Annotated in this window: 165 protein-coding genes, 3 pseudogenes and 1 riboswitch; of the genes and pseudogenes, 93 read left to right on the forward strand and 75 right to left on the reverse strand. The window is 71.4% G+C overall.

Translation table 11 applies throughout. The features are described 5' to 3' along the window. Positions 1–118: 118 nt before the first annotated feature. Entirely contained in the window at positions 119–760 is a 642-nt protein-coding gene (locus ACZ6TB_RS11795; protein ID WP_465553330.1) for a response regulator transcription factor, read from the reverse strand. A gap of 42 nt (positions 761–802) precedes the next feature. Between ACZ6TB_RS11795 and ACZ6TB_RS11800 the strand changes: the two genes are divergently transcribed. Beyond that, positions 803–1,954, forward strand: coding sequence for a class I SAM-dependent methyltransferase (locus tag ACZ6TB_RS11800; protein ID WP_465553332.1), 1,152 nt, complete (start codon positions 803–805; stop codon positions 1,952–1,954). A gap of 103 nt (positions 1,955–2,057) precedes the next feature. On the opposite strand, the gene ACZ6TB_RS11805 is transcribed toward ACZ6TB_RS11800, so the two are convergent. Continuing rightward, on the reverse strand, positions 2,058–2,894 hold the full coding sequence (locus tag ACZ6TB_RS11805; RefSeq protein WP_465553334.1) for a hypothetical protein: 837 nt from the start codon (positions 2,892–2,894) through the stop codon (positions 2,058–2,060). Between the two features lie 263 nt (positions 2,895–3,157). Here ACZ6TB_RS11805 and ACZ6TB_RS11810 point away from each other — a divergent pair, with 263 nt between their 5' ends. Together ACZ6TB_RS11810 and ACZ6TB_RS11815 are read left to right on the forward strand one after the other, a co-directional pair. Next, positions 3,158–3,427, forward strand: coding sequence for a hypothetical protein (locus ACZ6TB_RS11810; protein ID WP_465553336.1), 270 nt, complete (start codon positions 3,158–3,160; stop codon positions 3,425–3,427). 29 nt (positions 3,428–3,456) lie between these two features. After that, the gene (locus ACZ6TB_RS11815) at positions 3,457–4,239 is read left to right on the forward strand and encodes a hypothetical protein (protein WP_465553337.1); all 783 of its coding nucleotides are present in this window, start codon (positions 3,457–3,459) and stop codon (positions 4,237–4,239) included. Here ACZ6TB_RS11815 and ACZ6TB_RS11820 read toward each other — a convergent pair. Continuing rightward, positions 4,216–4,560 (reverse strand): hypothetical protein, encoded by a 345-nt coding sequence (locus tag ACZ6TB_RS11820; RefSeq protein ID WP_465553339.1) that lies wholly within the window; start codon positions 4,558–4,560, stop codon positions 4,216–4,218. The two genes, ACZ6TB_RS11815 and ACZ6TB_RS11820, sit on opposite strands and share 24 nt — an antisense overlap. A gap of 173 nt (positions 4,561–4,733) precedes the next feature. On the opposite strand from ACZ6TB_RS11820, the gene ACZ6TB_RS11825 reads away from it, so the two are divergent. After that, entirely contained in the window at positions 4,734–5,126 is a 393-nt protein-coding gene (locus tag ACZ6TB_RS11825; protein ID WP_465553341.1) for a DUF6841 family protein, read from the forward strand. Continuing rightward, positions 5,123–5,884 (forward strand): enoyl-CoA hydratase-related protein, encoded by a 762-nt coding sequence (locus ACZ6TB_RS11830; RefSeq protein ID WP_465553343.1) that lies wholly within the window; start codon positions 5,123–5,125, stop codon positions 5,882–5,884. The genes ACZ6TB_RS11825 and ACZ6TB_RS11830 overlap by 4 nt, the downstream gene beginning before the upstream one ends. Before the next feature lie 94 nt (positions 5,885–5,978). Here the strand turns inward: ACZ6TB_RS11830 and ACZ6TB_RS11835 are convergent, their stop codons facing one another. Next, positions 5,979–6,920 carry a helix-turn-helix domain-containing protein gene (locus ACZ6TB_RS11835; protein ID WP_465553344.1) on the reverse strand — a complete coding sequence of 314 codons (942 nt, stop codon included), beginning with the start codon at positions 6,918–6,920 and terminating at the stop codon, positions 5,979–5,981. Positions 6,921–6,990: 70 nt separating this feature from the next. Here ACZ6TB_RS11835 and ACZ6TB_RS11840 point away from each other — a divergent pair, with 70 nt between their 5' ends. Then, positions 6,991–7,962: a saccharopine dehydrogenase NADP-binding domain-containing protein gene (locus ACZ6TB_RS11840; protein WP_465553346.1), complete on the forward strand. Its 972-nt coding sequence runs from the start codon at positions 6,991–6,993 to the stop codon at positions 7,960–7,962. 209 nt (positions 7,963–8,171) lie between these two features. Here the strand turns inward: ACZ6TB_RS11840 and ACZ6TB_RS11845 are convergent, their stop codons facing one another. Genes ACZ6TB_RS11845 through ACZ6TB_RS11855 form a run of 3 tightly spaced genes read right to left on the reverse strand, consistent with a single transcriptional unit; the run spans position 8,172 to position 11,471 of the window. Beyond that, entirely contained in the window at positions 8,172–8,912 is a 741-nt protein-coding gene (locus tag ACZ6TB_RS11845; RefSeq protein ID WP_465553348.1) for a class I SAM-dependent methyltransferase, read from the reverse strand. Then, positions 8,909–9,490, reverse strand: a complete 582-nt coding sequence (locus ACZ6TB_RS11850; RefSeq protein ID WP_465553350.1) for a hypothetical protein — start codon at positions 9,488–9,490, stop codon at positions 8,909–8,911. The genes ACZ6TB_RS11845 and ACZ6TB_RS11850 overlap by 4 nt, the downstream gene beginning before the upstream one ends. A 22-nt stretch (positions 9,491–9,512) precedes the next feature. Beyond that, positions 9,513–11,471: a right-handed parallel beta-helix repeat-containing protein gene (locus tag ACZ6TB_RS11855; protein ID WP_465553352.1), complete on the reverse strand. Its 1,959-nt coding sequence runs from the start codon at positions 11,469–11,471 to the stop codon at positions 9,513–9,515. Between the two features lie 273 nt (positions 11,472–11,744). Between ACZ6TB_RS11855 and ACZ6TB_RS11860 the strand changes: the two genes are divergently transcribed. The 5 genes from ACZ6TB_RS11860 to ACZ6TB_RS11880 all read left to right on the forward strand — a co-directional run bounded on the left by ACZ6TB_RS11860 (position 11,745) and on the right by ACZ6TB_RS11880 (position 20,200). After that, complete coding sequence (locus tag ACZ6TB_RS11860; RefSeq protein WP_465553354.1) at positions 11,745–15,263, forward strand: choice-of-anchor D domain-containing protein; 3,519 nt, start codon at positions 11,745–11,747, stop codon at positions 15,261–15,263. 206 nt (positions 15,264–15,469) lie between these two features. Beyond that, positions 15,470–16,699 carry a hypothetical protein gene (locus ACZ6TB_RS11865; protein WP_465553356.1) on the forward strand — a complete coding sequence of 410 codons (1,230 nt, stop codon included), beginning with the start codon at positions 15,470–15,472 and terminating at the stop codon, positions 16,697–16,699. A gap of 71 nt (positions 16,700–16,770) precedes the next feature. Continuing rightward, a complete protein-coding gene (locus ACZ6TB_RS11870) occupies positions 16,771–17,319 on the forward strand; it encodes a helix-turn-helix domain-containing protein (protein WP_465553358.1) in 549 nt (182 codons plus the stop codon). Next, a complete protein-coding gene (locus ACZ6TB_RS11875) occupies positions 17,316–18,497 on the forward strand; it encodes an MFS transporter (protein ID WP_465553360.1) in 1,182 nt (393 codons plus the stop codon). The genes ACZ6TB_RS11870 and ACZ6TB_RS11875 overlap by 4 nt, the downstream gene beginning before the upstream one ends. A gap of 110 nt (positions 18,498–18,607) precedes the next feature. Next, on the forward strand, positions 18,608–20,200 hold the full coding sequence (locus ACZ6TB_RS11880; RefSeq protein ID WP_465553361.1) for a methyl-accepting chemotaxis protein: 1,593 nt from the start codon (positions 18,608–18,610) through the stop codon (positions 20,198–20,200). On the opposite strand, the gene ACZ6TB_RS11885 is transcribed toward ACZ6TB_RS11880, so the two are convergent. After that, on the reverse strand, positions 20,188–20,781 hold the full coding sequence (locus ACZ6TB_RS11885; RefSeq protein WP_465553363.1) for an acyltransferase: 594 nt from the start codon (positions 20,779–20,781) through the stop codon (positions 20,188–20,190). The two genes, ACZ6TB_RS11880 and ACZ6TB_RS11885, sit on opposite strands and share 13 nt — an antisense overlap. Before the next feature lie 265 nt (positions 20,782–21,046). Here ACZ6TB_RS11885 and ACZ6TB_RS11890 point away from each other — a divergent pair, with 265 nt between their 5' ends. The 9 genes from ACZ6TB_RS11890 (at position 21,047) to ACZ6TB_RS11930 (ending at position 31,320) form a co-directional block, all read left to right on the forward strand. Further along, complete coding sequence (locus ACZ6TB_RS11890; protein WP_465553365.1) at positions 21,047–22,111, forward strand: Gfo/Idh/MocA family protein; 1,065 nt, start codon at positions 21,047–21,049, stop codon at positions 22,109–22,111. Next, a complete protein-coding gene (locus tag ACZ6TB_RS11895) occupies positions 22,108–23,073 on the forward strand; it encodes an NAD-dependent epimerase/dehydratase family protein (protein ID WP_465553367.1) in 966 nt (321 codons plus the stop codon). The genes ACZ6TB_RS11890 and ACZ6TB_RS11895 overlap by 4 nt, the downstream gene beginning before the upstream one ends. Next, the gene (locus tag ACZ6TB_RS11900) at positions 23,070–24,206 is read left to right on the forward strand and encodes a DegT/DnrJ/EryC1/StrS family aminotransferase (protein ID WP_465553369.1); all 1,137 of its coding nucleotides are present in this window, start codon (positions 23,070–23,072) and stop codon (positions 24,204–24,206) included. The genes ACZ6TB_RS11895 and ACZ6TB_RS11900 overlap by 4 nt, the downstream gene beginning before the upstream one ends. Next, complete coding sequence (locus ACZ6TB_RS11905) at positions 24,203–24,856, forward strand: acetyltransferase (RefSeq protein ID WP_465553371.1); 654 nt, start codon at positions 24,203–24,205, stop codon at positions 24,854–24,856. The genes ACZ6TB_RS11900 and ACZ6TB_RS11905 overlap by 4 nt, the downstream gene beginning before the upstream one ends. Positions 24,857–24,862: 6 nt before the next feature. Next, positions 24,863–25,972: a DegT/DnrJ/EryC1/StrS family aminotransferase gene (locus tag ACZ6TB_RS11910; protein ID WP_465553373.1), complete on the forward strand. Its 1,110-nt coding sequence runs from the start codon at positions 24,863–24,865 to the stop codon at positions 25,970–25,972. Between the two features lie 118 nt (positions 25,973–26,090). Continuing rightward, the gene (locus ACZ6TB_RS11915; RefSeq protein WP_465553375.1) at positions 26,091–27,353 is read left to right on the forward strand and encodes an MFS transporter; all 1,263 of its coding nucleotides are present in this window, start codon (positions 26,091–26,093) and stop codon (positions 27,351–27,353) included. Next, on the forward strand, positions 27,350–28,372 hold the full coding sequence (locus ACZ6TB_RS11920) for a TolB family protein (RefSeq protein ID WP_465553377.1): 1,023 nt from the start codon (positions 27,350–27,352) through the stop codon (positions 28,370–28,372). Before ACZ6TB_RS11915 ends, ACZ6TB_RS11920 begins: the two co-directional genes overlap by 4 nt. Before the next feature lie 97 nt (positions 28,373–28,469). Beyond that, entirely contained in the window at positions 28,470–29,525 is a 1,056-nt protein-coding gene (locus ACZ6TB_RS11925; protein ID WP_465553379.1) for a hypothetical protein, read from the forward strand. 31 nt (positions 29,526–29,556) lie between these two features. Further along, positions 29,557–31,320 carry an asparagine synthetase B family protein gene (locus tag ACZ6TB_RS11930; RefSeq protein ID WP_465553381.1) on the forward strand — a complete coding sequence of 588 codons (1,764 nt, stop codon included), beginning with the start codon at positions 29,557–29,559 and terminating at the stop codon, positions 31,318–31,320. A gap of 57 nt (positions 31,321–31,377) precedes the next feature. On the opposite strand, the gene ACZ6TB_RS11935 is transcribed toward ACZ6TB_RS11930, so the two are convergent. From ACZ6TB_RS11935 to ACZ6TB_RS11965, 7 genes are all read right to left on the reverse strand, one after another. After that, entirely contained in the window at positions 31,378–32,592 is a 1,215-nt protein-coding gene (locus ACZ6TB_RS11935; protein WP_465553383.1) for a rhamnosyltransferase WsaF family glycosyltransferase, read from the reverse strand. Continuing rightward, on the reverse strand, positions 32,589–33,419 hold the full coding sequence (locus ACZ6TB_RS11940; protein WP_465553384.1) for an ABC transporter permease: 831 nt from the start codon (positions 33,417–33,419) through the stop codon (positions 32,589–32,591). Before ACZ6TB_RS11940 ends, ACZ6TB_RS11935 begins: the two co-directional genes overlap by 4 nt. Beyond that, positions 33,416–34,426 (reverse strand): ABC transporter ATP-binding protein, encoded by a 1,011-nt coding sequence (locus ACZ6TB_RS11945; RefSeq protein WP_465553386.1) that lies wholly within the window; start codon positions 34,424–34,426, stop codon positions 33,416–33,418. Before ACZ6TB_RS11945 ends, ACZ6TB_RS11940 begins: the two co-directional genes overlap by 4 nt. Then, positions 34,423–35,535 (reverse strand): glycosyltransferase family 2 protein, encoded by a 1,113-nt coding sequence (locus tag ACZ6TB_RS11950; protein ID WP_465553388.1) that lies wholly within the window; start codon positions 35,533–35,535, stop codon positions 34,423–34,425. Before ACZ6TB_RS11950 ends, ACZ6TB_RS11945 begins: the two co-directional genes overlap by 4 nt. A gap of 67 nt (positions 35,536–35,602) precedes the next feature. Next, entirely contained in the window at positions 35,603–39,298 is a 3,696-nt protein-coding gene (locus tag ACZ6TB_RS11955) for a DUF4082 domain-containing protein (RefSeq protein WP_465553390.1), read from the reverse strand. Between the two features lie 252 nt (positions 39,299–39,550). Beyond that, complete coding sequence (locus tag ACZ6TB_RS11960; RefSeq protein WP_465553392.1) at positions 39,551–40,933, reverse strand: O-antigen ligase family protein; 1,383 nt, start codon at positions 40,931–40,933, stop codon at positions 39,551–39,553. After that, complete coding sequence (locus tag ACZ6TB_RS11965) at positions 40,930–41,934, reverse strand: YveK family protein (protein ID WP_465553394.1); 1,005 nt, start codon at positions 41,932–41,934, stop codon at positions 40,930–40,932. Before ACZ6TB_RS11965 ends, ACZ6TB_RS11960 begins: the two co-directional genes overlap by 4 nt. A 447-nt stretch (positions 41,935–42,381) precedes the next feature. Here ACZ6TB_RS11965 and ACZ6TB_RS11970 point away from each other — a divergent pair, with 447 nt between their 5' ends. The 3 genes from ACZ6TB_RS11970 to ACZ6TB_RS11980 are packed head-to-tail and all read left to right on the forward strand — an operon-like array spanning position 42,382 to position 45,178. After that, complete coding sequence (locus ACZ6TB_RS11970; protein WP_465553396.1) at positions 42,382–43,662, forward strand: glycosyltransferase family 4 protein; 1,281 nt, start codon at positions 42,382–42,384, stop codon at positions 43,660–43,662. Then, a complete protein-coding gene (locus ACZ6TB_RS11975) occupies positions 43,662–44,522 on the forward strand; it encodes a glycosyltransferase family 2 protein (protein WP_465553398.1) in 861 nt (286 codons plus the stop codon). Before ACZ6TB_RS11970 ends, ACZ6TB_RS11975 begins: the two co-directional genes overlap by 1 nt. 2 nt (positions 44,523–44,524) lie before the next feature. After that, positions 44,525–45,178 (forward strand): polysaccharide deacetylase family protein, encoded by a 654-nt coding sequence (locus ACZ6TB_RS11980; RefSeq protein WP_465553400.1) that lies wholly within the window; start codon positions 44,525–44,527, stop codon positions 45,176–45,178. Positions 45,179–45,244: 66 nt separating this feature from the next. Here ACZ6TB_RS11980 and ACZ6TB_RS11985 read toward each other — a convergent pair whose 3' ends face one another. Continuing rightward, positions 45,245–46,213, reverse strand: coding sequence for a glycosyltransferase (locus ACZ6TB_RS11985; RefSeq protein WP_465553402.1), 969 nt, complete (start codon positions 46,211–46,213; stop codon positions 45,245–45,247). Between the two features lie 374 nt (positions 46,214–46,587). Between ACZ6TB_RS11985 and ACZ6TB_RS11990 the strand changes: the two genes are divergently transcribed. Both ACZ6TB_RS11990 and ACZ6TB_RS11995 read left to right on the forward strand, forming a co-directional pair. Continuing rightward, the gene (locus ACZ6TB_RS11990; RefSeq protein ID WP_465553404.1) at positions 46,588–49,797 is read left to right on the forward strand and encodes a N,N-dimethylformamidase beta subunit family domain-containing protein; all 3,210 of its coding nucleotides are present in this window, start codon (positions 46,588–46,590) and stop codon (positions 49,795–49,797) included. Between the two features lie 61 nt (positions 49,798–49,858). Next, positions 49,859–54,292: a DUF4082 domain-containing protein gene (locus tag ACZ6TB_RS11995; protein ID WP_465553406.1), complete on the forward strand. Its 4,434-nt coding sequence runs from the start codon at positions 49,859–49,861 to the stop codon at positions 54,290–54,292. Between the two features lie 69 nt (positions 54,293–54,361). Here the strand turns inward: ACZ6TB_RS11995 and ACZ6TB_RS12000 are convergent, their stop codons facing one another. The 5 genes from ACZ6TB_RS12000 to rfbA form a co-directional block, all read right to left on the reverse strand. Then, positions 54,362–55,438 carry a GNAT family N-acetyltransferase gene (locus ACZ6TB_RS12000; RefSeq protein WP_465553408.1) on the reverse strand — a complete coding sequence of 359 codons (1,077 nt, stop codon included), beginning with the start codon at positions 55,436–55,438 and terminating at the stop codon, positions 54,362–54,364. A 112-nt stretch (positions 55,439–55,550) separates the two neighbouring features. Continuing rightward, positions 55,551–56,876, reverse strand: a complete 1,326-nt coding sequence (locus ACZ6TB_RS12005; protein WP_465553410.1) for a UDP-glucose dehydrogenase family protein — start codon at positions 56,874–56,876, stop codon at positions 55,551–55,553. A gap of 1 nt (position 56,877) precedes the next feature. Beyond that, positions 56,878–58,383 carry a sugar transferase gene (locus tag ACZ6TB_RS12010; RefSeq protein ID WP_465553412.1) on the reverse strand — a complete coding sequence of 502 codons (1,506 nt, stop codon included), beginning with the start codon at positions 58,381–58,383 and terminating at the stop codon, positions 56,878–56,880. A gap of 349 nt (positions 58,384–58,732) precedes the next feature. Further along, complete coding sequence (locus ACZ6TB_RS12015; RefSeq protein WP_465553414.1) at positions 58,733–59,332, reverse strand: dTDP-4-dehydrorhamnose 3,5-epimerase family protein; 600 nt, start codon at positions 59,330–59,332, stop codon at positions 58,733–58,735. Continuing rightward, the gene (gene rfbA, locus ACZ6TB_RS12020; protein WP_465553415.1) at positions 59,329–60,213 is read right to left on the reverse strand and encodes a glucose-1-phosphate thymidylyltransferase RfbA; all 885 of its coding nucleotides are present in this window, start codon (positions 60,211–60,213) and stop codon (positions 59,329–59,331) included. The genes ACZ6TB_RS12015 and rfbA overlap by 4 nt, the downstream gene beginning before the upstream one ends. 45 nt (positions 60,214–60,258) lie before the next feature. Between rfbA and rfbB the strand changes: the two genes are divergently transcribed. The 11 genes from rfbB (at position 60,259) to ACZ6TB_RS12075 (ending at position 71,098) form a co-directional block, all read left to right on the forward strand. Then, positions 60,259–61,236 carry a dTDP-glucose 4,6-dehydratase gene (gene rfbB / locus ACZ6TB_RS12025; protein ID WP_465553417.1) on the forward strand — a complete coding sequence of 326 codons (978 nt, stop codon included), beginning with the start codon at positions 60,259–60,261 and terminating at the stop codon, positions 61,234–61,236. Then, complete coding sequence (rfbD, locus tag ACZ6TB_RS12030) at positions 61,236–62,081, forward strand: dTDP-4-dehydrorhamnose reductase (protein ID WP_465553419.1); 846 nt, start codon at positions 61,236–61,238, stop codon at positions 62,079–62,081. The genes rfbB and rfbD overlap by 1 nt, the downstream gene beginning before the upstream one ends. Positions 62,082–62,448: 367 nt before the next feature. Continuing rightward, positions 62,449–64,011: a pectate lyase family protein gene (locus ACZ6TB_RS12035; protein WP_465553421.1), complete on the forward strand. Its 1,563-nt coding sequence runs from the start codon at positions 62,449–62,451 to the stop codon at positions 64,009–64,011. 93 nt (positions 64,012–64,104) lie between these two features. Continuing rightward, positions 64,105–64,491 carry a DUF2255 family protein gene (locus tag ACZ6TB_RS12040; protein ID WP_465553423.1) on the forward strand — a complete coding sequence of 129 codons (387 nt, stop codon included), beginning with the start codon at positions 64,105–64,107 and terminating at the stop codon, positions 64,489–64,491. 9 nt (positions 64,492–64,500) lie between these two features. Then, positions 64,501–65,523 carry an aldo/keto reductase gene (locus ACZ6TB_RS12045; RefSeq protein ID WP_465553425.1) on the forward strand — a complete coding sequence of 341 codons (1,023 nt, stop codon included), beginning with the start codon at positions 64,501–64,503 and terminating at the stop codon, positions 65,521–65,523. Positions 65,524–66,067: 544 nt separating this feature from the next. After that, positions 66,068–66,445, forward strand: coding sequence for a (R)-mandelonitrile lyase (locus tag ACZ6TB_RS12050; RefSeq protein WP_465553426.1), 378 nt, complete (start codon positions 66,068–66,070; stop codon positions 66,443–66,445). A 129-nt stretch (positions 66,446–66,574) separates the two neighbouring features. Continuing rightward, on the forward strand, positions 66,575–67,012 hold the full coding sequence (locus ACZ6TB_RS12055) for a DUF4232 domain-containing protein (protein WP_465553428.1): 438 nt from the start codon (positions 66,575–66,577) through the stop codon (positions 67,010–67,012). Continuing rightward, positions 67,003–68,175, forward strand: coding sequence for an erythromycin esterase family protein (locus ACZ6TB_RS12060; protein ID WP_465553430.1), 1,173 nt, complete (start codon positions 67,003–67,005; stop codon positions 68,173–68,175). The genes ACZ6TB_RS12055 and ACZ6TB_RS12060 overlap by 10 nt, the downstream gene beginning before the upstream one ends. Before the next feature lie 110 nt (positions 68,176–68,285). Next, positions 68,286–68,558 carry a hypothetical protein gene (locus ACZ6TB_RS12065; protein ID WP_465553432.1) on the forward strand — a complete coding sequence of 91 codons (273 nt, stop codon included), beginning with the start codon at positions 68,286–68,288 and terminating at the stop codon, positions 68,556–68,558. 111 nt (positions 68,559–68,669) lie between these two features. Beyond that, a complete protein-coding gene (locus ACZ6TB_RS12070; protein ID WP_465553434.1) occupies positions 68,670–70,247 on the forward strand; it encodes a DHA2 family efflux MFS transporter permease subunit in 1,578 nt (525 codons plus the stop codon). A gap of 71 nt (positions 70,248–70,318) precedes the next feature. Continuing rightward, a complete protein-coding gene (locus tag ACZ6TB_RS12075; RefSeq protein ID WP_465553436.1) occupies positions 70,319–71,098 on the forward strand; it encodes a TolB family protein in 780 nt (259 codons plus the stop codon). On the opposite strand, the gene ACZ6TB_RS12080 is transcribed toward ACZ6TB_RS12075, so the two are convergent. The 4 genes from ACZ6TB_RS12080 to ACZ6TB_RS12095 are packed head-to-tail and all read right to left on the reverse strand — an operon-like array spanning position 71,088 to position 75,037. Next, a complete protein-coding gene (locus ACZ6TB_RS12080; protein WP_465553438.1) occupies positions 71,088–71,474 on the reverse strand; it encodes a PPOX class F420-dependent oxidoreductase in 387 nt (128 codons plus the stop codon). The two genes, ACZ6TB_RS12075 and ACZ6TB_RS12080, sit on opposite strands and share 11 nt — an antisense overlap. A gap of 25 nt (positions 71,475–71,499) precedes the next feature. Further along, entirely contained in the window at positions 71,500–71,709 is a 210-nt protein-coding gene (locus tag ACZ6TB_RS12085) for a dodecin (RefSeq protein WP_465553440.1), read from the reverse strand. Continuing rightward, complete coding sequence (locus tag ACZ6TB_RS12090; RefSeq protein WP_465553442.1) at positions 71,706–74,297, reverse strand: ABC transporter permease; 2,592 nt, start codon at positions 74,295–74,297, stop codon at positions 71,706–71,708. Before ACZ6TB_RS12090 ends, ACZ6TB_RS12085 begins: the two co-directional genes overlap by 4 nt. After that, a complete protein-coding gene (locus ACZ6TB_RS12095) occupies positions 74,294–75,037 on the reverse strand; it encodes an ABC transporter ATP-binding protein (protein ID WP_465553444.1) in 744 nt (247 codons plus the stop codon). Before ACZ6TB_RS12095 ends, ACZ6TB_RS12090 begins: the two co-directional genes overlap by 4 nt. 111 nt (positions 75,038–75,148) lie before the next feature. Here ACZ6TB_RS12095 and ACZ6TB_RS12100 point away from each other — a divergent pair, with 111 nt between their 5' ends. The 5 genes from ACZ6TB_RS12100 to ACZ6TB_RS12120 all read left to right on the forward strand — a co-directional run bounded on the left by ACZ6TB_RS12100 (position 75,149) and on the right by ACZ6TB_RS12120 (position 79,023). Next, entirely contained in the window at positions 75,149–76,345 is a 1,197-nt protein-coding gene (locus ACZ6TB_RS12100; RefSeq protein WP_465553446.1) for a sensor histidine kinase, read from the forward strand. Further along, positions 76,333–76,989 (forward strand): response regulator, encoded by a 657-nt coding sequence (locus ACZ6TB_RS12105; protein ID WP_465553448.1) that lies wholly within the window; start codon positions 76,333–76,335, stop codon positions 76,987–76,989. The genes ACZ6TB_RS12100 and ACZ6TB_RS12105 overlap by 13 nt, the downstream gene beginning before the upstream one ends. 191 nt (positions 76,990–77,180) lie before the next feature. Beyond that, positions 77,181–77,296, forward strand: a riboswitch (SAM riboswitch). 11 nt (positions 77,297–77,307) lie between these two features. Continuing rightward, positions 77,308–77,916, forward strand: coding sequence for a GNAT family N-acetyltransferase (locus tag ACZ6TB_RS12110; RefSeq protein WP_465553450.1), 609 nt, complete (start codon positions 77,308–77,310; stop codon positions 77,914–77,916). 9 nt (positions 77,917–77,925) lie between these two features. Continuing rightward, positions 77,926–78,306 carry a VOC family protein gene (locus ACZ6TB_RS12115; protein ID WP_465553452.1) on the forward strand — a complete coding sequence of 127 codons (381 nt, stop codon included), beginning with the start codon at positions 77,926–77,928 and terminating at the stop codon, positions 78,304–78,306. A 3-nt stretch (positions 78,307–78,309) separates the two neighbouring features. Next, positions 78,310–79,023 (forward strand): carbon-nitrogen hydrolase family protein, encoded by a 714-nt coding sequence (locus tag ACZ6TB_RS12120; RefSeq protein WP_465553453.1) that lies wholly within the window; start codon positions 78,310–78,312, stop codon positions 79,021–79,023. On the opposite strand, the gene ACZ6TB_RS12125 is transcribed toward ACZ6TB_RS12120, so the two are convergent. Then, positions 79,020–79,511, reverse strand: a complete 492-nt coding sequence (locus tag ACZ6TB_RS12125; protein WP_465553455.1) for a hypothetical protein — start codon at positions 79,509–79,511, stop codon at positions 79,020–79,022. The genes ACZ6TB_RS12120 and ACZ6TB_RS12125 overlap by 4 nt on opposite strands. 16 nt (positions 79,512–79,527) lie before the next feature. Next, the gene (locus tag ACZ6TB_RS12130; RefSeq protein WP_465553457.1) at positions 79,528–80,367 is read right to left on the reverse strand and encodes a LysR family transcriptional regulator; all 840 of its coding nucleotides are present in this window, start codon (positions 80,365–80,367) and stop codon (positions 79,528–79,530) included. A gap of 81 nt (positions 80,368–80,448) precedes the next feature. On the opposite strand from ACZ6TB_RS12130, the gene ACZ6TB_RS12135 reads away from it, so the two are divergent. Next, on the forward strand, positions 80,449–81,156 hold the full coding sequence (locus ACZ6TB_RS12135; protein WP_465553459.1) for an SDR family oxidoreductase: 708 nt from the start codon (positions 80,449–80,451) through the stop codon (positions 81,154–81,156). Here ACZ6TB_RS12135 and ACZ6TB_RS12140 read toward each other — a convergent pair whose 3' ends face one another. Together ACZ6TB_RS12140 and ACZ6TB_RS12145 are read right to left on the reverse strand one after the other, a co-directional pair. Beyond that, positions 81,157–82,245, reverse strand: a complete 1,089-nt coding sequence (locus ACZ6TB_RS12140; protein ID WP_465553461.1) for a hypothetical protein — start codon at positions 82,243–82,245, stop codon at positions 81,157–81,159. A gap of 5 nt (positions 82,246–82,250) precedes the next feature. Next, complete coding sequence (locus ACZ6TB_RS12145) at positions 82,251–82,952, reverse strand: FKBP-type peptidyl-prolyl cis-trans isomerase (RefSeq protein ID WP_465553463.1); 702 nt, start codon at positions 82,950–82,952, stop codon at positions 82,251–82,253. A 94-nt stretch (positions 82,953–83,046) separates the two neighbouring features. Between ACZ6TB_RS12145 and ACZ6TB_RS12150 the strand changes: the two genes are divergently transcribed. After that, the gene (locus ACZ6TB_RS12150; protein ID WP_465553465.1) at positions 83,047–83,508 is read left to right on the forward strand and encodes a hypothetical protein; all 462 of its coding nucleotides are present in this window, start codon (positions 83,047–83,049) and stop codon (positions 83,506–83,508) included. Between the two features lie 8 nt (positions 83,509–83,516). Here the strand turns inward: ACZ6TB_RS12150 and ACZ6TB_RS12155 are convergent, their stop codons facing one another. The 3 genes from ACZ6TB_RS12155 to ACZ6TB_RS12165 all read right to left on the reverse strand — a co-directional run bounded on the left by ACZ6TB_RS12155 (position 83,517) and on the right by ACZ6TB_RS12165 (position 84,892). Then, positions 83,517–83,945: a 3-hydroxyacyl-CoA dehydrogenase family protein gene (locus ACZ6TB_RS12155; protein WP_465553467.1), complete on the reverse strand. Its 429-nt coding sequence runs from the start codon at positions 83,943–83,945 to the stop codon at positions 83,517–83,519. A 308-nt stretch (positions 83,946–84,253) separates the two neighbouring features. Further along, positions 84,254–84,373, reverse strand: a complete 120-nt coding sequence (locus tag ACZ6TB_RS12160) for a hypothetical protein (RefSeq protein WP_465553468.1) — start codon at positions 84,371–84,373, stop codon at positions 84,254–84,256. A gap of 102 nt (positions 84,374–84,475) precedes the next feature. Further along, positions 84,476–84,892 carry a thiolase family protein gene (locus ACZ6TB_RS12165; RefSeq protein ID WP_465553470.1) on the reverse strand — a complete coding sequence of 139 codons (417 nt, stop codon included), beginning with the start codon at positions 84,890–84,892 and terminating at the stop codon, positions 84,476–84,478. Positions 84,893–85,034: 142 nt separating this feature from the next. Between ACZ6TB_RS12165 and ACZ6TB_RS12170 the strand changes: the two genes are divergently transcribed. Genes ACZ6TB_RS12170 through ACZ6TB_RS12180 form a run of 3 tightly spaced genes read left to right on the forward strand, consistent with a single transcriptional unit; the run spans position 85,035 to position 88,230 of the window. Beyond that, on the forward strand, positions 85,035–86,819 hold the full coding sequence (locus tag ACZ6TB_RS12170; RefSeq protein WP_465553472.1) for an AMP-dependent synthetase/ligase: 1,785 nt from the start codon (positions 85,035–85,037) through the stop codon (positions 86,817–86,819). 24 nt (positions 86,820–86,843) lie between these two features. Further along, positions 86,844–87,476: an alpha/beta fold hydrolase gene (locus ACZ6TB_RS12175; protein WP_465553474.1), complete on the forward strand. Its 633-nt coding sequence runs from the start codon at positions 86,844–86,846 to the stop codon at positions 87,474–87,476. After that, positions 87,466–88,230 carry a class I SAM-dependent methyltransferase gene (locus tag ACZ6TB_RS12180; protein ID WP_465553476.1) on the forward strand — a complete coding sequence of 255 codons (765 nt, stop codon included), beginning with the start codon at positions 87,466–87,468 and terminating at the stop codon, positions 88,228–88,230. The genes ACZ6TB_RS12175 and ACZ6TB_RS12180 overlap by 11 nt, the downstream gene beginning before the upstream one ends. On the opposite strand, the gene ACZ6TB_RS12185 is transcribed toward ACZ6TB_RS12180, so the two are convergent. Next, the gene (locus tag ACZ6TB_RS12185) at positions 88,227–88,799 is read right to left on the reverse strand and encodes a dihydrofolate reductase family protein (protein ID WP_465553478.1); all 573 of its coding nucleotides are present in this window, start codon (positions 88,797–88,799) and stop codon (positions 88,227–88,229) included. The two genes, ACZ6TB_RS12180 and ACZ6TB_RS12185, sit on opposite strands and share 4 nt — an antisense overlap. Positions 88,800–89,018: 219 nt before the next feature. Here ACZ6TB_RS12185 and ACZ6TB_RS12190 point away from each other — a divergent pair, with 219 nt between their 5' ends. Beyond that, positions 89,019–89,507 (forward strand): hypothetical protein, encoded by a 489-nt coding sequence (locus ACZ6TB_RS12190; RefSeq protein WP_465553480.1) that lies wholly within the window; start codon positions 89,019–89,021, stop codon positions 89,505–89,507. A 248-nt stretch (positions 89,508–89,755) separates the two neighbouring features. Here the strand turns inward: ACZ6TB_RS12190 and ACZ6TB_RS12195 are convergent, their stop codons facing one another. Continuing rightward, the gene (locus ACZ6TB_RS12195) at positions 89,756–90,646 is read right to left on the reverse strand and encodes an oxygenase MpaB family protein (protein ID WP_465553482.1); all 891 of its coding nucleotides are present in this window, start codon (positions 90,644–90,646) and stop codon (positions 89,756–89,758) included. Between the two features lie 47 nt (positions 90,647–90,693). On the opposite strand from ACZ6TB_RS12195, the gene ACZ6TB_RS12200 reads away from it, so the two are divergent. Next, positions 90,694–91,341, forward strand: coding sequence for a GntR family transcriptional regulator (locus tag ACZ6TB_RS12200; RefSeq protein ID WP_465553484.1), 648 nt, complete (start codon positions 90,694–90,696; stop codon positions 91,339–91,341). Here the strand turns inward: ACZ6TB_RS12200 and ACZ6TB_RS12205 are convergent. Then, a complete protein-coding gene (locus ACZ6TB_RS12205; RefSeq protein ID WP_465553662.1) occupies positions 91,307–92,620 on the reverse strand; it encodes an aldehyde dehydrogenase family protein in 1,314 nt (437 codons plus the stop codon). The two genes, ACZ6TB_RS12200 and ACZ6TB_RS12205, sit on opposite strands and share 35 nt — an antisense overlap. Further along, positions 92,594–93,037: pseudogene (locus ACZ6TB_RS12210) on the reverse strand (aldehyde dehydrogenase family protein); the annotation flags it as partial. The pseudogene ACZ6TB_RS12210 and the gene ACZ6TB_RS12205, both read right to left, overlap by 27 nt. An 83-nt stretch (positions 93,038–93,120) precedes the next feature. Between ACZ6TB_RS12210 and ACZ6TB_RS12215 the strand changes: the two are divergent. Genes ACZ6TB_RS12215 through ACZ6TB_RS12225 form a run of 3 tightly spaced genes read left to right on the forward strand, consistent with a single transcriptional unit; the run spans position 93,121 to position 97,698 of the window. Beyond that, positions 93,121–94,284 (forward strand): acyl-CoA dehydrogenase family protein, encoded by a 1,164-nt coding sequence (locus tag ACZ6TB_RS12215; RefSeq protein WP_465553485.1) that lies wholly within the window; start codon positions 93,121–93,123, stop codon positions 94,282–94,284. A 50-nt stretch (positions 94,285–94,334) separates the two neighbouring features. Further along, on the forward strand, positions 94,335–97,130 hold the full coding sequence (locus ACZ6TB_RS12220) for a hypothetical protein (protein WP_465553487.1): 2,796 nt from the start codon (positions 94,335–94,337) through the stop codon (positions 97,128–97,130). Between the two features lies 1 nt (position 97,131). Continuing rightward, on the forward strand, positions 97,132–97,698 hold the full coding sequence (locus ACZ6TB_RS12225; RefSeq protein ID WP_465553489.1) for a hypothetical protein: 567 nt from the start codon (positions 97,132–97,134) through the stop codon (positions 97,696–97,698). Here ACZ6TB_RS12225 and ACZ6TB_RS12230 read toward each other — a convergent pair. Both ACZ6TB_RS12230 and ACZ6TB_RS12235 read right to left on the reverse strand, forming a co-directional pair. Further along, positions 97,687–99,315 carry a fatty acyl-AMP ligase gene (locus ACZ6TB_RS12230; protein WP_465553491.1) on the reverse strand — a complete coding sequence of 543 codons (1,629 nt, stop codon included), beginning with the start codon at positions 99,313–99,315 and terminating at the stop codon, positions 97,687–97,689. The genes ACZ6TB_RS12225 and ACZ6TB_RS12230 overlap by 12 nt on opposite strands. A gap of 336 nt (positions 99,316–99,651) precedes the next feature. Further along, entirely contained in the window at positions 99,652–100,647 is a 996-nt protein-coding gene (locus ACZ6TB_RS12235) for a hypothetical protein (protein ID WP_465553493.1), read from the reverse strand. 345 nt (positions 100,648–100,992) lie between these two features. Between ACZ6TB_RS12235 and ACZ6TB_RS12240 the strand changes: the two genes are divergently transcribed. Then, the gene (locus tag ACZ6TB_RS12240; RefSeq protein WP_465553495.1) at positions 100,993–102,084 is read left to right on the forward strand and encodes a hypothetical protein; all 1,092 of its coding nucleotides are present in this window, start codon (positions 100,993–100,995) and stop codon (positions 102,082–102,084) included. Here ACZ6TB_RS12240 and ACZ6TB_RS12245 read toward each other — a convergent pair. Beyond that, on the reverse strand, positions 101,999–102,778 hold the full coding sequence (locus ACZ6TB_RS12245) for a copper homeostasis protein CutC (RefSeq protein ID WP_465553497.1): 780 nt from the start codon (positions 102,776–102,778) through the stop codon (positions 101,999–102,001). The two genes, ACZ6TB_RS12240 and ACZ6TB_RS12245, sit on opposite strands and share 86 nt — an antisense overlap. Positions 102,779–102,856: 78 nt before the next feature. Here ACZ6TB_RS12245 and ACZ6TB_RS12250 point away from each other — a divergent pair, with 78 nt between their 5' ends. Both ACZ6TB_RS12250 and ACZ6TB_RS12255 read left to right on the forward strand, forming a co-directional pair. After that, positions 102,857–103,867, forward strand: a complete 1,011-nt coding sequence (locus ACZ6TB_RS12250) for an SGNH/GDSL hydrolase family protein (protein WP_465553499.1) — start codon at positions 102,857–102,859, stop codon at positions 103,865–103,867. A 46-nt stretch (positions 103,868–103,913) separates the two neighbouring features. After that, positions 103,914–104,417 carry an SRPBCC domain-containing protein gene (locus ACZ6TB_RS12255; RefSeq protein WP_465553501.1) on the forward strand — a complete coding sequence of 168 codons (504 nt, stop codon included), beginning with the start codon at positions 103,914–103,916 and terminating at the stop codon, positions 104,415–104,417. 10 nt (positions 104,418–104,427) lie between these two features. Here ACZ6TB_RS12255 and ACZ6TB_RS12260 read toward each other — a convergent pair whose 3' ends face one another. Then, complete coding sequence (locus tag ACZ6TB_RS12260; RefSeq protein WP_465553503.1) at positions 104,428–107,016, reverse strand: winged helix-turn-helix domain-containing protein; 2,589 nt, start codon at positions 107,014–107,016, stop codon at positions 104,428–104,430. Between the two features lie 149 nt (positions 107,017–107,165). Between ACZ6TB_RS12260 and ACZ6TB_RS12265 the strand changes: the two genes are divergently transcribed. The 3 genes from ACZ6TB_RS12265 to ACZ6TB_RS12275 are packed head-to-tail and all read left to right on the forward strand — an operon-like array spanning position 107,166 to position 110,140. Further along, entirely contained in the window at positions 107,166–108,233 is a 1,068-nt protein-coding gene (locus ACZ6TB_RS12265) for a hypothetical protein (RefSeq protein ID WP_465553505.1), read from the forward strand. Beyond that, positions 108,233–109,168 carry a zinc-binding dehydrogenase gene (locus ACZ6TB_RS12270; RefSeq protein ID WP_465553507.1) on the forward strand — a complete coding sequence of 312 codons (936 nt, stop codon included), beginning with the start codon at positions 108,233–108,235 and terminating at the stop codon, positions 109,166–109,168. Before ACZ6TB_RS12265 ends, ACZ6TB_RS12270 begins: the two co-directional genes overlap by 1 nt. Before the next feature lie 18 nt (positions 109,169–109,186). Continuing rightward, positions 109,187–110,140 carry a glycoside hydrolase family 43 protein gene (locus tag ACZ6TB_RS12275; RefSeq protein WP_465553509.1) on the forward strand — a complete coding sequence of 318 codons (954 nt, stop codon included), beginning with the start codon at positions 109,187–109,189 and terminating at the stop codon, positions 110,138–110,140. Here ACZ6TB_RS12275 and ACZ6TB_RS12280 read toward each other — a convergent pair. From ACZ6TB_RS12280 to ACZ6TB_RS12295, 4 genes are all read right to left on the reverse strand, one after another. Next, positions 110,118–110,855: an ABC transporter permease gene (locus tag ACZ6TB_RS12280; RefSeq protein WP_465553511.1), complete on the reverse strand. Its 738-nt coding sequence runs from the start codon at positions 110,853–110,855 to the stop codon at positions 110,118–110,120. The two genes, ACZ6TB_RS12275 and ACZ6TB_RS12280, sit on opposite strands and share 23 nt — an antisense overlap. After that, positions 110,852–111,631, reverse strand: coding sequence for an ABC transporter permease (locus tag ACZ6TB_RS12285; RefSeq protein ID WP_465553513.1), 780 nt, complete (start codon positions 111,629–111,631; stop codon positions 110,852–110,854). Before ACZ6TB_RS12285 ends, ACZ6TB_RS12280 begins: the two co-directional genes overlap by 4 nt. Next, the gene (locus tag ACZ6TB_RS12290; RefSeq protein WP_465553515.1) at positions 111,615–112,400 is read right to left on the reverse strand and encodes an ABC transporter ATP-binding protein; all 786 of its coding nucleotides are present in this window, start codon (positions 112,398–112,400) and stop codon (positions 111,615–111,617) included. Before ACZ6TB_RS12290 ends, ACZ6TB_RS12285 begins: the two co-directional genes overlap by 17 nt. A gap of 62 nt (positions 112,401–112,462) precedes the next feature. After that, positions 112,463–113,467 (reverse strand): ABC transporter substrate-binding protein, encoded by a 1,005-nt coding sequence (locus ACZ6TB_RS12295; RefSeq protein ID WP_465553517.1) that lies wholly within the window; start codon positions 113,465–113,467, stop codon positions 112,463–112,465. 247 nt (positions 113,468–113,714) lie between these two features. Here ACZ6TB_RS12295 and ACZ6TB_RS12300 point away from each other — a divergent pair, with 247 nt between their 5' ends. Then, on the forward strand, positions 113,715–114,512 hold the full coding sequence (locus tag ACZ6TB_RS12300) for an alpha/beta fold hydrolase (RefSeq protein WP_465553519.1): 798 nt from the start codon (positions 113,715–113,717) through the stop codon (positions 114,510–114,512). A 5-nt stretch (positions 114,513–114,517) separates the two neighbouring features. Next, complete coding sequence (locus ACZ6TB_RS12305; RefSeq protein ID WP_465553664.1) at positions 114,518–115,888, forward strand: FAD-binding oxidoreductase; 1,371 nt, start codon at positions 114,518–114,520, stop codon at positions 115,886–115,888. Here the strand turns inward: ACZ6TB_RS12305 and ACZ6TB_RS12310 are convergent. Then, on the reverse strand, positions 115,863–116,453 hold the full coding sequence (locus tag ACZ6TB_RS12310) for a class I SAM-dependent methyltransferase (protein ID WP_465553521.1): 591 nt from the start codon (positions 116,451–116,453) through the stop codon (positions 115,863–115,865). The genes ACZ6TB_RS12305 and ACZ6TB_RS12310 overlap by 26 nt on opposite strands. Before the next feature lie 62 nt (positions 116,454–116,515). Here ACZ6TB_RS12310 and ACZ6TB_RS12315 point away from each other — a divergent pair, with 62 nt between their 5' ends. Continuing rightward, entirely contained in the window at positions 116,516–119,215 is a 2,700-nt protein-coding gene (locus ACZ6TB_RS12315) for an AfsR/SARP family transcriptional regulator (RefSeq protein WP_465553523.1), read from the forward strand. Here the strand turns inward: ACZ6TB_RS12315 and ACZ6TB_RS12320 are convergent. From ACZ6TB_RS12320 to ACZ6TB_RS12335, 4 genes are all read right to left on the reverse strand, one after another. Beyond that, positions 119,212–119,661 (reverse strand): peptidase inhibitor family I36 protein, encoded by a 450-nt coding sequence (locus tag ACZ6TB_RS12320; RefSeq protein ID WP_465553525.1) that lies wholly within the window; start codon positions 119,659–119,661, stop codon positions 119,212–119,214. The two genes, ACZ6TB_RS12315 and ACZ6TB_RS12320, sit on opposite strands and share 4 nt — an antisense overlap. A 94-nt stretch (positions 119,662–119,755) precedes the next feature. After that, a complete protein-coding gene (locus ACZ6TB_RS12325) occupies positions 119,756–120,559 on the reverse strand; it encodes a hypothetical protein (protein WP_465553527.1) in 804 nt (267 codons plus the stop codon). After that, entirely contained in the window at positions 120,544–120,999 is a 456-nt protein-coding gene (locus ACZ6TB_RS12330) for a peptidase inhibitor family I36 protein (protein WP_465553529.1), read from the reverse strand. Before ACZ6TB_RS12330 ends, ACZ6TB_RS12325 begins: the two co-directional genes overlap by 16 nt. Positions 121,000–121,085: 86 nt before the next feature. Then, positions 121,086–123,785 carry an AfsR/SARP family transcriptional regulator gene (locus tag ACZ6TB_RS12335; protein ID WP_465553531.1) on the reverse strand — a complete coding sequence of 900 codons (2,700 nt, stop codon included), beginning with the start codon at positions 123,783–123,785 and terminating at the stop codon, positions 121,086–121,088. Positions 123,786–124,018: 233 nt separating this feature from the next. Here ACZ6TB_RS12335 and ACZ6TB_RS12340 point away from each other — a divergent pair, with 233 nt between their 5' ends. Beyond that, positions 124,019–124,693 carry an aggregation-promoting factor C-terminal-like domain-containing protein gene (locus ACZ6TB_RS12340; protein ID WP_465553533.1) on the forward strand — a complete coding sequence of 225 codons (675 nt, stop codon included), beginning with the start codon at positions 124,019–124,021 and terminating at the stop codon, positions 124,691–124,693. Here ACZ6TB_RS12340 and ACZ6TB_RS12345 read toward each other — a convergent pair. After that, a complete protein-coding gene (locus tag ACZ6TB_RS12345) occupies positions 124,687–125,067 on the reverse strand; it encodes an HPF/RaiA family ribosome-associated protein (protein ID WP_465553535.1) in 381 nt (126 codons plus the stop codon). The genes ACZ6TB_RS12340 and ACZ6TB_RS12345 overlap by 7 nt on opposite strands. 137 nt (positions 125,068–125,204) lie before the next feature. On the opposite strand from ACZ6TB_RS12345, the gene ACZ6TB_RS12350 reads away from it, so the two are divergent. The 3 genes from ACZ6TB_RS12350 to ACZ6TB_RS12360 all read left to right on the forward strand — a co-directional run bounded on the left by ACZ6TB_RS12350 (position 125,205) and on the right by ACZ6TB_RS12360 (position 129,606). Then, entirely contained in the window at positions 125,205–127,517 is a 2,313-nt protein-coding gene (locus tag ACZ6TB_RS12350) for a glycoside hydrolase family 9 protein (protein ID WP_465553537.1), read from the forward strand. Between the two features lie 111 nt (positions 127,518–127,628). Continuing rightward, complete coding sequence (locus ACZ6TB_RS12355; protein ID WP_465553539.1) at positions 127,629–129,008, forward strand: glutamate decarboxylase; 1,380 nt, start codon at positions 127,629–127,631, stop codon at positions 129,006–129,008. Between the two features lie 7 nt (positions 129,009–129,015). Beyond that, complete coding sequence (locus ACZ6TB_RS12360; RefSeq protein WP_465553541.1) at positions 129,016–129,606, forward strand: hypothetical protein; 591 nt, start codon at positions 129,016–129,018, stop codon at positions 129,604–129,606. Positions 129,607–130,536: 930 nt separating this feature from the next. Here the strand turns inward: ACZ6TB_RS12360 and ACZ6TB_RS12365 are convergent. The 4 genes from ACZ6TB_RS12365 to ACZ6TB_RS12380 form a co-directional block, all read right to left on the reverse strand. Then, positions 130,537–133,407 carry a M36 family metallopeptidase gene (locus ACZ6TB_RS12365; protein ID WP_465553543.1) on the reverse strand — a complete coding sequence of 957 codons (2,871 nt, stop codon included), beginning with the start codon at positions 133,405–133,407 and terminating at the stop codon, positions 130,537–130,539. A 114-nt stretch (positions 133,408–133,521) separates the two neighbouring features. Then, the gene (locus ACZ6TB_RS12370; RefSeq protein ID WP_465553545.1) at positions 133,522–134,109 is read right to left on the reverse strand and encodes a WD40 repeat domain-containing protein; all 588 of its coding nucleotides are present in this window, start codon (positions 134,107–134,109) and stop codon (positions 133,522–133,524) included. A 42-nt stretch (positions 134,110–134,151) separates the two neighbouring features. After that, positions 134,152–135,699 carry an alpha-L-arabinofuranosidase B gene (locus ACZ6TB_RS12375; protein ID WP_465553547.1) on the reverse strand — a complete coding sequence of 516 codons (1,548 nt, stop codon included), beginning with the start codon at positions 135,697–135,699 and terminating at the stop codon, positions 134,152–134,154. Positions 135,700–135,920: 221 nt separating this feature from the next. Then, positions 135,921–136,616 (reverse strand): hypothetical protein, encoded by a 696-nt coding sequence (locus ACZ6TB_RS12380; RefSeq protein WP_465553549.1) that lies wholly within the window; start codon positions 136,614–136,616, stop codon positions 135,921–135,923. Between the two features lie 213 nt (positions 136,617–136,829). On the opposite strand from ACZ6TB_RS12380, the gene ACZ6TB_RS12385 reads away from it, so the two are divergent. Further along, positions 136,830–137,045: a hypothetical protein gene (locus tag ACZ6TB_RS12385; RefSeq protein WP_465553551.1), complete on the forward strand. Its 216-nt coding sequence runs from the start codon at positions 136,830–136,832 to the stop codon at positions 137,043–137,045. A gap of 18 nt (positions 137,046–137,063) precedes the next feature. On the opposite strand, the gene ACZ6TB_RS12390 is transcribed toward ACZ6TB_RS12385, so the two are convergent. Continuing rightward, positions 137,064–137,246 carry a hypothetical protein gene (locus ACZ6TB_RS12390; RefSeq protein WP_465553553.1) on the reverse strand — a complete coding sequence of 61 codons (183 nt, stop codon included), beginning with the start codon at positions 137,244–137,246 and terminating at the stop codon, positions 137,064–137,066. An 88-nt stretch (positions 137,247–137,334) separates the two neighbouring features. Then, the gene (locus tag ACZ6TB_RS12395; RefSeq protein WP_465553555.1) at positions 137,335–138,075 is read right to left on the reverse strand and encodes a maleylpyruvate isomerase family mycothiol-dependent enzyme; all 741 of its coding nucleotides are present in this window, start codon (positions 138,073–138,075) and stop codon (positions 137,335–137,337) included. An 80-nt stretch (positions 138,076–138,155) separates the two neighbouring features. Between ACZ6TB_RS12395 and ACZ6TB_RS12400 the strand changes: the two genes are divergently transcribed. The 3 genes from ACZ6TB_RS12400 to ACZ6TB_RS12410 are packed head-to-tail and all read left to right on the forward strand — an operon-like array spanning position 138,156 to position 140,327. Beyond that, complete coding sequence (locus tag ACZ6TB_RS12400; protein ID WP_465553556.1) at positions 138,156–138,656, forward strand: RNA polymerase sigma factor; 501 nt, start codon at positions 138,156–138,158, stop codon at positions 138,654–138,656. 2 nt (positions 138,657–138,658) lie between these two features. Beyond that, on the forward strand, positions 138,659–139,723 hold the full coding sequence (locus ACZ6TB_RS12405; RefSeq protein ID WP_465553558.1) for a hypothetical protein: 1,065 nt from the start codon (positions 138,659–138,661) through the stop codon (positions 139,721–139,723). A 34-nt stretch (positions 139,724–139,757) separates the two neighbouring features. Continuing rightward, complete coding sequence (locus tag ACZ6TB_RS12410; RefSeq protein ID WP_465553560.1) at positions 139,758–140,327, forward strand: phosphoesterase PA-phosphatase; 570 nt, start codon at positions 139,758–139,760, stop codon at positions 140,325–140,327. A gap of 50 nt (positions 140,328–140,377) precedes the next feature. Here the strand turns inward: ACZ6TB_RS12410 and ACZ6TB_RS12415 are convergent, their stop codons facing one another. The 3 genes from ACZ6TB_RS12415 to ACZ6TB_RS12425 all read right to left on the reverse strand — a co-directional run bounded on the left by ACZ6TB_RS12415 (position 140,378) and on the right by ACZ6TB_RS12425 (position 142,429). Beyond that, on the reverse strand, positions 140,378–140,683 hold the full coding sequence (locus ACZ6TB_RS12415; RefSeq protein WP_465553562.1) for a GlsB/YeaQ/YmgE family stress response membrane protein: 306 nt from the start codon (positions 140,681–140,683) through the stop codon (positions 140,378–140,380). A gap of 79 nt (positions 140,684–140,762) precedes the next feature. Next, the gene (locus tag ACZ6TB_RS12420; RefSeq protein ID WP_465553564.1) at positions 140,763–141,461 is read right to left on the reverse strand and encodes an alpha/beta fold hydrolase; all 699 of its coding nucleotides are present in this window, start codon (positions 141,459–141,461) and stop codon (positions 140,763–140,765) included. 14 nt (positions 141,462–141,475) lie between these two features. Beyond that, the gene (locus ACZ6TB_RS12425) at positions 141,476–142,429 is read right to left on the reverse strand and encodes an alpha/beta hydrolase (protein ID WP_465553566.1); all 954 of its coding nucleotides are present in this window, start codon (positions 142,427–142,429) and stop codon (positions 141,476–141,478) included. A 110-nt stretch (positions 142,430–142,539) separates the two neighbouring features. Between ACZ6TB_RS12425 and ACZ6TB_RS12430 the strand changes: the two genes are divergently transcribed. Genes ACZ6TB_RS12430 through ACZ6TB_RS12450 form a run of 5 tightly spaced genes read left to right on the forward strand, consistent with a single transcriptional unit; the run spans position 142,540 to position 146,906 of the window. Next, positions 142,540–143,418, forward strand: a complete 879-nt coding sequence (locus ACZ6TB_RS12430; RefSeq protein ID WP_465553568.1) for an RNA polymerase sigma-70 factor — start codon at positions 142,540–142,542, stop codon at positions 143,416–143,418. A gap of 47 nt (positions 143,419–143,465) precedes the next feature. Further along, complete coding sequence (locus tag ACZ6TB_RS12435; RefSeq protein WP_465553571.1) at positions 143,466–144,836, forward strand: NAD(P)/FAD-dependent oxidoreductase; 1,371 nt, start codon at positions 143,466–143,468, stop codon at positions 144,834–144,836. After that, on the forward strand, positions 144,820–145,176 hold the full coding sequence (locus tag ACZ6TB_RS12440) for a sigma-70 family RNA polymerase sigma factor family protein (RefSeq protein ID WP_465553573.1): 357 nt from the start codon (positions 144,820–144,822) through the stop codon (positions 145,174–145,176). Before ACZ6TB_RS12435 ends, ACZ6TB_RS12440 begins: the two co-directional genes overlap by 17 nt. 54 nt (positions 145,177–145,230) lie before the next feature. Further along, entirely contained in the window at positions 145,231–146,076 is an 846-nt protein-coding gene (locus ACZ6TB_RS12445; RefSeq protein ID WP_465553575.1) for an SDR family oxidoreductase, read from the forward strand. Beyond that, positions 146,073–146,906: a helix-turn-helix transcriptional regulator gene (locus ACZ6TB_RS12450; RefSeq protein WP_465553577.1), complete on the forward strand. Its 834-nt coding sequence runs from the start codon at positions 146,073–146,075 to the stop codon at positions 146,904–146,906. Before ACZ6TB_RS12445 ends, ACZ6TB_RS12450 begins: the two co-directional genes overlap by 4 nt. Before the next feature lie 706 nt (positions 146,907–147,612). Here the strand turns inward: ACZ6TB_RS12450 and ACZ6TB_RS12455 are convergent. Beyond that, a complete protein-coding gene (locus ACZ6TB_RS12455) occupies positions 147,613–148,347 on the reverse strand; it encodes an SDR family oxidoreductase (protein WP_465553579.1) in 735 nt (244 codons plus the stop codon). Between the two features lie 98 nt (positions 148,348–148,445). Between ACZ6TB_RS12455 and ACZ6TB_RS12460 the strand changes: the two genes are divergently transcribed. The 5 genes and pseudogenes from ACZ6TB_RS12460 (at position 148,446) to ACZ6TB_RS12480 (ending at position 155,008) form a co-directional block, all read left to right on the forward strand. After that, positions 148,446–151,232 carry a hypothetical protein gene (locus ACZ6TB_RS12460; protein WP_465553580.1) on the forward strand — a complete coding sequence of 929 codons (2,787 nt, stop codon included), beginning with the start codon at positions 148,446–148,448 and terminating at the stop codon, positions 151,230–151,232. 217 nt (positions 151,233–151,449) lie between these two features. Continuing rightward, a pseudogene (locus tag ACZ6TB_RS12465) lies at positions 151,450–151,596 on the forward strand (eCIS core domain-containing protein); the annotation flags it as partial. An 808-nt stretch (positions 151,597–152,404) separates the two neighbouring features. Next, positions 152,405–153,136, forward strand: coding sequence for a hypothetical protein (locus ACZ6TB_RS12470; RefSeq protein WP_465553666.1), 732 nt, complete (start codon positions 152,405–152,407; stop codon positions 153,134–153,136). Between the two features lie 54 nt (positions 153,137–153,190). Next, the gene (locus tag ACZ6TB_RS12475) at positions 153,191–153,643 is read left to right on the forward strand and encodes a pyridoxal-phosphate dependent enzyme (protein WP_465553582.1); all 453 of its coding nucleotides are present in this window, start codon (positions 153,191–153,193) and stop codon (positions 153,641–153,643) included. 12 nt (positions 153,644–153,655) lie between these two features. Further along, positions 153,656–155,008 carry a recombinase family protein gene (locus ACZ6TB_RS12480; RefSeq protein ID WP_465553584.1) on the forward strand — a complete coding sequence of 451 codons (1,353 nt, stop codon included), beginning with the start codon at positions 153,656–153,658 and terminating at the stop codon, positions 155,006–155,008. A 1-nt stretch (position 155,009) separates the two neighbouring features. Here the strand turns inward: ACZ6TB_RS12480 and ACZ6TB_RS12485 are convergent, their stop codons facing one another. From ACZ6TB_RS12485 to ACZ6TB_RS12540, 12 genes are all read right to left on the reverse strand, one after another. Continuing rightward, positions 155,010–155,414 carry a winged helix-turn-helix domain-containing protein gene (locus ACZ6TB_RS12485; RefSeq protein WP_465553586.1) on the reverse strand — a complete coding sequence of 135 codons (405 nt, stop codon included), beginning with the start codon at positions 155,412–155,414 and terminating at the stop codon, positions 155,010–155,012. A 113-nt stretch (positions 155,415–155,527) separates the two neighbouring features. After that, positions 155,528–156,187, reverse strand: coding sequence for a hypothetical protein (locus ACZ6TB_RS12490; RefSeq protein ID WP_465553588.1), 660 nt, complete (start codon positions 156,185–156,187; stop codon positions 155,528–155,530). Positions 156,188–156,669: 482 nt separating this feature from the next. Next, positions 156,670–157,296: an HAD domain-containing protein gene (locus tag ACZ6TB_RS12495; protein ID WP_465553590.1), complete on the reverse strand. Its 627-nt coding sequence runs from the start codon at positions 157,294–157,296 to the stop codon at positions 156,670–156,672. Continuing rightward, entirely contained in the window at positions 157,293–157,556 is a 264-nt protein-coding gene (locus ACZ6TB_RS12500; RefSeq protein WP_465553592.1) for a hypothetical protein, read from the reverse strand. The genes ACZ6TB_RS12495 and ACZ6TB_RS12500 overlap by 4 nt, the downstream gene beginning before the upstream one ends. Next, a complete protein-coding gene (locus tag ACZ6TB_RS12505; protein WP_465553594.1) occupies positions 157,553–157,831 on the reverse strand; it encodes a hypothetical protein in 279 nt (92 codons plus the stop codon). Before ACZ6TB_RS12505 ends, ACZ6TB_RS12500 begins: the two co-directional genes overlap by 4 nt. After that, on the reverse strand, positions 157,828–158,025 hold the full coding sequence (locus tag ACZ6TB_RS12510) for a hypothetical protein (RefSeq protein WP_465553595.1): 198 nt from the start codon (positions 158,023–158,025) through the stop codon (positions 157,828–157,830). Before ACZ6TB_RS12510 ends, ACZ6TB_RS12505 begins: the two co-directional genes overlap by 4 nt. Before the next feature lie 288 nt (positions 158,026–158,313). After that, positions 158,314–158,514, reverse strand: a complete 201-nt coding sequence (locus ACZ6TB_RS12515) for a hypothetical protein (protein WP_465553597.1) — start codon at positions 158,512–158,514, stop codon at positions 158,314–158,316. Then, a complete protein-coding gene (locus ACZ6TB_RS12520; protein WP_465553599.1) occupies positions 158,511–158,756 on the reverse strand; it encodes a hypothetical protein in 246 nt (81 codons plus the stop codon). Before ACZ6TB_RS12520 ends, ACZ6TB_RS12515 begins: the two co-directional genes overlap by 4 nt. Next, the gene (locus tag ACZ6TB_RS12525; protein ID WP_465553601.1) at positions 158,753–158,965 is read right to left on the reverse strand and encodes a hypothetical protein; all 213 of its coding nucleotides are present in this window, start codon (positions 158,963–158,965) and stop codon (positions 158,753–158,755) included. Before ACZ6TB_RS12525 ends, ACZ6TB_RS12520 begins: the two co-directional genes overlap by 4 nt. Before the next feature lie 336 nt (positions 158,966–159,301). Further along, positions 159,302–160,813 carry a YfjI family protein gene (locus ACZ6TB_RS12530; RefSeq protein WP_465553603.1) on the reverse strand — a complete coding sequence of 504 codons (1,512 nt, stop codon included), beginning with the start codon at positions 160,811–160,813 and terminating at the stop codon, positions 159,302–159,304. Beyond that, on the reverse strand, positions 160,810–161,121 hold the full coding sequence (locus ACZ6TB_RS12535; protein WP_465553605.1) for a hypothetical protein: 312 nt from the start codon (positions 161,119–161,121) through the stop codon (positions 160,810–160,812). The genes ACZ6TB_RS12530 and ACZ6TB_RS12535 overlap by 4 nt, the downstream gene beginning before the upstream one ends. Before the next feature lie 80 nt (positions 161,122–161,201). Then, positions 161,202–161,423, reverse strand: coding sequence for a hypothetical protein (locus ACZ6TB_RS12540; RefSeq protein WP_465553607.1), 222 nt, complete (start codon positions 161,421–161,423; stop codon positions 161,202–161,204). Between the two features lie 198 nt (positions 161,424–161,621). Here ACZ6TB_RS12540 and ACZ6TB_RS12545 point away from each other — a divergent pair, with 198 nt between their 5' ends. From ACZ6TB_RS12545 to ACZ6TB_RS12615, 15 genes are all read left to right on the forward strand, one after another. Further along, on the forward strand, positions 161,622–162,239 hold the full coding sequence (locus ACZ6TB_RS12545) for a hypothetical protein (protein ID WP_465553609.1): 618 nt from the start codon (positions 161,622–161,624) through the stop codon (positions 162,237–162,239). Beyond that, positions 162,236–162,616, forward strand: a complete 381-nt coding sequence (locus tag ACZ6TB_RS12550; RefSeq protein WP_465553610.1) for a hypothetical protein — start codon at positions 162,236–162,238, stop codon at positions 162,614–162,616. The genes ACZ6TB_RS12545 and ACZ6TB_RS12550 overlap by 4 nt, the downstream gene beginning before the upstream one ends. After that, positions 162,613–162,912, forward strand: coding sequence for a hypothetical protein (locus ACZ6TB_RS12555; RefSeq protein WP_465553612.1), 300 nt, complete (start codon positions 162,613–162,615; stop codon positions 162,910–162,912). Before ACZ6TB_RS12550 ends, ACZ6TB_RS12555 begins: the two co-directional genes overlap by 4 nt. Next, entirely contained in the window at positions 162,909–163,079 is a 171-nt protein-coding gene (locus tag ACZ6TB_RS12560; protein ID WP_465553614.1) for a hypothetical protein, read from the forward strand. Before ACZ6TB_RS12555 ends, ACZ6TB_RS12560 begins: the two co-directional genes overlap by 4 nt. 80 nt (positions 163,080–163,159) lie before the next feature. Continuing rightward, entirely contained in the window at positions 163,160–163,630 is a 471-nt protein-coding gene (locus tag ACZ6TB_RS12565; protein ID WP_465553616.1) for a hypothetical protein, read from the forward strand. A gap of 25 nt (positions 163,631–163,655) precedes the next feature. Continuing rightward, complete coding sequence (locus tag ACZ6TB_RS12570) at positions 163,656–163,871, forward strand: hypothetical protein (RefSeq protein ID WP_465553618.1); 216 nt, start codon at positions 163,656–163,658, stop codon at positions 163,869–163,871. Between the two features lie 161 nt (positions 163,872–164,032). After that, the gene (locus ACZ6TB_RS12575) at positions 164,033–164,269 is read left to right on the forward strand and encodes a hypothetical protein (protein WP_465553620.1); all 237 of its coding nucleotides are present in this window, start codon (positions 164,033–164,035) and stop codon (positions 164,267–164,269) included. A 14-nt stretch (positions 164,270–164,283) separates the two neighbouring features. Beyond that, positions 164,284–164,523, forward strand: a complete 240-nt coding sequence (locus tag ACZ6TB_RS12580; protein ID WP_465553622.1) for a hypothetical protein — start codon at positions 164,284–164,286, stop codon at positions 164,521–164,523. Continuing rightward, positions 164,520–164,705 (forward strand): hypothetical protein, encoded by a 186-nt coding sequence (locus tag ACZ6TB_RS12585; protein WP_465553623.1) that lies wholly within the window; start codon positions 164,520–164,522, stop codon positions 164,703–164,705. The genes ACZ6TB_RS12580 and ACZ6TB_RS12585 overlap by 4 nt, the downstream gene beginning before the upstream one ends. Beyond that, positions 164,705–165,031, forward strand: coding sequence for a hypothetical protein (locus tag ACZ6TB_RS12590; RefSeq protein WP_465553625.1), 327 nt, complete (start codon positions 164,705–164,707; stop codon positions 165,029–165,031). The genes ACZ6TB_RS12585 and ACZ6TB_RS12590 overlap by 1 nt, the downstream gene beginning before the upstream one ends. Positions 165,032–165,304: 273 nt before the next feature. Further along, on the forward strand, positions 165,305–165,697 hold the full coding sequence (locus ACZ6TB_RS12595; protein ID WP_465553627.1) for a hypothetical protein: 393 nt from the start codon (positions 165,305–165,307) through the stop codon (positions 165,695–165,697). Continuing rightward, entirely contained in the window at positions 165,697–166,035 is a 339-nt protein-coding gene (locus ACZ6TB_RS12600) for a hypothetical protein (RefSeq protein ID WP_465553629.1), read from the forward strand. Before ACZ6TB_RS12595 ends, ACZ6TB_RS12600 begins: the two co-directional genes overlap by 1 nt. A gap of 198 nt (positions 166,036–166,233) precedes the next feature. Continuing rightward, positions 166,234–166,527, forward strand: coding sequence for a hypothetical protein (locus ACZ6TB_RS12605; protein WP_465553630.1), 294 nt, complete (start codon positions 166,234–166,236; stop codon positions 166,525–166,527). Between the two features lie 193 nt (positions 166,528–166,720). Continuing rightward, positions 166,721–167,191 carry a hypothetical protein gene (locus ACZ6TB_RS12610; protein ID WP_465553632.1) on the forward strand — a complete coding sequence of 157 codons (471 nt, stop codon included), beginning with the start codon at positions 166,721–166,723 and terminating at the stop codon, positions 167,189–167,191. A gap of 180 nt (positions 167,192–167,371) precedes the next feature. After that, positions 167,372–168,322, forward strand: coding sequence for a hypothetical protein (locus ACZ6TB_RS12615; protein ID WP_465553633.1), 951 nt, complete (start codon positions 167,372–167,374; stop codon positions 168,320–168,322). Here the strand turns inward: ACZ6TB_RS12615 and ACZ6TB_RS12620 are convergent. The 3 genes and pseudogenes from ACZ6TB_RS12620 to ACZ6TB_RS12630 all read right to left on the reverse strand — a co-directional run. Further along, complete coding sequence (locus ACZ6TB_RS12620; protein ID WP_465553635.1) at positions 168,282–168,503, reverse strand: hypothetical protein; 222 nt, start codon at positions 168,501–168,503, stop codon at positions 168,282–168,284. The genes ACZ6TB_RS12615 and ACZ6TB_RS12620 overlap by 41 nt on opposite strands. Before the next feature lie 74 nt (positions 168,504–168,577). Then, entirely contained in the window at positions 168,578–169,420 is an 843-nt protein-coding gene (locus ACZ6TB_RS12625) for a hypothetical protein (protein ID WP_465553637.1), read from the reverse strand. Positions 169,421–169,615: 195 nt separating this feature from the next. Then, positions 169,616–169,868 (reverse strand): annotated as a pseudogene (locus ACZ6TB_RS12630) (hypothetical protein); the annotation flags it as partial.

Consider the following 169,868-nt stretch of genomic DNA (forward strand, 5'->3'; position numbering starts at 1 on the left):
GTGTGGCGGTTTTTCTTGTTGTTTTCGCTGGCAACCACCCCCCCCCCCCCCCTGCCCCCCCCCCCCCCCCCCCCCCCCCCCTCCTCCCCGCCCCCCCCCCCCCCCCCCCCCCGAGGCCCTACCGGTCGAGGAACTGCAGGACGGCCAGCACGCGGCGGTTGTCGTCCTCCGACGACTGGAGGCCCAGCTTCGCGAAGATGCTGTTGGTGTGCTTGGCCACGGCCTTCTCGGTGATGAACAGGGCGGCGCCGATGGCGGCGTTCGAGCGGCCCTGCGCCATGTGGGCGAGGACCTCGCGCTCGCGGGGGGTCAGCTGCGTCAGCGGTACGACACGCCGGTTGTCCAGCAGCTTGGCGACCACCGTCGGGTCCAGCGCGGTGCCGCCGGCGGCCACCCGGCGTACGGCGTCGATGAACTCGCCGATGTCGGAGACGCGGTCCTTGAGCAGGTAGCCGATGCCGCCGTTGCCGTCGGCCAGCAACTCCCGCGCGTAGAGCCGTTCGACGTACTGGGAGAGCACCAGGACCGGAAGCCCGGGAATCTCGGCCCGGGCGGCGAGCGCGGCCCGCAGCCCCTCATCGGTCTGCGTGGGCGGCAGGCGCACGTCGACCACGGCCACGTCGGGCCGCTCGCCGAGCAGCGACCGCAGCAGGTCGGGCCCGGTCCCGACGGCGGCGACCACCTCGAACTCGTACGCCTCGAGCATGCGGATGAGCCCGTCGCGCAACAGGGTCAGATCCTCGGCCACCACGACTCGCACTCGGCCACGGTAGCGGACGACACGATCTAGGCTGGTCCCGAGATGACCGACAGCGATGCCGAGTTGCTCGCCCGGCTGGACGGGCCCGGCGACTCCGAGACGATTGCCGAGCTGGCCCGTCGTGAGGTGCGCGACGCCGTCCCGAGGCTGCTCGAGCTGCTGCGCACGACCGACAACGCGGCCGTTCGCAACGCGGCGGCCCTCGCACTGTCGGATCTGGAGGTGCCGGAGGCGCTCGACGTCATCGCCGGGCTCTTGCGCGATCCGCGAACGGTGCGCGCCCGGGGCACCCTGCTCTACGCGCTCGGCACCGAGACGTACGACTGCCGGCCGATTCTGCCCTTGCTTCATGAACTGGCGGAGACCGGGAACTGGGAGGTCCGCGCCGGCGCGCGCGGGTTGATCGAGATGGCCGAGGAACGCGGATATCTGCTCGACAACCGGCAGGCCGAGGCGGGGACCCGGTTCGGCGCGCTCGGGACCCTGTTCAACCCGTCGACGTTCCGGCACATCGAGGCGTTCGGCATGGCGCCTGGGTGGCGCTGCTGGGAACTGGGCGCGGGCGGCCCGAGCGTGCCCGCCTGGCTGGTGGCGCGCGGCGGGGAGGTGCTCGCGACCGACATCGACACCTCGTGGCTGCCCACCGACGCCGGTTTCGAGGTGCGCCGGCACGACGTCGGCGCCGAGCCGCCGCCGGGGGAGGGCGCCTTCGATCTCGTGCACGCGCGCCTGGTTCTGGTGCACGTGCCGCAACGCGCGGACGCCCTCCGGTCCATGGTGGACGCTCTGAAACCGGGCGGCCGGCTGCTGGTCGAGGAGGCCGATCCGGCGATGCAGCCGCTGGTCTGCCCGGACGAGCGCGGGCCGGCCGAGCGCCTGGCCAACAAGCTCAAACGCGATTTCCGTACGCTCATGGCCGCCCGCGGCGCCGACCTGTCCTACGGGCGTACGCTCCCCGCGTCGTTGCGGGCGGCGGGACTGACCGGCGTCGAGGCCGACGCGTACTTCCCGATGACCGGACCGGCCTGCACCCTCCTCGAGCGAGCCACCGTGGAGCAGATCCGCGACCGGCTCGTCGACGCCGGCCTGGCCACCGACGACGAGATCGACGAGCATCTGGGCAATGTGGAGGACGGCGTGCTCGACCTCGCCACGTCGCCGATGGTCTCGGCGTGGGGGCGTAAACCGCTCTAGACACCTCCTCCTGCTTCGAAATCGGCCGCAACGCTCGACCGCGGCCACGCCCTCGGCCGGGGTTCGGTCAGCCGGCGACCAGCTTCTGCCACGGTGACGTCGGTCAGGGCCGGGCAGCCGCGCGGGCCAGGGCCACCGCGCCGCCGGCCAGGTCGAGCTTGGCCAGGGTCTGGCCGATCAGCGGGTCGGGGTTCGAGTACTGGTTCGCGGCGATCGCCGCGACCCACGCCGTGATCCGGTCGCCGAGCAAGCCGGCGGGGGCGGCGGCCAGGGCCGCGAACTGGTCCTCGATGGTGGCCGCCGGGTCGAGGGCGGCGCACAGCGCGGCCAGGTCGGCGACGTCGGGCAGCAGGGCGCCGCCGTGCCGGGTGCTGTCGCCGTCGAACAGGGCGGTCAGCACGTCGTCCCCGGTTCGCGGCTGGGGCAGCAGCAGGGACAGCACGTTCTCGAGCAGCAGCCGGGACCCGGCGACGGCCGCCGCCTCGGGGCCGCACTCGCCGGCTGGCGTCATCTGCCGGGACAGCCAGACGAGGAAGTCGCGGCGGCCGTCGGCGAGTCCCTGCACGGCCGCCTGGGCCTGGGCCGCGAGGGCGGGCGGCACCGGCGGGGCGGGCATCGCCGCGGCGGCCGCGCCGAGCCGCTGCTTCGGGCCGCCGGGGTCGTCCCAGCCGTCCTGCAGCAGCCGGGCGACGGTGTCGAAGCTCTGCTGGAGGTCGTGCGGCGTGCGGCCGACCAGGTCGGTGATGTCGACCTGGACCTGCCCGAGGTTCGTCACGTGCGGGTGGAAGGCGAACCAGTTGAGCTTCCAGGCGACGATGACGGTGTTGGTCTCGCCGCCCGGCCCGGGGCTGTCCCTGGTGACGGTGTCCATCGCGCAGCCGGAGGTCAGCTGCCCGGACGGGGCGAGCCACTCGGCGATCCGGATCGGCCCCGGGACCAAGCCGGCCCCACACCTTCGTCTCCCAGGTCTCCCGGGCGCGGTTCTGCGCCGCGACGCCGAGCGTGGACACCGTGTCGCGGTAGTTCTCGATCAGCGCGGCGAACAGCGGGGCCGAGTTCCGGGCGAGGGCGGTGCGGGCCGCGTCGTACCGCGCCCCGACGCCGGCGATGCTCTGCCGCCGCGGATCGCCGTTAGTGGCCAGCTCGGGCCACTCGCCGCCGAGCTGGGCGTAGGACAGCGCCGAGATCGACCACAGTTGCGGGTTGGGCAGCGGCGCGAGGTCGGACGGCGAGGTGGTGTCGGCGGTCAGGGCCGGCAGCTTCCGGTCGGTCAGCACCCGGTTGAGGAAGCTGACGTTGTCGCAGAGCGGCCCGGCCAGCTCGGCGGCCAGGGCGGCGTTGTCGGTCGGGCGGCCGGCCAGCGGCTGGTTGATGGCGTCCCGCACGTTGTCGGTCGCCCAGGTGAAGAAGCCCGCCGCGTACTCGTTGAACTGGGCCTGGCTCATCGCCTGCCCGTTGTTGCGCGCCGCGTAGTCCAGGCCCGCGTTGATGCAGACCAGCAGTTGCTCGCGCTCGGCCGCCTGCATGTAGGTGACCAGTTGCCGGCCCAGCCGGTCGATCGAGACCTGCGCCGTCACCATCTGCCGCTGGAGGGTGTCGACCTCGGCCAGCGTCAGGTTCACCGCCGTGCTGATCCGGTTGAGGGTGCTCGACAGGTCGGTGTAGATCTGGTCGAGGTGGATGTCGACCTGGTGGAACTGGTCGACGATGTCGGTGTGCAGGTCGTCGAGCGAGTGCTGGAGCTGGCCGACCTGCTGGAGGATCTGCTCCTCGGGCGAGGGCTCGGCCGGTCCGAAGAGATCGATGAGCCCGACCACCGCGGCGATGATGTTCCGGTGGCCGCGGCGGTGCCCAAGCGCGGACGCGGCCGTGAGCAGCTTGTCCGTCATTCCCGCGGCCGCGGTGACGAGGGCCGAGACCTGTTGGGCGACATTGATGACCGCATCGGCCGTACGGGTGATCTGCAGCGCGTTGAGCTGCCCCTGCGTCTGTGTGATGGCCGCGTTGACGCCGTCGATGCCGGCGTTGACCGCTTCCAGGATGTTGGCGTCGGCCTCGACCAGGACGCTGTCGTCCAGGTTGACGGTGATGGTGAGGTTGTCGAACACCTGCGGGAAGCCCTTGACGACGGCGCCCGGCGAGGGATCGACGACGTCCGTCCGGCGGCGGCGAGGTCGTGCCACACGACGGCGGCCGGCGCGCCGAAGCCGGGCAGCGCGTGCATCACGCCGGCGAGCTGCCCGCAGATCTCGTCGGTGCTGTCATCGAGGCTCCGCACCAGCTGATAGCTCGTGTCGAACCCGTAGGTGGCCCGGCTGCCGGCCACGATGTCGGCCACCATGGGCGCCCAGCCCGTCCCGCGCGACGTCGTCCGGATCGAGCGGCCCGCGGCCCTGATCGATCAGCTTGGCCAGCTCGGTCCGCCGGTCGATCGCCGCGTGCGCGCGGTCTTCCGCCGACGCCGTCCCGTTCGAGCTCGCCCAGGCGGCGATCACCGCCTGCGCCTCGGCCAGGAACCGCGCCCGCTTCACCGGATCGGGAAACGCGGCCCGCACGGCGGCCGCGAAGAGCCGCCCGTCGTCCGGCGTGACCAGGATGCCAGCCACGGCGCCCTCCCTCGGCGTTGAGGTGACCGTTGCCGACCCGCCCGCCAGTGTTGGCCCGCGGCGATCCCGGGGGCAACGTCGCAATCCGCGGTCCGTGCCCGGCATTCGCCCGCGTCCCTGTCATTGATTTCGAAGCAGGAGGAGCAGCGCGCGAAGCAGTAGGGTCGGCGGTTGTGGACAAGGACGACATCGAGGGCTGGTTCGGCGAATACCTTGCGGCCTACGCCGCCTGCGGGCGGGGTGAGCGGGAGACCGCCTCGCTGCTCGCCTACTACGGTGTACCGCTGCTGATCACGACCGGCTCGGGATACTTTCCGCTCGCCTCGGCCGAGCAGGTGGTCGCGGGGGTCGGGCCGCAGATCGAGGCCATGCGGGCGGCCTCCTACGACCACACCGACACGCTCGGCGTCGATGTCACGGTCCTCAATGCGACCTCGGCCCTCGTGCGGGGGACGTTCTCGTGGCGGCGGGCGGACGGGGGCGAGATCCAGCCGCTCACGGCGACCTATCTGGTGACCGGCGGGGGCGACGGGCGGCGCATCTCGGTGCTGGCCGTGCACGGATGAGCGACGTCGAGGTCGTCGAGCACGGTCTCGTGACCGAGATCCGGCTCGATCGGGGCGGCGCGGGCAACGCGCTCTCGACCGGGCTGGCCCGGGAACTCGCGGCGGCGGCCCGGGCGACGGCGGGCGCGCGGGCGGTGGTGCTCAGTTCGGCGGCGCCGGGCGCGTTCTGCGTGGGCGCCGACCTGAAGGAGCGCGACCGTCTCACCGACGGCGACTTCATGTCCCAGCGCCTCATATTCCGAGAAGCATTTGCGGCCGTACGGGATCTGCCGGCGCCCGTCGTCGCGGCGGTGCACGGGCACGCGCTCGGCGGCGGTTTCGAGCTCGCCCTGTCCTGTGACCTGATCGTCGCCGACGAGACCGCCGTCGTGGGGCTGCCCGAGGTGCGGGTCGGGATCGTGCCGGGCGGCGGCGGGACCCAGCTGCTCCCCCGCCGGGCCGGGGCCGCGGTGGCCGCCGACCTGATCCTGACCGGGCGGCACGTGCGGGCCGAGGAGGCGTTGCGGCTCGGCCTGATCGACCGGCTCGTGGCGGCCGGCGGCGACGTCGAGGCGGCGCTCGAGCTGGCCGGGCAGATCGCCGCCAACTCGCCGGTCGCGGTGGCCAACGCGCGCCACGCGATCCGCCGGGGCTTCGACGTGGATCTGGCCGCGGGGCTCGACATCGAGGACTCCGCCTGGCGGGCCACGGTCTTCTCGGACGACCGCCGGGAGGGCGTGCGGGCGTTCGTCGAGCGGCGCCGCCCGCAGTGGCCCTGAGCGCACGCCGCGGGCCCGCCCGGCGGCCGCGCGCGGAGGGTGACCACGACGGCGCCGGGCCGAACGCACGGGACCGGCGGTCGATCCCGTATCTCTAACTGCTCTGGAACGTCTTCCGGTAAGCCGCCGGCGAAACGCCCACCGTGCGCTGGAAATGGCGGCGGAGGCTGGTCGCGGTGCCCATTCCGGTGGCCCGCGCGATGGCGTCGATGCTGTCGCCGGTGGTTTCGAGGAGCTCCTGGGCGCGGCGGATTCGCTGGGTCAGCAACCATTGCAGGGCGGTCGTGCCGGTGGCCGCGCGGAACCGGCGGCCCAGGTGGCGGGTGCTCAGGTTGGCGCGGCGGGCCAGATCGTCGACGGTGAGCGGCCGATCGAGGCGCTCCGACGCCCACGCCAGCAGCTCGCTGAACGGGCGGTCGCGCGAATCCGGAACGGGCGTCGCGACGAACTGCGCCTGGCCGCCGGGGCGATGCGGCGGGACCACCAGTTTGCGGGCGATCGCATTGGCCACCGACGATCCGTGGTCGGTGCGCACGAGATGCAGGCAAAGGTCGAGTGCGGCGGCCTTTCCGGCCGAGGTGAGCACGCTGCCGTCGTCGACGTAGAGGACATCGGGATCGACGTCGATCGCCGGATATCGGGCGGCGAGCGCGTCGGCGTAGAGCCAGTGGGTGGTGGCGCGGCGGCCGTCGAGCAGGCCGGCGGCGGCGAGGACGAACGCGCCGGTGCAGAGGGAGGCGACGCGGGCGCCGCGGGCGTGGGCGTCGCGGAGGGCGGCGACCAGGTCGGCGGGCGGGTCGGCGCCGAGGTCGGCCCAGCCGGGGACGATCACGGTGTGCGCCTCGGCCAGGCGGTCCAGGGGCCAGTCCGGCTCGATCCGGAAGCGGCCGTCGGCGCAGACCGGCCCGGCGCCGCAGATGACCAGGTCGTACCAGCCGGCCGTGCCCTCCGGCGGCACCGAGTGGAACAGCTCGTAGGCCATGGCCAGCTCGAACTGGAGGATGCCGTCGGCGATCGCCACCGCTACCGTGCGCATGTCCGGAACTGTACGCACCTCGTCGTTCCGGACACTCGCGGGTCGAGCCCGAGCGCCGGATGATCGAGGCATGGGATCCGCGGTGGTGGTTTACGGTGCATATGGGCATACCGGGCGGTTCGTCGTCGCGGAGCTGGTGGCGCGGGGGTTTGCCGCGATTCCGGCGGGGCGCGATCCGGGCCGGTTGCGCGACTGGGCGGGGTTCGCGTCGCGGGTAGCGGCGGTCGATGACGTGGCGGCGCTCGATCGGGCCCTGGCCGGCGCCGATGCGGTGATCAACTGCGCGGGGCCGTTCGCGGTGACGGCCGCGCCGCTGATCGCGGCGGCGATGCGGGCCGGGATCCCGTACGTCGATGTCGCGGCCGAGATCGAGGCCAACGCCGACACGTTCCGGGTCTTCGGGCCGCGCGCCGGGACGGCCGTGGTGCCGGCGATGGCGTTCTTCGGCGGCCTCGCGGATCTGCTGGTGTCGGCCGCGATCGGCGACGAGGACGCCGACGAGATCGAGGTGGCGTACGGCCTCGAGAGCTGGCATCCGACGGCCGGAACCCGGGCCGCGGGCCGGGTCTCGCACGACCGGCGGGCCGGGCGGCGGGTCCGCTACGCCGGGGGTGCGCTGCGGTACCACGACGACCCGCTGCCCACCCAGACCTGGGATTTCCCGGTGCTCGGGGAACGGGAGGTCCTCGCCGAGTTCGCGATGGCCGACGTCGTGACCGTGCCGAGCCACCGCAACGTTCCGAGCGTGCGCACCTACATGACGACCGCCGCGGCGCACGATCTCGCCACGGCCGAGGTGGCCGCCGAGCGCGTCGCGGAACGGTTCGTCGTCGAGGTCGTCGCGCGGCAGGGCTCGGCCGAGAAGCGGGCGGCCGCGTCCGGCCGGGACATCTACGCGGTCAGCGCGCCCCTCGCGGTCGAGGCCGTCGACCGGATATTGACCGGCCGCACCCGCACGACCGGCGTCGCCTCGGCGGGCGCGATGTTCGACGCGCGGGACTTCCTGGCCGCGCTCGCCCCGCACCTGACGGTCACCATCTAGACCAGCACCGACCGGTTGGTCTGCCCTGTCCGATCCACGGCAAGACCCTGCGACCCGTGCGCACCACCCATGATGTCGGCGATCGCGCCGCCGCCCGCGTCTCGTCGGGCACGCCACCGGCCGCGTCGGCCAGCCGGGTGCCCTCCTCGGCCAGGGCTGCGGCGGAGCTCCGCGGCAGTAGACCTGCACCACGACCGGGGGCGAGGCGGTCATGCGCGGGCCGCCTCGATGAGGAAACGGTGCGAGCGCACGCGGAACTCGCCGGTCGCGCGGATGCGCTCGTCGATGCGGCGCAGCGGCTCGCGACAGCGGTCGGCCGTGAAGCCGGGGATCTGCCACGGGACGGCCCGCAACTGGTAGACCAGCGCCCCGATGTCGTGAAAAACGAAGGACGGCCATTCCTCCCGTACGTCCGAGACCGTCAGGCCCGCGGCGACCAGCGCCCCGGCCGCGACGTCCGCGTTCCACAGCGCCGGATAGGCCGGTGGCGCGCCCAGCGCCTCGTTGATGGCCGCGCAGTCGTCGCTGCCGACCTGCTGGGTGAGGAGCCGGCCGCCGGGGGAGAGGACCCGAGCTGTCTCGGTCGCGTCCAGCCGGCCGTGGCGGTTCAGCACCAGATCGGCCGAGCGGTCGCGGGCCGGCAGCGTCCGGCCGGGGGCGAAACGCACCTCGACGCCGAGCGGGGCGAGGCGGTCGCGGGCCACGGCGACGTTCGGCTCCCAGCCCTCGGCCGCGATCGTGCGCGCGGGCAGCGGCGCGAGGGAGGCCAGCAGCTCGCCGCCGCCGGTGTCGACGTCGAGCAGGCTCGCGGCGCCGGCGATCAGCTCCCGGGCGCGGCCGGGATAGGACCAGGACGGGTCGGAACCCGAGGCGCGGCCCGCCAGCCAGGCGAAGTCCCAGCCGCTCAGCGGGACGTCCAGCGCCTCGGCCACCAGCCGGTCGAACGTCACGACCGCTCGAAATCGGGGTCGCCGGCGAACTCGACGTCACCGGGGGCGACCTCGACGATGCCGCCGGGGGTGCGGAGCCGGTAGGTGAGCGGGTCGTACCCGGTGGAGGCGATCGGGAAGACCTCGCCGGTGCGCAGGCGGACGCGGACGCCGGGCATGTAGCCGGAGGCGCCGTCCAGGGGCGGGACGACCGGGTCGCGCCAGTGCGGGACGGTGTGGTGGGCGGCGACGAGCAGCTCCATCGGGTGGTGGTACTCGTCGGCCTCGGTGCGGACCTCGAAACCGGCCGCGGTCAGGACGGTCCGGATCGCCTCGTTCATCGCCTCGACCACGACGCCCTGATAGCTCAGCGCGATGTGCAGGTCGTCGCCGCGGTAGGCGCCGCGGCGCAGCACGGCCATCGCCGCCGACGCCAGCTCCGGGCCGGGACGCCAGGTCACCCACACGCCGTCGGCCGTGCTCAGGCGGACGCCGCCGTCCTCCCCGTCCGGGGCGAGCAGCGGCAGCCCGGCGGCGGCCAGCTCGTCCCGGACGAGGTCGGCGAGATCGGCGAGGTCAGCGAGATCCTTCGATGTCACGGCGTCACCGTAGCGGAGGGGCCTACCAGACGCGTACGCGTTTCGCGCCCGCGCCGAGCGCCGCGATCGGACCCGCCGCGCCGGCCGTCCTGCGCTCGCCGGTCAGGTCGACGTCCATCACCGCGGGGGAGCCGTCCGGCTCCTCGAAGTCGGCGTCGGCGAACCGTACGCGCGGCAGATCGCGCCCGGTCACCACCGCCACCGTGGCCGCGTCGAACTCCGCCGGCAGCTCGGTGACGAGGTAGACCTCGGCGCCCTCGTCGGCGATCGACGCGCTGCCCGCCTCGAGGACCAGCGGCGTGGGCTCGCCGGCGAACGGCCGCGCGCCGGCCGCGTACACGTTGCCCTGCGCGTACATCGGCTGCTCCAGGGCCAGGAACCGCTTGTGGTCGCCCGGCGGCCGGGCCGCGATGCGCGCCATGTACTCCTCGAACGAGGCCGGGAAGCCGTCGTAGCCGGCGGTCCCGGCGAACGGCGTGCCCTCGCCCTCGGCGTCCGGGCCGTAGGCGGCCGCGGGATCGCCGCCCACGAAGAGGTTGCCGAACCACCGGTCGTCGCCGCCGACGATGACCGCGTAACCGGCGACCTGGGTGCTGTGCGGGCGGTGGTACGGGGTGGCCCGGTCGTTGACGGCCTCGAGCCGCACGGTGCCGCAGATCAGGTTGTTCACGTAGGCGCCGCCCTGGCTGAACGACTCGACCGCGGCCGGCGACGCCAGGACGTTGTGCTCGACCAGGTAGGGGCCGTGCGAGACCTCGACGAACAGGTCGCGGCTGTTGCCGTAATACAGGTTGCGCGAGACCCGGGTGCCCTGCGTCTGCCAGTCCAGCCAGGTGCCGAGCGTGCAGTCGTGGATGCGGTTGTGCCGGATCGTGACGTCGATGGCGGCGTGCAGCTTGATGCCACCGATCTCGTAGCCGTAGTACTCGTACTTGGTCGCGATGTTGTAGATGTGGTTGTCCTCGATGGTCGAGAACACGCAGCCCAGATGGCCGACGATGCCGTTCTGCCCGCAGTCGTGGATGGTGTTGCGGCGGATCACGTGCGAGCCGATGTGCTCTTTGTCCCACCCGATCTGCCGCGCCGAGAAGACGGACTCGAGCTGGTACTGATAACCGGGCTTGTCGCCGCGCGTGGTGGCGTAGTTGTGGCCGGTCGTCGACTCCTTGCCGATCGAGACGGCCGAGCACTTGGCGTCGTGGATGTCGTTGTCCTCGATGACCCAGCCCTTGGCCCAGTTCGGTCCGATCAGGCCGGGCTGGTCGGCGGTGGGCGGGGTCCAGGGACAGGCCGCCTGGCAGAGCTCGAATCCGCGTACGGTGACGTAGTCGATGTGGTTCTTCTCGGGATAGAACACCGAGCGCCGTACGTTGATCTCGACCAGCTCGGCGTTGGGATCGGCGCCCTGGAAGTTGGCCCAGATCGTCGTGTCGTCGGCGGCCACCTCGGCGTACCAGACCAGCTCGGTTTGGTCCTGATTTTTCGCCTTTACTCGGATATTTGTCCAGTCGTCGACGAAGTCGGCCCGGCGCGCCGCGGTGGTCACGTCTTCGCGCGTCGCGACCTCGTAGAAGCTCAGACCGTTGAGATAGACGTCCCCGAGGTGCTTGCGAGGCGCGTCGTTGCGGTAGACGATCCAGTCCCCGGCGATCTCCTCGGCGAACGGGTTGAAGTCGCCGAACAGCGCGTTCGGCACCGTCGCCCGCCACACCGAGCCGTCCTCGCGGGCCCAGCCGGTGATCCGCTCCGAGCCCTTGATCACGACATGCTCGCCGGGCGCCGCCTCGTAGGTGATCCGCCTGGTGTCGCTGAGGCCGCCGCGCCGCGGCTTGACCCATTCCCGGTACTCACCGGCGTGCACGACCACGGTGTCCCCGGCGCGGGCGTCCGCCGCGGCCCGGTTGATCGTGCGGAACGGGCGCTCCGGGGAGCCGTCGCCGCTGTCCGAGCCGGTGGTCGACACATGGAGCACGAAAGTCATCTCGTCGCCCTTCCTCGCTTCGATCTCTCCCGCACAGTCTGATCCGCCGCCGCCGGGCCCGAGTCAAAACCCCCTCGCTCCGAGTCTTCCGGCTGCCGATTCAAAAGTTGCAAAGACTTGTCTCAATATTGCGCGATCATGTCCGGGACGTTACGGTCCACTTAGTTCCTCAGCGTGTCCCCCGCCACATGCGCCCACGGCCTCCCGTCCCCTTCCGAGGCCGAGTTCGGCATGGGCGACATTCCCCGGTCGCTCGTCGAAAGTGAGCAACAGATGTCCAGACGAAGGCTCGGCGCCGCACTCACCGGCGCCGCCCTGCTCGGCACCGCGCTGACCGTCGCGTACGGCTCGCCCGCCCTCGCCGCCGCCACCGGTGGCGTGGGCGCGACCCTGCCGTACGTGCAGGTCCAAGCGGAGAACGCCACGACGAACGGCTCGATCATCGGGCCGTCGGCCGCCTACAACACGCTGGCCGCCGAGGCGTCGTACCGGAAGGCCGTGACCCTCGGCGCCGGGCAGTACGTCGAGTTCACCACCCCGGTGGCCACCAACTCGATCGTCTTCCGCTACAGCATCCCGGACTCCTCCGGCGGCTCGGTCTACACGACGCCGATCAACTTCTCGGTCAACGGCGCGGCGTCCTCGGCGTTCACGCTGACCAATGCGTACAGCTGGTTCTACGGCGGCTACCCGTTCTCGAACTCGCCGGGCAGCAACCCGCACCACTTCTACGACGAGACGCACCGGCTGTTCCCGACCACGTACCAGGCCGGCACCAAGTTCCGGTTGACGGCGACGACGAACACCACGATCGACTTCGCCGACTTCGAGTCGGTGGCGGGGGCGCTCTCGCAGCCGGCCGGCTCGGTCTCGGTGACCAGCAAGGGCGCCGACGCGTCCGGTGCGGCCGATTCCACCGCGGCGTTCAACTCGGCCATTCAAGCGGCCGGATCCGGGGGTACGGTGTGGATCCCCGAGGGCACCTTCAAGATCCCCGGGCACATCGCCGTCAACAACGTCACCATCAAGGGCGCCGGCATGTGGCGCTCGACGGTGACCGGCGCGGCCCCCGGCTTCTACGGCAACGACGCGCCGAACGCGAGCACCGGCGTGCACCTGGCCGACTTCGCGATCTTCGGTGACGTCCAGGAGCGCAACGACAGCGCGCAGGTCAACGGGGTCGGCGGGGCGATGAGCAACTCGACCGTCGAGCGGCTGTGGATCGAGCACGACAAGGTCGGCGCCTGGATGGACGGGCCGATGGACAACCTCGTCTTCTCCGGCATGCGCATCCGCAACGTGACGGCCGACGGCGTCAACTTCCACAAGGGCGTCACGAACTCCAAGGTCACCAACTCGGACATCCGCAACACCGGTGACGACGGGCTGGCGACCTGGGCCGAGGCGGTGGCCGACGCGAACGACTCGTTCGACCACAACACGGTGCAGTATCCGATCCTCGCCAACGGCATCGCGATCTACGGCGGTCACGACAACTTCGTCACCGACAACCGCGTGATCGACTCGGGCCTCACCCAGGGTGGCGGCATCCACGTGGCGCAGCGTTTCGCGTCCACCACCCTCGGGCGTACGGACGTGCTCCGCAACACGATCATCCGGTCCGGCAGCCTCGACCCGAACTGGCAGTTCGGCGTGGGCGCGCTCTGGTTCGACGCCCGGGACGGCGCGATGACCGGCCTCACGAACGTCGACAACGTGCTGATCCAGCAATCGCCGTTCGAGGCGATCCAGTTCGTCTCCGGCTCGCAGATCTCGAACGTGAAGATCAACAACGCGACGATCCAGAACACGGGTTCGTACGTCGTGCAGGAGCAGGTGGGCGGATCGGCGACCATCTCGAACTCGACCGCCACCGGGACGCTCGGGCCGGCCGCCATCTACAACTGTGGCGTCGGCTTCACGCTGACCGACGGCGGCGGGAACTCCGGCATCTTCGGGTCCACCGGCTGCACCCAGGTGATGAACCCGCCATTCCCGCCCTATCTCCCGGACAACGGGTCGCTGATCTCGATCAGCCCGACGACGCTCGGGTTCGGGACCGTGGCCACCGGGTCGACGAGCGCGGCGCAGAACGTGACGGTCACCAACTCGGGCACGGCGGCGGCTCCCGTCTCCGGCGTCTCGGTCACCGGCGACTTCTCGCAGACGAACACGTGCGGTTCGTCGATCGCGGCCGGCGGGTCCTGCACGGTGAGCGTCCGGTTCGCACCGACCGCCACCGGCTCGCGCGCCGGCAACCTCACGGTGACGGCGTCCGGCATCACCAACACGATCCCGCTCTCCGGCAGCGGCGTCGCGCCCGGCCCGATCCTGTCCGCCTCGCCGTCCTCGCTCACCTTCGCGGGCACGATCGTCGGCGGCACCTCGGCCTCGCAGACGGTGACGGTCACCAACTCGGGCACGACGGCGGCCTCGGTCTCCGGCGTCACCGCGAGCGGTGACTATGCGCAGACCAACACCTGCGGGGCCCTCGCGGTGGGTGCCTCCTGCACGGTCACCGTCACCTTCAAACCCACGGCGGCCGGTACGCGGACCGGTAGCATTTCGATCGCGTCGAACGCCAACAACAACCCCGCCACGATCGCGCTCTCCGGCAGCGGCATCGGCTCCACGACGAACATCGCGGCGGGCCGGCCGGCCACCGCTTCGTCCCAGGTCAACGCCACCCAGGCCGCTTCCACGGCGACCGACGGCGACGCGAACACGTACTGGGAGAGCAACAACAACGCGTTCCCGCAGTGGCTGCAGGTCGACCTCGGTTCCGCGTACAACGTCGGGAAGGTGACCTTGAAGTTGCCGCCCTCGACCGCGTGGGGCACCCGCACCCAGACGCTGTCGGTCCTGACCAGCACCGACGGGTCGTCCTTCGGCACCGCGGCGGGCTCGGGCACCTACACGTTCAACCCGGCGTCGGGCAACACCGCCTCGATCACCGTGCCGGGCACCTCGGCCCGGTACGTGCGGGTCAACATCACCGCGAACTCGGGCTGGCCGGCCGGCCAGGTCTCGGAGCTCGAGGTCTACCCGAGTGGTGGCGGGACGACCCCGGCGCCGTCGCTCTCCGCGTCGCCGGCCTCGCTCACGTTCGGCACCCAGGCGCTGAACACCACGAGCGCGGGTCAGGCCGTCACCGTCACCAACGGTGGCAACGCCGCTGCCTCGTCACTGGCGGTGTCGGTATCCGGTGACTACGCGCAGTCCTCGAACTGCGGGACCTCGCTGGCGGCGGGCGCCTCCTGCACGGTCACGGTCACCTTCCGGCCGACCGCGTCCGGCACCCGGACGGGCACGCTCTCGGTGTCGGGCGGCGGCTCGAGCACGGCGGTCGCCCTGGCCGGCACCGGCGCGGGCACGACCAGCACGAACCTGGCCGCCGGCAAGCCCACGGGCGAGTCCAGCCACACGGACGTCTACCCGTCGTCGAACGTGACGGACAGCGACCAGAACACGTACTGGGAGAGCGCGAACAACGCGTTCCCGCAGTGGGTGCAGGTGGATCTCGGCTCGGCCCAGAGCGCGAGCCGGGTGATGCTGCAGATCCCGGCCGGCTGGGGTGCCCGCACCGAGACGCTGTCGGTGCTGGGCAGCACGGACGGCTCGACCTGGACGACGCTCAAGGCATCGGCCGGGTACGCCTTCAGCCCGTCCGCGGGCAACGCGGTGACGATCACGTTCGGCGCGTCCACCCAGCGGTACTTCCGCCTGAACATCACCGGTAACACGGGATGGCCGGCCGGCCAGATCTCCGGCTTCCAGGTCTGGAACAGCTGACAGTTTCCCTCCTAGTTACGCGGCGGCCCGGGGTGCGTTCAGCGCCCCCGGGCCGCTGTCGTGCGCGGCAGAGAGGAGACCTAGCCTCCTAGGACGCTTAAGAGGGCGTGACGTTGCCGGACGGGTGCGGGAACTTGCTCAGAAGGGGGCGGCCGCTGCCGATTCGAAGACGCGACACCCTGGCACCGAGCGAAAGGCGCCGTCCGATGCAACCCGAGCAGAACCCGCACCAGTGGGCTTCGGACCCGACCTTGTCGGATGGCACGTCCGCGTCGCCGTCGAGCTACCCGGCGCAGGAGACGTGGGCGGCGCAGGGGCAGGAATGGGCCACCCCGCCGGCCGAGCCCGTCTCGGAGTGGGGCGGGCAGCAAGCGGCTTACGGTTCGGAATGGGCGGCTCAGCCAGTGGTCGCCCCGGTGCAGGAGTGGACCGCCGGGCCCGCCGCGAGTTGGCCGGGCCAGCCGGCGGCGGACGGCGGACAGCCTTTCGACGCCAACAGCGCTCCGTCCGGGCTCAGCTGGCCGCCGCCCCAGCCGCAGTCGGCCCCGCCCGGGTCGGAATGGGCCGCGCCGACGATCGGTCACGCGCAGGAATGGCCCGCCCAGCCTGCGGCGCCAACTCAGGAATGGGCGATGCCGCCGGCCGCGCCGGCTCAGGAGTGGGCCACCCCGCCGGCCGCGCCGGCTCAGGAGTGGGCCACCCCGCCGGCCGCGCCGGCTCAGGAGTGGGCCACCCCGCCCGCCGCGCCTACTCAGGAGTGGGGCGCTCAGCCGGCGGCGCCGACGCAGGAATGGGGTGCTCAGCCGCAGCCGCAGCCGGGTGCGGCGCCGATGGCCGCGGCCGGGATGGGGCCGGCGCCGGCGGGCTATCCGGGCGCGAGCGGGCCGGCCACGACCGGCGAGCTGCCGGCCGGGTGGGCGACCGCCGCCTCGCAGGCGCACACGCCACCGTGGATGGTGCAGCACGGCGCTCCGGTCGCGCCCGTCGTCAAGCGGCGATCGCGCAAGGGGCCGGTTGTCGCGCTGGTCGCGGTGGGCGCGGTGGCCGTTCTGCTCGGTGCGGGGGCGGGGGCTGCCAACGCGTACGCCAAGCATCGGGTTTGCTCGGAGTTCGAGGGTGGCTCGGCGTTCGCGGGGGAGGACTCGAAGTCGGAGTCGGCCACCCCGTCCGTGGACGAGCTCGCGCAGATGCGGGCGGCGGCCGGCGAGCTTCGCAAGGACGGGAAGATGCTGGTTCTCAGTGGGGACCTGCGGTCGGCCGTCAACGGTCTCGCCGACGATGTGGACCAGCTGGTCGATCTGTTCGGGTCCACCAAGAAAATCAGCTCGGACAAGGCGTTCGCGAACCTCCTGACGATCGCGGGGTCGGCCAACAGCCACGCCCGGGCGGCCCAGCAGGCCTGCGGTCTGCCGGTGAAGGGCCTGCTGGGCGACTGACCATCCATCGATATACGTAAGATCCAGTAGGAACCTTGTGGGTTTCCGGCCTCGGACCTAGCGTTCGGTCCATGGCACGGAACATCAGCGATCCGGAGACGCTCAAGGGCCTGGCCCAGCCGATCCGGCAGAAGATCTACCGGCTGCTCGCCCAGATCGGCCCGGCGACCGGCGGCCGGCTCTCCGAGCACCTCGGCACCGATCCCGGGCAGACCAGCTACCACCTGCGCGAGCTGGCCCGGCGCGGCTTCGTCGAGGACGTGCCCGAGCTGGCCCGTGACCGCCGCGAGCGGTGGTGGCGGGTGGTGCCGGGGTCGATCAGCTGGTCGCAGCTCGAGATGCCCGAGGTCGGCGCCGTGGCCAAGGCGCAGATGGTGATCGACGAGTTCGAGCGGGTGCGGCGCTTCGGGCAGACCTGGGCGACGTGGCCGGCGGAGTGGCAGCAGGCCGCGATGTCCAGCGACTCGTTCCTGCGGCTGACCGCGGCCGAGCTGACCGAGCTCAACGCCGAGCTGTCGGCGATCCTGGAGGACTGGGCCGCCCGCACCCACGGGCTGCCCATCGACGAGGAACGCCGGCACGTGTTCCTGTTCCTGCACTCGTTCCCGGAGGAGCCGTGACCACGGTCGCCTACCGGGTCGCGGACTTCCGCCGGTACGCGGCCGGGCAGGCGGTCTCGGTGCTCGGCGACCAGGTCTACTACGTCGCCCTCTCGTGGGCGGCGGTGCGGATCGCCTCGCCGGGGACGGCCGGCGTGCTGCTCGCGGTGAGCGCGGTGCCGCGGCTGCTGCTGATGCTCTCCGGCGGCGCGCTGGTCGACCGCACCGAGCCCCGTCGCCTCATGATGGTCAGCGACCTGGCCCGGGCCGTGGTCTGCCTGGCCGCCGCGGCCGTCGCGCTGCGGCAGACGAGCATTCCGCTGCTGGTCGTCGTCGCCCTCGCGTTCGGCGTCGCCGACGCGGTCTTCCTCCCGGCGGCCGGCGCGCTGCAACCCCGGCTGCTCGAGCCGGAGCAGTACGCGGGCGGCAACGCCGTGGTGGCGACCCTCAACCGCCTGGCCCTGACCCTCGGCGCGCCCCTGGGCGGCCTGCTGGTCGCCGCCGGCGGGCTGTCCGCGGCGCTGCTCGTCGACGCGGCCACGTTCGCGGTCTCGGTGCTGGCGCTGCGCACGCTGCGTCCCCGCCCCGCGGCCCGAGTGTCCACAAAGGAGAAGGGCGGGCTGCGCTACATCGCCGGGCAGCCGGTGCTGCGCGGAACGCTGCTGGTCGGACTGCTGGCCAATCTCGGCTTCGTCGGGCCGATGAACGTCGGCCTCGCCCTCGCGGCGCAGCGGGCCGGCTGGGGCGCGACCGGGATCGGCTTCCTGCTGGCCGGGTTCGGCTCCGGCGCCGTGGCCGGCGGGCTGCTCATGGTGCGGCCCCGGGTCGTGCGCCTGGCTCCGGTCCTGGCCGGCTGTTTCGCCGTACAGGGAATCGCCGTCGCCGTCCCCGCGCTCACCGGAAGCCTTCCCGCCGCCGTGACCGCCACCTTCGTCGCCGGACTGACCAGCGGGCCGGCCGGGATCCTGCTGTCCGCCCTCACCCAGTCCGCCACCGACGACGCCTACCGGGGACGGGTGTCCGGCGTCAGCGCGGTGGCGAACCTGGGCGTGACGCCGCTCGCCATGTCGGCGATGGGCGTGGCGGCCGGCTGGTTCGGGCTCGGACCGGCGATGACCGTCTCCGGGCTGCTCGAGCTCGTGGCGGCCGCCGCCTGCCTGGCGCTGCCGGCGCTGCGGACGGCCCGGCTGCCGGAGTAGGGCGCGGCGGCCACCCAAACACCCGGTTTGCACCTACCGGAGACCTCACCCCACTTACGCTGCCGCCGAAACCCTCATTGCGGGGTTTTCTCAGACGAGGTGGTGGCGAAGTGGCGTTCCGGATGCTGACCGACCGGCGGGTCGGTACGAAGATCATGGTGGCGGTGGGGATCGTCGCGGCCTTCAGCACCGTCGACGGCCTCTACGCGCTGAGCAGCCTCGGCGCCACCAACCAGCAGGTCAAGACGGGTTACGTGCACGAGCAGGAGCTCGCCGCCATCGGCAACCTGCGCACCTCGGTGAACAAGGTCTGGCTCGGCGCCGACGACTACCAGCTCGCCGGCACCGCCGCCGAGCTGACCGCCGCCAAGGCCGCCGTCACCGCGAACCAGGCCAAGGTCGAGGAGTTCCGGACCGCCTACACGGCCTTCCCGCTCGGCGCCGCCGAGGCGGCCGCCGCCACCGACTTCGGGACGCACTGGACCGCGTACCGTGACCTGCTGGAGAACCGGCTGATGCCGATGGCCGAGTCCGGCGACCGCGCCGGCCTCGCCAAGCTGCGCGCGGCCGAGATCGCCGAGGCCCAGACCGCCGTGCGCACCGACCTCACCGCGCTGGCCGGCCTCACCATGGGCGCCGGTGCCGCCCAGGAGACCACCGCCGAGAGCCGCTACCAGCGCACCAAGTGGCTGGTGGGCATGATGCTCGCGGTCGCCATGCTGGCCGGGCTGGCGCTGGCGGCCGGCATCGCCCGGCTCATCGTCCGGTCGCTCAACCGCTGCGTCGGGGCGCTGGCCCGGATCGCCGACGGCGACCTGACCGCGCGCGTCGAGGTCGACAGCCGCGACGAGGTCGGCCGGATGGCGGTCGCGCTGAACCGCACCGCCGAGTCGATGGCCGGCATGGTCGGCCGCATCACCACCAGCTCCGGCCTGCTGGCCGAGGCCTCCGAGGAGCTGTCCGCCGTCTCGGCCCAGCTGTCCGCCTCGGCCGAGGAGACCTCGGTGCAGGTCGGCGCCGTCGCCGAGTCGGCCGGGCAGGTCTCCGACGGCGTCCGCGCGGTCTCGGCCGGCGCCGACGAGATGGGCGTCTCGATCCGCGAGATCTCCGACAACGCCAACGAGGCGGCCGTGGTCGCCGCCGACGCGGCCCGCGCCGCCGAGGTCACCAACGCCAGCGTTTCCCGGCTCGGCGAGGCCTCGGCCGAGATCGGCAACGTGATCAAGACGATCACCGCGATCGCCGAGCAGACCAACCTGCTCGCCCTCAACGCCACCATCGAGGCCGCCCGCGCCGGCGAGCTGGGCAAGGGTTTCGCCGTGGTCGCCTCCGAGGTCAAGGACCTCGCCATGGAGACCGCCCGGGCCACCCAGGAGATCACCGCCCAGGTCGGCGCGATCCAGGCCGAGAGCGGCGCGGCGGTGAGCGCGATCCAGGAGATCGGCCGGGTCATCACCACGATCAGCGACTACACCACGACGATCGCCGCCGCCGTCGAGGAGCAGACCGCCACCACCGGCGAGATCTCCCGCAGCGTCGTGCGGGCCGCCGACGGCTCGTCGGCGATCGCCGAGACCATCGCCGGCGTGGCCGAGGCGGCCAAGCACGTCACCGACGGCGCCACCGAGACCCAGCAGACCGCGAGCGAGCTCGCCCGCACCGCCGCCGAGCTGCAGGCGACGGTCGCCACCTACCGGGTCTGAAGCACCCCGTCGGTCTCGACGTACTCGTCGCCGGACTCCGGGCACACCCAGACGCCGTCGCCCTTGGCGACCAGCGGGCGGCCGGCCCGGCCGACCCAGCCGACCCGGCGGGCCGGCACGCCGACCACCAGCGCGTAGTCGGGCACGTCCTTGGTGACGACCGCGCCCGCCGCGACCAGGGCCCAGCGGCCCACCGTCACCGGCGCCACGCACACCGCCCGGGCGCCGATCGCCGCGCCGTCGCCGATGGTGACGCCGACCGCGTGCCAGTCGTCGCCGGTCTTGAGCCGGCCGTCCGGGGTGACCGCCCGCGGGTACTCGTCGTTGGTGAGCACCGCCGCCGGCCCGACGAAGACGCCGTCGCCCAGCACCGCGGGCTCGTAGACCAGCGCGTGGTTCTGGAGTTTCACGTTGTCGCCGATGGTGACGCCGGGACCCACGTACGCACCGCGGCCGATGTTGCAGTTGGCGCCGAGCGTGGCATCCTCGCGGATCTGGGCCAGGTGCCAGACGCGGGTGCCGTCGCCGATGGTGGCCCGCTCGTCGACGTCGGCGGTCGGCGCGATCGTGGGTTCGCTCATGGGGGGCCAGGGTAGTGGCGCGGTGGCCGATCGGCTGTAGCGAAATCGACGCTCGCGCCCGATCTGACCGAAGGGTTGAGCGGCTTGACCGTCAGTCGCACGCCCGGCGACCGAAGGTACCGCGACCACCTCACGGCTTCCGCCTGATTTCCGTCAGTGATCTGGCGGCGCACCCGCTGGGATCGATAGCTTGCCGTCGACTGCTCACGTTCCCACGGACGAAGCCGACGAAGCCGTCTCTTTCCGCGGCTTCCCAACGAAACGGATGCTTGTGACTTCTGAAGAGCCGATCGGTATCGCCGTCGTCGGTGCCGGATACTGGGGCCCCAACCTCGTCCGTAACTTCCAGGGCTCCCAGGAGTTCCACCTGCGCTGGCTGTGCGACCTCGACGTCGATCGCGCGCGCAAGGTTCTCGGCCGCTACTCGACCGTGCAGGTCACCGCCGACCTCGACGAGGTGCTCGCCGACCCGCAGGTGCACGCGATCGCCATCGCCACCCCGGCCGGCACCCACCTCCCGGTCGCCATGGCCGCGCTCAAGGCCGGCAAGCACGTGCTGGTCGAGAAGCCGCTGGCGGCGACCCACGAGGAGGGCGTGCTGCTGGTCGAGGAGGCCGAGCGCCGCGGCCTGACGCTGATGACCGACCACACGTTCTGCTACACCCCGGTGGTGCTGCGCATCCGGGAGATGCTGCACTCCGGCGAGCTGGGCGACCTGCACTTCCTCGATTCCGTACGGATCAATCTCGGTCTCGTGCAGCGCGACATCGACGTGATCTGGGACCTCGCCCCGCACGACCTGTCCATCCTGGACTTCGTGCTGCCGCCGACCGTGCGCCCGATCGCCGTGGCCGCGCACGGGGCCGACGGCATCGGCGCGGGCCGGGCCTGCGTGGCCTATCTCACGTTGCAGCTGAGCACCGGCGCGATCGCGCACATCCACGTCAACTGGCTGAGCCCGGTGAAGGTCCGCACCGCCATCTTCGGCGGCTCCAAGCGGACCCTGGTCTGGGACGACCTGAACCCCAGCCAGCGCCTGGCCGTCTACGACCGGGGCGTCGACGTGGCCTCGCCCGACGAGCTCGGCGACGAGCAGCGGCGCGACATTCTCGTCTCGTACCGCTCCGGCGACATGGTGGCCCCGGCGCTGACCGAGCGCGAGGCGTTGCGCACGATGGTCGACGAGTACGCGCGGGCCATCCGCACCGGCACGCCGGCGCTGACCGACGGCCGCGCCGGGCTGCGCGTGCTGGAGATCCTGCAGGCCGCCTCACGCAGCCTGGCCGAAGGCGGAACGATGATCAAGCTCGACGAAGGGCACATGGCGTGACTGGCGTACAGATCGAGGGCACTCGCGCCCTCGTCACCGGCGGAGCGGGCACGATCGGCTCGCACGTCGTCGACGAACTCGTCCGCGGCGGGGCCGCCGAGATCGTGGTCCTCGACAACTTCGTGCGGGGCCGGCGGGACAACCTCGCCTGGGCCTCGGCGAACGGCCCGGTGCGGCTGGTCGAGGGCGACATCCGCGACCAGGAGCTGGTACGCGAGGTGACCGCCGGCAAGGACCTGGTGTTCCACCTGGCCGCCATCCGCATCACCCAGTGCGCCGAGGAGCCGCGGCTGGCCAACGAGGTGCTCGTCGACGGCACGTTCAACGTGGTCGAGGCGGCGGCCGAGGCGGGCGTCAAGAAGCTCATCGCCTCGTCGTCGGCGTCGGTCTACGGCCTGGCCGAGGAGTTCCCGACCACCGAGCGCCACCACCCGTACAACAACGACACGTTCTACGGCGCCGCCAAGGCCTTCAACGAGGCCACCCTGCGCAGCTTCCACGCCATGAAGGGCCTCGACTACGTCGCCCTGCGCTACTTCAACGTGTACGGCCCGCGGATGGACATCTACGGCCTGTACACCGAGGTGCTGATCCGCTGGATGGAGCGCATCGAGTCGGGCACCCCGCCGCTGATCCTCGGCGACGGCCTGCAGACGATGGACTTCGTGCACGTGGCCGACATCGCTCGCGCCAACATCCTGGCCGCCGAGGCCGACGTCACCGACGAGGTCTTCAACATCGCCAGCGGCGAGGAGACCAGCCTCAAGGAGCTGGCCGCCGCGCTCAGCGAGGTGATGAAGTCCGACCTCGCCCCCGAGCACGGCCCGGCCCGCGCGGTCAACGGCGTCACTCGCCGCCTGGCCAGCACCGCGGCGGCCGAGGAGAAGCTGGGCTTCCGCGCTTCGCTTTCCTTGAACGAGGGCCTCGAGGGCCTGGTCGACTGGTGGAGGTCCTCGAAGTGACGGAGCGCAAGATTCCGGTCATGATCCCGATGCTGGGTGAGGAGGAGGCCCAGGCCGCGGCCGAGGCCGTCCGCTCCGGCTGGGTCGCCCAGGGCCCCCGCGTCGCCAAGTTCGAGCAGGAGTTCGCGACCTTCGTCGGCGCCGGCCACGGCGTCGCCGTCAGCTCCTGCACCACCGGCCTGCACCTGGCCCTGGTGCTGCTCGGCGCCGGCCCCGGCGACGAGGTCATCATCCCGTCGCTGTCGTTCATCGCCACCGCCAACGCGGTCCGCTACGTCGGCGCCACGCCGATCTTCGCGGACGTCGACCTGGCCACCGGCAACCTCACCGTCGAGACCATCGACGCCGTGCGCACCCCGCGCACCCGCGCGGTCATCGCCGTGCACCAGGGCGGCGTGCCGTTCGACACGGTCGCGCTGCGCAAGGCGGCCGAGGGCTGGGGCATCGGCCTGGTCGAGGACGCCGCCTGCGCGGCCGGCTCCACCGCCTACGGCCAGCCGGCCGGCGCCGGCGCCGCCGTGGCCGCCTGGTCGTTCCACCCCCGCAAGGTCATCACGACCGGCGAGGGCGGCATGGTGACCGTCGACGACGCCGACCAGGCCGCCCGCCTGCGCCGGCTGCGCGAGCACGGCATGAACGTGTCCGCCGCCGACCGGCACGCCAGCAAGCAGCCGGTCCTCGAGGCCTACCTCGAGACCGCCTACAACTACCGGATGACCGACATCCAGGCCGCCGTCGGCCTGGTGCAGCTCGGCCGGCTGCCCGGCCTGGTCGCCCAGCGGCGCGAGCTGGCGGCCCGCTACCACGAGCTGCTGGCCGGCATCGACGGCCTGGTCCCGGTTCGCGACCCGGCCTACGGGCAGACCAACTACCAGTCCTTCTGGGTGCTGCTCGACGGCTTCCCGGTGGGCCGGGACGAGGTGCTGACCGAGCTCGCGGCCAAGGGCGTGTCGGGCCGCCGCGGCATCATGGCCGCCCACCTCGAGCCGGCCTACGCCGACGTCATCCCGGCCCCGCTGCCGGTGACCGAGCGGCTGACCCGCGACTCGCTGATCCTGCCGCTGCACCACGCGCTCACCGACGACGACCAGCAGTACATCGTCGGGATCCTGCGCGACCTGGCGAGCCGGTGAACGACCTCGTCATCGTCGGCGCCGGCGGCTTCGCGCGGGAGACCGCGGCGGCCGCCGGCCCGGCCTGGCGGGTGGTGGGATTCCTCGACGACGATCCCGCCCTGCACGGCACGACCCGGTCCGGCCGGCCCATCCTCGGGCCGGTCTCCCGGGTGCACGACATGCCGGAGGCGGCCGTCGTGGTGTGCGTGGGCAACCCGCGCAACTACACGGCCCGGCGGCGGATCGTCGAGCGGCTCGGCCTCGCCGCCGACCGGTACGCGACGGTGGTGCACCCGGCCGCCTCGATCGGCGCCGGCTGCCATGTCGGCCCCGGCAGCGTGCTGCTGGCCGGCGCCGTGCTCACCGCCGACGTCACCGTCGGGTCGCACGTGGCGGTCATGCCGCAGGCCGTGCTGACCCACGACGACGTGGTCGGCGACTACGCGACCATCGCCTCCGGCGTCCGGCTGGGCGGCGGCGCGATGCTCGAGACCGGCGCGTACGTGGGCGCCGGCGCCCTGGTCCGCGAGGGCGTCACGATCGGCGCCTGGTCGCTGGTCGGGATGGGCTCCGTCGTGCTGACCGACGTTCCGCCCGATGAGATCTGGGTCGGCAGCCCGGCCCGCAAACTACGCAGCGCCGATCAGACGGCATCCCTGAGGAGCTAACGAACCATGAACCGCATCCCGCTCGTCGACCTGGCCGCCGCCCACGCGGAGGTGGCCGAGGACGTCGAGGTCGGCTTCAAGCGCATCATCGCCACCACGGCGTTCGTCGGCGGCGCCGAGGTGGCCGCGTTCGAGCAGGAGTACGCCGCGTTCAGCGGGGTGCCGCACTGCATCGGCGTGGCCAACGGCACCGACGCGCTCGAGCTCGCCTTCCGCGCGGTCGGCGTCGGCCCCGGCACCGAGGTGATCCTGCCGGCCAACACCTTCATCGCGACCGCCGAGGCGGTGGTCCGCGCCGGGGGACAGGTCGTGCTGGTCGACTGCGACCCGCGTACGTACCTCATCGATGTCGAGGCCGCGCTCGCCGCGATCACCCCGGCCACCCGGGCGATCGCGCCCGTGCACCTCTACGGCCAGCTCGCCCCCGTCGATCAGCTGCGCGCCGGCCTGGCCGGCCGCGACATCGCCATCGTCGAGGACGCGGCGCAGAGCCAGGGCGCCACCCGGAACGGGCTTCCGGCGGCCGTCGACGGCATCGCCGCCACCAGCTTCTACCCCGGCAAGAACCTGGGCGCCTACGGCGACGCCGGCGCGGTCGTGACCGCCTCGGCCGAGTGGGCCGAGACCGTCCGCACGCTCGGCAGCCACGGCGGGCTCAAGAAGTACCACCACGACCTGATCGGCGTGAACAGCCGCCTCGACGGCCTCCAGGCGGTCGTGCTGCGGGCCAAGCTGGCCCGCCTCGCCGACTGGAATGCCCGCCGCCGGGCCGTCGCCGCCCGCTACCACGAGCTGCTGGCCGGCCTCGACGTCATCACCCCGGCCACCCTCGAGGGCAACGAGCACGTCTGGCACATCTACTGCGTGCGCGTGCCCGGCGACCCGACCGGCGCCCGCCGCGACGACGTCATCGCCAAGCTCAACGCGGCCGGCGTCGGCGCCGCCATCCACTACCCGTTCCCGGTGCACAAGACCGGCGCCTTCGGCTACCTGGGCGGCTCGTTCCCGAACGCCGAGCAGATCGCCCCGGAGATCCTGTCGCTGCCGATCTACCCGCAGATCACGCCCGACCAGCAGGCCCGGGTCGCCGAGGCGCTCGCCGCCGCGCTGGCCTGAACGTCGCCGCGGACCGCCCGATCTGCCATCAGATCGGGCGGAACAGGCCAGGACCCCCGGCCCGGGGCACCGGTAGCGTGATCGCGGGCCTGGCCAGGCAGGGGAGGGAAGAGCACACGTGTACGTGACGCTGCGGGATCGTCCCGGATCCGACGAGCCGGCGGCGGTCGGCCAAACCGTCAAGCGGGTCTCGACGACGGTCGTCCTGCTGGGCGTGGTCAGCCTCCTGACCGACATCTCCTCGGAGAGCATCAACTCGATCCTGCCGCTGTATCTCACCGCGGTGGTCGGGCTCAGCCCGGTCGCGTACGGCTTCCTCGACGGGGTCTACCAGGGCGTCAGCGCCCTCGTCCGGCTCGCCGGCGGCTACGCGGCGGACCGCGGCGGCCACCCCAAGTGGGTCGCCGTGCTCGGGTACGGCGCCTCGGCCGTCAGCCGCATCGTGATGCTTCCCGCCCACGGCTTCGCCGCCATCACCGGCGTCATTACCGCCGACCGGCTCGGCAAGGGCCTGCGCACCGCGCCCCGCGACTCGCTGATCGCCGCCTCCTCCGACCCGAAGATGCTCGGCCGGTCCTTCGGCGTGCACCGCATGCTCGACACGGTCGGCGCGGCGATCGGCCCACTTGTGGCGTTTGCCCTGCTCGCGGCCGTTCCGGGCAGCTACGATTCCATCTTCGTGGTGTCGTTCGCGTTCGCCGCCATCGGCGTCGTCGTCCTGCTGCTGTTCGTGCCCAACCTCAAGACCACGGCCACGGCCGCCCGGGTCGGGCTGCGCATGGTGATGCGGGAGGTCGCCGGCCGCAAGCTGCGCGGGCCGCTGATCGCCGCCACCGTGCTCGGCCTGGTGACCGTCGGCGACGGCTTCCTCTACCTGGCCCTGCAGGAGCGCGACGACTTCGCCGCGACGTACTTCCCGCTGCTGTACGTCGGCACGAACCTCGTGTACCTGACGCTCGCCATCCCGCTCGGCCGCCTCGCCGACCGCATCGGCCGCGGCAAGGTCCTGCTCGCCGGCCACGGCGCGCTGCTGGCCTGCTATGTGCTCGCCGCCCTGCCCGCCGGCGGCATCGGCCTGACGCTGGGCACCCTGGCGCTGCTCGGCGTCTTCTACGCCGCCACCGACGGCGTGCTGCCCGCGCTGATCAGCCGCCTGGTCTCCGACGACGCGCGGGGCAGCGGCATCGCGGCCGCCCAGACCGTGCAGGCGGTGGCCCGGTTCGCCTCCTCGGTCTGCTTCGGGCTGCTCTGGAGCGTCCAGGGCCCGGCCCGGTCGCTGCTGCTGTTCATGGCGCTGCTGGCCGCGATGATCCCGGTCGCGGCGTGGCTGCTGCGCGGCATCGACCGGTCGCAGGCCGAGCCGGCGGAGGTCACCGCGTGACCGCTCGGATGCGGATCATCGTGCTGGCCGCGATCCTCGTCGTCGCCCTCGTCGGCGCCGGGGGGTTCGTGCTGCGCGAGCGGGACAAGCAGGCCAAGACGCTCGCGAGCGCACCGGTCGTCGCCGAGGGCGGCGACCTCGGCATCCTGCGGTCCGAGCCGCACCTGGTCTTCCGCAGCACCGCCCTCGGCGCGAACTACGGCAAGGTGGCGGTCGTGCCGCTCACCTCGCCCGGCGGACCGCGGACCTTCACCCAGGCCAGCTGCGAGCGGGTCTACGCGACCGGCACCGACGCGATCTGCCTGTACGCCAACCGTGGCCTGGTCACCACCTATCAGGCGAAGCTGCTCGACCAGTCCTGGAACCAGACGCGCGACCTGCCGCTCACCGGCATCCCGAGCCGGGCCCGCCTGTCCCGCGACGGGTCACTGGCCGCGACCACCACGTTCGTCTTCGGCGACTCCTATGCCAACCCCGGTCAGTTCTCGACTCGTACCCTGGTCACCCGCACCGACGGCGAGGTGGTCGGCGACATCGAGAAGTTCAACCTGATCGTGGACGGCAAGGTGATCACCGCGTCCGACAAGAACCTGTGGGGCGTCACGTTCGCCGACGACGACACGTTCTACGCGACCGCCGCCTCCGGCAAGAAGACCTGGCTCGTGAAGGGTGACCTGGCCCAGCACACGGTCACTGCGCTGCGCGGCGACGTCGAGTGCCCCTCCCTCTCGCCGGACGGCACCCGCATCGCGTTCAAGAAGCACGGCAACCTGCCGCCCGGAAAGTGGCATCTGGCGGTGTACGACCTGAAGACCGGAAAGGAAACGTCGCTCGCCGAACAGCACAGCATCGATGACCAGGTCGAATGGCTGGACAACAACACGGTGATCTACGGGCTGCCGCGGGAGACCTCGGGCTCGGCGTCGAGCGACGTGTGGCGGGTGCCCGCGGACGGCAGCGGCGCCCCGCAGGTGCTGGTCAAGGACGCCTGGTCACCGGCTATCGTCCGTACCCCATAGCTACTCCCTCAAGCAGGAAGGCAGAGCAGTGACCGAGCCGCGTGCAGACATCCCCAGCGGGAGAGGCACACGTTGGCGAGCACGGGCGACGGTCGCCGTGCTGACGGCGGCGATTCTCCTCGCCGCCGGCTTCCTGGGCTACCAGTACCGCAACGGCGGCGACGAGCCGGTCTCCGCGAACCCGACCGGCTCGACCTCGGCGACCAGCCTCGGCCCGGCCGCGAACGCGTCGGCGCCCGCACTGCAGTTCTCGATCCCGCCGATCCCGAGCCTCTCGGCGAGCAGCGGCTCCCCGAGCTCCTCCACGTCGGCCGGCAAGAACGCGGCCGGGGGAGATGCCGCCGGTCCCGGCGGCTTCCCGGGCGCGGGCAACACCGGTGTTCCGGCGGGCACGAACCTGGCCGCCTACAGCGGACCGTGCACCATCACCAAGAGCGGGACCGAGATCACCGGGAAGCTCGTCAACTGCGATCCGTTCATGATCCGCGCTCAGAACGTGGTGATCAGCAAGAGCCTGATCAAGGGCACCCTCACGACCACCGAGGCCACCGCGTACTCCTTCACGCTCCAGGACTCCGAGGTGGCGGCCGGCGAGTGGCAGGGACCGGCGGTGCTCAGCACCAACATGACCATCCGGCGGTCGAACATCCACGGTGGGCAGACCGCCGTCAGCTGCTACGCGAACTGCGACATCCGGGACTCGTGGCTGCACGGGCAGCTCCTGCGCGAAGGCACCGACTGGCACCTCGGCGGCTTCCTGGCCAACGACACCGCCGTCGGCGGCACCTCGAACGTGACGCTGATCCACAACACCATCGTCTGCGACGCCCAGTCGAACGCCGCCGGCGGCGGATGCTCCGGGGACGTCAACCTCTTCGCCGACTTCGGTCCGGTGTCCGCGATCACCGTCCGCAACAACTTCCTCGGCGCCAGCCCCGACATCTCCTACTGCGTCTACGGCGGCAGCACGTCCGACAAGCAGTTCACGTCGGGCGTCCGGAACATCGTCTTCGAAGGCAACGTCTTCGCCCGCGGCAAGAACCGCAAGTGCGGCGGGTACGGACCGGTCGCCGACTTCCGGAGTGGACAGCCCGGCAACGTCTGGAAGAACAACGTCTGGGAAGACGGCGCCCCGGTGCCGGCGGACAACTGACCGAAACTGCTAAGCGAGGTATCGCCACCCGATGAGAGCCTTCCTGTGCGTGTCGCTCGGCCCCGGCGCCGCCGAACGCCTGCGCCACCCTCTTCAGTCCGCCATGGACTGCCTCGCCGACGCGGACACCGGCATCGACCACGTCGAGGAGACGGCGGACGGCTGGATCGCCGGGGCCGGCGCCGAGCCCGACGATCTGCTGTCCCGGCCCGGTGGCGGCTTCACGGCCCGCCTGGCGCGCACGGTGCGCACGCGCTTGTCCGACGTGCCCAGCGCCGAGCTGGGCGCTCTGCTGGCCGATGAGAGCCGCTTGAGCGACCTTCTGCCGCCGTTCGCGGCCGCCCACCGGCCGGCGGCGGGGGAGCCGGTCGTGATCGCGGTCGACTGGCTCGGATTCCGCCAGCTCTACTGGTGGACCGGCCCCGGGGTCGCCGCCGTGTCGACCAGTGCCCGGGCCCTGGCCGAGCTGGCCGGCGGCGGCTTCGACGCCGAGGGCCTCGGCGCCCAGGCCCTGATCGGCTGGCAGGTCGGCGACACGACGGTGTTCTCCGGTGTGCGCACCCTGCCGCCGGCGACCATCGCCACCCTGAGCGAGGGTCGTCTGACCTCCCGGCAGTACACGTCGCCGCCGGCGCGTCCCGAACGAGCGCCGGACCTGGACGAGGCGGTGGCCGAGATGGCCGACGTCCTGCGGGCGTTCGAGTCCAGCTACGTCGGCGCGCACCCGGAGTCGACGCTTCAGCTCACCGGCGGCCACGACTCGCGGATCCTGCTCGCCGCCCTGCCGCCGGAGCAGCGGGCCGGCCTGCGGACGCTCACCCTCGGCGCCGGCGAGACCGCCGACGTGCGGATCGCCGCCGAGCTGTCCCGCCGGTACGGGATGAAGCACCAGATCCACCGCCTGGACGAGCACCGATGGCCCGAGCCGCACGAGGCGCACACGCTCGCGCTGGAGGCGGCCCGGGCGCTGGAGTGCCAGGCCAGCCCGCTCGCCCTGGCCCCGCTGCTGCTCGCCGAGAGCCACCTCGAACAGGGGCACCGGCTGTCCGGCCTCGGCGGTGAGGTGGCCCGCGGCTTCTACTACGCCGGCCAGCCCACGCACGCCACCACCTCGCCGCATCTGGTGGAGCGGCTGGCGAGCTGGCGGCTGTTCAGCAACGAGGCGGTCACGCCGGACGCGCTGGACCCGGCCGTGCTCGAGGCGGCCCGCGAGTCGACCCTGCGCCGGCTCAACGACTACTTCGCCCCGGGCGACTGGCTGCGCGCCACCGACGAGTTCTACCTGCTGCACCGCATGCACCGGTGGTCGGCCGCGCACGGCACGGTGGCCGCGGTCCGCCGGCACTTCGTCAACCCGATGTTCGACCGGCGCTTCATCGAGCTCGCGCTCGCGGTGGCGCCCGCCGACAAGCGCGACTCGCAGCTGCTGGGCCGGCTCATGAGCCGCCTGGACACCGAACTCGCCAACATCCCGCTGGACACCGGTCTGGTGCCGGCCCAGGTCGGCACCCGGTCGCTGCGCGGGCGCCTGCAGACCCGTACGGTCGAGGCTCGCAAGATCGTCGGGAAGGTGAGCCAGCGCCTGACCCGTGGCCGCCGCCCCCAGCTCGGCGCGAGCGAGTACGCCGAGCTGGTGCTCACGCACTGGCGGGCCGAGCCGAAGTCCTGCGCGGCGCTCTACGCGGTGCCGGTGCTGCGCCACGAATGGCTCGACGGCCTCCTCGGCGGGCAGCACGGCGCGGACGCCACGACCGTCGCGTTCCTCATCAACCTGCTCGCGGCCGGCGAGGCGTAGACGCCAACGAAAGGGGCGGATGGCTTCGGCCATCCGCCCCTTCTCCGTGCCACCGGCTCACGCCGGCCCGTAGACCTCGTCCTCGATCGTCTCCCGGGTCACCCGCTTGGCCACGTCCCACGGCGTCTGCCGGATGTTCGCGGCGACCAGCGCCGGCGCCGGACCACCGCCGGAGACGATGTCGCTGAGAGCGTCGGCGATGCTCGACCCGGTCGGCGGCACCCACCGGACATACGGGTTGTCCATGCTGGCCTTGGCGTAGTCGTTCTCGCCGACCACCGGCACCACGCCGCACGCGAGCATCTCGTCCGGCACCAGCGACAGGTTGGTGAACGACATCGCGATGCCGGCCGCGCAGCGGTTGTACAGCTCGCTGAGCTGCGCCGGGCGCAGGGTCCCGTGGTTGGTGTGCGGGAAGGGCACCGAGGCGGTCGAGTCCCCGAACAGGTGGATCTCCTGGTCGGGGTGCCGCCGATGGAACTCGCGCAGGGCCAGCGCGCCCACGATGAAGCCGCGGCGGGCGTAGTCGCGCTTCGCGTAGAAGACGACGCCGTTGCGCGGCTCGGGGTTGGTCAGCCGGTACACCGAGGTGTCGCAGCCGAACTCGGCGATGGCCGCCTCGATGCCGAACTTGTCCCGCAGCAGGTCGGCCAGCATCGGCCCGACCACCAACGAGCGGAACCCGAACCGGTACGTGTCCTCGGCCAGCACGTAGTGCGAGCCGGACGGATAGAACAGCGGCTCGAAGTCCTGGATGAAGTAGAGCCGCCGGGTCGCCAGCTCGGTGTGCGACGCGAGCACGTGGGCGGTTTCCCAGGACGAGGCCACGTAGGCGTCGAGCGGGCCGAGCCCGTCGTACACCGAGCGGACCTCGGCCTTCATCCCCGGCCAGTTGTCCCGGATGACCTGCTCGTGCCGGGCGAGCTCGCCGCCGTACACGTCGTAGGTGTAGAGGACGCACTTGTGGCCCGCGGCCTCCATGCCCTCGATCATCCGGAACAGCGTCGTGTGCCCGCCCGAGCCGGCCGCCGGCGGCACGCAGATCCACCCGACCGTGAGCGGGGTTCCCCGGGCCGGTCGCCGGGCCGGCACCGGAAGGTTGAGCCGGCGCGAGTCGGCGATGAGGTCCAGGTCCAGCTTCGCGTTCAGCTCGGACGCGCCGAGCCGGTCGTACGCCGCCCGCACGGCGCGCTGGGCTAGCCCGCGCGGGCCCGTGCTGCGCAGGACGCGGATGGCCTCGCGGCGGCGCGAGGCCGAGAACATGGAGCTCATATGCTGAGGATCCCCAGTCGCCGGGCGAGCCGGAGCGCGCGGTCGAACACGAACAGACCGCTGAGGAACGCGATCACGGTGAAGACCGCCAGGATGCCGATCGACAGGGCGGGGGCCATGTGGCCGGTGGCGGCGTCGCCCATGAGCAGCTGGCGCTCGGCGTCGATGACGTAGGTGTGCGGCACCAGGTAGCTCGCCCAGCGAATCCAGCTGGGCAGGGTCGAGATCGGGAACAGCGCGCCACCCAGCACCGAGGCCGCCAGGCTGTAGAGCGCCACCACCGGCTCGCCCCGCTTGAACAGCAGGATGAACGCGGCGGCGAACGAGCCGAGAGCGTTGCAGGCGGCGATGCCGAGGAACAGCACCAGCAGGGCGAGCGGGATGGCCGACGCGTCGATCGTGCCGCCCAGCAGGCAGCCGAGGCCCACCATGGCGCAGGCCAAAAGGGCGCCGGTGAAGCTGCGCCAGATGTTCATCGCGACCGGGATGAGCGCCCACGGAACGGGCTCGACCAGGTACGTCTCCAGCGTGCCGCGCTCCATCGCGAAGCTCAGCCGGCTGGTGAGGCCGGTGAGCGCGTCCTGCAGGCCCGCGATCACCGCCGTGCCGATGAGCATCGTCATGAACAGGTTGTCGCTGATGTTGAGGAACGCGCTCTGGAAGTAGTACAGGAAGACCGGGAAGGCCACGGCCACGTACCGGAGGATCGTCGAGGCCGGGAACATCCGCTCTTCGACCAGGTCGATGCGGATGTAGCCCTCGAAGGTGTCCCGCACCTTCCGGGCCCGGCTGCGGCGGTGCACCGCGCTCGGATAGGCCAGGCTCAACGCGACTCTCCTTGCTTGTAGACCTGAGCGATCAGGTCGCGCAGCGGCATCGGGATCTCCCGGACGTGCCGGACGGCGGCGGTGAGGTCGCCCAGCCGGGACAGCACCGCGCCGACCGGCTCGGAGGCGTTCGGCCGGCAGCGGACGTTCTCACCGTCGACGGCGACGTGCAGGCCCTGCCCGATGAGGTTCTCGGCCAGCTGGTTCGCGATCGCCGGGTTGTCGAGGACGAACTCGATCTCGGGGCGGTCCCACTCGCGGCGCAGGCTGTCCAGGTCGCCCGAGTACTTGACCCGGCCCCGGTCCATCAGCAGAGCCTGGGACTGCAGCGCCTCGATCTCCTCGAGGCGGTGCGACGAGATGAGCACGGCCAGCTGCTCCTGCTTGACCAGATCCATGATCAGGGTGAGCAGGCCGTGCGCCGCGATCGGGTCCACGGCGCCGGTCGGCTCGTCCAGGATGAGCGCGCGGGGGCCGGGCAGCAGGGCCCGGGCCAGGCGCAGCCGGGCGCGCATGCCGGCCGAGAGGCCGGCGACGACCGACTCGGTCTGGGCGGACAGGTTCACCGTCTCCAGCACGTACGGGATCCGCTCCGCCAGATCCTTGCGCGGCATGCCCTGGAGGCGGCCGTGCAACTGGAGGTTCTCCTTGGCGGTGGCCCGCATGAGCAGGCTCCGGTCCTCCGACGGCATCCAGCCCACCACCTGGCGGACCTGCTCGGAGTCGCGGGCCGCGTCGAACCCGAGGACGGTGGCCGAGCCGCCGGTGGCCGTGGTGAGGCCGACCAGGATGCGGAACATCGTCGTCTTGCCGGCGCCGTTCGGACCGACGATCGCGCAGACCTCACCGGCCCGGACCACCAGGTCGACGCCGTCCAGCGCGCGTACCGGCTCGGTCATGTGGGACCGGGCGAACATGCGCATCCAGCGCGGCGTCGGCTCGTAGAGCTTCGTCAGCCCGGACAGGGTGATGATGTCGTCGGGGCCGGATGTCGGGTTCGAGGTCACAGCGAACCCACCGCCGGGGAGATGCCGGTCCGGCGCCAGCGCCGCCAGCCGAGGTGGTTGACAACGCGGTCACGGAACACGATGACCGGCGCCGTCGGCGCCGGTCCCTTGCCCTGGCGGGCACGTGCGACGTGACGCTGATAGGTGCGGCTCAGCTTGCTCTCCTTCGACTCGGGCCAGATCTCGGCGGCGAGCGCCGCGAGCTGGTCCAGCTGATCGGCCTGGCGGTTCAGCTCGTCCGCCGGCAACCCGTGCTCGTACGGCCGGCAGGCGAGCAGCAGCGCCTCCCGGGCCAGCGCTCGCAGCGAGTCCGTGCGCAGGGTCTCGGCGTCGGGCAGCAGGTGCCCGTCCTCGGCGAACAGGATCTGCAGGGTGAGGTGCCGTTCCTGGATGTCGCGCACGGCGCCGGAGTACTGCTCGACGTGCATGTTCGCGCCGTGAACCCGGTAGAAGGCCTGGTCGACGCCGTTGACCCGGCCGATGGCGGCCCGCGTGCCGGCCCGCATCCACAGGTGGAAGTCGGCGGCGTGCGGCAGCCGGGCGTCGTAGCCGACCAGCTCCCGCATCACCGAGGTGCGCATGAGCACCTCGGGGGTGTAGATCGGGTTGCTGACCCTGCGGCTCACCTTCGCCACCCACTCCGGGCCGTCCCAGATCGACCAGGACTTCAGCGCGGTGCGGGGCGGCGGCGGGGTCTCGCCGGTGAAGCGGCGGGCGAAGCCGTACACCATGCCCACCTCGGGGTGGGCCTGGAGCAGGGCGGCCGACCGGGTCAGCGCTCCCGGCGCGAGGAGGTCGTCGGCCGAGAGGAGCATCACGTACTCGCCCTCGGCCGCCGCCAGGCCCTCGTTGTAGGTGGCGATGTGCCGCATGTTGGTGGTGTGCGCGATGACCCGCACGCGCGGGTCCCGGGCGGCGATCTCATGAGCGACGGCGGCGCTGCCGTCGGGTGAGGCGTCGTCGACGATGATCACATCGACGTCGAGCCCCTCGGAGTCGATGAAACTCGCGAGGCAGGGGGCCAGGAATCGGCCGTAGTTGTAGCAGGGAACCACGACCGTGACGCGTGGCCTGCTCTCCAGCGGTCGCGGTGACACTTTCCTGGCCACCTGCTCACCTCTCTCGTTCTCGGACGTCGGTCACGTTGAATATGCCGGGCCGGCGGCCGGGTTGGTATCAGCTTCCGGACGGGAAGAAGTAGACGTCGATCCAGAAGTTGTGGTTCGTCGTCCCGTCCGGGAACGCCGAGCCGCCGTAGTGGTACAGGCCCCCGCCGGATTGCACGGACAGCGCACCGTTGCTCAGACCGTCCGCGAACTGGTTGAGGTTGACCGCGTAGTAGCCGGTGTTGGTGTGGTACGACGCGACGTAGTCGGTGTTCGCCTGGATCGTGACCGGGGTGTCGAACAGCAGCGTCTGCCAGCCGGTGCCCGACTCGTCGATGAACGTGCCGGTGGCCTTCTGCTGGCCGCCCGCCGTCCACAACGTGCCCGTGTGGGTGCCGGTGTTCTCGGTGCCCTTGTAGAACCGCAGGCCCTTGACCGTGCCGGGAACGCTGGACCGGAACTTGACGCCCACCTCGAGCGCCGAGGCGTCGCTGAACGCGGACACCGCCGGGCTGGCGCTGCCGAGGATCGTCGCGGCGCCGGCCGGGGGATCCGGCTGGCTGGGCGCCGAGGGCGGCGGGCCGGACGGCACGAACAGCGGGTCGACCCAGTAGCTGGTCGAGCCGTAGCTGTGGGTCGGGAACAGGTCGCCGCCGTAGGTGTACACGCCGTTGGTGCCGGCCGGCGCGGTCAGGTAACCGTCGTCGGTGGCGTACGCCTGGTTGAAGAAGCCGCTGTTGTACGAGTAGTTGCCGTTCGACGCCCAGTACGACGCGACGTACGTGGTGCCGGCGGTCACCGTGACCGGCTGCGAGAAGTAGACGGTCTGCCAGCCGATGTTGCCGGCCACCGCGAACGTGGCCGTCGCCAGCTCGTCGCCGCCCGCCGACCACAGCGTGCCGGTGTGCGTGCCGGTGTTGCCCTGGCCCTGGTAGTAGCGGATGCCGACGATCTTGCCGCCGACCGTCGGCGCGAACTTCACGCCCAGGCTCACCGAGTCCGGGTCACCCGAGGAGGGGTTCTGCGGCAGGCCGTTCGCCGGGAGCAGCGTCACGATGTTGCTGTACGCGGACGTGGTGAACGACCAGGTGTACGGGTCGGCCATCGCGCGGCCCTGGCTGTCCGTGGCGGTGACCGTCGCCGTGTACTTCACGCCGCCGGCCAGATCGCCCGTCGGGTCGAACGTGGCCGTCCGCGACGAGCCGTCGTACGACGTGGCGCCGGGGATCGTGACGCCGTTCGCGTTCTTCAGCGTGAACTGCACGCTGGACGAGGTCACCGTCTTGCTGAACAGCACCGACGGCTTGGCGTCGAGGTCGACGCCGGTCTCGCCGGCGTCCGGCGAGGCGCTGAGCACCGACGGCGCCGAGTTGTCCGAGTCGACGAACAGCACGTCGACGTAGTAGTTCGCGTCGGTCGGGGAGTCCTCGGCCGGGAAGCCCGAGTGGACCCGGTACACGCCGTTGGCGCCGCTCTGGGTGCCGCGCGGGGCGGTCAGCGGGAACGCGTTGTACGGCAGGGAGCTGAAGAACCGGTCATCCGCCGCGTAGTGGCCGTTCGGCGCGAAGTACGAGGCGATGTACGTCTTGTTCTTCACGACCGACAACGGGCTGGAGAACTTCAGCGTCTGCCATCCGCTGTCCGACTCGTCGACGAACGTGCCGCTGCGCAGCTCGTCGCCACTGGTCGACCAGATGGCGCCGGTGTGGGTTCCGGTGTTGCCGGAGCCCTTGTAGAACCGGACACCGGTGATGCTGCCGTCGGTCTGCGGCGTGAACTTGACGCCGAGGGTCACGTCCGAGCCGTCGTCGGCCGACGGCGTCTTCGGCACCCGCTTGCCGAACAGCGAGCTCGGCCCGCTCAGGTCGAGCGTGAGGCTCGCCGGGCTGGTCTCGAGGTTCGCGCTGTCGTCGGCCGCCCGGACCTTGATGACCTGGGCCGCGGCGCCGTTCGCGTTGAAGGTGTAGCTCCAGGACGACGTGCCGGTCGCCGGGTGCCAGGTGTCGCCGCCGTCGGTGGAGACCTCGACCCCGGCGACGCGGCCGCCGGCGTCGGTGGCGGTGCCCTTGACCGTCACCTCGTTGCCGTTGGTCACCTTGGCGCCGTCGGCGGGGGACGTGATGGTGGTGTCCGGGGCGGTCGTGTCGGTGGAGGCGGACGCCGCGCTCATGCCGTTCATCAGCGTGGTCGGCTGCGCGCCCATGTCCGCGAGCAGGTTGATCGTGGCCTGCTGCATCGCCGGGTCGGCCGGGGACTGGGTGCCGTCGTGGTTCTGGTCGAGGCCCCACGCCCACTGGATGGTGCCGGCGCCGAAGACCAGCGCGCCGCTGGCCGCCCGGTAGAGCGTCATGTGGTGCGTGGTCGTTCCCGGCGTCACCACGAGACCGAAGTCGCGCAGGTACTCCGGCGTCGGGCCGGTGGTGGTGGACAGCTGGATGAGCCCGGCGGGCCGGAACCCGTTGTCCAGGTCCTCGTCCGACTCGTAGCCGACCGTGTGCGGGGCCAGCGTGGCGGTGTCGCCGTCGGCCAGCTGCGCCACCGAGGTGTTGCGCCAGAAGCGGTTCTTGCCCTGGTCGGCCGGCACCTTGATGGCGAGGTCGGTGTTGTTCGACATGTACATGGTGCCGGTCAGCGCGTTCTCCGGCCGGTTGCCGTTCGACGGCGGGCTGAACTGCGGGTCGCGCCAGGTGCCGGTCCACTCCGCCGACGGGTCGATCTTGGCGCCCGCCCAGGTCTCCTTGTAGCAGACCAGCGTCCGGTACGGGGTGTTGGCGCCGTCCTGGCTGTTCTCCCAGCGGGTCTTCCAGTAGACCTCGTTGCCGCTGAAGAACGCGAGGTTGACGCCGGCGTCGCGGGCCGCCTCGACCTGGGTGCGCTCGTTGCCGGACCAGTACTCGTCGTGGCCGACCGACAGGAACGTCTTGTGGTTGCGGATGAGCTGGCCGCGGCGGTCGGAGTCGATGTCGGTGGTGTAACTGACGTCGTACCCGTTGCGCTCGAGGAACCGGATCATCGAGATCTCGTTGCTGAACAGGTAGTCGCGGCCGTTGCCGACGTTGCGGGTCTCGAACGGCCGGTTGTAGCTGACCTTCAGGGCCCGGCCGAGCGGGCCGCCGTTGTAGAAGTTCGAGCCGCCGTACGTGTTGTAGGCCTGCCAGGTCGCGTCGGACGTCTTGAACAACAGCTTCGAGGTGCTGCTGTCGTTGCGCACGACGAACGGGATCTGGCTCGTGGCGTGCGTGTCCTTGCGCGAGAGCTTGGCGAGGAAGACGCCGGAAACCGCGTCGGCCGGAACTGCCCACGTCGCCGAGATCGACCAGTTTCCGCAGTCGTAAATCTCCGTCGAGGGATTGGTCACACAGTCCGGCTGGGCGGCGCCCAGCGGCGGATTAAGCGTGTCCAACTTCCGGGCGCCATCGCCGCCGTAGTAACCAAGTCGATAAATGTCGATCTGATACGCGGATGCGGCCTTGATTTTGAAGCTCACGGTCTGACCGGCGTTGACGCTGATGTCGGTCGTATAGCCCTGGATGGAGTCGTCGCCGGCGCCCCAGACGTCGTCCCACTCGTCGGCGGGCGTGCCGGGCTTGCTGTTCTCACAGGCGATCGCGTTGACCGGCGCGGCGCAGGGATCGGTGGCGGCCAGCACCGGCGTCGCCACGATGCCACCGGCGACCAACAGGGTCACCGAGGCGCCGCCCGCGACCAGCGGCCGCCAGCGGCGATGCAGTGTCTGCGGGACGGGAACCCGCCTCAGCGCTTCCAAGAACCTCAACGCAGTTTCTCCCCAGGCCGCACGAGATCAGGACGAAAAGTTATGGCATCCTTAAATATCGGCCCGACCGTAGTGCCGATCATGATCTCGCCGCAAGCCACATCGACCCGGAATGAAACGACGGTCAGCGGCCCGAACTCAGCCGTTCGGCCAACCGTGCTCGATAGCCGCCGCACGAGATAGTCAACAATGGACAAAGTCGGATTTCGGCCCGGCTTCCCGCGGGCGATCTCGGCCCCGATGTCATTCGAACAGCCGCTTGACCGTGGACGTGCGAACCACTCGTGCCGGATGCGTGAACCGCCAGACCGCACCGGAGAGCCCCGAGGTGAGGGCCAGGGTGAAGGCGAACGTCGTGAAGTTGAACGAGTCGAACGTGGCGCCGACGATGATCGCGACCACCTGGGTGGAGAGCAGCGCGGCACACAGGTGGCGGTCCTCCTCGGTGGTGGACCGGCGCAGCGCGACCACGGACTGCGTGATGCACGTGATGTGCAGGGCCGCCAGCGCGAGCACTCCGATGATCCCGCAGGTCACCAGCGTCAAGAGCCATTGGTTGTCGAGAATGATGTAGAGGTCGGGAATCAGGGTTCCGGGGCCGCGGCCGAGCCACGGCCGCTGCGAGAACCAGTGCCCCACCATCGTGTAGTCGTCCGTGCGCCCGCTGATGCTGGGATCCTCGTCGGCGAGCAGGAACATCGACTTGAGGGTGCCGAGCAGGCCGGGCCGCAGGATGGTGATGGCGCCGAGCACGGCGATGCTGATCAGCAGCATGTTGTAGCGGATGCGCCAGTTCCAGGCCGCGATGAACATGACCAGCATGGCCAGCGCGATCGCCAGCACGCCGGTCCGCGAGATGGCGACCGGCACCGCCATCGCGATCAGCAGGGTGAGAACGGTGAAGGTGCGGCGGCCGCGCCTGGTGGTCGCGAACCGGGCGAAATGCAGTCCGTACGGCACGAGCATCGCCAGCACGGTGCTGAACTCGATGTAGTGGCTGGCCGTGCCGGCCACCCGGAACAGTCCGCCGTCACCACGCTTCTGGAAGTCGGCCAGGTCGGTCTTGACCTCGAGGCCGGGCAGGATCAGCTTCTGCGCGATGTCGTACTTGAAGAGCGACTGGATCAGCCCGACGACGGCCATGAAGGCGCCGGCCCAGACGAGCACCTGCAGAACTCGGCGGAGGCGGTCCCAGTTGGCGATGCCGTCGGCCGCCATCAGGACCAGGCCGATGAACTCGAAGGTGATCAGCAGAGTGAAGTTCTGCCGGTTCGCCTCCAGGGTCGGCAGGCCCCGCAACAGGCCGGCGATGTACGACAGAAGCATCGACACCAGGTAGAACAGGCTCGCCCAGCGCAACGGCTGAGGACCGACCATGAAGAGCGACGGGCTCAGCCGCGCGATGAGCCACCAGGCGAACAACCCGAGCGCGAGAAGAAGAGCGGGCCGGCCGGCGAACGTCAGCCCCGGCACGATGAGCGCGGACGGGAACATGAACAGCAAGCAGACGAGCAGGCAGATGACGGTCGCTACGTCGAGCCTCACCTGTAGGCGACGCGACGTGTAGGTGCGAGGGGCGATCAGCGACGGCTCGAGATCGACCGGATGCACCGTCGACGAGGTCATGGCCTCTTCTCTTGCGATCGGCGGGTGTCCGGGGAACGCCTCGGCGAGTACGGCGTGGGCAGGACGATGGTGGCGTCCACCGGCGCGTCCTGGGCCTGCGTCGCGTTCGAGGAGCCGTTCGTGCCGTTCGTGCCGTTGGTCCCGTTCGCCGGGGCCGCTCCGTTCGCCGGGCGAGCGGCCACGCGAGCCCGGCCGTCCCCGTTCCGGCGCTCGTCCGTGTAGACGTTGCCCTTGGGCCGCGCGGGCGGTTGCGGACGGATGACTCGCGTCTTCTCGGCCGAGTCGAGCAGGTTCGTGGCCGGGATCCCCGATCCCGACGTCCGGGCGACCGGCGCCGACTCGGACACCAGGCCGGCGTTGTCCAGCTCGCTGTCGCCGTCCTTGCGGCGCGCCCGGCGGCGCAGCCAGTAGTCGAGCGCGATGGTCGCGGCCGTGGTCAGCAGCACACCGAGGCCGGCGGCCACGACGAGGATGCGCTTCACCTTGCCGCTGTCCTGCTCGGGGGTGCCGCCGTCGTTGATCACCAGCGTGGAGATGGTGTCCTCGGACTGCGCGCCGTACTGCTTCTGCTTGGCGACGACGTCGGCCTGGAGGAGCCGGATGACTTCCTTCACGGTGGACGCCGCCTGCGCCTTGCTGTTCCCGACGACCTCGATCTCGAGGAGCGGCGTCTGCTGGTTCAGCGTGATGACGACGCTGTCCGAGTACCCCTCGGCCTTGAGCTTGTCGAGGCTCGGCTGGTCGGTGACGCTCAGCACCGCGGCGTTGCCGAGCGCGGCATACCCGAGGTCGAGCCATGGGTTGGTCGGTCGGGGCTTGGCCTTCGGATCAGGGACCTTGCCCGTGCTTTGCGCGGGGATGAGCTGCATGTAGCCGGTCGACTTGTAGTCGGGTGACACCGTCTTCGCAGCCATGATCACCACCGCTACCGAGATCACCAGCATCGGCACGGCGAAGTACCACCGGCGCAGAAGCAGCCTGGTGAGGTCCCAGAGATCCACGAATTTCCCTCTCGTCGACAGGCCGTGGCGGCGGCCCATCATTACTCCCCGTGCGAGATGGCACTGGTTGACACGGCTACGGCAAGCTCAGTTTCCATCGCCTTTCGGGCGCTTGGCAACCAGCCTGCCGGACGGTACCCGCTGCCGCCTTGGCGGGTGTCACCAACCCGACAAGCTCCTTCACGGTGGGCCGATTCCCGACAAGAAAGCGTGATATCGAGCAAAGCATGTCAATGTCCTACGGTCAATTACGGACATTCTTAACGGATCATGAGAAGTTCTCAAATCGGGCAATATTAACAATTCCGTACAAGGTCCGCGCTTTGCGGAACGGTTGACAATGTCTGGCCCGGACAGCCAATTGCTGTGCGCTCCGCGTATCGGGAAAGGTTTCGCCTCGAGTTCGACACCGACCAGGGGGACGAGACGGTGCCCAAGAATCCGCACGTGACCATTCTCATTGCCAACCTGCCGGCCGAACGGGACCGCCGCGTGATCCGCGAGTGCCTGACGCTGGAGGAGCGGGGCTTCGACGTCACGATCATCGCGCCGCGCGGCGACAAGAGCCTGCGCACGTTGCCCGGCAGCCGCAACGCCCGGCTGAAGCCCTACCCCGTGCCGGTGGCCGGCGGCGGGGTGCTGTCGTTCGCGGTCGAATTCGGCTGGTCATTTCTCTGTATCGGCACGCGGCTGGTGGGCGAGGTTTTCGCCGGCCGTTCCCACGCCGTTCAGGTGTGTAATCCGCCGGACGTCTATTGGCCGCTGGCGCTGCTGCTGCGGGCTCTCGGGCGGCCGTGGGTTTTCGACCACCACGATCTGTGCCCGGAGGTTTACGCATCGCGAGTGGGCACCCCCAACAAATGGGTCCAGCGCGTACTCTCCGCGTTCGAGTGGTTGACGCTGCGTACCGCGACCGAGGTCATTGCCACGAACGAATCGTTCAAGGACAACGACGTGCGGCGCGGCGTGAACCCGGACAAGGTGACCGTCGTCCGCAACGGTCCGTCGGTCACCGAAATCAAGACGGTCGACAACACGGACAGTGATGAACCGGCCGACGGCATCCTGAAGGTCGTCTATCTCGGCGTCTTCGGGCCGCAGGACAACGTCGAGGGCGCCGTGCTGGCCGCCGACGAGCTGACCCGCCGCCGGGGCCGCACCGGCTGGAAGATGGTGCTGGCCGGGGACGGCGAGAGCATGCCCGCGCTCAGGAAGCTCGCGGCCGAGAAGGGCCTCGACGACGTCGTGGAGTTCACCGGCTGGCTCGACGGGCCGGCGGTCGACGCGCTGCTCCAGGAGGCGACCGTGGCCATCCAGCCCGACCTGCCGACCCGGATGAACCAGCTCTCGACGATGGCCAAGACGGTCGAGTACGTGGGCCGGGGCGTCCCGGTCGTGGCGGCCGACCTGATCGAGACCCGCGCGACGCTCGGCGACGCCGGCGCGTACGTCGCCAACGGCACCCCGGCCGAGTTCGCCGAGGCCATCGACGGGCTGCTGGACGACCCCGACCGCCGCCGCCAGATGCGCAAGCTGGGGCGCGAGCGGTTCCTGGGGCTGCTGTCGTGGGAGCACCAGGCCGGCAAGTACGCCGCGGTCTTCGAGCGCCTGCTGGCCAAGCGCCTGCGCCGCACCGGCGGCGGCACGCCGGCCACGTCCACCACGCCGGTCATCCCGCGCCAGCGGACGGCGCCGGCCGCCGAGTCGACCACGCCCGCGGAGCAGTGATGACCAGCATCGTCATCGCGGCGCACAACGAGGCCGCGGTCATCGGCCGCTGCCTCGACGCCCTGCTCGCCGACGCGAAGCCGGGGGAGTTCGACATCACGGTGGTGGCCAACGGCTGCACCGACGACACCGCTGCCGTCGCCGGGACGCGGTCCGGCGTACGCGTGCTGGATCTCGCCCAGCCGGGCAAGGCCAACGCCCTCAACGAGGGCGACGCGGTCGCCGAGGGCTTCCCGCGGATCTACCTGGACGCCGACATCGTGCTGACCACGGCGGCCGTACGCTCGCTGGTCGCCGTCCTGGACGAGGGGGCGCTCGCCGCGACGGTCGGCCGGCAGCTGGACCTGAGCGGCCGCCCGGTGCTGGTGAAGGCGTACTTCGCCGTCCACGGCCGGCTGCCGGTCTTCCGCGACGGCCTGTTCGGCCGCGGCGTGGTGGCGCTCTCCGAGGCCGGCCGCGCCCGTTTCGACCGGTTCCCCGAGCTGGTGGCCGACGACCTGTTCCTCGACTCGCAGTACGCGCCGGCGGAGAAACGGCACGTGACGTCGTATTCCGCCCGGGTGGCCACACCCCGGCGCACCGGTGACCTCGTGCGACGCCTGGTGCGGGTCCGGGGTGGCAACGCCGCGATGCGGGCCGCGTCCGCCACCGGCGAGGTCACGGCTCCGGTACGGTCGGCAGCGCGGATGTCCTGGCTCAAGGACGTGGTGCTGCCGAAGCCGTGGCTCGCTCCGGCGGCCGCCTGCTACGTCGGCATCACGGTGTGGGCGGGAGTCGCCGCCAAACGGGCCGGCGACGGCGGCGCCGCATGGGGACGGGACGAGTCCTCGCGTACCGAGGAAGAAGTAGTGGGACGGTAACCATGATCAACATTTTGTTCCACGGCATCGGCACGCCGCAGCGCGAGATGGAGCCGGGCGAGGACCGGTACTGGATCAGCGAGCAGCTGTTCCACGCGGTGCTCGACGAGGTCCGCACCTGGCCCGAGGTCCGGATCAGCTTCGACGACGGCAACACCTCCGACGTCGAGATCGGCCTGCCCGCGCTGCTGGAGCGCGGTCTCACCGCCGACTTCTTCGTGCTCGCCTCGCGCCTGGAGAGCACCGGCAGCCTGGACGAGAAGGCCGTCCGGCAGCTGCACGAGAACGGCATGACCATCGGCACCCACGGCATGTGGCACCGGCCGTGGCGGGGCATGGACCCGGACACCCGCCAGGCCGAGCTGGTCACCGCCCGCGAGCGGGTGGCCGAGGCGGCCGGCGTTCCGGTCGGCACCGCCGCCTGCCCGCTCGGCCGCTACGACCGCGAGCTCATCGGCCACATGCGGCGGCTGGGCTACACGCGGGTCTACACCAGCGACCGCCGGCCGGCCCGCGCCGGCTCCTGGCTCCAGCCGCGCTACAGCCTGCGCCGCGACGACACCGTGGAAGGGCTGCGCGCCGAGGCTCTGAACGGCCCGGGCGCGCTGAAGCGGATGAAGCTGGAAGCGGTCGGCGTCGTGAAGCGCCTGCGCTAGCCGGTCTCTCAGCGAGAAAAGGCGCCCTCCTGGCGGGGAGGGCGCCTTTCGCTTGTCCGGCGGGCGTCACGCCCGGCCGTGGACCGTGTGCGGGCCGGGGGTCTCCCGCATCGCCGACGGGCTCAGCAGCGCCCTGGCCGCCCGCTTGCTCGGGGCCTTGCCCAGTGCCGCCCGGCTCCCCTCACGCAGCAGCAGCGCCGCCCAGAAGGCCGCGGCGGCCACCCGGTTGTGCCGGCGGCCGTAGAGGCGCACCTTGTTCATCGTCAGCAGCGCCCAGAGTCCGGGAGAGACCCTCGAGTCGCCCTCCAGGTGCACCGCCCGCGCGGCCGGCGTGAATCTCGTCACGAGTCCCGCATCGCGGGCACGCAACGCGAAATCCGTCTCCTCCGAGTAAAGGAAGAACGACTCGTCCCAGGGCGCCACCCGGTCCCAGCACTCGGCGCTGATCAGCACCGTCGAGCCCTCGGCCCAGTCGGTGACGGTCTCCGCCGCGTACCGCCGCTCGTCGGTGACCATCTCGCCCAGCGCGGGGTGACGCCCGGCCCGCACCGCGCCCATCGCCGCGTCGCCGAGCACGCGCAGCACGGACGGGTCGCGGCGCATCGTGTGGATGAGCTCGCCGTCGCCGTCCACCAGCAACGGCACCGCGATGCCGGTGCCCTCTTTGCGCAGAACCCCCAGCAGCGTGCGGATACACCCCGGCGTCAGCCGGACGTCCGGATTGAGCACCAGGACCGCCGTGAACGGGCCCGATTTGGACACGGCCGCGTTGATTCCCGCGGCATATCCGGCATTGCGGCCCATCTCCACGACGGTGGCGTCCGGCGCCAGCCGGCGCACGGCGCCGACCGAGTCGTCGGCCGAGGCGTTGTCGGCGACCGTGAGGTGCCAGGCGACGCCCTCGAGTCCGGGGCCGAGCGACGCGATGAGGTCCGGCAACAGGCGCTCGCTGTTGTAGGTGACGACGACGATCGCCACGGTCTCGGACGTGCTGTCCAAAGTGTTCCCCCCACTGGTCTTGCGGACGGAAATCATCCTGCCGTCCACACGGCTGCGCCGGTACGGCCGGACGGCCGAGGCGTGTGTCGCAAACCGGCGGGCATGGGGCGGGCGACCTGCCGCGGGATGGCCGAACGGACAAGCACATCCACTGATCGGCGCAGTCCGGAACCCGGGCGGGCCAAGATCAGTTCCACCGTCAGGGCTGATTAGTTTCGCACTTCGCCCACCCCTGTCGACGGTGTCGGGTGGCAGACAGATACTGCCCACGGTTAGTTCACATGATCTGCTCAGGTGCGGGCGTCAGCCGCACCCCACTCGCGTCGACAGCATCGCGGGCCGGGCAGCCGTCCCGACCTTTCACCAACAGCCGTACCGCGCGGGGCGTGTGCGGCGGGGAGGTTGTTCCCGTGCGTATTTCCAAGACTCACCGCTGGCGCTCGCTGGCGGTGCTGAGTCTCGTTGCCGCCGTCGGGCTCGTCGTGCCCGCGGCCTCCCCGGCGTCGGCCGCCGACCCGTGCGCGCCGGTCGTCAACCCGATCGTCTGCGAGAACTCGAAGGCGGGCACGGCGCAGAGCACGTGGGACGTCTCCGGCGCCGGTAGCGGGGCACTTCAGGGCTTCGCCACGCAGATCAGCGTCAACGTGGGCGAGACGGTCAATTTCAAGATTGACTCCACCGCCGGGTCGTACCGGGTCGACCTCTACCGCATGGGTTACTACGGCGGAAAGGGCGCACGGCTCATCGGTACGGTCAATCCGACCAGCAACCGGGACCAGCCGGAGTGCCTGAGCCAGGCCAGCACCGGCCTGATCGACTGTGGCAACTGGACGGTGTCGGCCTCGTGGGCGGTGCCGTCGACCGCCGTGTCCGGCATCTACTTCGCCCGGCTCGTCCGCACCGACGGCACGTCCGGCGCGAGCCACATCCCGTTCGTCGTCCGGGACGACTCGAGCCACGCGAACATGGTCTTCCAGACCTCGGACTCGACCTGGCAGGCGTACAACCAGTACGGCGGGAACAGCCTCTACGTCGGCTCGCCGGTCGGGCGCGCCTACAAGATCAGCTACAACCGGCCGATCACGACCCGGGGCAGCGGCGCCGAGGACTACGTCATGAACGCCGAGTACCCGATGGTGCGGTGGCTCGAGGCGAACGGCTACGACCTCAGCTACATCGCCGGCGTCGACGCCGATCGCAGCGGCGCGCTGCTGAAGAACCACAAGGCGTTCCTGTCGGTCGGCCATGACGAGTACTGGTCCGGCCAGCAGCGTGCGAACGTCGAGGCGGCCCGCGACGCGGGCGTCAGCCTGGCCTTCTTCAGCGGCAACGAGGTGTTCTGGAAGACCCGCTGGGAGAACTCGACCGACGGCTCGAACACCGCGTACCGGACCATGGTCTGCTACAAGGAGACCCACGCCAACGACAAGATCGACCCGACCGCGACGTGGACGGGCAGCTGGCGTGACCCGCGGTTCAGCCCGCCGGCCGACGGCAACCGCCCCGAGAACGGGCTGACCGGCACGATCTTCAAGGTCAACTCGGGCACGGTGAGCCTCCAGGTGCCCGCCGCCGACGGCAAGATGCGGTTCTGGCGGAACACCACGGTCGCGACCCAGGCCGCCGGCGCGACCGCCACCCTCGGCTCCGGGGTCGTCGGCTACGAGTGGGACGAGGACGCCGACAACGGCGCCCGGCCCCGCGGCCTGATCCGGATGTCCTCGACCTTCGCGAGCGGTGTCGAGACGCTGATCGACTACGGCAGCACCTACAACTCCTCGGGGAGCGCCACCCACAACCTGACGCTGTACCGCGCGGCGAGCGGCGCGCTGGTCTTCGGCGCCGGCACCGTGCAGTGGTCCTGGGGCCTGGACAGCACACACGACCGCGGATCCGGCGCGGCCAGCACGCCGATGAAGCAGGCGACCGTGAACCTGTTCGCCGACATGGGCGTGCAGCCGGCCACCCTGCAGTCGGGCCTGACCGCCGCCACCGCCTCCACCGACACGGTCGGCCCGACCGCGACGATCACCGCGCCGGCCGCCGGCGCGACCGTGCAGACCGGGTCGCAGACCGCCATCTCCGGCACCGCGACCGACACCGGCGGCGGCGTCGTCGGCGGGGTCGAGGTGTCCACCGACAACGGCGCCACCTGGCACCCGGCGACCGGGCGCGGCACCTGGACCTACACCTGGACGCCCGGCAACACCGGGGCCACCACGATCCGCGTCCGTGCCACCGACGACAGCGGCAACGTCGGCGCCGACAAGACGGTGGCCGTGACGGTCGGCGTGCGCACCTGCCCGTGCAGCATCTGGGGCTCCGGCGCCACCCCCGCGGTCGCCGCCGACCCGGACGGCACCGGCACCGAGGTCGGCATCCGGTTCCGCACCGACGTCGCCGGCCAGGTCACCGCGATCCGGTACTACAAGAGCAGCACCAACACCGGCACCCACGTCGGGCACCTGTGGTCGGGCACCGGCACGCAGCTGGCCAGCGTGACGTTCTCCGGTGAGTCGTCCAGCGGCTGGCAGCAGGCGAACCTGTCGACGCCGGTCACGCTGGCCGCCAACACGACCTACGTCGTGTCGTACTACGCGCCGAACGGGCACTACGCCGGCGACACGAACTACTTCACGACCCAGGGCGTCGACAACGCGCCGCTGCACGCGCTGAAGGACGGCGCCGACGGCACCAACGGCCTCTACCGGTACGGGACCGGTTTCCCGACCGAGTCGTGGGAGTCGGCGAACTACTGGGTCGACGTGCTCTTCAGCCCGGGCGGCAGCGCTCCGGACACCACCGCGCCGACCGTCAGCGCCCGGACGCCGGCCTCCGGCGCCACCGGGGTGGCCACGAGCACCACGGCCACGGCCACGTTCAGCGAGCCGGTGCAGAGCGCGACGGTCGCGATGACCGTCAAGAACGCGGCCGGCACCACGGTCGCGGGCAACGTGGCCTACGACTCGGCGGCGGCCAAGGCGACGTTCACGCCCACCGCGGCGCTGGCGGCGAACACCACGTACACGGTCACCGTCAGCGGGGCGAAGGACCTCGCCGGCAACACGATGACCGCGACGTCCTGGTCGTTCACCACCGCGGCGGTCACCACGCCGCCGACCGGAACCTCGTACTCGGTCTGGGCGTCCACGGTGACGCCGGGCACTCCGGCCGATTCCGACACCTCCGCGGTCGAACTGGGCATGAAGTTCCGGGCCGACGCGGCCGGAACGGTCAGCGGCGTCCGGTTCTACAAGGGCAGCGGCAACACCGGCACCCACGTCGGGCACCTGTGGAGCTCCACCGGCACCCTCCTCGGCACCGTGAACTTCAGCGGTGAGTCGGCGACCGGCTGGCAGACCGCCACGTTCGCCACGCCGATCACGGTCAGCGCCGGCACCACGTACGTCGTGTCCTACTACGCCCCGGTCGGCCGGTATGCCGCCGACAACAACTATTTCGCGGCGGGCGGCGTCGACAACGGCCCGTTGCACGCCCTGGCCAATGGCACGGATGGCGCCAACGGCGTCTACCGATACGGCTCCGGCGGTGGCTTCCCCACCGACACCTGGGAGTCCAGCAACTACTGGGTCGACGTCGTGTTCACGCCGGCCGCCTGAGGAGAGTGCGAAGTTGTTCCGAACGGAAAAACGATCGCGGCGGGTTCCGCCGTTGGTCGTGATGTGTCTGGCACTGGTGGCCGCCCTGCTTGCCGCTCCACAGGCAGCGTCGGCGGCCGCCACCTGCCCCTGTTCCATCTGGCCCGCCACGGCGGTGCCGGCCACCCCGGCCGACTCCGACGCCTCGGCGGTCGAGGTCGGCGTGAAGTTCCGTTCGGACACCGACGGCTTCGTCACCGGCGTGCGGTTCTACAAGGGGACCGGTAACTCCGGCACCCACGTGGGCCACCTGTGGAGCGCCGCCGGCGCGAACCTGGGCACCGTGACGTTCACCGGCGAGACCGCGACCGGCTGGCAGACGGCGACGTTCGCGTCGCCGGTCGCGATCTCGGCGAACACCACGTACGTCGCTTCCTACTACGCGCCGGTCGGCCGGTACGCCGGCGACGACGACTTCTTCGCCTCGGCGGGCGTCGACAACGCGCCGCTGCACGCGCTGCGGGAAGGCGTCGACGGCTCGAACGGCGTCTACCGCTACGGCGCCGGCGGCGGCTTCCCGAGCAGCACCTACCGCTCGGCGAACTACTGGGTCGACGTGGTGTTCAACTCGACCTCCACCGACACGACGCCGCCGACAGTCAGCGCCACGACCCCGGCGTCCGGCGCCACCGGCGTCTCGGTCGCGTCGACGGTCAGCGCCACGTTCAACGAGGCCCTGCAGTCCGGCACGGCGGCGATCGCCGTCAAGGCGGGCAGCACGACGGTTACCGGCCTCACCGCGTACGACGCCGGCACCCGCACGCTGACCTTCACCCCGTCGGCCGCGCTCACGGCGTCGACGGCCTACACGGCCACGGTCAGCGGAGCCAAGGACGCGGCGGGGAACACGATGGCCCCGTTCTCCTGGTCGTTCACGACCGGCGCCGTGTCCGGGTCCGGATGCCCGTGCACGATCTGGGCATCGACCGCCACGCCGGCGACACCGGCGGTCGCCGACAACTCCTCGGTCGAGGTCGGCGTCCGGTTCCGCACCACGCAGGCCGGCTACATCACCGGCGTCAAGTTCTACAAGGGCACCGGAAACACCGGCACGCACACCGGCTCGCTCTGGTCGAACACCGGCACCCGCCTGGGCACCGTGACGTTCAGCGGCGAGAGCAGCACCGGATGGCAGACCGCCACGCTGCCGAACCCGGTCGCGGTCGCGGCGAACACCACGTACGTGGCCTCGTACCACACCGACGCCGGCTTCTACTCGGCCACCGCGAACGGCCTCGCCTCGGCGGTGACCCGCGGTCCGCTGACGGCGCTGGCCAACGGGACCGACGGCGGTAACGGCGTCTACCAGTACGGCGCCAGCAGCTTCCCGTCGAACACCTACCAGTCGACCAACTACTGGGTCGACGTCGTCTTCGACACCACGGCCAACGACTCCGTCGCGCCGACCGTGACGTCGAAGGCCCCGTCCGCGGGCGCCTCCGGCATCGCCACGTCGACCGCGGTCGCGGCCACGTTCAGCGAGCCGGTGACCGCGTCCACCGTGGTGATGTCGCTGACCGGTCCCTCGGGCGCCGTCGCCGGGACCACCGCGTACAACACGGCCAGCCTCACGGCGACCTTCACGCCGAACGCGGCCCTGGCGAACTCGGCCTCCTACACCGCGACCGTGAGCGGCGCCAAGGACTCGGCGGGCAACACGATGTCGCCGGTCACCTGGTCGTTCACCACCGCGGCGGCGCCACCGCCGCCGGCCGACCAGGGCCCCGGCGGACCGGCGCTGGTGATCAAGTCGACGGCGTCCGGCGCGAGCGGGTTCACCCCGTTCCTCGCCGAGGTGATGCGCACCGAGGGCCTCAACGAGTTCGCCACCGCCGACCTGTCGACGGTCACCGCGACCACGCTGAGCCAGTACGACGTCGTGCTGCTGGGCCAGACGTCGCTCACCGCGGCACAGGTGAGCATGTTCACCACCTGGGTCACCGGCGGCGGCAACCTGATCGCGTTCCGTCCGGACAAGCAGCTGGCCGGCCTGCTCGGGCTGACCTCCTCGACCAGCACGCTGGCCGAGGGCTACCTCAAGGTCGACACGACGGCGTCGCCCGGCGCCGGCATCACCGACCAGACGATCCAGTACCACGGCACCGCCGACCGGTACACGCTGAACGGCGCCAGGGCGGTCGCGTCGCTGTACTCCAACGCGACCACCTCGACGACCAGTCCCGCGGTGTCGCTGGTGAGTGTCGGAACGGCCGGTGGCCAGGCCGCGGCGTTCAGCTACGACCTGCCGCAGTCGCTGGTCTACCAGCGTCAGGGCAACCCGGCGTGGGACGGGCAGGAGCGCGACGGCCAGACGCCGAAGCGGTCCGACGACATGTACTTCGGTGGCAGTTCCGCCACCGACTGGGTCAACCTGTCCAAGGCCGCGATCCCGCAGGCGGACGAGCAGCAGCGGCTGCTGGCCAACCTGATCGGCGCGATGAACCTCGACAAGAAGCCGCTGCCGAAGTTCTGGTACTTCCCGCGCAGCCTCAAGGCGGTCGTCGTGGCCACCGGTGACGATCACGCCACCGGCGGCACCTCGGGCCGGTTCGACCAGTTCACGGCGAACAGCCCGGCGAACTGCGTGGTGGACGACTGGCAGTGCGCGCGGTTCACCTCGTACGTCTTCCCGGACACGCCGCTGAGCAACGCGCAGGCGGCGAGCTACCAGGCGAAGGGCTTCGAGGTCGCGCTGCACGTCAACACCAACTGCTCCGACTGGACGCCGAGCTCGCTGACCGACATCGTCACCAGCCAGCTCGCGGCGTGGCACAGCAAGTACACGTCCATCGCCGGTCCGGTGACCAACCGCACGCACTGCATCGTGTGGTCGGACTGGTCGAGCGAGGCCTCCACCGAGGGCGCCAACGGCATCCGCCTCGACACCAACTACTACTACTGGCCCGGCACCTGGGTCGCCGACCGGCCGGGCTTCATGACCGGCTCCGGCATGCCGATGCGCTTCTCCGCCAAGACCGGCGGGCTCATCGACGTCTACCAGGCCGCCACCCAGATGACCGACGAGTCCGACCAGAGCTATCCGTTCACCGTGAACACGCTGCTGGACAACGCGCTCGGATCGCTGGGCTACTACGGCGCCTTCACCGTCAACATGCACACCGACGCGGCGACGACGTTCGACAGCGACCAGGTGCTCGCCTCGGCCCTGGCCCGCGGCGTGCCGCTGGTCAGCGCCAAGCAGATGCTTACCTGGCTCGACGGGCGCAACGCCTCGTCGTACTCGGGCATCGCGTGGGCGGGCAACAACCTGTCGTTCACCGTGAACGTGGGCGCCGGCGCCAACGGCCTCACCGGCATGGTGCCGACGGCCGGGCCCAGCGGCCGCACCTTGAGCACGCTGACCCGGGGCGGCACGGCCGTCCCGTTCACGAAGACGACCATCAAGGGCGTCGAGTACGCGATGTTCACGGCCGCGCCCGGCGCGTACGTGGCCGGGTACGGGGCCGCCTCGGCCGCCGCCCCGGCGGTGACCGCCACCGTGCAGGCGGCGGCCACCACCACCGCTGACGTCGCGCTCACCGGCACCACCGCGAGCCGGACCACCGTCGAGTACGGCACGGCCGCGTCGACGCTCTCCGCCAAGGTCGTCGACGGCACGCAGGCCACGAAGCGGACGGTCCGCATCAGCGGCCTCAAGCCCGGCACCACCTACTGGTACCGGGTGCGGGTCACCTCGGCGGACGGCAAGACGACCGTCTCGCCGCTGCACCAGCTGACCACGGCGGCGACCGACAAGAAGGCGCCCAGCACCTCGGCGGTCACCGCGCTGTCCCGTCCGGACGGCACGACGGCGGTCACCTGGACGACCAACGAGTCGGCGGCGGCGACCCTCCAGGTCGGCGTGAAGCCCGGCGCTCTCGCCAACTGGCCGGCCGACCTCAGCGGCAAGCAGCACACCGCCGTGGTCACCGGGCTCGAGCCGCGGAAGACGTACTACTACCGGCTCCGCTCCGTCGACCCGTCCGGCAACGTGACGATGTGGCCGTCGCTCGACAAGGCGCCGGCGAAGTTCGTCACCTCGGCACTGGGCGTGGCCGACTACACCGTGGCGGGCCTCCGCACCGGCACGGCCAGCCACACGACGGTCGCGGCGGACGGTGTCCGGCTCGCCTCCGGCGCCAACTCCGGCAGCCTGGTCTCCCGGGTGCTGGACGCGGGTCAGATGGTCACCTGGGACCGGATGTCCTACCAGGCGGCGGTGCCCTCCGGTGCCGGTGTGCGGATCTACGTCCGCACCGGCAGCACCTCGACGCCGGACGGCAGCTGGTCGGCCTGGACGGCCGTGGGCCAGAACGGCAAGGTCACGGGCAGCTCGCGGTACGCCCAGTACCGGGTCGAGCTGACCGGCGGCAGCGGCCGGACGCCGGTCCTGCACGGGGTCGGCATCACCTCGGACGCGAAGCTCATCGAGCACCCGACCGAGACCGGGCACTAGCCCGAACGCAAAGATCGCCCGCCGCGGAATCCGCGGCGGGCGATCTTTTTTGTGTGGTGCGGAAGAACGTCAGCGGGAAGCGACGCGCGCCTTCAGTCCCCGGAGCACGCGGCCGGTGCGGCCGCTCTTGAGCTTCTCGCCGAGCTTGCCGCTGCGGACCGAGCGGGACAGCGCCGTCTCGGCCCGCCGCGCCGCGGCCACCGGCCAGGATCGCTCGACGGTGCCCTCCGCGACCGGCACCTCGTCGTTCTTCAGCCGCGTCTTGTAGAGCATCTCGGACTTGCCGAGGTCGATCTGCCGGATGCCGTCGGCGGCGCCGGACTCGGCCATCCGCAGGCACAGCAGGATGCCGGCCGAGTAGCGGGACAGCTCGACGTCGTACGACGGGAACCAGTAGCCGAGCACACTGCGGCTGCGCAGCCCGAGGTGACCCGCGACCGGGCGGCCGCCGGCGTACACCGTCGACACCACCGCGCGGCAGTCCGGCGACTCGGAGGCGAGCAGCTCCTCGAGCACCGCCTGGATCCAGGGCGTGGCGAAGCGGTCGTACTGCTGAGTGCGCTTGTACTGGGCCGACTTCCACTCGCGCAGCGCGGCCAGGGCCTTGTCGTCGCGGTCGTCCCAGACGAAGGCCTCGTCACCGATCTCGCGGACCATCTTCCGCTGCTTGCGCAGGGTCTGCTTCACGACGTCGCCCGCGCGGTTGCGGTCATCGACGTACGCCTGGTAGCCGTCCTCGATGTTCATCACCGGTGAGATGGTGCGCACCGCGTGGGACGGGACGAACACCTGCTGGTCGCCCATCAGGTGGTCGAACTCCCACACCGAGAGCTTGCAGGCACGGAGCAGGGCCATCGGGTCGACCTCGAGGCCGGCGCGGTGAACCATGCCCTGGCAGTCGGAGATGCCGAAGCCGATCGGCACACCGATGACCCGGCGCCGGACCTCGAAGGGGAAGAAACCGGCGACGCCGCCCGAGTCCTGCAGCACCGCGACCCGGGCCGTCGGCCGGTTGCGGGCGACGGCGAGCGTGAACTCCGGGGCCAGGAACGGGTTCTGCAAGTGGGGCTGATCCCGCTGGATCTGCCGCCAGGCGTCGAGCTCGGCCGGGCCGAGCTCCGCCGGGCGGACAACGGAGAACCGCATCAACAAACTCCAAGTCGTCCGGCTTCAGGTATCACCGCAAACTCTGCTGAATGCGGCGCGTTCGCGCTACCGCCGTCCGTCCGGTAGGTCTGTCGAATCGGCGGAGGGCCGGTCAGGGGCGGCCGAGCGCCCGGTACTCCCAGCCCGCGCCGCGCCAGTGGGCGGGGTCGAGGGCGTGACGGCCGTCGACGATGCGGCGCTGGGCGGTCACGGCGGCCATGGCGTCGGGATCGATCTCGCGGAACTCGGTCCACTCGGTCAGCAGGACCACCACGTCGGCGTCGCGGGCGGCGTCGATCGCGTTCTCGCCGTAGCTGAGCTCGGGGTGCTGGCGGCGGGCGTTCTCCATGGCGGCCGGGTCGTAGACGACGACGTCGGCGCCCATCCGGCACAGCGTGGCGGCCACGTCGAGGGCGGGGGCGTCGCGGATGTCGTCCGAGTTGGGCTTGAAGGCGGCGCCCAGGGCGGCCACCCGCTTGCCGGCCACGTCGCCGCCGCAGAGCTCGACCACCAGGTCGACCGTGCGGGCGCGGCGCCGGGTGTTGATGCCGTCGATCTCGCGGAGGAAGCCGACCGCCTGGCCGACGCCGAGCTCCTCGGCGCGGTGGGCGAAGGCGCGGATGTCCTTGGGCAGGCAGCCGCCGCCGAAGCCGAGGCCGGGCCGCAGGAACTTGCCGCCGATCCGCTCGTCGTAGGCCAGCGCCTCGGCGAGGTCGTGCACGTCGGCGCCGGTGGCCTCGCAGATCTCGGCCATCGCGTTGATGTACGAGATCTTGGTGGCCAGGAACGAGTTGGCCGCCACCTTCACCAGCTCGGCGGTGGGCAGGTCGGTCACCTTGACCGGCACGCCCTGCGCCAGCACGGGCTCGAAGGCGGCCCGCAGCATCTGCTCGGACCACTCGCTGGTGACGCCGAAGACCAGCCGGTCGGGCCGCATCGTGTCGTCGACCGCGAAGCCCTCGCGCAGGAACTCCGGGTTCCAGGCCAGCTCGACCTGCTCGCCGGCGGGCGCGGTGTCGTGGATCAGCCGGGCCAGGCGGGCCGCGGTGCCGACCGGGACGGTCGACTTGCCCACCACTAGCACGCGGCGGGTCAGGTGCCGGGCCAGCTCGGCGACCGAGGCGTCGACGTAGGTCAGGTCGGCGGCGTGCGAGCCCTTCTTCTGCGGGGTGCCCACGCAGATGAAGTGCACGTCGCCGAACTCGGCCGCCTCGGCGAACGAGGTGGTGAACCGCAGCCGGCCGGTCTCGAGCGCCTTGGTCAGAAGCTCGGGCAGGCCCGGCTCGAAGAACGGCACCTCGCCGCTCGCCAGCTTCTCGATCTTCACCGGGTCGACGTCGACGCCGACCACGTCAAAGCCCATCACGGCCATGCAGATCGCATGGGTGGCGCCGAGGTACCCGGTGCCGATGACGGTCAGACGGGGAAGGTTGGTCATATCAATAGGCTCCAGAGCTTCGGACCACTGCACTTACCGTGCGCGCCAGGATCGCCAGATCCATGGCCAGGGACCAGTTTTCGACATAGGTGAGGTCGAGCCGGATCGACTCGTCCCAGGACAGGTCGGAGCGACCCGAGACCTGCCAGAGTCCGGTGAGGCCGGGCTTGACGGCCAGGCGGCGGCGCATGTCGGCCGGGTAGCCGGCGACCTCGCGGGCCAGCGGTGGCCGGGGACCGACCAGCGACATGTCGCCCTTGAGCACGTTCAGCAGCTGGGGCAGCTCGTCCAGCGAGAGCCGGCGCAACCAGCGGCCCACGGGCGTGATGCGCGGGTCGTTGCGCATCTTGAACAGCTCGCCGTCGGTGTCGTTGAGGTTCCGCAGCTCCTGCAGGCGCGCCTCGGCGTTCACCACCATCGTGCGGAACTTGTAGAGCACGAAGAGGCGGCCGTCCTTGCCGACCCGCTCCTGCGTGAAGATGACCGGCCCGCGGCCGCCCGGCCCGAAGGCGACCAGCGCCGACAGCGCGAGCAGGACCGGCATGCTCACCAGCAGCAGCACGAACGCGCCGACCCGGTCGAAGGCGGCCTTGATGAGGCGGGAGCTGCCCTTGAGGCGGGGGTGCTCGACGTGCAGCATCGGCAGGCCGTCGACCGGGCGGATGGTGGTGCGGTCGCCGGCCACGTCGACCAGCGTGCTGGCCACGATGAGGTCGATCTCGTCGCGCTCGAGCTGCCAGGCGAGCCGGCGCAGCGCGGGACCGTCGATCTCGGGGCAGGACAGCACCACGACCGTGTCGGCGCCGGAGAGCGTGACCGCCCCGGCCACGTTGTCGAAGTCGCCGAAGACCGTCGGCAGGCCGGGCAGCTCGTCGTCGATCGCGCCGGGCGGGACGCAGGCGCCGATGATGCCGAGGCCGTGGTGGCTCTCGCGGGCCAGCCGGCGGGTCATGTCGGCGATGGCTCGCGCGTGCCCGACCAGGATCACCTTGTGCAGCCGCTCGCCGGACGCCCACCGGCGGTGCAGCAATTGCCGGTAGAGGTAGCGGGCGCCGACGTCGAGCAACGTTGCCATGGGTAGCGCGATAATCACGTAACCGCGAGCCAAACGCAGGTCGAGCGCGAAGGAAAAAATGGCCAGCGTGGCGGTGAGGCCTAGTCCGGATCGGACTACCCGCGCGTATTCGTCGGTGCCTACGAAGAGGTGACGCGACTCGTACGCTCTGTTGATCGCCAGGACCGCGATCCAGGCGAGCGGGAATAGCAGCGTGAGCAGCAGGTAGTCGAGCAGGAAGGGCTGTGCGGCGTTCGACCCGAATCTCAGGAAGAGCGCGGAGGACGCTGCGACGAGGCCGACCGCGTAGTCGATGAGGTAGAGGCGGCGCGCGTACCGCCCGCGCCAGTCCATCCGGGGTACGGGCTGGCGGAACTCCGCCGCTCGCAATGTGGTGAGCTGCGGTTTTTCCGGTGTGATCTCGATGGTCGAACCATCGTCGATCGTCTGCACGCCTTGCCTCCGTCATTGATGGCGGTCAACCACGGTCCGTTTTTTCCTGGCCTGCCGGACATGCCCGTCCAGGCCACGCCTCTTTCATGTGAGACGGCGGGTGGTGGCCCGCCGGGCCCAGTAGCAGAGCCTCCCCATTCGAGTGGTCTTTCGGTAGAGCCTTACGTGTTAGAGGAATGGCGAATCGGATGATGCCAATTCCAAATGTGGTCCGATGCTGTCATATCGGGCGTACCGGACCCTCGGCACGACTTCCCTGCGTAACGTCCACGAAATTCCTTGCAACGAGCGAATCTCATACTCGATCGAACGGTACGGGTCAATCGGCCGAGCGGGAAAGCCGAATGTATTAAATCCGACGGTGTTCTTCGATATATGTGTTGCACGCATCGAAGCTCGGGAGCAGGCCGGTGGCTCGCGCCTCGGACAGCGACGGAGCGGCCGCGTCCTTCGTGGACAATAGCGGCGTTTCGCATGGCCACGCTATCCCCAGCTCGGGATCGAGCGGGTCGATGCCGTGCTCGTGCCCGGGCCGGTAGGTGCTGGAGCACAGATAAGTGACCGTGGCGCCCTCGGTGAGCGCGCAGAACGCGTGGCCCAGCCCCTCGGCCAGGTAGACCGCGCGGTGCTCCTGGTCGTCCAGCGGGACGGCCTCCCACGCGCCGAAGGTGGGCGAGCCGACCCGGATGTCGACGATCACATCGAGCACGGCGCCCGAGACACACGTCACGTATTTGGCCTGGCCCGGCGGCACGTCGGCGAAATGGATGCCGCGCACCACATCGCGGGCCGACCTCGACAGGTTGGCCTGGGCCAGATCGAGCGGATGCCCGACCGCCTCGGCCAGCTTGTCGAAGCGGTACCACTCCAGGAACTTGCCCCGCGCGTCGCCGTGCTGGACCGGGGTGACCTCCCAGGCGCCCTCGATGGTCAACGGCCGGATCTTCACAACGAACCCCCGAACCGGCCGGCCGCGAGCAGCCGCACCAGATAGTCCCCGTAGCCGCTCTTGAGCAGCGGCTCCGCCAGCGACCGTAGCGAATCGTCGTCGATGAAGCCCAGCCGCCAGGCCGCCTCCTCGACGCAGCCGATCTTGAGGCCCTGCCGCTCCTCGATGACCCGCACGTACTCCGAGGCCTGCACCATCGACTGGAAGGTGCCGGTGTCGAGCCAGACCGTGCCGCGGTCGAGCACGGTCACGTCGAGCCGGCCCTGGCGCAGGTACTCCTCGTTGACCGCGGTGATCTCCAGCTCGCCGCGCTCGCTGGGCACCAGCTTGTCGACGATCTGCACCACGTCGGCGTCGTAGAAATAGAGACCGGGAACGACGTACGTCGATCGCGGCTCGGAAGGTTTCTCCTCGATCGAGAGCACCTTGCCGGCCTCGTCGAACTCGACGACGCCGTAGCGCTCCGGATCGGAGACCGGGTAGGCGAAGACGCGACCGCCGGCCGGCGACGAGAAACGGGCGAGCTGCCGGCCCAGGCCGACGCCGTGGAAGATGTTGTCGCCCAGGATCAGGGCCACCGGCTGGTCGCCGATGAAGTCCGCCCCGATCTGGAAGGCCTGGGCGATGCCCTCGGGGCGCGGCTGTGACGCGTACGTCAGGCTCAGCCCCATGCTGCTGCCGTCGCCCAGCAGGCGCTCGAACAGCGGCTGGTCCTCCGGTGTCGTGATGACGAGAATCTCGCGGATTCCCGCCGACACCAGAGTGGTGAGGGGATAGTAAATCATCGGCTTGTCGAAGATCGGCATCAGCTGTTTCGACATGGCCATCGTGATCGGCCAGAGACGTGAGCCGGTACCACCGGCTAGCAGGATTCCGCGCACCGGAGGAGGCTATGCGTGGGCGTCAAGCCACTACACTCCCCACCCGTGCAGATTTTCGTGACCGGGGGTGCCGGTTTCATCGGCTCCGCCTACGTTCGGGCCCTCTTGCAGGACGAATACGCGGGCGCCGTGGGCGCCTCCGTGACGGTTCTGGATCTTTTGTCCTATTCCGGGAATCGGGCGAACCTTCCGGAGACGGACTCCCGGCTGCGGTTCGTGCAGGGTGACATAACCAACTCCGCGCTGCTGCGCGACCTCCTGCCGGGCCACGACGCGGTCGTCCACTTCGCCGCCGAGTCCCATGTGGACCGGTCGATCTCGGGCGCGCTCCCGTTCGTCACCACCAACGTGCTCGGCACCCAGACCCTGCTCGACGAGGCGCGCCGGGCCGGCGTCGGCCGCTTCCTGCACGTCTCGACCGACGAGGTGTACGGGTCGATCGACGAGGGATCCTGGACCGAGACCTGGCCGCTGGCGCCCAACTCGCCGTACGCCGCCTCGAAGGCCTCCTCCGACCTGATGGCCCTCGCCGCGCACCGCACCCACGGCATGGATGTGGTCGTCACGCGCTGCTCCAACAACTACGGCACGCACCAGTTCCCGGAGAAGGTCATCCCGCTGTTCGTCACCAACCTGCTCGACGGCAAGCAGGTGCCGCTCTACGGCGACGGCGGCAACATCCGGGACTGGCTGAACGTGACCGACCACTGCCGGGGCATCCAGCTCGCGCTCGAGAAGGGGCGGGCCGGCGAGGTCTACAACATCGGCGGTGGCACCGAGCTGAGCAACCGCGAGCTGACCGGCATGCTGCTGGAGGCGTGCGGCGCCGGCTGGGACATGGTGCGGCCGGTCACCGACCGCAAGGGCCACGACCGCCGCTACTCGCTCGACATCACCAAGATCAGCAACGAGCTCGGGTACGTGCCGCAGGTCTCGCTGGCCGACGGCCTCGCCGAGACGGTCGAGTGGTTCCGGAACAACCGGGCGTGGTGGGAGCCGCTGAAGGCCCGGAGCGCGCTCTGATGCGCTGGCTCGTGACCGGGGCCGGCGGGATGCTCGGCCAGGACCTGCTCGCCGTGCTGGCGGCGGTCGGCGAGCCGGATGTCGTCGCCGCGACCCGCGCCGATCTCGACATCACCTCGGCTGCGCAGGTGCGGGACGCGGTCGCCGGGGCGGACGTCGTGCTCAACGCGGCGGCCTGGACGAACGTCGACGGCGCCGAGACCGACGAGGAGGCGGCCACCGCGGTCAACGGGCACGGGGTCGCGCTGCTCGCGGACGCGGCCGGGAAGCGCCTGATCCACGTCTCCACGGACTACGTGTTCGACGGTTCGGCCACCACGCCGATCGCCGAGGAAACGGCGCAGAATCCCATCAACGCGTACGGCCGGAGCAAGGCGCTGGGGGAGCGAGCGGTCCTCGGCTCGGGCGGGTACGTGGTGCGGACCGCCTGGCTCTACGGCGAGCACGGACCCAATTTCGTCCGCACGATGCTGCGGCTGGCCGGCGAGCGGGAGACGGTCGACGTGGTCGACGACCAGGTGGGCCCGCCGACGTGGTCGTACGCGCTGGCCGGGCAGCTGGTCGCGCTGGGCCGGGCGGCCGTGGCCGGTTCCGCCGCGCCGGGCGCCTATCACGGCACCGCGGCCGGGTCGACGTCGTGGTTCGGGCTGGCGCGGGCGACCTTCGAGCTGGCGGCCCTGGACCCGTCGCGGGTGCGGCCGACGACCAGTGACCGGTTCGTCCGGCCGGCGCCGCGGCCGTCCTACAGCGTGCTCGGGCACGACCGCTGGGCCGGCACCGGGGTCGCGCCCCTGCCCGGCTGGCGTGCCCAGCTGGCCGAGGCGATGCCCGCGCTGCTCCGCTGACGCCTGCGCCGGCTGTTCCGCTGACGCCCTGCCGTGGCTGTTCCGCTGACGCCCTGCCCTGGCTGTTCCGCTGACGCCCTGCCCTGGCTGTTCCGCTGACGCCTGCTCCCGCTGCGTCGCTGATGCCCGCTCGGCGGTGGGCGGCGCGCGGTGGGCGGCGCGCGGTGGGCGGCGCGCGGCGGGCGGCGCGCGGCGTTCGGCGGCGCGCCGAGGTCCCGGGCGGCCCCCTTGGCGTCCGGGAAACTTTCTTCTTGTCTCCGTCATAGATGTGTCTCTATTCTCGCACAGGTAAGCGCTTTCCTGCCTCGTGGGGCCGCCGGCGACGGCGGCAGGCAGGTGTTTCACCGACACGAGAAGCGAGGCAAGGATGAGACGCACCATCGCTGCCCTGGCCACCGGCGCGGCAGTCGCCGCCGTGGCCGTCGGCCTGCCCACCCTGCACGCCGACGCCGCCGCGGTCGGCACGGCCACCGGCTACGCGTCCCAGAACGGGGGCACGACCGGCGGCAACGGCGGCGCCACCGTGCGGGCCACCACCGGCACCCAGATCCACCAGGCCCTGTGCAGCCGGGCCAGCAGCAGCACCCCGATCACCATCGAGGTCGAGGGCACCATCAACCACGGCAACACGACCAAGGTCTCCGGCGACAGCTGCAACACGGCCGCCGACAAGATCGAGCTCAAGGAGATCAGCAACGTCACGATCATCGGGGTGGGCGGCGGGGCGGTCTTCGACCAGCTCGGCATCCACATCCGGGACTCGCGCAACATCATCATCCAGAACGTGACGGTGCGGAACGTCAAGAAGTCCGGCTCGCCGACCTCCAACGGCGGCGACGCGATCGGCATGGAGAGCACCGTCCGCAACGTCTGGGTCGACCACGTCAACCTCGAGGCGTCGGGTGGCGAGGACGCGGGCTACGACGGCCTCTTCGACCTGAAGGACGACGTCCAGTACGTGACGTTGTCGTACGCCTACCTCAAGAACTCGGGCCGCGGCGGCCTGATCGGCTCGAGCGAGAGCGACACCGGGAACAGCTTCATCACGTTCCACCACAACCGCTACGAGAACATCGATTCCCGTACGCCGTTGCTGCGCGGTGGGATCGCCCACATCTACAACAACTTCTACTACAGCCTCAACGAGTCGGGCATCAACTCGCGGGCCGGCGCCCGGGCGAAGGTCGAGAACAACTACTTCCAGAACTCGATGAACGTCCTCGGCACGTTCTACACCGACGCGGCCGGCTACTGGCAGGCGTCGGGGAACATCCTCGACAACGTGACCTGGTCGGCCAAGGACAGCGAGACGAACCCGGCGGGCCCGAGCATGCCGTCCACCACGACGGTGAGCGTGCCCTACTCGTACGGGCTGGACAACGCCTCTTGCATCCCGTCGATCGTGCGCCAGACCGCGGGCGCCAACCTGGGCATGCGTACGTCGACCGGCAGTTGCTCGACCACGAGCGGTCCGTCCCCGACCACGCCCAACCCGACGTCGCCCAGCCCGACGTCGCCCAGCCCGACCACCCCCAACCCGACGACGCCGACGCCGACCACGCCGAGCGGCACGAACCTGAGCATCGGCGCCGGCTCGGACGGCTCGAGCAAGGCCAGCGGCACCAGCTACGGCGACGTGCGCGACGGCAGCCTGACCACCTACTGGTCGCCGAACGGCAGCACCGGCTACATCTCGATCAAGTGGAGCAGCGCCACCACCGTCGCCCGCATCAACATCCGCCTGGCGAGCGGCGGCGGCACGATCGGCAGCTACCGGGTCCTGAACGGCGACACCGGCGCCGTCCTCAAGACCGGCTCCGGCTCCGGCGTCATCACCTTCGCGAGCACCTCGCTCAAGAAGATCACCTTCGACATCCCGAGCGCGTCCGCGGCCCCGCGGATCGCCGAGTTCGAGACGTACGCGTCCTAGCCGAACCCGGGGCCGCCGGTGAGCGGCGGCCCCGGCCTGCCCGGTACTGACAGAACCTCCCTGATGCCCCGGCCGCGCGTCTACGGTCGGGGCATGCACGCGTGGACCGAGGACGAGCTCCGCCGGATCGGCGAGGCCGACGAACTTCAGATCAGCTCCTACCGGGCCGACGGCAGCCTGCGCCCGTACGTGACCATCTGGGTGGTCCGCGACGGCGACGGCATCTACGTGCGGAGCGCCTACGGCGCGGGCAACGGCTGGTTCCGGCGCCTGCGATCCGTCGGTCGCGGCCGCATCCGGGCCGGCGGCGTCGAGCGCGACGTCAGTGTGGCCGACGCTTCGCCGGCCGCTCATGACGGCATCGATCGCGCATACCACGGCAAGTACGACCGGTACGGCCCGGCGATCGTCGGCTCGGTCACCGGCGCGAAGGTCGCCGGCGTCACGATCCGGCTGTCACCGCTTGCACACCACGTCTGAGGAGGACCGATGGAACTGAGGCCGTTGGGGCGCACCGGCGTCCAGGTCAGCTCGCTGTGCCTGGGCACCATGATGTTCGGCGACTGGGGCACCAAGGACCACGACGAGAGCATCCGCATCATCCACCGGGCGCTCGACGCCGGGGTCAACTTCGTCGACACCGCCGATGTCTACTCGCAGGGAGAGTCCGAGGTCATCGTCGGAAAGGCCCTCAAGGGGCGGCGCGACAACGTCGTACTGGCCAGCAAGTTCTTCATGCCTTTCGACGACGACCCCAACCATCGCGGCGGCTCCCGGCGGTGGATCATGACCGCGGTCGAGAACTCGCTGCGCCGGCTCGGCACCGACCATCTCGATCTCTATCAGATGCATCGGTACGATCCGGAAACCGACCTGGACGAGACGCTCGGCGCGCTGACCGACCTGGTGCGCGCCGGCAAGGTGCGCTACATCGGCCACTCCACGTTCCCGGCGTCGGCGCTGGTCGACGCTCAGTACGTCGCCCGCGACCGGGGCCGCGAACGGTTCGTCACCGAGCAGCCGACGTACTCGATCCTCACCCGCAACGCCGAACACGAGATCCTGCCCCTCACCCGCCGGTACGGGATGGGCGTGCTCTCGTACAGCCCGCTCGCCGGGGGTTGGCTCTCCGGCCGTTACCGCCATGGCGCCTCCTCCGGCCCGGCGTCGGCGGCCCGGCAGCGGCTCGCCAACCGGTTCGACATGGCGCTCCCGGAGAACCAGCGCAAGCTCGACGCCGCCGACGCACTGGCGAAACTGGCCGACGAGGCCGGTCTGACCCTGATCCAGCTGGCGATCGCGTTCGTGCTCCGCCACCCGGCGATCACGTCCGCCATCGTCGGGCCGCGCACGATGGAGCACCTGGAGTCGCAGCTGGCGGCCTCGGGGGTCGCGCTGTCCACCGAGGTCCTGGACCGGATCGACGAGATCGTGCCGCCCGGGGTGACGCTGAATCCTGCTGATAACGGTTGGGTCAGCCCGTTCCTGAGTGCTGAGGCGCGGCGGCGTTGACGCTGGTTGCGGGGCTGCACGCGTGTGGCGGAATCAAGCCTGTGGATAACGTTCGTGAAATGTCGTAGGCGGCTGGTTGAATCCCACCCACCCAAAAGGGTGGGGGAGGCGGTGGCTGGGGGCGGCCGAGGAGATCAAAAACCCGCTCGGCGGCCGGAGAGCCAGGACCGGAGAGCCGGACCGCTGGGCCGGGTGAAGCCAAACCGCCTGGCCAAACCGCTGGGCGTGCCAAACCGCTGAGCGGTGCGAATGCGCTGGGCGGTGCGAACGCGCTGGGCGGTGCGAATGCGCTGGGCGGTGCGAACGCGCTGAGCGGTGCGAATGCGCTGAGCGGTGCGAATGCGCTGAGCGGTGCGAATGCGCTGGGCGGTGCCAATGCGCTGGGCCGGGCCGGAATGCAACCGCCGGGCCGGCCGGGAGTCAAACCCGCCGGGGTCAGGCAGGCGAACCGCCAGGCCAGGGAGACCGAAACCGCCGCCTCTGCGGGAGTCTGACGAGGAGCCAGGCCGCCCAACGCACCCACCCAAAGCCTCCGGAGGCAACCATGGAGATCACCCGCAAGCAGCCCACCACCAAGGGCCCATCCGAGATGTTCACCGGCGACGTCTGGTTCGACGTCATCGCGGCGGCCGGAACGCAACGGGTCAACATCGTCCGGTTCTCGCCGGGCGCGCACACCGCCTGGCACCGGCACGTCAACGGGCAGACCCTGCACGTGACCGAGGGCCGCGGGCTGATTCAGGCCCGGGGTGGGGAGATCCTCGAGATCCGGCCCGGCGACACCATCTGGACGCCGCCCGGCGAATGGCACTGGCACGGCGCCGCGCCGGGGCACTTCATGGCTCACCTCGCCATGTGGGAGGGGATCGCCGAGGGGCAGGACGGGCCGGAGACCGAATGGGGCGAGCACCTCTCGTACTGAGGAAAGCCCCGATACGGCATGATCGTCGCAATGCGAGCCCGTGGTGTGCCCCTGGCGGTCGTCGTCCTTCTGGCCGGATGTGCCGGATGTGCCGGATGTACGCGAGGGCAGCCGGCGCCGAACGATCCGATGCCGACCGTCGTCGCAGTCTCGTCCGCCGCGGCGTCCTGCCCCGCCTCCGGGCTGCGGATCAGCGCCGAGCGCGGGGAGTCCGCCGCCGGCTACCGGGAGATGAGCCTGTTCCTGGAGAACTGCGGCGCCAAGGACTACAACCTGCAGGGCCGCCCGGACATCGTGGTGCTCGGCGAGGACCGGAACCCGCTTCCGGTCCGGGTCGAGCCGAACAAGCTCGTCACCGGCTCGCCCCGGCGGATCGTGCTGAAGCCGGGCAACAAGGCGATGTCGCTGCTGTCCTGGCACGGCACGGTCGAGGCCGGCAAGGAGGTCTCGACCGGAGCGTTCCTCGCCGTGGCGCCGCTCGCGGGCACCGAGCACCAGACCGTCACGCCGCCCGCGCCGCTCGATCTCGGCACGACCGGGCTCCTGGAGGCCACCGCGTGGAACTGACGACGCTCGACCCGTACGCGCCGCTCGATGATCTTGAGCCGTTGGCCGGGCTGATCGGTGAGGCCCGGGTGGTGGGGATCGGCGAGTCCGCCCACCACATCCGCGAGTATCAGCTGCTGCGGCACCGGCTCGTGCGCTTTCTGGTGGAGCGGCTCGGCTTCACCGGCGTGGCGTTCGAGTCGGGCTTCAGCGAGGGCCTGGCGGTCGGCGGCTGGATCCGGGGCGGGGAGGGCGATGGCGACGAGATCATCCGGCGCGGCCTGACGTACCGCTTCGGGGAGAGCCCGGAGACCCAAGACCTGCTGCGCTGGTTGCGCTCCTTCAACGGCCCCATGTCGTACGCCGGGCTCGACCTCCCGGCCGATCTTGCTTCCCCGCTCGGCGCCCTCGACAGCGTCGGCCGGTATTTCGAGCCGCTCGACCCCGGCGCCGTCGAGCTGGTCGCGTCGGCGCGGAAGCTGGCCGGGCAGTTCGCGGGCGAGCACACGATGCCGGCGTTCGCGAAATACCGCGCGATGGCCGAGGCCGACCGGGACCGGCTCACCGTGGCGCTGGCCGAGCTGGAGACCAGGGTCGACACGCTGCGCCCGCTCTACCCGCCGGACGACGGCTACGCCACGATGCGGCACGAGCTGCGGCTGGTGGTGCTGCTCGACCGGATGCTGCGGGCGCAGGCCACCGGTCAGCTCGCCGTGAACGTGCGGGACGCGGCCATGGCCGCGACGGCGCACCATCTGCTGGACCACGGGGCCGGCCGGCTGGTGATCAGCGCGGCCAACAACCACCTTGCCCGTACGCCGATGCGGGTCGGCGACGCCCTCCGGGTGCCGGTTCTCGGCTGTCATCTTTCGGCAGCTCTGGGCGACGGCTACGTGGCCGTCGGCGTCACCGCCACGGGCGGCCGCACCTCGGCCCGCCGGGCCGCCCCGGCCCAGGTCAGCGGCGTCGAGTCGTACGCGACCGAGCTTCCGCCCCCGGCCCCGGGCAGCGTCGAGGAGATGCTGGCCGGTGACCTGCGCGTGGCCGACCTGCGACCGCTGCGGGGCGGTGGCCCGGAGCGGACCCGGGTGCTCGACACCTACTTCGACGTGCCGGTCGCCGACGCGTTCGACCTGGTCGTGAACGTGCCGCTGGTCGATGTGACGGCGCCGGTCGGGGGATGACCCTGAGTCCGGACGGGTGGCGGGTCCGGCGGAAACCCGGAGGCGATCTGTAGCGCGTCGGGCGCACTCTGAAGTCACAGCAGAAACACAGACACCCGGAGATGATTCAGATGCGAACCCAGCTTCTCGCCGCTCGTGCCGCCGCCCTCTTCGCCAGCGAGCTGCCCACCGGCTCGCGACCCGCCGCGCCGGCCGTTCAGGCCGCCATCGCGACTGCCGTCCACGCGTACGGTGGCAGCCGTGGTTGTGTCGCCATGATGGCCGCCGCCTACGGTGACTACCCCGAGACCGCGGCCCCGCGCATGCGGTGGGCGCTCAGCGTGATCTCCCAAGCGCCCGGGGCGCGCCGGCCCGAACCGGAGCGGCAGCTCGTCGCCGCCTGAGAATGCCCTGAGTGACGGGGCTCACCCTGACGGAAAAAGGGATGCTTGTCAGCACGCGTCGATGGAAGGATTCGAGCCGACAACGACTCACCGTAATTCCTGGAGCGTCACGTGACTGATCAAGCCGCCGCGCCGCCCACCAAGCTGGACGGCGCCGTGCTCAAGATCGCCGGCGTGGTGGTGCTCGGCGCGATCATGTCGATCCTCGACATCACCGTCGTCAGCGTCGCGCTGCCGACCTTCCAGACCGAGTTCAACGCCACCTACGCACAGGTCGCCTGGACCCTCACCGGCTACACGCTGGCCCTGGCCACCGTCATCCCGCTGAGCGGCTGGGCCGCCGACCGGTTCGGCACCAAGCGCCTCTACATGCTGGCGCTGTTCCTGTTCACGGCCGGCTCCGTGCTCTGCGCCACGGCCGGCTCGATCGAGCAGCTCGTCGGCTACCGGGTGCTGCAGGGCCTCGGCGGCGGCATGCTGATGCCGCTCGGCATGACGATCATGACGCGCGCGGCCGGCCCGCAGCGCATCGGCCGGCTGATGGCCGTCCTCGGCATCCCGATGCTGCTCGGCCCGATCGGCGGCCCGATCCTGGGCGGCTGGCTGATCGAGGCGGCGAGCTGGCACTGGATCTTCCTGATCAACCTGCCGATCGGCATCATCGCGCTGATCTACGCGCAGTTCGCGCTGCCCAAGGACGCGCCGCACCCGTCGGAGTCCTTCGACTTCCTCGGCATGCTGATGCTGTCGCCCGGCCTCGCCCTGTTCCTCTACGGCGTGTCCTCGCTGCCGCAGGAGGGCACGATCTCGGCGCCCAAGGTCTGGATCCCGATGCTGATCGGCGCGCTGCTGGTCATCACCTTCGTGCTCTACTCGTTCAAGCCCAAGCACCCGCTGCTCGATCTGCGGCTGTTCAAGAACAAGCGGCTGACCGTCTCGACCGTCTCGCTGTTCGTCTTCGTGATCGCGTTCATGGGCTCCGGCCTGCTGTTCCCCAGCTACTTCCTGCAGGTGCGCGGCGAGTCGACGCTGCACGCGGGTCTGCTGATGGCGCCGCAGGGCATCGGCGCGATGATCACGATGCCGATCGCCGGCATGCTGGCCGACAAGATCCCGGTGGGCCGCACGGTCCCGTTCGCGATGCTGCTGATCGGCGCCGGGTTCTTCACGTTCACCCAGGTCGGCACCGACACGTCGTACGTGCTGCTGTGCGGCTCGCTGTTCGTGATGGGCCTCGGCATGGGCGGCACGATGATGCCGATCATGACCTCGGCGCTGCGGACGCTCAACCACCACGACGTGGCCCGCGGCTCGACCCTGGTGAACATCCTTCAGCAGATCGGCGGCTCGATCGGCACGGCGACCATGTCGGTCATCCTGACCAGCCAGCTCAACGGCTCGCCGGTCATCCCGGGCGCGACGAACCCGAAGACGGGCGAGCCGATCACCGAGGCCGGCGCCGCGATCGCCCACCAGCAGGGCGTGGCGTTGCCGCTCCCGCCGAACATCCTCGAGCGCGGCCTGCAGTTCGTGGCCGACTCGTTCGCCCACACGTTCACGGTCGGCTGGATCCTCATGCTGACGGTGTTCATCCCGATCGCCTTCCTGCCCCGCAAGCGGGAGGCCGCGCCCGCGGCCCCGGCCGGCGGTGACGGCGAGGTCGTCGAGCCCCCGGTGATGATCCACTGAGCCGGACGCTCGCCGGCGGACAGCGGTGCCGAGTCCTGATCTTCGATCCGGGATCCGGCACCGCTTCGGTCGTGCACGAGAGCACGACGGTCCTGTTCGAGGCGCCGAACTGGGCCGCCGGCGACCGGCTCGTGCTGAACGGGGACGGGCTGCTCTGGGCCCTGTCGCTCGACGGGACGCCGCCGGTGGAGATCGTTTTCGACGAGCTGCCGCCGCTCAACAACGACCATGTTCTCGGGCCGGACGGGCTCGTCTACATGTCGGCCGACGACGGGCACGTCTACGAGGGATCGCTGCGCGGCGGCGCCGTCCGGCGGGTCACCCCGGATGACGGTTTCCTGCACTTCCTGCACGGGGTGAGCCCGGACGGGTCGTCCCTCGCCTACGTCGGCATCACGCCGGGGGAGTGGACGTCGGGCACGCTGTGGACCATCGGGACCGACGGTTCCGGCAGTCGGCAGCTGACCTTCGGGCCGGGCGCCGACGACGGGCCGGAGTACTCGCCCGACGGCGAGTGGATCTACTTCAACACCGAGCGCTTCGCCGGCGCCAACGCGCAGATCGCCCGGATTCGTCCGGATGGCACCGGATTGGAGCAGCTCACCTTCGACGAGCGGGTGAACTGGTTCCCGCATCTGGCCGGGTCCCGGGCGGTCTACCTGAGCTTCCCGCCCGGGACGGCGGGGCATCCGGCCGATCTGCCGGTTCGGCTGCGGCTGGTCGACGGGGACGACTGGCGGTCGGCCCGCACGGTCGTCGAGCTGCCCGGCGGCCAGGGGACGATCAACGTCAACAGCTGGTCGCCGGCCGGGGATCGGTTCGCGTACGTGGACTACCCGATCACCCGGTGACCCGGTCGGCCTCGATACGGACGATCAACCGGACCTGATCGCGGCCGCCGAACCACGGGTAGGGGCGGCCCAGGTACCGCTGGGACAGCTCGTCGATGTGCTCGGCGGCGCCGTGCTCGGTCACCTCGAGCACCCGGCCGCGCACGGCGACGTACCGGCTGGGGTGCTCGGGGTCGGCGACCGCGAGGGCCACCCGCGGGTCGCGCTCGATGTTGCGGACCTTCTGGTGCCCGCGCACGGTGTTGATCACGACGTGCTTGCCGTCGGTGTCCGCCCAGACCTCGGTGATCTGCGGCGAGCCGTCGGGCATGAGCGTCGTGAGGAAGCAGAGGCTGGGCCGGCGCAGGAGCTCGACCAGGTTCTCGGGAAGATCCACGCGCCAACTGTAGGCCGGGCGCCGATCAGTCCTCGACGCGGAAGCCGATCTTGAGCCGCACCTGGTAGTGCGCGACCTCGCCGTCCACCACCTGCCCGCGGATCTCCTGCGTCTCGAACCACTCGATGTTCCGCACGGTCTGCGCCGCCTTGGCGATCCCGGTGCGGATGGCGTCGTCGATGCTGGTCGGGCTGCTGCCGACGATCTCGCTGAGCCGGTACACGTGGTTGGTCATGTCACCCTCCTCAAAAGCCAATCCCACCACGCCGTGCCGGTTCGCCGCATCGTCTCGCGCGGGTGGGTGCCGCCCTCGTCGGTTCCCGGCCGCATCGCGAAGCGGGTGGCGACGGCGATCGCACCCCACGCGAGCGCGACGGTGAGCGCCACGATCGCCAGAAGCCCGAACACCGAGAAGTGGGGTACGGGCGAGCCGGTCAGCGCCCGGCCGAAGCCGGCCAGGGGCGGGATCGCGGCCGCCAGGCCGAACAGCAGCGCGGCGGCGACGACGATCCGCGCCTCGCCGGCCATCATCGCGCGGACCTGGCGCGCGGCGGCTCCGGTCAGTCGCAGCGCCGCGAACTCACGGGCCCGATCCACGGTCGCCATCACCAGCGTGTTCACCACGGCGATCGCGATGTAGCCCAGCAGCACGACCTGGAACAGCAGGTTGAGCGCCCAGTCGCCGTCGCCGCCGGTCCCGGGCGGCGCCGGGAACGCCTCCCGGCCACCGACCTCGACCGCGGGGTACGCCGGCAGGCCGCCCCCGTCCGCCGACCGGACCAGGATCGCGGCGTCGACCCGCGCGGTGGTGTGCGCGAGGACGAGGTCGTGGGGCAGGGTGACGTCGCCGAAACCGAGGCCGTTCTCGTAGATCGCCACCAGCCGCGGCCGGACCGGCGTGCCGTCGCCCAGATGCATGTCGACCGTCCCGCCGAGCCGGGCGTGGACGGTCCGCGCGGCGACCCGGCTCAGCGCCACGGCCTCGCCCCGCAGGCCGGCGATGTCGCCCGCGAGCACGGCCAGGTCCATGGTCTCGCCGAGTCCCTCGGGTGCGACGCCCTGCGCGGCGTAGACCTTCGTCACGGTGCTGTCCTCGGACGGAAAGGTCACCAGCACCCGGGTACGGGCCACCGGCGTCGCCGCAACGACGCCCGGCGCCGCGCGCACGGCGTCCACCAGCCCGGGCGGCAACCCGGCGCCGGACGACGCGGTCAGCACCCGATCGGCCCGCAGTCCCTGGGCGACCTGGTGACCGGCTCCGGCGATCGTCGTCGACGCGGCGAAGACCTGCACGGCGGCGAGGGCCACGCCCATGGCCAGGGGTGTGGCGGCGGCGCTGAGCCGGCGCCCGCCGGCGCGCGCGTTGGCCAGGGCGAGGAAGCCGGCGGCGGTGGACGGCCGGTTCACCAGCCGCCCGAGCAGCCGGACGGCGCCGGCCATCAGCAGCGGTCCGAGACACGCGAGCGCCACCACGAACAGGAGAACCGCGCTCGCGGCGGTGTCGGCGACGGAGTCTCCGGCCGACGCCACGTCGCCGAGCGTCACCAGAAGCCCGAGCGGGACGAGCAGGAGGCCGATGGCCGGCCGGATCCGGCCGATCCGCCGGGGCTCGATCGGGATGTCGCCGAGCGCCTCGACCGGGCTGACCCGGGCGACCCGCCGGGCGACCAGGCGACCGGACAGCCGGGCGCTGATCATGCAGAGCACCAGGGCGGCCAGGACGGGCAGGACTCCCCACCGGATCGGGAAGTCCGGCGGCATCGCCCCGGCCCGGACGAACACCTCGCGCATCACGATCGCCAGGGCCGCGCCGGGGAGCGCGCCGGCCAGCCCGCCGGCGAACGAGACCAGGGTCATCTCGGCACTGATCATCCCTTGTACCTGCCGGGGCGTGGCGCCGACCGCGCGCAGCAGGGCCAGCTCCCGCCGGCGCTGCCGCACCGACAGCGCGAGGGTGCTCGCCACCACGAACACCACGATCAGCACCATGGTCCCGCCGAACGACGCCGCCGATTCCACCACCAGGCCGCGGGCGTCGCCGACGTCGAGGAACTCCACGTCGCCGCGTCCCTCGCCAGTGGCCACCACCGCGCCCGGCACGGCGGCCCGGACGAGCGTGGCCAGCCGCCGCGGGTCGGCGCCGGGCGCGGCGAGCACGCCGATGGCGTCGACCCGGTCCGGCCGGCCGGACAGCTGGGCCGCCCGTGCGTCGGTGAAGAAGAGCGCGGACTGCCGCCGCGACCCGCCGACCACACCCACCACTTTGTACGACGAGGGGACCGCGCCGGCGACGATCCGTACCGTCGCGCCGGGCGCCAGGCCGCGCCGGGCCAGGCCGGCGTCCACCACGACCTCGTCCGGCGCGGCGGGCGCACGGCCCTCGCCGAGCCGGAACGGCGCGAGTGCGGCCGCGGACCAGCCGTGCCCGAACGCGGGAACGTCCTCCCGGACCGGCAGGCCCACCGGCACGCTCACGTCGCCGATCGCGGACCGGACGCCGGGCACGGCGGCAACGGCGGCGACCCGGCCGGCGGGGAGCGTGACCCGCTCGCCGAAGCGGACCGAGGAGCTCTCGTCCAGCCGGAACGACTGCGCCCCGCCGACGACGACCGCCGCGCCCGCGTACCGCTCGGGGGCGACGCCGCTCGCCAAGCCGGACTGCAGCAGGGTTCCGCACGCGGTGATCACCGCCGCACCGGCGGCGATCGCGACGAAGGAGCCGGCGAAGCCGCCCTTCCGGTCCTTGATCGTCTTCCAGGCCAGGGACAGGTCCCCGGGCATCGGCACGGCGAGCCGGATCAGCCGCCGGATGCGGCGCCTCACCAGTCGCCCAGGTGCGTCATGCGGGCCGCGATCTGCTCCGGCGCGGGCCGGCTCAGCTCACCCGCGAGCCGGCCGTCGGCCAGGAACATCACCGCGTCGGCGTGGGCGGCGGCGACCGGGTCGTGGGTGACCATCAGCACCGTCTGCCCCATGTCGTCCACCACCCGCCGCAGCAGCTCGAGCACGTGCCGCCCGGTGCGGGTGTCCAGCGCGCCGGTCGGCTCGTCCGCGACCACCACCTCCGGCCGGTTGATCAGCGCGCGGGCGATCGCGACCCGCTGCTGCTGGCCGCCGGAGAGCTCGCTCGGCCGCCGCGCGAGGTGATCGCCGAGGCCGACCGCGGCCAGCGTCTCCCGCAGCAGCGCGTGGTCGATCCGGCGCTCGGCCAGCCGCAGCGGCAGCGTGACGTTCTCGGCCACGGTCAGCGCGCCCAGCAGGTTGTAGGCCTGGAAGACGAAGCCGATCCGATCCCGGCGCACCTCGGTGAGCGCGGCCTCGCCCAGGCGGGACAGCTCGACGTCACCGAGCCAGACCGCGCCCGAGGTCGGCCGGTCCAGCCCGGCCGCGCAGTTGAGGAACGTGCTCTTGCCGGACCCGGACGGGCCCATCACGGCGGTGAACGTGCCGCGCCGGAAGCCGGCGGTCGCCGAGTCGAGGGCGCGTACCGCGTTCTTCCCCGACCGGTAGTGCTTCGACACGGCGTCCAGGCGCAGGGCGTACGGCTCATTCGTTGATCTCACGCCGTCCGACGCTAGGTTCCGGCGAGGCCCGGGCCGATACCCCGGACCACCGGATATGGACTACAGCTAGCTGTAGTGACGCGGGCGTCGCCGAGCGGGCAGACTCGGCACGTGTCGAAAACGGGGCGGTGGCTGCGGGTGCGACGGGCCGGGGTCTACCTGCTGGGCTCGTTGTTCTCCGGCGTCGTCACGGTGCTCGCGCTGCCGCTGCTGTGCGTGCCGCGGCTCGCCCGGCTCTGGGCGGGCTGGCATCGGGAGCGTGCGGGGCGGTTGCTCGGCCTGCCGCCGGCATCGCCGGCCACCGCGGGCGCGGGCGCGGCGGAGCTTCGGGCCGGCGCGGGCGCGGGTCCGACCTCGCGGGCGCTGCTCTGGCTGCCGGTGCAGGCGCTGACCGGGGTGGCGCTCGGCCTGCCGGCGCTGCTCTGCGTGGGCAACATCGTGGTCGCGGTGATCGCCGCCTCGCTCTGGTGGGCGTTCGGGTCGCGGGACGGGCCGCGGCTCTTCGTCGACGTGCCCGTGCACGGCTGGGCGACCGCGCTCACCCTCGGTCCACTGCAGATCGTCCTGCTCGCCTTCCTCGCCTACCTGTGCTTCCCGCCCATGGCCCGCGCGCACGCCCGGGTCTGCCTGGCGGTGCTGTCGCACACGACCGACGAGGAGCTGGCCGAGCGGGTCGCCGTGCTGACCCGCACCCGCGCCGACGTGCTCGACGCGCACGGCGCGGAGCTGCGCCGGATCGAGCGCGACCTGCACGACGGCACGCAAGCCCGGCTCGTGGCCATCGCGATGCGGCTGGCCGTGGCCCGCCAGGCCTTCGCCGACAACCCGCGCGACGAGCAGTTCGTGGCCGACCTGCTGCGGGACGCGCACGAGGGGACGGAGGAGGCGATGACCGAGTTGCGCGAGGTGATCCGCACCGTCTACCCGCCGATCCTCGCCGACCGGGGTCTCGACGGCGCGCTGACGGCCGTGACCTCGCGCTGCGGCGTGCCGGCCCGGCTCGACATGGGCGACCTCGGGCGGGTGCCGGCGGCGGTCGAGGCCACGGTCTACTTCGCGGTCGCCGAGGCGCTGACCAACGTCACCAAGCACAGCCGTGCGACCGCGGCCGGCGTCCGCGTCAGCCGCACCGCCGACCGGCTGTCGGTGGTGATCACGGACAACGGCACCGGCGGCGCCGACGATCGGCGGGGGACCGGCCTCGACGGGATTCGTCGCCGGGTTCTCGCGCTCGACGGCGCCCTCGCCCTCGACAGCCCGGCCGGCGGCCCGACGGCGATCACCGTGGAGCTGCCGTGCGGGTCGTGATCGCCGAGGACAACGTCCTGCTCTCCACCGGGCTGGAACTGCTGCTGGGCCGGGCCGGCTTCCGCATCGCGGCCGTCGCCGAAGACGCGGACGCGTTCCTCGCCGCCGTCCGGGAGTATCGGCCCGACGTCACGATCGTCGACATCCGGCTGCCGCCGTCGTTTCGTGACGAGGGCATCCGGGCCGCCCTCCAGGCGCGCCGGGAGCACCCCGGCCTGCCGGTCCTGGTGCTGTCGCAATATGTGGAGCAGCAGTACGCCGCCGAGCTGCTCGCCACCGCCGGCGGTGGCGTCGGCTACCTGCTCAAGGACCGGGTCAGCCGGGTCGACGAGTTCGTCGACGCGCTGCGCCGGGTCGCGGCCGGCGGCACCGCGATGGATCCCGAGGTCATCGCCCAGCTCGTCCGCCGCGCCGGCGACCCGATCGACGCCCTCACGCCGCGCGAACGGGAGGTGCTCGCCCTGATGGCCGAGGGACACGACAACAACGCGATCGCCCGCCAGCTGGTCATCACCGACAACGCCGTCCACAAACACATCGGCAACATCTTCGCCAAGCTGGGCCTCACCGTGACCGACAGCGGCCACCGTCGCGTTCTCGCCGTTCTCGCCTACCTCAACGCCGCCGGTCCTGCGCCCGCCTGAACGCGCGGCCGCCGGGGTGAGTGGTTCGCCCCCGGTTGCGGCGGGGCGGGCGCTGGCGGGCGGCGCTGGCGGGCGGGCGCTGAGGGCGGGCGCTGGCGGGCGGGCGCTGAGGGCGGGCGTCGCGCAGCGGGCGTCGCGCGGCGGTGGAATCGCCTTGCGCGGCGAGCGCTGTGGATGCCAAGGTGTCGGCAGGTCATGAGTGCCAGCGTTCAGCCCCGGCTTGCTGGCCGGCAACCCTCCTTTCGCGGGCGGGGTGCCCCGGGTGAGGACCGGGTCCGGCGCACGGGGCGCCGGGCAAGTCGCGAATGGAGCGTTGCCATGCCCTTTCCCGCTGCCGTCACGTCGTCGCCCGTTCTCGAGGGCGACCGGCTGCGTCTCGAGCCGCTCGACCGGCGCCACGCCGCCGACCTCGCGCTCGCCGCCGAGGAGAGCCGGGACGCGTACCGCTTCACCTGGGTGCCGCGGGCCGAGGAGGCCGGCGACTACATCGAGGAACAGCTCGGGCGGGCCGCGACCGGGTGGCTGATGCCGTTCGCGCAGATCTGGCGCGGGCGCGCGGTCGGGGCGACGGCCTATCTGGACCCGCGGCTCTGGCCCGGCCGCGACGAGCTCTTCGCGGTGGAGATCGGCTTCACCTGGCTGGCGGCCTCGGCCCAGGGGACCGGCCTCAACACCGAGGCCAAACACCTGCTTTTCGGGTACGCGTTCGAGCAGTGGCGGGTCCAGCGGGTCGACCTGAAGACCGACGCCCGCAACGGCCGCTCCCGGGCGGCGATCGAGCGGGTCGGCGGCCGGTTCGAGGGCGTGCTGCGCTCGTTCGGCCGGTCGTGGGCGCCCGGAGAGGAGGGCCGGCTGCGCGACTCGGCCATCTTCTCGGTGCTGGCCGCGGAATGGCCCGCGATCAAGGCCGCCGGCCGGAAGCCTTAGGCTCACACCATGGCGAGCCGGATCGGGGACATGATCGTCGACTGTGCCGACGCCGAGCTGCTGGCCACCTTCTGGTGCGACGTGCTCGGCTACCGCGTCTTCGCCCGGGACGACACCGGCGTGGCCATCCGCGGCGCCCCGGCCAGCCCCGACATCCTGTTCATCCGGGTGCCCGAGCGGAAGACGGCGAAGAACCGGCTGCATTTCGACGTGTGCCCGACCGACCGCTCCCAGGACGAGGAACTGGCCCGCCTGGTCGCCCTCGGCGCGCGCGAGTCGTCGATCAAGGGCAGCGGCTCGTGGGTCGTGCTCGAAGATCCGGAGGGCAACGAGTTCTGCCTGATGGCGAAGCGGATCCCGGCCGAGCCCGAGCCGTTCCACGAGGCCTGACCGGTGCGGATCGCGGCCTGCCAGACCCCGGAGATTCTCGGCGACGTGGACGCCGCGATCGCCGTGGTGCGCGACTTCGCGGGCCGGGCGCCGGATGCCGACCTGCTGCTGTTCCCGGAATGCTTCCTCCAGGGATATCTGGTCACCGAGCAGCACGTACGCGGGACGGCCCTCGAACTGGGCTCGCCCGGGCTCGCGGACGTCGTCGCCCGCCTCCCGGAGCGGCAGACGCTGGTGCTCGGGATCATCGAGCGGCGGGGCACGCGGTTCTTCAACACGGCGCTGGTGCTCCGCGGCGGCCGGGTGCTCGGCGCGTACCGGAAGATGTTCCTGACCCGCGGGGAGTCGGTGTTCACGGCGGGCGACGGCTATCCGGTGTTCGAGTGCGCGGGCGTCCGGTTCGGCCTGAACATCTGCTTCGACGCGCAGTACCCGCAGGCGGCGCGGGCGGTGGCGGCGGCCGGCGCCCGGGTGGTGCTGCATCCCGCGCAGAACATGATGCGGCGGGAGAGCGCCCGGTGGTGGCAGCATCGGCACAACGAGTTGCGTGCTCAGCGCGTACGGGAAACCGGTTTGGCCTGGATTTCGGCCGATGTGACCGGCGAGCGTGACGGGTCGCGCCTGGGTCTCGGGCCGACCGCCGTGCTTGATCCGACGGGGCGCGTCGTGGCGCAGGTGCCGGCGGGCGAGGTCGGCTTCGTGACCGCCGACATCTAGACGAGCGGATCCTCCTCGTCGTCGCGGAGCTTGGCCGCCCAGCACAGCGCGCCGCCCCAGGTGTTGGCGAAGATGGCGGCGCCGAGGAAGACGCGGCGCTCGGCCCGGCTGTTGGCCAGCCACTCGGCCCGCGTGACCTGCTGGTAGCGGTCGCCACGAAGCTTGAGGGCGTAACCGGTGTCGGTCCGCACCGAGTTGCCGGCGGGATTGGCGGCCATGCCCGAGGCCATGATGGCGAAGCCGAGCAGCGAGCCCACGATCAGGCCGGCGCGCACGCCGTTCGGCAGGCGGGTGACCAGCTTCCAGTCGCCCTGCCCGCCCTCCTCGGCGATGGCGAACAGCCCGCCGACCGCGGCCGGGATCGCGCAGGCCAGCGCCGCCCACACGAGCAGCACGCCGGCCCGGGGACCGCCGTGCACGGACGCGTCGATGACCATGGGCAGGCAGACGAGAATGCCCACGATGGACCAACCCGCGGTGATCGCCATGCCCGCAGGGTAGGCCTCAGAGGCGAACGGCGGCGCGGACCAGGCCGGCGAGGGCGCGGGACCGGCTCTGCGGGGGCCAGGCGATCACCGTGGTCACGGCCGGGGCGTCCGGCACCGGTACGGCGACGAGCCCGTGACTCAGCTGACCGCGGCACGACTCGGGCAGCACCGCCGTCGTGCGGCCGAGCTGGATCAGCTGCAGCAGCTGGGTGTGGTCGTGCACCTCGGGGCCCGGCCCGTCCGGATAGGAGCCGTCGCGGCACGGCCAGCGCGGCATCGGCAGGTCGGGAATCGCGGCGAGGTCGGCCATCGACAGCGACGACCGGGTGGTCAGCGGGTGGCCGGCGGGCAGCACCGCGACCTGGCCCTCGGTCTGCAGGTCCTCGACGTCGAAGCCGGTGGCGGCGTCGAACGGGCGGTGCAGCAGCGCCACGTCGGCCCGGCCGTCACGCAGGAGCCGCTCCTGCTCGCCGACCCCGCACAGGAGCACCTCGACCGCCACGGCGCCGGGCTCCGCCGCGTATGCGTCGAGAAGTTTGGCCAGCAGCTCGCTCGACGCGCCCGCCTTGGTGACCAGCACGAGGCCGGGTTTGCCGGCGCCCGCCCGGCGGGTGCGCCGATCGGCCGCCGCCACCGCGTCGAGCGCCGCCCGCCCCTCGGCCAGCAGCACCGACCCGGCCTCGGTGAGCGTCACGGCCCGGCTGGATCGTTCCAGGAGCGTGACGCCGAGTCGCCGTTCGAGCTGCTGGATGGCCCGGGACAGCGGCGGCTGCGCGATGCCGAGGCGATCGGCCGCCCGCCCGAAGTGCAGCTCCTCGGCGACCGCGACGAAATAGCGCAGCTCCCGTGTCTCCATGCCGCCAACGATACCCGCGGGGTATCGCCGGGTACTCAGACGGTGTTGGCCGCCACGGCCCCGCGCGCCCAGGATCGACTCATGAGCGAGACGAAGATTGCGCTGGTCACCGGCGCGAACAAGGGGATCGGGTACGAGATCGCGGCGGGGCTTCTGGCGCTGGGATGGACCGTGGGCGTCGGCGCCCGCGACGACGAGCGCCGCCAGACCGCGGTGGCGAAACTCGGCGGCAAGGCCTTCGAGGTGCCGCTCGACGTGACCGACGACGAGAGCGTGGCCGCGGCCGCCGAGCAGCTCGAGAGCGGCGGCCTGGACGTGCTGATCAACAACGCCGGCATCACCGGCGGGATGCCGCAGGACCCGATCGGCGCCGACCTCGACGCCGTGCGGCGGGCGGTCGAGACCAACGTGATCGGCGTCATCCGGGTCACCAACGCGATGCTGCCGCTGCTGCGCCGGTCGGCGTCGCCGCGCATCGTGAACATGTCGAGCACGGTCGGCTCCCTCACCCGGCAGACCTCGAGCGGGGACACCGGGCCGATCTCGGTCGCCTACTCGCCGTCGAAGACGTTCCTGAACGCGGTGACCGTCCAGTACGCCAAGCAGCTGCGGGACACCAACATCCTGATCAACGCGGGCTGCCCCGGCTTCACCGCGACCGACCTGAACGGCTTCCGCGGCGTGCGGACGCCGGAGCAGGGCGCGGCCATCGCGATCAAGCTGGCGACGATCCCCGACGACGGCCCGACCGGCGGCTTCTTCGACGACAACGGCGTCATCCCCTGGTGATCATTCACCGTCCCGTATGCGGGCGCGTTCGACGCCGAGCCGGCTCTGGCCCACCATCAGCCGGTTGACGATGACGGTCAGGGGCGGTCCGCCGGAGCGGTAGCGCCAGTAGGGGCTGCCGCCGAGCGCGTCGACCACCTCGGCCTTCTCGATCTCCCCGTTGGCCACCTTGTGCAGCGAGAACGGGGCGTGGCGGAAGCGCGAACGGTGCTCGTCGAAGTCGGTGATGACCGTCCCGTCGTGCTTCTCGACGTAGGCCTCCAGCCATCCGAGGCGGCGCTCGAGGTTGCCGCCGGCGCCGGGCCGGAAGGGAACGTACGCCGCGGCGAAGGTCAGGAACTCGTCGTGCTCGCGTTGCCGGAAGGACACCGCCGCGCTCGCGATCACGGGCAGCGCCGGGGCGTGCCGGGCCGGCCGGAACTCCTCGACCAGCAGGTAGAGCTGCGGGACGCCGGTGTAGTCGGCGTACAGCGGGTCGAGGACGGTCGGCACGAACAGCAGCCGGCCGACCAGGTCGCCGAAGACCGCGCCCCGGCTCACGATGTCATCGATCAGCCGGGCGCGGATGTCCTCGGGGAGGCCGACCGGGACGCCCTCGTGGGCGATCCCGGTGGCCGACGCCGACATGAACCACAGGCGTCCCCGGTCGGTCAGCCGGTCGCGCAGGCGAACGCAGCCGTACCCGCCGTTCAGCATGGCGCTCTTGCCGGTCAGGTTGAACACCGACAGCGAGGGGTCCACCTCGCGCAATGCCGCGACCTCGGCGCGATCGGCGGGATAGAGGTTGTCCAGGGCCATCTCGCGGCTCGTCATGCCGTGCGCGGTGTGAAACAGCCCGGGCGACCGCGGGAACCATTCCGAGACGGCGAAGTTGCCGAGCCGGACGACCGACCCGCTGCGCACGCGTTCGCCGAGGACCGCCCGCCAGAACTCGTCGTTGGTCGAGAAGCTCACGTCGGGACCACCGGCGCCCGCGCGCTTGCTGAGGATGAGATTGGCCGTTCCCAGCTGCGCGTCGACGGCGGCGCCCACCTCCTCGTCGCCGTTCAGCACGAGCGCGGTCCGGCGCTCCGGGGCGTTGTCGGTCATCGTGCTCAGGACGCCGACAGGACGTCGACGATGAAGCGCAGCGTGCCGGCCGGCCGGCCGCCGCTCGGGTGGTCGCCGTAGGCCAGGCCGGCCGGGATGTCGAGCTGCACCCGGCTGCCGACCTTGACCCCGATCAGGCCCTGGTCCCAGCCCTTGATGACGTTGCCGGCGCCGATCGGGAAGCTGAACGCCTCCGAGCGCTTCCAGGACGAGTCGAACTCCTTGCCGTCGGCGTAGGTGACGCCGACGTAGTTCACGGTGATCGTCTGGCCGCTTTGGACCGCCGGGCCGGTGCCCTCGATGAGGGTCGTGGTCTTGAGCTCGGTGACCGCGCCGGTGCCCGCGGTCGCCGCCGGCTTCTTGCTCAGGGCGGGGTCGGCGCCCGCGGGAACCGGCGGGAACGCGGCCGCCGTGGAGGCGGTGCCGGCGTCCGCGGAAGGGGTGGCGGCCGGCGTGGGCGACGACGACGAGTTGCCGATCCACACGACCAGCCCGACGAGGAGGGCGATCACGACCACCGCGGCGCCGCCGACGGTCAGGATCTGGCGGCGTTTCCGCATCTGCCGGGCGCGGGCCTTGGCCGCCTTGGCCTCGGCGCGCTTCTCGGCCTTGGTCTTGAGCGGCGGACCACCGGCGGCCTTGCCCGGCGAGCCGGCGGCGGGGCGGCGGGCGGCCGCGTCACCGCGGCGGGTTACGGAATCGGGCATCGTCCGACGATACGGCACCCGGCCCGGGTGAACCGGACCCGGACGGACGGCGTTCGGAGTTTTAGGGGACGACCGCACGAAGGAGTCCGGACCCATGACCGATCACGCTTCCCGCACACCCGCCGTCCACGCCACCACCGGCGCCCGCGTCACCGTCGCCGAGCGCCTGCTCTCGGTGGTCACCGCCGCGCTGCTCGGCGTCGACGCCTACGTCCACCTGCACTATGCCGGCAAATATGACGGCTTCAAGTCCTCGGTGATGTCCGAGGGCACGCTCTTCCGGATCCAGGCCGTGGTCGCGATCGTGGTCGCGCTGCTCGTGCTGATCCGGCCGAGCGTCATCACCTGGCTGCTGTCGTTGCTGGTGGCGGCGAGCGCGGCGATCGCGGTCACGCTCTACACCTACGTCAACGTGGGTCAGATCGGCCCGCTGCCGAACCTCTACGAGAACAGCTGGAACGTGGGCGGCAAGGTCCCGTCCGCGATCGCCGAGGCGGTCGCGGCGCTGATCTCCGTGGCCGGCCTGATGATGGCCCTGCGGCGCCGCCGCCGGTAGGGCGTGCCTCAGCCGAACGTCGACCCGCCGCGCGCCTTGGCCAGCAGGAGCGCCGGCGGGTCGAAGCGCGGGCCGTAGCGGCCCGGGTGCTCCCGGCGGATCCGGCGGATCCGGCGGGGGAGCGTGAGGGTCAGCTCGTCCATCAGCGCGAGCACCGGCGCCGGAGAGCCGGCCTGGCTGCTCGCCTGCTCGCCGCCGGTACCCCCGGCCAGCATCGCGACGCCCTCGTCGGTGAACGTGCCGATCACGCGGCTGGTGAAGAAGCCGCGGCGGTCGTTGACCACGATCAGCGTCTTGCGCAGCCGCCGCACCACCTCGAGGGCCCGCCGGCGGGCGAGGTCGCCGGTCTTCTCGCCGGGGATCGCGCCCGGATAGTCGCGGATCCAGGCCTTCGCGCGGTCGATGAGCCGATCCTCGGCGGCCACGGAGTCGATCAAGCCGAGCTCGGCGGCCCGCGCGACACCGTGGCCGGCCCTTCACCTCGGCCGCCTGCCGCATCGCCTCGGCCGCGTCCCCGGGACCGATCGCGCGCAGCCGGGCGAGGTCGCCGCCCTCGAACCACGACTTCTTGGCCGACGTGATGACCACCCCCCCGTGATGGCGTCCCGCTCGGTCACCAGCCGGTCCAGGGTCGCGGCCATGTCGCGTACATATGCCTTGGTCATGGTGTTCGCGGCCCGCGCCGGGTCGTCCAGGGTGAGCACGACGATGCCGTCCTCCCCGCGCTCCCGGCGGATCGTCCCGCTCACGCGCCCAGCCTCTCCACGATGGTCGCGATGCCCATGCCGCCGCCGACGCACAGGGTCGCGAGGCCGTACCGGCCGCCGCGGCGCTCGAGCTCGTCGACGAGCGTGCCGAGGATCATGGCGCCGGTCGCGCCGAGCGGATGACCGAGCGCGATCGCCGATCTCCGGATCGATCTTGAGGTCGTCGACGAAGTGCAGGACGGCGGCCGCGAACGCCTCGTTCATCTCGACCCATTGGTATCGCTGCAGCGCCCCAGGCGTCGAAGAAGTCGAGCCCGGCGAACGAGGGCGGCAGCGCGGCGAGATCGTCCATCGTGGTCTCGGGTCGCGCGTGCTCGTGTATCACAAGTCCGCTCCGGTCGAGCACCGGAACGAGCGAGGGTGACGGCGGGGCCGATGCCCTGCGGCACGAAGCAGGTGGCCAGGTTGGTCTCCGGGTCGAGCGCCCACGCGCCGCCGTCCGGGCCCATCGGCACCCGCGACATCGACTCGACGCCGCCGGCCAGCACCGGGTCCTCCCAGCCGGAGCGCACCTTCTGGGCGGCCAGGTTCACCGCCTCGGGGCCGGACGCGCAGAACCGGTTGACCTGCGGGCCGGCCACGGTGCCGGGCAGGCCGGCGGCGAGCGCCGCGGTCATCGGCTTCTCCCCTTTGTGATTATAGATTAACTTACGCGGCCGATTTCGCGTGCTGTCAAGGAAATCCCGCAATGGCTGTCCGGATTCGCGCCATACGCTCGCGCCCCTTCCGCTTCGGGCCGGCCGCGTCTAGGTTCCGGAGATGGACCCCGCCCTGGCGCAAGGGTGCGCCGAAACCGCCCGAGGGCTGACCGTTCCCGCCCTGCTGCACCGCAACGCGACCGAGTTCGGCGACCTGCCCGCCCTGGGCACGCTCGGCGGCGACCGCACGTACACGTGGCGCGAGCTGCGCGACGAGGTGGCCTTTCTCGCTCGCGGGTTGGCCGACCTCGGGCTGCGCTCCGGCGACCGGATGCTCATCCTGATGTCCGGCCGCGTCGAGCACTGGTTCGCCGATCTCGCCGCCGTGCACCTGGGCGCCGTGCCGTCGACGGTCTACGCCACGCTCGCCCCCGACCAGTTGCACTACCTGGCCGAGCACAGCGGCGCGACCGTGCTCGTGGTCGAGGACGCGGACCGCTGGAAGCCGATCCTCGACCGGCTCGCGTCGCCGCCGCGGATGCTCGTGGCCGGCGATTCGCTGGCGGCGGTGCGGGATCGGGGCGCCGCCCTGCACCGGGACGATCCGGAGGTCTTCGACAAGGCGTGGCGTCAGGTGCGCCCCGAGCAGCCGGTCACGCTGCTCTACACGTCGGGCACCACCGGCGATCCCAAGGGGGTCGTGCTCACCCACCACAACGTGATCTACCAGTCGGTGGTGCTCGAGGCCACGGTGTCCACGCCCGACCACGCGCCGTCGGTGGCGTACCTGCCGCTCGCCCACATCGCCGAGCGCATGCTGGGCATCTACAACGCGATCTACCGGGCCGGGCACGTCACCATCTGCCCCGACCCGGCCCAGCTCGTCGCCGGGCTGGTCACGGTGCGGCCGCTCTCGTTCTTCGGGGTGCCGCGCATCTGGGAGAAGATGGCGGCCGGCATCCAGGGGCAGCTCGCGGCCGCCGATCCCGCGGTGCGGGCCGCCGTCGACGCCGCGCGGGAGGTGGCGCTGGAGGTCTACCGGTTGCGCGCCGACCACCTGCTCATCCCGCCGGCGCTGGCCGCCAAGCACGAGGCCATGGAGGCCAAGGTGCTGCGGCCGCTGCGGGCGAAGCTCGGGCTCGACCGCATGCAGTGGGCCGGCAGCGGCGCGGCGCCGATCCCGGTCGAGGTGCTGCTCTTCCTCGCGAGCATCGGGCTCGACGTGCTCGAGGTGTGGGGCATGACCGAGACGACCGGCACCGCGACGATCAACACACCATCCGATTTCCGTACGGGTACGGTCGGCCGGGTCAATCCGGGCATGGAGCTTCGACTGGCCGCGGACGGCGAGATCCTCGTGCGGGGCCCCCTGGTCTGCGCCGGCTATCTGCGCCCCGGCGGCGGCGTCGAGCCGGTGGTCGACGCCGAGGGCTGGCTGGCGACCGGCGACGTGGGCACGCTCGACGACGACGGCTACCTGACGATCACCGACCGCAAGAAGGAACTGATCATCACGTCGGCCGGGAAGAACATCGCGCCCGCCCAGATCGAGAACCTGCTGCGGGCCCACCCGCTGATCGCGCAGGCGGTGGCGATCGGCGACCGGCGGCCGTACGTGACCGCCCTGATCGTCCTCGACGACGAGATGGCCCGGGCCATGGGCATCGCGTTCGCGTCGGTGGCTTCGCTGGCCTCCGACCCGGCCGTGCTCGCCCTGGTGGGGGAGGCCGTCGCCGCGGCGAACGAGAAGCTGGCCCGGCCCGAGCAGGTGAAGAGCTTCCGGGTGCTGCCGTCGACGTGGACGCCGGAAAGCGGCGAGCTGACCCCGACGCTGAAGCTGCGGCGGCGGGTCGTGCAGGAACGCTATGCCGACGTGATCGGCTCTCTCTACGGGTCGTCGCTCTGAGACGTGCCGCCTAGGGTGTGGGTCATGGCCACCTTTGTCATGATCCACGGGGCCGGCGACGTCGGCTGGTACTGGCATCTCGTCGAGGATCTGCTGCGCGCCCGCGGCCACGAGACGATCGCCCCCGACCTGCCGTGCTCGGACGACGCGGCGGGTCTGCCGGAGTACGCCGCGGCGGTTGCCGGCGCGATCGGCGACCGGTCCGGCGTGATCGTGGTGGCCCAGTCGCTGGGCGCGTTCGTGGCGCCGCTGGTCTGCGACCGGGTGCCGGTGGCCGAGCTGGTGCTGGTCGCTCCGATGATTCCGGTGCCGGGCGAGGCCCCCGCCGACTTCTGGGCCGACACCGGGTACGAGCCGCGGGACATCTCGTTCTACGAGGACGTGCCGCCGGCGCTGGCCGCCGAGGCCGAGCGGCGGGCCCGCCCGCAGTCCGAGGCCCGCCTGTCCGAGCCGTCCCCGCTGAAGGACTGGCCCGACGTGCCGACCCGGGTCATCGCCTGCCGCGACGACCGGTTGCTGCCGCTCGCCTTCGTCCGCCGGATCGCGCTGGAGCGTCTCGGCATCGTGCCCGACGAGATCGACGGCGGCCATACGCCCGCCCTGAGCCACCCGCGCGAGCTGGCCGGCCTCCTGGATTCCTACGCCCATGCCGGTTGACGGGTACGACGCCGAGCTCCGGCTGCTGAACGGCGCCCTGCGCCGGGCCGCCGGGGTGCGCCCCGCCGACCACGTCCTCGACATCGGCTGCGGCGCCGGCCTGACCACCCGCGAGGCCGCCCGGGCCGCCGCCGACGGCACCGCGCTCGGCGTCGATCTCTCCGCCCCGGCGCTGACCCGCGCCCGCGTGCTCGCCCGCGAGGAGGGACTCACCAACGTCCGGTTCGAGGAGGGCGACGCCGGGACCCACCCTTTCCCGGCGGCCGGCTTCGACCTGGCGATAAGCCGCTTCGGGACGATGTTCTTCGCCGACCCGGTGGCCGCCTTCACCAACATCGCGTCGTCCCTGCGCCCCTCGGGCCGCCTGGTGACGCTGGTCTGGCAGTCCCCCGAGCGCAACGAGTGGGACGCCGTGATCCGTCGCTGCCTGGGCACCTCCTCGGGGTCCGGCCCCGACCCGTTCACCTTGTCCGACCCGCCGGCGGTCACGAGGTTGCTGACCACGGCCGGCTTCGACGAGGTGGCCTTCACCGACGTACGGGAACCCCTCTGTTTCGGCCCCGACGTGCCGTCCGCCCTCGCCTGGATCCAGGGATTCAGCTGCACCAACGAGCTGCTGAAGCGGCTCGACCCGCCCGGCGCCGCGGCCGCCCTCGACCGCCTGCGCCGGGAGCTGGCCGCCCACCAGCGCGACGACGGGGTCTGGTTCGGCGCCCGCTCCTGGATCGTTTCCGCTCGCCGGCCCTCTTCTTAGGCCCCTTTTTGGGCCGCTTTTTGGGCCGCCGCGTACACCAGCTCGAGGACGCCGGACGGGAACGGCGTGCTCTTCACCAGCCGCAGGTTCAGGGGCTGGCCGAGCTCGGGGAACAGCGGCGCGCCCCGGCCGGTGGCGACGGGCAGCACCCACAGCCGGTATTCGTCGACGGCGCCGAGCTTGATCAGGGAGTGCAGGAAGGCGGTGCCGCCGGCCGCGACGAGGTCCCGGCCGGGCTCGGCCTTGAGCTTCGCGATCTCCTCGGCCGTGTCACCGGCGGCGATCCGGGTCTCGCGCCATTCGCCGGCGGACTTCAGGGTGCGGGAGAACACGACCTTGGGGATCTCGTTCATGGCCTTGGCCGACGGGTGGTCGGAGGTGGGCCAGAACCTGGCCATGCGCTCGTAGGTGTTCCGTCCCATGAGGAACGCCCCCGCCTCCCACAGCCGGCCGACGAAGTACCGCTCCTGCCCGGGGTCGTCGATGCTCGTCGTGACGTCTCGGATCCCGTCGGCGCCGGCGCTCCGGCCGTCGAGCGAGACGTGAAAACCCAGAATCAACTTCCGCATCGCGAATCCTCCGTGTTTCGTGGATTTCGACGCTAGGGAAGGGGCCGGCCGGGCGCCTCCGCCCGCGGACCGATGATGCGTCTCCGTCTCGGGGATGAGGGCGGGCGGCGAGTCGGCCGGAGGTCGTAGCACCCGACCCACCGCCCTCATCGGCAGACCCACGTCACGGGTGGCGGCGAGACCCGGAAAGGCGGCGCCGGGTCGTCCTAGCCTGGGGGAATGTCATACGTCGCCACCCGTGACGGCCGCCGGAACCGCAGCGCCGCACATCGGGCTCCCGCCGTTCCCGACCGGATCGACGACCTGCACGGACACAGCCTCGGCATCCTCGAGGTGCCGCACCACATGGCCTGCGGGCACGCCAGCCGCCGCCGCTACGACCTGGCCGATCCCGTTCAGCTGCGGCACGCCTACGAGCAGGTGCTGTGCGAGGCGGCCGGCTGCGGCGAGGTCGAGGACCTGATCAACCCGGCCGCGCTGCGCCGCGTGTGGCGGGACCTGCACCTGCCGTCCCCGGTCCGCGAGGCGTGGGAGACCCGCCATCCGAGCCTGCGCCGCATGGTGAACCGCACCGGCTCGGGTTCGCGGCCGGGCGAGGACGGCCGGACGGTCCGCGTGGCGGGCAACCAACCGGCGGCGCGGGGGTTCGCCCGGCGGGGGCGGACCCCGATCACCCGGACCACTACCGTTCGGGCCGCCGCCCGCTGATCGGGGCGTCGCCCCGATTCCGCGGGCTCATGCGGCCGCCTGGCCGGATGCCCGGTGTCGCCCCGGTTCCCATGGCCGCTGTGGCGGCTTGGCCGGGGTTTCGCGGCGCGGTGTCGCCTCGATTCCGCTGGCTGCTGTGGCGGTTTGGCCGGGGTTCCGCGGCGCGGCGTCGTCCCGATTTCGTGGCTGCTGCGGCCTCGTCGGCCACCAAGAGGTCGCCCGCGGCTTCCCGCAAGTCGGGGCGCGGCCTACGGGCGGCGCAGGTGTTCGGCGGCGAGGTCGGCCGGCGGGGCCGGAGCGCCGAGGTCGGCCACCCGGTAGCCGCCGGGATAGCCGGGATAGGTGCGGTTGTGCTTGGAGACGCCCAGCGCCGAGTGGCGCCGGCGCGGGGCCAGGCGCACGGTCGCGGCCCGGACGCGCAGGCCCGACGACGCCAGCGTGCCCACCCACGCCGGGGCGGGCGGGAAGCCGAAGGCGCGCAGCATCGGCTCGTCCAGCATGCCGCGCACCCCGAGGCGGACCGCGGGGCGGAGGAAACGCGGGAACCAGGCCGCGAAGAGGCCGACCGTGTAGTCGCCGACGCGGCGGTTCGTGTCGGAATAGACGAAGTGCTCGCGCTCGTAGTCGCGCTTGAACGCCTCGTAGGTCTCGTAACTGCCGGGAATGGCGCGGATGCCCATGCGGGCGCCGACCTCGCGGTAGTAGTGGAAGGCCGCGAGCCGTTCGTGATCGTGGAGCGGGCGCCAGCCATAGCGCGTCAACCACGTGATCGGGTCGTAGACGAAGGTGGCCAGCACGTACATCATGTCGTCGTTTGTTATGGCATATCGGCCGTGGGCCCGGTTGATCACGCGCAAAGCCTCACGGCCCCGCTCGGAGTCGTAGCCGTGGGCGGCGATCTCGGCCATCAGCAGGGCGGTGTCGTCGTAGCGCTTCTGGGGCCGGCGCTCGAACTCGCCGGTCGCGGCCAGCAGGCGCGAGATGCTCGGGACGCAATAGGTGCGGAACAGGGCGAACTCCAGCGCCCGGGTGTAGTCCCACGGGAACTCCAGGCCGGCCGAGATCTGGTAGATCTCCAGGTGGTCGCGCTCGGGATCGAGGGCGGCGATCCGTTCGAGGTTGCGATAGCGGTGGCGCATCGGCCCCATCCTCTCGCCGATATTTGATATTTGATACCGTACGGCGGATGCGACCCCAGCTGTCCGAAGAGGTGGCCGCCGCGCTGCGCGGCCGGATCATGTCCGGTGATCTGCGTCCGGGCGCGCGGATCCGGCTCGAAGAGGTCGCCGCGCAGCTCGGCGTCAGCATCACGCCGGTACGCGAGGCGTTGCTGACCCTGCGCGGCGAGGACATGGTCGAGCTCCAGCCGCGCAGGGGTTACGTGGTCGCGCCGCTCTCCCGGCAGGACGTCATCGACCTCTTCCAGCTCCAGGGCGACATCGCCGGCGAGCTTGCCGTTCGCGCCACCGAGCGGATCACCGACGCGCAGGTCGACGAGCTGACCGTGGCCGACCGGGCGCTCCAGCGGGCCGCCCGGTCCCGCAAGATCGAGGACATCGAGCGGCGGGAGTACGAGTTCCACCGCACGATCAACCGGATCGCGCAGGCCCGCAAGCTGAGCTGGTTCCTGCACACGGCGACCCGCTACACGCCGGCCCGGTTCTATGCCTCCGACCCGGCGTGGCGCGCGAGCATGCGGCGCCATCACGAACTGCTGCTCGCCGTCCTCGCCGAGCGGGACGCGGCCGGCGCGCGTACGGTGATGACCTCGCATTTCACCAACGGCTCCGACCTGCTCATCAAGCATCTGGACGACCTGGGGATCTGGAGCTGAGCCGTACGCCGCGAGCGTGCCGGGCGCGGAAGATCCGTGCCGCCCGATCGAGCACCGCCGGGTCGCGCCCGAGCCGCATGAGGTCCAGCGGCGCCGCGAACCGCCGCCACGTCACCGATTGCGCCCGGCTGAACTCGCGCAACCCGTCCGGGCCGTGCACGCGCCCGAAGCCGGAGTCGCCCACCCCGCCGAACGGCAGCGCCGGGACCGCCGCGAAGCCGAGCACCCCGTTGATCGACACGGCGCCGGTGCGCAGCCGCGACGCCAGCCGCACGGCCGCCCGCCGGTCGCCCGAGAAGATCGACGCGGCCAGCCCGTAGCGCGACGCGTTCGCGAGCCGCACCGCCTCGTCCAGGCTCTCCACCGGATTGATCACCAGCGTCGGCCCGAACGTCTCCTCGGTCACCGCGATGCTGTCCTCCGGGACCTCGGTCAAAATCACCGGCAGCACGTACGGCGGCCGCACCGCCTCGGGCCCGCCCACCACCGCTTTCCCGCCCCGCTCCACCGCATCGGCTATGTGCGCGCGCACAATCTCCACCTGGGCGCCGACGGTCATCGGCCCGTAGGGCAGCTCGGACCCGAACGACTCGGCGATGGCCCGCACCCGATCGACGAACCCGCCGTAGACCGCCCGCTGCACATAGACCCGCTCGACGCCGGCGCACGTCTGCCCCGCATTGCCGAACCCGCCGAACGCCGCCGCCCGCGCGGCCAGATCGAGATCGGCGTCGGCCGCCACGATCATCGCGTCCTTGCCGCCGCCCTCGATCACCACCGGCGTCAGCTTTTCGGCGCACGCTGCCATGACCTTGCGTGCGGTTGTCGCCGACCCGGTGAACGCCACCTTGTCGACGCCGGCCGCACAGAGCGCCGCCCCGGTGGCGCCGTCGCCGGTCACGGTCTGCAGCACCGCCGCAAGGTAAGCAGAGCGGCTCTGCTTACCTGGGGTAAGCGCCCCACCCGCTGCGGCGTCCGCAGTGGCCTTGCTCTGCTTACCTGGGGTGAGCGTCGCGCTCGCTGCGGCGGCGTCTGCAGTGGCCTTGCTCTGCGCACTCGGGGTAAGCGCCCTGCCCGCTGCGGCGTCGTCCGCAGTGGCCCTGCTCTGCTTACCTGGGGTGAGCGTCGCGCTCACTGCGGCGGCGTCCGCAGTGGCCTTGCTCTGCGCATCCGAGGTAAGCGCCCCGCTCGCTGCGGCGTCTGCAGTGGCCTTGCTCTGCGTACCCGGGGTAAGCGCCCCCGCGGCCTCCCGCCACGCCGCCGCGAGCCACGCGCCCACCAGCGGCGTGTGTTCGCTCGGCTTGAACACCACCGCGTTCCCGGCGGCCAGCGCATACGAGATCGAGCCCATCGGCGTGTACACCGGATAGTTCCACGGCCCGATCACCGCGATCACCCCGAGCGGCCGGTATTCGAGCGCCGCGCCCTGGTCGGCGGCCAGCAACCCCGATCGGACCCGGCGGCGGCGCAGCACGCGGGAAGCGTTGCGCGCGGCCCAGTCGAGGTGCTCGACCGCCAGCATCACCTCGAGCAGGGCGTCGCCGACCGGCTTGCCGGTCTCCTTGTGGATCACGGTGGCCAGCTCGCCGGAACGGGCCGCGATCAGGCGCTTCCAGGCCAGCAGGTGGGTCTTGCGGGTGTCGAACGAAAGCCCCGCCCACCACGCCGCGGCGGCTCGGGCACGGGCGACCTCGGCGGCGGCCATGGCACCTCCAGATTTGATATTTGATATGCTACGGTCGCTGTCAATCCCGGGTCAGCCAGGCGGAAGGCATCGACGTGGATCTCGACTTCACCGACGAGCAGCGGGCCTTCGCCGAGGCCGTCGCCGACCTCTGCAAGCGCGAGACCGGCACCCGGCAGCAGCGCGACGCGCTCACCGACGGCGGCCGGCACTCCCACCACCAGGGCCTCTATCAGAAGATGGCCGATCTCGGCTGGCTCGCGGTCGGCGCCGGCGCGGGCGGCACCGAAGCGGGCGGCACCGAAGCGGGCGGCACCGGCATGGTCGACACCTGCCTGTTCCTCGAGCAGATCGGCTACGGCATGGCCCCGATCGGCGGCTTCGCGACGTCGGCGATCGTGGCGGGGGCGGTGCAGCGGTTCGGCGACGACGAGCAGCGCGCGACCGTGCTCGGCGGGGTCGCGGCCGGCCGGACGTACTCGATCGCCATGTCCGAACCGGAGGCCGGCTCCGACGTCGCCGCCCTCGCCTGCCGCGCAAATCAGATATCAAGCGGCGACTATCAGATCAACGGGCAGAAGACCTGGTGCTCGAACGCGCATTTCGCCGACGCGATCCTGCTGGTGGCGCGCACGTCCGGCGCACCGGGCGACCACGACGGGCTCACCATGCTCCTGGTGCCGGCCGGGCAGGAGGGTCTGCGGATCAGCGGCATCGACACGATGGGCGGCCGCGAGGTCAACGACCTCTACTTCAGCGACTGTACGGTGCCCGCGTCCGCCGTGGTCGGGACGGCCGGCGAGGGCTGGCGGCAGCTGATGGCCGGCCTCAACCTGGAACGGCTGATCCTGGCGGCCCTCATGCTCGGCACCGCTCGGCGCGCCTTCGACGACGTCCTCGCGTACATCAAGCAACGCCGTCAGTTCGGCAGGCCGATCGGCACCTTCCAGGTCCTCCGGCACCGGATCGCCGATCTCGCCACCGAGATCGAGTGTTGCCGGCTGCTGGTCTACCGCACCGCCGAGCTGGTCGACCGCGAGCCGGGGCGGGTGCGGCCGCGGGAGAGCTCGATGGTCAAGCTCAAGACCACCGAGGTGGCCAAGGAGGTCGCGCTGGCCGGCATGCAGATGATGGGCGGGTACGGCTACGCCACCGAGTACGACATGGAGCGTCTCGTCCGGGCGACCCTGGTGTCCACGGTCTACGGCGGCACCAGCGAGATCCAGCGCGACATCATCGGAAAGACGTACGGCCTGTAACCAACAGGTGGCTTGACCGGGGCTCCCGCCGTACGGAAACGTCCGTCCCTATGGTCGTCGGACGGGAATGGGTCCTCGATGAGGTCGAGGACTGGCTGTTCCGCCGCCGGGAACGGTTCCTGCTGCTGGTCGCCGAGCCGGGCTGGGGCAAGACCGCGATCGCCGAGTGGCTGACCGGCGGGGAATCGGCCGGCGGGGAACCGGCGCCGGCCCGGGTCGAGGCGCTGCGCGAGCGGATCGACGCCGCGCACTTCTGCGTCGGCCGCGGTCAGGACGGCAAGGCGAACCCGGCCCAGTTCGCCACGCACCTCGCCGAGCAGCTCATGGCCGACCACCGGGTCGCGTTCGGCCTGCTCGCCGAGCTGACGCCGGAGACCCGGATCGTGCAGCAGGTCGGCCACAACGAGGGCCACGTCATCGCCCTGCAGAACCTGGTGGTCAATCAGGTCGACCCGGGCGACATCTACCACCGTACGGTCCGCCGCCCGCTCCAACGGCTGGCCGAGCGGGACGCCGGGGTCACCCGCACGATCCTGGTCGACGCCCTCGACGAGGCGCCGGCGATCGTCGGGCTGCTGGCCGGGTCCGGCGACTTCCCGCCCGGCGTCCGGTTCCTGATGACCAGCCGCGACGTGCCGGCGGTCGTGGACGCGTTCGACGACGCCCGGGTGATCACCCTCTCGGCGCCCGAGTTCGCCGCCCGCACCGACGCCGACCTCGGCGACTACATCGCCGGGCAGGTGACTCCCGACCGGGTGGGCGATCTGGTGGTGCAGGCCGACGGCAATTTCCTGTACGCGCGGTGGGCGCTCGCGGAGCTGGCCCGGGGCGCCGAGGTCGGCGCCCTCCCGCGCGGGCTGAACGGCCTCTACCGCACGTTCCTCGACCGGCTCGTGCCGGCCGGCGGCGACGCCTGGCTGACCCGGCACGAACCGTTCCTCGGCTGCCTGACGGTCGCCACCCCGGTCGCGCCGGACCGGGCCCTGCCGCGCTGGCTCGACTGGTCGCGGGCGCGGCTCAACGTCCACCTCGACGAGATCTCCCCGGCGATCGAGCACGTCCGGGAGCCGGCCGAGGGCGACCCCGGGTATCGCCTGTACCACCGCTCGGTCGCCGACTTCCTGACCACCGAGGAGTACGAGGAAGGCGGCCGCGTCCGGCGCAACCGGTACTACGTGGAGCCGCTGGGGCAGCACACCCGGATCGCCGAGCACTACCTGCGCAAGCCGGACTGGGCCGAGGCCGACGAGTACTGCCTGCGCCGGCTCGTCCACCACCTCGCCGCCCGGGCTCGCATCGACGGCTCGGCCGACGACCTCTACCGGGTCGTCCTCGACGTGCGTTTCCGGTTCGCACAGCACGACCGCCTCGGCATCCACCAGTCGCTGGCCGACCTGCGGGAGGCGCTGGAGATCGCGCTCGGCCGCGGCGACCTGCTGCCGGCGCTGCGCTGCGTGGCCGCGTACCGGGGAACCACCGCGGCCGAGAGCCTGTCCGCCGCCGTCTTCGAGGCGGTCGACGCCGGTGACATCCCCCGCGCCGTCAAGAAGATGTCCCACTACGCCACCGGCACCGGCACCGCCGTCGTGTGGAACCAGGCGCTGAAGCTCTACATCGCCTGGGAGGCGGCCGAGGCCGGCGCCCGGGCCGAGGCCGAGGAGCTGCTCCACGACTCCTCGGCGGATCTCCATCACCTGCACGCGGCGCTGGCGCGCCGGACCGCGGCCGTCCTCGCCGGCCGGACCCTCGGCATCGCGGAGCCGCCCGCGCCGGCGATCCTCAAGGCGGCCACGGCCAAGGCCGAGAGCACGCTGCGAACCCTCGGCGACGCGTCCGAGCTCGGCGCTCTCGAGATCGGCACCACCGTCATCGCGCCGGCCGTGCCCGATCCGAGCGTCTATCACGCGTACGAGCGGCCGATCGAGCTCGGAGACATCATCGCCCACCCCGACGGGCAGCGGCTGACCGAGCGGATGCTGGCGTGGTTGTTCGGCAACCCGTACCCGCGATACCGGGACATCGGACTCCAGCGCGTCGCCGTCGGCGTGATCGCCGCGCCCGACGTGCCCTGGGTTCGCGAGCAGATGCGGCAGATCCTGCGGGCCGGGCTCGACGACGAGGGCGTCACGTTCACCTTCGACCTGCCGGCGCTGCTCGCGGCCGAGGGAGACCGGCGTGGCCTTTCCGTCGGCGGTCTCGCGGAGTACGTGCTGCGGGGCGCCGCCGAGGACGACTCCTGGGGCACCCGGATGCGGGCCGTCAGTGCGCGGGCCGTCGCCGGCGACCGGGCGGCGGCCGAGCAGTTACTCGTCACCGCGTCCGAGATGGTGACCAGCTACGCCGGTTACGCGGTGACCGGCGTGCTGTCACTGGCCGGCCGCTGCCACGAGATCGGCCGGCCCGAGCTGGCCGACCGGCCGATGTGGGGACCGGAACGCCGCCAGACGCTGCCGATGCTCGCCGAGGAGCTGGCCGGGCACATCCACGACCCGGCGTTCCGGCGCGAGCGGCGAGCCCTGGTCGCCGAGCACCGGCGGTGGTGCCGGGAGCCGCTGCCGGACGTGGCGGCGGCGCTGGCCCGGCACTCCGCCCTGGACGGTCCGGACACCCGGGCCGCCTACCGCGACCTGATCTCGGCGCGCTGGGCCGGCGCGGGGCGGGCGGGCCGGGCGGCGGCGCTCGTCCCGCTCGCGCTCGGCGACACGACCGGGCTCGACGCGCTGCTCGCCCGGGTGGTCGCGGACGGGCTCGACCGGCGGACCGACGACGAGGTGCGAGCATTGGCCGCACTGACCGGGGAAGCGTTTGCCACGGGACGGCCGTGGGACTTCGGGAGATGGAGCTGACATGCCGGATCCGCTGACTTTGACGGTGCTCGGTGGCGTGGCCGCGGCCGAGGGGATCAAGTTCCTCTACGGGCAGGCGGCGGAGCTGCTGAAGGGGTGGCGCGAACGGCGCAAGGCCGGAAAGGAGGGTGAGCTGCGCGTGCCGATCGTGGCGAACACGATCCTCGACGGCGAGCCGGTCGACGCGGTGGCCGATCCCGCGGTGGTCGAGCGGGAGCAGGCGGCGCTGGTCGATCTCGTGGGGGCTCTTTCGCCGTACGCGCAGGGGCTTGCCGATATCGAGCTGGATGATGCGGGTCTGGCCGAACGGGCGGGGACGCTCCGGGCGTTGCTGGAGGCCGCCTACGGCCAGCGGTTCACGTTCCGCGGCGAGCAGCGGGAGGCGACCGGCACCCGGGTGACCGTGCGCCAGGCGCTCGGCAGCGTCGAGGGAAAGGTGGTCGGCTTCGAGGGGCAGCTGGTCGGCGACGTCAGCGTCGACCAGCAGGTTCAGAACGTGGGCAAGGACGGCACGGTTTACGGCGCCGTGTGGGGCGTCGATGACAAGAAGGGCTCGTCAGATAAGTGAGCGGGCCGCGGTGCGCTTGAGCTTGCCGGACGGGGTCTTGGGCAGCGTGCCGGGCGGCAGCACCCGGACCACGGCCGGGCGGGCGCCGATCTCGGCCACCACCTTGGCCACCACCTCCTGGCGGATGCGCTGCTCGGCGGCCTCGTCGCCGGCCTGGCGGGACTCGGCCAGCACCGCGAACGACTCGCGGGCGACGTCGTCCTCGCCGGGGGTCAGGCGGATGGCGGTGACGTTGCCCTCGCGTACGCCCTCGACGCGGCCCGCCACGCGCTCGATGTCGGTGGGGTAGATGTTGCGGCCGCCCATGATGATGACGTCCTTGCGGCGGCCGCAGACCACGATCTGGCCGTCCACCAGGTAGCCCTCGTCACCGATGTCGAGCCAGCCGTCGTCGTCGCGGGCGTTCTCCGCGCCGTCGGGCGTCACGTACGTGTCCGTCACCGACTCGCCCCGCAGCTGGATGCGCCCGACCTGGCGGTCCTCCAGCGCCGTGCCCTTGTCGTCGACCACCCGCACCTCGACGCTCGGGAAGGGACGGCCCAGCATCGGCAGCCGCCGGGCGGAGTGCGGCACCGGCGTGGCGCGGTGCCGGGCCTCGAGCTCACCGGCGTCGACCGTGTCGAGCAGCATCGGGTCGGCCATCGCCGACATCGAGATCACCAGCGTGCTCTCGGCCGCGCCGTAGCAGCAGTTCACCGCCTCGGGCCGCAGGCCGAACCGGGCGCCCACCTCGACCAGCGCCCGCATGGTGGCCGGGTCGACCGGCTCGGCGCCGTTGCCCGCCACCCGCAGCGCCGACAGGTCGAGCGAGCCCTCCGGCACCCGGGCGAGCTGCCGGGTCAGCACCGCCCAGGCGAAGTTCGGCGCCGTGGTGATCGTCGCGCCGTGCCGGCTCATCACCTCGGCCCAGACCAGCGGCCGGCTCAGGAAGTCGGTCGGCGTGAGGCTGACCAGTTCCATCCCGCTCAGCATCGGCAGCAGCAGGCAGCCGACCATGCCCATGTCGTGGAACATCGGCAGCCACGACACCATCACGCCGCTCTCGTCGCAGCCCAGGTGGCGCGCCGAGTCGGTCAGGTTGGCGAACAGGTTGCGGTGGGTGATCCGCACCGCCTTGGGCTCGGCCGTCGACCCGCTCGTGAGCTGGAGCAGCGCGGCCGTGTCCTCGCCGGTGAAGACCGGCGTGAGCTCCGGGCCGTCGCTCAGGGCGCCGGCCAGGTGGTGTTTGATCCCGTACGCCTCGAGCACGCCGGTGACCGCCTCGAACGGTGACCCGACGATGACCGTCCGGGCGTCGATCATCTTGAGCACGCGCAGCGTGTCGTCCCGCCAGAGGCCGAGGTCGGTGCGGGCGGTGGGCTGGTGCAGCATCGTCATGCTGCCGCCGGCCAGCCAGATCGCCTGGGCCACCGGCGCGATCTCGGCGGGCAGCCCGGCCAGCACCGCCACCGCCTGCCCCGGCTGCAGACCGGACGCGACCAGCGAGCCGGCGATGCGGCGGGCCTCGGCGTGCAGCTCCGTCCACGTGCGACGGTGCGGCGCGCCCGGCTCCCCGGTCACCATGCCCGTGGGGGCGGTGGCGGCGGTCGCGATCAGGCCATCGACGAAGCGGCTCAAGGGACCCCCTACGCTCGGTGCCGGTAGCGTACCGCGGCCCACCAGGTCGCGGAGGTCAGCAGCTGCGCATGTGGATGCCCGGCCGATCGAAATGCATGCGGTCTTTCGATACGGCCGGGACGGCGGCCCGCGAGAGCGAGTGGTCGACGGCTTCCCGAACTTCTCTTTCTCCACGGCCGCCCCGGGCAGCACCCGAGCTGTCGGGTTGGCTCGTCTGGGCTGGTGGCGAGCCGGTCGAGGCATGGCGCCCACGGCCGCAGTTCCATGCCACCCTCGAGGTCGATGCCCCAGAGGACGACATCGGTACGGGTGACGAGATTTCCCACGCCGCTTCACTTATGACTCCGGGCACTTCTCCTCGGTATAGGTGAGACGGACAGATAGAGACGACACTCGATACAAATATGATGATGATGTGTCGTAGAGCAAGGAAAAACCGCCGTCCTGACCAAGGTACATCGCACATTGTGGTCCAGAAAGTTTGCCGAACGCATTATCGTTGTAGTCGATCAGTACCGGACTGGCGATGACTCCCGGAACAGATATTCCAAACAGTGTTGCGTGGACCGCATTCCCACCCTTGACCTCCGAGGCATAGTGAAGCCCTATTGCACGAGCCCCGACCATTACGCCGGCGAGAGCAACTGTCGCAAGCGCATATAGGACGGTACGTCTGATTGCCTGACGCCTGGTTGGTTTGGCCTGCTTGAAGCCTGCCGACCACCTAATTGACAACTGCATTACGCCGGTGACGCTGTAGTAGACCACTCCCGTCGCTAAAAAGATCCCCAAACCTACCAGGACGACAGCTAAACAACCCAGGTAGAAGTCGACAGAAAAGTTTGGCCCGAACCCGGTGGCAAGGTGAAAGAGATCAATGAGTCCGCGTACTGCGGCGACAAGGACGGCGCCGGTGAGGGTTAGGCCAAATATCACGGAGACCGAGTCAGAAACTGTTTGCTCGGTTTTGTCGAAGTCGAATGAGAGGTTGATCCGGGAAAGCCATTTTCGAACCTCTGAGGTCCAGGGGCTGATCGCTGCGGCCAGGCCGAGGATGATTAGCAACGCGATGACGACGAACACCGCCGTCGGCGCCAGGATCTCGTCGTAAGTCAGCCCCACCTCGCTTGCTGTCAAGTCGAATTCGCCCAGGTAACCCTCGATGGCCAGCCGAGCCGCACCATAAATTACCAGTCCAAAAAGCGTGATCGGAATCCCGATTTCCGCAATCAGGACCGCGGCAAGGCGACGAGGGAATTCGTGGTTCGACACAGCGGGCTCATTGCCCGGTTCCACGTGGGGCGGCTGATCTTCGTGGTGATCCTGAGTCATGAGCGGTCAGCGTAGCGGTCGTCAATCGCGGGCCGCCGGGACTCCACGCGGGAGGTTTGTGTAGCCGGGCGCTGGGCGCGGGCCCTGGCGCAAACTGCGTGATGCCCCTTGATCCTGCTGACGCGGGTCTCCTCCGCCGGTGCACCGGATGTGCCACTGGATCTGAGGCATCCCGCCGGATCGGTCGAAGAATGCGGTGCCGCCCTCGGAGCTGAACCAGCTCGCATCGGCGCGATGGCAGGAGTTTGTTCTGCGATGCGGGCGACCCACGGACGCTCATCCGCGCCGGATGAAAGCGCCGGTCGGGGCTTGTGCGGGGCGTCCGCGGACTGCGAGCATCCGGCCATGAGCGCTCAGGCGACTCTGGTCTTCTTGGTCGTGGTGGGCGCGCGGTTCGTGGTGCCGCTGTTCATCCCGCGCTACCCGCTGCCCGCGATCGTGACGGCGCTGGTCCTCGACGCCGTCGACCAGACGGTGTTCCAGTGGTTCGGCTACGACCCGCCCGGCTACCAGGGCTACGACAAGGCGATGGACATGTTCTACCTGTCCGTCGCCTACCTGTCCGTGCTGCGGAACTGGACGAGCCGGCCCGCCCTGCAGGTCGCGCGCTTCCTGTTCTTCTACCGCCTGGTCGGGGTGGTGCTGTTCGAGCTGCTGGACTGGCGGCCGCTCCTGCTGATCTTTCCCAACACGTTCGAGTACTTCTTCATCGCGTACGAGATCGTGCGCCTTCGCTGGAACCCGGCGAGCGTGAGCCTGCGACGGTGGGTGATCACCGCGGGGTGCATCTGGGTCTTCGTGAAGCTCCCGCAGGAGTGGTGGATCCACGTCGCCCAGCTGGATTTCACCGACACCGTGGCCGCGAACCCGTGGATCACGCCGGTGCTGGTGGTGCTCGCGGTGATCGCCGGGCTGTGGTTCTGGTTCTGGCTGCGCCCGCGGCTGCCGGCAACGGCGTGGAGCTGGCGCTGGGCCGCCGAGCCGCTGCCGGAGGAGATCGACACCGCGGCCGAGCGGGACTCCTGGGTGGCCGCGCACGGGCGGGTGTGGTCCGAGGCCACCCTCGAGAAGGTGTTCCTGATCGGGCTGCTCTGCGTGATCTACGGGCAGGTGCTGCCCGGCCGCTCCTCGACCGACCTCCAGCTGTTCCTCGGCATCGGGGCGTTCGTCGTGGTCAACGCCGCGATCAGCCTCGCGATCGCCCGGCGGGCCGGGAGCATCGAGTCGATCCTCGCCGCGTTCTTCGTCCGGCTGGTCGTCGACGTCGCCATGGTGGTCGGCAGCGGCTGGCTGCTCGGGCACGCCGGCGGCGGCCTGAACGTGGGCAACGCCGTCTTCTTCGCCGTGCTGCTCAGCCTGCTGGTGACTCTCGACGACCGGTTCCGGCCGGTGTCGCAGGTGCGGTTCGCCCGGTCGCCCGCGCCAGCGCTGCCCTGATCTCGACGGCCTCGGCCTCGTCCGTGGTCTCCCGGCCGGTCTCGCCGTCCGGGGCCGCGGTGCCGAGCGAGACGCCGACGGTCTCGGCGAGGAACTGCTTGGCCGAGGCGTGGATGGCGGCGACGCCGGTGCCGACGATCGCCGCCACCGACTCCGGGCGCACGCCGCCGCCGGCCATCACCTCGAGGCGGCCGCCGGCGGCGCGCACCAGCCCGGCGAGGGCGGGCAGCGCGTCGGCCACCCGCGCCGCGCCGGCCGAGGTGAGGACGCGCTTCACCCCGTACGAGATGAGGGTGTCGATCGCGCTTTCCGGGTCGCTCAGCGTGTCGAAGGCCCGGTGGAAGGTGACGTCGCCGCAGAGCTCGGTCGCCCGGCCGATGAGCTCGACGTCGGGCTTGCCGGCGCGCACGCCGCCGATCACGACGCCGCTCGCGCCCGCGGTCACGGCGTGCCGGACGTCGCGCAGGAGCAGCGCGAGCTCGTCGGGGGAGTAGTCGAAGCCGCCCGGCCGGGGCCGCACCAGCACGTGCACCGGCGGAATGCCCGGGGTGGCGACGGCCGCCTCGATGAACGCCAGCGAGGGCGTCACACCGCCGAGCGGAAGCGCCGAGCACAGCTCGATGCGGTCGGCGCCGACCCGCGCCGCCACGGCCAGGCCGTGTGAGTCCTGAACCGCCAGCTCGAAGGCAACCATAGTGTTAAGGATCTTTCCATATTGACGGCCATAGATGTAGTGCGCGACCATGGGAGCGTTCCCATGAGGGGGGTCGCCATGACACGCCGCCTGCTCGTCGCCGCCGCGGTGGCACTGCTGATCACGCCCGCCGTCGCGAGCCGGGCCGCGGCCGCCGCCGCGACCGGGGATCCGGCCGACCCGAACATCGCGTTCGTGGGGCGGTGGGACACCCGGAACCCGGCGGCGGTGGTGCCGGCCTGGGCCGGGGCCTACCTCACGACGGGCTTCACCGGCACGACCGTCAAGCTGCGGCAGCGCAACAGCATCGACCTGTACTACAGCATCGACGGGGGAGCGGACCGCTACCTCACCAACCAGAGCGGGACCGTGAATCTGACGCCGGCCCCGCTCGCCGGCGGGCGGCACACGTTGCGGGTCTCGTACCGGGTGGTCGCCGGGTCGTACCACGGGGACGCGGTGTTCCAGGGCCTCGTCCTCGACTCGGGGGCGCAGACGTACGCGCTTCCCGTGCCGCCGAAGCTGATCGAGTTCGTGGGGGACTCCATCACGGTCGGCACCACCACGTCGCAGAACGCGCTCACCGCGTACGGGTGGCTGATCGGCACCCGGCTCGGGGCGCGGCACACGCAGATCGCGCAGGGCGGGGCGTGCCTGGTCACCACCGCCGACGGGTGTGTCGGGCTGGAGGATTACTTCCTGCGGCTCAGCAGCTCGGCGTCGTCGCCCGGGTGGGACTTCGCGCGGTACCGGGCCGACGCCGTGGTGATCAACCTGGGGACCAACGACCTCGCGCACGGGACGCACACGACCACGTTCCAGCCGCACTACGTTCATCTGCTGGAGGAGGTCCGGGCCGCGTACCCGGCGGCGAAGATCTTCGCGATGCAGACGTTCTGCAAGCGGTTCGGGGCGCAGACGCTGGCCGCCGTGCAGGCCCGGAACGCGGCCGGGGACGCCAACGTCTTCTACGTGCCGACGGAGGGGTGGCTGGTGGCGGCCGACTACACCGACGGGACCCACCCGACCGACGCCGGGCACCGCAAGGTCGCCGACCGGCTGGCGCCGATCATCGCGGCCAAGCTCTGATGTATGTACCTTGACGGGTACGTAACCGGGCTGGTACACACGACCCATGGATATCGAGATCATCGGCACGCTGCGGATCGCCGACGGCGTGGGCGTCGTGCGCATGGAGGACCGTCTCGACGCCACCGTCGACGAGCTGTGGCCGGCGTTCACCGATCCCGGCCGCCTCGCTCGCTGGCTCGGTGAGTTCGACGGCGACCTGCGCCTGGGCGGCCGGTCGAAGGCACGGCTCTTCGCCAGCGCGTGGGAGGGCACCGTCCGGGTGGACGCCTGCGAACCGCCGCGCCGCCTGGTGGTCACCACCATCGACACCGAGCAGGCCGAGGAGCACGTCGTCGAGGTCACGCTGACCGCCGTCGGCGGCCGGACGGCGCTGGTTCTCGAGGAACGCGGCATGCCGGCAGATCTGCTGGCCGCCTACGGCGCCGGCGTGCAGGTGCACATCGAGGATCTCGCCGCGGTGCTGGCCGGCGGCGAGCGGTGCGACGCCGTGGCGCGCTGGAAGGAACTCAAGCCGGCGTACGACGACATCGCGTCCACCCTGGACTGACCAGCCGGTCTCAGAGGAAACCGTGGTCGCGGGCGAGCGACACCGCCTCGCTGCGCCGGCTCGCGCCGAGCTTGCGGTAGACGGCGCGCATGTGTGCCTTGACCGTGTTGACCGAGACGCCGAGCTGGGTGGCGATCTCGGCCGCGGTGAGCATCGTCGTCAGGTAGCGCAGCACCTCGGCCTCGCGGACGCTCAGCCCCTCGACCGCCGGGCTGGCCAGCGACGGCTCGCTGAGCAGCCGCAACCGGCGCAGCAGGGCGGCGAGCCGGGGCCCGGGCGCCGCCAGCGGCCGGCGGATGCCCTCGCGACCGGCCAGCGCGACCGCCTCGGCGAGCAGGTCGGCCGCCTGCACCGGATAGCCGCGGGCGTCGGCCACGAGCGCCCGCAGGATGCCGGCCTCGACCCCGGCGATCGTGTCGCGCTGCCGCTCGGGCGCGTCGGCCAGCAGGATCTCGGCGCGGCGGAAGGCGCCCTCGTCGTACGCCGCCCGCGCCCGGCAGACCTCCTCCGCCGCCGTGAGCGGCGCGGCCGGATCGGTGTAGCGCCACGTGACCCGCCGGGGCTGGTCGTCGGCCAGGTCGAGCCGGGACTCCTGGAGCAGCAGCCACCGGTCGACGCCGGGTACGCGCACCCGGGCGCCCCGGTCGCCGCGGGCCTGATCGAGCAGTGAGCGGGCGGTGGCGAGGTCGCCCTCGACGGTGAGCAGCCGGGCCTGGACGCCCAGCGCCATCAGTCGCTGGGCCGCCTCGGGGTCGCTGTAGTGCGCCCGCAGGCCGTCCTCGAGTGCGCGCCGCGCGTCCTCGAGCTCCATCGCCTCGATGTGGACCAGGGCGCGGGCCAGGTGGGCGGCCACGGCCTGCAGCGTGTACCGCCAGCCACGCCGGTCGGCCACGTCGCACGCGCTGCCGGCCAGCCGGGCGGCCTCGTGCACCGAGCCGGACATGGCCTGCACCAGCGCGAGGTGGCCGGTCGCGTTGATCTCGCTGAGCTCGACCCCGGCGGCCCGGGAGGCGGTCGACCCGGCCCACAGGCAGCGCTCGGCCTCGTCCCGCTCACCCGACCAGAGCAGCGCCAGGCCCTTGTTGCTGAGGGCGATCGCCCGGTTCTGGGCGATCGCCGGCACGGCCGTGGCGGTCGTGTTGGCGAGCAGCGACAACAGCCGGTCGCTGCAGTCGATGAGCGCCGGCATGTCGCCCACCGCCCGATCGGCGGCCAGCCGCAGCGTGTGCGTCATGATCTCGACCGACTCCCGGCCCGCCGGCGGGCGGTCGGCCAGCATCGCGAGGGTGGCGTCGAGCCGGGCCGGGAGCGACTCGTAGTCGGCGGCGTGGAACAGCAGCAGCGCCCCGCAGATCTGCAGCTCGGGCGTGGTGGTCACGACGTCGCCGGGAATCTCCCGCAGGATCTTCACGAGCGCCTGGCGGTGCGCGGAGACCATCAGCGGGGCGGCCTGGGTGGTGACGAGCCTTCCCACGTACGCCCAATCGGCCGCCGCCACGGCGTGGTCGAGCGCCTCGAGGACCGAATGGTTCTCGGCGTGCCACCGGGCGGCCCGGCGATGCAGCTCGGGCAGCGTGCCCGGCGACTCCAGCGTCAGCCGGTGCCCGAGCACGTCCCGCAGCAGGTGGTGGTAGCGGAACCAGAGCGGCTTCGCGCCCAGCCGCAGCACGAAGTCGTTGTCGCGTTCGAGCTGCTCGAGCATGCGCTGCCCGTCGCCGTCGCGGGTGATGGCGTTGGCCAGGCCGGCGCAGACGTTCTCGCAGATGCTGGTCTGGAGCAGGAAGCGGCGCTGGCGGCGGGTGCTGCCGGCGAGCACCTCCTCGGTCAGGTAGTCGTCCACGTCGCGCACGTCCCCGGCGAAGTCGCCGACCTCGGGCGGCCCGTCGTGCCCGGCCAGGAAGGCCGCGCCCAGCTGGAGCCCGGTCACCCAGCCCTCGGTGCGCCGCACCAGCGTGGCGACGTCCTCGCCGGCGAGGCTGAGCCCGTGCCCGGTGAGCAGCCCGGCCGCCTCCGGCTCGGTGAAGGCCAGGTGCGCGGTGCGGATCTCGGCGAGGCCGCCGGCCGCGCGCAGGCGGTGCAGCCGCAGCGGCGGCTCGGACCGGCCGGCGAGCAGCACGTGCAGGGCCGGCGGCATCCGGTGGAGCAGGTCGCCGAGCTCGCGCAGCACCTCGGCGTCGTCGATCTCGTGGACGTCGTCGATCACCAGCACGGTGCCGGCGGGCAGCGCGGCGAGGCCGGTCAGCAGCCGGCCGGCGCGCTCGCGCTCGTCGGCCGGGACCGAGCCGAGCGCGGCCAGCGGATTGTCCGGCGCGAGCGCGCCGGCGACCCGCAGCGCGGCGAGCACGTACGCCCAGAACAGCTGCGGATCGTTGTCGTGCCGGTCGAGGCTCAGCCAGCCGACCGGGCCGCGGTGAGCCTGCGCCCACGCCGAGACGGCCATGGTCTTGCCCCAGCCCGCGCCGGCACAGACCAGCGTGACCGGGCATCCGACGGCGTCCTCGAGCAACGCGGTCAGGTGCGGCCGGTCGACCGCCGTGCGCAGCGCCCGTGGTCGCGACGTCTTGGCCGGGACCAGGGGACCGAGAAAGCCGTCCTCCACCGGCCAAAGGTATTTCACTCGGTGGATCTTTGCCGTCCGCCAATCGTCCCGGGTCCGCCCGGTTCAACTAAGGATGCGCGCCAGTGGATACCTCTCGCGCGGCCATCGGCTTAGCGTCGGCGGGATTGATCAGTGAGGAGAAGTCGACCATGGCCGACGATTTTCAGTACCACATCGACCATCACGGCAGCCTGGTCCGGCCGGCCGCGCTGGTCACGGCCCGGGCCGGCGGGGACGTCGCGGGGCGGGCGGCGGCCGAGGAGGAGGCGGCCGAGGCGACCGCGCACGAGCAGCGGCGGCTGACCCTGTCGGCGGTCGGCGACGGGCAGTTCCGGCGGGACTTCTTCGAGTCGGTGGTCTACGACCACGTCGATGGCTTCGCGGCGCTCGCGGGCGAGCACCCGATCGCCGACCTGTGCGGCATCGCGCCCGCCCGGCGGCGGTCGGTGGCCGGTGGCCTGGCGGCGACGGGGCGGCTGGCGTCGGCCGAGGTGGCGCCCCTCCTGCGTACGGTCGACCGCCCGGTCTTCGTCTCGTTGCCGTCGCCCGGATATCTCGCGTGGCTCGGTGACCCGGCGGGCGACCCGGAGACGGTGGCCCGCGCCGGCGCCGAGCTGGCCGCGATCCTTGCGGCCGAGATCGCCGCGCTCGCCGCCCAGGGCGTCGCCTACGTGGCGCTCGGGAACCCGCTACTGGTCGCGCTGCTGACGGTCGACGGGCGGGCCCGGATCGCGAACGCCGGCGCGCTGCTCGACGCCGTCCTCGAGGCGGATCGGCAGGCGGTGGCGGGGATCGGCGTGCCGGACCACTTCCGGGTGGGACTCGACCTGACCGACCACGGGCCGCTGCCGACCACCGAGGGCGGGTACGACTCCGGCGCCGTCGACCGGCTGCTGACCGGGTTCGCGTTCCGCCGGCTGTGCATCGACTTCCCGCGCGACGAGAAGCGCCGGCTGCCGTTCGAGGCGGTCGCGCCCGGGATCGCGGTCAGCTTCGGCGTGGTCGACACGTCCCGGCCCGACCCCGAGCCGATGGACCGCCTGCTCGCCATGACTGACGAGATCGCCGACCGCCGCAGCCTCGACGACGTGGCGTTCGCGCCCAGCTCGGGCTTCGCCGCGGTGGCCGCCGAGCCGCTGATGTCGGCGGCGCAGCAGAAGGAGAAGCTGCGCCTGGTCGAGATGGCGTGCCGCTACTACTGGGGGAACGAGATCTGATGCGGGCCACCGGTCTGACCCTCACCGCGTTCGGCGAACGCCCCGCGCTCGCGGACTTCGAGCTTCCGCCGCTCGCCGACGACCAGCTGCTGCTGGACCTGCGGGCGTCGTCGGTGAACGCCTTCGACGCGAAGGTCGCGGCCGGCGCGCTGCGGCACGCCTTCGAGTACCGGTTCCCGGTCGTCGTCGGCCGCGACTACGCGGGGGTCGTGGCCGCGGCCGGGGCCGGGGTAACCCGGTTCCGCCCCGGGGACGCGGTGTTCGGCTACCTCGGCGGCCCATCGTTGCACCGCGGCGCGTTCGCCACCCATTTGGTCGTGGGCCAGGACGAGTGCTTCACGGCGATGCCGGCGAGGCTGTCCTTCGACGAGGCCGCCTGCCTGCCGCTGAGCGGGGTGGTCGCCCTGCGCTGCGCGGCGGCGGCCCCCGGCGACGTGGTCGTCGTGGTGGGCGCGCCGGGCGGCGTGGGCAGCTTCGCGGTGCAGCTGCTGGCGGCGCGGGGCGCCACGGTCGTGGCCTCGGGGCCGCCGGCCGACAGCGACTATCTCGCGGACCTGGGCGCGGCCCACGTGGTGGACCGCCCCGGCTTCGTGGAGTCGGTGCGCAAGCTGTGTCCGGACGGCGTCGACGCGCTGATCGACCTGGTCAACGGCGGCCAGGCGTTCGCCGAGATGCTGGAGCTGGTCCGGCCGGGCGGCCGGGTGGTCTCGGTGCACCGCGCCGCCGACCCGGCGCTGCTGGAGCCGCGCGGGCTGACCGGCGCCAACGTGATGAGCAACCCGGACCGTGCGCTGCTCGACGAGCTGGCCGGGCGGGCGGTGGCGGGCACGCTGCGGGTGCCGATCGCCCGGGTCCGGCCGCTGGCCGAGGCGGGCGACGCGCTGGCCGAGGCGACGTCCGGCCATACCCGCGGCAAGACCGTCATCACGATCTGAAATCGGTACTGTTGGGCGATGGGCCGTCCGCTGACCGACATCCGGATGAGGGACCCCTACATCCTGGAACCGTCGCCGGGGAAGTTCGTCCTGTACGGGACGACCGACCCCAATCTCTGGGGCGGGCCCGCGACCGGCTTCGACTGCTTCACCAGCGACGATCTCGTGACGTGGGAGGGGCCGGTCCCGGCGTTCCGCCCACCGGCCGGATTCTGGGCCGACACCCAGTTCTGGGCGCCCGAGGTGGTCGCCCACGACGGTCGGTTCGTCATGTTCGCGACGTTCGCCAGTTCGCACCCGGGAGCCGGTCCGCGCGGCATCCAGGCCCTGATCTCGTCCCGGCCGACCGGGCCGTTCGCGCCGTGGAGCGACGGTCCGGTCACGCCGCGGGACGTCCCCTGTCTCGACGGCACCGTGTATGTCGACGACGACGCGACGCCGTGGCTCGTGTACAGCCGGGGCGCCGAAGGCATCCCGGGCGGCGAGCCCGGAATCTCCGACGGCGAGATGTACGCCCTGCGGCTCTCCGCCGATCTGCGGGCGCCGGTGGGCTCGCCGGCGTTGTTGTTCCGGGCCTCGGCCGCGCCGTGGAGCAAGCCGCTGTGGTTCCCGGACGGCGCCGAACCGCCCGAGCAGCTGAATCTGGGCAAGGATCCGCTGTTCACCGACGGCCCGTTCCTCGTGCGATCGGAACACGGCGCGCTGCTGATGCTGTGGTCGAGCTTCGGGGAAGAGGGATACGCGATGGGGGTCGCGAAGTCCGCGAGCGGTCGGGTGATCGGGCCCTGGCTGCAACGGCCGGAGCCGTTGTGGGCGCGTAACGGCGGCCACGGGATGATCTTCCAGGGCCCGGACGGGGTCAGCCGTCTCGTGTTCCACTCGCCGAACACCACTCCCGACGAGCGGGTCGAAGTGGTCCGGGTGGAGATCACCGACGACGACATCCGCCTCATGGCCAGCGGCGCAGGATGACCCGCTCGGCCATGCCGATCACCAGGTTGAGCAGGACGCCGACCACGCCGATCGTGGCCAGCAGCGCGAACGCGCTCGCCACCTGGAAGCTCTGCTGGTACTGGACCAGGAGGTAGCCCATCCCGCCGGTGGCGACCAGGAAGTCGACCAGCAGGGTCACGATCAGGCAGACCGGCACCGCGACCCGGATGCCGACCACGATCTCGGGCAGCAGGGACGGCAGCACGACCTTGCGCAGGCGGTCCCACGGGTTCAGCCGCAGGCATTGCGCCATCTCCAGGCGCATGGACGGCAGGGCGGCCCGGGCCGCGGCGGTGTTCAGCAGGATGGGCCAGATCGAGCCGTACACGATGATCCCGATCTCGGTCCTGCTGTTCGCCTGGAAGAGCACCAGCGCGGCCGGGACGATCGCCGCCGCGGGGGTGGCCCGGATGAACTCGAACAGCGGGTTCAGCGCCCGGCTCAGCCGCCGCGAGGAGCCCAGCGCCGCGCCGAGCAGCACGCCCAGCACGGTCGCCAGCAGCAGGCCCAGCACGAACAGCTCGAGGGTGGTGCCGAGGGCCGGCCACAGGGCGCCGCTCCGCTCGATCGACTTGAACGACTCCCACCACGCGGACGGGGGCGGGGTGGTGATCGAGTCCTGGCTGCCGAGCAGCTGCCACAGCACGATCACCAGCGCGATGGGGGCGAGACCCCGCAGCGTACGCAGGCTCAATTGCCGCTCCTCTCGGACACGAGCGCGATGCCGGGGAACAGGACGCGGAACGCCCGGATCAGGCCGGCGTTGATGATCAGGCCGAGCACGCCGACGAGCAGCACGTAGACCCACATCCGGGCCGGCTGCATGCCGCTCTGCTCGAGCACCAGCTGGTTGCCGACCCCGCTCTGCAGGCCGAGCATCTCGCTGACCACGCAGACGACCAGCGCGGTGGCGAGCGAGAGGCGGGCGCCGACCAGGATCGACGAACCGGTCGCCGGCAGCACGATCTTGACGAGCGTCGCGGTGCGGGAGAGCCCCAGCGTGCGCGAGACGTCGCGCAGGCGCGGGGTCACGCCCCGGACGCCGCCGGCGGTGTTGATGAGCATGGGCCAGAGCGCGGCGTACGCACCCAGGATCACCTCGGTGAGATCGCCGGTGCCCCACACCAGGATCGCGATCGGGATGAGCGCGACCACCGGCAACGACCGCAGCATGTCCACGGTCGCCGAGCCCCACGAGCCGACCACCGGGTTGAGGGCCAGCAACAGGCCGAGGACCAGCCCGAGCCCGGCGCCGATCAGCCACGCCATCAGCACCATCCTGACCGTGTGCAGCAGCGCCTCGCCGAGTCCGCCGTCCGGGCCGGTCAGGTCCTGGAAGCCGTGCCAGATCGCGACCGGGCTGGGCAACGACTCGACGTCAATCAGCTGCCAGGCGACCAGCAACAGGACGATCACCGCGATGCCGGGCCAGTTGATCACCCGGCCGCCGCGCCTAAGCAGGTCGCCCATGGCGCAGCACCTCGGCGAGCTCGTGGCGGACCTCCTGGAAGCGGGGCAGGTCGCGGGTGGCGATCTGGTCGCGCGGGCGCGGCAGCTTGGTCGTCACCTCGTGCACGATCGAGCCCGGCGAGCCATGGATGACCATGACCCGGTCGGCGAGGTAGACGGCCTCGTCGACGTCGTGGGTGATGAAGATGATCGTCTGCCCGGTCTGTGCCTGCACGTCCATGAGCTGGTCGTGCAGGGTTCCCTTGGTGATCGCGTCGAGCGCGCCGAACGGCTCGTCCATCAGCAGCACCTTGGGCTCGACGACCAGCGCGCGGGCGATCTGCACCCGCTGCTGCATGCCGCCGGAGAGCCGCCACGGGTACTCGCCCGCCCGCTCGGCGAGGCCGACGATCTCGAGGGCGCGCTGCACGCGCTGCTTCCGCTCGGCCTTGGTGGTGCGTCCTTCCAGCGGAAGAGCGACATTCTTGGCGACCGTACGCCACGGGAGCAGTGCCGTGGCGTAGTCCTGGAACACCGTGACGGCGTCGCGCGACGGGCCGGTCACCGGCTCTCCGCCGAGCAGGCTGCTGCCGGTCGTCGGCAGGAGCAGCCCGCTGAGGATGCGCAGCAACGTGGTCTTGCCGGTCCCGGACGGGCCGATGATGCCGATGATCTCCCCGGCGTGGACCTTCAGTCCGACCTGCCGCAGGATGTCGCGGCCGGTGGGCCCGGCCGGAAGCTTGACGCCCACTTCGCGCAGTTCGAAGACGACGTCGGGGTTCTCGCTCATGTCTCACCTCCCGATGGACTTGCCGCCGGCGGCCGGCGAAGGCCACCGGCGGATGGTGGGGTTCAGCCCTGGTAGACGAGGTCGCTGGCCGGGGTGTTGAAGTCGGCCGGCAGGTCGCCGACCTTCTTCATCGCGTCGATCCACGGCTGCAGGTGCTCGGGCTTGGCCTGGAACTCGACGTACTGGGTGACCGGGTACTTGGCCGCCACCTGCTCCGGCAGCTTGAAGTCCCTGACCAGGATCTGCTTGGCCGCGGCGTCATTGGCCTTCATCCAGGCGAGCGCGTCGTCCTGGGCCTTGTTGAAGGCGTCGATGCCGGCCTTGTTCGCGGCCGCCCACGGCGCGGACGCGACCCAGCCGGCCGACAGCGCCTCGGAGCCGTCCCCGGTCAGGTCGGTCGGGGTGCCCAGGTCGGTGCCGCCCTGCCCGAGCAACTGGCCGTTGAACGGGAAGATCGTCGCGGCGGCCTGGATGGTGCCGGTCTTCAGCCCGCCCGCCATGTCGGCGAACGGCACCTGGAGGAACTTCACGTCGGTCTTCTTGAGGCCGGCCTTGTCGAGCATGATCACGGCGCCCTCGTACAGGTTGCCGCTGAGGCTCGGCACGCCGATCGTCTTGCCCTTGAGACCCGCGATCGAGGTGATCCCGGCGCCGCCGATGATGTAGCTGTTGCGCTTGTCCGTCGAGTTCTCCACGTCCTCGGCCGAGACCAGGATCGGCTTGAGGCCCTGCGCCGCGGCCTGCAGCAGCGACGGCGGGGTCACCGTGATCAGGTCGAACTGCTTGCCGATGGACGGGATGAGCGCGGCCGAGTTCTGCGTCGCGGTGAGTTTGACGTCGAGACCGGCCTTCTTGAAGAACCCCTGCTGGTCCGCCACGACGATCGTGGTGTTCGTCGCGTTCGGGTTGTATGCGATACGCAGCGTGAGCGGCTTGGACCCGCCGTCCGCGCTGGTGCTTGCCTCGCTGGACGAGCCTCCGCCGCAACCCGCGATGGCCAGGACGGCGGCCGTGGCGAACGCGAGCATGGTGACTCGGGCGCCGGGCTGCCGGAAACGCACCTGCATCCGACCTCTCCTCTCGATGGTGATGCCGGTTGGGCGCGCCCCGCGGCTGTTCACCAGCCCATCCGGTGGCCACGATGCTGCCTGTTACGCGCGTCACGTGGGTGCAACCTTAGGGTTACGAAATGTCGCCCTCGGCGAGCACGCCGGACGGCCACGGGTGAGAGATGCTGTAGCTTCTCACCGCGCCCGGCCCCGCCCGCGGTTCATCCGCAAACCGGTCGAGCGGGGGAGCGCGTAGGGTCGCCGTATGCCCACGATCACGACCAGCGACGGGGTCCGCCTGAACTACGCCGACGAGGGCGACGGCGCACCGGTCGTGCTGATCGCCGGCTTCTGCGCGCCGCTGGAGAGCTGGGAGCTGCAACGCGCGGCGCTGGCAGCCGAGGGCTACCGGGTGATCGGCCTCGACCGGCGCTCGCACGGCGCCTCGGAGTCGCCGCCGCACGGGCAGCGCCTCTCCCGGCACGGCGCCGACGTGCAGGAACTGCTCACCGGGCTCGGCCTGCGGGACGTGACGCTGATCGGCGGCTCGATGGGCGCGAGCACGATCTGGGCGTACTACGACCTGTTCGGGCCGGCGCTGCTGCGGGCCGTGGTGACGATCGACCAGACCCCGAAGATGGTCAACGACGACACCTGGAACCACGGCTTCTACGGCCTGACCGCGCGGAACGTCGGCACGTTCTTCGACGACGGCATCCCCGACACCGGGCGCGGGCTGCGGTCCGACCGGCTGGCCGGGATCAACCGGGTGACGGCGGCGCTGGGTGGTCCGCTCACGTTCGTCGATCCCCGTACGCCCGAGCGCCGCGCCCTGCTGCAGAACCACGCCGAGCAGGACTGGCGGGACGTCATCGCCCGGATGTCGATACCGAGCCTGTTCCTGGCCGGCCGGGAGAGCCAGCTCTGGCCGGCGGAGCACGCGTCCGCCGTCGCCGTGACCAACCCGCTGGCCCGCGTGGTGACGCTGGAGAACTGCGGGCACGCGGCCAACATCGACCGGCCCGAGCTCGCGAACGAGGCGATCCTGGAGTTCCTGAAGTGAGCGAGATGAGGGAGCTGCTGACCGGCCTCGACCTGGTCGACGACGCGGACGTGCTGGAGAGCCTCAGCCACGACGACGCGGAGTGGGCGCCCTACGGGAAGGCGGTCGCGGCCGTCCGTCCCAAGAGCACCGAGGATGTACGCCGGGTGGTCGCGGCCTGCGCCGAGCGCGGCGTGCCGATCGTGACCCGCGGGGCCGGCACCGGGCTGTCCGGCGGCGCCAACGCGGTCGACGGCGCGATGATCCTCGACCTGTCCCGGATGAACCGGATCGTGGAGATCGACGCCGAGAACATGACCGCCACCGTGCAGCCGGGCGTGGTCAACAACGACCTGAAGGCGGCGGTCGCCGAGCACGGGCTGTGGTACCCGCCCGACCCGGCCAGCGCGCCCTGGTCCACGATAGGCGGCAACGTGGCCACCAACGCCGGCGGCCTCTGCTGCCTGAAATACGGCGTGACCCGGGACTACGTCCTCGGGATGGAGGCGGTCGTGGGCGGCCCGGCCGGCGACTACGGCACCGTCGTGCGGCTCGGCCGGCGCACCACCAAGGGGGTCAGCGGCTACGACCTGGCCGGGCTCTTCACCGGGTCGGAGGGCACGTTCGGGGTGATCACCGAGATCACCGTACGGCTGCGCCCCGCCCGCCGCGAGGCGCCCCGGACCGTGGTCGGCGCCTTCGCGAGCGTGGTCGAGGCGGGCGAGGCGGTCGCCGCCGTCACCCGCGCCGGGCTGCTGCCGGCCGCGCTCGAGCTGCTCGACCGCACCTGCCTGCGGGCCGTCGAGGAGTGGAAGCACCTGGGCCTCGAGGCCGACGCCGCGGCCCTGCTGCTCGCCCAGCTCGACAGTCCCGGCGCGGCCGGCGACGACGAGGCCACCGAGGTCGCCGGCGTCTTCCGCGCGGCCGGGGCGCTGTGGGCCGAGCAGTCCACCGACGAGATCGAGGCCGAGGCCCTGTTCGCCGCCCGCCGCCTGGCCTACCCGGCCCTCGAACGGCTGAGCCCGGTGCTCACCGAGGACGTCTGCGTGCCGCGCTCCCGGGTGCCCGAGATGCTCGCCGCGATCGAGCGGATCGCGGCCCGGCACGGCGCCACGATCGCGACCATCGCGCACGCCGGCGACGGCAACCTGCACCCGTTGATCCTCGCCCCGGCCGGCGACGAGGACGCCCGGCGCAACGCGCAGGCCGCCTTCGAGGACATGCTGAGCGCGGCCATCGCGATGGGCGGCACGGTCACCGGCGAGCACGGCGTGGGCCTGCTCAAGCGGGCCGGCATGCGGCAGGAGCTGTCGCCGGCGGTGCTGGCCATGCAGGTCGCCGTCAAGCGGACCCTCGACCCGCTGAACCTGTTCAACCCCGGGAAGGTCGTCGGCTGACGACCAGCAGCTCCCGGCCGTTCCCGCCCCGCTCCCAGGCCGTCTCCTCGATGAGGAAGCCGGCCTCGGCCAGCGCCGGCAGCAGCCGGGTGTCGTATTCGTGGCCGACCGAGCCCCCGTCCGGCAGCACCGCGTGCTCGGTGACGCCGATCGCGAGCGTGCCGCCGGGCCGGAGCACCTCCAGCACGCGGGCGAGGCTCGGCCCGAGCGGCCGCCAGAGCTGGACGTTGTTGACCGCGCAGACCGCGTCGCACGTCCCGGACGGCAGGTCGACGGTGGCCGCGGTGGCGTCGAGCAGAGTCACCCGGTCGCCGGCCCTCCTCCCGGCCTGAGCTCGCATGGCCGCCGACGGCTCGGCGCCGTAGACCCGGCCCCGCGGCAGCGCCGCGGCCAGCTCGGCCAGCCCGACCCCGGGCCCGGGCCCGATCTCCAGCACCGTCTCGTCGCCCCGCAGATGCAGGGAGTCGACGACGCGGCGGGTCAGCCGGGCGTTGGCGCGGGCCATCACCCGGCCCACCAGACGGCCGAGCATGCCGCGAGGATTGGCGAACTGCCCATCGATCACGGGACCACGGTGCCACGCGCTGCCAAACGGCGGGGGTGCGACAGGTTGATACGGTTCGATCCGTGGAGGAGCCGGTCGAGATCCGCCTGCTCGGGGCGGTGGAGATCGTGGTGGCGGGTCGCACATGCGCGGCCGGCCCGCCGCAGCATCGCCTCGTGCTGGCCGCCCTGGCGCTCGACGCCGGCCACCCGGTCACCACCGAGACGCTGATCGACCGGGTCTGGGACGAGGCGCCGGCCGGCGCCCGGCGCACCCTGCACGTGGCGATCGCCCAGCTGCGGCGGGTCCTCGAGCGTGCCAGCGGCGGCCCGGCCCCGCTCACCCGGCGCTCCGGCGGCTACGTGCTCGACGCCGCGGTCGACGCCCTGCGCCTGCGGGCCGCGCTGGCGGCCCGCTCGCCCGACGCCGAGGTCCTCGCGCTGTGGCGGGGCGACCCGCTGGCCGGCCTGGCCGGCCGGTGGGCGGAACAGGTCCGCGCCGCGCTGCTGCAGGACTGTCTGAGTGCCACCGTGGCGTGGGCGCTCGCGGCGGCCTCGAACGGCAACGCGGAGGCGGCGCTCGGCCGGCTGGCCGAGGCCGAGGCGGCGCACCCCCTGGTCGAGCCCGTCGCCGCCGCCCTCATCCGGGTGCTGCACGCGGCCGGCCGCACCGCCGACGCCCTCGCCCATTACGAGACCGTCCGCTGCCGGCTGCGCGACGAGCTCGGCACCGACCCCGGACCCGAGCTGGTCGAGGCCCACCAGGCCGTTCTCCGGGCCGCGCCGCCCCCGGTCGGGCCCGTCCCGGCGGCGGCGCCCGTCCCGGCCCAGCTGCCGGCGGCGGCGCCCACCTTCACCGGGCGCCGCGCCGACCTCGACGCCCTGGCCAAGGCGCTGGCCGGGGGACGGGTGGCGGTGATCACCGGCCCGGGCGGCGTGGGCAAGACCTGGCTGGCCACCCAGTGGGCGCACCGGCACCGGGAGTCCTTCCCCGACGGGCAGCTCTACGCCGAGCTGCGCGGCTTCGACCCCGGCGCCGGCCCCGCCCCGCCCGGCGGGGTGGTCCGCGGCTTCCTGGAGGCGCTCGGCGTTCCCATGCGGGCCCAGCCGGGCGGCCTCGAGGCGCAGATCGGCCTGTACCGCAGCCTGGTCGCCGGCCGCCGCATGCTGCTCGTCCTCGACAACGCCCGGGACAGCGCCCAGGTCGCCCCGCTGCTGCCCGGCGGCGGCGCCAGCGCCGTGCTGGTGACCAGCCGCGACCGGCTGACCGGCCTGATCGCCGCGCACGCCGCCGCCGCCGTCCCGCTGTCCGTGCTGGACGACGCGGACGCCCACGAGCTGCTGAGCCGCCGCCTCGACCCCCGCGCCCTGGGCGAGCCCGGCACCGCCGCCGCCGTGGTCACCGCCTGCGCCGGCCTCCCGCTCGCCCTCGGCATCGCCGCCGCCCGGGCCGCCGCCACGCCGGAGCTCGGGCTCGCGCCGGTCGCCGCCGAGCTGCGCGACGCCGCCACCCGGCTCAGCGCGCTGGAGGGAGACGCCGTGGCCGGGCTGCGCGGCGTGCTCGCCACCACGGCCGCCGCCCTCACCGAGCCCGAGCGGCGGGCGTTCGCGCTGCTCGGGACCGCCGCCGGGCCCGACATCGGGGAGCCGGCCGCCGCCGCGCTGCTCGCCGGGCCGCCCGGGCCGTCGTTGCGCGCCCTCGAACGGCTGTCGCTCGCCCACCAGCACGCGCCCGGCCGGTGGCGGATGCACGACCTCGTGCGGCTCTACGCGGCCGAGCTGGCGAGCCCGGCCGACGCCCGGGCCGCCCGCCGCCGGCTGACCGACTTCTACCTGCACAGCGCCTTCAACGCCGAGGTGCGCGCGACGCCGGACCGGATCCCGGTCCGGCTCGCCCCGCCCGCACCCGGCGTGGTCCCGCACGACCCGCCCGACTCCCGCGCCGCCCAGCGCTGGATCGGCGCCGAGTACGACAACCTCTGCGCCACCCAGCGGCAGGCCGCCGCCGAGGGCTGGGACGACGCCGTGTGGCAGTTCGCCTGGAGCCTGGACAACTACCACCACCGCCGGTTCCGGGCCGAGGACGAGGTCGCGGTCTGGGAGGCCGGGCTCGCGGCGGCCGAGCGCCTCGGCCGGCCGGCGACGCTGATCCTCGCGCTGCGGCTGATGAGCACGACCTACGTCAAGGCCGGCGAGTTCGACCGGGGCATGGCGTGCCTCGACCGGGCGCTGGGCCTGGCCGAGGAGACGGACGACCTGCTCGAGCAGGCGCGCATCCACCACGCGATCGGGTTCTGCTGGGACGACCGCGGCGACCACGAGCGCGCGCTGACCGGCGCGCTGTCCGCCCTGCGGCTCTACGAGCGGCTGGAGCGGCCGAGCTCGGTGGCCGACGTGCACAACGAGGCCGGGCTCTACCTGGTGCGGCTCGGCCGCCTCGACGAAGCGGCCGAGCACCTGACCGCGGCGCTGCGCGGCGTGCGTGCCGTGGGCTCGACCAGCGAGGCGGCCGTTCTCGACAGCCTGGGCGAGCTCGAGCACGCCCGCGGCCGCTACGCCGAGGCCGTCGGCCGGTTCCGCGAGACGCTGCCGCTGCTGCGCGAGATGGGCGACCGGCGCAACGAGGCCGGCACCCTGGAGCGCCTGGCCGCCAGCGAGTCCGCCCGCGGTGACGAGGCCGCCGCGCGCACCGCCCGGCGTCAGGCCCTGCGGGTCTACGAGGACCTGGGCCGGAAGGACGACGCCGAGCGGCTGCGCTCACTGCTCGGTGGTCCCGAGGCCTAGCTGAAGTTGCACGAGCCGCTGCTCGGCCCCCGCTTCACCGACGAGATCACGTCGTTGTAGTGGGCCTGGGTGCCGAGGTTGGTGTAGCCGTCGTGCGGGCCCAGGTTGTGGTAGCCGCCGGTGTTCCCGGTGTTGTCGTACAGGTGGAAGCACGCCGACGTGTCGTTGTAGATCGACGTGATGCAGTTGCTCCAGGTGTAGTTGGCGGTCGTCGCGCCGCAGGTCTTGTGCGGGAAGACGCCGAGGTCCTTGGCGGTCGTGGACAGCCGGCCGACCGTGTCGAACGAGTTCTTGTTGAACTGGTCGTCCCGGTACAGGCAGAGCCAGCCCGGGTCGCAGTTGCTCGGCCGGGCGACGTTGGCCAGGGCCGGCGCCGGGTTGGCCAGCGGGACGCCGAGCGCGGCGGCCAGCACGGCCGCCGCGGTCACGATGCGCTTGCGGTTCATGAGTTCCTCCCCGATTCGAGTACGCCGCGGGCCGCTGCCCCGGCGCTCGGGGAGAGCTTCGCCCGGCCGCGTAGGGCAGATGCTTAGCGGTTGGTTAGCGGCGGGCCGCCATCTCGCGCCTGATCTGCGCCGCCCGGATCAGCCTCTCCCGCCAGGCCGCCGGCATGCCCAGCGCGGCCCGCCGGCGCAGCGCGATCCCGGTCTCGATCACCTTGGCCCGCACCAGGCAGATCCCGTCCGCGGTGGCGACCCGGCGCTCCGACGCGGCCGTCGCCCGCTCGCGGGGCTGGGCGTACTCGGTGAACCGGTAGCCGTAGCCGGTCATGCAGGCCTGCCAGTCCCGCTTGACCCGGTCCCGAGCCGGATCGTTCGCGGTGGCCGCGATCAGGTCGTCGTTGAGGGTGTCCGGCAGATACACCGCCGTGGCCCAGCGCTCGACCGATCCGGCCAGGGCCGCGCGGGCCTCCCCCCGGCAGCCGCCCGACGCGACGAGCATGTCGCCCACCTTCACGGTCCGGCCGCCGGACATCGCCGCGCCGAATCCGGGCGGTTCGGCGGGCGGCTGCGACCGCGGCGCCGGCGACGCGACGGCGAGTCCGTAACCGTGCGCCTTCCGGTAGGCCAGGTCGACGCCGTCGATCTCCTCGTGGCGAGGCGCCGGCGGGGCGGGCGCCGGGCCGCTGGCCGCCGGAGGCGGCATCGCGAAGCCCTTGCCGTCCATGCAGGTGCGGACCAGACGCTCCTCCGCGTCGGCGATCACCCGGGCGTCGTCCCAGTACCGTCCGCTGTGGGTCACCGTGGCGAGGGCATAGTCGTCCGGCGTGGTGGTCCCGCCGCCGGCGGCGCAGCCGGCCGACGTGACCACCACGACCAGCGCCAGCCCTAGGTGAAGGCGCATGAGTCCTTGTGGCTCGCGTTCGGGTTGGGCTTCAGGGACGAGATCTTGTCGTTGTAGTCGGCCTCGGTCTTGAGGTTGGTGTAGCCGTCCTCGGGGCCCAGGTTGTGGAAGCCGCCGGTGTTGTTGAAGTTGTCGTACAGGTGCCAGCACGACAGGGTGTCGTTCCACAGCGAGGTGATGCAGTTGTTCCAGGTGTACTCGCTCTTGGAGCCGCACGTCTGGTGCGCGAAGGCGGTGAGGTTCGCCGCCCTCTCCCGGAACCTCCCGTGCGGGTCCTTGGAGACGGCGTTGAACTTGTCGTCCCGATAGACGCAGAGCCAGCGCGACTCGCAGTTGCTCGGCTTGCTGCCGTAGGCCATGGCGGGCGCCGAGTTGACGACCGGGATGCCGAGACCGGCGGCCAGGACGGCCACGGCGGCCACGATGCGTTTGCGGTTCATGAAGATCCTCCCCGACTCGAGTACGCCGCGGGCCGCTGCCCGGGGCGCTCGAGAAGGAGCTTCGCCCCACCGACCAGGGGAAATGCTTAGCGGTTGGTTAGTGGCCGGGCGTCGATCTTGGCGCGGACCGCGCGCTCGTCGGTGTGGGCCATCGCGGCCAGGATGCGGGCGGCCGCGGTCCACTCGGTGCGGGCCTCGTCGAGGGCGCCGGCCGCGTCGTGGGTGTCGCCCAGGTGGTCGAGGATCTGGGCCTCCGCGTACTGGTCGCCGAGCTCGTGCGCGACCTCGGCCGCCCGCCGGTAGCAGGCCGCGGCCTCGTCGTACCGGCCGAGGTGGTGGTGGGCGTAGCCGAGGCTGTCCAGCACGTCGGCCTCGCCGCGCCGGTCGCCGACCTGGCGGTGCAGCTCCAGCGCCTGCTCGCAGTAGGGGATGGCCTCCTCGTACCGGCCCAGCATGTCGTTGAACCAGGCGAACTGGCTCAGCGCGATGGCCTGCCCGCGGGGGCTGCCCGCCCGCCGGTAGAGCTCGAGCGCCTTGGCGCTGTGCTCGAGCGCCAGCTCGTAGTCCTTCGACTGGCCGCCGGCGAGCTGGCCGAGCGTGTTGTGCACGAAGCCCTGCCCGGCCGGGTTCCCGGTCTGCTCGTAGAGCTCGGCGGCCCGGCGCAGGTTCGCGCGGGCCTCGTCGAACTGGCGGAAGCCGACGTTGACCCGCCCGACGCTGCGGTGCGCCATGGCCAGCGCGGTCAGGTCGCCGAGCCGCTCGGCCGCGCGCAGCGCGACGGTCCACAGGGGAATCTGGTCGTGCCAGAGGCCGCGGCGGAACAGGAACGTGTCGAGGGACCAGGCGAGCTGCCAGGCGCGGGCGTCGTGCCCGGTCTCGGCGGCGGTCCGGGCCGCGGCCGGCAGCACCCGGTGCTCGGCGGCGAGCCACGCCATCGCCTCGTCGTGCCCGGCCAGCGGTTCCGGGTCGCCGGGCGGCAGCGGCACCTCGATCGGGTCGCGGGCCGGGTAGAGCAGCCGGTCGGCGGCGTGGGCGGTGAGCACGTAGTGGTCGAGCAGCCGGCTCAGGGCCTCGGCCGACTCCGCCGGGGATGCCAGGTCGGCGGCGTACACCCGCAGCAGGTCGTGCAGGATGTACCGCCCGGGCGCGTGCTCGGTGACCAGGCTGGCCTGGGCCAGCTCGCCGAGCAGGCGGCGGGCCGGCAGCCCGGCCAGGGCCCCGGCCGCGGCCACCGAGACGTCCGGCCCGGGATGGCGGCCGAGCAGCCGGAACAGTCGGGCGGCGGGGGCCGAGAGGGCCGCGTACGAGCAGGCGAACACGGCCCGCACCTGCACGCCCGGGTCGCCGGCGTCGAGTGCGTCCAGCCGCGCGCCGGTCTCCCGCAGCTCGGCGGCCAGCACGGCCAGCGGGAAGTCGCTCTGCTGGGCCCGGGCGGCGGCGATCGCCAGCGCCAGCGGCAGCCGGCCGCAGGCGGCCACGATGTCGGCCACGGCGGCCGGCTCGGCGCCGGCCCCGGGCAGCCGGCGGCCCAGCAGCTCGCGGGCCTCGCCGTCGCCGAGCACGTCGAGCGTGACGAGCCGCGCCCCCTCGACCGCGAGCAGACCGGCGAGCCGGTTGCGCGAGGTCACCACGGCCACCGGGCCCGAACCGGCCGGCAGCAGCGGGCGTACCTGCTCGGCGTCGCGGGCGTTGTCGAGCAGCACCAGCATCCGCTTGCCGGCCAGCAGGCTGCGGTAGAGGGCGGCCTGCGCGTCGAGCCCGTCCGGAACCCGGTCGCGGGCCACGCCGAGCGCGTCGAGGAAGCCGCGGACCGCGTCGGCCGGGTCCATCACCCGCCCGGCCGGGTCGAAGCCGCGCAGGTTCACGTAGAGCTGGCCGTCCGGGAACCGATGCGCGACCGTGTGCGCCCAGTGCACGGCGAGCGCGGTCTTGCCGACCCCGGCCATCCCGGAGACGGCGACGATCGCGCCGCCGCCGAGCCGGGCGAGCTGGTCGGCCCGGCCGGTGAACCCGAAGACGTCCGGCGGCAGCTGGGCGGGCCCGGCGACCGGCGGATCGGGCGGGGCCGAGCCGCGGAGGATCACCCGGTACGCGGCCTGCAGCTCCGGGCTCGGATCGGCGCCCAGCTCGTCCACCAGGTGCCGCCGCACGGTCTCGTACCGGGCGAGCGCCTCGGCCGGACGCCCGGCCGCGGCCAGCGCCCGCATCAGCACCGCCGCCAGCGACTCGGTCAGCGGATGCTCGCCGGCCAGGTCGGCCAGCACCGCGACGGCCGCGGCCGGGTCGCCGGCGTGCAGCTCGGCGTCGCCCCAGGCCACCGCGGCCGCGACGTGCTCCTGCCGCCAGACCTGCCGGTACTGCTCGGCCCAGGGCCCACGCACCCCGGCCAGCGGCTCGCCGCGCCACAGGTCGACCGCCTCGCGCAGCAGCGCCACCCGCTCGGCGTCGTCGATCTTGGGGGAGCGGGCCTGCGCGGCCAGGTGCCGCATGCGATGCAGGTCGACGCGCAGCGGGTCGATCTCGAGGGTGTAGCAGCCGGCCGCGAACGTGAGCGGGATGTCGCCGAGCATCTGCCGGATGCGGGTGACGTGCGCCTGCAGCGACGGCCGGACGCCCCGCGGCGGTTCCTGCCCCCAGACCCGGTCGACGATCGTGTCGACCGGCACCGGGCGGCCGGCGTCGGCCAGCAGCGCGGCCAGCACCGCCCGCTGCCGGGGCTGACCCGCGTCGACGGGCTCGCCGTCGTCGCGTACCTCGACGGGACCGGACATCCGAAACTCGATCACATCGCAAGAATTCCACAAGCGATTCGAGGGGCGGCATCGGCGACGGTATCCGTAACGGGGGGTCGGTGACCGGTCGCTGGGTGTGAGCCCGGCCTCCGTCACCGGCCGGAAACTCCCGGATAGCGAGAGGATGCCGATGAACACCCCGGTCTTCGACTGGACCTGAGCCGAATCGCCGCTACGATCCCCGGTGCGGCACAGCCGCTTCGTTGCCCCCCGGCGAAGGGAAGATCGTGAGTCGGCTCAGCCGGGTCGGTGTCCGTGCCGCATCCGTCGGTCTGCTCGTCGCCGGCGCTGCCGGCGGCATCGCGCTCGGCCAGGGCCGGGTGGCCCACGTCCCGGCGAGCCATGCCGGCCTCGCCGTGCAGGCCGAGGCCGACGACATGCAGCTGCTCAAGGCGCGGCAGAACGCGCACGTCGCGGCCCGGGCCTGGCAGCGCGAGGCCGAGACGGAGGCGGCCGAGAAAGCCGCCTCCGAGGCCCGCAGCGCCGCCGGCCGGGCGCACGACCTGGCCAAGGCGGTGACCGCCAAGAAGGCCGAGGCCAAGGCGAAGGCGTCCGGTGCCACGATCCCGTACAACGGACCGATCCCCGGCTCCTGCCAGGAGTTCTCCGGCAACCGCGCCACCGGCTGCGCGCTGATGCTGGCGGCCGGCTTCGGCATCGCCGAGTTCCCCTGCCTCAACAACCTGTGGAACAAGGAGAGCGGCTGGAACCACCGCGCCGCCAACCCCAGCGGCGCCTACGGGATCCCGCAGGCCTTCCCCGGCAGCAAGATGTCGTCCATCGCCGACGACTGGAAGACCAATCCCGCCACCCAGATCAAGTGGGGGCTCGGCTACGTCAAGGGGAAGTACAAGTCCCCGTGCGGCGCCTGGTCACACTGGCAGTCGGCGCACTCCTACTGAATTTCCTCCTCGGTCACCGGCGGCAGGTCGCGCAGGTGGCGGTTGTGCCGCGGCTCCTGCTTGGTCTTGGCGTCGTTCAGCTTGCGGCGCAGGTCATCGCGTACGTCCATCAGGGCCGCGTGCAGGTCTTCCTCGGACGACGTCGTGACAATCTTGTCGCGGCCGCCGATCCAGCACTCCAGGGTCACCTTCTGACCGCGTGCCTCGCGGTCCTTCACGGAGATCTCCAGTTCCGTCGCGTCGGCGTGGAACGAGGCCAGCCGGGCGTCGAGCGTGGCGAACTGCTCGGCGATCCAGTTGCGGTCGCCCTGGCTGAAGCCGGTGCCGACCCGCAGGCACTCCTCGACGGTCGCCGGGTTGGTGACGGCGCTCATCAGGACCTCCTTGTGGTGGGATAACTCGGACAAGACACCCTTCCCCGAAGATCAGGCTTCACAAACGCGCAACGAGAATGTTCAATGTCTGGGAGCGCTCCCAACGCTCGGCCCGCTCCCGACCAAAGGGCATCCCCATGCGCCGTCTCCTGCTCGCCGTCGTGGCCGCGGTCCTCGCCGCGGCCGCCGGAATCCTCGTCGCCACCAATTCCCCGGCCGCCGCCGCGGGCGCCTTCAACTACGGTGAGGCGCTCCAGAAGTCGATGTTCTTCTACCAGGCCCAGATCGCCGGCAAGAAGCCGTCGTGGAGCCAGGTCTCGTGGCGCGGCGACGCGGCCATGAACGACGGCTCCGACGCCGGGCTCGACCTGACCGGCGGCTGGTTCGACGCCGGCGACCACGTCAAGTTCGGGTTCCCGATGGCGTTCTCGACCACGATGCTGGCCTGGGGCGCGGTCGAGTACCGCGACGCGTACACGAAATCGGGGCAGTTGACCTCGTTCCTGAACAACCTGCGGGTGCCCAACGACTACTTCATCAAGGCGCACCCCGCCGCGAACGTCCTCTACGGTCAGGTCGGCAAGGGCGACGACGACCACAAATGGTGGGGCCCGGCCGAGGTGATGCCGATGGCGCGGCCGGCCTACAAGATCGACGCCAGTTGCGGCGGCTCGGATCTGGCCGGCGAGACGGCGGCGGCGATGGCCGCGAGCTCCATGGTCTTCCGGCCGACGGATTCCGCGTACGCCGACAAGCTCTTGACCCACGCGAAGCAGCTCTACACGTTCGCCGACACGGTGCGGAAGGCCTACAGCGACTGCATCACCGACGCGGCCGCCTATTACAAGTCGTGGAGCGGCTATCAGGACGAGCTGGTCTGGGGCGCGATCTGGCTGTACCGGGCGACGGGCGACGCGACGTACCTGGCCAAGGCCGAGTCGCTCTATGACGCGCTCGGCACCGAGCCGCAGACCAGCACCCACTCCTACAAGTGGACGATCGCCTGGGACAACAAGCAGTTCGGCGCGTACGTGTTGCTGGCCGACCTGACCGGCAAGCAGAAGTACATCGACGACGCCAACCGCTGGCTGGACTGGTGGACCGTCGGCGTCAACGGCGACAAGGTGCGCTACTCGCCCGGCGGTGAGGCGGTGCTCGACAGCTGGGGATCGTTGCGATACGCGGCCAACACGGCGTTCGTGGCCCTGGTCTACAGCGACAAGACCGCGGATTCCGTACGCAAGGCGCGGTACCACGACTTCGCGGTGCGCCAGATCGACTACGACCTCGGCGACAACCCGCGCCATTCCTCGTACGTGATCGGCTTCGGCGCCGGCGCACCGAAGAACCCGCATCACCGCACCGCCCACGGGTCCTGGTGGGACAACATCAACACGCCCGTGAACACCCGGCACACGCTCTACGGCGCCCTGGTCGGCGGGCCGTCCACCAACGACGACGCGTACTCCGACACGCGTGACAACTACGTCATGAACGAGGTCGCCACCGACTACAACGCGGGCTTCACCTCGGCGCTGGCCCGGCTCTACAACGAATACGGCGGGGCGACGCTGGCCGGCTTCCCGCAGGCCGAGACGCCGGACATGGACGAGATCACGGTCGAGACCACGGTCATGCAGGACGAGCCGCGGGACACCGCGCTCAAGGTGATGATCTACAACAAGTCGGCGTACCCGGCGCGGGCCCTGACCGGCGCGTCGTACCGGTACTTCTTCCGCCGCGAGGGCACGGCCGCGCTGGTCGTCACGCCCGGCTACACGCAGGGCTGCCCGTCACCGTCGACCGCCAAGCAGTGGTCGGGGGACATCTGGTACGTCGAGGTGAACTGCGCCGGCTACTCGATCGCGCCGGCGGGGCAGTCCGCGTACCGGATGGAGGTGCAGTTCAAGGTCGGTGTCGCCGACGGCGGCACCTGGGATTCGTCCAATGACCCGTCTTATCTGGCCGGCACCTCTTTGAACAAGAACGTTCCGCTGTACGACGGTGGGAAGTTGATCTGGGGGCAGGAGCCCGGGACCGCGTCGCCCTCCCCGTCCTCTCCCTCTCCCTCTCCCTCTCCCTCTCCCTCTCCCTCGCCGTCTTCTCCTTCGCCCTCACCTTCGTCGCCCTCTACCGGCTGCCGGGTCACCTACAGCGTCAACGACTGGGGGAGTGGCTTCACCGGGACCGTCGTGATCGCCAACACCGGCACGTCGGCCTGGGGCTCGTGGAACCTCGGCTTCACGTTCCCCGGCAGCCAGAAGATCGGCCAGGGCTGGTCGGCGACCTGGAGCCAGACCGGCGCCCAGGTCAGCGCCGCGAGTCTGTCCTACAACGGCGCGGTGCCGGGCGGCGGGTCGACCAGCGTCGGCTTCAACGGGACCTATACCGGCAGCAACCCGGCTCCGTCGGCGTTCACCGTCAACGGGATGACCTGCACCAGGGGGTAGGAACGGGCGGCGGAGCGGGCCCCGGGCGGCCCGCTCCGCCTGCCCTTTCCCTTCCTCCTATCGTCCGTTGGGGAGGATGCGCGCTCGGGCGGGCGCCGCTTCGCTGGGAGGATGCTCAAACACCCGCAGAACGCCGCACCGGCGCCCGAGACCCTGTCCGTTGCGCCGCGATTCGGGCTCGAGTCCACCACCATCCCGCGGCACGACCTCCCCCAGGGTGAGCTGCCGCCCGATGTCGCCTACCAGATCGTCCACGACGAGCTGATGCTCGACGGCAACGCCCGCCTGAACGTGGCCACGTTCGTCACGACGTGGATGGAACCGCAGGCGAGCACCCTGATGGCGGAGTGCTTCGACAAGAACATGATCGACAAGGACGAGTACCCGCAGACCGCCGAGATCGAGAAGCGTTGCGTGCAGATCCTCAGCGGGCTGTGGAACGCCCCCGACCCGGCGCAGGCCGTCGGCTGCTCGACGACCGGCTCCAGCGAGGCGGCGATGCTCGGCGGCCTGGCCCTGAAGCGGCGCTGGCAGCGTCGCCGGGGAGACGCCGGCGGCACGCCCAACATCGTGATGGGCTCCAACGTGCAGGTGTGCTGGGAGAAGTTCGCCCGCTACTGGGACGTGGAGATGCGCCTGGTCCCGATGGCCGGCGACCGCTACCACCTGAACGCCGAGGAGGCGGTCAAGGCCTGCGACGAGAACACGATCGGCGTCGTCGCGGTGCTGGGATCCACCTTCGACGGCTCGTACGAGCCGGTGGCCGAGATCTGCGCCGCCCTGGACGACTTCCAGACCCGGACCGGCATCGACGTTCCCGTGCACGTCGACGGGGCGTCGGGCGCCTTCGTCGCGCCGTTCATCGACACCGGCCTGGAGTGGGACTTCCGGCTGCCGCGGGTCGCGTCGATCAACGCCTCGGGCCACAAGTACGGCCTGGTCTACCCCGGGGTGGGCTGGATCGTGTGGCGCGACGCCGAGGCGCTGCCCGCCGACCTGATCTTCTGGGTGAACTACCTCGGCGACAACATGCCGACGTTCGCCCTCAACTTCTCCCGCCCCGGCGCCCAGGTCGTGGCCCAGTACTACAACTTCCTGCGGCTCGGCTTCGACGGCTACGCCCGGGTGCAGGGGTACGCGCGGGAGGTGGCGACCCGGCTGTCCGCCCGGTTCGCCGAGCTCGGCCCGTTCGAGCTGCTCACCCGCGGCGACGAGCTGCCGGTGTTCGCCGTCAAGCTGCGCGACGAGGTCACGAACTTCACGGTCTTCGACGTGTCCCAGGCCCTGCGCGAACGGGGGTGGCAGGTGCCCGCGTACACGTTCCCGGCAAATCGGGAGGATTTGTCCGCCCTGCGCGTCGTCGTCCGCCGCGGCTTCACCCACGACCTGGCCGACATGCTGATCGCCGACATCGTGCGGGCCCTGCCCCGCCTCGAGAAGCAGGCCGGCCCCCAGCACGACGCCTCGACCGCGTCCGCCTTCCACCACTGAGGTGTGGATGGCGCTGTCGTTCGCGCTGGGCTCGCTCTGCTTCCTGGTCGGCCCGCTGCCCGCCTACGCCACCTTGGTCGGCGGCACCGCGGACGCCCTGACCTTCTTCATCGGCTCGATCCTGTTCACCACCGGCGGCGCGCTGCAGACCCGGGCCGCCGCCCCCCGGCGCCACTCACCCGGCGCCGGGCGGGCGGCGTGGTGGACGGCTGTGATCCAATCGGCCGGCACGCTGCTCTTCAACGTCTCCACCTTCCGGGCGCTGCTGGTCACGCTCTCCAGCCCCGACTACGACCGCCGCGTGTGGCGCCCGGATCTGTTCGGCTCGGCCTGCTTCCTGGTCTCGGGTTTCATCGCCTATCGGGCCGCCGCCCGTCACGGCCTGTTCCCGGCGCGCGGCGCACCCGGCTGGTGGCAGCCGGCGGTGAACCTGCTCGGCTGCATCTTGTTCGGGGTGTCGGCGTTGGCCGGTTATGTCCTGCCCGCAACCGGCGCCATGGCCGACGAGACGGTCGCCAACGCCACCACCAGCGCGGGGGCGGCGTGCTTTTTGATTTGCGCCTTGCCTGGCGTACGCCGACATCCCCGGCCTGGTTGAGCGCCGGTGTCCTCTTTGCCGGGGGCCGGGGTTTGGGGGAGTTGGCGGCCTTGGCGTTATTTGCGTCCTGCGGTGATGATCGCGTCGCGTGAGTTGATCGCGTTGCTGTCTGCGTCGTGGTGAGCCGAGGGTGGCCGAGCCTCGTGAGTCCGTCGCTCTGCGTCGCCGTGCCCCGCGCCGTCCTCGCGCCGCCGCGAGATTGCCGCCCCGCGCCGCCGCGAGATTGCCGCCCCGCGCCGTCCCCATGCCGCCGCGAGATGGCATCCTCGCGCCGCCCGAGATCCCCGCCCCGCGCCGCCCCGCCTTGCGTCGCCCCGCCCTGAGCCGCGCTCCGCCGTCCCGCCCTGCGCCGCCCCAGCCTGCGTCGCCCCGCCCTGCGCCGCGCTCCGCCGCCCCGCCTTGCGTCGCCCCGCCCTGCCTCGCCCCAGCCTGCGTCGCCCCGCCTTGCGTCGCCCCGCCTTGCGTCGCCCCAGCCTGCGTCGCCCCGCCCTGCGCCGCGCTCCGCCGCCCCGCCTTGCGTCGCGCTCCGCCGCCCCGCCCTGCGCCGCCCCAGCCTGCGTCGCCCCGCCCTGCGCCGCCCCAGCCAGCGCCGCCCCGCCCGGCGCCGCCCCGCCCCGAGCCGACTTGGCCGGCCCGCGCCGACATGGCCACGCCGCGTGAGCCAGCCGCCCCACAGTTCCCCACCCCGTGACTGGGTGGGGTGAGATTACGGCGGGGGTGTGACATTTCCGATGCGGCTGTCCACAGGCGCGTAACTGTTCCCCACCCCGTAACTGGGTGGGGTGAGATTACGGCGCGGGTACGACATTTCCGGTGCGGCCGTCCACAAGCGGCCACGACAACCGAGCGGGCCACGACAAGCCACCAGGCCACGACAAGCGACCGGGGCACGGCAAGCGAGCAACACCCGCCGCCGTGCCCCGGCCCTACCTAGCTTGCGTACGCCTGGAACTCCGCGGCCCGCACGTTCAGCGCCTGGGCGCTGGCGGTCCCGCAATCCGTGCTGGCCCGCGGGTCGGCATCCTGCTCGCCCGCGTAATCCGGGGCCCCGGTGCACTGGTTGGTCAGGACCTCGAAACGCAAGTGCGTCGCGATGGTCGGGTGGATGGAGAACGATCGCACGATCAGCTCGGGCGCGCGTGGCCGGGGAGCGACCGACGGGAACGCGTCCGCCTTGCTGGTGTAGACCGTTCGGAAGTCCGCGGCCGACGCGCAGGTCACCGTGGCCGTGGCGGTGCACGCCTGCACCCGGAACTGACGCAGCGCGGAGAAGCGGCTCTGGGTCAGGCCGTCGGGGTCGGTGGCCATCGGCGGGCGGAGCATGGCGCTCACCTGCACCCGCCGCACCAGCTGGGGACCGCCCGCCAGGTCCACCGTGACCTGTTTGCCGGCCACGGCGCTGCCCAGGGACGCCCAGTTGGTCGCCTCGTCGTCGTCGATCAGGCGGGCCACGTTGATGCCGTCGCCGGTTGCGGTGGCGCCCGCGTTGCCGGAGGCCAGGTTGTGCGGCAGGCGCACGGTCAGGCGGGACGGCTTGGAGCGGAACGTGGTCGCGCCGACCCGGGCCTCGCCGTAGCCGGGGGCCTGGGCGATGAACGTGTACGTGCCGGGCACCAGGCTGACCGTGTCGGGCAGAGCGGTCGCCGGGTCGGTGTCGGCCACGGCCACGGCGCGGGCCTGGTAGTCGCCGACGAACAGCTTCGCGTTCGGCACCGGGCGGCCGCGCTCGTCGACCGGGCGGAAGGCGACAACGGCTTCCGGCGCGTACGGGGAAATGAAGCTCGGAGTGGGGTTGATGTCGCCGGCGCCCACGCTGACCGCCGTCTCACCCAGGCCGCGCTTGGCGAACGCGTTCCACAGCAGCGCCTGGTTCGCGCCGCCGAAGCGGACCAGGTCGGCGCCGAGCATCGCGTCGCGCGCGTCGACCATGCTGTTGGCGCTGTTGGCCATCAGCAGGAACGAGTCGAAGACGAGCTGCGCCCACCGCCGGTTGCCGGGGCAGTGGGTGACCGGCGTCCGGCCGGCGGCGCAGGACCTCTGCAACGCCGGCGAGCCCGCGCCGTACCGCTTGACCATCGCCGACCGGATGTCGAAGTTGGTGGCCGTCCACACCTCGCCCGAGGCGTGCACCTGAAGGCCCACGAAGTCGTAGTCGATGGCGCTGTAGTTGAGCGGACTGCGGCTCATGTTGTAGTTGCGGATGCCGGCGACCGGGTCACCCGTCACGTACTGACCGATCGTGTAGGCCCGGGACCCGCGCGGCGCGTACCCGTTCTCGTTGAGGTACTCCATCGCCATCTGGTCGGACCAGCTCTCGCTCATGCCCTGCGGGGTGCTGACGCCCGCGTCCGGCCCGGCGACCATCCGGTTGCTGATGGCGTGCGTGTACTCGTGACCGACCACGGACATGTCGTAGTCGCCGTCCACGCACGGCGGGTAGAACGAGCCGGCGATCGGCTGCCACAGGTACATGTTGGTGATCGGCGCCTGCCCGTCCGGCGGCGTGATCTGGTTGGCGTTGTCGCGCGCCGCGAAGTCCGGCGGGCCGCCGCTGATCCCGCCGGCCTGGGCGTTGCCCTGCTCCGGGTCGTCGGCGAGGCCGCCCGGCTGGATGTTGTCGTCCTGCATGTTCCAGGTCTTCTCGGTGAACCCGAGCTGGTAGGCCCAGTCGTGCATGCGGTTGTGCAGGACGAACAGGTTGGCCCGCGCCGCGTCGATGTCGTTGCGCTGGGCGGTGTCGAAGACCGCCGGCGAGCACTGCGCCCGCTGCCACTGGTTGGTCCACGCGTAGTCGTAGTCGCGGTTCGGCCGCGGCGTGGCGGTCTCGGTGCCGACCGAGAACGGGTCGTTGGAGTTCCAGTTCTGCACGGCGATCGCGTTGTTGCCCGCGGTCGTGTGGGTGACGCCGGCGGACGGGATGACGTCCCACGCCGGGACGATCTCGTCGCACCCGCGATGCGGGACGCTGCACCAGGTCGCCCGGGTGTCCCGGGACGAGTAGTCGACCGGTGGCGACGACGGGAACGCTTCCCACTCGGCGCCGTCGTGGTCCTCGTCGACGATGCTGTCGCGCAGCAGCACGCTCGCATCGCGGGCATCGACATAGGTGGTGTACGCGACCGGCGCGCTTCCGGCGAGATCGGCCCCGAGCGTCACCTGGTACGCCGCCCGGGCCCCCCGGTCGGCGGTGGGCACGGCGACGAGGCGGTTCGCCATGACCGTCGGGCTGGTGAGGCCGGCGTCGGCGGCCGCGGCCCGCACCGCGTCGGCGGCCGTGAGGGTGGCCGGCTCCGGGGCGGCCGTGTCCCGGGCGAGCGACGAGCTGACGTACCAGACCTGGCCGTCGCGCACGCCCACCGAGAGCAGGCCGTCGTGCCCGGCGACGAGGTCGCCGAAGCGCTGCCGGAAGACGACCGCTGCCCCGTCGCCCATCGGCGCCGAGGTGAGCAGGTCGAGGGAGCCGGCGGCGCGCGCGGTCAGCCCGAGCACGTCGAGATTGGTGTCCACGTAGGCGCGGGCGGCCGCGATCGGGTCCTTCGGCAGGCCCGTGGCCAGCGGCTTGGCCGCGGAGACGAGCGTGGCCGGGGTGCCGAAGGCGTTCCAGCGGGCGTCGGCGCCGGCGGTCAGCGAACGTTGCCGCGCGGTCGGTGCGATCGAGCCGCGGCGATTGTCGGTGCTGTTGTGGTGGTCATCAGCGGGGCCCGGGGGCGCGGCGCCGGCGACGGCCGGGACGCCCAGGACGAGCGCGGCGGTGACGAGCATCGTGGTGGCTGCCGGCAACGCACGGGATGGTGTGCGCACGGTCCCTCCTCGGTTGCGAACGGTTATGACCGGTCCTCTGGCATCCGATCGCACGAGGGGGCGGCCCGGCATGGGCCGAACATCCAATTTAGAGAGTTGTCGATCTATCGATCATCACGCGCAGGGCGGGTCGTAGGGCAGATCCGGCAGGTAGAGCCGCCATTCCGTGGGGGTGATGCGGTCGCCGGCCAGGTCGCAGAGGCCGTCCACCACATCGGCCGGATCGATGGTCCACAGGTCGAGCAGGCCGCCGTGGGCCACCGCCAGCGTGCGGCCGTCGCGGCCGAAGGCGAGCGCGTCCGGCGCCCCGGTCTCGCGGATGGTCAGCGAGGTGCGCAGCCTTGGCAGTGCCGGCGTGCTGATGTCCCAGAGGTCGATCTGCCTGCTCCCGTCGGAGCCGGGCACCGCGAACGTCCGGCCGTCGGGGCTGAGCGCGATCCGCTGGTTGTCTACGTTGTTCCGGCCGATCGCCAGGACCGGCCCGGATTCCAGGCCCTCATCGTTCACGGAGACGTCGAAGATCTTCACGGTGGGCTCGGTCGGTCCCGGCTTGGCGTTGTGGTCGGCGACGGCCAGCAGCTTCCGGTCGGCCGAGAACGACAGGGCGGCCGCGCCAGGCGTGCAGCCCGCGCGGCGAATCGGCGTCCTGGTTCTCGGTGATCGCGACGTCCACGCGTCGAATGCAGGGGAATCGGTCTGCATAGGGGGGCCGCCCGGCGGGGGTTTCCGGGCGGCCCGGGTGAGTCAGGGCGTCCAGGGAGCCGTGGATACCCAGCTCACGTCATCGGCCCACGCGCTGGTCGAGTCCCACGCGTTGGAGCCGCCGTTGCTGGCGATGTAGACGTTGTTGTTGTAGTGCCGGATGTAGCGGGTCGAGAAGTTGTTCGACATGAACGAGTTGCCCTGGCCGTTCTGGCCGGCCTGCGTGCAGAACGTCGCGTCCTGGGCGAACAGCGAGCTGCCGTCGTTGGCCTGCAGCGATATCTGGTAGTTCTGATGCCGCAGATAGCTGCCGGCCGTGTTCTTCGACTCGAACGAGATGCACGAGCCGTTGCCGAGCCCGGCCCGCACGATCCAGGACGCGTTCGCCTTGGCGGTGGCCGTGCTCGACGACGAGACGACCTGGGTGGTCACCGTGGCGCCGGAGTGCGAGATGTAGCGGGTCGTGCAGCAGGCGGTGGTGGCCCGCAGCGAGATCGTCGAGCCGACCGTGGGCCCCGGGGTGCTGGTGCCCGAGGTGCTGTAGCCGGCCGCGACCACGCTGGCCTGAACCGAGTTCTCGGTGGCGTCGGACGGGTAACCGGAGGTCATCACGCCCTCGTAGAACGTGCCGGCCGCGCCGACGCTGTTGTCGCCGCCGATGCCCAGGATGATCGCGCCCTCCTTCTTCATCGGGTTGTAGCCCGAGACGTTCGGGCGTGCGCCGCTGTAGAAGGTGGACAGGCTGCCGGACTGCGAGTTGCCGCCGCGGATCGACCAGTGGTTCGGCTGGCCCTTGACGATCGCGGTGACGAACCGGTGGCTGATCGACGGGTCGTTGGCGTTGTAGCCCGCGTTCACGCCGGAGAAGAGGCCGTTCTCCAGGTCTGCCATGATCCACGGCCCGTTCCCGGTGCCGTAGCCCCAGACCTTGATGTTGCCGAAGTAGATGGCCTCCATCGTGCCGTTGCCGTTGTCGCGGCTGTTGCGCTCGGCGTTGCCGTAGTCGAAGCAGCAGCCGCCGTTGTAGTGGGTGCCGTCGAAGATGGCGTACATGCCCTCGGGCTGGTCGCCGGTGGCGATGCCGTTGGTGTTGTTGTTGCGGTAGCCGGTGCCGGGGGCGACGAAGACGCCGTACGCCTTGTGCCCACCGACCGTGATCGGGGCGGCGGTCGCGTTGGCGAGGTTGTCGTACCCGCCCGAGGCCGGCCCGTTGAACCCGCCGGGCGGCGCCTGGGTCAGGTTGTTGCCGCGGCCCGACTGGTCATAGATGATCGTGATGACGCAGGACGAGCCGGAGCAGAACGAGTCCTGGGCGGCGGCGTTCGCGACCCCGCCCGCGCTCAGCGGCGCGATGTTCAGGGTGGCGTTGTCCGAGGCGCGCCGGACCTGGTAGAGCGACCCGGTGTACGACCCGTAGAGCGCTCGCGTGGTGCTGTGCGCGGCGACGCAGGGGGTGCCGCCGGCGGCGTAGATGTCGCAGGCCTGGGACGTCGCGGCCTGCGAGGTGCCGGCACCGGTGAGCACGCCCGTGACGAGGGCGCCGGCGGTGGCGGCGATGAGGAGGGCCTTGCGGAGGCGGGGATGTGCCATGTGTACCTCTTCCGCAGCGAGGTTCATCAATGAATGTGAACGTTAACATAGACGCCACATCCGTGAAACACAATGGCTTCCGGGTCCGGTCGGGTGGTGGGTTGAGCGGCTGGTCGGCCGGTGAGGCCCGAGACCGCCGGGCCGGCCGCCCGCCGAGCCGCCGCGCGTATCGGTAAGCAGAGCGGGGAGGTGCGCGTATCGGTAAGCAGAGCGGGGAGTGGCTAGTTGAACGGCGGCCGGTTGACGCCGTAGCGGGTGTGGATCTGGGAGGCCCGGCGCTCGGTCACGGCGACCACCGCGGCGACCGTGAGCAGCACGGTGAGGGTGCCGGTCAGGCCCCACGCGGTCTCGTGCCCGGGATAGACCATCGCGCCCAGGCCGCACGCGGCCACGGCGACGCCGCCGACCATCACCGTGAGCCGCAGTTCGCGCAGCATCAGCTGGAACTTGCGGTGGGCGTCGAGGGCCTTGCCGAAGTGTGACGGCGGCGCCCAGATCATCGTGATCCAGAGGCCGGCGGCGGTGAAGAACCAGAGCGCGGCCAGCCACGAGCTCCAGGCGGTGGCGTCGCCGAGGAAGAACGCCGGCGGGATCTCCAGGCCGGCGACCGCGAACGGCAGGAAGCAGTCGAGGAACGACGGCGCCCAGCGGACCAGGATGCTCATCGTCATGTAGTAGTAGAAGACCGCGACGAAGACGAGCATCAAGGTTACGCTCTGTGCAACCACGAGCACGGATGGCTTCGGGAAAGTGTTCTGCGCGAGAAGCGCGAGCGCGACGCCCTGGATGATGCTGATGATGGTGATGAAGCCGTTCGGCGACACTTCCAGCGAACGGTGAATGAGAACGTCGCGGGTCAGCGCCTGAATGGCCTCGCCGCGACCGAGATCGAGCTCTTCATAATGGGCTTCGCGCAACTGTGTACTTGAAGGTGGGATGCTGTCGTGGTAGGGCCGTGGATCCACCGGGTGCCTGTGCCGCCCCCGCGCCGCCAACTGGTGAGATTCTGCTGCCACGCCCACATCATGTACCCCGAGTCAATACTTTCCCTCGATCGGGAAAAGCGCTTGATCGATCATCGTTTCGGCAGGTGAACCCCGCATTAACGGTCGTTTCTCCAATGATCGGCAATGCGCCGCACAATTGATCTTCCGGGGCACCTGGCTAGTCAGGTCGCGGCGCCGCGTAATTCGATGAAAGGGCAGGTCAATCGTCATTCTGCGGATTTGGTGGCGATCGGCCCGATGGTCATCGGAATGGCGCGCCGTATACCGTCCGTTACTCGCTGTCTCGTCACCGAGGGTGAGCGGATCCCGGAAGTGCCGTTCGTCGATACGTGCAAATGACCAGACCGGACATTGCCGTCAATGTCCGGTCGAATGGGCCGGCGGCGGGGCCGGCGCGGGCCGCGGGGCGGGGCCGGCGATCAGCACCCCGAGCACGACGAGCCAGCCGAGCGCCACCATGATCAGGGCGGCGCGCTGGATCGGGTTGAGCCGTCGCCAGAGGCTTCGCCGCGGCGGCCACGAGGATGTCCGACTCATCACCGGGTCAGTGTGGATTTCCGGCATGCGCCCGAAAACAGCCGTTCGGGTGAGGCTGCCTCCGACGAAAGACGCAAACTGATTATGGTTCTTACGTGGAGGCGTAGTTCCGGAGCAGGTGGAGGGCCACGTCACCGTACCGGCCGGCGGTCTCCAGCCCCGAGTCGGCGGGGGCCAGGCGCTGCGCGCCCACCCGGCAGAACGCGCCGGCCGCGCCGCTGATCGACGACTCGGCCGCCGGGTCGCCGAACGTCCACGACGACCCGTCCGGCGCGGTCAGGTCGCAGAACACGGCCGGCGGCGTCTCGCCGGCGAGGCGGAACGCGTACGGCAGCGTGCTGACCCCGAGCCAGGCGACGTGCCGCAACCGCATCGTGTCCGGGTAGTCCAGCCCCAGCGGCCCGGCGATGTCGAGCGCGTGCGCCCAGTGCTCGGCCAGCCGGGTGGTCGCCAGCGTGCGCGGCTTCAGCGCGGCCGCCACCCACGGCACCGGCGCCCGCGGGTCCGCCGCGCGCAACGCGGCGACCGCCGCCCGCCGCCCGGCCCGCCACCGCTCGAAGATCTCCCCGGGCGCGGCCGGCTGCGCGCGGACCATCGCGTCCATCGCGGCGTCCACGTCCGGGCCGTAGCCACGCCAGTCGACCAGCGGGCCGCCACCGAGAGCGGCCGCCACCGCCTCCTCGGTCTGGGCGAGATGCAGCATCACGTCGGCGTTGGTCCAGCCGGCGGCGGCCGACGGGCTCGTCCAGTCGGCGGGGGAGAGCTTCGACAGAAGCGTCTCGAGCGTGTCCTGCTCGGCCTCGAGGTCGTCGATGACATCGGGTTGCGTCATGCCACCAGGATCTACGGCGGCGAATTCGTTGGGAACCCCGGGCGGGGGTCACGCGTGTACGGAGCATGGTGGTTGCGGCGATGCCGGTGGGCGAGAACGAGGGCGATACCGGCCCGGAGGACGACTTCGAGGCGTTCTACCGGGCCAACGTGGACCGGGTCCACCGGGCGCTGGCGGTGACGCTGCGGCGGGACGACCTCGCGCAGGAGGCGGTCGACGAGGCGATGGCGCGGGCGTACGCGCGCTGGCCCGTCGTCCGTGGGCTGGACAACCCGGCCGGGTGGGTGTTCCGGGTGGGGCTGAACTGGGCCACGTCCTGGTGGCGCAAGATCCGCCGGGAAGTGCCGCCCTCCTCGTCCGACATCGCGCACCCGGGCGGGCCGCCGGACGGCGCGGTGGTCGCCCGGGACGCGCTGGCGCTGCTGCCGGCGCCGCAGCGGGCGGTGGTGACCTGCCGCATCCTGCTCGACCTGACCACCGCCGAGACGGCCTCGGCGCTCGGCCTGGCCGAGGGCACCGTGAAGAGCCGCCTCGCCCGCCGCCTGGCCGCGTTGCGTTCCGCGCTGGATGACAAGGAGTGATCATGGAGGAGATTCCGTACGACGTCGGCGTGGCCGTCCGCGCGGTGGCCGACGAGACGCCGGGGTACCGCGGGGCGCTGGACGGCGTGTACCGGCGCGCCCGGCGGCATCGGCGGCGGCGGACGGCGGTGGTCGTCTCCGCCGGGATGGCGACCGTGGTCGCGGTCGCCGGGGTGGGGCTGGCGCTCCGGCCGGGGGAGCGGCGGCAGCCGGCCGTGGTGCCCGCGACGAACCGGGCGCCGGTCCCGCGGGCCCAGCGGCTTCTGCTGTCCGACGCGTCCGGCAAATACGAGATCAACGGCCAGATCACCGCGGTGAGCGGCAAGGCCCGGATCGGCGAGGTGGTGGACGGCCGGCTCACGGCGCATCCGGTACGCGGGGCGGACAACTGGGACCGGGCGGTCGGCCTCCCCGACGGCCGGATCGTCGCGCTCGGACCGCACGACACGATGCCGGGCGTCGACCGCACCGACGGCCCCGACGTCGCCGGCCTCGAGATCAACCTGGTGGTGACGACCGCGACCGGCGACATCCAGATCGAACGTGACGTCCGGCGGAAGGGCGAGCCGGTGAGCCTGCTGACCGCCACCCCCACGAGCGCCTACCTGTGGCGGCCGAGCGGTCTCGTCGAGCACGACCTGGGCTCCGGGACCGAGCGCCTGGTGGTGCCGGAACGGACCATCGACAGCGAGATCCAGGCCGCCGACCTGGTCGGGAACCGGCTGGTCGTGTCGCGGGCGGCGTCGCCGTGCGACCTGGTCGTCCTCGACCTCGCCGACGGACGCCCGGCCGGGGGCGTCGACGTGGGCAAGGACTGCCAGTACGTCGCCGGCGTGCGCCTGTCGCCCGACGGTTCCGGGCTGGCCGTCGTCCACGACGACGGCATGATCGCCGTGGCCCGCAACGGTGTCGTGGTCAGCGATGAGCGGATCCCCGGGTACACCGCCGGGAAGCAGGCGCCCACCGTCGACCTCGCCTGGCCGGACGAGAACACCGTGCGGGGCGTCCTCGTCCCGATCGGGGCCGGCACCCAGCGGCTGACCACGTTCACCGTCGGGGCCGGCTGAGCGAGCGAACACCTCGTTGGGCAGGATAGGGGCGATGCCTACCGTCGCGCGCCTGCTCACCGAGGTGTTCGCGCCCGCCGTCCTGGCGGCCGTGCTGCCGGTCGTCATCGGCATCCACGCCGGCGGCCTCAAGGGCCTGGCGTGGGGGATCCTGGCGAGCACGTTCTGCGCTCTCATCCCGTACGGGATGATCGCCTTGGGGGTCAGACGAGGCCGCCTGAGCGATCGGCACATCGGCGTCCGCGAGCAGCGCACCCGGCCCCTGCTGTTCGGCCTCGCGTCGGTGCTGGCCGGCCTGACCCTGCTGGTGCTCACCGGCGCGCCGCGCGAGCTGATCGCCCTGATCGTGGCGTCGTTCGCGGGTGGCGTGGTGGCCACCGCGATCAACCATTTCTGGAAGTCGAGCATCCACACCGGCGTGGCGGCCGGCTCGTCGGTGGTGCTGGTGCTGGTCTACGGCCCGCTGATGCTGGTCACCGCCGCGGTGGTCGCCGCCGTCGGCTGGTCCCGCGTCAAGCTCCGCGACCACACCACCGCCCAGGTCCTGGCCGGCGCCGCGATCGGGGCGACCGTCGCCGGCATCGTCTTCGGCGTAGCGCGGTAGTAAGCGGCAGAAAGCGATAGTAAGCGGCAGTAAGCGGCAGTAGGCGCTGGTCAGTCGTTCACGCGGTCGGTGGTGACCGCCCGGGCCAGCACGGCGGCGATCGCGACGCCGACGATGGCGATGCCCACCTGGACGGCGACCACCAGCCAGTCGAAGTGGCGGCCGGTCACCTCGAACGACCTCGAGCTGTGCAGGTTCCAGTGGCCGGCGACCCAGGTGCCGGCCACGGCCGCGCCCATGCCGATGAGCACGGTCGGGATGATGCCGATCTGCTGGCGGCCGGGGAGCAGGATGCGGGCCACCACGCCGATGATCGCGCCGAACACGATGGCCGCGACGTAGTCCTGTGCGTGCATGGTCCATCGATGCCCCGCGGCCGGGTGCGCTCAAACGTCGGCGCCCGGCGTCTCGGGGACGCCGGGCGCGGGCGGATGGCTACTTCGCGGCCTCGAGGATGGCCTCGGCGACCGGGCCGGGCTGCGACACGCTCAGCGCGTGCGAGGCGCCGGCGATCTCGCGTACGCCGCGGGCCGCGGCGCGCTCGGCCATCCAGCGGTGGAGCTGGACCGGGATGTTGAGGTCCTGGTCGGCGAAGACGAACCAGGACGGGATCGTCTTCCAGGCCGGCGTGGCGGTCGCCAGGCCGGTGGAGAGCGCCTCCTGGGTGACCGGCCGCTGGGTGGCGGCCATGACGGCGGCCTGGGCGGCGGGCACGTCGGCGACGAACTGGTGGTGGAACGCGTCCTTGCGGATCGCGAACTCGTTGCCGCCGGTCGAGACGGGGTAGGCGGTGAGCGCGTCGCCGAGGGTGCTGCCGGGGAACTTCGTGGACAGGTCGAACGCCGACTCGCCGGTCTCGGGGGCGAAGGCGCAGACATAGACCAGCGCGGTGACGGCCTCGTTGCCGGCCGCGGCCTCGGTGATCACCATGCCGCCGTACGAGTGGCCGGCGAGCACGACCGGGCCGCCGATCGACTTGATGACATCGCGGACGTACGCCGCGTCGCCCGCGAGCGAGCGCAGCGGGTTGGCCACCGCGACGACGTCGTGGCCCTCGGCGGTGAGGCGGGCGGCGACGTCGTTCCAGCTGGCGGACTCGGCGAAGGCGCCGTGGACGAGAACGAAGGTGGACATGATGGTGGTCCTTCCTAGTTGACGAGGGCGTTGCGGAGAACGTGGATGGCCTGTTCGATGGCGGCGGACGCGGCCGCGGTGCCGCGTACCGGGTTGAGCATCATGAAGTCGTGCAGCGTGCCGTTGTAGCGGGCGCTGGTGGTGCGCACCCCGGCCGCGGTGAGCTTGCGGGCGTACGCCTCGCCCTCGTCCCGCAGCACGTCGTTCTCGTCGACCAGCAGGAACGCCTCGGGCAGCCCGCGCAGGTCGTCGAGGGTGGCCCGCAGCGGCGACGCGGTGATCTCGGCCCGGCGCGCGACCTCCGGGAGGTACGCGTCCCAGAACCACGCCATGCTGCGGGCCGGCAGATAGGGGCCGTCGGCGAACTCGCGGTACGAGTCGGTGTCCTGCCCGGCGTCGGTGACGGGGTAGTACAGCGACTGGTGCACGAAGGTCACGTCGCCGCGCTGCTTGGCCAGGATGGTCAGCGCCGCGGTCATGTTCCCGCCGACCGAGTCGCCGGCGATCGCCAGCCGGGAGGCGTCGAGCCCCTCGCTCGCGCCCTCCTTGACGATCCACTGCGCGGTCGCGTACGCCTGCTCGATCGCCACCGGATATCTGGCCTCGGGCGACCGGTCGTACTCGACGAACACCACGGCCGCGCCGACGCCGGTCGCGAGCTCGCGGACGAGACGGTCGTGGGTGCCGGCGTTGCCCAGAACCCAGCCGCCGCCGTGCACGTACAGGATGGCCGGAAGTTGATTGTCGATCCGGGAGCCGACCGGCTTGACGATGCGTGCCCGCACGTCACCGACCGCCGCCGGCACCGTGATCCACGTCTCGTCCACGTCCGGCTTGGCGATCGGCGCCGCCTGGATGTCGTCGAGCACCTTGCGCGCGCCCTCGACGCCCAGCTCGTACAGGAATGGGGGTTTGGCGGTGGCGTCGGCGATCTCCTGCGCCGCCGGTTCCAGAACGTGCTCGGTCATTTCCCCTGCCTCTCGGTGATGACCCGCTGTCGTCAACCCAGACCGGGCGGCTTGGAAATCTGTGACAGCCGGTTAGCCTGGGAGCGCGAACGACCTTGGGGGGAAAACGAGTGGTGGGGGATCTCGACGAGGCGGCCGCGGTCTTCACCGACGTGCGGCCGCGGCTGTTCGGCATCGCGTATCGCATGCTGGGCAGCGCCAGCGAGGCGGAGGACCTCGTGCAGGACGTGTGGCTGCGCTGGCAGGGCACGGACCGCAGCGTGGTGAACAATCCGGGCGCGTTCCTGGCGACGACCACGACCCGGCTGGCGATCAACGAGCTGCAGTCGGCGCGGGCGCGGCGGGAGACGTACATCGGGCCGTGGCTGCCGGAGCCGGTGGACACCAGCGCCGACCCGTTCCTGGGCGCCGAGCGGGGTGAGGCGCTCGAGCTCGCGGTCCTCATGCTCATGGAGAAGCTCACCCCGCAGGAACGCGCGGCCTACGTGCTTCGGGAGGCCTTCGATTACCCGTACGGGCAGATCGCCGACATCCTGCGCTCGACCGAGCCCGCCGTGCGGCAGCTGGTGAGCCGGGCGCGCAAGCACGTGACCGGCGAGCGGAAGATCCCGGTGCCGGACACCGCCCAGCGGCAGCTGCTGGCCACCTTCCTCGAGGCCGCCCGCGGCGGTGACCTGCAGGCGCTGGAGAAGCTGTTCGCCGCCGACGTGGCGAGCGTCTCCGACGGCAACGGCGCCAAGCACATCGCCCGCAAGGTGGTCGTCGGCGCCGAGCGGGTGGCGAGGTTCATCGCCGCGTTCTCGAGCTGGTACTGGGACGGTGTCACCTTCGAGTGGGTCACCACCAACGGCCGGGCCGGCGCGGTGCTGCGGCGCGGCGCCGAGCTGCTCGGCATGGTGTCGATCGACGCGTCCGCCGACGGCATCGACCAGGTGCTGTGGCAGATGAACCCGGCGAAATTCGGTCCCGCCTCGGGCGTCACAAAGTAGGGCGCTTCCCTGTCTTAGCGGGTGACAGCGAGAGACAGGGGAGCGAAGTGCGGACGATCCTGATCGTCGGCGGCGGTTACGCCGGCTTCTACACGGCCTGGAAACTGGAGAAGAAGCTCCGCCGGGGCGAGGCCAAGGTGATCGTCGTCGACCCCCGGCCGTACATGACGTATCAGCCGTTCCTGCCCGAGGTGATGGCCGGCTCGGTCGAGGCGCGGCACGCCGCCGTCTCGCTGCGCCGGCACCTGCGGCGGACCGAGCTGGTCGCCGGCCGGGTCACCCGGATCGACCACGCGCACAAGACCGTCACTGTGCAACCGGTCGCCGGGGCGGAGCAGCGGATCGCGTACGACATCATCGTCGTGACCGCCGGCGCGGTGACGCGCACGCTGCCGATCCCCGGGGTGACCGAGCACGCGATCGGCATGAAGCACGTGGAGGAGGCCGTCGCCATCCGCGACCGGCTGCTGACCGCGTTCGACCAGGCCGCCGTGCTCCCGCCCGGCCCCGAGCGGCGGCGGCTGCTCACCGTCACGTTCGTGGGCGGCGGCTTCTCCGGCGTCGAGGGCTTCGGCGAGCTGCTGGGGCTGGGCACCTCGCTGCTGAGGCGCTACCCCGAGCTGCGCGCCGAGGAGCTGGCGTTCCACCTGGTGGAGGCCCGCGACCGGATCCTGCCCGAGGTCACCGTGAAGCCGGGCGCCTGGGTGGTCCGCTCGCTGGAGAAGCGCGGCGGGCACGTGCACCTCGGCGCCCAGCTCCTCTCGGCGCTCGGCGGGCACGTGGTGCTCTCGACCGGCGAGGAGTTCGACTCGTCGCTGATCGTCTGGACGGTCGGGAACGCCGCCAACCCGATGGTGCACAACCACACCGACCTGCCGATCGATTCGCGCGGGATGCTCGTCGTCCGGGCCGACCTGCGGGTGGGCACGTCCTCGTCGCCGGTGCCGGACGCGTGGGGCGCGGGCGACGACGCGGCGGTGCCCGATCTCGCCGCCTCCACTGCCGGCGCGGCGACGGTGCCGAACGCTCAGCATGCGGTGCGGCAGGGCAAGCTGCTGGCCAGGAATCTGATCCGGTCGCTGCGGGGGCGCGAGCTCCGGCCGTACGTGCATCACAGTCTTGGTGTTGTCGCCACGCTCGGCCTCGGCCGGGGCATCTTCCAGTTCCACCGCCTGGTCATCAAGGGTTTCCCGGCGTGGCTGATGCACCGTGGCTACCACGTGCTGGCCGTGCCGACCTGGGAGCGGAAGCTGCGCGTGCTCGCGGTGTGGGCGACCGCGGTGCCGTTCGGGCGGGACATCGTCTCGCTCAGCTCGGTGCAGCATCCCCGGGCGGCGTTCCTTGCCGGGGTGGCCCGTGTGCCCATCGTCCCTCCGGAATTGCCCAGTGTGCTCGCCGACGATGCCTCGCGATCATGACGAGGTCGTAGGCCGGCTCGCCGCCGCCTGCCACTCCGGTGACGTGGCCGGGATCGAGGATCTGCTCGACCCGGACGCGGTCGCGGTGTGCGACGGCGGCGGTCGCGTACCCGCTCCGATCCGTCCCCTGCACGGGGCGGCCGAGGTCGCCTGGCTGCTCCGTGCCCTGCTGCCCGGGACCGTGCTGACGATCGAGAACGTCAACGGTCGGGCCGGCCTCGCGTTGCGCCGCGCCGGGCGGGCCATCGCCGTCGTCGCGATCAGTTGCGCCGAGGACCGGGCGACGACCCTGTGGTTCGTGCTCAACCCGTCGAAGCTGCGCGGCTGGCACTCCGCTTAGCCATGTACTCGCGGAACATGGTTCCGCTTCACGTTTCGAGTCAGCGTGGGTGACATGAACAACCTCGACCTCACCGGCAAGCTCGTCGTCATCACCGGCGCCCGCAGCGGCATCGGGCTCGGGCTCGCCTCCCGGATGGCCGCCGCCGGCGCCTCGCTCGTCCTGCCCGTCCGGTCCCCGTTCTCGCCGAGCTTTCCGGCCTCGGTCCGCGAGCTCGACCTCGCGTCGCTCAAGTCGATCTCCGCCTTCGCCTCGTCCCTCGTGGACGACGGCCGGCCGATCGACATCCTGATCAACAACGCCGGGGTGATGGCGCCGCCGGTCCGAACTCTTACCGGCGACGGATTCGAGCTTCAGTTCGGCGTCAATCATCTCGGACATTTCGCCCTCACGTACCAGCTGCTGCCGTTGCTCGCCGGCGGCCGCGTCACCACCATGACGAGCAGCGCCGCCCGGCATGCGGCGATCAACTTCGAAGACCTGCAGAGCGAGCGGAGGTACGCGGGGGTCCGCGCCTACAACCAGTCCAAGCTCGCCAATCTGCTGTTCGCGCTGGAACTCGACCGGCGGGGGATCTTCAGTAACGCGGCCCATCCCGGGACGACCCTCACCGGGCTGTACTCGGCGGGGCCGAACCTGGGCCGTACGAAGCCGTCTCCTCTCCATTCTGTTTTCTCGCGGCTCGAGCGGCTCGGGGTGCTCGTGCAGGACGTCGACCACGGCCTGTTGCCGGCGCTGCACGCGGCGACGGTCGGTGCGTCCGGTCGCTTCTACGGCCCCGACGGGTTCGGTCAGTTCACCGGCGAGGCCACCGAGCTCTCCGTCTACAAGCCGGCGCGCTCGCTGCCGGTGGCGGCCCGGCTGTGGGACGAGTCGCTGCGGCTGACGGGGCTCTCATGAACCGCGCACGGCTGGCTGAGTTTCTCCGGACCCGGCGCGAGGCGCTGCAGCCGGAGGATGTCGGCCTGCCCCGCGGCCGGCGGAGGCGCACGCGTGGCCTCCGCCGCGAGGAGGTGGCCGTGCTCGCCGACATGTCGATCGACTACTACAGCCGGCTCGAGCAGCCGCACGGCCCGCACCCGTCGGCGCAGATCCTGGCGGCGCTGGCCCGCGGCTTGCGACTGTCGACGGAGGAGCGCGACCACCTGTTCCGGCTGGCCGGTTACGCGACGCCGCGGCGCTCGGCCGACGACCACGTGAACCCCGGCATGATGCGGATCTTCGACGGCCTCGGCGACGCCGCCTCCCAGGTGGTCAGCCCGCTCGGCGAGACGCTGCTGCAGACCCCGTTGTCGGTCGCCCTGCTCGGCGACGAGGGCCGCTTCGCCGGACCGTCCCGGAGCCTGCACTACCGCTGGTTCACCGACCCGGCGACGCGCCTGCTGCGTCCCGATCCCGGGGAGGGGCCGCTGCTCGTCGCCGACCTGCTCTCGTCGTACACGAGAGATGGCCCGGACTCCCGCGCCGGAGCTCTGGTCGAGGCCCTGCTGGCCGAGAGCCCGCAGTTCGCCGAGCTGTGGAGGTCCCACCCGGTGCCGAGCCGGTATTGCGGCCCGGTGCGGCTCGACCATCCGTCGGCCGGATTGCTCGAGCTGCATTGCCAGCGCCTGATCGACCCCGACCAGGCCCAGCAGCTGGTCGTCTACACCGCGCGCCCCGGCACCGAGAGCCACGAGAAGCTGGAGCGGCTCCGGCTGCTCACCCCGTCGGCCGTGGCCGAGCCTTTCTGATCGTCCCCGCCGGGATCCCTTACAGCGCCCCGATCCGTTGCGGCGAGTTATCCACAGGGGCCCGCCGCGGGCGCCCGATTCCGAGTAGCGTTCGGCGCCTCGGAATCCCGTTCCGGGGGAGGAGGTGGCGATGCCGCGAGGCAGGATGGTCGCTTGCCGGGCCATCACCAGGAGGGGCACGGCGTGCAGCATCAACGCGGGTCCGTCCGGTTTGTGCCACGTTCATGACCCGGCTTTGCAGTGCGGTCACCCGACCCCGAAGGGGCGGTGCGCGGCGGCTACCGGTGGTGGGCTCTGCTTGCGTCACCGCTGAGCCGCGGGGTTGGGCGCGGCTCTATTGCGGGGGTCTGCTTGCGTTCGACTTGGCGTGGCCTTGGTGGGCGGCGCGGGCTCGGTGGGCGGCGCGGTCTCGCCGGGCGGCGCGGGCTCAGTGTGGGCGGCGCCGGCTCAGTGTGGGCGGCGCGGGCGTCGGCGGGCGGCGCGGGCTCAGTGAGCGGCGCGGGCTCAGTGAGCGGCGCGGGCTCAGTGAGCGGCGCGGCTCGGTCTCGCCTGGCGAGCGGTCTCGGCGGGCGGCACGGGCTCGGTGGGCGGGCGCGGGCCTCTGCGGGCGGCGTGGGCTCCATGGGCGGCGTGGGCTCGGTGGGCGGCGCGGCCCCAATGGGCGACGCGGCCGCCGGATCGGCGACCGCGTCGTGGGGCGGAGTGGTCAGCGGGCGAGCCACTCCTGATAGGTCGTCTTGGCGAGCACGGCGTCGGCGGGGGCGATCAGGACCGAGCCCTTCACGGCGCCGAACATGCCGGCGGTGGGGTCGATGACCACCTTGCGGTTGTCGTTCTTGGCGGCCAGCGCCTGGCGGCCCCACTCGTCGAGGGTCATGACCTCGGGGCCGGCTACGTTGCGGATGCCGTTGAGGGGGGCGCCTACCGCAACGGTGGCCACCGCGGCGGCCACGTCGGCGGAGGCCATCGGCTGCACGGGGGTGGCCGGCAGGCGCACGGTGTCGGCGTCGCCGGTCCAGGAGAGGATCGCGCCCGCAAACTCGAAGAACTGGGTCGCCCGGACGATCGAGTAGGGGACGGGGCCGGCCGACAGGATCTGCTCCTGGAGGACCTTCGCCTGGTAGTAGGCGAGCTCGGGCACCTGGTCGGCGCCGACGATCGACAGGATCACGGCGTGCCCGACGCCCTCGCGCTGCGCCGCGGCCAGCAGATTGTCCATGGTCGTGCGGAAGAACTCGGCCGACGCCTCGTCGAAGGTGGGCGAGTTCGTCAGGTTGAGCACCACGTCGGCGCCCTTGAGGCCGGCGTCCAGGCCCTCGCCGGTGAGCAGGTCGACCCCGTTCGAGGGGGACAGCGCCACCGCCTCGTGCCCCTCCGCCTGAAGGATCTTGACGACCTGCGAGCCGATCAGCCCGGTACCACCCAGCACGGCGAACTTCATGTCTCTCACACCTCTGTCTCGTGGAAGAAGAGCTACGCCAGTTAAGACCGGACAGCGACGCGATCTGTGACTTGCACGCGTTGGATAGACAGAGTCACATGCGTAGATTGCTGGTGGCTGCCCTCGCGCTGTCGTTGACCGTCGTCGGCTGGGGAGGCCAGGCGCAGGCCGCGCCGCCGGGGAGCAACGCCGGATGGTCGGTCGAACAGGGGCGGCTGACCTGGCGTTCCGACTCGCGGATCCCGATGGGCGACGCCGCGGTGGAGTTCTGGTCCGGCGACAAGCTGCTCGGGCGTCCGCGGCCGGCCCCGGACGGCAAGACCTTCACCCTGGACAACGCGACCAGCCTCGACCAGCTCTCGGTCCGAGCCGGCGGCAAGCGAATCGACGGCCTTTCTACCGATAAATCGGGAAAAATCGGGCAAGGAGGTGCGACGAGCAGGGGTGCGGCGCCGAGCACGGCGAGCGGAGGCGCGGCGAGCGGAGGCGCGGCGAGCGGAGGCGCGGCGTCGAAGGCGAGCACAGCAGAGGCGAGCGCGGCGGCAAAGGCGATGGCCTCCGGCACGCTGCCGGCCAACGGCGTCGACCCCGGGCGGAAAGGCCCCTACCGGACCACGAGCGGCGAATACGACCTCGACCCGGTCAAGCTTCCCGACTTCCCGGAGAAGGTGGAGATGCGGGCGGTCGTCGTGGCCCCCACGAACGCGCCCGGCAAGCGGCCCCTTGCGCTCTTTCTTCATGGGCGGCACACCGTCTGCTACCACGGGCAGGACGAGGACGTACCCCAGGAATGGCCCTGCCCGGCCGGCACCGATCCGATTCCGAGCTACCGCGGCTATCTCCAGGCCCAGCAACTGCTGGCCTCCCAGGGATACGTCACGGTCTCGATCTCGGCCAACGGCATCAACGGCCAGGACTGGCAGGCGGACGACGGCGGCGCCCAGGCGCGGTCCTCGCTCGTGCGTCTGCATCTCGCGAAGTGGGCCGATTGGGCCGGCAACCAAAGATCAATTGCTCCGGCGGCCGTACGCGCGGCAAGTCCCGATCTGGGCAAGGTGTTCCTGATGGGCCACTCGCGCGGTGGCGAGGGCGTGAGCCGGGCCGCCATGGACACGCTCACGCCGCCGCCGGCCGCGCAGGACGGGTACCACGGCAAGGTCCGGTGGACGATCCGCGGGCTGCTGCTGATCGGGCCGACGATCTTCGGGCACGACCCGGTGCCGGACGTGCCCTCGGCGACGATCCTCCCGGGCTGCGACGGTGACGTGTTCGACCTGCAGGGTCAGATGTTCGTCGACGCGACCCGCGGCGTCAGCCGGGGCAAGGCGCTGCACAGCGCCCTGTACGTGGTCGGCGCGAACCACAACTTCTTCAACACCGAATGGACCCCGGGCCAGGCGGCGGCGCCGTCCTTCGACGACTTCACGCCGGGGGACGAGCCCGACCCGGTGTGCTCGCCGGGCGCGCCGACCCGGCTGACCGCGGCCCAGGAGCAGACCACCGGCGCGACCTACATCGCGGCCGCCGCCCGCCTTTTCGTCGGCGGCGACGACCGGGTGCGGGCCCTGCTGGACGGGTCGGGCCGGAGCGCTCCCAGCGCGTACCCGGCCAAGGTCCTCAGCGCCGCACTCGGCGCGAACCGCACCGCCCTGCTCAGCCCCGATCCGGGCGTGCGGGTCTCGGGCGGCGCCCGCATCTGCGAGCAGGTCACCGACGTGGCCGCGCGCTCCTGCCTCGACCCCGGGGACTTCAACGCGTGGCTGGTGCATTTCACCACCTTCGGTCCGGTGATTCCGGAGCCCGGCCGGTACGCGGCGGCGCTGAGCTGGACCACGCCCGGCACCCCGATGACGCTGTCGCCGGCCCACCCGGTGTCCGTCGCCGGCGCCCGGGACCTGGCGCTGCGCGTGATCGTGCCGCCCAACTCGACCGGCACCCGCTTCGCCGTGAGCGTCGCCGGCGCCGACGGGAAGCGCCATGACCTCGGCGACGTGCGGCTCGACGGCCTGCCCACGGCGGGGCTGAACGCGGCGTACTGGGGCCAGGAAGTTCGTGTTCCGTTGCGCGGCTTCGCCGGCGCCGTCAGGACCATCGCTCTCACCCCGCGCAGCTCGAGCGGAAAGGCCTGGCTGCTCGACGCCTGGGGCTGGCATCCCGGCACGCCGGACCCGCAGGAGGCGAGCCTGCCGCGCCTCGACCTCGGCGAGATCCAGGCGCCCGAGGGCGACTCCGGCAGCAAGACGTACCAGGTGCCGGTGAAGATCACCGGACGCGGCGGCGGCGTCGTGCGGCTGTTCCTGGTCGACGGCACCACCTACGCGGTCAGGACCTGGCTCGCCACCGTGCGGCCCGGCGCCCGCACCATCGCGGTGCCGGTCGAGGTCAAGGGCGACACTCTCTACGGCGAGGGCGAGGCGACCTACCTGCTGGTGAAGGCGGTCAGCGGCTTCGTGGCCGGTGACTACCTGGGCGGCATCCAGGTCATCGACGACGATCCGCAGCCGGCGGTCACCTGGTCGGCGACATCCGTGCGGGTGGCCGAGGGCGGCGAGCTGACCTGGCCGTTCACCCTGTCCGCCCCGACCGAGACGCCGTACTACGTCGTCGGCGTCCCGGCCGCACCCACCGCCGGCGCCGAGCTGTCCAGCACCGACGTCGACCCCGACTGGTTCTCGTGGTTCTCCTTCGAGGACCCGGAGCCGTCCCGCCCGCTGTCGTCGACGGGGGTCGTGCCGTACGCGACGGTCGACCCCGGCCGGACGACGGGCGAGCTGTCCGTCCCGACCATCACCGACAGCCTGACCGAGCCCGACGAGTCCGTCGTGCTCCACTTCGACGACGACAGCGGCACGACCGTCCTCACCGGCGTGGTGACCGGGGGATAGGCGGGCAGCGACCGCATCGGCGGGGCTCGAGCCGCTGCCGCCGGCCGGCGCGACGTTCATCGGGCTGCAACGCGCGTCCGGGAATGGCGCCTTCGCCCGGCTGCTGCCGGAACCGGACGCCCGGATGGAACGCGAGGCGGACCGCGTCGCCGACGCGGTCACCGGCGCGCCGGGTCCGGAGACCGGCCGGGACCCGCCGACGGCCCTGCGGCGGCGGATGGAGCCGGTGCTCGGGCGTGACCTCGGCGGCGTGCGGATACACGCCGACGGCGTCGCGGCGGACGAGGCCCGGGCGGCCGGCGCCCGGGCGTTCACGGTCGGCGAGGACATTCATTTCGGCGCGGGCGAGTACGTGCCGGGCACGGCCGCCGGGCGGTGGCTGCTGGCGCACGAGCCGGCCCACACCGCTCAGCAGGCCGGCGGCCGGGCGCACGGCGTGCAACGCAAGGAGGTCGCCGACCCGTCCGCGCTGACCGGCCCGCCGGACTGGACGACGGCCGACCGGGAGGGCGGCTCCCCGCGGTGGGAGGCCGCGTGCCTGGCCAACCTGAACGCCGCCGACGCGAGCCAGTACCGCACGATCGCCCAGCGGCGCGACTTCTACGGCTGGTTCTACCGGTACGCGCTGGCACGCGGCTTCGGCACCCGGTGGGCGCTGGCCGCGTACCTGGTCGCCAACGGCGCCCACCAGATCGCCGACATGGACGCCGACCACGACATCGCCAACGACACCCTGCACCTGGCGGGTGTCGAACTGCAGGCCGCGATGCGCGAGGGCAACCAGGTCGTCTTCGACAACGTGCTGCCGAACCTGCACTGCCTCGACGCCTGGCTCAACCCGCACCGGACCGCCCGCCCGGAGTCGGAGACGAGATCCGGGAGCTACCTGTTGCCGGTGATCGCGCGCCTGAGCCCGGCCGAGAAGCAGCAGGTGCTGGCCGACCGCAGTCCGGACGGCTGGGCGTACTCCACCCAGTTCGCCCAGTTCTGGCTGATCAGCGCGGCCGGCGTGGCGCGGGCGCTGCCCACGGAGCCGGCGCGGCAGGCGGCCGTGCGCGCCTTCCTGAAACGGTTTGCCGACGGGATCCTCGCCGGCGACGCCACCGTCACCGTGCTCGGGCGCGCCGGCGAGCACCTGATGCTGGGTGACGCTCACCGCCGGGGGCCGGACCATGTCCGTCCGCCACTACCCGCCCGAGCTGGGCCTCGGGCGGGCGCTGGCATCCCGGCCCGGCGGTGGCCTGGTGATCGCCGGCGAACGCCTGCTGGGTCCCCGCCGCTATCGGGGATGCCTGCTGTACCTCGACGACGACGGGGTGGTCGTGGACAGCGCGACCTTCGGCCCACCCGGCGCGACCGGTTTCCGCGCGGTCACGCTGCTGCCGGACGGCGCCACGATGGCCGGTGGCGCCGCGGGCGGGCGCGGCTGGCTGGTCACCGCCGGCGCCGAGGTGACGCTCGACGACGCCGAGGAGGTCACCGGCCTCGCCGCGCACGGTGCCGGCGTCGCCATGGTCGCCGTTCGCGGGCGGTCGACGACCGCGCTCGGCACCTCGGTCGTGGCCCGGCTCGCCGCCGACGGGACACGCCGCTGGCAGAGCCGGGTTCCGGCCGGCGGCGGGGGCGAGCTGACCGCGGTGACCGTTCGGCCGGGAGGCGCGATCGTCGCGGCCGGCCATTCCGGACCCGCGCCGGAACGGCTGTGGGTGGTCGATGTCGACCCCGAGGGCCGGATCGGCCGGCAGCGTTTCCACGACGGACATTGGCGTGGCCGTGCGGTCACCGCGACGACCGGCGGGGGGCTGGTGGTGGCCGGGACGACCGCCCCGCCGCCGGCCATCCGGGTGCTGCGGCTCGACCGCGAGGGCGAGCCGCAGTGGGAGCGGCGTTTCGGACCTGCCTAGACGAAAGCGGCGCGGCTGTTCTCAGCGGCGTGGTCGCCGGAGGATGATCCGTCCATGACCACGAAGTTTCTTCTGTCGGAAGAGGAAATGCCCCGGCGCTGGTACAACATCGTGCCCGATCTGCCGGAGCCGCCGCCCCCGGTGCTGCACCCGGGCACGCTCCAGCCGGTCGGGCCGGACGATCTCGCGCCGCTGTTTCCGATGGCGCTCATCGCGCAGGAGCTGACGCCCGAGCGCTACGTCGACATTCCCGAGGAGGTGCTCGAGGTCTACAAGCTCTGGCGGCCGTCGCCCCTCTACCGGGCGCGGCGTCTGGAGAAGGCGCTCGGCACCCCGGCGAAGATCTATTACAAGTACGAGGGGGTGTCGCCGGCCGGCTCGCACAAGCCGAACACCGCGGTTCCCCAGGCGTACTACAACGCGGCCGCGGGGGTCCGGCGCCTGACGACCGAGACCGGCGCCGGGCAGTGGGGAACCGCCCTTGCCTTCGCGTGCGCCAACCAATAACATGTCTAGCTTGTGACCAACGTCGTCGCCTACCTGCGCATCTCCAAAGACCCCGAAGGCCGCAAACTCAGCATCGAACGCCAAGAACAAGACTGCCAGCGCCTCGCCGAACACCACGGCTACACCCTCGGCAGAATCTTCGCCGACAACGACATCAGCGCCAGCACCCTGTCGAAAAAGAAGCGCCCCGCGTTCGAAGAGATGATGAGTCTCGGCGAAGCAGGAAAGATCGGCGTCATCCTCGCCTACTCCAACTCGCGGCTCACCCGCCGGCCGCTCGAGCTGGAACGGCTGATCGCGGCACACGACCAGACTGGCGTGCAGTTCCGCACCGTCGTGTCCGGAAGCGACGACCTGGCCACCGCGGACGGCCGCATGGTCGCCCGGATCAAGGCAAGCGTCGACGCCGCCGAAGCGGAGCGCATCGGGGAACGAACCCGCCGGGCAAAACAACAAGCCCGCGACGAAGGCCGCTGGCACGGCGGCTGGCGCGCCTACGGCAGGGAAGCCGACGGCATCACCGTCTGCGAACCGGAAGCCCAGGAGCTGAACAACCTCGCCAGGCGGGTCCTGGGCGGCCAGTCGCTGACCTCCCTGGTCAAGGACTTGAACCAGCGAGGCCTGCGAACCAGCGTCGGTGGCCCCTGGTCGACGCGTACTCTTGCCCGCGTCCTGCTTCGCCCGCACCCGGGCACCGAGAACATGCAGGCCGCCCTCGCCGCCCTACTCGATGATCCGCAAAGGCGTACCACGCCTGGCCCGGCCCGCCGCTGGCTGCTGTCCGGGCTGGTGCGGTGCGGCGTGTGTGAGGGGCCGCTCACCGGGTCGGGGTCCAGCCTCGGCGCCGGTCGTGGCACCTACCCGGCGTACCGCTGCAAAACCGGCAAGCACACCGTGATCAGTGCGGTGACTCTCGACGAGTACATCACGGAACTGGTCGTCGATCGGCTGCGGTTACCTGACGCTGAAGCGCTCTTGCAGCACACGCCGGCCGAGGTGGACCTTGCGGCGTTGTCGGAGGAAGCCAAGGCGCTTCGGGGCCGGCTCGACACCCTGGCTGACGACCTGGGACTGGACGAACACACGCTGGCCCGCCGCTCGCGTCGGATCCGGGAACGGATCGAGGAGATTGACCAGTTGCGGGCGGCGGCGGTGCAACAGTCACCGTTGGAACCGTTCCACGGCCGCGAGCCGGAAGAAGTGTGGGCCGAACTCGACCTGGGCCGACGCCGGGCCGTCGTTGCCGCGCTCATGCCAACTGTCACTGTGGTTGCGGGTACGCGCGGTGTGGTGGCGCGTGAGCACCGGTGGCGGGCGGACTTGCCTGCTTTCGACCCGCGGCGTGTGCTGGTCGAGTGGGTGTGACCTACGGCCAGCGCAGCCGCCACCGGTCCGCCGCGTAGATGGTCGTAGCGCCGCCGGGCAGGGTGACGGCGATGACGGCGACCCCGTCCAGCAGGTCGAGCTCGGCCCGCTCGATGGTCGAGGGCGCGCGCACCACGGCGGTGACGCCGGCGGGCGGGGTCAGGTCGGTCAGGGGTTGCTGCTCACGCACGAAGACACCTCGCCCGCGCCGGTATTCGAGCAGCCCTTCGGCGCGCAGCAGTTTGATGGCCCGGCTGATCGTTTGCCGACCGATGGCGTACTCCTGGACAAGGGTGCGTTCGGAGGGGATGACCTGTCCGGGTCGCAGGGCGCCGTTGCGGATCTGTTGGCGCAGCCGGTCGGCGACCTGTTCGTAGATGGTCGCACCGGGCTGCGGGTTGATCATCCGGGTGAGCGTAGGGAGGACCGTTTGGTGGCCTGGTGCCGCGGTTGTCCGGTGGACGAGTCCACCTCATCGACACAGGACCATACCCTTGATTTTGGGTCGCGGGCGGCAGGTCACGGCTCGTCGGTGTTCGGCGGCACCAATCCGAGATGCGGGCCGCGCCGGTGCGCGCCGCCGCCGTCGGTGCCGGTCTGCTGGCCGCCGAATCCCTCCCGGACGGCCTCGTTGAAGCCTTTCCAGTGCTCCGACAGCATCGCGTCGGGCAGGTGCTCGGCGACCGCCCCGACAGCCTGCTCGATGAGGGCGAGCCGCTTCGGCAGCGACTCGAGGATCCCGCCCAGCGAGTCGGATCGGGCCTGCAGCGACGCGGTCAGCGAGTCGATGCTGGCCTTGTTGCGGGTCGACAGGTCGTGGATTTCGGCGGCCTGCTGGACGAGGCGCCGGCGGATGCCGTCCTGCCCGGCATGCAGGGAGGCGATGCCGTCGGTGACGCGGGCGGTGATCAGTTTGGTGATGCCGGCGTTGATGAGTCCGCCGCCGACGCTGATCAGGGAGATGAGGGCGAGGATGGCGTAGAGGTGGGCGACGTCGTTGCCGAACATCTGTCCGCTGGTGATGACGGCGGCGGCTTGGGCGGCGGCGAAGGAGCACACGCAGACGGCGATGCCGGCGGTGACGAGCCACCAGCCGGTGCGGCGTTGCCGGTCGGTGTTGGGGGAGGGTCGGCTGGTTACGGCGTGGATGTCTTCGGTGCGTTGTCCTGGTCCGTTCACTGCGTATCCCCTCGCGTGAATGCGTGTTCATGAGGGAACCGATCTGGTTGCCGTGCAGGTTACGGCCCTTTTTCCTCACTTTGGTTGATCTTTGTGGGGGAAGTGCGTTGCTGTCCGTGCCTTTTCCCTGGTGAGATCGTTTGTCCGGTCCTGATTACGGATGGGGCAGGTATTTGCTGGTCAGCATGGATGTAGCCGTTCGGCGGAAGAGCCGTTGACCATGTGGCCGGATTCTGTATCCGGCCGTTAACGTTGGGTGAACGTACGGGAACGGACCCGCAGCTCAGGTCCTACATGATGTAGTTGCCGGCGGCGGTCAGCGGCAACCCCATCGCGGCCGGGCGACCGTCCTCGTCCATCTGCTGCCTGAGCCAGGTGACGAACTGGTCGATGTCGGTCACGCGTTCACCAGCCATTCGACACCGGCCCAGAACCCGTGAACGATGTCGTCGACGGCCCGGCCGATCCACGCACCCATCTCGTCATGCTCCCATCTCGGCAGCCAACGCCTGGCTGTTCGGGTCTGCCATTTGCTCGGCGGCGAACGCTTCGATCGCCGCGAAATGCTCCGGCTGCAGGCCGAGCTCGGAAACCGGCTCGACTAGCAGTGCCCGCCCTTCCCGCTCCGCCCGGGCAACCTCCGGGAACAGCCGCCGGCCCGCGGTGGCTTCCTCGTCGTCGACCCAGATCAGCCGGCGTCCTTGTTCGAGGACGGCCAACGCTGCCTCGACTTTCATGTCGCCCCACGTCTTCGACATCGGCCGGTCACCGAACGCAGGCGGGAACGGCAGGTCGAGAAGGTTGCCGAGCTGGTCGAGGGCGGCGGGGATGCCGCACCAGGTGGTGCACCAGCGGACCTCCACTACGCCGGTGGCGTGCAGGTTACGGAGCCGGTCGACGGCCTGCGGCTCGTAGTAGACGGGCATGCCGACCTTCAACCGCTCAGGTGGCCGGCCCCAGCCGCAGCGGCGCGGATGGCCGTTCAGAACGCCGTCGATGTCCAACATCAAGATAGGAACCGAGCTGCTCATCAGGGTAGATGCTTCCGGTGCTTGGAGTTCCGTAGCCGCAGCGAACAGTTGCTCCCGGGTCGGGTTGGCGGCCGTCACGGAATGTCCTTGAGCAGGGCCGCGTCGAGGAGTTCGTCGGGGCTCGGCGCGGTCTCCCGGTGGGTGTGGTCGCCGGCCGGCCAGTGCGGAACCTGCCGCACGGTGCCCTCGAACGAGCGGACCTCGATCACGTCGGTGGGTTCGATGCCGCACCACCAGCAGGCCAGCGTGCCGGTCATGGTGTCTCCGTTCGTGATGGCCCAGTCTTCGAGCAGGTCGGACAGTTCCAGGAACGACAGCAGCTGCCTATGAAGCGTCACGGGGTGACGTCCTGGAAGCCGTGCACCGACATCAGGTGTTCGATGGCCTCGTTCGGGGCATCGATCGACGACGCCACTGTCTCCGGGTCGTCGCCGGTCGGCATCCGGTACCAAACGAATTTGAACTTCATGGGTAGGCCGATGTCGCTGCAGCACTCGAAGCTGTCGCCCTCCCGGGGCAGCGACGGCCACGGGCACTGTCCGACCCACGCCAGGAACAGGCTGGTCTTGTCGTCGAGGGCGAACAACGCGTCCAAGCGAATCACTGGGGTCATCGGCCCGAACCTTGCGCGGCGATCCGGCCGACACCTTCGAACACGGCCTGGACCTGGCCGGGGCTGAGCCTGGCCAGGTCGGTGGTGGTGAGGCGCATGTCGACGGCGACGGCAGCGACCGGCCTCGGCTGTTGGTCACGGTCTGTTTGCAGGGCGCGCCGAACCTGCTCGGCGCTGGTGCGCTTGCGGGTCATGCCATGTTCCTTCCAGTTAGGCGTCGGGGTCTGTCGTCATGCAGTAATGGCATGGCGCTGACCGGTAGCAGGTGCACGTCGGTTCCCAAAGGTCTGGGTCGCCGTACTCGTCCCCGGGCTGCACCGGCAGAGCCTTCACGGGTTTCGGCAGGTGTTTGGTGGCGGCACATTGCGCCCGCCGGCGCGCGTTACGGGCGTCCTTCTGCGCTTGGCGTCCTTCGCGGCGCTGCTCAGCAATGATCCGGCCGAGTTCGGCTGCGGCTCCGAACATGCGCTCCGCTGGCGAGCTCATCCCGCCTCCCCGACTTGGCCGGGCCGGCGCACGCCGTCGGGCCACGGGACGAGGCTGCGGCGTTGTGGCTGGTCGGCGAAGCAGCGGATGTGGTCGGTCAGGTCGAGCATTTGCGGTTCGTCCACATGATGGGCGGCGGCCTGCGCGTCGATCTCGTCGGCCGCCCAGTTCAGGATCGCGGCAAGCTCGTCGGTCATCGCTGAGCCTGCTCGTTCAGCTCGTGCATCGCCTGGTCGAGTTCGGCGAGCAGGTGAACAATGCTGCCCGCCTCCAGAGCAAGCTCGCGGACCTGCTCGCGGAGGTAGACACCAGGATGCTTACCGTCGACCAGGACGACCTTACGGCCGGCGGACACGTCGGTCTGGGCTTGGTAGGCGAGGGCCGCTCCGAACAGCACTCGTAGCTCCAGGACGCGCTGGTGGCGTTGGTCGGGGGTCACCGGTACTCGACCTCCCCGTCGTCGCCCCAGTGGGCACCGTTGCCGTCCGTGTGCAGTTCGGTGTGTGGGTCGTGCTCGTGGTGCAGCGCGCAACGGATCTCGTAGTACTCGGTGCCGTGCGGGCTGTCCACGACGGCGGTTGCACCGCAACGCTCGTCGGGGTACGCGCCCAGGTCGGTGAGCAGGTAGCCGCTGATCGGCTCGGTCATGTCGTGCTCCGTTCGTTGAAGGTCAAAGGCGCATCGAGGGCGGGTGTGGGGCTTTCTTCGTACTTTGCTGAGGGCTTTTTTCGTAGCCCCGACCTGCAAACTTCGTTCTTTCGTTTAGTTCGTAGGAGGGAGTCCGGTGGTGTCCGGAAGGATTTCCTATATAGAAAACAAACTAACTATTAGAAAATTGGACATCGTTTAGGAGAGGGTCCCGGTCCGTCCCGACCGTACGAATTAAACGAACGAAACGAACTAAGCCCCTCCGAAGACCGTTTCCGCAGGTCACGGCAGTGACGGCAGCTACGAACTAAGCCGGGTGCCGCTACGAAATAACCCCTACGCGGCACGACCCACCGCCCCCGACACCCGGCGGACCACCGTCTTCGGCCGCCCCTCCGTCTTGATCGACGCGAACTCGTACTCGCCCGTCTCCACCAGCTCACCGATCCACGCCGACAGCTGATCGGCGTGGACGTTGCGCCGGAACACCTCCGCATTGATCTCAGTCCGGGATGCCATGTGCAGCTCCCGCCCGTCGATGAACTCCTTGATCCGGCCGGCGCCCTCGGACAAGCCCACCACCTTCCCTACGTGCAGAAAATGTTCGAGCGCCCAGTCGCCGAGCCCGATCGCCGACCGCATCGTCTGCTCGGCCAGCCGGTCATCCGTCGTCAGGTTCGCCCCGAGGTGCAGGTGCGCGGCAAGGCGCAACACCCGGCCGCAATGCTTCGACGCCCAGCCCCGCACCTTCGCCAGATCACCGCCGCGGGAGGCGTCCATGCGCGGCTCGAACGCCTCCTGGAAGTCGTAGTGCAGCTTCCACGCCTCACGGGTCAAGTCGATGACCGTCGGCGTCTCGTCCGGCGTCCCGGTCAGGGCGTCGTAGCGCGAGAGGCCGTCGAGCAGGTCCGCCCACCACGCCTTCAGATGGGCGTCCTGTCGGGACGGTGCGTCGTCGATAAACGTGGACGGCCGACCCTGCCGCTTGCCCAGCAGGTCGCCAGGCATCGACACCAGGAACCGGTTGATGAGTCCGGTGTCCTCCATCATCGTGTTGCGCAGCATGTCCGCGACCAAGCGCGGCTGCGGCGAGATGGTGATGGACAGCGCGGCCCGCTCGAGCTCGCCGGTGTCGCGGGTTGCGCGGGACGGAAAGTAGGGAAGGCAGTCGTACGCCTTCAGCAGCACGGCAAGATTGGCGGTCTTGCCGGAGTATTGGCCGCCGAGGTTCCGCAGCAGGGTGCCTTCGTCGTCGATGACGGAGCCTCCGCCGCCGTTGCCGGCCATCCGGTCGGTCAGAGCCTCCGGCGTGGTGTCCCCGTCGAGGGCCAGGACCGGGGGTCTGGGAGGCTTCGCTGCGAGGGTCTCGGCTTCCTTCTGCAACTGCTTGGCCCGCTCCTTCAGGCCGGTTTTCTCATCCAGCGGTGTGGCGATGTTGTTGGCGCGGGTCAGGCAGCGTTCGATCTCGTCGTCGAACTCCTGCTGATAGCCGGCCAGCGTCCGCGCGTGCCGCTCCTGGACGGCTTGGCTGGCCTTCCAAAGCCCCTTACGCAGTTCGGTGACCGCGGGGCTTTTCGCAGCGCCGGAGTCCATGCCGGTCAGCACGTACAGGTTGGTGGGTTCGATCCAGTCCCGGTCGCGGCGAATGACGATGCGTGGGCCGGTGATGCCGGACATGATGCCGAGCATGGTCAGGGCGGTCAGGTCGACGGGCACCTGTTTGCGTTCGGCGAGATCGACCGCGTACTCCCGCATCATGTCGGGAAGCAGGTCGACGGGGAAACGACGCGCGTACCCGTGTCCGGCAGTAAGCGGGGTGGCTCCGGTTCCGCGGGCGGGGTTGCTCACGCAGCCACCTGCTGGTCTCCGGCCCGGCCGCGGTAGTCGCCGGGGCGGGGGAGTCGTGCGGCGGCGTCGGCTTTCTGGCGTTCGAGTGCTTGGTCGAACCATTTGCCCATCGTGAACACCTTCGGCGGCGGGTAGGCGGCGTTCTCCTCGTCAACGCGTGCTTCGTAGCCCCATCGGTAGGACTCAGCCATCAGCCAGGCGAGCTGGGCGCGGTCGAATGACGTGCTGTCGCGAAGTGCGGCAACGACACGATCAAGATCGCCGGTCGAACCGATGTTCGGGCAGGGTCCACCCGTAAAGTCGTCCATGGGCTCGGCTACCTCCGAGTCAAGGGCCGGGAACAACAGGGGCGCCAACCCCTGCCCGGCCCGTTTCGCTAGTGGGGGCCTTACAGGTGCCCGCGCCGCTTCTCTTCGGCGAAGATGATCTGGCGGATGCGCTCACGTGTCAGTCCGGTTGCTCTGACGAGTTCGGTCTGCCAGCCGCGACGATGCCCGTGCTTCTCGCGGTAGGCGTAGATGCCGGCGTACAGGCGCGGCCGAAGCTCGTTCAGCTTCGCCTCGGTTCGCGTGTAGTCCCTGGCGAGCTTTTCGAGTTCCGGATCTTCCATAGGCGGACTCTCCCACGTGGGCGGGGGGAGAGCCAAGGATGTTGGCCAAGTCATGTGTTGAGCCTACTCGACGCCAAGGGCTTATGCCAAGCCACTTGACATTGCCAAGCTGCTTTGCCAAGCTGGTTGCAGCAAGTTGAACGACGGCTTCGCGGTGTTGGCGCACCAACGAGCCCCGATCGGGAGGTAGCCCGAACCATGCAGCAGCTCATGCCCGGCGACACCTGCTACCGCGACTTCGGCCCCCTGTACATCCGCATTGACCGCCACCACGAGGGGATTGCCATCACCGTCTCCCGCCATCCCACCCTTGACCGCCAGTTCACCGACCTGGCCGAGGCCCGCACCTACCTCGCCTTCCTGCGCGACAGCGGCCGGGCGGGCATGCCGGTGTGGCAGATCGAGCAGCAGGCCGGCGCCCTCACTTCCGCTGCGGCGGTGTTCGACCAGGCGGAGCAGGCCCTGATCGACTCGATCAACAAGACGCTCGACACCGTGCAGCCGGAGAGCGTGGACGTATCCGACATCGAGGTCACCGGCCGCGGCTGGCATGAGATGCGCAACGCCGCCCGGGACTACACGAAGACCCGGGTCGCCGCCCAGCAGCCCACCCCGGCCGAACTCGACCGGATCCGCCAGCACCAGCACGGGGTCGTCACCACCGCGCCGGGCCAGTCGTGGCTGGTGCTGCGGGCCATCGTCCGCCGCGGCTACGGCCAGCCCATCTATCGCGGGAACACGCGCATCATCGACCGGGTACGGCTCAACGCCCGCGGGCTCGAGCTCGCCGACGGCGGGAAGCAGGTGGCGGCATGAGCGATGGTCAGCGGCTCGCGGCGACACTACGTGAGGTCTTCAGGGTCGGAACCCGGACCCGCCGATACGGCAAGGTCTTCGGCCAGCGCACCGACCTGCACGACGCCATGGTGGAAGCAATCGAGAATGCGGTTCAGCTCCCCGGCTACTACGGGCCCGCGACGACGGAGGTTCTTCGATCCGCGTGGGGGGCGGCCCTCTCGTACCGCAAGCACGTTGGCGGCTACCGCGTCGACGGGATGCTCGCGAAGCACATCAACGGCTTGTCCGCCTACCAGTTCGCCGCGCTTATGGGGCGCATGGTCGATGCAGGGGTCAGCAACACCGGAGAGGGCGAACAGTTCTTCAGCGATTTGGCCCGGGAGATGGCGGCGTGAGCAACAGCATCCTCGACGAGCGGGGCGATGTGGTCCTGTACAACGCCGCCGACGGCTCCCGCTGGATCTTCCGCGACGACGTCTGCCACGGGTTGATCCTTCACACCTCATCGCTGTGGAAGCAGGGCGAGAACTGGCCGGCGGTTCGCCTTCACGTGGAGGGCCGCGACCATGTGGCCCGCTGGGAGAATTCCAAGACGGTCGCGTTCCGGCACGACACCTACTACGGGCTGATCGCGAAGGTGGCGCGGAAACTGCTGGTGCCGTCCGCCTGCTGCCGGGGTGACGTGCTGTGACCACCGATCTGCCCACGGACATGACCACGGAGGCTGTCCTGGAATTGTATGCCCAGTTCTCCGAGGCCGCCGAAGACGGCGCGTCGAGCAACGACATCACCCAACTGTTGGACGACTGGTTCGTCGAGCAGGGCTTCCCGACCGTCCTGTACCGCCAACGCCCATAGTCCGGGCCGCCGGCGTTTGCCGACGTACGGCGGCCCACCCAAACCGAGCACACTGACCAGACACGAGAAGGGCAGCAGCCATGAGCAGCTCGCGATACGCCGAGCGGACCGAGGTCAGCAGCGACCGCAGCCGCTCCGAAATCGAGAAGACCCTCCGCCGCTACGGCGCCACCGCCTTTGCCTACGGATGGGACCACCAAGCCGCCACCATCATGTTCGAGATCGCCTCCCGGCGGATCCTGTTCCGGCTACCGATGCCCGACCCGCAGGCGCGTGAGTTCACGCGCACCCCGACCGGAAAGGACCGGTCTACCGCGGCCGCCGAAGCCGCGTACGAGCAGGTGGTGCGGCAACGCTGGCGTGCCCTCGCCCTGGTAATCAAGGCGAAGCTTGAGGCAGTCGCGGCCGGTATCACCACCGTGGAGCAGGAGTTCGGCATGTTCATCGTCATGCCCGACGGGCGCACCGTCGGACAGCATGCGTTGCCGGCTATCGCCGCCGCCTACGAGTCCGGCCAGATGCCGCAGCTCCTACCCGGCGCCGATCACTGACCAGACCAGACGAAGGAGACCCCGAATGCCCCCGACCCGAGCCGAGCACGACTTCGCGCAGCGGCACCCGCATGCGGGTGACGACCCGGTAGCCCGGCTACGCCACACCCTCGACCTGTACGACAACCAGCCCGACGACGCGTTCGTGGTCATCGCCACCACCGGCATGTACGGCGACGGCGAGAAGACCGGCCTCACCTGGGGTGACCTGCGGGCGCTCGCCGACCGGCTGGGGGCGTGATGGACACCTACGTCGATGAAGACAAGGTTGAGCGCTGCGACAACTGTGACGAGACCGTCGACGAGTGCGCGTGCGCCTGTGTGGAGTGCGGTGACCCGGTCGCCGAGTGCGCCTGGGATGAGGGTCCCGCCTACCCGGCCGTGTCGAACTAAGGAGAATCCATGACCACCATCAACACCGAGCAGATCCTCACCGACGGCGCCGTGCTCTCCCGGGGTCCGCTGACCCTCGACCTGGAACCCGACGGCGACCTCGAGCTGTTCACCTGCTCGAACCGGGGCGGATTCAGCTCGAAACGGCAGGCGTTCGCCAGCAGGGCCGAACGCAACGAGGCACTCCTGGAGGCCGTCCGGCAGCGGGTGGCTGAGGGCTGGACGCTGGCAGGGGAGGAAGCCTGATGCGAAGGACGTGCGTGACGTGCGGAAAGGCGACCATCGTCGCCCGCGAGATCGACGGAAATCCGAGGGTCATTGACGAGCAGCCTGTGGAGGATGGTCCGCTGGTCGCGTGGGGTGACATGCGCGATGAGCCCACCATCTTCTGGGGTGTTGACCCGAACGGCGAAACCCTGCCTTACGGGCGCGACGGGATCGTGGTGACGCCTGACGCATACCGGTATCGGTTGCACACATGCGAGAAGGAGACGCGATGACCGGCACCAAGGCCGCGGACCTGCCGCAGGGCAGCGTGGTAGCTACGGACGACATCGCCTATCTGCGGGCGCTCGACGGCGTCGGCGCGGTGTGGCGGTCGACGCAGGGTTCGCGGCTGCACGACGAGCAGATCGACCAACTGCTCGCCGCCGGCGCCGAGGTGCTGCGGGAGGGCTGCTGATGACCATGACTAGCGCCGAGCACCAGCAGATGCTCCGCTTCCGCGACACGCTTCTGGCCGTCCTGTCCGCAGCGGGCAAGGAACGGCACCGCTGGCCGCAGTGGATCCCCACCCGCTACGGCACCGAGCCCGCGTGGATGGGCAAAGAGCGCGACTTGCTGCGGGTGATGGTGAATGACAAGCGGGCACAGCTTGACGCCGACACCCCGGTCAGCGAGGACGAGGTGTACGCGGTCGAGCAGTCCGCCACCGGCCATATCGACTATGCGGAGAAGTTCGCGTTGCGGCTGGCGTTCCTCGCATACGGGCAGGACTGGCGGCCGTAATGGACCCGGCGGAGGCATGGGCAGACGGCTACATTTCCGCGTGGCGCGAAGCGCCAGCTTGGTGCGCCGGCCGCGCCGCGGCGCTCGAAAACCCGCATGCTCGGGTCGCGATGTGGGAGGCGTATCTGGAACTGACCAGGCAGGGAGATCTTGCTCGCGTTGAGCTCAAACAGACGTGACACAACGCACATTATCGACCTGCTAGACGGAACACGGATTTCCGTGTACCGTGTTGGCATGATGATGAATGACGGACATGAGAGTGGAGGCGAAATGACCGTGACCGCCACGCGGAAGCCCAGCCCACCGCAGCTCGCACTCCTGCTGGAAGTCATGAACTGGGGCATGATCGCCGCCCCCGCGCGCCGGATCTTCGGCCCGCACGGCGTCAAGGTCACCGGCGCCACCATCGCCGCCGTACGCCGGCACGGCTGGCTGCGCCCGGTCGACGTCAACGAGCGCCGGTACTGGACTGTCACCCGAGCCGGCTACGCCGCCGCGCACGCGGCTGACCCGGTCGGCGTCGAGGTGTTCGCCCGGCGCGGGGCCGACCGGCTTGCGATCGCGACCGCCCAGCCCGGCCGACTCGATCACATCCACGCACTCGCCCTTGCCGAGAAGGACCACCAGCACGACCTGACACGCGCTTCGGGACAGGCCGCCTGATGCCGGCCCCGAAGCGCGCCAACACCGGCCCCGCTACTTTGGCCGCCGCAGAGGCGGCCCGGCTCCGCAAGTTGGAGGCGGCTGCCGCCCAACTTCGCGGTGCCGGCCGCCACAACGTCGACCCGCCCGCCCCGACCCGGCACTACCACCGCGACGGCTTCCGTTGCTGGACGCCGACGCTGTGCGCCGCGCTGGAAGCTGCCGACAGGCTCCGCGAGTTCGCCGCCGAACGCGGCGACGCCGAGCTGCTGGCGCTGGTGGAGCGAGTTGCCGAATCCCTGCCGGCTTGCCCCCACGACGGCGGTCCACACGGATCGCTACACGAGATCAAGGAGTGACCGATGGCGGGCGCTTACTGACCACTGAGGGTTTGGAAGCTCTGATCTGGCACAGGCCCGGGCTGCGGGCGTCACTTTACATAATCGAACGTTATCGCTCTTCGGCTGGCTTTTCGGCTGACCCGGTTCGTGGCCACCCGGCATTCGCGGCCCGTTCAGCCCACAGTCGATGCATTCTGTCGTGGCTAGCGTCGAATCATGGACTTGATCGACGAAACGCTACGCCGCACCACCCAAGCCGTCGCCCGCTACGACGTCCCCGAACGGTTGATCGGTATCGCCGCGGGCACCCTGTCCAGCCTGCCCGACCCGCACCGGCACGCAGTCAGCGCGGAAGCGTTGGGCGATGCGCTGCTGTATGTGGCGGACATGCACGCCGGCCCCCACGACGACGGGTGCCCGACGTGCACCGGAATCCGGAACGGGCTGGCGTTGGCGCTCGGGATCGTGCGGGCTGAGGTGGATGTCGAGCTCGAGCGGAAGCTTCGATAGGCCTGCCCTGCCCAGGGTGCGCCGCACATTCAAGATCTGTTGTGAATGCGATAATGACGCGGAAATAGAGCGACCCCAGCCGGAGCGGCAAACTCCGATCGCTGGGGTCTTGAACGCCTGTGCAGGAGGCGCTGATGCTCCATCCCATTGTTGCATGCCCGCCGACCAGCCGCTGTAACCGCGACGGTGTGGCTTGATCGAGGTCCGGAAGTACACGATCTCCCGGTTCGACTGGGAACGCACCATCCGCCGCATCGTCATGCCGAGCGACCTCAAGTCGACCAAGCTTGTGGCGCTGATGCTGTCCACCTACGCCGACGCGGACGGGTCCAGCATCTACCCAGGCACTGAACGCCTCGCTGATGTCTGCCAGCTCGGCCGCAGCACCGTGCACAACAGCCTGCGGTGGCTGCGGAACTCGCTACTGCTGCACCGCCACGAACACGGCGGCAACAAGGGCGGCCGGAAGCTCGCTGATGTGTACCAGCTGTGCCGGCCAGGCGACTGGGAGGAGCGGTTCGTGTTGCTCGCCGAGAACGGCCGCGACGACGACATGTCGATTCCGCGACCGCGTCGGCCGAACAACCCGAATCCGCTGGGTACGCGCAGGTTCGACATCGACACGGATCGACAGGCTATGTGCCAACGGTTGGACAGTCGCTAGACCGAACCTCCAACGGTTGGACACCCGAAACGCCAACGGCTGGACCCTCGACTGTCCAACCGTTGGATACCACCAACACAGAGAACCACCTCATATATATCAATCAACTCCCGCGCTCACTTCGTTCGCTTGGGCGACGCTGACGCGTCGCCGCGCATTTGAAGATCGGAGACACGAGTTTTGCTCGACATGGAAAGCCGCCGCGTCATCTACCTCGAAAAGCTCGCCGAGTACCAGAGTCGCAACGACGGCAACGCCCCGTACCTGTCGGACCTCTTCGAAGATCTGCCAGAAGATGACTTCGCGCGGTGGTCCAGTGTCGCCAGCAGCCTGGAGGACGACAATCTGGTTACGGTCCATCGGGGTTTGGATCCTGCTAGCACGAGCGGTGACCTGACCGACGCCGGCAGGGCGTACCTCGAGGACGCCGTCGCGAGGCGGAACAACCCCGCACTCAGGAAATCTGCCGCGGCGAACAGCCTGCTCCGCTGGATGCATGACCAAGACCCGTATGGAACCAACTACCAAAGGATCGATCAAGCAGCCGAAGCGATCACCTTCATGGGCGCTCTGTTCCCAGACGAACAGCTCATGGCTGCCGCCGACCGCTTGGCGCAGTTCGGCTTGGTCGTGACTGGCGTAACGATCCCGGAAATGAACGGTCTCCCACTGATCGCCAAGCTCACCGACGCCGGCCAGGAACTCATCGAGTCCGGTAGGACCGTGGAGGACTTCATGAACGACCGCCGCCAGAAGCCGAGTCACACCTTCAACTTCGGCAGCAACAGCGGGAACGTGTCCGTAGACGGCTCCAACTATTCGCAGACGTCAACGACGAACACCGGCTCGACCGCTGAGGAGATCGGCGTTCTGCTCGGCGGTCTGCTCGAGGCGCTGCCGTTGTTGGGCCTGTCCGCGGAGCAGCAGCAGACGGTTCGGCGTGACGTTGAGGCGGTACAGAACGAGGTGGCGCGGACCAACCCGGACAAGGGGTTCGTCAAGCGCCGACTGACGGAAGCTTTCGACACTGTTCTGGGCGTGGGTAACTCGATGCTGGGGATGGCGCTGCGTGGGTACGCGATGTACGTGCTCACGAAGTGGCATGTGCCGTTGGAGCCGCCGAGTCAGTGACGTCGATCAGGTCGGCCATGTCGATGCCGTGGTCGGCGAGGATCCGCTGCACGGAGGCGATGGGTAGCGGGCTGATCGTGTCGCCGCCGGCGTGGATGCGGTAGTAGTGCCGGTTGCCTTCCTGGACGACTTCAACGCGCACCGTCCTGTCGGCGGTCTCGTACGCTCCCCGGATCCTCACCAGATCGACTGTAATCGCAGGTCAGGGCTTCGTTCACTAGTCGTTTGAATACCCACGGTGTAGTTCTAGAACGGTCAGTGCCAGGGCCGTTTCCGTTCGATCCGCGGCACCCGGTGCATCAGGTCCGCCCACAGGTCCGGCTTCTGCGCCTCCGCTGGCACTGAGACCGGCGGCAGGTGCAGGTCGGTGTCCGGTGGCAGGTCGGGGAACACCAGCGTCGGCACGCCCAGGCTCAGCGACGCCGTCCTCGGCCGGGCCGCGCGGCCGCGCCCGGTGGCGGTCACTTCGAGGTGCTGCTGGCGGAGCCGCCCGGAGCCGTGGCCGAGGCCTTCCCACTGCCGGGAGGTGGCCTCGAGCACGAGGTCCGAGCTGGGCCATGGGGTGGTGGGGACGAGGATGCAGCCGCGCTGCCTCGCCCGGGCCTGCAGCGAGCGGACAGTACTGTCGGCCACCTGGCCGGGGACGGTGACCGCCACCATGTCGACGCCGTCCATCAGCGCGGCGACGACGGCCGGCCAGTCCGGGCCCGGGCTGGGGACGAGGGCGAGCCGGTCGAGAACGACGCCGAGCTCGGACGCGGCCAACGCCCCGAACCAGGATTGCCCGACGACCGCAGCCCAGCCTTCTCCGGTGGCGGCGGCGAGCAGCGTCATCAGCAGACTGGTGGAGCCGATGTTGGCGATGGTGGCGCCGCGGCGGAGCCCGCCGGGCCAGGGGAGCAGCTGGTGCAGGGCTTGGGGGACGGGCAGCAGTTTCCGCGCGTCGGGTTGGAGTTCGACGTCGTCGGCGGGCCGGACTGTTTCGGCCAGGGCGGTTGTGTTGGCCCGGGTGAGCCCTTCGGCGTTGATCGTGTCGAGGAGTTGGCGGGCCTGGTCGGGGCTGGTGATGGCCCCGGCCCATGGGCGGCGTTCGGCCACGGTCTCCTCCTCACACGTGCTGGCCGTGAGGGGAAGGCCACGGCGGTGCCCGGCCGGCGTTCTTCGCGGGAAGTCGGTCGAACGGGTGTTCTAAGTTGGGACTGTATCAGCAGGCCAGGGGGTAGGCACAACAAAGCCCCGGCCAGACGGCGCGGGGCTCCTGTTCGGTTCAGATAGGTCGGCGCCGGCGAACCACTACGCCGCCGGCATCCAGCCCGGCGCCGGATCCTCGTCCGGCTCCCGACCCACCGACGCGCCCGTCGACGACGCCCGCAGCAGCACCTTCGACCCGTCGGCGCAGGTGACACCCAGCCCGTACGGAAGGCCGGGCTCCGCCTCCACCCCCAGGTCGGGGAACGTCAGCAGCTGCCACGCCACGATGTCGGCCGGCCGGGCATGCTCGAGGAGTCGGGCAACCAGGATCGCCAGGCGCGGGCCGCGGCGGTTC

This window comes from Actinoplanes sp. NPDC051537 (assembly GCF_055586105.1).

Coding starts and splice junctions, on each gene's coding strand:
- rfbD (WP_465553419.1), top strand. CDS start 61,236: ATGCGCTGGCTCGTGACCGGGGCCGGCGGGATGCTCGGCCAGGACCTG.
- ACZ6TB_RS12385 (WP_465553551.1), top strand. CDS start 136,830: ATGCGCCGCACAATTGATCTTCCGGGGCACCTGGCTAGTCAGGTCGCG.
- ACZ6TB_RS12575 (WP_465553620.1), top strand. CDS start 164,033: ATGACCACCATCAACACCGAGCAGATCCTCACCGACGGCGCCGTGCTC.
- ACZ6TB_RS12550 (WP_465553610.1), top strand. CDS start 162,236: ATGAGCGATGGTCAGCGGCTCGCGGCGACACTACGTGAGGTCTTCAGG.
- ACZ6TB_RS11840 (WP_465553346.1), top strand. CDS start 6,991: ATGGGATCCGCGGTGGTGGTTTACGGTGCATATGGGCATACCGGGCGG.
- ACZ6TB_RS12460 (WP_465553580.1), top strand. CDS start 148,446: ATGCGTAGATTGCTGGTGGCTGCCCTCGCGCTGTCGTTGACCGTCGTC.
- ACZ6TB_RS12255 (WP_465553501.1), top strand. CDS start 103,914: ATGGATATCGAGATCATCGGCACGCTGCGGATCGCCGACGGCGTGGGC.
- ACZ6TB_RS12600 (WP_465553629.1), top strand. CDS start 165,697: ATGCCGGCCCCGAAGCGCGCCAACACCGGCCCCGCTACTTTGGCCGCC.
- ACZ6TB_RS12525 (WP_465553601.1), bottom strand. CDS start 158,965: ATGACCGAGCCGATCAGCGGCTACCTGCTCACCGACCTGGGCGCGTAC.
- ACZ6TB_RS12175 (WP_465553474.1), top strand. CDS start 86,844: ATGGCCACCTTTGTCATGATCCACGGGGCCGGCGACGTCGGCTGGTAC.
- ACZ6TB_RS12330 (WP_465553529.1), bottom strand. CDS start 120,999: ATGAACCGCAAACGCATCGTGGCCGCCGTGGCCGTCCTGGCCGCCGGT.
- ACZ6TB_RS12300 (WP_465553519.1), top strand. CDS start 113,715: ATGCCCACGATCACGACCAGCGACGGGGTCCGCCTGAACTACGCCGAC.
- ACZ6TB_RS12355 (WP_465553539.1), top strand. CDS start 127,629: ATGCTCAAACACCCGCAGAACGCCGCACCGGCGCCCGAGACCCTGTCC.
- ACZ6TB_RS12125 (WP_465553455.1), bottom strand. CDS start 79,511: ATGGCGATCACCGCGGGTTGGTCCATCGTGGGCATTCTCGTCTGCCTG.
- ACZ6TB_RS12190 (WP_465553480.1), top strand. CDS start 89,019: ATGTCATACGTCGCCACCCGTGACGGCCGCCGGAACCGCAGCGCCGCA.
- ACZ6TB_RS12240 (WP_465553495.1), top strand. CDS start 100,993: ATGAGCGCTCAGGCGACTCTGGTCTTCTTGGTCGTGGTGGGCGCGCGG.
- ACZ6TB_RS12135 (WP_465553459.1), top strand. CDS start 80,449: ATGAGCGAGACGAAGATTGCGCTGGTCACCGGCGCGAACAAGGGGATC.
- ACZ6TB_RS12225 (WP_465553489.1), top strand. CDS start 97,132: ATGCCGGATCCGCTGACTTTGACGGTGCTCGGTGGCGTGGCCGCGGCC.
- ACZ6TB_RS12445 (WP_465553575.1), top strand. CDS start 145,231: ATGAACAACCTCGACCTCACCGGCAAGCTCGTCGTCATCACCGGCGCC.
- ACZ6TB_RS12055 (WP_465553428.1), top strand. CDS start 66,575: ATGCCGACCGTCGTCGCAGTCTCGTCCGCCGCGGCGTCCTGCCCCGCC.
- ACZ6TB_RS12585 (WP_465553623.1), top strand. CDS start 164,520: ATGACCGGCACCAAGGCCGCGGACCTGCCGCAGGGCAGCGTGGTAGCT.
- ACZ6TB_RS12395 (WP_465553555.1), bottom strand. CDS start 138,075: ATGACGCAACCCGATGTCATCGACGACCTCGAGGCCGAGCAGGACACG.
- ACZ6TB_RS12515 (WP_465553597.1), bottom strand. CDS start 158,514: ATGACCGACGAGCTTGCCGCGATCCTGAACTGGGCGGCCGACGAGATC.
- ACZ6TB_RS12350 (WP_465553537.1), top strand. CDS start 125,205: ATGCGCCGTCTCCTGCTCGCCGTCGTGGCCGCGGTCCTCGCCGCGGCC.
- ACZ6TB_RS12220 (WP_465553487.1), top strand. CDS start 94,335: ATGGTCGTCGGACGGGAATGGGTCCTCGATGAGGTCGAGGACTGGCTG.
- ACZ6TB_RS11830 (WP_465553343.1), top strand. CDS start 5,123: ATGAGCGACGTCGAGGTCGTCGAGCACGGTCTCGTGACCGAGATCCGG.
- ACZ6TB_RS11835 (WP_465553344.1), bottom strand. CDS start 6,920: ATGCGCACGGTAGCGGTGGCGATCGCCGACGGCATCCTCCAGTTCGAG.
- ACZ6TB_RS11995 (WP_465553406.1), top strand. CDS start 49,859: ATGTGTCTGGCACTGGTGGCCGCCCTGCTTGCCGCTCCACAGGCAGCG.
- ACZ6TB_RS12245 (WP_465553497.1), bottom strand. CDS start 102,778: ATGGTTGCCTTCGAGCTGGCGGTTCAGGACTCACACGGCCTGGCCGTG.
- ACZ6TB_RS11910 (WP_465553373.1), top strand. CDS start 24,863: ATGAACCGCATCCCGCTCGTCGACCTGGCCGCCGCCCACGCGGAGGTG.
- ACZ6TB_RS12415 (WP_465553562.1), bottom strand. CDS start 140,683: ATGCACGCACAGGACTACGTCGCGGCCATCGTGTTCGGCGCGATCATC.
- ACZ6TB_RS11885 (WP_465553363.1), bottom strand. CDS start 20,781: ATGAGCGAACCCACGATCGCGCCGACCGCCGACGTCGACGAGCGGGCC.
- ACZ6TB_RS12545 (WP_465553609.1), top strand. CDS start 161,622: ATGCAGCAGCTCATGCCCGGCGACACCTGCTACCGCGACTTCGGCCCC.
- ACZ6TB_RS12290 (WP_465553515.1), bottom strand. CDS start 112,400: ATGAGCGAGAACCCCGACGTCGTCTTCGAACTGCGCGAAGTGGGCGTC.
- ACZ6TB_RS12005 (WP_465553410.1), bottom strand. CDS start 56,876: ATGACCAACCTTCCCCGTCTGACCGTCATCGGCACCGGGTACCTCGGC.
- ACZ6TB_RS12130 (WP_465553457.1), bottom strand. CDS start 80,367: ATGGAGACACGGGAGCTGCGCTATTTCGTCGCGGTCGCCGAGGAGCTG.
- ACZ6TB_RS12320 (WP_465553525.1), bottom strand. CDS start 119,661: ATGAACCGCAAGCGCATCGTGACCGCGGCGGCCGTGCTGGCCGCCGCG.
- ACZ6TB_RS11975 (WP_465553398.1), top strand. CDS start 43,662: ATGACCAGCATCGTCATCGCGGCGCACAACGAGGCCGCGGTCATCGGC.
- ACZ6TB_RS11935 (WP_465553383.1), bottom strand. CDS start 32,592: ATGAGCTCCATGTTCTCGGCCTCGCGCCGCCGCGAGGCCATCCGCGTC.
- ACZ6TB_RS11890 (WP_465553365.1), top strand. CDS start 21,047: ATGCTTGTGACTTCTGAAGAGCCGATCGGTATCGCCGTCGTCGGTGCC.
- ACZ6TB_RS12440 (WP_465553573.1), top strand. CDS start 144,820: ATGCCTCGCGATCATGACGAGGTCGTAGGCCGGCTCGCCGCCGCCTGC.
- ACZ6TB_RS12565 (WP_465553616.1), top strand. CDS start 163,160: ATGAGCAGCTCGCGATACGCCGAGCGGACCGAGGTCAGCAGCGACCGC.
- ACZ6TB_RS12115 (WP_465553452.1), top strand. CDS start 77,926: ATGGCGAGCCGGATCGGGGACATGATCGTCGACTGTGCCGACGCCGAG.
- ACZ6TB_RS12375 (WP_465553547.1), bottom strand. CDS start 135,699: ATGGCACATCCCCGCCTCCGCAAGGCCCTCCTCATCGCCGCCACCGCC.
- ACZ6TB_RS11800 (WP_465553332.1), top strand. CDS start 803: ATGACCGACAGCGATGCCGAGTTGCTCGCCCGGCTGGACGGGCCCGGC.
- ACZ6TB_RS12180 (WP_465553476.1), top strand. CDS start 87,466: ATGCCGGTTGACGGGTACGACGCCGAGCTCCGGCTGCTGAACGGCGCC.
- ACZ6TB_RS12540 (WP_465553607.1), bottom strand. CDS start 161,423: ATGGAAGATCCGGAACTCGAAAAGCTCGCCAGGGACTACACGCGAACC.
- ACZ6TB_RS11865 (WP_465553356.1), top strand. CDS start 15,470: ATGCAACCCGAGCAGAACCCGCACCAGTGGGCTTCGGACCCGACCTTG.
- ACZ6TB_RS12200 (WP_465553484.1), top strand. CDS start 90,694: ATGCGACCCCAGCTGTCCGAAGAGGTGGCCGCCGCGCTGCGCGGCCGG.
- ACZ6TB_RS12325 (WP_465553527.1), bottom strand. CDS start 120,559: ATGCGCCTTCACCTAGGGCTGGCGCTGGTCGTGGTGGTCACGTCGGCC.
- ACZ6TB_RS11860 (WP_465553354.1), top strand. CDS start 11,745: ATGTCCAGACGAAGGCTCGGCGCCGCACTCACCGGCGCCGCCCTGCTC.
- ACZ6TB_RS11930 (WP_465553381.1), top strand. CDS start 29,557: ATGAGAGCCTTCCTGTGCGTGTCGCTCGGCCCCGGCGCCGCCGAACGC.
- ACZ6TB_RS11855 (WP_465553352.1), bottom strand. CDS start 11,471: ATGACTTTCGTGCTCCATGTGTCGACCACCGGCTCGGACAGCGGCGAC.
- ACZ6TB_RS12590 (WP_465553625.1), top strand. CDS start 164,705: ATGACCATGACTAGCGCCGAGCACCAGCAGATGCTCCGCTTCCGCGAC.
- ACZ6TB_RS12165 (WP_465553470.1), bottom strand. CDS start 84,892: ATGACCGCGGCGCTCGCCGCCGGCCTGCCCGGCACCGTGGCCGGCCCG.
- ACZ6TB_RS12400 (WP_465553556.1), top strand. CDS start 138,156: ATGCCGGTGGGCGAGAACGAGGGCGATACCGGCCCGGAGGACGACTTC.
- ACZ6TB_RS12145 (WP_465553463.1), bottom strand. CDS start 82,952: ATGCCCGATTCCGTAACCCGCCGCGGTGACGCGGCCGCCCGCCGCCCC.
- ACZ6TB_RS12420 (WP_465553564.1), bottom strand. CDS start 141,461: ATGTCCACCTTCGTTCTCGTCCACGGCGCCTTCGCCGAGTCCGCCAGC.
- ACZ6TB_RS12250 (WP_465553499.1), top strand. CDS start 102,857: ATGACACGCCGCCTGCTCGTCGCCGCCGCGGTGGCACTGCTGATCACG.
- ACZ6TB_RS12570 (WP_465553618.1), top strand. CDS start 163,656: ATGCCCCCGACCCGAGCCGAGCACGACTTCGCGCAGCGGCACCCGCAT.
- ACZ6TB_RS12110 (WP_465553450.1), top strand. CDS start 77,308: ATGCCCTTTCCCGCTGCCGTCACGTCGTCGCCCGTTCTCGAGGGCGAC.
- ACZ6TB_RS12265 (WP_465553505.1), top strand. CDS start 107,166: ATGGCCGACGATTTTCAGTACCACATCGACCATCACGGCAGCCTGGTC.
- ACZ6TB_RS12045 (WP_465553425.1), top strand. CDS start 64,501: ATGGAACTGAGGCCGTTGGGGCGCACCGGCGTCCAGGTCAGCTCGCTG.
- ACZ6TB_RS12510 (WP_465553595.1), bottom strand. CDS start 158,025: ATGACCCGCAAGCGCACCAGCGCCGAGCAGGTTCGGCGCGCCCTGCAA.
- ACZ6TB_RS12470 (WP_465553666.1), top strand. CDS start 152,405: ATGTCCGTCCGCCACTACCCGCCCGAGCTGGGCCTCGGGCGGGCGCTG.
- ACZ6TB_RS12035 (WP_465553421.1), top strand. CDS start 62,449: ATGAGACGCACCATCGCTGCCCTGGCCACCGGCGCGGCAGTCGCCGCC.
- ACZ6TB_RS12285 (WP_465553513.1), bottom strand. CDS start 111,631: ATGGGCGACCTGCTTAGGCGCGGCGGCCGGGTGATCAACTGGCCCGGC.
- ACZ6TB_RS12270 (WP_465553507.1), top strand. CDS start 108,233: ATGCGGGCCACCGGTCTGACCCTCACCGCGTTCGGCGAACGCCCCGCG.
- ACZ6TB_RS12505 (WP_465553594.1), bottom strand. CDS start 157,831: ATGACCCCAGTGATTCGCTTGGACGCGTTGTTCGCCCTCGACGACAAG.
- ACZ6TB_RS12450 (WP_465553577.1), top strand. CDS start 146,073: ATGAACCGCGCACGGCTGGCTGAGTTTCTCCGGACCCGGCGCGAGGCG.
- ACZ6TB_RS12360 (WP_465553541.1), top strand. CDS start 129,016: ATGGCGCTGTCGTTCGCGCTGGGCTCGCTCTGCTTCCTGGTCGGCCCG.
- ACZ6TB_RS12305 (WP_465553664.1), top strand. CDS start 114,518: ATGAGGGAGCTGCTGACCGGCCTCGACCTGGTCGACGACGCGGACGTG.
- ACZ6TB_RS12485 (WP_465553586.1), bottom strand. CDS start 155,414: ATGATCAACCCGCAGCCCGGTGCGACCATCTACGAACAGGTCGCCGAC.
- ACZ6TB_RS12140 (WP_465553461.1), bottom strand. CDS start 82,245: ATGACCGACAACGCCCCGGAGCGCCGGACCGCGCTCGTGCTGAACGGC.
- ACZ6TB_RS12000 (WP_465553408.1), bottom strand. CDS start 55,438: ATGCGGTTCTCCGTTGTCCGCCCGGCGGAGCTCGGCCCGGCCGAGCTC.
- ACZ6TB_RS12150 (WP_465553465.1), top strand. CDS start 83,047: ATGACCGATCACGCTTCCCGCACACCCGCCGTCCACGCCACCACCGGC.
- ACZ6TB_RS12235 (WP_465553493.1), bottom strand. CDS start 100,647: ATGACTCAGGATCACCACGAAGATCAGCCGCCCCACGTGGAACCGGGC.
- ACZ6TB_RS12275 (WP_465553509.1), top strand. CDS start 109,187: ATGGGCCGTCCGCTGACCGACATCCGGATGAGGGACCCCTACATCCTG.
- ACZ6TB_RS12345 (WP_465553535.1), bottom strand. CDS start 125,067: ATGAGCGCCGTCACCAACCCGGCGACCGTCGAGGAGTGCCTGCGGGTC.
- ACZ6TB_RS12475 (WP_465553582.1), top strand. CDS start 153,191: ATGACCACGAAGTTTCTTCTGTCGGAAGAGGAAATGCCCCGGCGCTGG.
- ACZ6TB_RS11960 (WP_465553392.1), bottom strand. CDS start 40,933: ATGACCTCGTCGACGGTGCATCCGGTCGATCTCGAGCCGTCGCTGATC.
- ACZ6TB_RS12065 (WP_465553432.1), top strand. CDS start 68,286: ATGCGAACCCAGCTTCTCGCCGCTCGTGCCGCCGCCCTCTTCGCCAGC.
- ACZ6TB_RS12295 (WP_465553517.1), bottom strand. CDS start 113,467: ATGCAGGTGCGTTTCCGGCAGCCCGGCGCCCGAGTCACCATGCTCGCG.
- ACZ6TB_RS12455 (WP_465553579.1), bottom strand. CDS start 148,347: ATGAAGTTCGCCGTGCTGGGTGGTACCGGGCTGATCGGCTCGCAGGTC.
- ACZ6TB_RS12040 (WP_465553423.1), top strand. CDS start 64,105: ATGCACGCGTGGACCGAGGACGAGCTCCGCCGGATCGGCGAGGCCGAC.
- ACZ6TB_RS12405 (WP_465553558.1), top strand. CDS start 138,659: ATGGAGGAGATTCCGTACGACGTCGGCGTGGCCGTCCGCGCGGTGGCC.
- ACZ6TB_RS12370 (WP_465553545.1), bottom strand. CDS start 134,109: ATGCAGACCGATTCCCCTGCATTCGACGCGTGGACGTCGCGATCACCG.
- ACZ6TB_RS12185 (WP_465553478.1), bottom strand. CDS start 88,799: ATGCGGAAGTTGATTCTGGGTTTTCACGTCTCGCTCGACGGCCGGAGC.
- ACZ6TB_RS11870 (WP_465553358.1), top strand. CDS start 16,771: ATGGCACGGAACATCAGCGATCCGGAGACGCTCAAGGGCCTGGCCCAG.
- ACZ6TB_RS12595 (WP_465553627.1), top strand. CDS start 165,305: ATGACCGTGACCGCCACGCGGAAGCCCAGCCCACCGCAGCTCGCACTC.
- ACZ6TB_RS12160 (WP_465553468.1), bottom strand. CDS start 84,373: ATGATCCTCGGCACGCTCGTCGACGAGCTCGAGCGCCGCGGCGGCCGG.
- ACZ6TB_RS12410 (WP_465553560.1), top strand. CDS start 139,758: ATGCCTACCGTCGCGCGCCTGCTCACCGAGGTGTTCGCGCCCGCCGTC.
- ACZ6TB_RS12085 (WP_465553440.1), bottom strand. CDS start 71,709: ATGACCAACCACGTGTACCGGCTCAGCGAGATCGTCGGCAGCAGCCCG.
- ACZ6TB_RS12605 (WP_465553630.1), top strand. CDS start 166,234: ATGGACTTGATCGACGAAACGCTACGCCGCACCACCCAAGCCGTCGCC.
- ACZ6TB_RS11985 (WP_465553402.1), bottom strand. CDS start 46,213: ATGATTTCCGTCCGCAAGACCAGTGGGGGGAACACTTTGGACAGCACG.
- ACZ6TB_RS12050 (WP_465553426.1), top strand. CDS start 66,068: ATGGAGATCACCCGCAAGCAGCCCACCACCAAGGGCCCATCCGAGATG.
- ACZ6TB_RS11980 (WP_465553400.1), top strand. CDS start 44,525: ATGATCAACATTTTGTTCCACGGCATCGGCACGCCGCAGCGCGAGATG.
- ACZ6TB_RS12425 (WP_465553566.1), bottom strand. CDS start 142,429: ATGACCGAGCACGTTCTGGAACCGGCGGCGCAGGAGATCGCCGACGCC.
- ACZ6TB_RS12195 (WP_465553482.1), bottom strand. CDS start 90,646: ATGCGCCACCGCTATCGCAACCTCGAACGGATCGCCGCCCTCGATCCC.
- ACZ6TB_RS12535 (WP_465553605.1), bottom strand. CDS start 161,121: ATGGACGACTTTACGGGTGGACCCTGCCCGAACATCGGTTCGACCGGC.
- ACZ6TB_RS12170 (WP_465553472.1), top strand. CDS start 85,035: ATGGACCCCGCCCTGGCGCAAGGGTGCGCCGAAACCGCCCGAGGGCTG.